General features: G+C 37.8%; 251 protein-coding genes, 6 tRNA genes, 2 pseudogenes, 2 riboswitches and 3 other annotated features (2 of these 264 only partly in view). Of the genes and pseudogenes, 77 read left to right on the top strand and 182 right to left on the bottom strand.

All coding sequences use genetic code 11. The features are described from left to right. The 14 genes from queA to A3GQ_RS0101605 form a co-directional block, all read right to left on the bottom strand. A protein-coding gene (queA, locus tag A3GQ_RS0101670; RefSeq protein WP_028775576.1) for a tRNA preQ1(34) S-adenosylmethionine ribosyltransferase-isomerase QueA crosses the window boundary here: on the bottom strand, window positions 1-507 show its 5' portion. It extends 522 nt beyond the left edge of the window; only the first 507 of its 1029 coding nucleotides appear in the window; it begins with the start codon at window positions 505-507; its stop codon lies beyond the left edge, outside the window. Between the two features lie 42 nt (window positions 508-549). Further along, window positions 550-1554 (bottom strand): Holliday junction branch migration DNA helicase RuvB, encoded by a 1005-nt coding sequence (gene ruvB, locus A3GQ_RS0101665; RefSeq protein ID WP_028775575.1) that lies wholly within the window; start codon window positions 1552-1554, stop codon window positions 550-552. Further along, window positions 1555-2145: a Holliday junction branch migration protein RuvA gene (gene ruvA / locus A3GQ_RS0101660; RefSeq protein ID WP_028775574.1), complete on the bottom strand. Its 591-nt coding sequence runs from the start codon at window positions 2143-2145 to the stop codon at window positions 1555-1557. 15 nt (window positions 2146-2160) lie between these two features. Continuing rightward, entirely contained in the window at window positions 2161-2634 is a 474-nt protein-coding gene (gene ruvC, locus A3GQ_RS0101655) for a crossover junction endodeoxyribonuclease RuvC (protein WP_028775573.1), read from the bottom strand. A 23-nt stretch (window positions 2635-2657) separates the two neighbouring features. Further along, complete coding sequence (locus A3GQ_RS0101650) at window positions 2658-3209, bottom strand: hypothetical protein (RefSeq protein ID WP_028775572.1); 552 nt, start codon at window positions 3207-3209, stop codon at window positions 2658-2660. An 83-nt stretch (window positions 3210-3292) separates the two neighbouring features. Next, window positions 3293-4165 carry a YitT family protein gene (locus A3GQ_RS0101645; RefSeq protein ID WP_028775571.1) on the bottom strand — a complete coding sequence of 291 codons (873 nt, stop codon included), beginning with the start codon at window positions 4163-4165 and terminating at the stop codon, window positions 3293-3295. A gap of 76 nt (window positions 4166-4241) precedes the next feature. Next, window positions 4242-5225 carry a polysaccharide deacetylase family protein gene (locus A3GQ_RS25480; RefSeq protein ID WP_051271090.1) on the bottom strand — a complete coding sequence of 328 codons (984 nt, stop codon included), beginning with the start codon at window positions 5223-5225 and terminating at the stop codon, window positions 4242-4244. A gap of 66 nt (window positions 5226-5291) precedes the next feature. Further along, entirely contained in the window at window positions 5292-5900 is a 609-nt protein-coding gene (locus A3GQ_RS23030; RefSeq protein ID WP_051271089.1) for a class I SAM-dependent methyltransferase, read from the bottom strand. Between the two features lie 150 nt (window positions 5901-6050). Further along, window positions 6051-6803 (bottom strand): YebC/PmpR family DNA-binding transcriptional regulator, encoded by a 753-nt coding sequence (locus A3GQ_RS0101630; protein ID WP_028775570.1) that lies wholly within the window; start codon window positions 6801-6803, stop codon window positions 6051-6053. Window positions 6804-6854: 51 nt separating this feature from the next. After that, the gene (locus A3GQ_RS0101625; protein WP_028775569.1) at window positions 6855-7709 is read right to left on the bottom strand and encodes an NAD+ synthase; all 855 of its coding nucleotides are present in this window, start codon (window positions 7707-7709) and stop codon (window positions 6855-6857) included. A 1-nt stretch (window position 7710) separates the two neighbouring features. Beyond that, a complete protein-coding gene (locus tag A3GQ_RS0101620; protein ID WP_028775568.1) occupies window positions 7711-8568 on the bottom strand; it encodes a nitrilase-related carbon-nitrogen hydrolase in 858 nt (285 codons plus the stop codon). 244 nt (window positions 8569-8812) lie between these two features. After that, window positions 8813-10258 (bottom strand): RNA-guided endonuclease InsQ/TnpB family protein, encoded by a 1446-nt coding sequence (locus A3GQ_RS0101615; protein ID WP_028775567.1) that lies wholly within the window; start codon window positions 10256-10258, stop codon window positions 8813-8815. A 166-nt stretch (window positions 10259-10424) separates the two neighbouring features. After that, window positions 10425-11387, bottom strand: coding sequence for a phosphotransferase (locus A3GQ_RS0101610; protein WP_028775566.1), 963 nt, complete (start codon window positions 11385-11387; stop codon window positions 10425-10427). Next, entirely contained in the window at window positions 11384-11917 is a 534-nt protein-coding gene (locus A3GQ_RS0101605) for a LysM peptidoglycan-binding domain-containing protein (RefSeq protein WP_028775565.1), read from the bottom strand. The genes A3GQ_RS0101610 and A3GQ_RS0101605 overlap by 4 nt, the downstream gene beginning before the upstream one ends. Window positions 11918-12124: 207 nt before the next feature. Between A3GQ_RS0101605 and A3GQ_RS0101600 the strand changes: the two genes are divergently transcribed. Genes A3GQ_RS0101600 through A3GQ_RS0101590 form a run of 3 tightly spaced genes read left to right on the top strand, consistent with a single transcriptional unit; the run spans window position 12125 to window position 14806 of the window. Continuing rightward, entirely contained in the window at window positions 12125-12898 is a 774-nt protein-coding gene (locus tag A3GQ_RS0101600) for a GDSL-type esterase/lipase family protein (RefSeq protein ID WP_028775564.1), read from the top strand. 14 nt (window positions 12899-12912) lie between these two features. After that, window positions 12913-13830 carry an ABC transporter ATP-binding protein gene (locus A3GQ_RS0101595; protein ID WP_156877498.1) on the top strand — a complete coding sequence of 306 codons (918 nt, stop codon included), beginning with the start codon at window positions 12913-12915 and terminating at the stop codon, window positions 13828-13830. Beyond that, entirely contained in the window at window positions 13814-14806 is a 993-nt protein-coding gene (locus A3GQ_RS0101590) for an ABC transporter permease (RefSeq protein WP_028775562.1), read from the top strand. Before A3GQ_RS0101595 ends, A3GQ_RS0101590 begins: the two co-directional genes overlap by 17 nt. Before the next feature lie 146 nt (window positions 14807-14952). Here A3GQ_RS0101590 and ilvE read toward each other — a convergent pair whose 3' ends face one another. Further along, window positions 14953-15852: a branched-chain-amino-acid transaminase gene (gene ilvE / locus A3GQ_RS0101585; RefSeq protein ID WP_028775561.1), complete on the bottom strand. Its 900-nt coding sequence runs from the start codon at window positions 15850-15852 to the stop codon at window positions 14953-14955. A 73-nt stretch (window positions 15853-15925) separates the two neighbouring features. Then, window positions 15926-16798, bottom strand: a complete 873-nt coding sequence (pheA, locus tag A3GQ_RS0101580; RefSeq protein ID WP_028775560.1) for a prephenate dehydratase — start codon at window positions 16796-16798, stop codon at window positions 15926-15928. Between the two features lie 120 nt (window positions 16799-16918). Here pheA and A3GQ_RS0101575 point away from each other — a divergent pair, with 120 nt between their 5' ends. Then, a complete protein-coding gene (locus A3GQ_RS0101575) occupies window positions 16919-17395 on the top strand; it encodes a low molecular weight protein-tyrosine-phosphatase (RefSeq protein WP_028775559.1) in 477 nt (158 codons plus the stop codon). A 476-nt stretch (window positions 17396-17871) separates the two neighbouring features. Here A3GQ_RS0101575 and obgE read toward each other — a convergent pair whose 3' ends face one another. From obgE to A3GQ_RS0101535, 7 genes are all read right to left on the bottom strand, one after another. Then, entirely contained in the window at window positions 17872-19179 is a 1308-nt protein-coding gene (gene obgE, locus A3GQ_RS0101565) for a GTPase ObgE (protein WP_028775558.1), read from the bottom strand. 4 nt (window positions 19180-19183) lie between these two features. Next, on the bottom strand, window positions 19184-19888 hold the full coding sequence (locus tag A3GQ_RS0101560; RefSeq protein WP_028775557.1) for a Spo0B domain-containing protein: 705 nt from the start codon (window positions 19886-19888) through the stop codon (window positions 19184-19186). Window positions 19889-19971: 83 nt separating this feature from the next. Then, complete coding sequence (gene rpmA / locus A3GQ_RS0101555) at window positions 19972-20280, bottom strand: 50S ribosomal protein L27 (RefSeq protein ID WP_028775556.1); 309 nt, start codon at window positions 20278-20280, stop codon at window positions 19972-19974. Window positions 20281-20298: 18 nt separating this feature from the next. Beyond that, window positions 20299-20631, bottom strand: coding sequence for a ribosomal-processing cysteine protease Prp (locus A3GQ_RS0101550; protein WP_028775555.1), 333 nt, complete (start codon window positions 20629-20631; stop codon window positions 20299-20301). A 1-nt stretch (window position 20632) separates the two neighbouring features. After that, window positions 20633-20944 (bottom strand): 50S ribosomal protein L21, encoded by a 312-nt coding sequence (gene rplU / locus A3GQ_RS0101545; RefSeq protein ID WP_028775554.1) that lies wholly within the window; start codon window positions 20942-20944, stop codon window positions 20633-20635. A gap of 12 nt (window positions 20945-20956) precedes the next feature. Continuing rightward, window positions 20957-21033: a sequence feature (ribosomal protein L21 leader region), on the bottom strand. A 180-nt stretch (window positions 21034-21213) separates the two neighbouring features. Next, complete coding sequence (locus A3GQ_RS0101540) at window positions 21214-21624, bottom strand: hypothetical protein (protein ID WP_156877495.1); 411 nt, start codon at window positions 21622-21624, stop codon at window positions 21214-21216. Window positions 21625-21759: 135 nt separating this feature from the next. Next, the gene (locus tag A3GQ_RS0101535; RefSeq protein WP_028775552.1) at window positions 21760-22647 is read right to left on the bottom strand and encodes a LysR family transcriptional regulator; all 888 of its coding nucleotides are present in this window, start codon (window positions 22645-22647) and stop codon (window positions 21760-21762) included. A 124-nt stretch (window positions 22648-22771) separates the two neighbouring features. Here A3GQ_RS0101535 and A3GQ_RS23025 point away from each other — a divergent pair, with 124 nt between their 5' ends. From A3GQ_RS23025 to A3GQ_RS0101505, 5 genes are all read left to right on the top strand, one after another. Further along, the gene (locus tag A3GQ_RS23025; RefSeq protein ID WP_051271087.1) at window positions 22772-23698 is read left to right on the top strand and encodes a DMT family transporter; all 927 of its coding nucleotides are present in this window, start codon (window positions 22772-22774) and stop codon (window positions 23696-23698) included. Between the two features lie 293 nt (window positions 23699-23991). Beyond that, window positions 23992-25212 (top strand): beta-N-acetylhexosaminidase, encoded by a 1221-nt coding sequence (gene nagZ / locus A3GQ_RS23020; RefSeq protein WP_245596711.1) that lies wholly within the window; start codon window positions 23992-23994, stop codon window positions 25210-25212. 173 nt (window positions 25213-25385) lie between these two features. After that, on the top strand, window positions 25386-25679 hold the full coding sequence (locus tag A3GQ_RS0101520) for a hypothetical protein (protein WP_028775551.1): 294 nt from the start codon (window positions 25386-25388) through the stop codon (window positions 25677-25679). Between the two features lie 273 nt (window positions 25680-25952). Beyond that, a complete protein-coding gene (locus A3GQ_RS0101510; protein WP_028775550.1) occupies window positions 25953-26882 on the top strand; it encodes a phosphotransferase family protein in 930 nt (309 codons plus the stop codon). Between the two features lie 118 nt (window positions 26883-27000). Next, window positions 27001-27615: a GNAT family N-acetyltransferase gene (locus A3GQ_RS0101505; protein ID WP_028775549.1), complete on the top strand. Its 615-nt coding sequence runs from the start codon at window positions 27001-27003 to the stop codon at window positions 27613-27615. Window positions 27616-27661: 46 nt separating this feature from the next. Here the strand turns inward: A3GQ_RS0101505 and A3GQ_RS0101500 are convergent, their stop codons facing one another. Together A3GQ_RS0101500 and A3GQ_RS0101495 are read right to left on the bottom strand one after the other, a co-directional pair. Then, a complete protein-coding gene (locus A3GQ_RS0101500) occupies window positions 27662-28492 on the bottom strand; it encodes an alpha/beta fold hydrolase (RefSeq protein WP_342664984.1) in 831 nt (276 codons plus the stop codon). Continuing rightward, window positions 28479-29066: a PadR family transcriptional regulator gene (locus tag A3GQ_RS0101495; protein ID WP_028775547.1), complete on the bottom strand. Its 588-nt coding sequence runs from the start codon at window positions 29064-29066 to the stop codon at window positions 28479-28481. Before A3GQ_RS0101495 ends, A3GQ_RS0101500 begins: the two co-directional genes overlap by 14 nt. Before the next feature lie 164 nt (window positions 29067-29230). Here A3GQ_RS0101495 and A3GQ_RS0101490 point away from each other — a divergent pair, with 164 nt between their 5' ends. Then, window positions 29231-31135, top strand: a complete 1905-nt coding sequence (locus tag A3GQ_RS0101490; protein ID WP_028775546.1) for an ATP-binding cassette domain-containing protein — start codon at window positions 29231-29233, stop codon at window positions 31133-31135. 182 nt (window positions 31136-31317) lie between these two features. On the opposite strand, the gene A3GQ_RS0101485 is transcribed toward A3GQ_RS0101490, so the two are convergent. The 6 genes from A3GQ_RS0101485 to A3GQ_RS0101465 form a co-directional block, all read right to left on the bottom strand. Beyond that, window positions 31318-32388 carry a DNA alkylation repair protein gene (locus A3GQ_RS0101485; RefSeq protein ID WP_028775545.1) on the bottom strand — a complete coding sequence of 357 codons (1071 nt, stop codon included), beginning with the start codon at window positions 32386-32388 and terminating at the stop codon, window positions 31318-31320. Between the two features lie 30 nt (window positions 32389-32418). Further along, complete coding sequence (locus A3GQ_RS27920) at window positions 32419-32856, bottom strand: RNA-guided endonuclease TnpB family protein (protein WP_245596710.1); 438 nt, start codon at window positions 32854-32856, stop codon at window positions 32419-32421. 100 nt (window positions 32857-32956) lie between these two features. After that, complete coding sequence (locus tag A3GQ_RS27915; RefSeq protein ID WP_245596709.1) at window positions 32957-33535, bottom strand: hypothetical protein; 579 nt, start codon at window positions 33533-33535, stop codon at window positions 32957-32959. 296 nt (window positions 33536-33831) lie between these two features. Then, window positions 33832-34203 carry an iron chaperone gene (locus A3GQ_RS0101475; RefSeq protein WP_028775544.1) on the bottom strand — a complete coding sequence of 124 codons (372 nt, stop codon included), beginning with the start codon at window positions 34201-34203 and terminating at the stop codon, window positions 33832-33834. An 88-nt stretch (window positions 34204-34291) separates the two neighbouring features. After that, window positions 34292-34774: a nucleoside deaminase gene (locus A3GQ_RS0101470; RefSeq protein WP_028775543.1), complete on the bottom strand. Its 483-nt coding sequence runs from the start codon at window positions 34772-34774 to the stop codon at window positions 34292-34294. Window positions 34775-35010: 236 nt separating this feature from the next. Next, window positions 35011-36477, bottom strand: a complete 1467-nt coding sequence (locus tag A3GQ_RS0101465; RefSeq protein WP_028775542.1) for a protein adenylyltransferase SelO — start codon at window positions 36475-36477, stop codon at window positions 35011-35013. Window positions 36478-36952: 475 nt separating this feature from the next. On the opposite strand from A3GQ_RS0101465, the gene A3GQ_RS0101460 reads away from it, so the two are divergent. After that, entirely contained in the window at window positions 36953-37678 is a 726-nt protein-coding gene (locus A3GQ_RS0101460) for a YqjF family protein (RefSeq protein WP_028775541.1), read from the top strand. Between the two features lie 112 nt (window positions 37679-37790). On the opposite strand, the gene catA is transcribed toward A3GQ_RS0101460, so the two are convergent. From catA to A3GQ_RS0101405, 11 genes are all read right to left on the bottom strand, one after another. Next, a complete protein-coding gene (catA, locus tag A3GQ_RS0101455; RefSeq protein WP_028775540.1) occupies window positions 37791-38435 on the bottom strand; it encodes a type A chloramphenicol O-acetyltransferase in 645 nt (214 codons plus the stop codon). A 68-nt stretch (window positions 38436-38503) separates the two neighbouring features. Then, entirely contained in the window at window positions 38504-39340 is an 837-nt protein-coding gene (mle, locus tag A3GQ_RS0101450) for an alpha/beta fold macrolide esterase (protein WP_028775539.1), read from the bottom strand. 451 nt (window positions 39341-39791) lie between these two features. Beyond that, window positions 39792-40241 (bottom strand): SRPBCC family protein, encoded by a 450-nt coding sequence (locus A3GQ_RS0101445; protein ID WP_028775538.1) that lies wholly within the window; start codon window positions 40239-40241, stop codon window positions 39792-39794. A gap of 414 nt (window positions 40242-40655) precedes the next feature. Continuing rightward, window positions 40656-41081, bottom strand: coding sequence for an adenosylmethionine decarboxylase (speD, locus tag A3GQ_RS0101440; protein WP_028775537.1), 426 nt, complete (start codon window positions 41079-41081; stop codon window positions 40656-40658). Window positions 41082-41367: 286 nt separating this feature from the next. Further along, the gene (locus A3GQ_RS23010; RefSeq protein ID WP_083964034.1) at window positions 41368-42195 is read right to left on the bottom strand and encodes an SPFH domain-containing protein; all 828 of its coding nucleotides are present in this window, start codon (window positions 42193-42195) and stop codon (window positions 41368-41370) included. A gap of 143 nt (window positions 42196-42338) precedes the next feature. After that, a complete protein-coding gene (locus A3GQ_RS0101430; RefSeq protein WP_028775536.1) occupies window positions 42339-42857 on the bottom strand; it encodes a hypothetical protein in 519 nt (172 codons plus the stop codon). Window positions 42858-42939: 82 nt separating this feature from the next. Further along, on the bottom strand, window positions 42940-43305 hold the full coding sequence (locus tag A3GQ_RS0101425) for a hypothetical protein (RefSeq protein ID WP_028775535.1): 366 nt from the start codon (window positions 43303-43305) through the stop codon (window positions 42940-42942). Further along, window positions 43298-46234, bottom strand: a complete 2937-nt coding sequence (locus A3GQ_RS0101420; RefSeq protein WP_028775534.1) for an AAA domain-containing protein — start codon at window positions 46232-46234, stop codon at window positions 43298-43300. The genes A3GQ_RS0101425 and A3GQ_RS0101420 overlap by 8 nt, the downstream gene beginning before the upstream one ends. Window positions 46235-46518: 284 nt before the next feature. After that, entirely contained in the window at window positions 46519-47412 is an 894-nt protein-coding gene (locus A3GQ_RS0101415) for a restriction endonuclease (RefSeq protein ID WP_028775533.1), read from the bottom strand. A 372-nt stretch (window positions 47413-47784) separates the two neighbouring features. Then, entirely contained in the window at window positions 47785-48675 is an 891-nt protein-coding gene (locus tag A3GQ_RS0101410; RefSeq protein WP_169818226.1) for a VOC family protein, read from the bottom strand. Between the two features lie 37 nt (window positions 48676-48712). Continuing rightward, entirely contained in the window at window positions 48713-49051 is a 339-nt protein-coding gene (locus A3GQ_RS0101405; RefSeq protein ID WP_028775531.1) for a VOC family protein, read from the bottom strand. Window positions 49052-49620: 569 nt separating this feature from the next. On the opposite strand from A3GQ_RS0101405, the gene A3GQ_RS0101400 reads away from it, so the two are divergent. The 10 genes from A3GQ_RS0101400 to A3GQ_RS0101350 all read left to right on the top strand — a co-directional run bounded on the left by A3GQ_RS0101400 (window position 49621) and on the right by A3GQ_RS0101350 (window position 55958). After that, window positions 49621-50121 (top strand): hypothetical protein, encoded by a 501-nt coding sequence (locus A3GQ_RS0101400; protein WP_156877494.1) that lies wholly within the window; start codon window positions 49621-49623, stop codon window positions 50119-50121. 4 nt (window positions 50122-50125) lie between these two features. Continuing rightward, complete coding sequence (locus A3GQ_RS0101395) at window positions 50126-50446, top strand: helix-turn-helix domain-containing protein (protein ID WP_028775529.1); 321 nt, start codon at window positions 50126-50128, stop codon at window positions 50444-50446. Between the two features lie 299 nt (window positions 50447-50745). Further along, the gene (locus A3GQ_RS0101385) at window positions 50746-52302 is read left to right on the top strand and encodes a phage tail family protein (protein ID WP_028775528.1); all 1557 of its coding nucleotides are present in this window, start codon (window positions 50746-50748) and stop codon (window positions 52300-52302) included. 13 nt (window positions 52303-52315) lie between these two features. Further along, window positions 52316-52756 carry a hypothetical protein gene (locus A3GQ_RS0101380; protein ID WP_169818225.1) on the top strand — a complete coding sequence of 147 codons (441 nt, stop codon included), beginning with the start codon at window positions 52316-52318 and terminating at the stop codon, window positions 52754-52756. A 51-nt stretch (window positions 52757-52807) separates the two neighbouring features. Next, on the top strand, window positions 52808-53254 hold the full coding sequence (locus A3GQ_RS0101375; protein WP_028775526.1) for a hypothetical protein: 447 nt from the start codon (window positions 52808-52810) through the stop codon (window positions 53252-53254). Window positions 53255-53473: 219 nt separating this feature from the next. Further along, window positions 53474-53917: an SMI1/KNR4 family protein gene (locus tag A3GQ_RS0101370; RefSeq protein ID WP_028775525.1), complete on the top strand. Its 444-nt coding sequence runs from the start codon at window positions 53474-53476 to the stop codon at window positions 53915-53917. Window positions 53918-53990: 73 nt separating this feature from the next. Continuing rightward, window positions 53991-54455, top strand: a complete 465-nt coding sequence (locus A3GQ_RS0101365; protein WP_028775524.1) for an SMI1/KNR4 family protein — start codon at window positions 53991-53993, stop codon at window positions 54453-54455. An 82-nt stretch (window positions 54456-54537) separates the two neighbouring features. After that, window positions 54538-54987, top strand: coding sequence for an SMI1/KNR4 family protein (locus A3GQ_RS0101360; RefSeq protein ID WP_028775523.1), 450 nt, complete (start codon window positions 54538-54540; stop codon window positions 54985-54987). Window positions 54988-55191: 204 nt separating this feature from the next. Further along, on the top strand, window positions 55192-55656 hold the full coding sequence (locus A3GQ_RS0101355; protein WP_028775522.1) for an SMI1/KNR4 family protein: 465 nt from the start codon (window positions 55192-55194) through the stop codon (window positions 55654-55656). A 41-nt stretch (window positions 55657-55697) separates the two neighbouring features. After that, entirely contained in the window at window positions 55698-55958 is a 261-nt protein-coding gene (locus A3GQ_RS0101350) for a hypothetical protein (protein WP_028775521.1), read from the top strand. Window positions 55959-56387: 429 nt separating this feature from the next. On the opposite strand, the gene A3GQ_RS23005 is transcribed toward A3GQ_RS0101350, so the two are convergent. Further along, window positions 56388-56819 (bottom strand): ribosomal L7/L12 family protein, encoded by a 432-nt coding sequence (locus tag A3GQ_RS23005; RefSeq protein ID WP_037463556.1) that lies wholly within the window; start codon window positions 56817-56819, stop codon window positions 56388-56390. 339 nt (window positions 56820-57158) lie between these two features. On the opposite strand from A3GQ_RS23005, the gene A3GQ_RS0101340 reads away from it, so the two are divergent. The 3 genes from A3GQ_RS0101340 to A3GQ_RS0101330 are packed head-to-tail and all read left to right on the top strand — an operon-like array spanning window position 57159 to window position 58191. Beyond that, window positions 57159-57527, top strand: a complete 369-nt coding sequence (locus A3GQ_RS0101340) for a DUF2089 domain-containing protein (RefSeq protein ID WP_028775520.1) — start codon at window positions 57159-57161, stop codon at window positions 57525-57527. 12 nt (window positions 57528-57539) lie between these two features. Continuing rightward, window positions 57540-57923 (top strand): SHOCT-like domain-containing protein, encoded by a 384-nt coding sequence (locus A3GQ_RS0101335; RefSeq protein ID WP_028775519.1) that lies wholly within the window; start codon window positions 57540-57542, stop codon window positions 57921-57923. Window positions 57924-57930: 7 nt separating this feature from the next. Further along, on the top strand, window positions 57931-58191 hold the full coding sequence (locus A3GQ_RS0101330) for a hypothetical protein (protein WP_028775518.1): 261 nt from the start codon (window positions 57931-57933) through the stop codon (window positions 58189-58191). 641 nt (window positions 58192-58832) lie between these two features. Here the strand turns inward: A3GQ_RS0101330 and A3GQ_RS25475 are convergent. Further along, window positions 58833-59357 (bottom strand): cysteine hydrolase family protein, encoded by a 525-nt coding sequence (locus A3GQ_RS25475; RefSeq protein WP_051271086.1) that lies wholly within the window; start codon window positions 59355-59357, stop codon window positions 58833-58835. 155 nt (window positions 59358-59512) lie between these two features. Here A3GQ_RS25475 and A3GQ_RS0101320 point away from each other — a divergent pair, with 155 nt between their 5' ends. The 3 genes from A3GQ_RS0101320 to A3GQ_RS0101310 all read left to right on the top strand — a co-directional run bounded on the left by A3GQ_RS0101320 (window position 59513) and on the right by A3GQ_RS0101310 (window position 60588). Continuing rightward, on the top strand, window positions 59513-59806 hold the full coding sequence (locus A3GQ_RS0101320) for a transposase (RefSeq protein WP_028775517.1): 294 nt from the start codon (window positions 59513-59515) through the stop codon (window positions 59804-59806). Between the two features lie 23 nt (window positions 59807-59829). Then, the gene (locus A3GQ_RS26570) at window positions 59830-59985 is read left to right on the top strand and encodes a hypothetical protein (RefSeq protein WP_169818224.1); all 156 of its coding nucleotides are present in this window, start codon (window positions 59830-59832) and stop codon (window positions 59983-59985) included. 201 nt (window positions 59986-60186) lie between these two features. After that, entirely contained in the window at window positions 60187-60588 is a 402-nt protein-coding gene (locus A3GQ_RS0101310) for a hypothetical protein (protein WP_028775516.1), read from the top strand. Window positions 60589-60926: 338 nt separating this feature from the next. Here A3GQ_RS0101310 and A3GQ_RS28170 read toward each other — a convergent pair whose 3' ends face one another. The 8 genes from A3GQ_RS28170 to A3GQ_RS0101270 form a co-directional block, all read right to left on the bottom strand. Continuing rightward, the gene (locus A3GQ_RS28170) at window positions 60927-61058 is read right to left on the bottom strand and encodes a hypothetical protein (RefSeq protein ID WP_281170798.1); all 132 of its coding nucleotides are present in this window, start codon (window positions 61056-61058) and stop codon (window positions 60927-60929) included. Window positions 61059-61186: 128 nt separating this feature from the next. Further along, the gene (locus A3GQ_RS22995; RefSeq protein ID WP_169818223.1) at window positions 61187-61534 is read right to left on the bottom strand and encodes a lasso peptide biosynthesis B2 protein; all 348 of its coding nucleotides are present in this window, start codon (window positions 61532-61534) and stop codon (window positions 61187-61189) included. A gap of 11 nt (window positions 61535-61545) precedes the next feature. Then, window positions 61546-61806 (bottom strand): PqqD family protein, encoded by a 261-nt coding sequence (locus tag A3GQ_RS0101295; protein WP_028775515.1) that lies wholly within the window; start codon window positions 61804-61806, stop codon window positions 61546-61548. Further along, window positions 61787-62956 carry an asparagine synthase-related protein gene (locus A3GQ_RS0101290; RefSeq protein ID WP_028775514.1) on the bottom strand — a complete coding sequence of 390 codons (1170 nt, stop codon included), beginning with the start codon at window positions 62954-62956 and terminating at the stop codon, window positions 61787-61789. Before A3GQ_RS0101290 ends, A3GQ_RS0101295 begins: the two co-directional genes overlap by 20 nt. A 2-nt stretch (window positions 62957-62958) precedes the next feature. After that, window positions 62959-63408, bottom strand: a complete 450-nt coding sequence (locus tag A3GQ_RS0101285) for a hypothetical protein (protein WP_156877489.1) — start codon at window positions 63406-63408, stop codon at window positions 62959-62961. A 79-nt stretch (window positions 63409-63487) separates the two neighbouring features. Next, window positions 63488-63598, bottom strand: coding sequence for a lasso RiPP family leader peptide-containing protein (locus tag A3GQ_RS26565; RefSeq protein WP_156877488.1), 111 nt, complete (start codon window positions 63596-63598; stop codon window positions 63488-63490). Window positions 63599-63600: 2 nt separating this feature from the next. Further along, a complete protein-coding gene (locus tag A3GQ_RS25470) occupies window positions 63601-64590 on the bottom strand; it encodes a protein-L-isoaspartate O-methyltransferase family protein (protein ID WP_051271084.1) in 990 nt (329 codons plus the stop codon). Between the two features lie 25 nt (window positions 64591-64615). Then, window positions 64616-64936, bottom strand: a complete 321-nt coding sequence (locus tag A3GQ_RS0101270) for a hypothetical protein (RefSeq protein WP_028775512.1) — start codon at window positions 64934-64936, stop codon at window positions 64616-64618. Window positions 64937-65290: 354 nt separating this feature from the next. Between A3GQ_RS0101270 and A3GQ_RS0101265 the strand changes: the two genes are divergently transcribed. Further along, window positions 65291-66667, top strand: coding sequence for a helix-turn-helix transcriptional regulator (locus A3GQ_RS0101265; RefSeq protein ID WP_028775511.1), 1377 nt, complete (start codon window positions 65291-65293; stop codon window positions 66665-66667). 232 nt (window positions 66668-66899) lie between these two features. On the opposite strand, the gene A3GQ_RS0101260 is transcribed toward A3GQ_RS0101265, so the two are convergent. The 4 genes from A3GQ_RS0101260 to A3GQ_RS0101245 are packed head-to-tail and all read right to left on the bottom strand — an operon-like array spanning window position 66900 to window position 74326. Next, window positions 66900-67628, bottom strand: coding sequence for a M48 family metallopeptidase (locus A3GQ_RS0101260; RefSeq protein WP_028775510.1), 729 nt, complete (start codon window positions 67626-67628; stop codon window positions 66900-66902). A 1-nt stretch (window position 67629) separates the two neighbouring features. After that, window positions 67630-70659, bottom strand: a complete 3030-nt coding sequence (locus tag A3GQ_RS0101255) for a type I restriction endonuclease subunit R (protein ID WP_037463553.1) — start codon at window positions 70657-70659, stop codon at window positions 67630-67632. Then, complete coding sequence (locus A3GQ_RS27620; RefSeq protein ID WP_051271083.1) at window positions 70656-71933, bottom strand: restriction endonuclease subunit S; 1278 nt, start codon at window positions 71931-71933, stop codon at window positions 70656-70658. Before A3GQ_RS27620 ends, A3GQ_RS0101255 begins: the two co-directional genes overlap by 4 nt. Beyond that, window positions 71927-74326: a type I restriction-modification system subunit M gene (locus A3GQ_RS0101245; protein ID WP_028775508.1), complete on the bottom strand. Its 2400-nt coding sequence runs from the start codon at window positions 74324-74326 to the stop codon at window positions 71927-71929. The genes A3GQ_RS27620 and A3GQ_RS0101245 overlap by 7 nt, the downstream gene beginning before the upstream one ends. 267 nt (window positions 74327-74593) lie before the next feature. Here A3GQ_RS0101245 and A3GQ_RS0101240 point away from each other — a divergent pair, with 267 nt between their 5' ends. Both A3GQ_RS0101240 and A3GQ_RS0101230 read left to right on the top strand, forming a co-directional pair. Continuing rightward, window positions 74594-76243 (top strand): reverse transcriptase domain-containing protein, encoded by a 1650-nt coding sequence (locus A3GQ_RS0101240; protein WP_028775507.1) that lies wholly within the window; start codon window positions 74594-74596, stop codon window positions 76241-76243. A 515-nt stretch (window positions 76244-76758) separates the two neighbouring features. After that, the gene (locus A3GQ_RS0101230; protein WP_028775506.1) at window positions 76759-80223 is read left to right on the top strand and encodes a DUF3109 family protein; all 3465 of its coding nucleotides are present in this window, start codon (window positions 76759-76761) and stop codon (window positions 80221-80223) included. A 132-nt stretch (window positions 80224-80355) separates the two neighbouring features. Here A3GQ_RS0101230 and A3GQ_RS22980 read toward each other — a convergent pair whose 3' ends face one another. After that, the gene (locus A3GQ_RS22980; protein WP_037463551.1) at window positions 80356-80748 is read right to left on the bottom strand and encodes a MerR family transcriptional regulator; all 393 of its coding nucleotides are present in this window, start codon (window positions 80746-80748) and stop codon (window positions 80356-80358) included. Window positions 80749-80889: 141 nt separating this feature from the next. Between A3GQ_RS22980 and A3GQ_RS0101220 the strand changes: the two genes are divergently transcribed. Then, window positions 80890-81651: an SDR family NAD(P)-dependent oxidoreductase gene (locus tag A3GQ_RS0101220; protein WP_037463550.1), complete on the top strand. Its 762-nt coding sequence runs from the start codon at window positions 80890-80892 to the stop codon at window positions 81649-81651. A 239-nt stretch (window positions 81652-81890) separates the two neighbouring features. Here the strand turns inward: A3GQ_RS0101220 and A3GQ_RS27615 are convergent, their stop codons facing one another. Beyond that, window positions 81891-82043 carry a hypothetical protein gene (locus tag A3GQ_RS27615; RefSeq protein WP_169818222.1) on the bottom strand — a complete coding sequence of 51 codons (153 nt, stop codon included), beginning with the start codon at window positions 82041-82043 and terminating at the stop codon, window positions 81891-81893. Between the two features lie 51 nt (window positions 82044-82094). Next, window positions 82095-83330, bottom strand: a complete 1236-nt coding sequence (locus A3GQ_RS25460; protein WP_051271082.1) for a toprim domain-containing protein — start codon at window positions 83328-83330, stop codon at window positions 82095-82097. Between the two features lie 275 nt (window positions 83331-83605). Between A3GQ_RS25460 and A3GQ_RS0101210 the strand changes: the two genes are divergently transcribed. Beyond that, a complete protein-coding gene (locus tag A3GQ_RS0101210; protein ID WP_028775504.1) occupies window positions 83606-84109 on the top strand; it encodes a DUF1572 family protein in 504 nt (167 codons plus the stop codon). 88 nt (window positions 84110-84197) lie between these two features. Here the strand turns inward: A3GQ_RS0101210 and A3GQ_RS0101205 are convergent, their stop codons facing one another. The 4 genes from A3GQ_RS0101205 to A3GQ_RS0101190 form a co-directional block, all read right to left on the bottom strand. Beyond that, complete coding sequence (locus A3GQ_RS0101205) at window positions 84198-84749, bottom strand: GNAT family N-acetyltransferase (protein WP_028775503.1); 552 nt, start codon at window positions 84747-84749, stop codon at window positions 84198-84200. 193 nt (window positions 84750-84942) lie between these two features. Further along, window positions 84943-85446: an NUDIX hydrolase gene (locus A3GQ_RS0101200; RefSeq protein WP_028775502.1), complete on the bottom strand. Its 504-nt coding sequence runs from the start codon at window positions 85444-85446 to the stop codon at window positions 84943-84945. A 112-nt stretch (window positions 85447-85558) separates the two neighbouring features. Continuing rightward, window positions 85559-85912: a hypothetical protein gene (locus tag A3GQ_RS0101195; RefSeq protein WP_342664977.1), complete on the bottom strand. Its 354-nt coding sequence runs from the start codon at window positions 85910-85912 to the stop codon at window positions 85559-85561. A gap of 109 nt (window positions 85913-86021) precedes the next feature. Further along, a complete protein-coding gene (locus A3GQ_RS0101190) occupies window positions 86022-86588 on the bottom strand; it encodes a hypothetical protein (protein WP_028775500.1) in 567 nt (188 codons plus the stop codon). A gap of 108 nt (window positions 86589-86696) precedes the next feature. Between A3GQ_RS0101190 and A3GQ_RS0101185 the strand changes: the two genes are divergently transcribed. Genes A3GQ_RS0101185 through A3GQ_RS0101175 form a run of 3 tightly spaced genes read left to right on the top strand, consistent with a single transcriptional unit; the run spans window position 86697 to window position 90167 of the window. Then, window positions 86697-88061: a hypothetical protein gene (locus A3GQ_RS0101185; protein WP_028775499.1), complete on the top strand. Its 1365-nt coding sequence runs from the start codon at window positions 86697-86699 to the stop codon at window positions 88059-88061. A gap of 19 nt (window positions 88062-88080) precedes the next feature. Continuing rightward, window positions 88081-88764 (top strand): response regulator transcription factor, encoded by a 684-nt coding sequence (locus A3GQ_RS0101180; RefSeq protein WP_028775498.1) that lies wholly within the window; start codon window positions 88081-88083, stop codon window positions 88762-88764. After that, on the top strand, window positions 88761-90167 hold the full coding sequence (locus tag A3GQ_RS0101175; protein ID WP_051271080.1) for a sensor histidine kinase: 1407 nt from the start codon (window positions 88761-88763) through the stop codon (window positions 90165-90167). Before A3GQ_RS0101180 ends, A3GQ_RS0101175 begins: the two co-directional genes overlap by 4 nt. A gap of 199 nt (window positions 90168-90366) precedes the next feature. Here the strand turns inward: A3GQ_RS0101175 and A3GQ_RS0101170 are convergent, their stop codons facing one another. Both A3GQ_RS0101170 and A3GQ_RS0101160 read right to left on the bottom strand, forming a co-directional pair. After that, window positions 90367-90870, bottom strand: a complete 504-nt coding sequence (locus A3GQ_RS0101170; RefSeq protein ID WP_028775496.1) for a hypothetical protein — start codon at window positions 90868-90870, stop codon at window positions 90367-90369. A 622-nt stretch (window positions 90871-91492) separates the two neighbouring features. After that, the gene (locus A3GQ_RS0101160) at window positions 91493-92110 is read right to left on the bottom strand and encodes a hypothetical protein (protein ID WP_028775495.1); all 618 of its coding nucleotides are present in this window, start codon (window positions 92108-92110) and stop codon (window positions 91493-91495) included. A 283-nt stretch (window positions 92111-92393) separates the two neighbouring features. On the opposite strand from A3GQ_RS0101160, the gene A3GQ_RS0101155 reads away from it, so the two are divergent. Continuing rightward, window positions 92394-93320, top strand: coding sequence for a S66 peptidase family protein (locus A3GQ_RS0101155; RefSeq protein WP_083964030.1), 927 nt, complete (start codon window positions 92394-92396; stop codon window positions 93318-93320). Window positions 93321-93384: 64 nt separating this feature from the next. On the opposite strand, the gene A3GQ_RS0101150 is transcribed toward A3GQ_RS0101155, so the two are convergent. The 19 genes from A3GQ_RS0101150 to A3GQ_RS26555 all read right to left on the bottom strand — a co-directional run bounded on the left by A3GQ_RS0101150 (window position 93385) and on the right by A3GQ_RS26555 (window position 112647). Then, window positions 93385-93744 (bottom strand): hypothetical protein, encoded by a 360-nt coding sequence (locus A3GQ_RS0101150; protein WP_028775493.1) that lies wholly within the window; start codon window positions 93742-93744, stop codon window positions 93385-93387. Window positions 93745-93818: 74 nt separating this feature from the next. Next, entirely contained in the window at window positions 93819-94658 is an 840-nt protein-coding gene (locus tag A3GQ_RS22970; protein ID WP_051271079.1) for a M50 family metallopeptidase, read from the bottom strand. Between the two features lie 6 nt (window positions 94659-94664). Next, window positions 94665-95414, bottom strand: coding sequence for a M23 family metallopeptidase (locus tag A3GQ_RS0101140; protein WP_028775492.1), 750 nt, complete (start codon window positions 95412-95414; stop codon window positions 94665-94667). A gap of 312 nt (window positions 95415-95726) precedes the next feature. After that, a complete protein-coding gene (locus A3GQ_RS0101130) occupies window positions 95727-96932 on the bottom strand; it encodes an ATP-grasp domain-containing protein (protein ID WP_156877486.1) in 1206 nt (401 codons plus the stop codon). A 227-nt stretch (window positions 96933-97159) separates the two neighbouring features. Then, entirely contained in the window at window positions 97160-97954 is a 795-nt protein-coding gene (minD, locus tag A3GQ_RS0101125) for a septum site-determining protein MinD (protein ID WP_028775490.1), read from the bottom strand. A gap of 15 nt (window positions 97955-97969) precedes the next feature. Next, on the bottom strand, window positions 97970-98650 hold the full coding sequence (locus tag A3GQ_RS0101120; RefSeq protein ID WP_028775489.1) for a septum site-determining protein MinC: 681 nt from the start codon (window positions 98648-98650) through the stop codon (window positions 97970-97972). 64 nt (window positions 98651-98714) lie between these two features. After that, window positions 98715-99395 carry a RadC family protein gene (gene radC / locus A3GQ_RS0101115; protein WP_028775488.1) on the bottom strand — a complete coding sequence of 227 codons (681 nt, stop codon included), beginning with the start codon at window positions 99393-99395 and terminating at the stop codon, window positions 98715-98717. Continuing rightward, complete coding sequence (locus A3GQ_RS22965; RefSeq protein ID WP_037463547.1) at window positions 99389-100012, bottom strand: Maf family protein; 624 nt, start codon at window positions 100010-100012, stop codon at window positions 99389-99391. The genes radC and A3GQ_RS22965 overlap by 7 nt, the downstream gene beginning before the upstream one ends. A 286-nt stretch (window positions 100013-100298) precedes the next feature. Further along, window positions 100299-101339, bottom strand: coding sequence for a hypothetical protein (locus A3GQ_RS0101100; RefSeq protein WP_028775487.1), 1041 nt, complete (start codon window positions 101337-101339; stop codon window positions 100299-100301). 42 nt (window positions 101340-101381) lie between these two features. Next, window positions 101382-102044 carry a prepilin peptidase gene (locus tag A3GQ_RS0101095; protein WP_028775486.1) on the bottom strand — a complete coding sequence of 221 codons (663 nt, stop codon included), beginning with the start codon at window positions 102042-102044 and terminating at the stop codon, window positions 101382-101384. Window positions 102045-102118: 74 nt separating this feature from the next. Then, window positions 102119-103648: an MDR family MFS transporter gene (locus A3GQ_RS0101090; protein ID WP_028775485.1), complete on the bottom strand. Its 1530-nt coding sequence runs from the start codon at window positions 103646-103648 to the stop codon at window positions 102119-102121. Between the two features lie 15 nt (window positions 103649-103663). Next, window positions 103664-104386 carry a polymer-forming cytoskeletal protein gene (locus A3GQ_RS22960; RefSeq protein ID WP_051271078.1) on the bottom strand — a complete coding sequence of 241 codons (723 nt, stop codon included), beginning with the start codon at window positions 104384-104386 and terminating at the stop codon, window positions 103664-103666. Next, window positions 104379-105026: a DUF4004 family protein gene (locus A3GQ_RS0101080; protein ID WP_028775484.1), complete on the bottom strand. Its 648-nt coding sequence runs from the start codon at window positions 105024-105026 to the stop codon at window positions 104379-104381. The genes A3GQ_RS22960 and A3GQ_RS0101080 overlap by 8 nt, the downstream gene beginning before the upstream one ends. 154 nt (window positions 105027-105180) lie before the next feature. After that, on the bottom strand, window positions 105181-105822 hold the full coding sequence (locus tag A3GQ_RS0101075) for a hypothetical protein (RefSeq protein ID WP_028775483.1): 642 nt from the start codon (window positions 105820-105822) through the stop codon (window positions 105181-105183). A 134-nt stretch (window positions 105823-105956) separates the two neighbouring features. Continuing rightward, complete coding sequence (locus tag A3GQ_RS22955) at window positions 105957-106589, bottom strand: SCO family protein (RefSeq protein ID WP_051271077.1); 633 nt, start codon at window positions 106587-106589, stop codon at window positions 105957-105959. A gap of 162 nt (window positions 106590-106751) precedes the next feature. Then, window positions 106752-108134, bottom strand: coding sequence for a UDP-N-acetylmuramate--L-alanine ligase (murC, locus tag A3GQ_RS0101065; RefSeq protein ID WP_028775482.1), 1383 nt, complete (start codon window positions 108132-108134; stop codon window positions 106752-106754). 18 nt (window positions 108135-108152) lie between these two features. Continuing rightward, the gene (locus A3GQ_RS0101060) at window positions 108153-109442 is read right to left on the bottom strand and encodes a bifunctional folylpolyglutamate synthase/dihydrofolate synthase (RefSeq protein ID WP_028775481.1); all 1290 of its coding nucleotides are present in this window, start codon (window positions 109440-109442) and stop codon (window positions 108153-108155) included. A gap of 102 nt (window positions 109443-109544) precedes the next feature. Further along, complete coding sequence (locus A3GQ_RS0101055; protein ID WP_028775480.1) at window positions 109545-112166, bottom strand: valine--tRNA ligase; 2622 nt, start codon at window positions 112164-112166, stop codon at window positions 109545-109547. Window positions 112167-112207: 41 nt separating this feature from the next. Next, window positions 112208-112432: a binding site (T-box leader), on the bottom strand. A gap of 56 nt (window positions 112433-112488) precedes the next feature. Next, window positions 112489-112647 (bottom strand): hypothetical protein, encoded by a 159-nt coding sequence (locus A3GQ_RS26555; protein ID WP_156877485.1) that lies wholly within the window; start codon window positions 112645-112647, stop codon window positions 112489-112491. A gap of 506 nt (window positions 112648-113153) precedes the next feature. Between A3GQ_RS26555 and A3GQ_RS0101045 the strand changes: the two genes are divergently transcribed. After that, a complete protein-coding gene (locus A3GQ_RS0101045; protein WP_037463545.1) occupies window positions 113154-113807 on the top strand; it encodes a DUF975 family protein in 654 nt (217 codons plus the stop codon). Window positions 113808-113855: 48 nt separating this feature from the next. On the opposite strand, the gene A3GQ_RS0101040 is transcribed toward A3GQ_RS0101045, so the two are convergent. The 13 genes from A3GQ_RS0101040 to A3GQ_RS22945 form a co-directional block, all read right to left on the bottom strand. Further along, window positions 113856-114224 (bottom strand): group I truncated hemoglobin, encoded by a 369-nt coding sequence (locus tag A3GQ_RS0101040; protein ID WP_028775478.1) that lies wholly within the window; start codon window positions 114222-114224, stop codon window positions 113856-113858. A gap of 560 nt (window positions 114225-114784) precedes the next feature. Continuing rightward, window positions 114785-116539: a peptidoglycan D,D-transpeptidase FtsI family protein gene (locus A3GQ_RS22950; RefSeq protein ID WP_051271076.1), complete on the bottom strand. Its 1755-nt coding sequence runs from the start codon at window positions 116537-116539 to the stop codon at window positions 114785-114787. A 43-nt stretch (window positions 116540-116582) separates the two neighbouring features. Further along, on the bottom strand, window positions 116583-116939 hold the full coding sequence (locus tag A3GQ_RS0101030) for a hypothetical protein (protein ID WP_028775477.1): 357 nt from the start codon (window positions 116937-116939) through the stop codon (window positions 116583-116585). Between the two features lie 244 nt (window positions 116940-117183). Next, window positions 117184-118116 (bottom strand): 16S rRNA (cytosine(1402)-N(4))-methyltransferase RsmH, encoded by a 933-nt coding sequence (gene rsmH / locus A3GQ_RS0101020; RefSeq protein ID WP_028775475.1) that lies wholly within the window; start codon window positions 118114-118116, stop codon window positions 117184-117186. Between the two features lie 15 nt (window positions 118117-118131). Continuing rightward, window positions 118132-118563, bottom strand: a complete 432-nt coding sequence (mraZ, locus tag A3GQ_RS0101015; RefSeq protein ID WP_028775474.1) for a division/cell wall cluster transcriptional repressor MraZ — start codon at window positions 118561-118563, stop codon at window positions 118132-118134. 220 nt (window positions 118564-118783) lie between these two features. Next, window positions 118784-120043 carry an adenosylhomocysteinase gene (locus tag A3GQ_RS0101010; RefSeq protein ID WP_028775473.1) on the bottom strand — a complete coding sequence of 420 codons (1260 nt, stop codon included), beginning with the start codon at window positions 120041-120043 and terminating at the stop codon, window positions 118784-118786. A gap of 26 nt (window positions 120044-120069) precedes the next feature. After that, a complete protein-coding gene (gene bshC / locus A3GQ_RS0101005) occupies window positions 120070-121656 on the bottom strand; it encodes a bacillithiol biosynthesis cysteine-adding enzyme BshC (protein WP_028775472.1) in 1587 nt (528 codons plus the stop codon). 62 nt (window positions 121657-121718) lie between these two features. After that, a complete protein-coding gene (locus A3GQ_RS0101000; RefSeq protein WP_028775471.1) occupies window positions 121719-122624 on the bottom strand; it encodes a ketopantoate reductase family protein in 906 nt (301 codons plus the stop codon). Between the two features lie 6 nt (window positions 122625-122630). After that, window positions 122631-124133 carry an acyl-CoA carboxylase subunit beta gene (locus A3GQ_RS0100995; RefSeq protein ID WP_037463543.1) on the bottom strand — a complete coding sequence of 501 codons (1503 nt, stop codon included), beginning with the start codon at window positions 124131-124133 and terminating at the stop codon, window positions 122631-122633. 4 nt (window positions 124134-124137) lie between these two features. Further along, window positions 124138-124911 carry an enoyl-CoA hydratase-related protein gene (locus tag A3GQ_RS0100990; protein WP_028775469.1) on the bottom strand — a complete coding sequence of 258 codons (774 nt, stop codon included), beginning with the start codon at window positions 124909-124911 and terminating at the stop codon, window positions 124138-124140. Beyond that, window positions 124908-125807 (bottom strand): hydroxymethylglutaryl-CoA lyase, encoded by a 900-nt coding sequence (locus tag A3GQ_RS0100985; protein ID WP_342664976.1) that lies wholly within the window; start codon window positions 125805-125807, stop codon window positions 124908-124910. The genes A3GQ_RS0100990 and A3GQ_RS0100985 overlap by 4 nt, the downstream gene beginning before the upstream one ends. After that, a complete protein-coding gene (locus A3GQ_RS0100980) occupies window positions 125807-126028 on the bottom strand; it encodes a biotin/lipoyl-containing protein (RefSeq protein WP_028775467.1) in 222 nt (73 codons plus the stop codon). The genes A3GQ_RS0100985 and A3GQ_RS0100980 overlap by 1 nt, the downstream gene beginning before the upstream one ends. Window positions 126029-126187: 159 nt before the next feature. Next, the gene (locus tag A3GQ_RS22945) at window positions 126188-126778 is read right to left on the bottom strand and encodes a precorrin-3B C(17)-methyltransferase (protein ID WP_051271071.1); all 591 of its coding nucleotides are present in this window, start codon (window positions 126776-126778) and stop codon (window positions 126188-126190) included. Window positions 126779-127100: 322 nt separating this feature from the next. On the opposite strand from A3GQ_RS22945, the gene A3GQ_RS0100970 reads away from it, so the two are divergent. After that, window positions 127101-127316 carry a DUF2626 family protein gene (locus A3GQ_RS0100970; protein ID WP_342664983.1) on the top strand — a complete coding sequence of 72 codons (216 nt, stop codon included), beginning with the start codon at window positions 127101-127103 and terminating at the stop codon, window positions 127314-127316. Window positions 127317-127363: 47 nt separating this feature from the next. Here A3GQ_RS0100970 and A3GQ_RS0100965 read toward each other — a convergent pair whose 3' ends face one another. The 6 genes from A3GQ_RS0100965 to A3GQ_RS0100940 are packed head-to-tail and all read right to left on the bottom strand — an operon-like array spanning window position 127364 to window position 131218. Continuing rightward, window positions 127364-128431 (bottom strand): class I SAM-dependent methyltransferase, encoded by a 1068-nt coding sequence (locus A3GQ_RS0100965; protein WP_156877484.1) that lies wholly within the window; start codon window positions 128429-128431, stop codon window positions 127364-127366. Continuing rightward, window positions 128404-128727, bottom strand: a complete 324-nt coding sequence (locus A3GQ_RS0100960) for a rhodanese-like domain-containing protein (protein WP_028775464.1) — start codon at window positions 128725-128727, stop codon at window positions 128404-128406. The genes A3GQ_RS0100965 and A3GQ_RS0100960 overlap by 28 nt, the downstream gene beginning before the upstream one ends. 18 nt (window positions 128728-128745) lie before the next feature. Then, window positions 128746-129270, bottom strand: a complete 525-nt coding sequence (resA, locus tag A3GQ_RS0100955) for a thiol-disulfide oxidoreductase ResA (RefSeq protein WP_028775463.1) — start codon at window positions 129268-129270, stop codon at window positions 128746-128748. A 19-nt stretch (window positions 129271-129289) separates the two neighbouring features. After that, window positions 129290-130009, bottom strand: a complete 720-nt coding sequence (locus A3GQ_RS0100950; RefSeq protein WP_028775462.1) for a cytochrome c biogenesis CcdA family protein — start codon at window positions 130007-130009, stop codon at window positions 129290-129292. 14 nt (window positions 130010-130023) lie between these two features. Beyond that, the gene (locus A3GQ_RS22940; RefSeq protein ID WP_051271070.1) at window positions 130024-130578 is read right to left on the bottom strand and encodes a TlpA family protein disulfide reductase; all 555 of its coding nucleotides are present in this window, start codon (window positions 130576-130578) and stop codon (window positions 130024-130026) included. Between the two features lie 13 nt (window positions 130579-130591). Continuing rightward, window positions 130592-131218, bottom strand: a complete 627-nt coding sequence (locus tag A3GQ_RS0100940; RefSeq protein WP_037463538.1) for an MBL fold metallo-hydrolase — start codon at window positions 131216-131218, stop codon at window positions 130592-130594. A 58-nt stretch (window positions 131219-131276) separates the two neighbouring features. Here A3GQ_RS0100940 and A3GQ_RS22935 point away from each other — a divergent pair, with 58 nt between their 5' ends. Next, window positions 131277-131807, top strand: a complete 531-nt coding sequence (locus A3GQ_RS22935; RefSeq protein ID WP_051271069.1) for a YhcN/YlaJ family sporulation lipoprotein — start codon at window positions 131277-131279, stop codon at window positions 131805-131807. 284 nt (window positions 131808-132091) lie between these two features. Then, on the top strand, window positions 132092-132859 hold the full coding sequence (locus tag A3GQ_RS22930) for a M15 family metallopeptidase (RefSeq protein WP_051271067.1): 768 nt from the start codon (window positions 132092-132094) through the stop codon (window positions 132857-132859). A gap of 76 nt (window positions 132860-132935) precedes the next feature. Here A3GQ_RS22930 and A3GQ_RS0100925 read toward each other — a convergent pair whose 3' ends face one another. Beyond that, complete coding sequence (locus tag A3GQ_RS0100925; protein ID WP_425423358.1) at window positions 132936-133238, bottom strand: magnetosome magnetite crystal formation protein family; 303 nt, start codon at window positions 133236-133238, stop codon at window positions 132936-132938. Between the two features lie 369 nt (window positions 133239-133607). On the opposite strand from A3GQ_RS0100925, the gene A3GQ_RS28430 reads away from it, so the two are divergent. After that, a complete protein-coding gene (locus A3GQ_RS28430; RefSeq protein ID WP_083964025.1) occupies window positions 133608-133763 on the top strand; it encodes a DUF2197 domain-containing protein in 156 nt (51 codons plus the stop codon). On the opposite strand, the gene A3GQ_RS0100915 is transcribed toward A3GQ_RS28430, so the two are convergent. The 4 genes from A3GQ_RS0100915 to A3GQ_RS28330 all read right to left on the bottom strand — a co-directional run bounded on the left by A3GQ_RS0100915 (window position 133760) and on the right by A3GQ_RS28330 (window position 135430). Beyond that, window positions 133760-134038 carry a hypothetical protein gene (locus A3GQ_RS0100915; protein WP_028775459.1) on the bottom strand — a complete coding sequence of 93 codons (279 nt, stop codon included), beginning with the start codon at window positions 134036-134038 and terminating at the stop codon, window positions 133760-133762. The two genes, A3GQ_RS28430 and A3GQ_RS0100915, sit on opposite strands and share 4 nt — an antisense overlap. 22 nt (window positions 134039-134060) lie before the next feature. Next, complete coding sequence (locus A3GQ_RS0100910; RefSeq protein WP_051271065.1) at window positions 134061-134375, bottom strand: YlaH-like family protein; 315 nt, start codon at window positions 134373-134375, stop codon at window positions 134061-134063. Between the two features lie 5 nt (window positions 134376-134380). Next, entirely contained in the window at window positions 134381-135112 is a 732-nt protein-coding gene (locus A3GQ_RS0100905) for a glycerophosphodiester phosphodiesterase (RefSeq protein ID WP_028775457.1), read from the bottom strand. Between the two features lie 126 nt (window positions 135113-135238). Continuing rightward, window positions 135239-135430, bottom strand: a complete 192-nt coding sequence (locus tag A3GQ_RS28330) for a hypothetical protein (protein WP_028775456.1) — start codon at window positions 135428-135430, stop codon at window positions 135239-135241. 244 nt (window positions 135431-135674) lie between these two features. Here A3GQ_RS28330 and A3GQ_RS0100890 point away from each other — a divergent pair, with 244 nt between their 5' ends. Further along, entirely contained in the window at window positions 135675-136301 is a 627-nt protein-coding gene (locus A3GQ_RS0100890) for a YktB family protein (RefSeq protein ID WP_028775455.1), read from the top strand. Between the two features lie 100 nt (window positions 136302-136401). Then, window positions 136402-137895 carry an aminotransferase class I/II-fold pyridoxal phosphate-dependent enzyme gene (locus A3GQ_RS0100885; RefSeq protein WP_028775454.1) on the top strand — a complete coding sequence of 498 codons (1494 nt, stop codon included), beginning with the start codon at window positions 136402-136404 and terminating at the stop codon, window positions 137893-137895. Window positions 137896-138246: 351 nt separating this feature from the next. On the opposite strand, the gene A3GQ_RS26550 is transcribed toward A3GQ_RS0100885, so the two are convergent. Next, the gene (locus tag A3GQ_RS26550; RefSeq protein ID WP_156877483.1) at window positions 138247-138384 is read right to left on the bottom strand and encodes a hypothetical protein; all 138 of its coding nucleotides are present in this window, start codon (window positions 138382-138384) and stop codon (window positions 138247-138249) included. A gap of 193 nt (window positions 138385-138577) precedes the next feature. Between A3GQ_RS26550 and A3GQ_RS0100870 the strand changes: the two genes are divergently transcribed. After that, on the top strand, window positions 138578-139024 hold the full coding sequence (locus A3GQ_RS0100870) for an Lrp/AsnC family transcriptional regulator (protein WP_028775453.1): 447 nt from the start codon (window positions 138578-138580) through the stop codon (window positions 139022-139024). Here the strand turns inward: A3GQ_RS0100870 and A3GQ_RS0100865 are convergent. The 3 genes from A3GQ_RS0100865 to A3GQ_RS0100855 form a co-directional block, all read right to left on the bottom strand. After that, window positions 139014-140000 (bottom strand): NADP-dependent oxidoreductase, encoded by a 987-nt coding sequence (locus tag A3GQ_RS0100865; RefSeq protein ID WP_028775452.1) that lies wholly within the window; start codon window positions 139998-140000, stop codon window positions 139014-139016. The genes A3GQ_RS0100870 and A3GQ_RS0100865 overlap by 11 nt on opposite strands. Window positions 140001-140185: 185 nt before the next feature. Next, window positions 140186-140299 carry a GapA-binding peptide SR1P gene (locus A3GQ_RS25985; protein ID WP_083964023.1) on the bottom strand — a complete coding sequence of 38 codons (114 nt, stop codon included), beginning with the start codon at window positions 140297-140299 and terminating at the stop codon, window positions 140186-140188. 78 nt (window positions 140300-140377) lie between these two features. Further along, window positions 140378-140818 carry a hypothetical protein gene (locus tag A3GQ_RS0100855; RefSeq protein WP_028775451.1) on the bottom strand — a complete coding sequence of 147 codons (441 nt, stop codon included), beginning with the start codon at window positions 140816-140818 and terminating at the stop codon, window positions 140378-140380. A gap of 68 nt (window positions 140819-140886) precedes the next feature. On the opposite strand from A3GQ_RS0100855, the gene A3GQ_RS0100850 reads away from it, so the two are divergent. Further along, window positions 140887-141333 (top strand): DUF1885 family protein, encoded by a 447-nt coding sequence (locus A3GQ_RS0100850; protein ID WP_051271064.1) that lies wholly within the window; start codon window positions 140887-140889, stop codon window positions 141331-141333. Between the two features lie 515 nt (window positions 141334-141848). On the opposite strand, the gene A3GQ_RS0100840 is transcribed toward A3GQ_RS0100850, so the two are convergent. From A3GQ_RS0100840 to A3GQ_RS0100830, 3 genes are all read right to left on the bottom strand, one after another. Continuing rightward, window positions 141849-142049 carry a hypothetical protein gene (locus A3GQ_RS0100840; RefSeq protein WP_028775448.1) on the bottom strand — a complete coding sequence of 67 codons (201 nt, stop codon included), beginning with the start codon at window positions 142047-142049 and terminating at the stop codon, window positions 141849-141851. 159 nt (window positions 142050-142208) lie between these two features. Beyond that, complete coding sequence (locus tag A3GQ_RS0100835) at window positions 142209-143240, bottom strand: sensor histidine kinase (protein WP_028775447.1); 1032 nt, start codon at window positions 143238-143240, stop codon at window positions 142209-142211. Further along, the gene (locus A3GQ_RS0100830; protein WP_028775446.1) at window positions 143237-143908 is read right to left on the bottom strand and encodes a response regulator transcription factor; all 672 of its coding nucleotides are present in this window, start codon (window positions 143906-143908) and stop codon (window positions 143237-143239) included. The genes A3GQ_RS0100835 and A3GQ_RS0100830 overlap by 4 nt, the downstream gene beginning before the upstream one ends. A gap of 144 nt (window positions 143909-144052) precedes the next feature. Here A3GQ_RS0100830 and A3GQ_RS0100820 point away from each other — a divergent pair, with 144 nt between their 5' ends. The 3 genes from A3GQ_RS0100820 to A3GQ_RS0100810 are packed head-to-tail and all read left to right on the top strand — an operon-like array spanning window position 144053 to window position 147458. Beyond that, window positions 144053-144778: a hypothetical protein gene (locus A3GQ_RS0100820; RefSeq protein ID WP_028775445.1), complete on the top strand. Its 726-nt coding sequence runs from the start codon at window positions 144053-144055 to the stop codon at window positions 144776-144778. 24 nt (window positions 144779-144802) lie between these two features. Further along, the gene (locus A3GQ_RS0100815; RefSeq protein ID WP_028775444.1) at window positions 144803-145570 is read left to right on the top strand and encodes an ABC transporter ATP-binding protein; all 768 of its coding nucleotides are present in this window, start codon (window positions 144803-144805) and stop codon (window positions 145568-145570) included. Further along, on the top strand, window positions 145557-147458 hold the full coding sequence (locus A3GQ_RS0100810) for an FtsX-like permease family protein (RefSeq protein ID WP_028775443.1): 1902 nt from the start codon (window positions 145557-145559) through the stop codon (window positions 147456-147458). Before A3GQ_RS0100815 ends, A3GQ_RS0100810 begins: the two co-directional genes overlap by 14 nt. A 118-nt stretch (window positions 147459-147576) precedes the next feature. Here the strand turns inward: A3GQ_RS0100810 and A3GQ_RS0100805 are convergent, their stop codons facing one another. Further along, complete coding sequence (locus A3GQ_RS0100805; RefSeq protein ID WP_028775442.1) at window positions 147577-149031, bottom strand: DEAD/DEAH box helicase; 1455 nt, start codon at window positions 149029-149031, stop codon at window positions 147577-147579. Between the two features lie 474 nt (window positions 149032-149505). On the opposite strand from A3GQ_RS0100805, the gene A3GQ_RS0100800 reads away from it, so the two are divergent. Beyond that, window positions 149506-150645, top strand: coding sequence for a YdcF family protein (locus A3GQ_RS0100800; protein ID WP_028775441.1), 1140 nt, complete (start codon window positions 149506-149508; stop codon window positions 150643-150645). A gap of 176 nt (window positions 150646-150821) precedes the next feature. On the opposite strand, the gene A3GQ_RS22925 is transcribed toward A3GQ_RS0100800, so the two are convergent. After that, on the bottom strand, window positions 150822-151241 hold the full coding sequence (locus A3GQ_RS22925) for a DUF6678 family protein (protein ID WP_051271062.1): 420 nt from the start codon (window positions 151239-151241) through the stop codon (window positions 150822-150824). A 73-nt stretch (window positions 151242-151314) separates the two neighbouring features. Beyond that, a complete protein-coding gene (locus tag A3GQ_RS0100790) occupies window positions 151315-151632 on the bottom strand; it encodes a hypothetical protein (RefSeq protein ID WP_028775440.1) in 318 nt (105 codons plus the stop codon). Window positions 151633-151865: 233 nt separating this feature from the next. Here A3GQ_RS0100790 and A3GQ_RS0100785 point away from each other — a divergent pair, with 233 nt between their 5' ends. Beyond that, window positions 151866-152519 carry a hypothetical protein gene (locus A3GQ_RS0100785; protein ID WP_028775439.1) on the top strand — a complete coding sequence of 218 codons (654 nt, stop codon included), beginning with the start codon at window positions 151866-151868 and terminating at the stop codon, window positions 152517-152519. A 610-nt stretch (window positions 152520-153129) separates the two neighbouring features. On the opposite strand, the gene A3GQ_RS0100775 is transcribed toward A3GQ_RS0100785, so the two are convergent. Then, complete coding sequence (locus tag A3GQ_RS0100775; protein WP_028775438.1) at window positions 153130-153798, bottom strand: SMODS-associated NUDIX domain-containing protein; 669 nt, start codon at window positions 153796-153798, stop codon at window positions 153130-153132. Window positions 153799-154032: 234 nt separating this feature from the next. Between A3GQ_RS0100775 and A3GQ_RS0100770 the strand changes: the two genes are divergently transcribed. From A3GQ_RS0100770 to A3GQ_RS0100760, 4 genes are all read left to right on the top strand, one after another. Beyond that, complete coding sequence (locus A3GQ_RS0100770; RefSeq protein ID WP_028775437.1) at window positions 154033-154242, top strand: hypothetical protein; 210 nt, start codon at window positions 154033-154035, stop codon at window positions 154240-154242. Window positions 154243-154302: 60 nt separating this feature from the next. Beyond that, the gene (locus A3GQ_RS0100765; protein ID WP_028775436.1) at window positions 154303-154710 is read left to right on the top strand and encodes a class I SAM-dependent methyltransferase; all 408 of its coding nucleotides are present in this window, start codon (window positions 154303-154305) and stop codon (window positions 154708-154710) included. A gap of 43 nt (window positions 154711-154753) precedes the next feature. Beyond that, window positions 154754-155008, top strand: coding sequence for a hypothetical protein (locus tag A3GQ_RS26540; RefSeq protein ID WP_169818221.1), 255 nt, complete (start codon window positions 154754-154756; stop codon window positions 155006-155008). Window positions 155009-155278: 270 nt separating this feature from the next. Beyond that, the gene (locus A3GQ_RS0100760; RefSeq protein ID WP_028775435.1) at window positions 155279-156220 is read left to right on the top strand and encodes an AEC family transporter; all 942 of its coding nucleotides are present in this window, start codon (window positions 155279-155281) and stop codon (window positions 156218-156220) included. A gap of 62 nt (window positions 156221-156282) precedes the next feature. On the opposite strand, the gene A3GQ_RS25455 is transcribed toward A3GQ_RS0100760, so the two are convergent. Next, window positions 156283-157293 carry a M23 family metallopeptidase gene (locus A3GQ_RS25455; protein WP_051271060.1) on the bottom strand — a complete coding sequence of 337 codons (1011 nt, stop codon included), beginning with the start codon at window positions 157291-157293 and terminating at the stop codon, window positions 156283-156285. Between the two features lie 330 nt (window positions 157294-157623). Between A3GQ_RS25455 and A3GQ_RS25450 the strand changes: the two genes are divergently transcribed. After that, window positions 157624-158643, top strand: a complete 1020-nt coding sequence (locus A3GQ_RS25450; protein ID WP_051271058.1) for a C40 family peptidase — start codon at window positions 157624-157626, stop codon at window positions 158641-158643. Between the two features lie 82 nt (window positions 158644-158725). Here the strand turns inward: A3GQ_RS25450 and A3GQ_RS0100745 are convergent, their stop codons facing one another. Next, window positions 158726-159268, bottom strand: coding sequence for a hypothetical protein (locus tag A3GQ_RS0100745; RefSeq protein WP_028775434.1), 543 nt, complete (start codon window positions 159266-159268; stop codon window positions 158726-158728). 234 nt (window positions 159269-159502) lie between these two features. Between A3GQ_RS0100745 and A3GQ_RS0100740 the strand changes: the two genes are divergently transcribed. Continuing rightward, on the top strand, window positions 159503-160939 hold the full coding sequence (locus A3GQ_RS0100740) for an NAD(P)/FAD-dependent oxidoreductase (protein ID WP_028775433.1): 1437 nt from the start codon (window positions 159503-159505) through the stop codon (window positions 160937-160939). Window positions 160940-160991: 52 nt separating this feature from the next. On the opposite strand, the gene A3GQ_RS0100735 is transcribed toward A3GQ_RS0100740, so the two are convergent. The 3 genes from A3GQ_RS0100735 to A3GQ_RS0100725 all read right to left on the bottom strand — a co-directional run bounded on the left by A3GQ_RS0100735 (window position 160992) and on the right by A3GQ_RS0100725 (window position 162932). After that, window positions 160992-161744, bottom strand: coding sequence for an SDR family NAD(P)-dependent oxidoreductase (locus A3GQ_RS0100735; RefSeq protein WP_028775432.1), 753 nt, complete (start codon window positions 161742-161744; stop codon window positions 160992-160994). 22 nt (window positions 161745-161766) lie between these two features. Continuing rightward, on the bottom strand, window positions 161767-162186 hold the full coding sequence (locus A3GQ_RS0100730) for a MarR family transcriptional regulator (protein ID WP_028775431.1): 420 nt from the start codon (window positions 162184-162186) through the stop codon (window positions 161767-161769). A gap of 200 nt (window positions 162187-162386) precedes the next feature. Then, on the bottom strand, window positions 162387-162932 hold the full coding sequence (locus A3GQ_RS0100725) for a hypothetical protein (protein ID WP_028775430.1): 546 nt from the start codon (window positions 162930-162932) through the stop codon (window positions 162387-162389). A gap of 87 nt (window positions 162933-163019) precedes the next feature. Between A3GQ_RS0100725 and A3GQ_RS0100720 the strand changes: the two genes are divergently transcribed. Both A3GQ_RS0100720 and A3GQ_RS0100715 read left to right on the top strand, forming a co-directional pair. Beyond that, window positions 163020-163622, top strand: a complete 603-nt coding sequence (locus A3GQ_RS0100720) for a TetR/AcrR family transcriptional regulator (RefSeq protein ID WP_028775429.1) — start codon at window positions 163020-163022, stop codon at window positions 163620-163622. A 154-nt stretch (window positions 163623-163776) separates the two neighbouring features. After that, the gene (locus tag A3GQ_RS0100715; RefSeq protein WP_028775428.1) at window positions 163777-164037 is read left to right on the top strand and encodes a hypothetical protein; all 261 of its coding nucleotides are present in this window, start codon (window positions 163777-163779) and stop codon (window positions 164035-164037) included. A 69-nt stretch (window positions 164038-164106) separates the two neighbouring features. Here the strand turns inward: A3GQ_RS0100715 and A3GQ_RS0100710 are convergent, their stop codons facing one another. The 6 genes from A3GQ_RS0100710 to mtnK all read right to left on the bottom strand — a co-directional run bounded on the left by A3GQ_RS0100710 (window position 164107) and on the right by mtnK (window position 170338). Beyond that, window positions 164107-164355, bottom strand: coding sequence for a hypothetical protein (locus A3GQ_RS0100710; RefSeq protein WP_028775427.1), 249 nt, complete (start codon window positions 164353-164355; stop codon window positions 164107-164109). A 78-nt stretch (window positions 164356-164433) separates the two neighbouring features. Continuing rightward, window positions 164434-165462, bottom strand: a complete 1029-nt coding sequence (locus A3GQ_RS0100705; protein WP_051271056.1) for an ABC transporter permease — start codon at window positions 165460-165462, stop codon at window positions 164434-164436. Next, window positions 165428-166948 carry a sugar ABC transporter ATP-binding protein gene (locus tag A3GQ_RS0100700; RefSeq protein ID WP_028775425.1) on the bottom strand — a complete coding sequence of 507 codons (1521 nt, stop codon included), beginning with the start codon at window positions 166946-166948 and terminating at the stop codon, window positions 165428-165430. The genes A3GQ_RS0100705 and A3GQ_RS0100700 overlap by 35 nt, the downstream gene beginning before the upstream one ends. Continuing rightward, window positions 166945-168060, bottom strand: a complete 1116-nt coding sequence (locus A3GQ_RS0100695) for a sugar ABC transporter substrate-binding protein (protein WP_028775424.1) — start codon at window positions 168058-168060, stop codon at window positions 166945-166947. Before A3GQ_RS0100695 ends, A3GQ_RS0100700 begins: the two co-directional genes overlap by 4 nt. Continuing rightward, entirely contained in the window at window positions 168057-169118 is a 1062-nt protein-coding gene (gene mtnA, locus A3GQ_RS0100690; RefSeq protein WP_028775423.1) for an S-methyl-5-thioribose-1-phosphate isomerase, read from the bottom strand. Before mtnA ends, A3GQ_RS0100695 begins: the two co-directional genes overlap by 4 nt. A gap of 2 nt (window positions 169119-169120) precedes the next feature. Next, entirely contained in the window at window positions 169121-170338 is a 1218-nt protein-coding gene (gene mtnK / locus A3GQ_RS0100685) for an S-methyl-5-thioribose kinase (RefSeq protein ID WP_028775422.1), read from the bottom strand. A gap of 75 nt (window positions 170339-170413) precedes the next feature. Continuing rightward, window positions 170414-170578, bottom strand: a riboswitch (SAM riboswitch). 172 nt (window positions 170579-170750) lie between these two features. Here mtnK and A3GQ_RS0100680 point away from each other — a divergent pair. From A3GQ_RS0100680 to A3GQ_RS0100660, 5 genes are all read left to right on the top strand, one after another. Then, window positions 170751-171926 carry a pyridoxal phosphate-dependent aminotransferase gene (locus A3GQ_RS0100680; protein WP_028775421.1) on the top strand — a complete coding sequence of 392 codons (1176 nt, stop codon included), beginning with the start codon at window positions 170751-170753 and terminating at the stop codon, window positions 171924-171926. Window positions 171927-171985: 59 nt separating this feature from the next. After that, a riboswitch (SAM riboswitch) is annotated at window positions 171986-172093 on the top strand. 71 nt (window positions 172094-172164) lie between these two features. Further along, on the top strand, window positions 172165-173364 hold the full coding sequence (locus tag A3GQ_RS0100675; RefSeq protein WP_028775420.1) for a 2,3-diketo-5-methylthiopentyl-1-phosphate enolase: 1200 nt from the start codon (window positions 172165-172167) through the stop codon (window positions 173362-173364). Beyond that, window positions 173361-174020: a 2-hydroxy-3-keto-5-methylthiopentenyl-1-phosphate phosphatase gene (locus A3GQ_RS0100670; RefSeq protein ID WP_028775419.1), complete on the top strand. Its 660-nt coding sequence runs from the start codon at window positions 173361-173363 to the stop codon at window positions 174018-174020. Before A3GQ_RS0100675 ends, A3GQ_RS0100670 begins: the two co-directional genes overlap by 4 nt. Next, the gene (locus tag A3GQ_RS0100665; protein ID WP_028775418.1) at window positions 174017-174649 is read left to right on the top strand and encodes a methylthioribulose 1-phosphate dehydratase; all 633 of its coding nucleotides are present in this window, start codon (window positions 174017-174019) and stop codon (window positions 174647-174649) included. The genes A3GQ_RS0100670 and A3GQ_RS0100665 overlap by 4 nt, the downstream gene beginning before the upstream one ends. 11 nt (window positions 174650-174660) lie before the next feature. Next, a complete protein-coding gene (locus A3GQ_RS0100660; RefSeq protein WP_028775417.1) occupies window positions 174661-175173 on the top strand; it encodes a 1,2-dihydroxy-3-keto-5-methylthiopentene dioxygenase in 513 nt (170 codons plus the stop codon). Window positions 175174-175213: 40 nt separating this feature from the next. On the opposite strand, the gene A3GQ_RS0100655 is transcribed toward A3GQ_RS0100660, so the two are convergent. Continuing rightward, window positions 175214-175672: a hypothetical protein gene (locus A3GQ_RS0100655; protein ID WP_028775416.1), complete on the bottom strand. Its 459-nt coding sequence runs from the start codon at window positions 175670-175672 to the stop codon at window positions 175214-175216. A 184-nt stretch (window positions 175673-175856) separates the two neighbouring features. Then, a complete protein-coding gene (locus tag A3GQ_RS0100650) occupies window positions 175857-176300 on the bottom strand; it encodes a GNAT family N-acetyltransferase (protein WP_028775415.1) in 444 nt (147 codons plus the stop codon). Between the two features lie 182 nt (window positions 176301-176482). On the opposite strand from A3GQ_RS0100650, the gene A3GQ_RS0100645 reads away from it, so the two are divergent. Further along, window positions 176483-176878 carry a hypothetical protein gene (locus A3GQ_RS0100645; RefSeq protein ID WP_028775414.1) on the top strand — a complete coding sequence of 132 codons (396 nt, stop codon included), beginning with the start codon at window positions 176483-176485 and terminating at the stop codon, window positions 176876-176878. Between the two features lie 28 nt (window positions 176879-176906). Here the strand turns inward: A3GQ_RS0100645 and helD are convergent, their stop codons facing one another. Together helD and A3GQ_RS22910 are read right to left on the bottom strand one after the other, a co-directional pair. Further along, window positions 176907-179246: an RNA polymerase recycling motor HelD gene (gene helD, locus A3GQ_RS0100640; RefSeq protein ID WP_028775413.1), complete on the bottom strand. Its 2340-nt coding sequence runs from the start codon at window positions 179244-179246 to the stop codon at window positions 176907-176909. Window positions 179247-179444: 198 nt separating this feature from the next. Next, window positions 179445-181070 carry a SulP family inorganic anion transporter gene (locus A3GQ_RS22910; protein ID WP_051271055.1) on the bottom strand — a complete coding sequence of 542 codons (1626 nt, stop codon included), beginning with the start codon at window positions 181068-181070 and terminating at the stop codon, window positions 179445-179447. 246 nt (window positions 181071-181316) lie between these two features. Here A3GQ_RS22910 and A3GQ_RS0100630 point away from each other — a divergent pair, with 246 nt between their 5' ends. From A3GQ_RS0100630 to A3GQ_RS0100615, 4 genes are all read left to right on the top strand, one after another. Further along, entirely contained in the window at window positions 181317-181754 is a 438-nt protein-coding gene (locus A3GQ_RS0100630) for a DUF350 domain-containing protein (RefSeq protein WP_028775412.1), read from the top strand. 535 nt (window positions 181755-182289) lie between these two features. Continuing rightward, window positions 182290-182985 (top strand): YetF domain-containing protein, encoded by a 696-nt coding sequence (locus A3GQ_RS22905; RefSeq protein WP_051271053.1) that lies wholly within the window; start codon window positions 182290-182292, stop codon window positions 182983-182985. Window positions 182986-183077: 92 nt separating this feature from the next. Next, the gene (locus A3GQ_RS0100620; protein WP_028775411.1) at window positions 183078-183509 is read left to right on the top strand and encodes a MarR family winged helix-turn-helix transcriptional regulator; all 432 of its coding nucleotides are present in this window, start codon (window positions 183078-183080) and stop codon (window positions 183507-183509) included. Window positions 183510-183522: 13 nt separating this feature from the next. Beyond that, a complete protein-coding gene (locus tag A3GQ_RS0100615) occupies window positions 183523-183984 on the top strand; it encodes a VOC family protein (protein WP_028775410.1) in 462 nt (153 codons plus the stop codon). A gap of 405 nt (window positions 183985-184389) precedes the next feature. On the opposite strand, the gene A3GQ_RS0100610 is transcribed toward A3GQ_RS0100615, so the two are convergent. The 8 genes from A3GQ_RS0100610 to A3GQ_RS0100575 all read right to left on the bottom strand — a co-directional run bounded on the left by A3GQ_RS0100610 (window position 184390) and on the right by A3GQ_RS0100575 (window position 192584). Further along, window positions 184390-184791, bottom strand: a complete 402-nt coding sequence (locus A3GQ_RS0100610; protein WP_028775409.1) for a permease prefix domain 1-containing protein — start codon at window positions 184789-184791, stop codon at window positions 184390-184392. Next, the gene (locus A3GQ_RS0100605) at window positions 184792-185118 is read right to left on the bottom strand and encodes a PadR family transcriptional regulator (protein WP_028775408.1); all 327 of its coding nucleotides are present in this window, start codon (window positions 185116-185118) and stop codon (window positions 184792-184794) included. 88 nt (window positions 185119-185206) lie between these two features. Next, window positions 185207-186223: a Delta(5) desaturase DesA gene (desA, locus tag A3GQ_RS22900; RefSeq protein WP_037463529.1), complete on the bottom strand. Its 1017-nt coding sequence runs from the start codon at window positions 186221-186223 to the stop codon at window positions 185207-185209. 650 nt (window positions 186224-186873) lie between these two features. Continuing rightward, window positions 186874-187344 carry a YbaK/EbsC family protein gene (locus A3GQ_RS0100595; protein WP_028775407.1) on the bottom strand — a complete coding sequence of 157 codons (471 nt, stop codon included), beginning with the start codon at window positions 187342-187344 and terminating at the stop codon, window positions 186874-186876. 23 nt (window positions 187345-187367) lie between these two features. Then, entirely contained in the window at window positions 187368-188933 is a 1566-nt protein-coding gene (locus A3GQ_RS0100590) for a 2-isopropylmalate synthase (RefSeq protein WP_028775406.1), read from the bottom strand. Between the two features lie 53 nt (window positions 188934-188986). Continuing rightward, window positions 188987-189230, bottom strand: a binding site (T-box leader). Between the two features lie 82 nt (window positions 189231-189312). Then, a complete protein-coding gene (locus tag A3GQ_RS0100585; RefSeq protein ID WP_028775405.1) occupies window positions 189313-190638 on the bottom strand; it encodes a HAMP domain-containing sensor histidine kinase in 1326 nt (441 codons plus the stop codon). Beyond that, entirely contained in the window at window positions 190635-191309 is a 675-nt protein-coding gene (locus A3GQ_RS0100580) for a response regulator transcription factor (protein WP_028775404.1), read from the bottom strand. The genes A3GQ_RS0100585 and A3GQ_RS0100580 overlap by 4 nt, the downstream gene beginning before the upstream one ends. A gap of 186 nt (window positions 191310-191495) precedes the next feature. After that, a complete protein-coding gene (locus tag A3GQ_RS0100575) occupies window positions 191496-192584 on the bottom strand; it encodes a hypothetical protein (protein ID WP_028775403.1) in 1089 nt (362 codons plus the stop codon). A 426-nt stretch (window positions 192585-193010) separates the two neighbouring features. Here A3GQ_RS0100575 and A3GQ_RS0100570 point away from each other — a divergent pair, with 426 nt between their 5' ends. Further along, window positions 193011-193856 (top strand): sulfurtransferase, encoded by an 846-nt coding sequence (locus tag A3GQ_RS0100570; RefSeq protein ID WP_037463525.1) that lies wholly within the window; start codon window positions 193011-193013, stop codon window positions 193854-193856. A gap of 81 nt (window positions 193857-193937) precedes the next feature. Here A3GQ_RS0100570 and A3GQ_RS0100565 read toward each other — a convergent pair whose 3' ends face one another. Together A3GQ_RS0100565 and A3GQ_RS0100560 are read right to left on the bottom strand one after the other, a co-directional pair. After that, window positions 193938-195044: a slipin family protein gene (locus A3GQ_RS0100565; protein WP_028775401.1), complete on the bottom strand. Its 1107-nt coding sequence runs from the start codon at window positions 195042-195044 to the stop codon at window positions 193938-193940. A gap of 289 nt (window positions 195045-195333) precedes the next feature. Further along, window positions 195334-195398, bottom strand: a tRNA-Pro gene (locus A3GQ_RS0100560). Window positions 195399-196101: 703 nt separating this feature from the next. On the opposite strand from A3GQ_RS0100560, the gene A3GQ_RS0100550 reads away from it, so the two are divergent. Continuing rightward, window positions 196102-196836, top strand: a complete 735-nt coding sequence (locus A3GQ_RS0100550) for a hypothetical protein (RefSeq protein WP_028775400.1) — start codon at window positions 196102-196104, stop codon at window positions 196834-196836. 164 nt (window positions 196837-197000) lie between these two features. On the opposite strand, the gene A3GQ_RS0100545 is transcribed toward A3GQ_RS0100550, so the two are convergent. The 5 genes from A3GQ_RS0100545 to A3GQ_RS0100520 all read right to left on the bottom strand — a co-directional run bounded on the left by A3GQ_RS0100545 (window position 197001) and on the right by A3GQ_RS0100520 (window position 200412). Beyond that, on the bottom strand, window positions 197001-197405 hold the full coding sequence (locus A3GQ_RS0100545; RefSeq protein WP_028775399.1) for a site-specific integrase: 405 nt from the start codon (window positions 197403-197405) through the stop codon (window positions 197001-197003). A 361-nt stretch (window positions 197406-197766) separates the two neighbouring features. Then, on the bottom strand, window positions 197767-198432 hold the full coding sequence (locus A3GQ_RS0100535; protein WP_051271051.1) for a phosphatase PAP2 family protein: 666 nt from the start codon (window positions 198430-198432) through the stop codon (window positions 197767-197769). A 31-nt stretch (window positions 198433-198463) separates the two neighbouring features. Then, complete coding sequence (locus A3GQ_RS0100530) at window positions 198464-199354, bottom strand: hypothetical protein (protein ID WP_028775397.1); 891 nt, start codon at window positions 199352-199354, stop codon at window positions 198464-198466. Further along, window positions 199351-199863: an anti-sigma factor family protein gene (locus tag A3GQ_RS0100525; protein WP_028775396.1), complete on the bottom strand. Its 513-nt coding sequence runs from the start codon at window positions 199861-199863 to the stop codon at window positions 199351-199353. The genes A3GQ_RS0100530 and A3GQ_RS0100525 overlap by 4 nt, the downstream gene beginning before the upstream one ends. 6 nt (window positions 199864-199869) lie before the next feature. Further along, complete coding sequence (locus A3GQ_RS0100520) at window positions 199870-200412, bottom strand: RNA polymerase sigma factor (protein ID WP_028775395.1); 543 nt, start codon at window positions 200410-200412, stop codon at window positions 199870-199872. 346 nt (window positions 200413-200758) lie between these two features. Here A3GQ_RS0100520 and uptA point away from each other — a divergent pair. The 3 genes and pseudogenes from uptA to A3GQ_RS26530 form a co-directional block, all read left to right on the top strand. Then, a pseudogene (gene uptA, locus A3GQ_RS22895) lies at window positions 200759-201342 on the top strand (undecaprenyl phosphate transporter UptA). Window positions 201343-201560: 218 nt separating this feature from the next. Beyond that, window positions 201561-202109: an undecaprenyl-diphosphatase gene (locus A3GQ_RS22890; protein WP_051271050.1), complete on the top strand. Its 549-nt coding sequence runs from the start codon at window positions 201561-201563 to the stop codon at window positions 202107-202109. Window positions 202110-202277: 168 nt separating this feature from the next. Beyond that, window positions 202278-202430 (top strand): annotated as a pseudogene (locus A3GQ_RS26530) (hypothetical protein); the annotation flags it as partial. A 263-nt stretch (window positions 202431-202693) separates the two neighbouring features. Here A3GQ_RS26530 and A3GQ_RS0100505 read toward each other — a convergent pair. The 18 genes from A3GQ_RS0100505 to A3GQ_RS22865 all read right to left on the bottom strand — a co-directional run bounded on the left by A3GQ_RS0100505 (window position 202694) and on the right by A3GQ_RS22865 (window position 216913). Beyond that, entirely contained in the window at window positions 202694-203464 is a 771-nt protein-coding gene (locus A3GQ_RS0100505) for an ABC transporter ATP-binding protein (RefSeq protein WP_028775394.1), read from the bottom strand. Beyond that, window positions 203461-204657: a staphylopine family metallophore export MFS transporter CntE gene (gene cntE, locus A3GQ_RS22885; RefSeq protein WP_051271047.1), complete on the bottom strand. Its 1197-nt coding sequence runs from the start codon at window positions 204655-204657 to the stop codon at window positions 203461-203463. Before cntE ends, A3GQ_RS0100505 begins: the two co-directional genes overlap by 4 nt. A gap of 13 nt (window positions 204658-204670) precedes the next feature. Continuing rightward, window positions 204671-205480 carry an ABC transporter ATP-binding protein gene (locus tag A3GQ_RS0100495; RefSeq protein ID WP_028775393.1) on the bottom strand — a complete coding sequence of 270 codons (810 nt, stop codon included), beginning with the start codon at window positions 205478-205480 and terminating at the stop codon, window positions 204671-204673. Then, window positions 205477-206343, bottom strand: coding sequence for an ABC transporter permease subunit (locus A3GQ_RS22880; protein ID WP_425423355.1), 867 nt, complete (start codon window positions 206341-206343; stop codon window positions 205477-205479). The genes A3GQ_RS0100495 and A3GQ_RS22880 overlap by 4 nt, the downstream gene beginning before the upstream one ends. A gap of 6 nt (window positions 206344-206349) precedes the next feature. Beyond that, the gene (gene nikB / locus A3GQ_RS0100485) at window positions 206350-207306 is read right to left on the bottom strand and encodes a nickel ABC transporter permease (protein ID WP_037463519.1); all 957 of its coding nucleotides are present in this window, start codon (window positions 207304-207306) and stop codon (window positions 206350-206352) included. Between the two features lie 19 nt (window positions 207307-207325). Beyond that, entirely contained in the window at window positions 207326-208936 is a 1611-nt protein-coding gene (gene nikA / locus A3GQ_RS0100480) for a nickel ABC transporter substrate-binding protein (RefSeq protein WP_028775391.1), read from the bottom strand. 590 nt (window positions 208937-209526) lie between these two features. Next, a tRNA-Val gene (locus tag A3GQ_RS0100475) sits at window positions 209527-209601 on the bottom strand. A gap of 13 nt (window positions 209602-209614) precedes the next feature. After that, a tRNA-Ile gene (locus A3GQ_RS0100470) sits at window positions 209615-209690 on the bottom strand. A gap of 57 nt (window positions 209691-209747) precedes the next feature. Next, window positions 209748-209824: transfer RNA gene (locus A3GQ_RS0100465), tRNA-Asp, on the bottom strand. A 5-nt stretch (window positions 209825-209829) separates the two neighbouring features. Beyond that, window positions 209830-209906 (bottom strand) — tRNA-Met (locus tag A3GQ_RS0100460). A gap of 55 nt (window positions 209907-209961) precedes the next feature. Continuing rightward, window positions 209962-210141, bottom strand: coding sequence for a hypothetical protein (locus A3GQ_RS0100455; protein WP_028775390.1), 180 nt, complete (start codon window positions 210139-210141; stop codon window positions 209962-209964). A gap of 335 nt (window positions 210142-210476) precedes the next feature. After that, window positions 210477-211013, bottom strand: a complete 537-nt coding sequence (locus tag A3GQ_RS0100450) for a phosphatidylglycerophosphatase A family protein (RefSeq protein ID WP_028775389.1) — start codon at window positions 211011-211013, stop codon at window positions 210477-210479. Window positions 211014-211107: 94 nt separating this feature from the next. Then, complete coding sequence (locus A3GQ_RS0100445) at window positions 211108-211944, bottom strand: PHP domain-containing protein (RefSeq protein WP_245596707.1); 837 nt, start codon at window positions 211942-211944, stop codon at window positions 211108-211110. Window positions 211945-212015: 71 nt separating this feature from the next. Further along, window positions 212016-212183 (bottom strand): hypothetical protein, encoded by a 168-nt coding sequence (locus A3GQ_RS26525; protein WP_156877477.1) that lies wholly within the window; start codon window positions 212181-212183, stop codon window positions 212016-212018. Window positions 212184-212880: 697 nt separating this feature from the next. Further along, window positions 212881-214335 (bottom strand): YecA family protein, encoded by a 1455-nt coding sequence (locus A3GQ_RS26520; RefSeq protein WP_028775387.1) that lies wholly within the window; start codon window positions 214333-214335, stop codon window positions 212881-212883. A 171-nt stretch (window positions 214336-214506) separates the two neighbouring features. Next, entirely contained in the window at window positions 214507-215502 is a 996-nt protein-coding gene (locus A3GQ_RS25445) for a 3D domain-containing protein (protein ID WP_083964021.1), read from the bottom strand. A 203-nt stretch (window positions 215503-215705) separates the two neighbouring features. Then, a complete protein-coding gene (locus A3GQ_RS22870) occupies window positions 215706-216548 on the bottom strand; it encodes a VanW family protein (protein WP_083964020.1) in 843 nt (280 codons plus the stop codon). A gap of 53 nt (window positions 216549-216601) precedes the next feature. Further along, window positions 216602-216913 (bottom strand): DUF1294 domain-containing protein, encoded by a 312-nt coding sequence (locus A3GQ_RS22865; RefSeq protein ID WP_037463515.1) that lies wholly within the window; start codon window positions 216911-216913, stop codon window positions 216602-216604. Between the two features lie 183 nt (window positions 216914-217096). Here A3GQ_RS22865 and A3GQ_RS0100415 point away from each other — a divergent pair, with 183 nt between their 5' ends. Further along, entirely contained in the window at window positions 217097-218428 is a 1332-nt protein-coding gene (locus tag A3GQ_RS0100415; RefSeq protein WP_028775386.1) for a cytochrome ubiquinol oxidase subunit I, read from the top strand. Next, window positions 218428-219441 carry a cytochrome d ubiquinol oxidase subunit II gene (locus A3GQ_RS0100410; RefSeq protein ID WP_028775385.1) on the top strand — a complete coding sequence of 338 codons (1014 nt, stop codon included), beginning with the start codon at window positions 218428-218430 and terminating at the stop codon, window positions 219439-219441. Before A3GQ_RS0100415 ends, A3GQ_RS0100410 begins: the two co-directional genes overlap by 1 nt. 55 nt (window positions 219442-219496) lie before the next feature. Here the strand turns inward: A3GQ_RS0100410 and A3GQ_RS0100405 are convergent, their stop codons facing one another. From A3GQ_RS0100405 to A3GQ_RS0100340, 13 genes are all read right to left on the bottom strand, one after another. Continuing rightward, window positions 219497-220195 (bottom strand): gamma-glutamyl-gamma-aminobutyrate hydrolase family protein, encoded by a 699-nt coding sequence (locus A3GQ_RS0100405; RefSeq protein WP_028775384.1) that lies wholly within the window; start codon window positions 220193-220195, stop codon window positions 219497-219499. 83 nt (window positions 220196-220278) lie between these two features. Then, the gene (locus A3GQ_RS0100400) at window positions 220279-220491 is read right to left on the bottom strand and encodes a DUF378 domain-containing protein (protein WP_028775383.1); all 213 of its coding nucleotides are present in this window, start codon (window positions 220489-220491) and stop codon (window positions 220279-220281) included. 206 nt (window positions 220492-220697) lie between these two features. Next, the gene (gene ispG, locus A3GQ_RS0100390) at window positions 220698-221798 is read right to left on the bottom strand and encodes a flavodoxin-dependent (E)-4-hydroxy-3-methylbut-2-enyl-diphosphate synthase (protein ID WP_028775381.1); all 1101 of its coding nucleotides are present in this window, start codon (window positions 221796-221798) and stop codon (window positions 220698-220700) included. Window positions 221799-222080: 282 nt separating this feature from the next. Further along, entirely contained in the window at window positions 222081-222257 is a 177-nt protein-coding gene (locus A3GQ_RS25975) for a YqzE family protein (protein ID WP_083964019.1), read from the bottom strand. A gap of 13 nt (window positions 222258-222270) precedes the next feature. Next, the gene (locus tag A3GQ_RS22860; RefSeq protein WP_037463512.1) at window positions 222271-222804 is read right to left on the bottom strand and encodes a shikimate kinase; all 534 of its coding nucleotides are present in this window, start codon (window positions 222802-222804) and stop codon (window positions 222271-222273) included. A 476-nt stretch (window positions 222805-223280) separates the two neighbouring features. Beyond that, entirely contained in the window at window positions 223281-223655 is a 375-nt protein-coding gene (locus A3GQ_RS0100375) for a hypothetical protein (RefSeq protein WP_028775380.1), read from the bottom strand. Further along, window positions 223652-224077, bottom strand: coding sequence for a ComGF family competence protein (locus tag A3GQ_RS0100370; RefSeq protein ID WP_028775379.1), 426 nt, complete (start codon window positions 224075-224077; stop codon window positions 223652-223654). The genes A3GQ_RS0100375 and A3GQ_RS0100370 overlap by 4 nt, the downstream gene beginning before the upstream one ends. Beyond that, entirely contained in the window at window positions 224074-224439 is a 366-nt protein-coding gene (locus tag A3GQ_RS26515; RefSeq protein ID WP_028775378.1) for a type II secretion system protein, read from the bottom strand. The genes A3GQ_RS0100370 and A3GQ_RS26515 overlap by 4 nt, the downstream gene beginning before the upstream one ends. Beyond that, window positions 224432-224872, bottom strand: a complete 441-nt coding sequence (locus A3GQ_RS22855; RefSeq protein WP_037463510.1) for a type II secretion system protein — start codon at window positions 224870-224872, stop codon at window positions 224432-224434. The genes A3GQ_RS26515 and A3GQ_RS22855 overlap by 8 nt, the downstream gene beginning before the upstream one ends. Then, complete coding sequence (locus A3GQ_RS0100355; RefSeq protein ID WP_028775377.1) at window positions 224863-225180, bottom strand: competence type IV pilus major pilin ComGC; 318 nt, start codon at window positions 225178-225180, stop codon at window positions 224863-224865. Before A3GQ_RS0100355 ends, A3GQ_RS22855 begins: the two co-directional genes overlap by 10 nt. Window positions 225181-225191: 11 nt before the next feature. After that, the gene (locus tag A3GQ_RS0100350) at window positions 225192-226199 is read right to left on the bottom strand and encodes a type II secretion system F family protein (RefSeq protein WP_028775376.1); all 1008 of its coding nucleotides are present in this window, start codon (window positions 226197-226199) and stop codon (window positions 225192-225194) included. Continuing rightward, entirely contained in the window at window positions 226180-227280 is a 1101-nt protein-coding gene (locus tag A3GQ_RS22850; protein ID WP_051271042.1) for a GspE/PulE family protein, read from the bottom strand. Before A3GQ_RS22850 ends, A3GQ_RS0100350 begins: the two co-directional genes overlap by 20 nt. Before the next feature lie 126 nt (window positions 227281-227406). Next, window positions 227407-227715, bottom strand: coding sequence for a hypothetical protein (locus tag A3GQ_RS0100340; protein WP_028775375.1), 309 nt, complete (start codon window positions 227713-227715; stop codon window positions 227407-227409). A 302-nt stretch (window positions 227716-228017) separates the two neighbouring features. On the opposite strand from A3GQ_RS0100340, the gene A3GQ_RS0100330 reads away from it, so the two are divergent. Beyond that, window positions 228018-229331: a helix-turn-helix domain-containing protein gene (locus A3GQ_RS0100330; RefSeq protein WP_028775374.1), complete on the top strand. Its 1314-nt coding sequence runs from the start codon at window positions 228018-228020 to the stop codon at window positions 229329-229331. Window positions 229332-229486: 155 nt separating this feature from the next. Beyond that, window positions 229487-229562: transfer RNA gene (locus A3GQ_RS0100325), tRNA-Gln, on the top strand. A 39-nt stretch (window positions 229563-229601) separates the two neighbouring features. Here A3GQ_RS0100325 and A3GQ_RS0100320 read toward each other — a convergent pair. Both A3GQ_RS0100320 and thiI read right to left on the bottom strand, forming a co-directional pair. Further along, window positions 229602-230264, bottom strand: coding sequence for a TerC family protein (locus A3GQ_RS0100320; RefSeq protein ID WP_028775373.1), 663 nt, complete (start codon window positions 230262-230264; stop codon window positions 229602-229604). 154 nt (window positions 230265-230418) lie between these two features. Continuing rightward, a protein-coding gene (gene thiI / locus A3GQ_RS22845; RefSeq protein ID WP_037463508.1) for a tRNA uracil 4-sulfurtransferase ThiI crosses the window boundary here: on the bottom strand, window positions 230419-230686 show its 3' portion. It continues 905 nt past the right edge of the window; only the last 268 of its 1173 coding nucleotides appear in the window; the start codon falls outside the window, past its right edge; its stop codon occupies window positions 230419-230421.

The following is a 230686-nucleotide window of genomic DNA, read 5'->3' as shown; positions in this document are numbered from 1 at the left end:
ATAGACGGTCTGATAACGCTCTTCATCCTCCAAACGTTCTCGAATATAAGGAGGTAGCGGCATTTCACCTAGATTTTGAAATAAAGTTTCTACATCACCATCATAAATCAATCGAAAGATCCAACCCCCTGCTATATCAGACGGTGTCTCGGCAATAGCTTTTAATTCACCATTACCAAATTGTATTACCACCCCTTGCTTGATCCGTTTTGCAGGTTTGACGAGAGACTCCCACCGATCTTCGCCTAGTGGCTTTAACAATAACAACTCCATCCGAGCTCCGGTCTCTTCTTTGACTCCTAGTAATCTGGCATGCCTGACACGACTATTATTCAAGATTAACAGATCACCTGATTGGAGATAGGATGGTAGATCAGCAAATGTTGCATGTTCCAATGTACCTGTCCTTTTTCCAACCACCATCAATTTGGAAGAAGTGCGATCCGTTGTTGGTGTTTGTGCTATCAATTCATTTGGTAAATCATAATCAAAAAAAGATACATCCATAGCTATTCACTCCAAAAAGAAAAGGGGCATTTGCCCCTGTTTTTATGTAGCCTTAGGCCATTTGATACCTAAGTAATCTGCACATTGTTTGGTTACCATCCGTCCACGTGGGGTACGCTCCAAGAAACCAAGTTGCATCAAATACGGCTCTACTACATCTTCCACTGTATGGCTTTCTTCCCCGATTGTAGCAGCAATGGTTTCCAATCCAACAGGGCCACCACGAAAATGAGTGAGAATAGATTTCAAGAATCGGTGATCCAACTGATCTAAACCCATTTTATCCACATGCAATCGGTCTAATGCACGAACTGCTGCATCTTTGGTGATAAATCCATCACCTTCAACTTGCACAAAATCACGTACTCGTTTTAATAAACGATTTGCCACACGAGGCGTTCCTCGTGCACGTGTAGCAAGCTCAGAGGCACCTTCTTCATTCATCCCAACCTGCAATAAATCAGCAGTCCGAAGCAATATCAAACACAATTCTTCTTCTGTGTAGAATTCCAATCGACTCACTACACCAAATCGATCACGCAACGGAGCGGACAGAGAACCTGCTCTTGTTGTGGCACCTACTAAGGTAAATGGCGGCAAATCAAGCCTCACCGTCCGTGCACTAGGCCCTTTACCAATGATGATATCAAGTGCAAAGTCTTCCATTGCAGGGTATAAGACCTCTTCTACTGATCGATTTAAACGATGGATCTCATCAATAAATAAAACATCATTCTCTTCTAGATTGGTTAAAATCGCAGCTAAATCCCCAGGTCGTTCAATAGCAGGCCCTGAAGTTGTTCGAATGCTTGCACCCATTTCATTAGCAATGATATGGGATAATGTTGTTTTCCCCAATCCTGGAGGGCCGTATAATAACACATGATCCAATGATTCATTTCGTTGTTTGGCAGCCTCAATAAACACTTTTAAATTTTCTTTCGCATGAGTCTGACCTATGTACTCGCGTAAAAACCTTGGCCGAAGACTAAACTCTACCTGTTCCTCTTCCATGGCTAATTTAGCGGAGATAATCCGCTCCTCCAATTATCTCACCCCTTTTTGTCGAAGTGCTGCTCGTATCCACGCCTCAACCGATTGATTTTCTTTGTAACTGTACTCTGCCAATTGTAACGCTTCTTTCTCATCATACCCTAGTGCAGTCAATGCGTCGATGACCGTTTCTCTGTCATTGGACTCAAAAGGATTTGCTTTTAACTGTTGATCACCTGTGGCTGGTAACCAATTAGCCAATTTATCTTTGAGATCAAGTATGAGCCTAGCTGCCGTTTTCTTCCCTATACCAGGTAATTTCGTCAAAAATGCCGTATTCTCTGCTTGGATGGCAGAAACGATTTGTGTAGGTGTTCCTGCCGATAAAATGCCTAATGCTGCCTTTGGCCCTACCCCAGAAACAGCTAACAAAGAGCGAAACAAATTTCGCTCTTCAATAAGGGCAAAACCATACAGTAATGCTGCATCTTCTCTGACTACATGGTGTGTATAAATTGTTGTTGCTGTTCCTTCTTCAAATTGATAAGGGTTGACCACATACACTTGGTAACCAACACCTTGAACATCCACACCAATATAATCATTTTCAATGAGAAAAATCTCCCCTCGTAAACGTTCAATCATTTATCCTACGCTCCCTTATCTAGCGCCTGCATGTACTTCGCAAATAGCTATTGCCAATGCGTCCGCCACATCATCTGGTTTGGGGATGGCTGGCAAATGCAAGAGACGCTGTACCATTTTTTGTACTTGTGTTTTCTCAGCCTTACCAAAACCAGTTACTGCCATTTTAACTTGAAGAGGTGTGTATTCCGTAATGGGTATTCCACACTCTTCAGCAGCAAGCATAATCACTCCACGAGCTGCACTTACAGTAAAAGCATTGGTAACATTTCGATTAAAAAAAAGCTTTTCAATGGTCATCACATCCGGTTGATGGAGTTGAAAAAGATGCTTGGATGCATCATAGACCTCTTTTAAACGCTTTGGTGTGGGCATTCCAGCTGGTGTTTCAATACTTCCATAATCTATAGGTACAAGTTTATTACCCTTTCGAGTCAAAACGGAATAACCAACAATGGCTATTCCTGGATCAATTCCAATTATTTTCACAAATTTGCTCCTTTCGCTCTTCATCACACAATCTTGTCTATTGTTTCTTCCTTGCTATGGTGAAGCTGCGAAAGCAGATGAAGATTCACCCTCCATATCTCTTCTTCCTTAATAGATTCGGCAAACAAACTAAATTCTTCTGTCAATTCTTTTAAGCGAGCAATCGATAGATATGTGCCATCCCTCATTCTCACTGCTATTCCATTGTTCATCGGAACTAGTTCTACATGACCAATATGTTTAAACTTCTGCTTTTTCTGATTTACAAATTCTTTCACGAGCAGCTCTCGAAAAGGAATATCATCAAGCGCGATCATGGACAATAAACCGTGCAGATGTTTTAGATCAATATTTTTATCTGCTGTAAAAGTAATTACTTTGCAATTTGCTAACTCCATCAAAGATTTCATAATTTCATCTTGAGGTAATCCTGTCACTTCCACCAAAACATCCATATCGTCAAATTGAATACAACTATGTAATAGAACATATTGTTGTTGGTTTAGTCCCAATCTTCGGTGATATCGGAGCAGTAATTTGAGTAATTGTTGTAAAGAAGATGGTTGGGTAGTCATGGTTTGCCTACCTTTCTCTCTAAGGTGTTGGCTTCTTACCATTTTAGACCATATGTACCCAACCTGTCTATGAAGGAACGTTTCTAGTGAATATCATTCTTTGTAAATTGACCTCCATGTACGTCATGAATGTTTCCAATAGCAAGAAAGGCTTCCGGATCTTTTTCTTGCACAATGGATTTTAATTTTGCTTCCTCCAGACGTGTAACAACGCAAAAAATGACCCGTTTTTCGTCCCCAGTATACGCTCCTTCGCCATTTAAAAATGTAACACCTCTACCTAAACGATGTAAAATCGTCTCGCCAATTACTTTGTAATGATCACTAATGATCCAAACAGACTTTGTTTCGTTAAATCCTTCAATCGTGATATCAATGGTTTTGAAAGCAATAAAATATGCGATAAGAGAATACATGGCTCGATCCCAACTACCAAATACAAATCCAGCACTACCAAGAATAAATAAATTAAAAAACATGACAATTTGTCCAATCGAAAATGGTATTCGTTTTGTAATCCAAATCGCTAATATCTCTGTACCATCTAAAGACCCACCATAACGCAATACCAATCCAACACCTATCCCAAGGATAATACCTCCAAATATAGCAGCCAGCAAAGGATCATTCGTAAATGGTTTTTGATGGGCAAAAAGAACAGTTCCAATTGCCATTACACCTACACCAAGCAAAGTAGACAAAGCAAATGTTTTCCCTATTTGCTTATAACCAAAAATAAAAAAAGGGAGATTTAATATAAATAAGTACAAACCTAGGCTGATATCCGTGAGATAAGACAGCATGATAGAAATACCAACTACTCCACCATCAATAACCCGATTTGGAACCATTAACATTTCTAAGCTAAGTGCAACTAGTACTGCTCCCAATACGATAAAAATAACGCGTTTGATGAGTATTAACCATGATGCTTGTTTATGGGTTGTTGTATCCAAACCTAAAACTCCTTTCTTATGTTATATCTTGTCCATCACACAAACCAGTAATAAAAAAATAACTCCTCTGCAGGAGTTATTTTTTCGTTTTTGGTCCCTTTTTATTAATTGGAAGGACTTTTTGATTTGGATTATTCTTCATACTTTTAAATGATTGCGCTTTAGGTTTTACTTTGACAACAGGTTTATTAGGATCAAGTACTGGTGTTTTTGTGTATGCTGGTGTGTGCAGCAATTGATCAATGGTTGTGAACTCGTATCCTAGACCGCGAAGATGAGCAATAATTCTTGGCAAAGCTTCCACTGTTGCCTTGAGGCTCTCTCCTCCTGCGTTATGCTGCAGAATGATACTTCCTTTACTTGTTCCTTTTTTTACAGTTGCTACAATCTTATCTGCTGTCTGGTTATCCCAATCCAACGTATCGATGTTCCAATAAATGAGTTTATATCCTTTATTTCCAATTGCATGTTCTAGCTTTTTGTTTAAAGCACCATAAGGCGGACGTACCAAAAGTGGAGTTTTACCAATTACACTTGTAACCACATTGTTGGTATCTTCAATTTGCTTCATTACTTGAGCTTCTGACAAATGAGTCAAAATAGGGTGATTCCAAGAATGATTGGAAATCACATGCCCTTCATCATAAATACGTAGTAAGGAAGAAGGATACATTTTTGCCATCGAACCTAGCACAAAGAAGGTTGCTTTCACTCGTTCTCTCTTTAATATATCTAGGATTTGTACCGTATAATGTTGATCAGGTCCGTCGTCAAAAGTGAGAGCAACCTGTTTTTTATATCTGGATCCTCGATAGAACGATGTCTGATTCTGCATCTTTGTCGCTTCTAGTGCTTCTTTTTGTTTTAATTCGGTCGTATCAATTTTTGGAACTGGTAATGACTTTGCTTGCGTTAATTTCATCGATTGACTAAATTCACTTGCTGTATACTTTACTGGTTTGGAATTACTTTGATTTTTAACAGACTCTTCATCCGTACATCCAGTTAAAACCAACGCAATCGCCACAGTAAGACAAGAAAGCCGGCCAAAAAAAGACAATTCAATCACTCCTCAAACCATACGTGAGGACCTAACAGAGTTTATGCATCCTCGAACAGAAATATTTTACCATAAACGATTTTCTTCGACAGCATTTTTCTCGGATGATTCGTCTATTTTGTTACAAGTAAAAACAAAAGCTGGAGGAATATTAAAGGGGACAAATGTGACTGATACTTCAGGAAATAACTTTTCAAATGTTTGCTTCATTTGTTTGGAGTATTGAAAAGCTACAAGCATGCCGTTTGGCTTTAATACTTTGTGTATATCATGTGCTATTTGCGTTCTTATTTCCTGGGAAAAGTTAGAAAAAGGGAGGCTGGAAATTACAACATCTACTGCTGGTTCATCGAGTTTTTGTACGATGTCTGCCATTTCCATAGCATTTGGGTAGAAATGCAAATCGGGAAATATTTCCACTAGTTTATTCCGCATCGCATCATTTTGTTCAAATATAAGCCCTTTCGTCTGGGGCATAATATTTTCTGCGATTAATTTTGTAAAAACGCCAGTTCCAGCACCCAACTCAATGATCGAAGAAATATTAGAAAACGGCACAGATCGAAACATCTCTTTTGCAAGAAATGACGAACTAGGAATCACGCTTCCAATACGCTTGGGGGATTGAAGGAAAGAATAAAAAAATCGAATTTTATCATTGCTAATACGTGCCATCTAACCACCTCATAACTCCCCTTTAATATACCCTAAACCAATCGATTCAATTGGTTTTATTCTCATCATACGATGTTTTCTATTGATTTGTCGACAAAAATGGTTCACTTCTGTTACAGAAGTGAACCATATCAAATCCTGCATAGGGATTTAACTGTACTTTTCGATCTCTTGTTCATCTGCATCAAAATTAGTAAAAACGGCTTGCACATCATCATGGTCCTCGAGCGTATCAATGAGATCAAGTACCTTTTTAATTGTTTCCCCTTCAATGGAGACCCTATTTTCAGGTACCATCATAATATCAGCAGAAGCAACAGGAAACTGTTGTTCCACTAATGCTTGCTGCACTTCTTCTAAACGGTCTGGTTGAACATACAGCACATAAGATACATCCGTGATCTCCATATCTTCTGGATCAAGCTCCAATAAAAGAAGCTCCATTTCGTCTTCCTCTTTGGAAACAGCTTCTTTTTCGATCTCAACGACACCAAACCGGTTAAACATCCAAGAAACACAACCGGACTCTCCAAGATTTCCACCACGTTTGGTGAATGCAAATCTTACATCTGCTGCTGTACGATTCCGATTGTCGGTCAGTGCTTCTACTATTACCGCAATTCCATCTGGTCCATAACCTTCATAAGTGATGGATTCAAAATTGCTAGCTTCTCCTTCACCGGCAGCTTTCTTTATCGCACGATCAATATTTTCGTTTGGCATATTTTGCGCCTTTGCTTTTGCAATTGCTAAACGAAGTTGATTATTATTTGCAGGATCTTTATCTCCTCGGCGAGCAGCAACATATATCTCCCTACCCAGTTTTGCAAAAATTTTCCCTTTTATCGCATCTTGTCTGCCTTTTCGATGCTGAATATTTTTCCATTTGGAATGTCCGGCCAATTTATCCTTCTCCCCCATGCCATACTATGTTCATTCGTAATACAATTTTTTTTACAATCCCCAATCACGAAGATATCGAAAATCAATCCCTACCGTGCGGTTGCTAATTTTTAAAATTACTGGCATTCTTCGTTTGTATTGATTGCGTGCAATGCGTTTGGTGACTTGATCTATAAAGGAAGCTGAAAATCCAACTTCCAGTAATTGATTTTTTGTCAAACGACGATCAAGTAAATGATACAACAATTGATCAACTTCAAAATAAGAGAAACCAAGTTCCTTTTCATCGGTCTGGTCTTCCCACAAATCTGCACTAGGAGCTTTTTCTAAAATAGAACGAGGTACACCAATATATTTGGATAATTGTCTAACTTGTGTTTTGTATAAATCACCTAGTGGATTTACTGCTGATGCTGCATCACCAAATTGTGTTCCATAACCAAGCAGCAATTCAGTACGATTACTCGTTCCCAATACCAATGCTTGATAATGAGCAGATAAATCATACAAAATGGTCATTCGTTCACGTGCCATTTTGTTCCCTTTACGAAGAGGAGTTGCCTCTGGCATTAACTCAAAATATGCATCAATTTGCGGACTGATATCTACTGTTAATGATTGCACACCTGTATCGCGTATTGCTTCTTCCGCATCAGTTAAACTAGAAGAACTACTTGTCCGGTAAGGCATGCATACTGCAATAACATTATCCTTACCAAAAGCTTGTACAGCCAAATAAAGGGATAGAGCTGAATCTATTCCACCCGATAGTCCTAGTACAACTTTATGAAAACCTGCTTTTTCTACTTCTTCTTTTAAGGCTACTGTGAGGATTTTTACAGCAAGAGGAGCATCTAGTGCTAAAAAAGACGCTGCTTTCCATTGTTCTTCTAATTGTGTCGACACTCTATATCCACCTCTTCTGTTCCAATCGACTTTGACGGATACGCTTCAATTCTCTTATTGTAAGATCTAGATTTTCGTCGCGTAGTAATGGTGTCTCTAAACGAGAACGACGAACTTCATCTAAATCAATATTCACCGAGAGTAATTGTTCTTCTAACATATTCGCTCTAGCTACTTCATCTCCGTATGGATTCATGATGGAAGAACCACCAAAAAAGCTAATACCATCTTCGGTACCAACTCGATTGCAGAACAAAAAGAACGAACTATTTAGTGCAGCTTGATTTTCAAGGTTGGCATACCAAAACGATTGGGAACCAACCTCCGTTTGATCTAATGATCGAACAGGTGAGTTTCCTGGAACTAGTATCATTTTCGCTCCATCTTGTGCAAGTAAAAATGGAGCGGATGAATGCCACATGTCCTCACAGATCAATATTCCCATTTGACCAAATTGGGTAGGAAAGCTTCGGATTACTTCTCCTCGGCCAAAATATCTACCCTCATCAAACATGCCATAGGTCGGTAAATAAACTTTGCGATGAGTATGTACAATCTTTCCTTTGCTGGCATATAACGTGGAATTATATAGAACATGGTCTTCACTCAACTCCACAAAACCGAAAACAAGATCTAGTTTTTCAGATTGTGCTACAAGCTGACTTATCTCTTCACTATAAATAGAACGACCTACTTCATAAGTCAAGTCAAGCAAACAATAACCTGTTAGACTTAGTTCTGGAAACAAAAGTAACTCCACTTGGTCTTGTTTGGCCTTTTCGATCCACTCCAAGTGAAGATGATAATTTCGCTGTAAGTCCCCGAGAACAGGACGAAACTGTGCTAATCCGACTCTCATTTTTTGTTATATGCCTCCTTGATCGCTTGTCTTGACCATCATAACACAACAATCCATTGACTAAACAAAGATAATGAATACTCCCTCCACTTTACACTCCCATGAGTGTTAGAAGTGGGGGTTTCTAACGTTTCAAACCAAAAATCGGATCGCTTCACGTTAGTGGAATTGACACATCGGCGGGCTACACACGCCCAACCCCTCTATACCGTCTGTCATGAAAGTCATGCATTTGGTACTTCTTTTACACCACTTTCGGTTGTGGATTCCAAACGTTTACCGTTTGGATATCGAATGTTTGATCTTCGTTTCGGTACAAGTATGCTTTCTTCAAGATGTTGGCAGCACCGTTTACGTCCGCATTCAACCGCTTACCTTGTTTTGTTTGGTATAGTCCCCTTTTGATTCGTTTTCCAGAAAATAGCTGTTTGGTATCGCTTTCGCCGTAGGTGGGAATCTCATCATGGTCTAAGAAACTAGCTTTGGATGTATACGATTCTTCCATCGTTCTCACTTGTATCCCTTTTTCCATCGCCTTGTATTCAATCATCCTAATCAACCGTTGGTGTGGAATATGGACAAAGGATTGGTTATTTCGTTTTCCTAGATGGGATGCTTGTTTCCAATCCTTGTTTCTCCCAATGATGATGGCATCCACTTTTTCCAATACTGCTAGGTTCACGATATGAGAGCTCGCTTTATGAAAGATATCCTTGAGTTTCTGGTGTCTTTTTTGATGGATTCGTTCCAATCTTTTGGAGGTATAGGGACCTTCGTTTGGTTGTTTTCCTTGTCTTAGTCTGCTTAGGTAATATGCTTTTCTTTTGTTGTAGTATTGATTAATGGATTTGACATGCTTGCCCTTGACTAATAGGGGTGCGGAGCCCGTATTGGTCACCGTGGTTGCAAGGTTGTCTATGCCCAAATCAATGGACATCAGGCAGTTTGTTTCTGTTCTTTCTTGGAACTCCAACGAAACTTCTACTACTATTTCCACTATGTATTGTCCATATTTAGGAAGGATACGAACTTGTTTGAGTCTTCCTTCTGTTACACCTAATTTTCCAATGTTCAACTGCTTTTTTGTTTTCGGGAATTTTAAAAATTTATTCGCTTTGACCGCACAATCTTGATTGGTAAATAGCACCTCTTTTTGATTGGAACGACTATATTTCGGGATTTTTGGTCTCCCTCGGAAGACAGATGGGTCTTTTTTGTATGTTTGTAAACTACAAAAATAGGATTTCCAGTTTTGGAAGACGGTTTTCATCACCCATTGACTCGTTTGCGTCGGAAGAGAACGGTAGTCGTTTTGCGCCATCACTTTAAACAAACTATCTAAAAAAGGATAGCTAATATACGGATGAACCTCGGAAGGTAGTTCAAACAGGTTGCACTTTCCTTCTTTTCTTTGTTCCATTGGCTTCTTTTTTTCCCGTTCCACCCTTTTCCGATAAGCAGCGAGTTGAACCTCGTTCATTTGGTCTAATTTGTACTCCATGGTCGCCAATACTTCCCTTTGTAATGGTTGGAGCTCTTTCTTCTGGCTGAGTGCGGAATACACTTGCCGGATGTAAAAATTAGTGGTGTTGTACATCTTTTTCGAGTTTTGAGCCATTTCCTGAAAGTACTCATACATTCGGTGTCCTTTTTTGATCCGAATTTGATACGTTTTATAGTGTGTTTCCATCGTTTTTCACCTCCTCCTCTCGTTCTATCTTCGACACGAATTTACATTCCCCTTTTTTGTCGCACAAGACACTGGTCAGTACTTTTCGGCTTTCACCGAACTGAAATTCACCACCCACTTAGCTATACTTGAAATAGGAGTACTCTTTCAGAAAAGACTGATAGAATCAATCTTCACTTAGCCAAATTTGGATTTTATTTACTCGATCGATCCATAATGGATAGTCATATACCATCTTTTCTAAATATGGAAGAATGAGATCTTCTTTGTATCCTGATTTCTTTTCTAGTATACCAATTGTCTCCCTCAAAAACTCATTTGGGAATCCACATAATACAGACAATGCTTGACGCTCCCATTGTGTCAATGGATTAACGGATTCATAGGTTTGTATCAATGTTTGAAATAAATCAACATCCCATTGGTGTTCATTTAACATACGAGAACAAACTTGCCACACATCACCTATTTGCAAATCATATGCTGCAGTTTCAAAATCAATCAGCCACAATTCCTTCTGTCCATCCATTATCCAATTATGACTTGCTAAATCTCGATGACTTAACATATGATTTTTTCTAGCTGATTGAGCAAAATAAGGTAAACCTATTTTGTATAAACGTTGATAAGCATCATAAGCATGCTGATAAAAAACAGGGCCATACCGAGATAAGAGATAAAATGTCTTATCGTGACGATAACGATGCAATTTGGAAAGATGATGATAAAATTGATTCAAGCGTTCGTATAGACGATCAGACAAGAGATACGCCGCCTGAAAGGTTGGCGGCGTGTCTAGTTTTTGACCAGCTATGTGAAAGGTAGCAAGTGTTCTCATTAATGGGATACAAACTTTCTTATCTTTGTACGAAACCATCTCGCCATCGATGAAATAGGATAAGAGCCAGTTATCAATCCGTTTCGATTCTGGAAAAGCGTGAAAGTTTCTTTCTCTTAACTTCTGTTCGATATCTTCCCACCAGACATTGTGTTCCACATCTCTTATTGGCTTGGCTAACCATTTGCCTGTTTTCCCCATTACAAGCCAGTAGTTTTTATAGGATTTCACATCATAAATGGGTGTATGTAATTCATGGGATAGCCGGTTAATATCAGGTTGTTCCCTCATCTATATACGGTGGAAGAACTTTCTTTTTTCACCTTTTTATAATGCGAATAAGTGGCAGGCGGATAGACAGGTGGTTGATACATGGGATAAGGTAAAATAGGGAACGGATCATAGCCAGATATGGAAAAGTACGGTTGGAACCCTGGTTGGGTTGGAAAAACCGGTGCAAAAGGAGCAGCTATAGAAGTTAAATCATCGTCATCTTCAAATTCATCTTCAAATTCATCTTCTATATCCTCTAAGTCTGCTTCCTCCCATTCTTCTTCCAACTCCCAGCTTAATTCTGTTTCATCTAAGGGAACAGGTTCTAGAAAGATTGGCGTTAATTCTTCAACTAAGGCCTCTTCCTTCTGTTCTTTTGGCACAAACAGAGGAACTTTGCCTGTAGGAATTCGTATTTTGGTTCCAGCTTCCAATAAAACTTCCTCGTTTAAATTCGGGTTTGCTTCTAATAATCGTTCAAATGGTACATTATACTTTTGTACAAGCTGCTCAAAAACTTCACCTGGTCGAACAATATGGATTTTCATACCCCATCCTCCTATAGAAAAAAGCATATATCTTCATCCTATGCAACAAGTAGGTTATATTTGCTTTGGATTTTGAAATAGGACTCAGGTAGGATATCCTACAGAAAAAAGAAACGATACAATATTCTGTGGAACAGAAGAAAGGTTTTCTGTTTCTTTATGAAACAAACTACAATCTTTAGCTACCCAGAAAAGGAGATACATTGGATGCGAAAAAAGACGATGTTATTTGTCTATATCGTGGCAGTTTTGACTACGGTATTCCTCATTACTGGCTTCGCGTTAGGAGTGAAAGAAATTCTCCTTCCTCAAATTCAAACGATGAAACCAAGCCCTCCATCCGAAGAAGTTATGGTTAGTAAAAATGGACTACTTCTTGGACTCGGTGACTCTTTAACAAGAGGAATTGGTGATTCTAGTGGGAAAGGGTATATTGGTAGACTCAAACAAAAAATGGAGAATGCAGATCAATCCCAGTTGAGTATGATGAATCTAGCCGTAAGTGGCCAAACTTCATCAGAATTAGTCAAACAATTAAATGATGCTCGTACACAGGATTTCATAAAGAAGGCCAAATGGATTACGATTACCATTGGTAGCAACGATCTTTTTCGTGGTAGCGGTCAATTGGAAAATATCGATCTAGCTGGAGCACAAAAAAGTTTGGAGCTATACAAAAAAAACGTTACGCAAATTTTAACACTCACACGAACCTTAAATCCCAAAGCATCTATTGTTATGCTTGGTATTTATAATCCATTTGCTGGACTGGAAAACGAAAAATCAACCTCGCAATTAGTAGCCGATTGGAACAGTGCATTGCTTAAGATTACTTCTGATTATTCAAATGTGCTCGTAGTTCCTACTTTTGATTTGTTTCAAATACATACTAAAAAGTTTTTATCTAGCGATAACTTCCATCCAAACGACAGTGGATATCTACGATTGGCTGACCGTGTCTTTCCGGTTATTCATGAATAAGGAGGAATTCTATTTTGGAACCTGTACTAGCAGTTGAACACCTCAGCAAAAAAATAGGGGCAAGAACCATCGTCAATGATGTCTCTTTCCACGTAAATCCTGGTGAAATATTTGGGTTTCTCGGACCAAATGGTGCCGGTAAAACAACCACTATTCGGATGCTAGTAGGCCTTATTAAACCTACATCTGGTTCTGTATCTATTGGAGGATACAACTTACAAACTCATTTTTTAGAAGCAATTAAACAAGTAGGTTGTATTGTAGAAAATCCTGAGCTGTACCCTTATCTTACTGGGAGGGAGAATCTAGAGCATTTTGCTCGTATGATGCAGGATGTGGATGCGAATCGGATTGATGAAGTGGTTCAACTAGTTGAATTGGACAAGCGCATTGATGAGACAGTTAAAACTTATTCCCTTGGTATGAGACAGCGATTAGGTATCGCCCAAGCACTTCTAGGTAATCCTCAACTGCTCATTTTGGATGAACCTACCAATGGACTTGATCCAGCTGGAATACGCGAGTTACGTGCTTTTATTCGAAAGTTAGCTCAAGAACAATCAATCAGTATCTTTATATCTAGTCATATTTTATATGAGATACAATTACTTTGTGATCGAGTCGCTATTATAAGCCAAGGAAAAGTATTAAAAACAGCACCTGTAGCACAACTGGTGGGTGAGGAGAGTAAAGTTGAATGGTCGCTCCAACCCTTATCTGCCGCAATCCATCAATTAACTGATTTGCCATATATCAGAAATGTGGAGCAATTGGGCAAAGAACGGGTAATGGTCCATATGCCAGTGGAAAAAATCGCAGAAACCAATCAACTCTTATTATCATCAGACATTCAAGTAAATGCCATTCGACCGATGAACCAAACATTAGAGGATATATTTTTAGAAATGACGGGCGGTGAAGGTATTGGCTAAGCTTGTCTATAATGAACTGTTAAAAATGTTTCGTAAAAAACGTTTTTTGGTAGTAGTTCTGATTTTAGCAGTTTTGATTCCTATCTTTACCTATGCCCAATATATAACAGTTCAAAATACGGTTAAACAAATCGGCACATCCGACTGGAAAGCCATTTTACAGCAACAAATTGTCGATCGAGAAAACCAATTAACTTCAAGTCGGGTGCCAGATGAATGGAAAAAATGGACACGTCTAACCATTGCACAAGAAAAATATTACTTAAAGAATAATATCAATCCAACTGCACCTGGTGCCCCAACATTTGTAAGAAAATTTGTAGAAGAAGCAGTTGCGTTATTTCTACCCCTTATTGTTGTTATTTTAGCAGCCGACCTTGTCTCTTCTGAATATGCCAATGGAACGATAAAAGTTCTTCTGACAAGACCTGTTCCGAGATGGAAAGTATTACTCAGTAAGTACTTGGCCCTGATATTAAGTATCTCGCTTATGATGCTGATAACCGGCCTGCTTAGTTACCTCCTTTCTGGGATCATCTTTGGCTATAAAGGTTGGGATTTACCTGTCTTGACTGGGTTTATTCAACAGGGAAACCAATTGATCACAAGTCAAGTTCATCTGGTACCTCAGTGGAAATATATCATTCTTTCCTTTGGACTAGCTTGGTTTTCCGCCCTTGCAGTTGGAACGATCTCCTTCATGGTGTCGGTATTGGTAAGAAATACAGCGACAAGCATGGGTGTCATGTTAGCAGCTGTTATCTCCGGGAGCTTGCTCTCCCAACTTGCACCAACTTGGCAAAGTTTGAGATACTTTGTCTTCATTAATTTACGTTTGACAGATTATTTAGCTGGAAAACCGGTACTCATTTCCGGTATGAGTCTCCCATTTTCTTTAGCCATGCTCTCCATTTGGTCTATCATCGCGATCATTATAGCTTTTGTAGTATTCTCCAAACGAGATGTATTGAACTAAATGGCAAGCCTTTATGCATAGACAAAGGCTAGTTTCACTTTCAGACTATGGCACAAGTCTCGCTTTTCAGTGAGATAAGCTTTGTATATTTTTTATTTGCTAAAAAAACCCTCACGCTATAAAAGCGCGAGGGTTTTCAACATGAACTATACTTTTACTTCGGCAGGAAATGCGGAGATTCCATCAACCGTTACTAATTTTCTGAATTGAGTGACTAAATCTTTAGAAATTGGTCCAGGTACTCCTTCTCCAATTGGACGACCATCGACTTGAACAACGGATATGATTTCCGCCCCAGTTCCTGTCAAGAAAACCTCATCAGCGTTAAATATATCATGACGGGTAAATGGCTCTTCTTTGACTGGCAATCCAAGTTCTTCGGCGATATCAAAAATGGCTTGTCTTGTAATACCTTTGAGGGCACCTAAATAACAGGGTGGGGTATAAAGAATGTCATCTTTTACAATAAAGATATTGTCACTGGAGCCTTCTGTCACATATCCATCACTAGATAAAATAATTGCTTCTCCTGCACCTGCTTGTTTTGCTTCCGCTTTAGCTAAGATATTGTTTAAATAGTTCAGCGATTTCACGCGCGGATTTAGAGCATCTGGAATGTTTCTCCGAGTTGGAACGGTAACAGCTGTGAGTCCTCTATCATAAAGTTCTTGTGAATAGATTCGGATTTTATCAACAATCACAATAATATTTGCAATCTCACACTCTGCAGGATCCAGTCCAAGAGGACCATCGCCTCTCGAAACAATCAAACGAATATAGGCATCAAGCAATTGATTTTTGCGAACCGTCTCTACAACATAAGCTTCCAGTTCTTCTAATGTATACGGAATATCAAGGAGGATAGATTTTGCTGATTCATATAGTCGTACCATGTGTTCATGTAGACGGAATACGTTTCCACTGTACACACGAATACCTTCAAAAACTCCATCACCATATAAAAAACCATGATCAAATACAGAGATCGTGGCTTCTGCTTTTCGTTTGTACTCCCCATTGAGGAAAACCCAACGTTCGCTTTCCATTATTTCAGTTCCTCCCATAATTTTAATTATTTTTTTTAGATTTCTGTAAGTATAATCTTGGCATTACTACTTGTCAATGAATAGCTTGTTCTAAAAAGGAGAAACATGGATAGGAACCAAGCACGCGAATCTGACAACCAATTGCTTCGATCTCTTCTATAGAGCCTTTTAACAAAACATGGTCGACTGGTAATTCTGCATCAATGAGAAAAAAATAATTTCCAAGACCTGTTTTTGTTGGTCTTGACTCAATGTGTGTCAGGTTGATTTTCCGCCAAGAAAATGATGCTAATACTTGATATAGAGCTCCTGGGTAATCACTTGGAAGTGTGATTTGCAAACTCGTTTTATATCTATTGGATTCTTTGCTCCAAGTTTCCACACTTTTGCTAATGACAATAAATCTTGTTACATTATTTGGATGGTCCTGTACGTTGGCTTCCAAAATATTTAATTGATTGAGCACAGCAGCTTGCTTCGCCCCAATTGAAAGCCAGGCTTCGTCAGGTGATTCGGCAATAATCGTCGCAGCTTGAGAAGTACTGTCCGTAAAAACCCACTCTGCATCAGGGTATGTATCCTTTAAATATACCCTGCACTGAGCAATCGCTTGTGGATGAGACAATATTTTTTTTATTTCCTGATTTGATGTATTAGCTTGATTGGGATGAGCTAAAATACATTGTGAAATCGGGAATACGAATTCCCCAACAATAGGCAAATCGACTTGATGCACAAGCCAATCTAATGTTGCTGTAACAGAACCTTCAATAGCATTTTCTACAGGTACTACTCCTAAATCTACGATACCTTTATCCACTGCGTTGATTACGTCAGGGATACTATTCAAAGGTGCATGATCATATATTCTCGGTCCAAACAAGGACTCAGCTGCTTCATGACTAAAAGAGCCTATCGGTCCTAGATAACCTATTTTTTTCAGCATTCGTTCTTTCTCCTGACTCATTTGATATACTCGATTGTACGCGGAACGACACAGACTGTCCAACTATTCGATACTATGTTACACTAAAATATGAAATTATTTTTTCTAAGGAGAAATAGCATGATATCCGTATTATTTGTATGTCTGGGTAACATCTGTCGCTCTCCAATGGCTGAAGCTGTTTTTCGTCATTATGTCAAAGAAGCGGGTTTACAAGACAAAATACACATTGATTCAGCAGGTACTGGAGACTGGCACGTTGGAAATATTCCACATGTTGGCACACGGACCAAACTGAACCAAGCTGGTATTTCATACGTCGGGATGGAAGCACGCCAAGTAGCACCATCTGATTTTACCCATTTTAACTTTATCATAGCAATGGACAACAGTAACTTTAAAAATTTGACACGTTTATGCGGGCGACCTTGCTCTGACCTATACCGATTCGTTGATTTTATCCCAAATACCACATACGAAGAAATACCAGATCCTTATTTTACAGGGGATTTTGAAGAAACGTATGATTTGATCTCTGCGGGTTGTCAACAATTACTCGAGAAGATCAAAACACAATATCGCCATCAATTAATATAAGATATGTAAAAAAACAAAAGCGGTTAGGATGCCGTTTTTGTTTTTTTATGTGGCAGGAAATCATCTTAATATATAACTGATTGTAAAATATCTACCTTATTCACTAATAAAGTTGTCCATCTATAGTTATTCTCCTTTATCACTATCTAAAATATTATAATCAAATAGATTATTTTTTGAAAAATCGGACTAGAATTCTGAGCATTTTTTTCGTATTATGAAGATAACTCTGATCAAGGGAGACATATGTCTGCTGAATGGAACGATCTGATGCTTGCCGTAGACGGACCGGACAGACAGATGCCGCCTGAGGTTTTCCTCGGAACCGAGGAAGAGAAACAGGCCTGGCACCTGGAAAACGGGCTGCTTCGCCGCAGGGAACAGAGAGCACAGAAAGCACAAGAATGATATTCGGCTCCATTGACCAGAAACGGCTGGACGACCCATCGCAAGATGGGACCCGTCCAGCCGCCTGCTTATTCTGTATCCAATCCATCTGATAACTCAAACTCCATCTCACCGATACGCACAGTGTCGCCTTCTTCTGCTCCAAGTCTGCGCAACTCATCTTCAACCCCCATTTGCTTGATCGTATTGGCAAAACGCATCAAGCTGTCATGGAAACGAAAATTGGTCATCTTGATCAGTTTCTCTATCCGAAAACCTTCGACCACATATATTTCATTTTCCCTGCGAATGGTAAAGGCTGGTCCTTCCTCTACTTCACTCTTATATACCACTATTTCTTCGGCAATTTGTTCAGATTGCGTATGTTGTACTTCCTCGGCTTCCATCCGATCCAACAGATTTGCCGCCGCAAACAATACATTTTTTATGCCTTCTTTACTTACCGCAGAAATCGGATAGATGGTTACATCTTCGCCGATTTGTTCTTGAAATAACTCCAACTGCTCTTCCGCTTCTGGTAAATCCATCTTATTTGCCACAATAATTTGCGGTCTGTTATCTAAGTTATGTTCATAGAGTCGAAGTTCTTCATTGATTTGAAGATAATCTTCATAAGGGTCGCGTCCCTCTGATCCTGCCATATCGATCACATGAACAATAACTTTGGTACGTTCAATATGACGTAAAAACTGATGCCCGAGGCCTACACCTTGGTGTGCTCCTTCAATTAAGCCCGGAAGATCTGCCATGACAAAACTACGACCATCATCGACTCGAACTACGCCCAGATTGGGAACGATCGTTGTAAAATGATACGCACCAATCTTTGGCTTAGCAGCAGATACGATGGATAATAGCGTTGATTTCCCTACACTGGGGTATCCGACAAGGCCAACATCTGCTAACAATTTCAACTCTAATTCTACCCAGCGTTCGGTGCCAGGCTCGCCGTTTTCTGCAATTTGCGGCGCTGGATTGACCGACGTAGCAAACCGTATATTCCCTCTTCCACCACGACCACCTTTGGCAATCACGGCAGATTGATGATGGAGGGTTAGATCGGCAATCAGTGCTCCCGTTTCCGCATCGCGAACAATCGTACCAGGTGGGACTTTGACAATCATGTCATCCGCACCAGCACCATGTTGATTTTTCTTTCGTCCATGCTCTCCACGATCTGCTTTGAAATGCTTCTTGTAACGGAAATCCACAAGGGTACGTAGTCCTTCTTCAACTTCAAAGATGACATTACCACCACGACCGCCATCGCCACCCCATGGGCCACCTTCTGCTACAAACTTTTCGCGGCGAAAGGCAACCATCCCATTACCGCCATCTCCGCCTTTTACAAATATCTTTACTTTATCGACAAACACAATCTCACCTACTTATTCCCGTCCGTAATGTTAATCGTTGTTGACCCGCTATTTCCAACTGTAACTGTTTATACTGATCTATTAAGTTTGTCCATTCTCCTTCTGGAACATGAAGCGTTAGGAGCTCATTTTCTGCACTATACACTTGAAAAGAAAAGAAATTGGTCTGATCATCACCAGATAGCTGCAACACTACCTTCTGCCAATCATACTTCTCTTCCCCCATTTTTGCTAATATCTGAATACAAATCGACAAATATTCTACGATTGGTTCATTTGTTTTTCCTGGAGGATCTATGTATGTAGGTAGTTTTTGTACATCCCACTCCCATTGAGGATATTGATAAGACAATATAAGGAGAAATACAGCTAGTTCTTCATCTTGGAGTTCGGCAATCTCTCTCTCTTTTGTTGCCTGAGTAGATAAACGCTGTAAATAATCGCTTATTTTATCTCCTCGTTTCATCATTTGGTATCCCATCAATACCTGCACATGATTCATTAGATCATGTCTTATATTTCCAAGCAATTTCTTTGTATCTGCCGCTTCTTGTTGTTTTTGTTCTTTCTGTCTTGCTCGTATATAGAAAAAAACACTAAGGACAAAGACAATTGCGATGGTTACAAACCACAAGTGATTCATTGTAGTTAATTCCCATATTATCAACACCAAAAGTGGGGGTAACAAATAAAAAGCAGAACGCGGCAATCAAAATCGCTCCTATTCGTATCCAAGATAAAAAAAGAGTGACACTGCTTATTTGGAGTGTCACTCTAACTTTACAAATGTGTTTACGCTTGTGTTGCTGCTACTTCTTCGGTGACAACTGGGTAGATGCAAACACGTTTGCGATCTTTCCCATAACGTTCAAAACGCACGATACCATCTGATTTTGCAAACAAGGTATCGTCTCCACCACGACCAACATTGGTTCCTGGATAGATCTTTGTTCCGCGTTGGCGAACCAAGATGTTACCAGCAAGTACAAATTGACCGTCTCCGCGTTTGACACCTAGACGTTTGGATCGGCTATCACGGCCGTTCTTTGTCGATCCTACCCCTTTTTTCGAAGCAAACAACTGTAGATTAAGTTGTAGCATAGGTTACACCTCTTTCCTTCAATTTGTTTTGTATTGCACATAATCTGGGTAAGCATCAGCAATACCCTTGAGCGATAAATCCATCGCTTCCATCAGGAGACCAAGCTGTGCACGAACTTCACCTGTAGGCAAATCTTTAGGTATACGGCAATCTACCTTACCTTCTCCGTCATCTGCTTGATGAACGGTGACACCAGTGATCTGCTCCATCGCATTTACCATGCCGATGGTAACAGCAGAAACAGCAGCACAAACAATATCCATTCCGTGCTCTGCAAAGTTGGCATGACCAGTAACCTTTATTTGCTCTACAAGTCCAGCTTGGTTTTGTTTTACTCGAATACGAATCATCTTACGCTTCGATAGATTCGATTACAACACGAGTAAACGGTTGACGATGACCTTGCTTTTTCTTGTAGTTCTTTTTAGGCTTATATTTAAAGACGGTGATCTTTTTGGACCGTCCATGTTTCACTACTTTACCAGTCACTTTTGCATTTGCCACCAAAGGACTACCTACTTGTACATTTCCTTCACCGGAAACAAGCAATACCTTTTCAAAGGTAACGGTATCTCCCTCAGCTGCATCCAACTTTTCAATAAAGAGCACACTATCTTTTTCTACGCGGTATTGTTTGCCGCCTGTCTCGATCAATGCGTACATCTTTTAACCTCCTCTATTATGAAGACTCGCCAAAAGTGAGGGAGGAACTAGTCCATTTCAAACCCTACTTTGTGCGGTAACAGACAACATGATACCACGGATCAGATGATAGAGTCAATGCAAACATCTATGATCTATATTTTTCATGCTGTAATTTTATTGGTTGTGCGGTCGCAGTACTGCATTGCGACCGCACAGAGCCATGGAGCTGAGTTGATCACTCCGCTGGAGGGAGCTCAAAATAGCGTGTCGAGCTCAACCTTACCAGCCTAGCCTTCCTGGATACGATAGCGCTTACGCTCGATCCGGCCAGTACTGCCGCAGGAAGTCACCTGGAAGTACTCGGTGATCTTCGACCCGTCGGGCTGAAGAGTGTACACGACCTCGTCGTAACTCCCCCTGCCCATGGATTCGGTCTCCGTGACGACGAACGAACCGTCCTCACGATTCTCTGCGAGCACGGTCAGGTCATACCCGAGCAGTCCCACCTGGTAACCGCCCAGAAACCCATCCGTGTACTGTGCCAGCTCCTCGTACATTCGGTGACTGTATGTCTGCACCGAGAGGCATCCACCGACAGGCGTGACAGTCGCTGACATCACGGGGATGGCTGCTACACCACCCGTCACGATAACGTCCACCTTGATGATGCGACCAGGAGAATACATCCCAACCTCCATGATTCGTGTTTCCCTCTCGTTGTGAGTGGGAGTTCTTATTATAGTGTATCAAAATATTCAATAATAAACTACATCTCCTTATCTCTCTTCCCTTTATAGAACGTGTCATCAGTAGACTGTTATTACTTTCCTGAATTATTCTCCTTGCTGATTTTCTTTCACTCTTACTTGTTCTACCTGAGTATGTTCTAGAAACTTTTTAAATGCTGATGTTTGAAACAAGTCTTTGCGATAAATATAGTAAATATGCGATTGACGATAATGTGGCGGGATGGGGTGAGTACGAATCAATCCCTGTTGCTCCATCTTTTTTACCGCGGATTTGGGCAACAACGACACGCCTAATCCAGCGGATGCTCCTCCAAGAATAGCTTCTAATGTCCCAAATTCCATAATATTAGTCGCATCAATCCCTTCCTCTGTCATCCATTGTTCCAAGCGATGACGCATAGAACAACCTGCCCACAAAAACAGCATTGGTTTTCTCATTAATTCGGATAATGGTTCTGATGTATTTTCTGACACGAAAACCAACTCTTCTTCAAATACCAGAACTTGGTTCAAATCGGGATGATCTACTTTCCCATTTACAAAAGCTCCATCTAATTGATAATCTAATACTTTTGCCAATAAATCTCTGGTATGACCAGTTGTGAAGGATATTTTTACATCTGGATATTGATTCAAATATTGTTTCAATAATTTTGGCATATGAACCGCAGCCGTCGACTCCAAAGAACCAATTGCTAAGGGGCCAGATGGAGTTTGTGTGTATTGAACAGATTTTAATGCTTCATCTAATAAGTGAATAATCTTCCCGGAATACTCAAATAGATTTCTTCCAGCCTGCGTTAGGATCATCCCTTTTTTGCTTCGATAAAACAGAGGCGTATCTACTTCTTTTTCCAACTGTCTAATTCGTGCTGTTACATTTGACTGTACATAACCCAAAACTTCAGCTGCTCTGGTAATACTTTGTTCTATCGCCACTGTGTGAAAAATACGTAGGTCTTTGCTATTCATGCGTGTCCTTCCCCCATACAAACATCACTAATTATGATTAAATATATCACAAATCATCATTTTACATGATGATTGCAGCCGATTAGAATTATATCATAACCAATACAGGAAATGAGGGAACATCATGAAACGATCTTTGTTTTTCACTTTAATTTTCATCAATATCGTAGTAGCAGGTTTGAATTTTCCAATCGGCAAGATGGGATTGGCTTTTTCGTCTCCCTTTTTACTTTTAAGCATTCGATTTTTAATGGCATTTCTCATCATGCTACCTTTTATTATCCAATTTCCACACCCAAAACAATTACTACCTTGGATAAAAATAGCAATTATCGGGTTATTTCAAAGCACTTTGGTTTTAGGCATGGTTTATTTCAGCATGCGTACCATCACTTCTGGTAATGCTTCGATCCTGTCTTCTACTAATCCCATTTGGTTAGTAATTATCCAATTTTTATTGTTGGGAATAAGGTATAGACGTCTACAATGGGCTGGAGTTGTTCTTGGATTTATCGGTGTCGTATTAACCCAAGGAATTCATTTACAATTCGAATCAGGTGCAATCAGTGCACTGCTAGCAGGGATTTTTTGGGCTATTGCCACCCTATTGATCAAACATTGGGGAAAAACATTAAATATATGGGTGTTGACCACTTATCAAATGGGATTTGGAGGAATTTTTCTCCTCATTGCTAGTATAGTTTTAGAACAACCCACACTTAACTTCCATGCAGTCCCTCTATCTCAATTGATATTTGTTTTATTTTATATGATTATCATGAGCTCAGTTGTTCAATTTGTCACTTGGTTTTACTTAATAGGTCATAATGATCCAGCAAGAGTTAGTTCCTTTTTATTTCTAGTACCACTAGTAGGTACTATTGGAGGATGGCTTCTTTTAGACGAGGTATTACACTGGTATATAGGATTAGGTGCGATTTTTATTGGATTAGGGATTTATCTAGTCAATCAACCTATAAAAAAACAAACAACCACTTTCGAGAGTCCGTCTTTTTCAAGTTCAAATCCGTCATCAACGTCCTCTTCCTAATAAAGACATTTCACTAAAAACTTATTTTAATATAAATCAGGTTTCTTCTTGCATAATTACGACTCTGTTCCACATGCACATTTGTGGATTAAAAAACAAATGAATGAGCAATTAATAATGGAGGAAAATATAAATACCCCTATCTTATTACTAGAGACTAGGGGATATCTTCATCTTCAAGAAGGATATATTATCCCTTTCACAGATAATACAATTTATATAACGGTATATTCTATATAATAAGCAGTAATTCTAGAAAGTGGTGATGCTGTATTCGAAACAAAATAATCTATGTGGCTGCATCTTTATTATTAATGGCAATAATCGCTAGTTGTTCAAATCAAACGAAAGCTCCACAAGAGCAAACAAGTCAAAACAACCAACAAAACGATAAACCTCAAGAACCCAATCATGTCATAACAGAGCAGGCACAAAAAAAGTTAGATTCGATGACTTTGGATGAAAAACTGGGATCCATGATTATCGCTGGTGTAGAAGGAACGACACCTACAGAAAAAACCAAATCGATGATTCAAAACCAACATGTTGGCGGAATCATCTTTTATAAAAATAACGTCGAAAGCCAAGAACAATTAGTATCCTATGTCAACGAACTCAAAACATGGAATCAGCAAAATCCATCTCCGCTATTCATTTCCATCGATGAAGAAGGTGGAAAAGTAAGTAGACTGCCGGGAATCGAGAAAATACCAACTGCAAAAAGCATTGGTAAAACGGGAGATTTAACATACGCAAATAACATTGGCACCTATTTGGGTATTGCCTCCAAATCGATGGGGATAAACATGGATTATGCTCCTGTACTGGATATCAACAGTAATCCCAATAACCCTGTTATTGGTAATCGCTCTTATGGCAATACCTATCAAAAAGTATCTGATGTAGGCAGAGCAGTCATGAAAGGGATACAATCTGCTGGAACCATCCCTGTCATCAAACATTTTCCTGGACATGGTGATACATCTGTCGATTCTCACTTGGATTTACCAGTTGTACATAAAAGCTTGGAACAACTTCAATCCTTTGAATGGAAGCCTTTTGAAGATGCGATTCGCGAAGGCGCAGACTCTGTTATGATCGCTCATATCCTCTTTCCAAAAATCGATAGCAAATATCCAGCATCGCTATCTCCTGCCATCATCACGGATCAACTGCGTAATACCATCGGCTTCCAAGGTGTGGTGATGACAGACGACTTGACAATGGGAGCGATTTCGAAAAATTATGGGATGGGTAGAGCTGCTGTGCAAGCAGTCCAAGCAGGAAGCGATATTCTACTTGTCGCCCATGGATATGATAATGTGAACAATATCTTATCTGCATTGAAAAAAAACATCACCAACGGGAAACTCACCAAAAAGCGTATCGACGAAAGTGTTCTAAGGATTTTGATGCTAAAAGAGAAATATAAGCTGTCGGACGAAGGGAAAGTTCAAACACCAGATTTAACCAAGTTAAATGAGGAGATACGTAAGGAAATTACGAAACACTAAAACGATGAAACCCATGCAAGAGCGTTTTCGAACAACTCTTTATTTGGGTCACTTAGAACATATAACAAAATGTACATCATTCAGATCATTCCGATTAATGTGCTTCCATACTTACTCAAAATGTGGTATTCTTCTGGCAAGAAACAATCTGACTGTCCCTCTGGAGGGAAAACATGTCGCAGATTTCCGATACTGAGATCGAGGACTACGAGACGGGCCTCATGAAGGAGATCGAAACCTCTCTTACCGAAGCCATGGAAGCAGTTCGCAGCCGACCCAAGTCTGCGAAGAGGCTTTACATCCTCAAGCGTGCCAAGCACGGGTTCGAATCCCTTGAGCGTGCCAAGGAGTATACTTGGTACGCAAGGGAACAGCTCCAGCATTTCGAGGAGGCAGAAACTGTTCGGTCTGAAGTCCAAGCCCTGCTGACGGAACTTCTGTGCACCGAAGATGGACAGGAGCAGTAGCCAGAGGGACAAGTGGTGATTCTCGCGTTGTGTGAACAACACGATGTGGAATCGCCACCCCACATGAAAAAATGAAACCAAAACATAACAGAAACCGTTGTTAGAGAAATAATTTTCCTGAAATGAATCATTAACCTGTAAAAAGCAGACAGTCATTGTCTGCTTTTTTATCTGGCTCCACCTTTTTTCCATCATCTATCTCTACATTCAACGTATTTAGGAACTTGCTGTTATCCCCAAACAAATTTTGCTTTCCTGAAAGGAATCAGTTTGATGATTAATTCAACACAAACACATAACCTGCCTGAAGAAATACTTACATGGGTTATTCAATCTGTCGATCCATATGCCACCGTTCTTGAAATTCATGCCCTGCTTGGAGGAACTTCGTCCAACATGTACGATATCGCCCTTCAAACTACACAAGGTACCCAACATTTTGTTCTGCGCCTTGTGCGGAATAAAGAATGGCTAGAAGAAGAACCTGATCTTGCCCTTCATGAAGCAAATAGTTTATCTTGTGCGTTTCAACATGAATTACCTTCGCCACAAATTATCGCTTATGATGAAAAAGGGAAAATTTGTGGTGCACCTGCTGTCCTCATGACCAAACTCAATGGCTCTGTTGTGCTCCAACCTAAAAATGAAAAAATGTGGGTGGATGGTTTAGCAAAAAGTTTGGTTCAGATACATAAAATAGAAGCGAATGACTTCCCTTGGCACTATTATACCTACACGAATATGAAAGAGATAGAAACTCCAACTTGGTCTAGCATTCCCGAAAAATGGAGTCATGTCATTGACTATGTTCGTCATTCCCGACCTTCCACAAAAACTTGTTTTATCCACCGGGATTATCACCCTGCAAATGTATTATGGGAAAACGGAACCGTATCTGGCATAGTGGACTGGATCAATGCATGCAGAGGTCCTGCTGGAATAGATGTGGGACATTGTCGAGTTGATCTTGCTCAGCTTCATGGCGTTAAAACTGCGAATATATTTTTAGAAGCTTACCAAAATCATGCTGGACATGACTTCGTGTATGATCCCTATTGGGATATCTTATCCGTATTGGATATTTTATTTGGACCACCAATGGTCTTTTCTGGATGGAAAGCATTAGGTGTGACTAACTTGACAGATGCACAAATGGCCGAACGCTTAGATGAATATATCTTAAGCCTTATAAAACGAATTTAAAAACAGAGCAGGGATATCCTGCTTTTTATTTTATAGATTTTCTACATAAAACCTGTTGTCTTTTGATAAAAGGAGTGAATAGTATTTATATTTTGTATTTAAACATGATAGAATAGAAATGCCATTGTTGGTTCGAATCAAAGGATTTAAAATGCCGAATGATTTGGCTTCCTTCCTTCCAACTACTATCCAAAACACCCAGTTTCCAGTGGAGGCTATACATATTCAGCCCCACCATCTTCCCTATCTCGCTCCACTGACATCGGATGATACAGAACCATTGAAGTGGTTCCACACCGAAATAGAAAAACTAGAGGACCTGCTTCACCTCTCTGACCACATGGTTTACACCATCCTCATCAAAGGACAGGTTGCAGGATTCTTTTACTTCAAGACATGGAAAGGTTTGAAACCAAATGAGCTTGAAATGGCTTATTGTGTCTTGGATTCTTTCCGTCGTAAAGGAGTCCTCGAAGTAGCCCTGCTTACCATACTGGGAATTCTTTTTGGTGTACGTATCCCAAATGGTCGACTGGAACGAGTCTCTGCATTTGTAGAAGAAAACAATGAAACATCCAAACAAGCCCACACAAAATTGGGGTTCAAGCGTTTGCGTGATGTGGAGGATGATGATAACCCAAAAATCATCTACCAGCACTATCAGATAGAGAGAACATCCTGGCATCAAATGGCTAAAAAACTGGAAACAAATGCAAAACGCAAGTTCCAGTGAAAAACAAAAAGGTCGTGTATGAATCTTATTCTACACGACCCCTACTTTACATATGAGCATCTAACCATGTTTTAATAGTAGGCAAAACATGTTTAGCCTGCATTGCCTGTGTATGATCCAATCCTTCCAAAACTTCTACATCCCAACCATATGATTCTAATTCTTTCCGATTCTGAAGCAATGGACCAGCAATATCTACCACCACTCCTCCCCACCGTTCTTCATACGATATTTTATCTGCTGATCCAGCAAAGCATAGACGGGGACAAGTGATATTCGATTGGACTTGTCTGTCAGAGAAATCTTGCAAATTTTTGTATAAAGTCACAAATTGCTTTGTTTGATTGGTATTTAATGTCACTTCTACCGTAGACCAATCCAGTTCATCCGTTTCTTGTGGTGAATTTGTAGAATTATCCTTCGTGCTAGACAACTCAAATGTTGCTTTTGTTACTTGAAACATTTCTTTATACGGACCATCGATAGGGGGAAAACCACCCATGATCAGTGCTAGTAGTCTATCAGTCCGAATGGCTAGTTGCAATCCACTTAAAGCCAACCAAGAATACCCATAGTAAACAAACTTATTCACACCAACTGCATCAGCGATAGCAATAAAATCCTTTGCCACATTATTCGGAGTCAATGTATCCGCTTTTGGAAATTTTTGAATATGACCTTCATAGTCAAAGGCGACAACTTTGTACTTATCACTTAATCCTTTCATAAGATTATGACCCAAAGCAGGATCTGCTCCCCATTTACGCAGTTCTTCTGCACGGGCCCCCTCTACTGGATATGGATTAACAGGAAGCAGGATAGCAGGACCATCCCCTTTTATCTCTACAGGTATCACACTCCCATCATGCATCTTCACTGTTGTCAATACCAGGCTCCCCTTTCTCATCATGAAAAACATACTTTCCCATTTCAATCGACTCTATTAATTTTTTTGTAGCAGTAATGGCGTATTCAAAATACCCAACCCATACACCGACAAGTTCCGGATGCTTAGAAGGAACGGAAGGTACTAATTCCGTTGGTAATGACCGCAAAAACTGTTCTGTGTGATGTAAGGAGTGCAGTTTTTCTACTAGAAGATCCAGCACACGATGTCTGGGCAAAAATTCCATAAATGCGATTCCCGCAGCCAGTATTTGTATATCATTATTTTGGAGTGCTGACTCCAACAAAGAAATGAATTCTGTCTTCCCTTTTTCCGTTATTTTATATTCTGTTTTAGATGGACCAAGTTTTACCGTTTGCGACACAGATACTGCCTTGATCATTTCTTGTGACTCACATTTTTCGAGGGCATGATAAATGGAGCCAGGTTTTACATTAGTCCAAGTATCCACTTTCCAAGAAGTAAGATCTTGGTACACCCGATAACCATGGGCAATTTTCCGCCGAAGTATCGTCCCCAAAACAAGCAATCTTACTGCCGACACACTCGCATCTCCCTTCCATTCCAATCCATCATAACGAAAATTATCTATCTAGTCAAATTTGAATAGATAGATACTTACAGAATGATTGCTAATTTTGAATTAATTAGATAGATTGGTAATAGGATCACAGTCCTCCAACACAGAAATTCAACCTAAGGACAAAAATGTTTTCCGGTAAAAAAACGATCGAAGAAAAAACAAAAAAACAGATGACCGCAAAGGGACGAAATTCAGTATTTCAATCCCTTTTTGCGGATAAACGTCCACTAATTAAAACAGCCATCATCGCTTTGATCGAAGCATCTGTCGCAGCTCTGCTGCCTCTCGGCCAGAAGCTTCTGCTTGAGAATCCTTCGATCTGGACGGCAACGCTAGCTACCGGCTTTTCTGCACTGCAGGTGTTCTTCCTCATGCTGTTTTTCGATGTACAAGCTACATTGGGAGCAGCCATGGAGAAAGATATGAACACAAAAATCTTTCTCCAAATGGAATCTACCTCCAGTACATACCTCGATAAGATCAAACAAAAATATGGTCAGCTGCATAGCAGCATGACCAACCGTCTTGTAACTGCCTACGGCAGCAGCATGCCTACGGCGGTGAAAGATATTCTTATCGTGGTTGCCCAACTCGTAGGCATTGGCATTGCCTTTGGATTTGGGAGTTTTCTTGGTTTGGCTTGTCTTGGATTGACAATCATGACTTTTCTTGTCATGTTTGCCTTCAAATGGAGCCAAGGTTTCAGCAAGAAAAAGAAAATCCTCGACGCCAAACAGAACAACCACCTAGAGGAATATGCCAACCAGCTGGAGATTCATCAGTCAGCTGGATCAAGCAGGGTCAAATACAAGCTCTTGGAGAAAGTGCTAAACGGACGAGTCACTCTATTCCGTAGCAACGAACTTCGCCGAGCTATGTTTATTGGAGCACCTCGGATCGTTCCTTCGTTTGTCAGCATGTGGCTTATTTATCTCATTGCTGTAGGCGAAGGGCGATCACCCGCAGAATTGGCCATGCTTGCCGGTTACGTGAGCACGACCATGATGGTATCCTATTCCGGTTTCCAGATCGTACTGGGAATCGCGGATAGCCAGGGACATCTGCAACATCTTGGGGAGATTCTCAGTGCGTCCGATGTAGACCAAGATAATCGGCCTCTAGGAACTCGCCCTCAAGGTGATGTCGTGGTGGACGAAATCCAGACTCTTTCCATTAGTGCTGACCTGCGGGTGGAACTTCCAAACGACGAAATCCTTTATCCCAACGGGCTCTTTCCACAAGATCCGGACATGACGGAACTGCGAATTCAACGAGGCAAGTTTATTGTCCTTGTTGGCCCTGAAGGATCTGGGAAGACAACATTCGTCAACATTTTGGGTCGTCACTACGAAAACATCCAAGCTGATCCTGTCCAGTGGTCTGGGACATATCGAATCAATGAAACAAACGTATTCGATACTACCCTGTCGTCGTTCTATCGTCATCTGTTCTACGGCCCTCAATCGGCCAACTACGTTGATGGCCTGAGGGAAAAAGAGGACCAGAACTCAGTACCGGGCACCGTACGCGACAACATCGGGCTGTTGCTCCATCCTGAACTGCATCTCGATTTGACTCCAGAAGAGACAGAAGAATGGATTCAGCGAGCTGCAACAGAAGTGGGATTGAGCAAAAAACTGGATCAAGAAGTGCGTACCCTCTCTGGAGGAGAACGTGCCCGGTGCATGATCGGCCGAGGTGTGTTGGGTGTAATTCTGGGAATCGTACATGTACTCATTCTCGATGAAGCCTTCGCGCACTTGGTCGACTCCAACGGAGTTGGACTTGCAAAAAGGGTCTGGGAGCTCGCAGAAGAGTATAACTGCACGCTCATCTTGATCAACCACAAAGACCACTTCAATCCTCCCAATGCAACAGCATACGTCTTTGGCGAGAGTGGTCAAGGTATTGTGGAATGGGATCAGGTCTCCAAGTTGAGGGAAAGGCATGATTCCCGATACTATCAGCTCCTGATCGCAGAACATGCCAATCATAAGTCTTCCTTGAATGGGGAACAATCAGAAAAATAAAACCAACACTGGTGCTTGATTCAATATAGGTACCAAAAAAATATAATGGCTTTCGATCCTGATGACTGAGCAGTCAATAGGGTTGATTGACCAACTCACCAACTTTTCTGGTGATAAAGATACACCGGTTCTATCAAGAACCGGTGTATCCCGTTTTTGCTGATTATATTCACTCCCTACTCTTATTTTAATACAAAATCATAGGATGCTTTTCCTATACCATTTATAATAATGGTTAACGTATGGACTCCTGGGTAATGTTTTCTTGTCGTTAGATCCCGAAAAGAGTGGGTTTTTGTATAAGACTTTGTTTCTCCGCCTCTGATCTGAATTTCCGTTACTTTAAATACTTTTTTGTTGCGTTTGCCTTTCCCCTTTACAAAATCAATCGCATACTCCACTCTCATTTTGTTGTCGCTTTTGGCTTGTATATCAAAGGAGAACTCCATCTTTCCTCCTATGTCCACCTGATCTAAATCACAACGAAAATGTAAAATTTCGTTTGATTCATCATGATAACCAAACAAGGACAATGCCTTTGTGTCTCCTCGTTTTAATAAAGTACGACAAGCATGTTTGATAATCCAATCAGTATGTTCATTTTTTCCATACCAAACGTTTGCAAGTTCAAGCACTAGATCAGGGTATGTTTTGGAAATATCATTTAAATTGTTCGCCACACTTTTTCGTACATACAACGATGCATCCTGTTTTAAATTTGTCAAAATAGGCAGAATGGGATATGGGTTTGTTTTCAAAGATGGAATAGATACACCCCAAGGCAATCGCGGCCTGCATCCTTCACTTGCAAGTCTTCGAAGATGTTCATTAGGGTGAGTCGACCATTCTAGCATTTGGGTGAGCATTTTTTCTTGATCTTTCAAAAGAAAGGGACGAACTGCATATTCAGCAGTAGAGAAAGGTGTAAAAGTTGCCAAAGCAACCATTGATTGATCCCAATCATCGAGCCCATATTGTTCTACATAGTCAGGAAAAACAATTCCACTCAATCCACGAAATCGGGGAGCAACATGATACAAAATTCCAAGAGCTTCTTGATACTCTTTTGGTAACCCCTCAAACAAAGCCTCTGTAATCCGACGCATACGCTGCTTTAAGGCTAATCCCTCCCAATCCTCTTGAAAAATAAGCCGATGAAAGCAAAAACGATCAAAAGATGGATATACTTCATAGATTGCTTCATTAAGCTGATCAACAAATCGTTCATTATATATATTTTTTAACTGCTCCATTACACATACACCTTCTTGTAACGATTTACTCTAATGAACCTCTCCATAGAGGAATTTGGCTAGAATATTTCTCGCTCCATGTGTATCTCGATGTTCTTGATAGCCACAGGAACAGCGATAGTTTCTAGAAGAGACCTTCTTTCTCTTCTTGCAGACAGGACATGTCTGACTGGTATAGGCTTCATTGACTGAATGAAGCCTCATTCCCATCATCACCAACTTATATTGGAGGTACTTCTTCATTTTTCCAAATGACCAGTTGGATAGACGCTGTGCTTGTTTTCTAGTTGCTTTCTTCTTCTTTCTCGTCTTTCTTTGTACTCCTTCTGGGTTCCCTATGTAAACATCCGATACAGCTTGTTTCACACACCAATCCACAAACTGCTTGGTTGTTTTATGTAAAGCATCTTGCAATTGTTTTTCAGATTTCGAAAGCCATATCGTTTGGCCTTCTGGTACTTTTTCCACTGATGAGAACCTTTTTTACACCTGGACTGAAGGCGCTGAATCTCTGCTACCTTCTTATTTCGAAGTCGATGAATCGAGCGTACTTTCCGACCCGTCACGATCAAAGCTTCTCCACTCTCACAGAAAGAAGCAAGGCTATGAATTTCACCCAGATCCACTCCCGTAGCCTGTTTCTTTTCATATGCTTGTTCTTCTCTTCCATCCTCAAGGCAACTGATAAATACAGTCGATGATCATAACAAAGTTCTATTTCTTTGATTTGACCTTGTGGAAGATGTTTGGTGTGTATCGAAATTGGCTTTTCCCGTTTCCCACCATGAATGCCCATCGACAGCTCTATTTTCCCATTTGCGTGAATCCGGATTCCATCTTTTGCCCATTTGGTATGGTAATGGTTCTTGTTCTTGTAGGAATAACGAGCGGTTTTGATCCCCTGTCGAATTGCCTGACGTGCGGAATCTCTCGCAAAAAGATACTTATGACAAACGGCTTGAATGGATTGACTATGAAAATGAAATTGTCCTTTCATCGCACGTTGTAACTCAGATTTGGAAATCCATTTCTTATGATGGAGCTCAAATTGTTGGGATTGTTGTAAGCACTCGTTCCAAACAAGAGCCGATTCACGGTTACAAGCAAATAACCGATCCAAATCGGATTTCGATGCAGTGAAATACACTTTTTTGGCACGAAGTATGGTTTTCTCCTTCCTCTCTATTTTATCTTAGAAAGGATTGTATACCAGAACAAACGATCGATCAACTATTTTTTGGAAAGATTTCGTCAGAAACTTGTAATTCATCTCACCACTTGTAGAAGCGGGGGACTTCTCTTACGCAAATGAGTTAAAAACAAACGTTTGTGGAGACGAATCATGATACTAGTACGATACTTCTTTGTATTTACTCTCTTTTATAGTAGAAAAAACGCATGACAATTTTTCATGTCATACGTTTTTTGATAAGGCTTGATGTATTATTTCCGCCAAAAACTCGTATATTCTGCTTTATCCTGAATATTAAATTCAATCATTTTCTCAAGCAACTCATAATTTACCGGTTCATTCCACGGAATTCGAAACAAGCCTTTGGTAGCACTGTAACCAGCTTGCGCAATATCATCGGCAAAGTGCACAATGCCTGCTTCTTCGGGTGAAACGCTCAAATGATGTTTCGCTGTAGAAAAGCCGATGATAAATGTGCTGTGATCGGAAAACATTGGCGTATTCCACTTGATTTGTGGTTCCAAATTCGGGAATTTATTAGCAACCCACGACAAAATTTTCTCTGTTCGGTCGCGGTGATCTAGGTTATCAATACCTGCTAAATATTTTGCGAAAATTTCCATGTTTCCTCCTTCGATATTATGCTACTGCCGCCAAAAATTCGAATGAGACTCCCAAGTATTGGCTCTTTCTCCTGTATTTATTGTGTTACTATGTATTTTTTGCATAAAACTGACGATGAAGTTTTCGAACTTGCTCAGCGAGTTCAAGCACAGGACCATCTACGATGGTATCACGAATAACCTCGTGGATCGGAAGATTATGAACGCGTGATTTGGCGACACCTATTTCACTCAGCCATTGTGCAAGTTGTTCTGAGGAACTCGCATAAACAATCCGTCCTAATCCAACCCAGCCATGAGCTGCAGCGCACATAGGGCAATGTTCACCCGAAGTATAGACTGTTGCCTTGGCTCGTTCTTCCTCTGTCATATTTTTGACTGCCCAACGCGCCAAGGCAAACTCTGGATGCTGGGTATGATCGCCACCGGCTACGTGATTATGGTCTTCGGCAAGTACTTTGCCATGGACGGACACAAGAATCGAACCGAATGGCTCATCACCAGCTTCCAAAGCAGTTCTTGCCAGTTCGATACAACGTTTCAAATGCTTTAAATCGTTATCATTTATCATGATTAAACCTCCTCATTCATTTACAAACAGGCTTATTCGTTGTTTTTATCCCTGTATTTGCTATTCTTGTTAACAAAAATTATTGTTTCTAACTTTCCCATTCCCGAAAACAACCCCCTCTTGATTCCACAAGAGGGAGTCACTGTATTTCTAGTTCACCAGTGATATGGTGACTCCATCGACGTTTACATCGTGATAAAATAATTTTATCAACCATCTAGCAGTCTACTGTTTCTTTATGTTCCACAAAACGTTTGATACCCACAAAATGACTTTGGAGGTAATTCGGCATACACTTCCTGTTCAGGAGAATAAGCATATGGATTTGTCAGCACTTTAAGCAACTTATCCATCACATGGTAATCCCCATTTTCAACTGCTGCTTCGAGTGCCTCTTCCACCCGGTGATTGCGTGGGATGATCGCAGGATTGCTTCTTTGCATGAGCTGCTGAGAGTCCGGTTTCGATTCAGGTTGCCGGTTTCGTCTAGCCAACCATTTTTCAAACCACTGAGTAAATTCTGGTGTGTGAAACCACTCTTGATCATCTAACTTATCTAGTGTAATAGCACGAAACGTGTTGGTATAATCCGCTTCATGCTTTTCCATCAAGCGAAGAAGAGCATCCACTAACACTTTATCCTCTGTTTCTTCATTAAATAGCCCCAGCTTTCCTCTCATACCACTAAGCCAATTCCGTTCATACCGTTCAGGAAAATGGGAGACTACCTCTTGGGCTAGTCCGACAGCTTGCTCTGGATCGTCATGCAACAATGGCAAAAGAGCTTCTGCCAACCTAGCAAGGTTCCAACCAGCAATAGGCGGCTGATTACCATAAGCATAACGACCTTGCATGTCGATCGAACTGAATACGGCAGATGGATCATATACGTCCATGAAAGCACAAGGACCGTAATCGATCGTTTCTCCACTGATTGTCATATTGTCCGTATTCATTACCCCATGTATAAAGCCGACCTGTTGCCATTTGGAAATTAAGTCAGCTTGACGGTTCACCACTTCTTGGAGAAGGAAAAGATAACGGTTGTTTTCATCCGCAATGTGGGGAAAATGTCGATCGATAGTATAATCAGCTAGTACTTTTAACCCCTCTACTTTTCCCAAACCAGCGACATATTGAAACGTGCCAACCCGTATATGACTCGCAGCCACTCTTGTTAAAACCGCACCAGGAAGATCCGTTTCACGTATTACGGATTCCCCTGTTTTTACGACTGATAAACTACGTGTCGTTGGAATGCCAAGTGCATACATAGCTTCGCTAATGATGTATTCTCGTAACATCGGTCCTAATGTAGCCCTTCCATCTCCCCCACGGGAGTAAGGTGTTTTTCCTGATCCCTTAAGCTGAATATCAAAGCGATCTCCTGAAGGTGTAATTTGTTCGCCAATAAGCAGAGCCCTTCCATCCCCTAACATCGTAAAATGCCCGAATTGATGTCCTGCATAAGCTTGAGCAATAGGCAAAGAACCTTCAGGAAGGTCGTTACCAGCGAGAATATCTACCCCTTCGTACTTTTTAAGCTCACCTACGTCTAATCCAAGAGAGGATGACAAAGTATCATTAAAAATAATCAACTTTGGTGATCGTATAGGGTTGGGATTGATCTTTGAAAAAAAGGTTTTTGGCAAACGGGTATAACTGTTATCTAAATTCCAACCTAGGTTGTTCTTCTTATTCATGATATCTCCTCTTGGAAATAAGTATTGTATCTTAGCTTTTTCCTTAACCAAACATTCTATGATATTCTCTTATTTCATTGAATTCCTGTTCGCTTCTATCATGGATAATATTGCTCAGATTCTTTCCAATCTATTTCATTATCAAATTTGTTATAACAATATTCAAGCTTATTGTTCAACGTTTACAATGTGCAACTTGAACATTCCCTCCACCTGCTGCGCGGAGGTGAGGGATTCTTGGGTAAACTCATCTGACGACAGGGAATCTACCAAGCTTCCGTACTCGAAGTGTAAGGACGGAGTGAACAACAACGTAACGAAGATGAACGTTACTTTCGATTTAATCACTTTCTAAATATGACAAGGGATGTCCCCTCTATGTTTAAAAGATATCCTTTCGAATCACGAATTTCTTACATTAGTTTGGTATATCATTAAGATTAATATATCGAAAAGTATGACCATGGAGGAAAAAATGTTAGGACAAACTGCTCATCGCCCTTGGTCTTTACCAACAGGGCCTTGGATTATGACTCAATCTTGGGAAAAATTATTGTTTGCTCACTTCCCTGTAGAACCCGATTGGATTCAATCAAGAATTCCAGCTCCTTTAGAACTAGATACATTTAAGGGTCAGGCATGGATCTCCATTGTCCCTTTTCAAATGAACCACATTCGCTTTCGCTTCCTTCCATCTTTTCCTGGAGCATCCTTATTTCCAGAATTAAATGTTCGAACTTATGTAACTTATGAAGGAAAAAAAGGAGTCTACTTTTTACATATAGATGCCGATCATCATTTCGCTGTTTGGGTAGCAAACAAACTCGCTTATCTTCCATACTCTTATGCAAAGATAGATTGGCAAGAACAAAATGAACGAATTCATTTTGCTTGTTATCGTCACAATCAACTATCATTTGAAGCTTCGTATCATCCTATTTCATCAGCAGAACCAGCAAAAGTCGGTTCTATCGATCATTGGTTAATGGAGCGGTATTGTTTGTACACGACACATAATAAAAACTTATACCGATGTGAAATTCATCATCAACCATGGTTCATTCAACAAGCTAAAGTAAAAATTGTGCATAATTCTATTTTTGATTTTCACCAACTTACGATAAAAAAAACAAACCCATTATTTCATTACGCCCATCATATAAAAGTATGGGCTTGGCCATTAACCAAATGTCCAAAATAAATAAACCCTCATTCTTTATTTTCTTTCATTGATGAATTCAATCATAATCCCCTTTTGACCCTTTCACCTAAATAAAACCGATACCTCCATCAAGGTACCGGTTTTGTTCTTTCTACATCCAACTTCCCCAATGGTAAGCTAACTTTTGCACTTCATTGATAAACAAACTAACATGATATCCATCACAAACAGCATGATTGACCTGTATCGAGAGTGGGAACAAAACCTTATTTTCTTGTTGAAAGAAACGTCCCCCTGTAAATATGGGCAACAAATAATCATTATCTTGTTTCAGATTAAGATTAAATCCAGTAAAACTTACCCATGGAATCATCGATACGGGAAAAACATTGGATGATTCACGCTTGGGAAAAAAAGCATCATGATCTCCGTATTCCGCTATGTCCACTTGGTAATTATCATGAAAAACAGGAAAATCTTCACTAAACGCTGTCCAGAGGGCTGAAAATGTATGTGTTTCTTTGTGGAAGATGGTAAAACTAGGATTCATCTGACTCCAGTATCCTAACCTCCCCTTATCATCAAAACAAGTACGAAATGCTACATGAGCATTTAACACTTTACTTACCATGTAAAGAAAGGCAGGATAAAACTTCTTTTTCTGGATTCGAAGCTGTGCCAATAAAGAGGTGATCTCGATATTTGCGGTCAAGCTAAATGTACATTTCTGCGTAATATAATGATCGAAATAAGGTTTTCGATCCCAATTCTCTTGATCGATTGGATGGAATTTCATCACTTAGCCTCCTAAAATAGTTTTCTTTTAGGAGGCATTATCAACTGCTTTGACCAGAATACTCACTCCTAATTAGCCGAAGTATGATGCACTATCGCCTTTATTACCTCCTCCCATACATCATAAGGAAGCTCGTGTCCAGTACCTTCTAAAGTGAGCAACTCGGCTTTTGGTATAGTTGTTGCAAGATTCGTCCCATGCACACAAGGAATAATCGGATCTTCTGTCCCATGTATAATAAGCGCAGGCACACCGATTTCACTAGTGCGTGTCAGATAAGCTTCTCCACCTGTCAACAATCCATGGTTGTTTATACTTGCTATATTGGTACTCCTATTCCACTCTACTTCGGAAAGCTCTAAAATCCTCGCCTCGTCAAAGCGATGCTTGGAACCAGTAAGCACCTTCCATTTTCCCAGATTAAAGGAAATTACAGATTTTTTATCTGTCCAGTCTACTGTTCCTGCATTAACAAAGTAATCCATAACTTTCTGCTCCATTGCAGGTAAATCCGCTGCAAAATTGGAAGTCGCAATTAAAGTTACAGTCAAAACCCTATCCGGATGGCGCAATGCTATCATCTGTGTAAGCATACCACCCATGGACATACCAGCAATATGAGCTTTCTCCACTCCGTATGCATCCAATACCCCTATTGCATCGTCTGCCATATCTTCAAAACGATAGGTAGGCTGGCCAACTTCATAAGTAGTAGAACGTCCAACATCTCGGTTATCATAGCGAATGACGAAACGCCCTGTATCAGCTAAACGCTCACAAAACTCTTCTTCCCACCAAGTCATGGAGGATTGTGCACCCATAATAAGTAAAATTGCTGGGTCTTCTTTTTTTCCAAAACTCTCTGTACAAATGGTAACTCCATTTATCGTCCATAATTGTTCCATATTAAAATCCCTCCAAAAATTTATAAAAACAATAAAAAACACAGACTGAGCGCCTGTGTTATCGTAATCGGTAGCATGCAAAAACAGGTGAGAAAGTTATGTTGGACCACCAAAAAAACGAACCATAAAAAAGTGTTCCAACAAATCATATCCACATTTATGCATATTATGTGATCATCCTACTTGTTTTACCTTTACAAAGCAGGACAAAAAACTGGTCACCATATGGCAAACCATCTCCGATTACGATACCACAAGTATCGTTTCAAGCGCTATTTCCTTTTTATATAGCGGTTTGATTAATCGAATTACTGATTTGCCACACGTAACCCTCCGTCCGTTTTAAGTAAGTTTATACTAGCAGTAATATTTTAATTTGTAAATGATTTTCATCAAGTTTTTAATTATTTTTCTATAATTAAAAAGATCAGTGTTATATTATGCTCTATTTTTACTGTTCTGCTATATCTTTTATATAGTTATTTCTCCTGCTTAACAACTTTTCCATATATGCTTTTAAAAAAATTTGGTCAGCAGCTTTTCCTAGTAGTCCTAGAGGAGAAGTGTATTGGAAGGAATCCGTCATTTTTGTTCCTGTCTCATATTCGATAAAATGATGCTCATGCCGAAAACCTTGAAAAGGCCCTTTGACCATTTCATCAACAAAATAATGAGGAGAATCAAACTCCGTAATTTTGGATGTTAGTCGCAGCTTAATCCCAAAATGGATCGCTTCCCATGTGACGGTTTCGTTTAATCCAATCAATCCACTCGTAACCCCTGCCACCGCCTTTTCTTTTGTATGTGCAGTAGACTGCATGTGGATATCAATACTACGCGATAAATCAAAGCAAGTTTGGATCGATGATTGAATGAAAGTCTCGATTTGAATGATTGGCATTTGATCCACGCTCCATAGATAAGTTTAGTTATTTCAAGATATTCCAGTCCATCATAAGTTTTGAGGATTAGATCAAATAATGAATGGAAAAAGCCTATTGCATATAAGTTCTCGTTGGGAATGACGAAGTTCTGGTTCCTAGGCCCACACCAATGCTTCATACTTATCAGGTATAAATAAAATTAGAAACAGTACTTTAGACATTTGGTGTAATCCATTTATTTTTCTTGACTTACATGATGTATACCTCTTTCAATCGAGCTGAGTAGAAAAACTCCCACTTTCCGTTCCTCTCCATTTACTCTAAACACCTACTATATTTCCATTCACTTTTTGCTGTTTTCATCAGATTTATCTATCAAAAAAAGTGGCGGGCTCGGCACTACCTCTCAGTAGTGCCGAGCCCTCAGATCCCTACTTCACCCGAAAGATCCGGATTGAACGAATCAATCGAATCAGACGGATGAGCTTACTTCCGTGAAGCTTCCTCCCCCTGCGAATACGAATGCCAGAGTGCTCCTTCGGCTCCAGAACCTGAAGCATGTAACGAATGGCCTCCGCAGGATCCACTGTCTCACCACACGTGTAACAATCCAGCCCTGCGAATTCTGCTTCCGGATAGGTGTGAATCGTGAGGTGGCTTTCCGACAGCATCACCATGACAGTGGCACCCTGCGGCTCGAATGCCCGTGACTGCACGGACAAAATCGTAGCACCACAGGATTTTGCTGCTCGCTGAAGCTGATCCTCTAACCATTTCACGTTGTTGAGGGTTTTCGCCTCAACTCCCCATACATCCAGAACCACATGACGACCTTTCGTCGAGTACTTCTGCGACAAAACCTACCCCCAAAGGAAAAGCGAGTGGAGATCTTGATCTTTATTGTATTATAATTCTTATTGTTTTGTAAAATAAAACCAGTTAAAAATAGGCATTATATCCATTGTTTTATTTCTTGTTTTAAAATTTGTTAACAAAATCTGCAATTTATCACAAAGGAACAAATGAGTACCCAAATTAACCATCGATTTCGAAATACAAATTTCAAAATATTTTTTCTATTATGGAAATAAAAAAAGCCCCCAACATAGAAATTCGTTTCTAATTGAGGTACTTTCTCCAAATCTATTTATCTATCAAATCGTCAACATCACTAACACTCTTATTCTTTTGCACTATTTGAGTCAAATTAGTAGAAGCATTCTCTTTTGGTGCTTGCTGGAACAAACTAGCTAGACTAGACATCTCATATGGAAATAAAATCGTACTACTTTTTTCGGCTGCAATCTCAGTCATCGTTTGGAGTGTTCGAAGTTGCATTGCTACAGGATGCTGACTAATCACTTTGGCGGCCTCTGCTAGTTTCTCAGCTGCTTCATACTCTCCTTTGGCGACGATCACTTTTGCTACTCTCTCCCGTTCTGCTTCTGCCTCTTTTGCCATGGCACGTCGCAATCCTTCTGGAAGTTCCATCGATCGGATCTCTACCGCTTTCACTTTTATTCCCCATGGCTCTGTTGCTTGATCCAATGCTTTTCGTAATTGATCATCCAACTTCTTTTGCTCTGTCAACATTTCCTGCATCGTATGAGCTCCTAAGTTAGAACGCAGTATCGTTTGGGCAACCGTTGATGTTGCTTTTTTATAATTTTTCACCCCATAAAGTGCCTTTTGTGCATCTACCACTTGATAATACACAACTGCATGCAGGGTCACTGGTACACTATCTTTTGTTATAATATCTTGGTTTTCTACATTTTCCACACGAATACGCATGTCTACCTTTTTCATCGATTCCAATAGAGGAAACAAAAAACGAACGCCTGGATTGAGTGATCGCGCATAACGCCCCAATCGAATCACTACCCCTTGTTCATATGGCTGTACAACACGCCATGAAAGGAGAAGAAAGAAGAAAAAAATGAGCAAAAGCGGTAAAAGAAGTATGGACATATCAACAACTCCCTTATGCTTTATATAATCCTATCTTCATAATAGTACAAAAAATGGCGAAAAACGAAATCTATTATCACAATTTTATGGTAATTCAGCTCGAAAAAGCCTTTTGGAACTTGTCCAAAAGGGTGGTGAAAAGATCATTTGTTCATTGTTTGATCCAAAATTCCTAACATCTCTTGTAATCTTTCCTTTTCTTTGCGAGAAATATCTATGGCTTTTCTTTTTTTGGAAACATCCACAATATAAAGTTTGTAGCTAAACGCCGCAGATAAAAAATAAGCACTCATGATATGAAGAGGGAAAAATAAAAAAATAGATATAAAGCCTAATGGCACCTCATATCCAAAACTATTTGCGATGATAGACAAATCGGCCAAGAGTAACACCATACCGATCACCAATTCAATTAGCTGTAGTTTGGCATATGGCACTATATTGGTTATTCGATTATATGGAAAGGTTAATTCTACCTGATTCAATGGGACAGTACCCAAAAAATACTTTCTTCTCAAAACATACATTTTGTCCGAATCAAATCGTATCTTTACTTTGATCCAAGGAAAAAACACACTCTGTTTAAATTCATATTCTGTAAACTTTGCCTGACTTGCCGGTTTATTCGCTGGTTTCGATTTCTGTTTTTTATTCTTTGCCAACGATATGTCCTCCTATTTATACCACTATAGTTACTATTTAATTATAGAAGGATTGGCTCGAAACCGCAAAAATAGAATCAGTTCACTGAAAAAGTTGCATCAAACTAAAAATCGCCCCACAAATTAAAAATACTTGACTAGATTTCTCAAGAGTACTAGTATATGTCTGAAGTTTTTGAACATCTGGCTCATCTTCTCTTATTTCTTCTTGAAATAAGTGTACAGCTTGTCTCATTTCTTTCTTTTCTTCTTTACTTAGTTCCAATTGATCAATTTGATTCATATAACTAGTATAATGAGTTAAAACTTCTTGTACTAACTCTTCTTTGTTTTTCTTCTCATCCTGGTTATATACATTGTTATTCATTGTTACATTGGTCATATTTTCACCAATAATATTCCCTGTAGTTGCCCCATTAAAATTAAAAACTGTTTTTTCTTCACTCATTCAAAACACCTCTATTCTTAGATTCTTGTATTACGATTTTAGAATTAACTTGGTTTGGTCCAACAATAGATTTACTCACATCACCAAAAAAGTTAAATTCATTGATTATGGTTGATTCTTCTTTTTGGAATGGTAATTCACGGGCTAACAAGTTTTCCACTTTTTCTCTACTAGAAAGCATCAATCTTTCTGTTGCGTCTACACAAAATGATTTTAGCTTTGCTGATCCTTTGTTACGATGTGACCCAAAGCAATGCATATCTCCAAAAATCAAAAAAGATTGTTTTGCTCTGGATGCGGCCACATTTAATAAATATTCATCTCGATCATAGAAAAATTCATTTGCATTTACATCTGTATAAGCTGGTGAAAATAGAACAACTTCTTTTTGCATCCCTTGCAAAGAATGCACAGTGTTTACTGTTATCTCTTCTGACAACTCTAACCTTTTTAAATATTTTTTGATGACATTGGCTTGTGCTCGAAATGGGGATAAGATCGCCAAAACTTCTTTTTGATTACTAGTCGGTATTTTGTGTTGTTTAAAAAATTGAAGCACCCAAAGTGCTATACTCGCTGCTTCGTAATGATTGATTCTACTTTGTCCGGCACTTTCTTCTTGACCTTCCACATGTGCAAAAGCCAAAGGTGGAAGTCGATAATCATTTTTATCCTCAGTTTTGATTACTAACTGTTTATCATAAAAAGTACAATTAAAGTAATTGGCTATTTTTGAATGGCATCGAAAATGCTCTCGTAGCATAAAAGGATTTCCATCCTCATCTATATAACGAGTAAGTCGGTTGGCTAATTTCATCACATTACTATGGACAGCTCGAACAGAAAATTCTTCTAATTCTTCTTTGCTATGGCTAATCTTCGCAAAACCTATATTTTGTTCATCTTGTTGAGCTGTAATAGAAGGAATAGCTGGTAATTGCTTCGTATCTCCTACGACGATCGCCTTTTTTGAAAGTGAAAAAACAGGAAAAGCCATCTCTGGTAACGCTTGACTAGCCTCATCTACTATTAATAAGTCTGCAAAGCCACGGAGAAATCCATATTTATTTTGGAAAAATTTTGGGGCAGAATGCATGGTTGAGATAAAACAAGGTGTTAGCATTGCTACTTCCCTATAAAAAGAGCTCACCTTTAACAAAGAGCTATTCTCTTGCATTAAACGATCTCTTGCTTGAATGAGAAAACGAGCCTCCCAGTAATGAGTTGCAAGCCAAAAAGCAAGATATCGATAGTTACAATCAAAATGATCTTCTGCATCTTCTATGTCTAGCGGAATCCCTAGTGATCCCCAATTTCTCTCATTTCGTTTTCTCTCCTCTATCATCTTACGAAATCGATCTACTAGAGATTGTTGCTGATGAAATAACGATTCCAAATATTCTATCTCTGAAGTTCGCGTATATTCCTCTGTTTTCAGACCTTCTTCTAATAAATCATGTGTGTAACCAGAAAATTTGATATCTGGTAAATGTTGTTCCATATAATATTGATTTGCTCGAACCCATCTTGATTGTAGCCATGAGCCTAAAATAGGAATATTGAAGGCCTTTTTCACTATTTTTCTTTTTGCTTGGTACTCATACCACTCCATCCGTTGATCTTGAAAGGATTGTAAGTAGTGCTTTGATTCATTAAGCCTGCTTTGAAATACTTCTAAACCATCTTCAAAAGAATGTATACCATACTCTTTTTGCAATCGTTGTCGCTCAATTTGGAGAAGTTGCTTTTCAACCAAATTATGTAATGGCTTCGACAATTTTTGTTCTACTTTTCGTATCCTTTGATGTAACAGGGATTTTGCTTGTTCCATGTTTTCTATCTTTACTTGAAAATAAGCTTCACATGTTCTTAGAAAATAACTTTGCCATTCATTAATCTGTTCTAACTCTAGATTCTGAAAATCAATCCAATTCGATTCAAACTCATTGCTATTATTACGTCTCATTAGTAGTTGATAACCTTCGTACTCTTTCCTTCTAGAGTCCGCTACACAAAAAGAACCTAGGCTATTTACTCCATCTATCCACCTTTTTGTGAGCATTTCGATTCGATCAAACTCAGAAATCAGCGGATATTTTTCACGTTCTTTTATAGGTAGATCCGCAAACATATCTAAAATATTTTTAATAGCTAAATTTGTAGTGCCAGATGCTAAAATAATAGGAGGTTCGCTACTTTCATGGTAAGCCCGATCTACCCATAGTGAGGCAATAACACTTTGTAGTAAGGTTGTCTTTCCCGTTCCTGGTGGTCCTTCTATAGCAAAGCATTCCCCATCTTCTAGTGCTAGGTAATGATGAATGGCTTTTCGTTGTGAAGGAGTCAATCCATATTTTGGATTCATTTGTCCCCAGTGCTTTAAAGCATACTTTTGATGATCTATTAATGTTGTCTGTTTGATAGACTCCATAGTTATCATCTTTTTTGCAAGTGGCTTTATTGACTTGGTATTTTTTAATGTATCTTGGTAGCATTCCAGTATTTTTCTCGTAGTATGATCAGAATCCGCAGACACCTGACAATCAATTATCTTTACATGCTCCAAAAATCGATGATACTTATTTAAACGAACCTTACGATCAAATACAGTACGATAAAACTTTTCTACAAACTCAGTAAAGCTATTCCATGAAAGCCCTTCTGCAAACAGATTGGTTTTCCAAAATTCATCTATTCTTTCAAGTGAGCTGATGGTAATATCATTTTTATCTGTTGGGCGTAAATACTTTCTAGGAATAAAAGGTTTTTTATCAGCTGAGGATATTATTCCTTTGTAGGATATTTTAACAGGAACAGCCACCCAAATCATTGGTGAATCCTTACCTTTGTTTTTGAGAACTAGATAAGGACATATCAAAAACTCTTTTGAATCTTCCCGAATACTTTTTAAAAATTCTTTATCTAGCACTTTTCCTTCTATAAATTCTTTACGACTTATCGTATGGATTGACTTAATCCGCTCATCATTTATATCCTGAAACTTTGCTTCTTCTATGTTTTTCTTCCAATACGTTAATAGCTTTGTTGAAATGATTTAACAACTCCTTCCAACTCATTTCTAATAGTTTTATTCCATTCTAAATTGTAATTTTCCTTCCAAATTATATATTTTATTACTATACTTTTTACCGATGGTATAAAAACACCCTCTTAATCAAGAAAAAAGAGGATGAATCATTCATTCGTAGTTAATTATTCATCTAAAAAATAATCTGTATCAATCTTTTTCACTACATATCGAGCCGTCTCATGTACACCAACATTGAAATCGATCATATAATCCGTCAATTGCTCCCCATCAACCAAAATAATTTTTTGATTGATGTGCTTCACATATTCGGTAGCATCTTTGGTAAAGCGAGAGGTAGTGATAAATACACCTTTTTGTGCCGATCGACCAAGAATACTTCCCGCAAACGCTTGCAACTCTGGGCGACCAACCGGATTGCTCCATCGTTTTGCTTGGATATAAATCACATCCAGTCCAAGCTTGTCCTCCTTGATCATCCCATCAATCCCACCATCCCGACTAAGCCCCAACTTCTCCTCATGTGCCCCTCCATACCCCATGGCAACAAGGAGGTTAACTACTAATTTTTCGAAAAAGTAGGGACTGCACTCTTTGATTTTGTCCAAGAGATCTTGTTGGAGTGCTTTGCGGAGTTGTTTGTACCCTGTTTCCAGTGCTTCTTCTGGTGTATTGGATTCTTCTTCGATCTGAATCTCTACTTCTGTCGTTTGGATCTGCCTCCGATACTCTGTGTACTCGATATATCTTTCTTTTAATATTTTCATATTTAACTTTCTTGGTTTCTCTGCTAATAGATTTTTCCCATGTGACGTAATTCGTATTTTTCCCCGCTCTGGACTCTCAACTAAGGAAGCCTTAATGAGATGAGCTTTTGCCCAATCCACCCGATTATCAAACCTCCGAGCCCCACTTGGCACCTGCTCATTTCGTTCCTCTGGTGTAAGCTGAAACCTCTTTGCTAACTTCTCTCGTATGTCTTTTAAGCTATGAATATCTTTTGTTGCTAGTTTTCTTAACAATGGTAAAAAAATATCATCCACTTTTGGTATAGCCATTCTTCGACTTCCTTACTGTTTTCTACTAATTATTATGTAAATGTACATTTAAATTGAATTTTCGAATTATATTATATACCAAAAAAACGAAAAGGAATATCAGAACAAAACTAAGGAAGTCTTTTAGATTGTAAGCTTGCCATAAAAATAGCAGCAGTATAGATAAAAAAATAGAAAAAGGGCACATAGGCCCCTACCATTAAATACTTTCCTACTCGAATTTTAACAATAACCAGCTTTCGACGACTGAGAGACAACGGAATCATATACTGGTCTATCTGTCGTGCTAAAGTACAAATCGTCACACTACTGCTAAAAAGAAACGAATCGTTACCATATCCAAATCAGAGTGGTTTCATTCCATCTTCTTTATTAAAGTGATTTACCTAAAATTTGTTTCACATTAATTCGTTCCGTTTTTTCTATTTCTTCGATCATGTGTGGTAAATGCTCAGGATCTCTCATTACATTTGTTAATTCGGATGTTATGATTTGCCACCATATTCCGTATTGATCGACCAACCATGCGCTAGCTTCTCGATAGAATCCATTTCCTTCTTTTAAAAGCCCTTGCCAATAATAATCCACTTCTTCTTGATCATCACAAAGAATAATAAACGAAATCGCTTCGGTGAAGTCGGGGAAATTTTCATGCGTATCCATTCCGATAAATGGTTGATTTGCTAAAAAAAACTGCATTAGCTGTTTTGATTTTTGGGATACTTCACATAAATTACGAGACTCTTTAAACAAATTCGTATAAAAAGTTACTGCCTCTTTCGCTTGTCCTGATCGCTCTCCTGAAAACGATAACAAAGGAATTATTTTTGGTTGAATTATCTCTGGAACCACTAATCTCCAACAAACACCAAATTTGTCCTGAACGAATGCTGTTGTCCCAAATGTCTCATTCATAGTAATGGAAGAAAGAATCTCACCATCTGTACTTAAAACATTATATAACTCAGTCAACTCAACCATATCTTTGCAATTTACCAACAATGAAATGGAACTTACATACGCATATTCAGGTCCCCGCTTGCCATTAATGGCTGTAAAGAATGTTCCTGCTATTTCAAAGTCAACATTCATCACAGTTCCTGCTTTGGCAGGATGGATTCCGCATGACTCACATGCGTCTCGTTCTTTTGGATAATAGGTGACTCTTTCTAATTTTGAATCTTGGAAAATTTCACTATAAAAAGTAGCTGCATCCTTTGCTTGTGTATCAAAGAGCAGTTTTATTTTAAGAAACGTCATCATGATCAACCTTCCTTTTCTGGTAACAATCATGCAAAGATTAACAGACCACTTCAACCGTAAATCCACCTGGTGCTTTCACATAAAAAGTATAGCCATGCGAATGGACAGGCGGTTTCACATCAAATCCATCCTCTTTTAAACGCTGATTAATCTGATTCACTTTCGCTTCATCTTCTTGCGGGAATCCAATGTGGAACGTTTTTGGATAGTGGACCTCTATTCCACTCATTAAAGTGAGAACAAAACCATTGTCATCAAACATTACCGCAAAGCTATTCCCGCGACTACCTCCACATGTCATATCAAAATACGTTTCTAAAAACTTTCTTGCCGCTGCAACATCTGTAACCGTTAAATTAAGATGATTAAGCTTCATCCTTCCACCCTTTCGTTATTACCAAAAATAATCTTACCTCTTTATCTTATTACATTCATGCTAGTGCAAAGGTTTTTAAAATAAAAAGACTGATTTCCGTGCAATTTAAACCTATTATCCGTCACATAGCTTCAATGATCTTGTTTAAGAATTCCAAGAAAAGACAGAGGAAAGAATATCAAAAATATACAGATACATTTTGCTTACTTCCGCTTCATTCAAACCATGTATCCTACTTTTAACAGAGGAAAAATGTAAGAGGCTGAGTTGTGACACGAATAAGCATGAATAAAATTTCAAAAAACATTATTCGAAATAATGCATACAGAATCTTAGCTGATCTATATATATGGAGTATGGATAATTTACATCTGTTTTTAACCAATTTTACTCACAAAAGTCATCTTTAGGTATTGTATAATGATTTTATAAATTCGGTTTTTTTGTACAAGCACACTGCATCATCTACCCATTTGCTCTATCTCCAGCACAAAAATCATGTTCAAAAAAAGGGGGTACATCAAACAGGATATATTTTTTCTGACAATTCATATCCTGTAACATATAATATGAATAAAGCCAAAGTAACCTATTTACAAAACGATTCTGGAGATCGACCAGCTTTAGATACTATTTTTGCAATGGCTCAAAAAGCAAATGCTGGCGATAAATTATGCGTTCGTCTCTTGCCATTAATTCGTTTAGGTTTGCGAGATATCGAGAAACATGGTATTCCCGACTGGGATGCATTTCAAGATTATCAATTTGTCACCACGGAATCTCATGGATTTTTAGTAACCCTGAATGTCGTTAGACGATTGGATCACAGTCCGCCCCTTTTGGAACTTCGAGTACACGAAGATCATTTTCCAACGGATCGCCAGAAAGATGGTTATGCTTTTCGAATGCTGTTTTTTACCCATTATCATAATGGAACTCAGTATATTTGTTGTACAGAGAGTATGATTATGAAACTTAAATCAAATATTGCTTTTTCCAAAATGGTCATGCAATCACTCCAAATGCATGCTGATTTTATTCGTAATCCTGTTAAGTATATAGGGAGATGATAAGGTGAAGAAAAAACCTACCAATCATCAAGAGTTGATGGCCTTTATCGATCAGACACCAAAAATGAACGAATTTATGGAGAGTTTCCCTGTTCAGATGCGGAATCTTATTTTTGACCGCCGTATCCAATTGGGTTGGACACAAAACGAACTAGTCCAACAGGTAAAAAAAGTAACTGGTCACTCCATTACGCAGACGACCATCTCTCGAATCGAGGGCGGTACACCTGGAATCACGAGTGACACATATGACAAAGTGTTGCAAACACTTGGCATGAAAAAGGTTGCATTGGATTTTGAGGAGAATCCAAGTGATAAAAGTTAAGAATTCATAACGAGAATGGAGCGACCTAAGATCAGGTCGCTTTTTTTATTTAGTAATGTTTGGACAAGTTCCCCTTCCCTTCTTTTCCAAATCAAATGGTTCCCCTCCATGCTGACTATTGGAGTCCTCGTTCTTGGTTCGTTTATTCTCCCTAAAATTAAATCCATCCTCCTCTATCTCTTTCTATTCTCAGATATTCTATATACATCCTTAATAGTCGATTAATTTAAAATGTTACTATTAATGTTAATCTTGTATTATATTATTAACAGCATGAGTCGTAATAGAGGTGATCTTGTTTGAACATCAAGTTATTTAACATTATTCGATCATTCAACAATACATTGAAAGATCGCAGAGGCAGTCCAACCGTAGAATATATCATGCTAATGGTTTGTGGGACACTGTTGGTTAGCATCCTCTATACAGCCTTAGCTAGTGATCAAGTTCAAGAGTCGGTTATTAAAAAAGTAGAAGAAGTAATTGCAGGACAAACGCAAATAAAGTCAGATATCAACACCATACCAAGTCTAAACTCTTCCTATCCTTCTATTCCAACTAGCGAAAATTCTATCTCCAACAAAAATTCTCCACTCATCCACAGCCAACCACCCACACAGGATACCCCCCCTCCTACTCCATCAAAAAGCTTCTTCGGTGGAATGATCGATGGTGTAAAATCTTTTGGCAACACCATTTGGGATAGTACAAAGAATGTCGCTTCAAGTATGTGGAATGGCACCAAACAGGCAGCCTCTTCCGTTTGGAATTGGACAAAAGAAAACAAAGAATATGTAGCTGGCGGAGCAACGGTACTAGCTGGTGCAGGATTACTTTTTGTAGCACCTCTTATCGGAACAGGAATTCTTGTGAGTGCTGGATTAGGTGCAGGCATTTCATGGCTTATGGGTAGTGATCCAAAAACAATCGCCAAAGATGCTGCGATTGGAGGATTTGCCGGCCTGATCAGCATGGGCGTAGGAGGAGCGGTCACCAGTAGTATCCGAGCTGGTACAGCAGGACTACTAAGCAAACTCAGTCCCTTTTTCCAAAAATTTTTGCCACTGTCTTTTGGCGGAGGGGCAGCTGGAGCTACAGACAGTGCAATCTGGGATAAACTGAAAAACGGAGCCGTGAACTGGAAAAATGCTCTCTTATCTGCTGCCATTGGTATTGGTTTGGTCTTTGGCGGCGGACAGCTAATCGAAAAAGCTCCTTCTATTGTCTCGCAAATCAACAAACTACCAGCCAATCCCTTCGAACAACTCTCTCCTGCCTTAGCTTTTGAAGGTGGAGGTTCTTCTGTATCTAAAACAATTGGGGATACAGGATTTGGGCAATGGTTGCAGAAGTTTACTACTAGTGGAGATGGAACTAAAAGCCCCAAAGTTGTCAAAAATAATGACTTCATAAAGGGAAGTCCAGAACATAAAGCACAGAGGTGGAAAGAATATCAAGAACAAGGAGGGAAAATGAGCTATGGGCGTTGGAGTAATCTGTATGAAGCGAATATGGGAAAATCAAGTAAATCTCATCAATCAGTTGAGAAATATAAGGAAAAACTTACTTGGAATGGATCAACTCAAGTTCATGAAAAAACTCCTTTTGGTCGTCGTTATTTAGATATAGCTAACAGAAAGAAAAAACTAGCTATTGAACATAAAACAACTACTAAATCTGATGGGAGTAAAGGATACTTTTCTAGAAGTCCAAGAATCCATGAAGAAATTGAAAAAGATGCGTATTTAGTTGCAAAGGGTTGGGATATTACGTGGGTTTTTGAAAAGGCAGATGCAAGTGAACCTTTGATTCAAGAGCTAAAAAAAAGTGGAATCAAAATTAAATTTGAAAATTGAGGTGCTTATTATGATGGAAGAAGAATTTTTTTCAGATGAAGATTCCTTTCAAGAGTGGCTTTTTTTTACATCGGATGTTGTTGAGACATTTATTGAAGATTTTAAAGAGCTTCAACTAGATTATTCACCTGAATCTCTTATTCGTCTAGAAAAGTGGATTTTGGCAAAATATCCCACTCCAGAGATTTTTGTAGAAAATGAATCAGCAAAAGTTCTGGATGGGATGTTGAGATATGTAGGGCAAGTATATGTAAAACAACTGAAAGCAAAATGGGATGTTGTATTAGATGACAAACAATATGTTTATTATAGTATGCCAATCGTGAAAATCAGTGAGTATAGTGCAGTATCTCCATTCTCTGAACTTGTGGCAAGTATGGATAGAAGACGTGATGATTACATGTTTCGAGTGTTTATGAACGAAAAAAAACTATTAGAAGAGAAATATTTATAAAATTTCTTCTATATGATCTAAAAGTTAAATTTAAAAATCGAGGTATTTTTAATGATCGAAGATGAATTTTTTTCAGATGAAGAATCCTTTCAAGAGTGGCTTTTTTTTGCATCTGATGTGCTGGAGATTTTTTCAGAAGACTTCAAAGAGCTACAACTAGACTATTCACCTGAATCTCTTATCCGTCTGGAGAAATGGATTTTGGATAACCATGCTACTACACAATCATTTTTAGACAATGAACCGGCAAAAGTATTAGATGAAATGATCCGATATGTAGGACGGGTCTATGTAAAAAATTTAAATGGTAAATGGGATGTGTCATTGGATGATCCTCAATATGTCTACTACAGTTTTCCAATTGTAAAAATAGGAAAAGGGATAGAGGCTTCACCTTTGACGGATATTCTCTCCTGCACTGATCGTAGATATGGTGACTATATGTATAAAATGTTTAAAAATACAGAAGAAGAAATGGAAGAAAAAGGCGTTCGTTAACTTTAAGAAACTTTGCTCTATCATCATGAACTTTGTTTTCCATCTAATTTACATCTCAAAATAGACCTGTAGGCAGGTCTAATATTAGAAAATTGGAGGATCACGAGGAAGCTATCGATAAAGAAAAATGGACGTTTTCCGATTTTGAATTTCTTTCGATGAACTACTTATTCTACTAAAGAGAGGATAGGGAAAAATAGTCAAGGAGGTTCAACAATAATGGTTAAAATACACCGTTCCCACAAAAAACTTTCTGAGTCAGACATAATGGCTTTTGAAAAGGAAAACAATGTTCAGTTAACAAAGCAGTATAAAAAATTTTTGTTAAAATGGAATGGCGGCTTTCCAGAACCCAGTCTTTTCCACATATCGCCAGAACAAGGTTCAAGTGTGCTGAATGTATTCTTTGGTATTGGTGAGATGTATGATAATCTTAATGATTATATGGAATTGTTGGATGATAGGCTTCCTAAAGGATTCATTCCCATCGGAGATGATCCAGCTGGCAACATTATCTGTTTGGGCATTGAGGGTTCTTTTTATGAAAAAATATACTTTTGGGATCACGAACAAGAAACAGATGATCCTAATCAGATGAGCAATATGTATTTTTTATCGAATAATATTTCGGAATTTTTAATTGGACTATTTCCTGATGAATAAAACTTAAAACACTATGCCTATGGTTTCTTAAAAACTGTAGGCATTTTTCCCATTTAAATGAGGATGTGCAAAGATGATACCAGTAAGAAAATTATCAGATGAAGAAATACCAAACAGTGATGTTTTTCATGAACTTGAGGCATATATTGAGACCAAGCTTCCTCAAGACTTTATCGATTTCTTCCAGCAATATTCTCTATCTGAGTCTGGAAATTATGATATAAACGTTAACAGTGAAACTCTTCATTTCGATGAATTTTATCCCATCACTGATATAATAGATGAAGTAGAATCCATTAAAGAAGAAGATCAATCCGTCTTTGAAAAAGGTATTATTGTCCCATTTGCTTTTAATTCCGCATTAGATCCATATGCTCTTTACTATAAAAAAGGACATTCTCATCCATCTATCATCCACTACTCGTCTGATGAAGCACCAGAAGAATGGTTTGATGGGGATGAGTTATCTGATCTTGTGATACATGTACGAAATACTTTCACAGAATTTTTACAAGCTATATATCCAGTAAAAATATAAAATGAACCTGCCGTTGTATGAAGCAACGACGTTTTATTTCTACTCCTATCAGCGGAGGGAACAGGTATAGGATGTGGATGGAATGAGTTCTTTAGAATGGGATTTTGCAACGAATGTTTCATTAGATGACATAAAAAAGGCAGAACAAAAGCTGGGGATATTATTTCCTAGAGAATACGTGGAGTGTGTGATTCACAATCACGGCGGAATCCCCAAAAAAGAATATTACACTAAACCCAATGGACGAAAAGGAGTATTTGGCCAACTTTTACTAATGTATAAATCGGATAATTACTTGGACGTTGTATCTACTTACAAATTTTTATTGGAAGATGAGTTGATACCCCCATATATTATTCCGTTTGCTAACGATCCTGCTGGTAACTTTCTATGTTTTGATTACAGTACGAACCTAATTGATCCTTCCATCATTTTATTGGATCATGAACTTGATTATCAGGAAGATGACGATGCAATTACTTCTATTAGCAATTCATTTAAAGATCTATTAGATAGTCTTTACTTTGATTAATAGTTACAGCCTCTGTCAATGACAGAGGTTTCATTTTTAAAATACTAATCAAACTTGATGTCCTGGCAAGGTATATTAAGGACTTACATGCCACAATATATTGCATTATCTTATAATTCTACCTTCATAATTATCATGACTCCTTTCCATTAGAGGTCATGAATTTTTGGGGACAACAAATAAAAAAATAGGTGGTTACATTGCATGGTAAATTGGCTCTTAAATGAAAATGAACCAGAAGATTTTACTCCATTAGAGAATGTGATAAAAGCGAGTCTTCCAAGTGATTATAAATCTTTCTTTCACAAATATATTGGCTTTTATGAGGAGTATGAGGTTTATTATCCACTTGATGGCTATCGTTACCAAGTTCAAAACTTCTATGACACACAGGAAATAATAGAGGTTTTCGAAGAAGTTAATAGTGAATTAGAAAAGCATCAGAGACAACAGGCAATCTTTGTTCCATTCGGTGAAAACTCGGCATTGGATCGTTATCAATTTTATTATGATAAAGTCAAAGGCAAAGAACCAGTCGTTGTTTTTACGGACCGGATAGATGCTTTTAATTTTCTTCATGATGATGGAAGTCTCAATCAAGACTTTGTTACTATTTTAGCTCCCACTTTTACTCAATTTGTACAGAGATTCAAAGTGGAAACTGAGTAATTTTAAGAAAACGAATAGATCAATGTAAATAGGAGGATATGATGGAAAACAACATAGATATACAAGTAATTCAGGAATGGGAAGAAATAATAAAATCCAAATTCCAAGGAATTAAAACGGCTAGTGAAGCTAATCAATACCTAGAAATATTGCATAGTGCAGAAGGTGATATTACCTTTCGAAAAAAGAATATGGATACAGAAGAAGAAAAAAAGACCGCTAATAACATTCTGGATTTAATCGATGAACATTATCAAACTGTTTGGGATTGGCTAAAACAGACACCTATAGTGAAAAAATGATAAAACAAAAAAGTCGCCCAATTGCAGCAGGCGACGGAATAACCAAAGTCGGCATTTTGTCTGATTTCACTAATACTTTTATGAGTTAATCAACTTTATAGATAACCGTAACCAGCATTTGGGCTAAAAGCCACCTGAGTCAGAACCTGAGTCATAACTTGAACTCGAGCTAGAATTGGAGTCATAACTTGAACTGGAATTTGAACTAGAGCCCGAATCATAGTTTGAACTGGAATTGCTATCGTAGCTGGAACTAGAATCAGTTATAGGATAATGGTTTTGGGTACTTGAACTGGAGGTTGTACGACGCTTACGTTGCTTCCGTTTTTTCGTCATGATGCTCCTCCTAACAGAATTGTATTTACATCTTAATTATAACATAAGAGAAAAACAATTCAGATTATTAATGAAAATACATTTGGCTAATGCTTAAAGAAATTTTCGTTCTAAATGCTCAACATGATCTTTTGCCTCTTTTAATCCAAAGTCATATCGTTGCCTAGCTCGTTTTATCGCTTCTATTTTTTTACCATGCTGCAATAGTTCTAAAAGTTCCAAGTCTATTACCTTCTGTCGATTTATCCTCTCCCTCTTCTTGTTTTGTAATAATTCGTGGAGATCTTCCTCTCTTTCATTTGCTTGCTTTAACGGTTTTATTGTTTTGTTTTGTTGTGGGAGTTCAAAAAGATCGGTATCTAATTCCATTACTATATCTTGGTCAATCCCCAATCTATTTGCTATTAGTCGTACTATTCTTTCATTTTTAATTAATCTCTGTTCTAACTGATCCATACGTTGTTTTCTACCAAAAAACAGGATAACAATAACCAAAAGAAAGATATACAAAACCCATGTCTGCATTCGCATCTCCTCCAAATAATATATTTTTCAAATATTACCATTACATTTACATTATAAAAGATAAGAGCTTAAGTCTAGGAAAAATGTCTATTGTCCGTAACACAAACATTACAGTGATGGACTATTATGACCTGAAATATGTATTCTTTTATTAACTTGTCCCATCGCTTGACTTATTTTCATTTCCAATCTCCTAATCGTCCCCGAGCAGACCAATCAAAAGATCAATATAAAAATAAATATATATCATTAATATGTGATTTATAATTAATATTATCAATTTTTATATTGATATATTTAATAATCAGTTATATAATGAGTTTAAGAAAGGGGAAGGATATGCCATTTCCGATAATTACAACTTGTCCCGTTTGCAGTCAGCAACTACAAGTTACACGCCTACAATGTACGCACTGTCACACTACGATCGAAAATGAATTTCAGCTTTCAAAATTAGCCTCATTAGCAAAAGAACAGCTTCATTTTATTGAAGTCTTTTTGACCTGCCGTGGCAATATCAAAGAAGTGGAAAAAGCGTTAGGGATATCTTATCCTACCGTTCGTGGAAAATTAGATGAAATTATAGTCGCCTTAGGATATTCACCACAAAAGAAACAAGATGATGTGACCAAAAAAGAGATAATCTCATTGCTGGATAAAGGGGAAATCAGCCCGGAAGAAGCAGTGGAGATGTTAAAAAAAGCATAGGAGTGATCCAAGATGAAAGAAGAGATCGCCAAAATATTAACGATGGTCCAAGAGGAGAAAATCACCGCGGAAAAGGGAGCAGAACTAATCGAATTACTAAAGGACGACAAGAATCTTTCCCATGCCTCCTCTCATTCGGACTACATGAAGAAAATGCTGAGAATCAAGATCAATTCCTCTGAAGGGGACAAAGTGAACGTCAATTTGCCGCTTAATCTCGTCAAAACCATTTTAAAAGCCGGACACCATCTAGCAGAAAAATTCCCTGAGTCCGAAAAATATGTAAAAGACATCGATATGGATTTGTTAATCCAAGCCATAGAGAATGAAGCAGAAGGCCAGATTGTAGATATTACCTCTGCTAATCAAGATACTGTCCAAATCGTAATCGAGTGAAGATAGGATGAAAGTGATCATTAAGGCAGAAAAGAAACGTTTTGCCATCCCACTTCCCTTTTTCTTGATTCGCATAACGGGTTGGATCATCTGTAGAAAATGGTTTTGGAGATTGATGAATAAAAGAATAAAAACTATCACCTTTCCTGTTCCTTTGTTGGATATGCAGACCATTCGTCCTATTCTCTTATCCCTTAAAGAATATAAAGGTGTAACATTAGTCGATATCAATGATAAGGATGGGAATGGAGTAACCATTCGATTATAGGTGCTCTCTGTGAACTAACACTTCCGATTAAATTAAGGTGAATATACAACAAACTGTACCCAAGAGACTTTTTTATGCGTCCTCTGTAAGGTACAGTTCCTTATATTTGCATGCGATTCCCCTGTGTAAAAGTGCAAAATTCCACGGAATTTTAACCTTTTCCATCAACAATGGAATCTATTCTAGTTATTCTGATTTATCAGATATCTATAATTAGTGGAGCGGCTGTGCACTCACTCCCGAAGGAATAAGCACACAGCCACTATCAGGGAAGAGTTACATCACTTCCCGCTGGACGGACTCTCGGACTTCTCCTCCGTCGGACCGGAAGTCTCCTGAGAGTTGCCAGAACCAGACATGTGAACTCCTCACATTAGGTACACCGGAATGGTGTATCACTAGAAACTAATATATCAAAAAAATGTATGAATTGAAATCAAATGATGAGTGGTTTTCTATCGCTTGACTTACTTTCATTTCAAACCTCCTAATGTATATGGGCTGTCTATGCCATTCATAAATCTACCTTTATTATTTAGGTCAGAATATAATTCAAAGGTTAAAAATAAAAACAAGTGAGCTTATACTAGCTCACTTGTTTTTATAAAAAAATCCTATATAAGGGAAGCGAATTAAAACAATTAAATAGCTGAAATTATATCTACATTTACTTCTGAGTGAATAGTATTATGTCTTCCAATTAATCGCTCTAGTACCTTCACTCCTGCATCATGACTGACTTTTCCACCATTAGAAGCGGAGTAATGAGCTAAAACAATTGGATGAATATGGTTTTCAAACAAATCGACCGCTGTCTTCAAAACACAACAATCGGTATCCATACCAAGAATAAATACTTTTTCGATGTTATGATCTTTGATAAATTTCATCGTCTCTGCGTTAATAGCTGAATAAATCCCTTTTTTAAATACGTTCGTAGCAAACGGTTGAATTTCGGGATAAATCTCTTGTTCAATCGAGGTAGATAGCTTACTCCAATGAAGGTATTCTCGATAAGGGCTTGGCTTCTCATTCACAAACTGAGTGAAAGCAACAAAATCGAATAGGTCCTTCTGCAACAAGCTTGTTATTCTTTCCAAAACAAATTCTGTCTTGCTACTTACAAACCCGTTTTGTACATCCACTACAAATAATAGTGTATTCATAATACACCCTTTCTTAGATTGAAGAATAGTAGTGATTTGCTTCAAACTATATATTTTGGTTATGCAAATAGCTACAAAAAGACACATCCATGCTCGTATCGTGCAACTACTTGGGGGGAAAAGCAGTTTCCTCTCATCTATAATCAGCCAATGAATTGCTGATTCAAGACATCCAGCAGCATGACCAAGAAATAGAGAACCTGGTAAAATTTCTTCCTGACAGTGAGATATTCCTTGCATTGAAAGGTGTAGAAACAAATCTGGCTGCTAGGATTATGGTAGAACTAGGTAATGACCATTCCTATTATCCACATGCCAATGCGATTCATTGTGAAGCGGGAACTGCTCCTTTCACTCGAAAGAGTGGGAAGAGACGTTTTGCTCACTTCGAAGAGCTTGTAAAAAAACCTTCCAAAACATCATGCAGCAATTCGCTTTACAAATGGTGAAACATGAACCTTGGAGCAAAGAAATGTTTCAAAAACATCGAAAGCAAGGTCGCGGAACAAGTGAAAGTTTCCGAATGGTGGCCAATACTTGGTTACGAATTTTATTTGCTATGTGGAAAAGAAAAACTCTTTATAATCCAGATATTTTTCTCGATTCAGGAGCTAGAAACGCTGCTTAACATAACAACTGTACATATTTTTTTAGTGGGTCTTAGGAATTTATTTCATTAGGGCCTCTGATTTCTTGTTGCCTTTTTTCTTTGAATATTAGAAGTCTCCGTTATCCGGTACTTCCAATATTTTATGAATGTTTTACATATTCATTTCTATCAGCTAGAATAGAAGTATTCCATCCACCCATCACCGAAGGGAAATTTCCAATGTACATCTCACCTGAAGATGGGACTTTCGTAGTGGACAACGCGCGTCCCGTCCAGATCAACGGCTTCCGCAGTATCTACAGGTACACCGAGGAGGGGCACTTCCTTCTCCCCGCAACGCTCGGAGGAAAGATTGTTTTCGAGCAGGAGTACATGCTCCCGCTTCACCTCCTCGAGCGGCGGGATGGTGCTCACCACCTCCGTATCCAGCTGATGATGGGTGTTCGTTCGAATGCCCCCGAACAGGTGGAGGTACCCGATTGGGGCGTGAAGTTGGTCGAGTGGGAAGGAAGGTATTTCTTCGTAAGCGAGAAGGAGTACGTTCCGGTAGGTTACGGATACCGCATCGAACCGCTTCCCGAGGGATACGAGCCTGCGAAGGATCTCCCGCCTCTGTTGTGAAACCCTCTTGATGGGCGGTTTCCCCCCAGCAAATTGCTGGAGGGATCAGCTGACTCTCGATCCTAAGAGTCAGCCCGTCATGTATACTCATCTTTGTTCAAATAAATAAAACCAGATGCGAGACTTATGGAAGTTATGAATTGTAACTTCCATAAGTCTCGCTTTATTTTATCATATGAAAGAGAAGACCTTTAGCAAGGAGTCATCGGGATATAACCTTCCGGCCTTACAAGATCCCCTAATAAAGAGCGATTTCTTTTCTTAAAACGAACCATCACGGTGGATTGGACAATATCCATCACCTTAAATGGAGTAACAATCAGCCCATCCGCTTCGACTCAATTTGTCCAACTATTAGGAAAATTATCTGGAGTCGTCCACGCAATGTTTGTTATTCTTTCCAAGACAAATTCTGTCTTGCTACTTACAAACCCATTTTGTACATCCACTACAAATAATAGTGTATTCATAATTCCCCCTTTTCTTTGCTTGCAGAAATGCCTGTTCCTATTTGGAAACGAAGTATAACAAGACTATATGATATCCATCACTTGGAATAGAGCAAGTATCAACCCATCCTCTTCGACTCGATGAACTTTTATACCAACACTACTTTTTTATATTCGCTAACCTCTAGAGGTTCATTCACTGGTATACCCTCTATTTCTATCCAAGCGTGAGAGACAAAAGGAGCGAGTCTTACTCCTACACACCAATCGACTTTCTTGTTATAAGAAGCTACAAAAAGAAACAAAGCTAATGATTGCTCTAAACAAGCTGTTCTCGAAAGGAATAATCTTTTTGCTCTTTCTATGTTATGTAAAGCCTCTTTGGCTTCAATCATCATCCATGTAGATTCGCATTTTGATTTCTTAGCTTGAAGAATAGTAGTGATTTGTTTCAAACTATATATTTTGGTTAAGCAAATAGCTACAAAAAGACACATCCATGCTCGCATCATATCTTTATTATCAGACCTTTCTGGATCAAACGATCTGAAAATGAATTCATGTCACTTCTCACTTGATCATCTGAAATGATGAACAAAGAACTGATGCTTTTAATTGCCTTATCCATGTCACCATGTTCTTTTATTTGTTGTAAAAATTCCGCACCTGAATTACTAACGGAATAAAAGAAATTTTTCTGGCAGTCTAAAAGAACCAATTTACCTTTTATTTCTGTCAATTGAACATAGTCAGGTAAACATAGACGCATTTTTATCAACCTCATTCTGGTCGTTTTTGATTTGTCTTAACCACATCTCAAGTGACAATGTATGATGGAATTCTGGAAGTTTCACAGGTACTCCATTCATTAAACGGATAAAACACTTTTGAAACTTTTGAACGTCGATCAATCCCATATCTGCTAGAAACATCTCTTGAAAATTTTCTTGAAACCATGACAAATTCTCCTCCATCCCTTGGTAAACATCTGAAGTATAGTCACCTTTTGTATTTCGATTTAACAAATATTCAGGTAACTGATTTTGGAATGCTCTTTTCAACAAAGGCTTTAATTCATAAGGATTCATTTTATCGGAAAGTGCTACCTTCATGCAGATTTGAATGACATTGTGGTCTAAATATGGAAAACAAATAGAAACTTCTTGTTGCTCTGCTAAATTTTTTAGACCGTGTGCAACATATCCTAAATAATGAATTCCTTTCAATGTCTGAGACAACCCAAGATTTTTAGAAAATCGATAATGCTCTATTTTTTTTGATGGAATAATCCAGTCTGCTTGATTATAGGTAGTAGATAGAGGATGCCTTTGTTTACAATGAAAAGGCAAGTTAAAAGATCGAAGCACAGTACCTAATATCCAATTCCAAGGAGATTGTTTTTTCTCTTTAGCCCATCCTCTTGCATGATCCAGAAATTCTCTCCATTTTCGATTTTGTACTAAATCAATTAGATAAGTATAATCTGCTCCCAAAACAGTATCTCCTCCTTCCCCACTAAAATGAATGTCAGAACCAGCTTTTTTAGCCCAATTTATAACCCATTCGGCTTGACTAGCTGACCAATAAAAAGGAATAGGACTATCACTGAAAATATTATCCATATTCGAATAGATAGAAGGGATTTCACCTTGTGAAAACACTGCATGAGAAATATCCGACTGCTCTTTTACTAATTTTCCAGCAATCTGTATATCCTCATTCTCTTCTTTACCAATAAGAGTGAGAGATTGCACAGGATATTGTTTTGCAGCAATCCAAGTAAGAGTAGAAGAATCAAGTCCACCACTTAAGTCAGTTGTGATCTTTTTATCTTTACATCTTAAAAGTACAGAAGCAGTAAGTTCTTCCTGAAGTCGTTCTTTCGCCAATTCCACAGATAAGAAAGAATCATTTTCCATTTTTATTGATTGAAATAACTTCCGATTTTGTCCCCTTTTACAAAATAACCAAACCCACCAGGTATGGTGTAAATCCCCTCAAATGGAGATTCAAACTCCGTATGAAAACCGATTGAAATCAATGAACGTTGAAACCACTTACTGTTAATAGGTGTATGTATTCGATTCCTTAATGTACAAAGATGAGAGGAAAAGAAAATTTCCTTACCTTGTATCCCATAGTAAATAGGTCGAATATTTCCGAGATCAGCGAATACATAAAACTCATTTGAAAGACGAACAATTACTTGGTAATTCCCTCTTAAATAGAGTAGCGATTCTGGTTCTCTCGATTTCATAAATTGATAGAATGCACAATAAGACTCCTCTTCACTTGATAAAATATCTCCAATAAAATAGCACTCATTTTCTTTATCCTTGTGATAAATATAGGACTCAGTTATCCGTTTCATCTGAAACTTTCTATCGTCTAATATCCCAAAAAACATTTGATCACGTCCTTGAATAAAGAAGACGCCGAAGCGTCTCCTTCTAATAACGATGTGCATTTTTGTCAGCAGTGTCATCATACTTTGATCCTAAAGTCATTTCTTCGAATGTACCAATTTCTATAAGTTCTGGTGCTTGATAATCTTTTTCCATCCTTACTCACCTCCTTTCAATGAAAGTTTTACTTGGTCCTTCATCAGTATGGGTTGTATCGACTCATAGCTTGGTTTCCCTATACCAACCCAAGTAACCCACCACTTTTCTAAAACCATCGTGTGTTCATCATCTGAAATAATCCATCTGTTTGGTTGACGAAAAGAAACAAGTGCAAATCCATTGGCTGTACTATATCCTATCCAATCTCCATCCTCTGGACGAAAAGCAAACGTATACCCTTCTGAATGTGTAGCTAAAAGATAAGCTCGAATTGCTTGTCCATCTTCTCGGAAGGGAGAAGAAGTAGCTTTCACCTTTAGAAACCTCTCCTTCCACTCTTCCTTTACCTGCCCGTCTTTCATCCAATGAGCTCCAATCCAAAATGGTTCTTCTCCTTCTCCCACTATATCGGCTTGTGACTCTGGACCAAATCGATCAAAATCTACTACTGGCTCAGAAGTCATCGGGATATAACCTTCTGGCCTTACGAGATCCCCTGATAAAGAGCCATCCATTTTCTTAAAACGAACCATCACGGTAGATTGGACAATATCCATCACCTGAAATGGAGTAACAATCAGCCCATCTTCTTCGATTTGATTTGTCCAACTATTAGGAAAATTATCCGGAGTTGTCCACGCAATGATTCGATCATAAGGAGCACAGTTATCATAGCCAAATCGACCATCTGCTGTTACACATGTTACCCACTCAAAGTCTTTTAGCTTCTCACTAGCTCTCTTTGTTAACTTTGGATCGATATCGATCGATACAACCTTTCCAGATTCACCAACTAAAGTAGCTAATAAAGCTGTACTATAACCTGAGCCTGTCCCTATCTCTAAAACTTTCTGTCCTTCCTGTACATCTAGCATTTCAAGATTATCTGCGATCGCTTGAGGTCTAGTAGTCTGAGTGAGTAATGTCCCATCTTTTTGTAACATGTAATAATCTTTATTTACCCGTTCTATTGCTTGACTTACTTTCATTGTGAACCTCCTATTGTCATTGCATTTATTTGCCTGCATACACATCATAGTTTTTTCCGTAAATGTAAGTAATCCCTTCCTCAATCTCTACTACTTGTGCATCCAGCAGCGTGATCTCTATCTTTTTTCCATCTTTGCTGTGAATGGTGAGTTTGCTTATTGGTTTATCTGTCAGGGAGAGATTGTTTTGCAGTTTTTTATCAAAATAGTAATCGATCCTCATCTCCTCTTTTCCCAGTGACAACTTTGATCCACTGTACAGTCTCCAATATGGGCTAATTTTGAGGAATTCTACGAAATCTCTTACCTTTTCTTTGCATCCTTCTACGATTAGTTTTAGTGCCATTTTTATTCATCCCTTTCGTTTGATTTTGCTAAATTAATAAATATTGCTAAAATCAATTACTCCGAAACAAAAGAAGACAGAAGTTGTTTTTTCTATGATGATCATTATTGTTTTAACGATATCGAAATTAATAAATATGAAATAAACTTGTCTTATCGAGAATTAGTGATATATCCATCAAGCACTCACAAACTCTTTTTCTAAATCAATTATAATCACAATATTATAAATTTGAACTGACTGGATTTTTATGATTTTTTACAGTAGCAAATACAAATACGCTTGCAAATAAATTGAAAAATGGATAAATTACGGTAATGAGAATTTTCTAATCCTGTAATTGAGGTGTTGATTTTGGATAAGAAGAGAGTTGGAGTCAAACTCAAAGCGGAAAGAACCAGAAGGGGCATACTTCAGAAAGAAATAGCAGACCAACTAAAAGTGGGAACAACAACAATAAGTAATCTGGAACGTGGCTTTGAAGGTGTAGCAAAAGAAAAATATATTTTGTATGCTCAGGAATTCGGTTTAGCAGAAGAACTTTGTGGAGTAATACCAGAAGAAGAGTTACGAGAAAGACACTATTTAAGAAAACTAGCGAATATCGACGATCTACTAGCAACAAACCCTGAAAAATGGGAACAAGAATTAGAAATGCTAAACAAAGAACTAGATTTCGAATCCGAAACCAAATTAGCTCCTTTTTATCATTTTTTGAAAGGGAAAATTTATCGGGAAAAGGGCAGGAAGATAACCAACCGTGGGACAAGCAATCATTCATCAAATAAAATACTAATCAAGTCAGAGGATTATTTTTTACATGCAATCGATCAAGTCAACAGGGAACACTGCCTCTCTCATACAAACATTAAGTCAACAAGTTATAACTATTTGAGTGTGATCGCCCATAATCGTAATGATTATGCTAGTGCTCTATTCTATGCTAAAAAAGGAATCGAACACTTTGTTGAAGAGGGAGAAAGGCAATATACAAAATACAACCTCCTTTTAAATAAAGCTATCTACTTGGAAAATCTAAATCAAAATGAAAAAGCACGTCTAGCAATAAAGGATTTAAATGATGCTATCAACAATGCAAATGATCCTCATTCCGTTCGTACTTCTGTAATTGCTCAAATGTACTTGATCTATTCGACTGTTCTACACAAATTAAACCTTACCGAAGAAGCCTTACAAAATGCATTCAAAGGAATTGAAATAGCACTTATAAACAATGACTATAACAAACTATTTACTTTATGGTCTTGTGCAGGAATGATCTATTCCTCTCTTGGCAAACTGGACAAAGCAGAAGAATATTTGTACAAAGCTCTCCATATAAATGAAATGGTCACGAAGGAATATTTAAGACCATATAATTATCGATTACTTGGTTCATTATTAGTCCAGCAGAAAAAATTTGAGGATGCTAAAGGAATCCTTGACAAATCAATAGAAATAAGCAAAAAATACAGTGATGAACTATCTCATACAGAATCCCTTTCTGCTTTAGGGAGATGGTATGTAGAACAATCACTATTTACGGAAGCTATCGAAACTTTGAATAAAGCCAGAGACTTGGCCAAGAAACACCATTTCTTACACCTAGAGAAAGAAATCCTAACTAGTTTATGCGAATGTTATGAACAAACAAATCCAGAGGAATTAAAAAATCATTCTCTAGCATTGTATTTTATTATCAAACAAGGGAGGATTTCGAATGCAACTTAATTATGGACCTGGGGACCCAGAAGAGTTTAGATATTAGAAAAAGCGAGCTGATAAATAGCTCGCTTCTTCTATTTTATATCCCTATATACAATACATTTCCCCTAGTTATATTACTAAAAAAATAACATAAGAAAACATAATTAAATTAGTATTATTACAGGTTAAGTTAAACCTTGTACTAATGTACTATCATTTTATGGTGATTAATCTTTTTATTCAAACTCTCTTTGCCCTAATGCTGTTGTTGTGGTTCCCAATTAGTGTCATCCAAAACAAAGTTATTAAGTTCATCCTTATAGATCGACCACTGTGGCATAAACTTGTCCATGTAAGCAACGAATCGATCGTTATGAAGCCGCTCTAGTAAATGAACAAGTTCGTGCACAATCACATACTCCAAACAATGTATTGGCTTTTTAGCCAACTCGAGATTTAACCAAATTCGTTTCTCTAAAATATTACAAGAACCCCACTTGGTTTTCATTTGCTTTACACCCCAAGCTGCAACTTTAACACCAATTTTTTTCTCCCATTTTGCAATGAGTTTAGGAATTTGTAATTTTAGTCGTTGGCGATACCACTCCATCATTACTTTTGCTCGTTGTTCTTGGGTGCTACTTTCTCTTACATATAAATCAATGTAAGTCTTATTCCTTATTACTACTCCAGGCTTGGTCTTTCCATAAATGACATTAAGCAAGTAACGAGTACCGCTTACATAATGACTCTCGCCAGAAACATATTCTCGTTCAGATTGGCGATCTTGACTTGCAAATTTTGCTTGTTGTTTTTTTATCCAAGTCAATTTAGAAATAATAAACAGCCTAATAGCTTCATCATCCATACTCAAAGGAGCAGCTACACGTACCCTGCCGTTAGGTGGATAAACACCTAGATGAAGATTTTTGATATCTTTTTTTACTACATCCAATTCTAAATTTCCGACAGTGATTCGTTGCACATTAGTATTCCCCTTGTTTTTTCACTATCTCAAAAATTGTTTTTACCATTTCTGCGTCTTTAATATGTTGTTTGATTGCATTTTCAACTTCACGTTCCTTGATCTTTTTACCACGCCATCCATCTTTCTTTGTGTATCTTATCGCTTTATCCAAGGCAATAGCAAGCTCTTCATTTTGATTTAAGTTATCGAATAGAGCTCTTTTTGCATTGGAATTCATGCTAGTCGGATAACTAGCAGAGTTACTTGGATTTTTCACTTTTTTACTTAGTTCAATAATTTTTGTTAAATATGATTCGTAGTGTTCTGCAGCTGTTTTGCGCTCTTTGATTAATTTATCTAGCAGGGTCGACATGTTGGCATAATACTTTGGATTAGTCGGCGTTTCATCAATAATTAGTCTTCGAACATTATTCTCAATCGTTTCCGCAATGGCTTCTTCATCTTGTCTGATTCCCTTTGGCATTTCTTTGATCGCTTCTGGGCCTCGCTGGATAATCAACTCAACCAAAGTTAAGTCCTCTAAGACAGAGACTTGTTCACTCTCTTCCGCTCTGATATACGTATCAATTAAATGACGCATCGCAGGCTCATATGCCTTTAAATCAATATAATCACCACTCGCCCGCTTCATCTCTTCCCGAACACTTTCGTAATACTTCACATCATATTTGACCTCTTCTATTTCCTTTGGAGTATAACCTGCTTGTTCCATTTCATTGGCAATATTCGCATAAGCGCGAATCAAAGCAGCAGTTTGCTTATACAAGGCGATTCGCTTTGGTTCATTTTCTTTTAACTCATTAGGGTATTCAGAGTTTTCCGCACAAAAATAACGGATGTAGGCCATTGTATCTTTAGGCGGCACTACTGGTTCACATAGTGCTTTGATACTTTCTAGCGCCTGATCCAAACGTTCCTTAGCTGCCTCCAAGCGATTAGTCAATAATCCCCCTACGTCCGATTGATCATAATCATCAAATGCACCTGAGGTATAATCTGTAATGGAATGCTCCAAACTTCCAAACAAGTCTTTATAATCAATGACATAGCCATATTCTTTGTCGTCTCCATCCAAACGGTTCACCCGGCAAATTGCTTGGAACAACCCGTGGTCACGCATGCTTTTATCAATGTAAAGATATGTTGCTGATGGAGCATCAAAACCAGTAAGTAATTTATCAACCACGATCAGTAGTTTCATCTGAGCGGGTTCTTCAATAAATTTCTTTTTAACCTCTTCTTCAAACACTTCTGGGGGCTTTCCGTTCAACATTTTTTGGTAAATTTCATATTTTTTTAATTTATCCGTTGGTGCTCCTTCGCCTGTACTCTCACCTTTAAGATCTTTAGCTGATGGATTATAAGAAGTGATGATAGCACATTGTCGTAAGCCAGAACGCAGAAACAACTCGTAATATTTGCATGCTTCATAAATGCTGCCCGCTACCAGCATGGCATTGCCACGCCCGCTTTGTAGGCGTTCTTTGATTTCCATATCAAGCATGATATCAGCTACGACTTTTTCTAATCTAGATTGCGAACTGAGCACACGCTGCATTGTGCCCCATTTCTTTTTCAACTGTGCTAAAGCATAGTCCGTCAATCCCCTTGTCTTAGCTTCAAACCACTGGTCTATCTTCTTTTCCGAGGTGATATTTTGATCGATATTTCGTGCTTCATAGCGTAAATCTAGTACTACCTTATCTGAAACAGCTTCATCAAATTTATAGGTATGAATGTATTTACCAAATACCTCAACACTTTTTTGCTTATCTTTTTTGAGCAGAGGTGTCCCTGTAAACCCGATAAAAATCGCATTGGGCAAAATGCTTTTCATTGCTTTATGCAGTTTGTTTGATTGAGTACGGTGACACTCATCCACAAAGACATAAATATCACCTTTAGCTTTAAAATCTTTGGGGATGCTTCGCTTCAGTTCATCAATATAATTTTCGTAAGCCACTTCTTCCTTGCGACCAAACTTATGGATCAGGGAACAGATCAACCATGGAGTAGGAACATTTAATTTCTGTAAGAGATCTTTTCCACTGGCTGTACGATAAATCTCTTCATCCACCCCTTTAAATACTTTTTCAATTTGCTTGTCCAGTTCATCACGATCCGTGATGATCAGTACCCGTGAATCTTTGATATGTTCGCGAATCCACTTGGTCAACCAAACCATTGTCAAACTCTTCCCGCTACCTTGGGTATGCCAAATAATCCCACCTTCGCGAATCCGAAGACTCTCTTGCGCAGCTTTTACTCCAAAATATTGATTGGGTCGTGAGATCTTTTTAATCCCTCGATCAAAAACAATAAAATCATGTACTAACTCTAACAATCTCTCTTTTTGACAGAGCTGAATCAGTTGCCGATCTAAGAGATTTTCGGTCTCGCTGTCTTCTTTCCATGTTAGGTAATATTTTTCCGGCGTCTCGATCGCTCCATAGCGAACCCCTTCTGTATCATTACCTGCCATAATCAGTTGGATCGTCGAAAAAAAGGGCTGAATAAACTCAGCTCGTTGGTTATCCAAGTTCTGGCGAATCCCCTCAGAGACAGATACCGTGCTTCGTTTTAGCTCCAATACCCCAATGGCAATCCCATTTACATACAAGACAATGTCGGGACGCTTCTTGTTCTCTCCTTTGACCGTTACTTCCTCCGCGATGGCAAACGTATTGTTCTGCGGTGTCTCCCAATCAACTAACCAGACTGTCTGAGTAGTATCTCCGATTGTTTCCTTTATTTTTACCCCATAGCGTAGCAACGAATAAACTTCCTTGTTGATATCATAGGGACTCTTCCCTTGGCTGGTAGCTGCTTTCGTAAACGCAAAAATAGCTCGATTGATTAGCCCTTGACTATACCCTTGTTTATGCAGAAACTTGCGCAAGAGAGTCACTTCTAAATTTCTATTATTTGCCCGGTCATTCCAATTCCCTAGATATTCATATTTTAGTTCGCTTTGGAATAGTTTGACGACGCGATTTTGGGTGATACGCTCTTGTTGACCAACTGTCATACTCTTAATCTCACTCTCCCTGTGAGTAATTCTTGCATCATCCCTTGTTTGATAGCATTGTACTTGTCCCGTTTTTGTTCTAAAGCTTCTATCTCGGCATCTATATCACTAAGGATTTGGGCAATTGCTTTTTGTTCTTCAATTGTTTTTGGAAATACCATTGCTAATTCTAAAATATCATTTGTATTAACATAAATCTGTGTTCCTGGTTTTGCTAATCCTACAATTAGGTTATGAACCTCATCACTGTTTATTTTGTAATACAAAAATAAAGGGAAAATATCATTACTAGGTGCTAGTCTCATTGTCCGTTGGTTAAATACGTATTTGCCACTTTCCTTAATCAATAAAACTCTACCAATTATAGTTCCGTTAGATGTTTTATCATTTAAAATCATAGTTAAATCATTTTTGTTTAAGATGAATCTTTTTATTAATTTCTCTATTCCTCTATCAATAAATGTTTGATTTTCAATATATCTTCCTTCACTTGAATAATTTCCAATAGAAACTACTTTAAAACCATCATCGTTATTGAAATATTTCTCAATAGAAGAGCCATTTTGGTAATTACAGATATCCCCTAGTTTTTTTTCTTCCCACTTCCCAGTAAACCCTGGTAAACGTTTTTTTCCAGTTAGTAGATGTTGCATGGTGCCTTGTTTGATGTTTCTCTTTTTGGCGATCAACTGCTCTAGTGAAGTAAGTAATACATCTACATCGCTCAATGCCTCGGCTATGGCTTGTTGTTCAGGGAGTGGCGGGAGAACTATTGGAAGTTTTTTTACAATGGTTCCAGTATAGCTTTGTTGCTTAGTACCTTGACAATATTCTAATGCTAAAGAATCACCATAATTTACATAATAATGAAAGAGATAATCTATTAATAATTCTTTAGTAGGAAAGAGAGCCATGCAAGATTGATTTGTTGTAGACTCCTTTCCAACAATTCCACAACTCCCTCTAGTACCTTTAGCTTCCAATCCAGTAATAGCTATAAGGAATGTACCTTTTGGAAGTATTTTTAAATTAGTTTTTTTTACAGCTTCTTTTGTAATTTTTTCAATTGTATCATTGATTACGTTGTAGTTTAGTTCACCACTTGTAATCCATCTTATATCACCATTATAATAGTCGGAATTACTCCTATATGGAGTGGCTCCGCTTGAAAAACCAGTCAAAACATCCTCGAATTTCTTTAAATTCCATTCTTTAGGAATAACTCCTACTTCAGTCTGTTTATAATCTTCCGATACCATTGTCCCCATCACCATACAAATCCCATCCTTTGTAGATGTGCCTCTACTTTCTCTGTTAGATCTTCCACTTCCCCTTGTAAAGCTGACAAAGGTGTAGCATAACGTTCTGCCAGTTCTTTTACTCGCTTAGATAGCCGCTGCGATATCCTATCCAACTCGCTTTGTATAGCATTTTGGAGTGTTGCCATCCATTTATCATCTACAACAAAATTTTGGATGTCCGCTTCGCTTAGTTCCCTATATTTTGTGAGAACTTGATCATCCAAAGCTTTTCGTGCCAGTTTAAGCTGTTTATTCGCTTCCGCTTCTTGTTCAATCAGTGCTGCATATGCTTGGAGCACTGCTAGTTCATCAGCTGCATATGCATCCTGTTTAATCTCTTTGATCCGTTTCTGGATGCTTGCTTTGCTGATCTTGCCTTTATCTGATTTTACTTCTTCAAGCAAACCATCTTCACCAGCGTGTTCTTCTTCTAACTCTTCTTTTTCACGAAGTATTGCCTCTTTTGCAGTTTCCAGCTGGTCGATCGCTGACTGTTCCTCAGCAAAGTAGCGGTTGACCACAAGGTTTTTGGGGAGTAGATCACAATCCCATTCTTGTTTCTTCTCGTTTACAACAACCACTTCTGCTTTCCAGCCATCGAAAGCAATGAGATACAGATCATCCTGCATGGTTTCCAACCAATAGGTCATTAGATGCTGGTAGATATCATAGGGATCAATCAGCTGAATATCTGAAAAGGACTCCAGAATATCCTCCGCTAGCTGATGAATCACTTCTTTAGGTTTCACACCTTGGCTAAGCTGTTTAAGCATTGCAGTACTGTGTTGTTGCCATGTGGCAAACACTATCTCTACTGCTTGGATATAGCTTTTAAATTCCGAATGAGTAAAAATCGTTTGTTTAATTTCCTCCGAAGGAACCATCAACTTACTGTAACCTGTTCTTAAACTTAGTGAGAACAAAGAATTCTTCAAAGTAGGAAAAACATTCCAGTAAGTTGCTAAATTATTAATATCTCTCTCTGGAATATCTCCTAACAAATGTGCTTCGATATCCTGTATATCTTCACTATCTTGACTGTCTATATACCGAGGAATATTTAGGTTGTACTCATTTTGTTCGATATCGTCTAGTGAAACCATCCTCGAATAGTGGGGAATGGTTAATTGCTTGGTAAAAACGTCGACAATTCTATGCACATCTTGCTCCCTCAAGCGATTTTTGTTGCCATCTTTCATAAAACCTTTACTTGCATCAATCATAAAGATACCTTTGCGGCTTTCGGCGTTTTCTTTATCAAGAACAATGATACAAGCAGGAATACCTGTCCCATAAAACAGGTTGGCTGGAAGTCCGATAATCCCTTTGATAAAGCCTTTGCGAATCAATTGTTTACGGATTTCCGCTTCTGCATTTCCTCGAAATAAAACACCATGAGGCAGGATAATCGCACCTTTTCCTTTATTCTTCAGGGAACGAATCAGATGTAAGAGAAACGCATAATCGCCATTTTTCGCTGGTGGCATACCATAGCCATGGAATCGTTCGTATAAATCATTCGCTGGATCAAAGCCATTGCTCCATGCTTTGGTAGAGAAGGGAGGATTAGCTACAGCAAAATCAAAGGTTTTTAACGTCCCGTCTTCCTGTTTAAAATAAGGTTTGGATAAGGTATTATCTTGCCAAATTTCAGCTGTGGGGTTGTTATGTAAGATCATGTTCATTTTCGCAAGAGCAGCGGTCGCATTATCCATCTCCTGTCCGTAAATAGTAACTCCAAACTGCACTTCATCAGCAGCTTTTAACAGCAGTGATCCTGATCCGCATGTCGGATCGTAGATGGTTTGGTCCTGGCTCTTAGCTTGATTGATACCTATTACTTTTGCCATTATCCTTGAAACTTCAGCTGGTGTATAAAATTGTCCTTTGCTTTTACCTGATTCCGTCGCAAAATGGCGCATTAAGTATTCATAGGCATCACCTAAGATATCGTCACCATCTGCTTTATTGTTCCGAAAGTTTAAACTAGGGTTTTCAAAGATGGCAACTAAATTGGACAAACGGTCTTGCATTTCCTTGCCTTTCCCTAGTTTATCAGGATCATTAAAGTCAGCATCCACATCAATAACCCCTTTGAGGTCATTAGCTTCTGCTAACTTGGCGATGATTTTATTCATTCCATCTCCGATCTCTTTCGTCCCTTTGAGTTTAACCATATCCTGAAAACTTCCATCTTCAGGGATTTCAATCAGTGCATCTACCTTACCTGCATATTTATCGGATACATATTTAACAAACAACAAGATTAAGACGTAGTTTTTGTACTGGGAAGCATCCATTCCACCTCTTAATTCATCACAACTTTTCCATAACGAACTATATAGTTCACTTTTCTTTATTGCCATTATTCTCTTCCCTTCTTTAATTGGAGCCTATCGATATCCCAAAAATCATTGCTGAGATTATTCTATCATTCCTTAAAATTATTCTATAATCGACATACGAGTTCCTTTTTTCGACAAAAATCTATTTTAATCCTGTATTTTATTATTTTAAAACATATTAAAATAAAATATTTGAGTATTTTCTTCATTAAACAAATAACTCAAAAAGGAAAAAGGATTTATATATGCGAATTATTAATAATAACAACTATAGAAAAAGGTGAGCTTTTGATAGTAGATGTAAGAAGATTTAAAGATGCGATAGACTCTAGATTTTGGAAACATATTACTAAAGAATCATCTTTTAAAGATATCTTGGATTACAAAGATACTAGAAAAGATAAGTTTGTATCCGAAGTAGCAAAAAACCTCAATAGTTTCGAACATCATTTCAGCAAACCTTTTTACAACTATATTCCTAAAGCTCATGGTATTCTACGAAAAATAAAATCCTATACATTAGCAGATACTTGTATATATTACTATTGTGTAAAACAGCTAGAAGATTTGTTATCAAATGAGATAAAAAAAACAAATCATGTATTTGGAGGTTTTAGATTTACTAAGGACTTAAAAGTCTCAAAAAAGTATCTTGATGAACTTGCATTTGATCCAGAGTATGGAAGCGTTCTCGCAGAGAATAATTTTAGAGAAGAATGGAGTGACTACCAAAACCTTGCTCAGAGCTTATATGAGCGTCACTATGATCTCTATATTCACATTGATGTTGCTCATTTTTACGATGACATCAATTTAGATATACTTGAAAATAAACTTAGAGATGTTGCTATAAACAAGTCGAAAATTATAGATCTTCTGTTTAATTTTCTACGTCTGTCTGATAAAACAGACCTAGGTTATATTCCTAGTAGTGTGGGTGTACCTCAAGAAGATGTTGGTGAAATGTCTAGACTGTTAGCAAACTTCTATCTCTCATCATTTGATCAAAGAATAGATGAACATATTAATAAGAATTTTACTGATGGCGATTGCTTTTATACTCGCTATGCTGATGACATGTGGTTTTGTTTAAATGGAGATATAAACGAGGCGCATAAATTAATCCAAAAAGTTTCTTTTGAACTAAATAAACTTAAACTTCATATCAACGAAAGTAAATTGAAATTCTTCCATTCCGATGAATTTAATGAATATTGGATGTTTTATGATTGGATTGAAATGTTTGAAAACAAATCCAACATAAACTATCTCTATGATAAATATTGGATTTTACACAATAATAAAGAAGGTAGATGGTTCTCACTCGCCTTATATATACTAAGAGCAATAATTTCTAACAATGAATATCCAAAAGAGGATATTATTAATAACTTATTAACTACATTTGATGAAGCATATAATTTTTTACATTCTATCATTACTGAACCTAAGTTTACATTCAGAATTAACAACGAAACTTCTCTTTTTTTTAAATGCCTTATAAATAAATATCCAAATCTCAAAAGTTGTTTAAAAGACTTCTTATATAGCGATCAGAACATTTACCCCAACGTTGAGTATTTTATTCTTGAATTTTTGGTAGGTACTTGTAATGAAAAAGATACTGATTTCTTTTATGATTATTATTTCAAAGCAACTACCTTAAATCACCACTGGTATTCAAGATGTCTCTGTTTAAAATTTTTAATAAACTATTCTTTTGTACTTGAGAACACTATATACACAAAAGAACTACAAAAATTGATAAAACATTTCGGTAATTCTTCGTACCGATTTAATCGGATTGAAAGAAGATATGCTATGTATTTAATTTACGGACTAAGATTTCGTAAAGGAGATGAGGTTTTAAATAAATTCTTTAATTTACCTGAGGACAAGGCATTCTTAGAGTACATACGTACAATGAGTGGTGTTTAGGAACGGCTATTGATCCAGCATTGGATTACGAACAGAAAGTGAAGTCTCTGCTGATCATGCCTATCAATAAGATGGGACGATTACACCAAGATCAAAGGAAAATGCGTTGCCCAGCATTAGTTTGTTACCAACATATTTAAAGATAGTTAAAATGAATAGATCGCTGTTGAAAAGAACTACTTACTAGATCATAAATTTCCCAAGATTAATTGAACTAAGCTGGAAACACTTAAATTAACTTTTTGAGGAGTTTTGTTCCATTCAGCGATCTTTTCAGGTATACAAGAAATCCTCTCTTTCCATTTCACCCAGAATCGGAAATTCAATGTGAAAGATACACCTATACCTCTATTCATTCCAACACCACCACATAAAATTTTCAAATTTAATTCTATTAGACAGTAATAAAAAACGTAATAGAAGTAAAAATATCTCAATTAGCATCCATTACTTGAACCTCGAATTATTATGCTATAATTCTAACTATGCCAACAATTGCATAAAGAGGTGATATCATGAAACTCGGCTTCAAATCCAATGACTTCATCGGAAGAGATAAAGAACTAGCACAACTGCTAGATATATATGAAGATACCAAAGCTGGAAATACGAATGTGGTGGTTATCGAAGCGGATACGGGGATTGGGAAGACTCGGCTTATCCAAGAGTTGTATCATTACTTGACGATCTATGATGATGACCCGAATTATTGGCCGGATAACCTCGAAGATACGAAGCACACGATGACGATTGTACCGGAGTTTGATGTGCTGGAAAACAACAAAGAATTGCAAATGCCATGGCTGTGGGTGGCGATGCGTTGTCCGAATACGGATGAACGAAACAGTCATTTTCATACGACAGCGTTGAATCAAATTCGCAAGCAGATCAAGTTGCATCTGGGTGGATTGATCGAACGGAAGCGGCATAGTGCAGATAATCGAAAAGCGATGCGCAATGGGGTTTCACTTTTTATCAATTATGCTTTCCCCGGCAGCGGGATGGCATTGGAGCTCATCGCTGGTATACTATCTGGTATAGATAATGGATTAAATACATATGAATCACTCAAAAATTTGGTCAAAAATAAAAAAGAAAATCAGCATCGCGATCGCAACGCCATCCTCGCTCAACAAGAATATACCTCTTTCATCGATCAAACGATGGATATCTTCTCTACTATTCTCTCTACCAATCAAAAGGAGTCGAGACTCCCTCTCATTCTTGTGGTCGATGATGCTCAGTGGGCAGATCCGCTCACGCTCGCATTCACAAAAAAGCTAGTAGAAACAGGGGTAGAAAAGAAATGGCCGATTTTGATTTTATGTACATGTTGGGAATCTAGTTTAAAAGAACAAAACCTAGCATCATCAGAGGATTTGGTACACTTTGGTGCTTTGGTGAAACAAGTAGAAGAGATCTCCCATACCCATCTGATCAAAATGAAGAAATTAAGACATGCAGATATCGAACAGATCATTAGTTTAGAATTAAGCAACATCAGTACACCAGCAAAAAAGAAATTGGCTCGTGATTGCAGCGGCGATTTGGAACTACTGTGGGATTCGATCAAACGAATAAAAAATACGCCGGGTTTTATTGATGCAACTGGTGAGTTACGAATACCTCTATCGCGATTAGATTTTCATTCCAATAAAAAGAAAGAGATAGCTAGGGAAAAAATTTTAGACTTAGGGATAGAAAAGGTTTTGTTGCTGGCATGGGGCAGTGCACAAGGGATTAAATTTTCCAAGCCTTTTTTGGAGCGATGTATACAGAAATTCAAAGATGAGTTCCCTGTAAATCTCACTCATTTTTATCACTTGGATACTCCTCACAATCTGATTAAAATAAAAAACCATGTCCTTTTCGATGAGATGTTTACATTTAATCGACGTTTGTACTACGAGATCGCCAGAGAAATTTTAGAAGATTTACCCCATCGGGAGCAAATCGATGCAATGCTACTCGATTTTTACAAAGAAATCATCACCAGTGCTCAGGTCGATACGTTGGATAGCTATGAGCAGATCACCATCTATGAAGAGTTTCGTTACCATGTAGAGAAGAGTAACCAGCAAGTAATACTCCAAGAACTGTACTCGTTAGCAGGTATCCGATTATTGGAACTCTGTTTGCAAAATGGATTCTTCAAAAGCTGCATGGATGTAGGAGATCGTTTGCTAGCTTCCACTCATCTTTCGAATGAAAACTATAAATATGTCTTAAGCATCCTCATCAAAGCCTCTTTTGATGCTGGTGAAGTCGAGATGGAAGAAATATATATCAAGCTATACTCAGAAAATACGTTTCTCCATAATGAAAAAGATCAAGATTTACTTGGTCTTCTATACAAATCCAAGTATCATCAACGCCTTTTTCACACCGAAAAAGCAGTATCACTAGCAGAAAAAGCGGTCAGCAAAGCAGGTTCGAGCAAAGATTATCAAGCATACAAATGCCATGAACAATTGGTAAACGCCTATTTTTATGCTGGGTTGAATCAAAACGGGTTTGCCACACTAAATAACATGGAACGAGATTTCCAAGATTTTTTGGAAGATAACAAACGGATTAACGCCTCCTTTCATCATACTGTTGCCCTTTTGTGTCATAATGTTGATCTCAATCAACAAGTAGTCGAAAGAGCAGCTACTTGTAAAACGGCCTACTCAGGCTTTCATGATACCTATAATCACATGCTGTCTCGTGTGAATCTAGCTGATGGGTATATGGGAATAGGAATGCTCGCAGAAGCAGAACAAGAAATTAGTCGTGTATACAAGAGAGCAAAAGCAAGCAACTGGGTAAACGCCCATAACATCGCAGCCATTTGTTATGGGAACATTTTAGCTTTACAAGGAAGGCTGTCAGAGGCTTTTCAGTATTACGAAGAAGGGATTTCCCTATCCAAACAGATCAAACACAATTGGGATTTGTATTATGGCTTGATCTGGAGGTCTATGTGTCTTGCGAAATTTGGCGATCCTATTTCTATCCAAAATCTATCGGTTTATAAGAGAGAGTGCGACAACAGAGGATACAACTATTTGTCCTCGTTAGCTGCTTCCTTTTCTCTGTTAGCCTCGTATTTCTTAGCTCAAAAGCATCCAGACAGCAAAGAAATGTTGGCATCGATCGATCAACAGTCTACCCCAGGTCTCTATGCACAAGCAGTTGCAGCTTATCTCCTCGTAGAAAATGTGGAACCAAATGAAGCAGATGCATATATTTCTGACATGATCTCATCCACCTTAAAATGTGAAGGAATAAAGGGATTTCCAGAAGTAATTGGTACTTATATCGAAAAAGCGAGAACCCAAGGCTTAGTAGATCCTGCATCTCTTACACCCTGTGATCAATGGAATGAAAAATATGTAATACCTATCTTACAATTCCGCCAGCAAATCATCAGTGAGTTGGAACAAGAATATAGTGTCCAGCCTAAGATAAAAAGCTGTTCCTTACGTTGTGATGCCATCTGCTGTTATGATGGCGTTTATCTTTTAGAAGATGAAGAAGAATTGCTAAAAACGACAGTAAATAAATACCCTACATACTTTGAACACTTGCCTGAGGAATTTATTGTGGATGGAAACTGGCAAGATATCCAAGTAGGCAGAAAAACAGCCGTAAGACCTCATATCTACAAATCAGATTACCCTGCCCATTTTGAACAGACTCGGTGTGTCTTTGCATTGGAAGGTGGACTTTGTTCCTTACAAAAAGCAGCTACCGCATTGGATTTTCATCCATGGAAGTTTAAGCCTACTGCTTGTTGGTCCTTTCCCATTCGACTAAAGAATGGTCACATCTCTGGTCCTCCTGCAATAGACGAACAAGACCCAGATTATATTGATGAAACATATCCTGGTTATAGTAAATTTGTCCCTTGTGGAAAACATCATGATGATGGTATGAGCTGGTCCAGACACTACCAACAAGAATTGCAATACTTAAAGCAGAAAATAAAAAAATAGAGCGGCTTCGGCTGCTTTTCTTTTATGTATTGACCTTTACTCCCATCCTTTTACTACTTGAAGCATCTTCACTTAACAGAGAGCAAGAAATCCGAATTCATACCGTATTTTGCCCACTGAGTTGGAGATGGGCTATTGTCTCCTTGAACCTGTAACTGCTTCGTCTCCTCTTTTCAGAATCATTTCCTTATATGAAGTAATTTTATGTTCTAACATTTTATTTGTTTCTCCCAGTGTCTTTAACTGGATTTCGATCGAACTTTTATGATCTTCTAATAGTTTTAATCGATCTATTACTGTATTTTCTCCTTTAGTAAACAAGTAGGCATATTCTCTTATTTTTGTGATTGGCATTTGCGTCTCTTTTAATTTTAAAACAAATTTTAGCCATTGAAGATGTGATTCCGTATATTTTCTTTCTCCACGTTCATTCCGATCTGGAAGAATGATATTCTCTTTTTCATAATACCGTAATGTATGTGTACTAATCCCTACTAGTTGTGCCACTTCACCAATGGTATACATAAAAACCTCCATATTTAACCAACACTACTTAAATGTGAAAAATAGACTTGACTTAGAGTTTACTTTAACCATTATGATAAATCCGTATCAGTTAAACAATCCATTTTTGTTAGTATACACAAAATATTAGGAGGAAATAAAATGAAAAAATATACCGTTATTACAGGTGCAAGTTCAGGGATTGGTTATGAAACAGCTCTAGCTTTTGCTGCTCGTGGAAAAAATTTAGTCATTGTAGCGCGTAGAACCAAGGAGCTTGAAAAACTAAAATCAGAAATCGCGAAAGTAAATGCTGAATTAGATGTCGTTATAAAAATAGTTGATTTATCTAATACGAAAAATGCGTATACATTGTATGAAGATTTAAAGGAATACGAAATTGAAACTTGGATTAATAATGCAGGGTTTGGTAATTTTGCAACAGTTGGAGATCAAAATTTAACTAAAATCGAGACAATGCTTAATTTAAATATTGAAGCTTTAACTATTTTAACGTCTCTTTATGTGCGTGACTATTCAACAGTTGAAGGAACGCAATTAATTAACGTTTCATCAGGTGGAGGATATACGATTATTGGAAATGCAATCACATACTGTGCTTCTAAATTCTATGTAAGTGCCTTAACTGAAGGACTTGCACATGAATTAAAAGAAAAAGGTGCAAGCATGCAAGCAAAAGTATTAGCTCCTGCTGCAACTGAAACTGAATTTGCAAAAGTATCAAGAGACTTAGAAGAAAATATTAAATATGAAGGGATACTTCCAAAATACCATACAGCTGAAGAAATGGCTGATTTTATGCTTGATCTTTACGATAGCGAAAAAGTAGTAGGGATTGTCGATGGTCTTACGTATGAATTTCAATTAAAAGATCCAATTTATCCTTATGCAGTAAGAACATAGTAAGGTTGAATTGTCATGGATTCCGCCTTAGCTGGAGGCTCCAACATTGATTCTTGTAAGATATAGATATCATCATATTTATTGATATCTATATTAATAACAATACCCCTGCTTAGCATCCTAGTGCTGTGATACTAAAAACATTGATGCTGTGTAAATTCGATGAAAAATGCATCTTACCCACCTTTCTTCTTCCTCGACTTAGCACATCTAAGTATGCAAAAGTTAGATAGGTCCACCTACGATAGATAGAGAAATGCAAAACGGAGCCCCTGCTCTAATTTGATCATGGATAACCCCAAAATAAAGAAAATAGAGAAAGTGAGCGTTTTGATCGGATTCGCTCGCCTTCTCTTGTTATTTGTTACCACTAGACAATTGGCAATTCCCATTACTTCTCCTCGTTTAGGAGGCAATCAAATTTGACCAAGATTGCATTGTCCTTATTTTGGAGAATCAACTTTCGATATCCTTTCTACACTTATCCCCCTAGCATTTTGCTTTATATCTGCTATGATCCATTCCCTATCTTGCAGCAAATTTTTGTATTGTCTAAATTCTTTTGGAAATACGGTTAATTTTTGTATTCCCTGTGGGGAATGGAGTGTAATAAACGCCATTTCATGACCATATCTTGTTTTTATTTGTTTGATGGACTGAATTTCTCCTGTTATTTGTCTTTTATTAAGTTTCGATTCAGCTGGTTGTGTGATGACTGTATCTATATATACTTCTTGCTCTACCTTCTCTGGAATATCAATCCGGCCATATTTCATCCAAACCTCATTCAAATCTTTACACGCCCGGTAAACAGATTGATCCAACAAAGAAACTTCTTTCCCATAGAGAATAGCCTCTTCCCTTAATTTGTCCCGCGCTGCCTCGCCTGCTTTATCGTTATCAAACGCAAGTACAATCTTTCTTGCTTGAAACCATTCCCATCGAATACCATGGAGGCCAAATATAGCACAGCTATTTGGATATCCACTCATGATCAAGGATAGACAATCAAATACACCTTCTGTTATGTATACCGTGTCTTCTTTCAATACACGAGCATTAAATATACCTTTTGGTCCAGATTGGTTCATATGTTTGCCTGGTGCAAAGTGTTTCCGCTCCGTTTTGGAGGTAATCTTGTGGCTTTCCCCAATCGATCGCCCATACAGATTTACAATCTTTCCATCTGGTGTGGTATGAGGAAAGGTGATACGCCCCCATTTCCAGCCTCCCCAATCCTTTTCCCTTGCAAATCCAACTCCAAATGATGGAGCAAAGGACAAATCGATCCCTCTGGAAGCTAAGTATTTGATTGCAACATTACTTGATAATAATTGCTCTTGGTATTTCAAACACTCTTCTGTCCGATCTTCAAATGCATCCATTTTTTTACGACGAAAAGGTTTCTTTTTATTTGGTGAAATCTGGAAAGATTGCGATTCCGAGTGTTCCTTTTTATTCTGAAGTGATATATCCTTTTCAGTTAGATACAATGCTTGTAAAATATCAGATCGAGAGCAGCCTACAAAACAATGTAATACGATAAACCCTTGATTGTTCTCCCAAATAGATAGGGATGGATGTTCATCGTCATGTGCAGGACAACAAGCTTGATACCCTCTTCTATTTCTTTTCACACCTTCTAAACGCACTAAAATCTTCTCTAATTGATCAGGCACGGATTTCCACCACTTCCTTTCGCGCACAATTGTTCGGTAATAAAGTATATGGTACTCCGTTACTATCCATGTTTGTTTATTGTGTATTCCTTATATGATTAGATTAGCTTTTTCCTATAATAAAATTATCTCATTTCGAAGTTTGTAAGAAAAGATCATAACTAATTTTCTATTTTACTATTGCGAATGATAAGAATTCATTTACTATGTTTTTACTGACCGAAAAAAATAAGATAATCGAATAAGTAACGATTACCCAATAATGAGGTGTTAGGATGAACATAGGAAACCATTATCTTCAAACATCTATCGCCACTTTTCAGAGTATGAAAAGCCTCGCAGATAAAACCTTTGCACAACTCACCTTTGAGGAACTCCACTACACTCCTTCTAGTGAATCTAACAGTATTGCAATCATTGTGAAACATATGTATGGAAATATGAGATCCAGATGGACAAACTTATTTGACAGTGACGGCGAAAAGCCCGATCGGAATCGAGATGCGGAGTTTGAGGGAAGTTTTCAAAGCAAAGAGGAGTTACTTGATGCTTGGGAAGCCGGTTGGAAGATTTTATTTGATGTCCTCCATATTCTTTCCCCAAACGACTTGCTACGGACTACCAAAATCCGAGGCGTCGATCATACGATAATAGAAGCGATTGAGCGTCAAATCGCCCATTATTCCAATCATGTCAGGCAAATTGTTTATATCGGTAAAATGGTTAAAAATGAGAAATGGTCCACCCTTAGCATTCCAAAGAAAAAATGGAATGATTGATGTTTGTACTTTATGAAACATAAAAAACACCCTTACCTATTTTCAGAACAAGGGTGTTTTTTTCCTATTTTAAAAATTTTCCTGCCTTCTATTCAAACACCAGATACCAATACAATGCTATTTCATTGTTGGTTTGATCTAGCCCTTTGTAAACAAAAGCATCAAAACCACCTAGTACAAAGCCACAACTTTCGTAAAACTTACATGCTGCTACATTATTGTTCTGGGTCTCTAGCATGATACCAGGCATCTTACCCACTTTTGCCCATTGTATGGCTTGTTGGATTAGTTTTTTGCCTATGTTAAGCCCTCTATATTGTTTGTCTACCAGTATTTCTTCTATATAAGCATACTTGTTCCAGTTACGTTTCAACTTGATCTGGCCGACTACTCGATCACCTGCAATTGCCAAATACACGATTCGTTCTAGATCATCGCTATCATCGGAGTCATCTTCATCGATCTCTTCTGGTACCTCATCTGCATACGATTTTTCAAAAGGCGGTACTTGTTGTACTGTATACGTGATTTGATTGTTCTGTAAAGAAAGCACAAGTACCCCATCCACCGTAAAGCTTCCATCTATATTGATGGGTTTGTGCTCATCTTCCGCTAGTTGTTCTTTGATTATAATGTCCATTTCAATCCCCCTAAAAATAAGTGTCTATAAAATTCAAAACACTTGGGGGACCTCTGACTTAGTAGAAAACTTCCTTTACTTGCAAGTGAATACCTCCATTAACCTTCTTATTCTATTTATAACCATACTTAGGTAACAATTCGGGTTGGACAGAGAGTGGGAACTCCCTGTCCAGCGAATCCCGTTGAGACTATCAGCTTTCACCCTTGCAGCGAGCCGCAAAGACAGCCTGAGCCCTACGGAACTCCTCATACATCGACTCGGGAGGACCTGGCTTCTTGGCAGGCTTTTCTTCAGAAGTAACCTGTACCAAAGCAGCCCGTTCCTCATAGGCTTCTGTCGGGATATCATCTGGCGACAGAAACCACCCTGCTTCGATGTGCTTGTCGGTCAGGGTGACCTCCTTGCTTCTTGTGATCCCCACGAAACCCACGATCTGCGTGGTACCCCAGATCTCATCGAAGACCACATCGGGGAGGATCTCGATCGTGAGCCCCGTTTTGATCTCGGTGTGTCGGACGGCTGCTTCCATCAGGAACCTCATGAGCTCTTCAGCCGAGAGGTTCTCGTCCACCTTCACCCGACCACCAGGGTATTCCCATGGATCGATCTTTGGAGGGATCGTCCTCAGAGCAAGGATCTCCCTTGTATCTTCGTGTACCACCATCACGAAGACAGCCATCTTCCTTTTTGCCATCTTGCGCTGCCTTCCATGTGATAGGAAATGAGACAGTGATGCTTCTTTTACTGTAGCATATCTCTTTTTTGGATTCTATTCCGATTATTTGTATGTTTGAGATTTCACTTTGTTATTTCAATTTGGCCACAACAAACCCTATCAAAATAATCCCGAAACCTATCCCCGTTTTCCAACTGGGAATCTCCTTCAAGAAGATATATCCCATAATAAGGGAAATCAATAGTTCCAATCCTTTTGAAGCTGCTAACACATAGCTTAAATTGCCAATTGCTTTGTATCCAAATTTGATACCATAACCGATACAAATGTTAACAAACAAAAAGAGAGGGAGCATCATGAGTTGGAATTTGAATGTTGCCCAAAAATGAGAATCGATGTGTTTGCTTTGATACGAAAAAATAAAATTAGCAGCAAACAAACCTCCAAATACAAGAAGGAAACTATATACGTAATACAATGTCACCCCTCCAGAGTAGATCCCTTATGTAACACATGCTTCCCCAAATCCCAAATTTTATATAAGAAAAGAACCCACTTGTCTTCTTAAGGAATAAACAAATGAGTTCTATCTATTATTGGATATCAATTTTTGAAACTCTCCACCCATTACTGGTATTGGATAGTGTTGCGATAACTTCCGCTGGGCTTTGTTCCTCCACGTATACTTTAGCTGTAACTTCGATTTGTCCTTTTTTACGTTTAAAGCTGATTTTTTTTGCATCTGTTTTATAATCCACTAAATAACCAGTGATTTCTTCATCATGAGGCAACCAGCCTTCTTCTAACGTTTCACCAGCAACTTTAATGAACGTATCAATACTGTCCTTTGTTTGATAAGGTGCTAATGTTTGGTGGATTTCCTCCCCAGACAACGGATGTAAAACAGTATTTATTTCGCCACTCTCCAGCTTTTCTTCTTTCATCGCTTTGTCCACGAGAGACATTTGAGCTTCATAAGCTTTTTGTAAAAAATCGATTGCATCTTTATCAGACAAATCGTTGATCTGTTTATCTTGTTGTTTTTCGATATTTTCAACAGTAGTTGGATTCGCATACCCCTCCAAATCTACGGATGAACAACCCCATAAACTTACTGCCAATACAATTAACATTATTCCTACGATCTGTTTTTTTTCCATTTCCGACACCTCTTCCTATTTATTCGAACATTGTTTATAGTATTATTTTACGCAGCACGAAAAGAAAAGTCGTTTCATAAAGGTTAAAATAGCCAAAAGGATGGGAATATGATAAATTGGAAAAATTTCATATCTGTATTGCTGTTGTTTTCATTAACAGGATGTAATCTATTCCCCTTTCCTACTGATTTACTTCAAAAACCTAGTAATAATCAAGGGGACGCATTCCGAGTTTTTTCCTCCTTTATCCCTAGAGATTATAAAATGCTAGTACCACAACAATCCGATTATACAGGGGCGATAAATCTCGTTGACTTAGATCAAGATTCTCACCCCGAAATCGTGGGGATTGTTGGAGCAGAAAATGGATTGGGCTTGTTACTTATCATTCTCCATCAAAAAAATCGTCAATGGGAATTAGCAACAAAGATAACCATACCAAATCATGACCGTTTTCATTATTTAGCATTTCGAGATGTAGCAGGAGATAAGCGACCAGAAGTGATCATTGGAACTACGAATGCATCAACGGCTGATCGCGATGGAGAGAAATATTTATCTGTCTTTCGCATACAAACGGATTATTCTTATTCTCTTGTACTAAAGCAACAGTACCTTTATAACGTTGCTATAGAAGATTGGACGAATGATAAACGAGATGAGATGCTGATATTTACGAAAAACAAAGAAAACCAACTTATAGCACAATTTATTCAATGCATACAAAATTGCAAACAGCTAGATTCATATTTATTTCCTACTGAGTTTTCGTCTAATAGCGCTTTATTTTTTGATAATGTGCTACAAGCTACTACAGTAAATTTAAAATACCATCAAAAAGGAGTCTTTGTCACGCTTAGTGCTTATGATAGTCATCTATATACTACAGCATTGGTGATCGAAAACGGGCGATTAAAAAACTTGATGGCAGGAAAAGAAGCTTTTACCGTTCAAACTTTTTATCGTAATTCTTCCTTGCGTATGCAAACACAAGATAACAACAAAGATGGAATTGCAGAAATCAAAAGCAATACATCCCTTCCAACTGATATCCAATATGATGCCTATACATTCAACGGAAAAATGACCATATGGTATCAATTAGATAAAAACAATAACTTGCAACCTGTTAAAAAAATCTATACAGATGAGCAACAAACATTTGAATTTGACATTCCACCTACATGGGATCAACATATCCAATTAACAGAACTCTCACCAAATCAATTGCAAATTTCTTATCGCAATAAAGCAAAGAAGTGGATTCCCCTCTATACGCTTCATCATATTCCAATAAACAAATGGTCTGATTTTCAAGCCTTAATGAAGAAAAGAGAAGAAAGTTATACGTTATTGAACAAAAATCAGAACAAAATATTAGTCTTATCGATAACAAAAGAGTCAAGTCATATTCCTGAAAAATATAAAGCGAATCTTCAAAAATGGGAGAAATCCATTACTTTTCTCAAATAAACGGAAGGAAGAAATAGGAATGAAAGTATTGCTACTAGAAGATGAGGAAGGAATTCGGAGCTTTGTCCGGATCAATCTCAAACGTCAAGGTTTTGAAGTAATCGAAACGACAACAGGAGAAGAAGCATTAACAAAATTCCATCAGATGGATGATATCTCCATTGCTGTTCTGGATGTCATGTTGCCAGACATGGATGGTTTTGCAGTCTGTAAACAAATAAGACAAAAGGACACAGATATCGGAATTATTATGCTTACAGCGAAAAGTCAGATGGAAGATAAATTAGAAGGGTTTGACTGTGGAGCGGATGACTATATTTCCAAACCATTTAGCCCCGCTGAACTAATTGCCCGAATGAAGGTATTGGGGAAACGGCTCAAAACAAAGAAACCTGCCAACGTACTCGCACTTGCTCCCTTTACGCTTCAACTGGAACAACGAAAGTTGGACAGATCAGGCTCCATCATTAATTTGACACCAAAAGAATTTGAGATTTTAAAAATATTGATGGAGAAACCCAATACAGCAGTTAGTCGTGATGAAATCTTAAATCAAGTTTGGGGAAAGCATTACGTAGGCGATCTAAAAACCGTCGATATTCACATCCGTCGATTGCGAAAAAAAGTAGAAGATGATCCATCTGAACCTATCTATTTAGAAACCATTTGGGGCTTTGGGTATCTTTGGAGACACCACAAGTGATACGAAAAAACTTGAAAAATCGCATGGCACTCGCCTTTGGAACACTAATTGTATGTGTGGTTGTTCTTGTGGAAGTCTTTTTTCTGATTGCTTTGTATCAATATTACTATGGTACAGTGGTTCAAACTTTGGTTCAAGAAAGTGCTGCTTCAACCCGGTATTTTAACCAATACTCTTTTGAAACCCTTTCCGCACTCGCTCAACGTATAAGTGATGAAAAAAGGCAAGAAAAATCTTATCTCGATTTTCAAATTATTGATTTGGACAATCGAGTAATTCTTGATTCCTATCGGATGTCGTATACCACTTCTTTACAAACACCGGATATCCAAAAAGCATTATCAGGAAAGGTAGGAATTTGGAAAGGTGAACCATCAGGCTCTGATGAAACGATTATAGCTGTATCTAATCCAATTCGGATTAATCAACAAATCGTAGGTGTACTCCGTTATTCATCCTCTGCAACGGAACTTGATCAAAAGATAACGCAATTCATGTTTCTGTCAATCGTATTGGCACTCATTTTGATCAGTTTGTCTGTGATCGTCAGTTATTGGATTGCAAAACGAATAGTAAAACCGATTACCGATCTCACTTCCTTAGCAAAACAAATAGCTGCTGGTAATTTCCTGCTCACTTCACAAAAGCACCAACATGACGAAGTAGGAGTGTTAAGTGAAACGATGAACATCATGTCTCAAGAACTTCGAAAAAACGAACAACTAAAAAATGAGTTTATCTCTGCTATTTCGCATGAACTCAGAACTCCATTAACATCCATTAACGGTTGGATTGAAACCATCCAAGAAGGACAACTAGAAGATAGAGAAGAAACCGAGCTTGGGCTCCTTATCATGAAAAAAGAATCCCAGCGTTTAACCAAGTTAGTAGAAAATTTATTGGATTTTTCACACTATCAAGCTGGTCAAATGAAATTGGAAAAAGAAATGTTTTCCTTAAGTCAATTGCTTACAGAAATCGAAAAACAATTTTCAAGGCTGAGCAAAAAACAAAATGTAACATTTGAAGTAAAGCATAAACCTGATATAGAACTGTATGCCGATCCCAATCGAATCAAACAAGTTCTTATCAATCTACTCGATAATGCTTTTAAATTTACTCCTGTAGAAGGAAGAGTGGAACTTACTGCTACAGAAGATTCTCAAACCATTACAGTAACCGTTACCGACAATGGAGCAGGAATAGAGGAGTCTGAAATAAAAAATATAACCAAAAGATTTTACAAAGCTTCTAGTAAAAAGAAAGGAAGTGGACTAGGGTTAGCGATCTGCAAAGAAATTATTCAGCTTCATGAAGGACAGCTTGTAATTAACAGTGTGTTAGGAAAAGGGACAAGTATATCTTTTCCATTACCAAAAACAAGCCAGATAGAGAAAACATAACCTTTAAATATTACCCTAAATCAAATCAACAACGGACGGTGATGTAAATTTTTGATCTAGACTATCTATGAAATCCAGTGACAGGGTACCTGTTCTAGTCCATGAGATGGATACCAATCATAGTGAGCGATGAGTCTTTTGGCTTATTTAATTTGCCATAGACTCACCACTTCCTTTATCTACTCAATATTCAAAAAGGTTATACTCCATCTTCTTGCATAAGTTCGCACAGGGTGAAAGTAATCCATGCTTCCTCCTTATCCTCATCAGAAGAGTTGGGATCATGAATGATCAGTTCACAACGATCTTTGACGAGCATGTATTCCTCCACCTCATCGTCAAACAAACATGGTTCCCAAAAGTTTGGAAAGCCTCGCCGGAGCTTTTCCATAATATTGACTTCATCGACTCCAGATGCACGTATAATTCGTAGCCAATTATTAGCAAATAACAAATAATCTTTTCGATCTGCCGACTCGACGAATGCACGAGTTTCTCCACCGATTTCGTACCAACTTTTGTTGGGTGAATCATAAATTACTCGACCATCATGGACTGCTAAATACTTATTGCAACTTGTATCGGTTTGAACCACAACAATTTCATACTTATTCCTGTCAATCCATACTTTCTTTCCAACAGGAACACTTTCAGCAATTTCATTTGCTATTCTGGAAATCAGTATGATTAGGTCTTGTTGCATGGTAACCTCCTTTAGAATAAATAATTCCGCTTCAAAAAACGACTATCAAATAGAACTGGAATTCCTTCCCCATCTTTCTCTGCATGAATATGTAAGTGTGGTTCTGATGAATTTCCTGAATTACCTACTTTACCAATAACCATTCCATCTCTGATTCTGGTTAGCTGATACAACTTCGAAAATTCTATTTTCCGCTATGCTTTTTCTTATAGGCCGATGGGATATCTATGGTTACTATTTGCGCTTTATTGTCCCGGTCGGGTTTTTTGATCGATAATCTTTCGAAGATTTGGAACGCCATTGTTCAACCAAAAACCAGATAATCATACCAGCTATAAATAATGTTATTAACCATATAAACAAAATGGGAAACACCTCGTTGTCCTTTATGTTTCATTATTTTGATACATCAATAACGCATTTTCAGAAGCTATAAGCGGAGTGAGTTTGGAATAAAAGATTCCCTTTATGTAATATAATATAGTAAAGATAAAAGATTTTCATATGTATGAATCTTCTTTGTTTGCTTTAATTTTTTATTCTCCATTTGTTCATTTGAGTACATTCCTATGTACCTGATGTGAAAACAAAAACAGCGTCCCCAATGGAACGCTTTTCTTTTCTATCCATTATTTTTTTGAAATCGAATGGTCAATGCTCCACCAGCTACGAGTGCTGCCCCAAGTGCCATTGCAGTCGAGTAGCTACTTGCAGTATTCGGGATTTTCCCTCCATTTGGTTTGGTTACAATGGGTGTAGGAGTTTTTCCACCATTGTTCTCTGCTGTTGGCGGTGGGGTTGTCCCGCCATTCTCCGTTGTTGGCGGTGGAGTTGTTCCACCGTTGTCTGTTGCTGGTGGTGGGGTTTCCGTACAGCCTGTCACCACAATTTCTTTACTCCAAATCGAACCTTTTGGTTCAACCAAGTGGAAAATATAACGTCCTTCTTTACCATTCTTGTTTTGCGAAACATCATATGTGATGTTGTGTGTTTCATCTTTTTTCAAGATCGGAATTTGACCAGTCGCAATTTTTTCCCCTTTTTTGGGATTACCATCTTTGGACCAATACAGATCATAATAACCTGCTTCCTCACTGTTTCCACGTTCAATTTGAACCGTTACATCTAATTTTTTACAGTCTCCACTCGATTGTGCTCCCCAGTTACATGCAAGTGCGATAGTTGGCGCTGCGAGAACAAGTGTAGCAGCAAAGGCTCCAGAAATTATCTTTTTGAACATTCCATTAATTCCCTTCTCTTTCAAGTGATCCACTGTTGTTATCAATGAAGATATTACATATTCTAATAGATGAAAACATGCCTCAAACTAATTAATATTGTATTTTTATTGAAAATTCATTTAAAGATAGATATTTTTTTATACATATAACAATAAATTATTATCCGATAAAATTATTCCCAACAATAAATGAATAGGTAAACAACACTCATTTGAAATAAACCAAGTCCATGTCTCATACTAGAATAATACTCATCTTAAATATCAAAATGAGGTGACGGAAATGATGATGCCCAAAAGCATCTCCAGAGGATCTCATATTGGAATTATTGCACCTGCAAGTCCCTTAGAACCTATTGCTACACATCAAGCGATTGAATACTTGGAAAAATCCGGATTTGTACCTGTATTAGGGGATTCTATCTTTGATCAGCAAGGATTTCTAGCGGGAAGTGATGAATCACGTTTAGCAGATGTACACCGTATGTTTGCAGATCCTATGATAGACGCGATTCTTTGTTTACGTGGAGGATATGGGTCCATGCGTATCGTGGATCAGATTGACTATGATCTTATACGATGTAACCCCAAATGGTTGATAGGCTACAGCGATATTACAATGCTACTCATTGCCATTTATCAAGAGACGGGCCTATCTACGATTCATGGACCTATGTTGTCTGAGTTGCCAAAATCTTATGCTTCAAAATGGTGGGAATCGCTTTGGGAAACTTTAGAAAGTCCTACCGAATGCTTTGTTTATCCAAAAACAAAAAAAGCCCACTGCCTTTTTCCAGGAAAAGCAGAGGGACCTATTATTGGAGGAAATTTGTCTTTATTGGCTGCATCACTCGGGACACCATTTGAAGTAAATACTGTTGGACATATTTTGTTTATCGAAGAAGTAGGGGAAAATCCGTATCGCGTCGACCGGATGCTTACACAACTTCGACTGGCCGGGAAATTACAAGCTGCTAATGGCATCCTATTTGGCCATTTTACCAATTGTCAGGCTCCTGATAACCAAACTAGCATATCGTTATCTACTATTTTAGCGGAACATGCCTTACAAGCAGGTGTACCTGCCTTTATGGGATTTCCATCAGGGCATTCTTTACCAAATTATCCTGTCCCTATCGGCGCACTAGTACATATGGATGCAAATTCTTGTGAACTTTGCCTTTCTCCAGAAATCCCTTATCTATATTAAGTTTATACTTTCACCCTCAGGACAACCATTTCACAAGTTGTCCTGAGTTACAGTCAGAGCCATGTTACCAAACAACTCTAACTTTTTGTGCTCCGATGGTTTCCTTCAGAAGAGCAAGAAAACGGTCCAGAGCTTCCTTAAACGCTCTTTCATCTCTCACTACTTCGAGGGAAAAAGCAGCTTCTACCAACTCATTTTTATTCTGTACAGGTTGACAGGAGCATGCTTTCTCAACGATAAGCATCACCGACTGTCCCCGAAAATCGGAGAGAGCAAGCTGCAATTTTTTCAGGGTCTGTTCAGCAGCTTTAGAAGCTTCATTTGTCGATGTTCCAACGATTTGATTGAACTGATTTTCGACGAATACTGCTTGGTACGCTTCCGGTAATGGAAGCGTTGCTCGGATAATGTCACCCGCACCCATGATGATGTCCTTTCGTTATTAGAGGCGGCAATTACTATCATTTTAAATGTATATCAAATATTCCGCAAATAAGTTCATCCTACTAGATCTCGAATATTTCTTATCTTCCCATCCTCAAAATACTTCTCCAACAGCTTTTCTTCGGGTATAAATCCAAGAGAATTGCCTTTGTTATCTGTCAACTCAAAAACATGGTAACATTCTTTATACCACCGATGAATGATCCTCGCTGTTTGGATAGGATATTGCAAACGAATGTTTCGAATAGGTACATCATGAACGATACCGTTATGATGACGATGAAGCAGAAATCGCAAATATTGCAAATGATAAGATCGAAGATTTTTGATATTGGTCATCAGTAAGAAGAGGGAAATTGTAAACAAAGGAAAAGAAGAAAAGAATCCCCAACCCATCAAACCAATAGAGAATATGATACTCACCCAGTATGTAATGGTAATACATAAACGGTAGGGTAATACATAACTGAGTAATGCTTGTAACACTCTCCCACCATCTAAGGGATAGATGGGAACTAAATTAAAAAGGGCAATAAAAAGATTACCTTGGATAAAATACATCGTCCAATTCTCACTCCACCAACCAAAATGATAGGCAAGCAAACTAAATAAAACCATCCAAATATGATGAAAAGGGCCAGCTAAAGCTACGATAATTTCTTCTTTTGCTGGAACTGTTCCCCATTCATCTGTTTTGGCTACTCCTCCGATAGGCAACAATTCAATGGATTGAATTCTCCATCCATAGGACCATGCTGCTACTACATGTCCCAGTTCATGTATAAATACCAATATACACAATGTGATAATTTCTAGAAAATGTCCTGTCCAAACGGAAATTATCACCAGTAACCAAAATGTGGGATGCAGTCGAACTCTTGTGAAGGTAGCCATTATGGATTACCTAAAAGGAATGATGCCTGTAGGATCAATAAATTGGCCATTTTCTTGAAGTGCTACATATACAAAAAATTGATTACTACGAGGAGTAACCTCTCCAATCGTCTGTCCTTTTTTCACTTGATCTTTTACTTTTAATTGGATGTTACCAAGAAAACCATACCATGTCTCTTTGCCATCCTCATGACGAACAATAACAGTTCTACCTATCCCTGTCTTATTCCCTACAAAAGTAATCGTACCCGTTTTTGCTGCTGTTACAGGAACTTTCCCAGATGTCTGGATGACAATCCCTTTTCGTTGTTCATTAAAGGAAAGAACTACTTTTCCGTGAACAGGTGCAGCCCATTTTTCAACTTGTTTTTTATCATTCGAAAAAACAGGTAGCAAAGTAGGTCGACTACCTACCATTTCTTGATACAAAACACTTAACTTTTCATATGGAAGTTTTTGATTCCATGCAGTTGCTATCCATTCCTCTGTTACTTGATACCTTGAACCCAAAAGAGTTAGTAAAAAAAGAACAGAAGCTGCTACCATTTGCATCAAAAAAACATTTTTTGTTTTTTTCTTTTCCCTCTCTTCTTCCAATTGTGTATCTGTCCATTTTACAAAGGATGGTTTGTCCATTTCTGTTTGTATTTCATTTGATTCCCAAGTGCTCATTTTATTTCCAGCTTCTAACTTGCGTTCCAATGATCTGATTTTTTTCTCTCTATTCTTATTTAACTCATATCCCCAGTCTGTCATTGTCTATCCCTTCCCCTCACTGCTCGTACCAATTTGTACAATCATATGATGCGGATTAGCTTCATATGCTCCTAATGTACAACTTGAAAAAGGAGGTTTGGAAACATGACCAAATTTTGTCAATGGGTGATAAAAGCATGGCGCACTTCTGTTAAATGGTGCAAAACAAAACTAACATCAAGGAAAGAAAAGAAAGAAAAATTGCCCATCAGCTGATCTATTATTTATGATGCCCATATACACTCATTAAAATAGGCGACCTTGTCATAAGGCCGCCTTTTTGCACCGATTTCACTTGCAACGTGACTAGTATTAATCCCAAGAAGTAGATTGATGAAACCATTCAAACGCTGCTTGTGCACGTTCCTGTAAAATTGCTTCATTTTCACCTTCTACTACAAAAGAAGCAATGTGGTCAACTTGACTTACAGGATCATTATAATTTTGTCCGATTTTTCCTACTGTTTTATACTCTACTACAAAACTAGGTGGCTCGTCTTTTGGAAGAGATCGAAGTGTACCTTTATGGGGTGGCAAAATCATCCATGCAGCTAGAATATCTGGATTTTTTTGTTTTTCCAAAGTAGGTACGGGTACTGTTTTTCCACATTGTAAACGCAAAGAAGCCTCTAATAAGTTTGCACCGAAAGCATGCTCATTCATTTGAGCAATACGTCCGCCTCCTGTACGACTCGCGATTTCTACTAATACAATTTGATCATCTGGTGTGTGGAACCATTCTGCATGGAAAGTAGTAAAGTCGGGGGTAGCTAAACTATCAATTAGCTTCTTGGTCATATCTACTAATCTTTCTGCTATACTGCTTTTTGGTGTTAGCAAAAATGCACCTTGATAATTAGTAGTATGGAAATGCAGCGGAGCATCGTAGTATTTGGAAGCACTGATAAATTCTAGTTTACCTTCTTGTATAATTCCATCAACATGATAAACTTCACCTTCTACAAACTTTTCTACTGCAAGTTCCAAGGGAACACCTTTCTCAATAAATTGAGATAATGCCTTTTTGTCTTCCAACACACATGTGCCTGTTGACCCTCTTCCTAAAACGGGCTTAATAACAACCGGAAAATCATACTCTTTTACAAACTGGATAAGATCGAAAGAGGAGTGAATACGGCGGAATTTCGTTACTGGGATGCCATCTGCACCAGCAACTTCTTTCATTCGCACTTTATCCCGGTACTGTTCAGCGCTATCGGAACGCTGTCCTTTGAGGTCAAACCAATCCCGTATACTAGCGGCTCGTATAATATCCATTTCTTTTAAAGCTATTACAGTATGGTATTGGTAGGTTTCATACAGTTCTATCGCCCGGAGTTCAACGTTGCTATTGACGTCATATGAGTCGAAAGCTTCAATATGAGCATATTTCTGTTCGGGAAAGCCCTCTGCATATCTACTATCCGTTAGTATTACAAGCTCTTCACCCAAATCAGCCAATAACTCATCATAAGGACAATCTGCATGGGAAACTGCGTTCAAAATTAAGATACTCATTGGTTCCTCCTCTTTTTCCACATTTACGGAATTTTCTTCAAAAACCCCTATCAATCCATCCTCCCCCACTATAATTATATCTTTTTGTAAGGTCCAATCAATCAATTATTTGTAATAAAGAATGAATTTTCTTTTTAGAACCTAAAAATATACATTTTAGTTAAATAATCCCCTATATCACTAACAGAAATTATACAAAATAAAAAAACCCCATTTTGGGGTCGTTTTCATGCAAAACCAAGCCATTTTTTCATTTTAAGTAGCATGTTCTGTTCTTTTTCTTGCACGAGAAGGGGAACCATTTCTCCCATAATTCTTCTAGCTACATTTCGATAGGCTTTCCCTGCTAGTGAGCCACTATTCCAAACAGCAGGTTCCCCCGCATTACCAGCACGTATGACTTGTTCATCGTCGGGTATCACTCCCAACAGATCCACAGAAAGAATAGAAACAACTTCTTCTACATCCAAAATGCCTCCGTCTTTCACCAATTGTTTACGAAAACGATTGATTACAAGTTTTGGCGTAGCAATCCTTTCTTTCTCAAGAAGTCCAATTACCCTATCTGCATCTCGAACAGCGGTATGTTCAGGAGTTGTCACCACAATCGCTTTATCTGCACCAGCAATCGCATGCTGAAAACCAGATTCAATTCCAGCGGGGCAATCAATCAAAATATAGTCAAATTGATCACGTAATTCGGCAATTAACCTGCGAAGCTGGTTGGAAGTGATCGCACTTTTATCTTTGGTTTGAGCTGCTGGGAGTAAATACAATTCTTCGCATCGTTTATCTCGAATGAGCGCTTGATCCACTCTACAAGTTTCCTCGATCACATCTACAATGTCGTAAACAATTCGGTTCTCTAATCCCATTAAAACATCTAGGTTGCGTAGACCAATATCTGTATCTATTAAACATACTTTTTTACCTATTAGCGCCAATGCAGTCCCTATGTTAGCAGAAGTAGTAGATTTCCCTACTCCTCCTTTTCCGGATGTTACAACAATACTTTCTCCCATTACTGGTCCTCCTCCCTAGCCAAATTTCCTACTGATCTCTTTCCATTCCATTTCAGGTCGAATATGACTAAGATGACTCATCTTGTCTACCGCAATTTGTTCTTTCACTATATAGGCAAAACGCATTTTATTTTCTGACTCTTTCCATTCGTCTGGAGGTCGGGAAATAATATTATAAATACGAAGCTGTGTTGGCCGGAAAATAGAAGCAGCAATGATTACCGATTCATCACCATCACTACCAGCATGAGCCAAACCTCGTAGTGCTCCTAAAATAAAAATATTGCCAGTTGACTGAACACAGCCTCCTGGATTAACATCGCCAAGCAACAATAAATCTCCTTGATGAAATAGCACCTGTCCAGAGCGTACTGTCCCTGTTAGCATCTCCATCTTACGTGGTGGATCCAATAAATATGGAACCCCATCTGATTCCAACATATGTATATGAAGATTTTTCCGGGCTGAAAATATTTCACGTAAAGCTAGTTCTTCGCTTCGTGTAATTTGCCTTTTTCCCAACTTTATCTGAACTCTCATGTCAGGACCATTCCAAATATGGGAAGAATTTTCATGTAGCAATTTATGTTTTAATTCATTAAGCACTACGGAAAAGGGGAGGTTATCGTCAAAAAAGAAAAGAAGTCCATCTTTTGTACCTTTAATTAATACACTTGGTTTTACTACCTTAGCCATTCCAATTTCACCCCATCTCCCTTATTCTTTCGCTATGCCCTACTTTTTTCCTTCCTGTGTGTTCTTATCTTGGAAAAAAACCCCGCTCTTTTAAACTAATAAATCGCTGATCTCCAATAATAATATGATCCAATAAATCGATTCCCACCGTCATAGATGCCTGATATAGTATTTCTGTTACCTCAATATCTTCTCTACTAGGGGAAGGATCTCCACTAGGATGATTGTGTACACAGATAAAAGCAGATGCACTTGCACTTATTGCAGCTCTTAGCACTTCTCTAGGATGAACAACAGCAGTATCCAAACTTCCAATAAATACACACTTTTTCTCAATTACACAGTGCTTGGTATCCAAGTAAATACAGACAAAATGTTCTTGCGTCAAATAACGCATTTCGTCCATCACAAAGTTAGCTACATCATCAGGTGTTTGCATGCGAAGTTTCTCTTCTGGCAATGTTCTTGTTATTCTTCTGCCCAATTCTAAACCGGCTACCAATTGAATCGCTTTTGCTGGACCAATTCCTTTTAGTTGAGTAAGCTCAGAAAGTGTCATATTTGCAAGTCCTCTTAAGCCCCCAGTTTTACTCAAGACATGTTCTGCAAGATGAGTAACCGGCAATCCCGCTGTACCCGTTCGCAGTAACAAAGCGATTAACTCTGAGTTGGAAAGATGAGCTTGTCCAAGTCTCATCATTCGTTCACGAGGACGCTCCCCTTCTGGTAGATCCCGAATTAACAATGATCACCACACCTTTGGGCAGAAAAATCGGTCATGAGGTGGTAGCCAAGCTGTCGAAACATCCGTTCTAATAATGGAAGTGATAATCCCACCACATTAAAATAACAGCCATCAATCCGATCTACAAAACAAGCCCCAAAGGCTTGGATACCATACGAACCTGCCTTATCCATCGGCTCAGCCGTATCCACATACCATGAAATATCTTCATCTGATAAAGATCTCATCCATACATCTGTCTTGCGGCAATCGGTCAAAACTTTTGGTTGTTTACCTGCTACACATTCGATAAGGGAGATGCCTGTAAAAACTTGGTGTTTCCGACCAGACAACTGTCTTAACATCGATTTTGCATGTTCTTGATCTACAGGTTTACCAAGAATCTTGCCATCAATAGATACAACCGTATCTGCCCCTATGATTACAGCAGACGAAAAAGAGGTGGCAGCAACTGATCTTGCTTTGAGATGTGCCAACTCCATAACCAGTTGTTCAGGGTCTGTAAGCTCGATCTGTGATTCATCCACGGAACTCGAAATAATATCAAACGACAACGATAATTGCTCCAATAACTCCTTCCTACGAGGGGAGGAGGAGGCAAGAATAAGATGAGTCAAGCCAAGGATTCCTCCTATCGGGAAAACAAAAATGAGAATATACGTACTGTACTATTCTACAAAATTTTACCCAACTCCTGCAAAGCGAAAAAGTAAAGAAAACTTGCCGATTGGTTAGCCTTAAGGCGCAGACAGAGGTTTAGTTGCACTTATGCACCTCAGATTAGGGCACAAGTCTCGCTATGTAGATAAGATAAAATTTATACTTTCTTATCTACATAGAAAATAACTTTTATTTCTCAAAAATATTTTATCATTATTTTCACAAAAAATCACGCAACCGTTCTCATTTGTTTCGAGACAAGGAATAGAGAAGATGTTCATAACCTGTTGCATAGCGTACCAAACCTTCTTGAATAAACCAAGCAAGTGTAGAATTTTGATGTTTCGATAATTCCATTGCTCCTTGAACCGCTTGATCCAAACCTCTCGCTAGCTCTATCATCGCATCCCTTGTCTCAGGAGGGTAGACATTGGATTTTTGATTGGCTTTCATAAAGCGAAGTTGCTGTTCTTTGATATTACTCGGAAACGCTATCTTAGATGTTGTTGTAATACTATTTACAGAAATGGCTTGTAATTGTTCAAATAATTGATTGCCTATTTTTAACGTCTCTAATAATCCATCTAATTTTTGCCCTTCTCCGCTGAATGTTTGTTCTTTGACGTATACCGTAATTCCTTTTGCAGCATATCGTTTAGTCAATTGTTGTGCAGCAGTTTTATTATTAGCTACTCCTAAATAAATGCAAAATGGGGCCTGATCAGACATAACAGCAGCAAAGCCTTTTGTACGATATTGTTCTGATACTTTCAATGCACTGCTTTTTAACTGATAATTGCCTGCTTGTAAGAGGGCCACTTTTAAAACAGGGAGACTGATTCCTATTGGTTTTCCTACTACATGTTTCTTATCTGATACTTTCCTATCTGCTACTGGAGTTTTCTCTGGTGTTGGTGTTGGTAAATGAGCATCAATCGAATTATGATTGGCGTTTTGATGCTCAGAGAAAAAAAGAGTGAGCACCGAAAATCCCATTACTGTGCCAACAAGAAGCGCACCGGCAATCGAGATAAAAAGATGAACTAGTGGCCGTTTATCTTTTTTTTCACGTGAAAAAGGATTACTTGGTGACGCCCAATCAATTACATTACTATCTTCTGTTTCTAGTGTATAAGGAATAGTCCTCGATTTTGATTTGGTTTTGAAATCTGTTGTTTTTCCTATTTTTTTGGTTTGTACTTTGATTTTTGGTTGAAATGAATGAGTATTTTTATTTTCATGTACGTTTATCGATCGTACTTTTGGCTTGATATTTACTTCCATCTCATCTACCCTCTCTCCAAACGTGTTAATAGAGTATATGAACTAGTAGAGTTGATAGAACAAATCGAGAGAAAAAAGACAGGCGATATTCTCACCAAAAAGATAGGATAAAAAGAATCCAATTGCTAGATGAGGACCAAATGGCAACGAATACGATCGTGAAATCATTTTCTTTTGGATCACGAGTATCCCAACATAGAGCAGACCACTAATGGATGATAACCATAGTGCACACAGAATATCTTGCCATTCCATGATTAAAGCACACATCGCTACCAATTTTGCATCTCCCAAACCTAATCGATTCGTACCTTTTGCAACAGCATACAAAAAAAGATACAGGGATGCACTTACTGCTAAATGAATAGGCACCATGGATGGGTTGAAAATGAGTTGTATTCCCACAATAAGAATCGAACCACCAAATGTTAGTTGATCGAGTATATATCCCGTATGCCAATCGATCCAGCCTATTAATTGCAATAGAAATAGAAAAAGGAAAGATAAAATCAACTGGGATGGCTCTTCGATTTGCAACACAATAGAAACACCGCCTATCGCTGCAAGTATCCCTAAAAAAACAGATCGATCAGCGGAAGGTGAGACAATACCACGATAATGAAGCAACTTCTTTCCTAGGAAAGGCAAAAAAAGACCTACCAATCCACAAGAGAGTGCAATGATGAGAGAAAGTGAAATTTCCAATATTATCAATCATTTCTATTTTTGATCATATTTTAACAAAAAAGCAACTCTATCAAAAGAGTTGCTTCCTTCTTCTATTCCGTTTCAACTTTACTAGCTTTGCTCGTTACTTCTATTCTCTCATTCCCCATCAAAGCAACACAGATAAAAGCTAACACTGCTGGAATGATTGCCCAAGCAAATGTATAGGCAATAGAACTCGAAAGTACTCCGGTTATTTTCTCCAAGATCTCAGGTGGTATCTGCGCTCTTGTTTCGGGCGACAAAAGTGCTCTTGGATCTGTCATTTGGCTAAAAGCATTTCCAGAATCTTTCACACCTGCAAAAGCTGTTGTGATTTTATCTGTAAAGTAGTTTCGTTGTAAGATACCAAAAATCGTAATACCCAACGTCATGCCAAGTGTCCGTAAAAAGGTACTAGTGGAAGTCGCAGATCCTCGTTCTCGAAAACCGAATGGATGAATCGAAGATTGCCCAAGTACCGAAAAGGAAAATCCTACCCCAAAACCAGTGATAATCATATACATAGTCAATACACCTTTGGTAATCTCTGGTGTGATTGTACTCAACAAATACATGCCCGTGATAAAGATCAAACAAGAGGAGACCATAATATTTCGGAAACTCATTCTCGCAATAAGTAAACCGCCTATCTGAGCTCCAACTACGCTACCTAACGTCATAGGGATCAAAATCAGGCCTGCATTGGTCGTTGAACCACCCAAAACTCCTTGAACAAAGATAGGGATGTACACGGTTCCGACAATAAAAGCAATCCCATAAAATAAGTTCGCTAACACACTAGAAGTAAAAAGTCGTTTTTGAAACATACGAAAGTTTATAATTGGTTCCTTGACACGTGTTTCGATCCAAAGAAACACAATCAGAAAAACAAAAAACGAAACAAATAAACTCAAAATCGGTATAGAACTCCATGCGTATGTATTTCCACCAAGTTCTAAGGCAAACATCAAAGAAACTACGCTAATAACAAGGGTGAGTGCACCCCACCAATCGATTTGCAGTTTGGTGTGTATTTTGGATTCATGATAGAAAGGGACAATAAGTGCCAAAGCGATGATCCCTAGCGGTACATTGATATAAAATATCCAATGCCAACTAAAATGATCTGTTATTAATGCACCGACTAGCGGTCCAAAGATACTGGATAATCCAAACACTGCTCCAAAAAGCCCAGCCATCTTCCCTCGTTTTTCAGGCGGAAATAGATCAAACATGATGGTAAAAGCGATTGGACTTAGCGCCCCAGCTCCTATACCTTGGATCGCTCGATAAATACTTAACTGCACCATATTTTGGGCGATTCCGCACAAAATACTGCCAATCAAAAAAACACTTAAACCAAACAAGAAAAATTTCTTCCGACCATACATATCCGATAATTTCCCGAAAATAGGCGTGCCTGCTACCTGTGTGATGAGATAAGCAGAAGTCACCCATACAAATTTATCAAATCCACCCAAATCGGAAACAATGGTACCTGTAGCAGTAGCGACAATGGTATTGTCCATTGCCGCTATAAATAACCCTAACAATAAGCCCGCAACTACAAAGCCTACTCTGCTCTGTTTTTGAGCAACCATGCGTCTTTCCCTCCATCAAGCTGTAACACGAACTGCTTCTTTCACTTCCGCCTGTTCATGTTTATCCAAGTGATCTCGATATTCGACACGATCAACAGCTGCCGATTCACCGAGGGTAATACGATTTCCACGAATGATTTTTATTTTTGCCGTGTCTAACTCCAGATCATCTCCTTCCATCATATCCGTAACTACCTCTGCTTCATACGGAGAGAAAAACTTAAACCATTTTATTATACCAAAAGGTCGATTCACTTTCTTCACCACAATTTTTTCTCCGCCTATTTCCATCGCTTTACAGTCTGCAAAAGGTACAATGTCGGCTGTTCCTACGTTTAAAAGACCATGTATCGTAAATGCCCCCCGAACATGGAAATCTTCTGCTTCACAATCTCCCGCTACCTGTAATCCACCTTTTAACTTGACCGTATCAAAGCTAGAACTGCCTTTTACTTTTAATTCACCATAAATAGAGGCATTCTTCGCTTCTACTGTTTTCCCTACAGTTATTTGACCATACACTTTGATACGTGTGGCTTTGACATTTCCTTCAAAGGTGGCATCTCCATGCACACGGATTACTTTTGCCTTCATGTTACCTTTTACTTTCACTCTACCGTTACAAATCATTTCATCGCACTCAATATCTCCTGTTATCGTGGCATCTCCATTAATTTTAACTCGATCATATACTCCACCAGAAGCGGACCCATGACCTATTAAAGTAAGGTTATTCATTGTTTTTCCCTCCTTGCCATTTCATCTTCACTTCTTCAAATAACTTACGAAACGAATACCTAGCAATAACTCCAACTTCTTGATCAAAATGAACATGACCAGAAGATGTCACTACAGTAGCTATCGGCACACCCATTTTCCGTCCAAAGCAAAATAACCCATCATGTTTCTCTACATCAGATAAATGAGGTTTTATCGTTTGGAAAATCAGTTCTCCTTCGGAGCGACTAATCTGGCCTTCCTTTAATAACATATCTATCAAATAAAACAAACAAATATCTCCAAAGGATAGAGGTTGATCCAATTCTATCTCTTTGGCAAATTGCTCCAACACGACAGAAGAAACAATGTTACGTTCCAACACCTCTTGTTTGGTCGCAAAAGCAGGTAAATCATTGGATTTCCCACTAAAAACGCTTAGCATATCATCCAAGGAAAGATCATCTTTCATACTCTTTATCCGTTCAATTCGATTCAACACCTCATCTTTCAGAAAGAAAGTCTCTTGTCCGGTAAATGTGGACTTGCGTATAAACCATTCTTCAGGAATCAACTTTTTTCTTTTCCAACGATACAATTGACCGTACGATATACCAGTTTCAACGAGGAGATCTTTTTTTGAAATCAATTCTTGTGTCAAAGCTACTCCCTCCCTTTGTTATTAAATGTAACATAACATTGTTGCACAAAGAAAGTAAAATAAAAACCACCCTATGCAGGTGGTGAATTTGCCATTTGGGGCCGAGATAGGTTCATCTCGGCTATTCGGTACAAATTGCACCGAATACATAGCCCTAGTCCTGAGAAAACGTCTCAAGTGAAGCATTGAGAGCCTGCTCGAGGAGCCAGAGGTTGTCTGCGAGATTTCTCCGATCATCGCAATCGACGCTCTTGTTCTTCTTGTGCTGCACCTCGATCGGCATCGCCAGCTCAACGACCTGACGCACCAAGTTGACCAGCTTGATGTCAGACACGAGGTCAGAACGGCGTTCAGCTACCTCGATCGAGCGGGAACAGGTCTCCGTGGCCCTCTGGAGGAGGGAATCGACCCATCCACGGTCGACGAACTCCATGCACAGCTCATTAGCGGTCTCATAGAGTTCGCGGAGGCGCTTATACAGTGATACCTCGCTCTCGGGACACTTCACGAGGACCTGCCCGAAAACATCAAGAAGAGGTCGGAAGTAGCCGTAGGTCTTGGAGAGGTCAACGACACACTGATCTTTCTTGTGCATCCTCTCGACCGAGTTCGCTTCGTGCATGAGCTGGACAACCATTTTGACGAGATCGGTGAGGTCAGAGCGGCGCTCAGCTGCCTCGGTCACATGAGAACAGGTATCCCTGATCCCCTCAATGAGCTGATTGATCCGAGAGATGAACTCGAACTCGTACTGCAGATTCTCAGCAGCAAGAGAGAAGGGAGCGAAGTTGCTCATGGTTCCTCCTGGGGAACTAGGGTTGCTTGTTTCCACATTATAGCACATATTCTAGTTATTAAAATTACATGTCTTTGTATCCATCTGTAATCATTAATCAAAATAGACAAATTACTAGTAAAGCAAAAAACAATCTATTTCTCTCCTACTATCTCTTTTACATCTGCCGCAATCTGTTTCACATCTGGCTTTAACCCATCATAAAACTTCCGTACTTTCCCTGTCTGATCAACCAAGTAAAACTGGGATGGATGGTTGTATAGCACGATATTGGGATCACTGCTCTCTACTTTGCTAATTTGGCCTTTAAAGGCGTCTTTCGTTAATTTTTGAATATCAGCAAATGAATAATCTGTAAGAAAATGCCAGCTGGTCAAATTTGCACCATGATCCTCGCCAAATTTTTTTAAAACATCGGCTTTGTCATATTCCGGATTTACCGTAAACGAGACCATTGTAGCTGGTGTCCCTTCTTTTTCAATCGCTCTTTGTACTTTTGCAAGATTAGCTGTCATAGGTGGGCAAATATCTGGACAACGGGTAAATAAAAAATGGGTGAGCCATACTTTCCCTTTCAATGTGTCTTGGGTCACCTTTTTTCCATTTTGATCGGTAGCTTGAAACGCTGGTACTTGCCAATTAAGACTGGTCACATCATTCTGTGCTGTTGTTTGTTGTTCTGGAACATTAGTAGAAGGCTTGGAACAACCTACTAGAAGTACAAAAATAAGTACGGCGATAAAAATGCCTTTTGTTTTATGTATCAAGTCTATTCCTCCTCCGAAAGCAAATCCTTATCCAACATACCATAGCTATCACTAGAACTCAATTTAGGACATTTTCTACCAAAAAAACCGACATATTCCTATGTCGGGTATTTCTACATAAAATCCATACTACAACAACAAAGATAATGCTTCCAAAACAACCTACTTGGTAACTTTCTTTAATTCTTCCACAAAGCCATGAGACACTCGCCAAATATCGCCTGCTCCCATCGTAAACACCACATCACCTGCATGAGTATGGGTTAATAAATGGTCGATAACTTGGGCATGTTCGGCAAGAAAAATCGTATTGGGATTACTGTTTTCGATGATCAATTCTGTCAGACGTTCTGCGCTGACACCTGGGATTGGCGCTTCGCCTGCTGGGGCATATAAAGTATTAATGATAACTTCATCTGCTTCGGCGAAGGCTTCGCTAAATTCTTTCATCAATAGATGAATTCGAGAATAACGTTGTGGTTGAAAAACGACTACAATTTTGCGATTTAATGCTTTTGCTGCTTTTAACGTTGCTTGAATTTCCGTAGGGTGATGGGCATAATCATCGACCACAAGAACTTGATTTACTTCATCGATGATCTGAAAACGTCGTTTGGCTCCTTGAAACTGGAATAGTGCAGATGAAATTTCATCGAAAGTTAATCCAAGAGACAAACTAGCCACAATCACAGCAAGAGCATTGAGTACGTTATGTTTACCCGGTTTTTGTAAGGTTACTTTCCCTAGTCGCTCATCACCATGATAAACTGCAAAAGAAATCAAATGTCCATCTGGCTCTATCTCTTTTGCCATATAATCAGCCGGAGTGTCTATTGCATAAGTTACGACATTACTCGTTAACTGAGGGACAATACTACGAACATGCTCATCATCCCAACCAATGATCGCGGTTCCTTCTGGGCGAACTTGATTAATAAATTCGACATAAGCTTGTTTTAGCTTCTCAAAATCATTGTCATAGTTCTCCAAATGATCTGCCTCGATATTGGTTACGATTGCTAAATGAGGATGATAAGCTAAAAAAGAGCCATCACTCTCATCTGCTTCTGCTACTACATAATCACTTTTGCCTGCTTTGGCATTTCCCTTTAGCCCTACGATCTCCCCGCCAATGATATAAGTTGGGTCCACTTTACATATTTCCAAAGTTTGAGCCAACATGGAAGAGGTCGTTGTTTTCCCATGAGCACCAGCAACGGCAAGTCCTTTTTTGCTATTGAGCAGTTCAGCCAACATCTCGGAGCGATGAAAGGTAGGAATTCTTCTTTTTGTTGCTTCCACCAATTCCACATTGTCCGCTGCGATGCTGGTGGAATAAACAACTTTATCTGCTCCTACCACATTCTCTGCTTGATGACCAATGGTGACGCATGCTCCTCTAGAAATTAATTTTTCCACAAGCGCATTCTGCTCTACATCCGAGCCAGATACTTGGTAATCCAAATCAAGCAGAACTCTTGCAATGGCACTCATGCCATAGCCACCTATACCGATAAAATGGACATGCTGTTTTGACAAATTCATCCCATCCTCTCTTTACGTCTACATCAAAATTGATTTTATTTGGGCAATTAAATATAGAGAACCTGCAACTACAATCATGTCGTTATGTCCCGCTTGTGCTCGGACAGATGCCAACGCCTCCTCTGGAGACGCAATAGCTTCAGTGGATTGCTCAGGATTCAACTTCAAAATAATATCCATTACATCTTGTGCGGTTCGACTACGCTGTTGATTTGGTACTTCTGTTGCTACAATATGATGGGCGAGCGAAAGAAGTGGCTGTATCATTTCTGTTTCTTTTTCTTTCATCATGGCAAAAACAACAAATAGTTTTTCATATGTATAATGATTTCGCAACGTATCTACCAAAGCCCTAACCCCAGAAGCATTATGAGCTCCATCAAGCAAAATAATCGGTTTATTATCCACTTCTTCCATACGTCCAGGCCATGTAGCTTCGCCTAATCCTATTTCTAAATGAATCGGCTCCACAATGGTAGCATATTGTTGACACAAGATCGATATTGCCATAATGGCCGCTCCTGCATTGGCAAGTTGGTGCTCTCCTTTCAATGTGATTCGAGAAGTAGTTTGCAACATTTTACTAGTAAACTGAAAAGACTGCCCTTCTTGATCATACCGAATCGGATTCACCATAAAATCTCGACCAACGCGATAAAGTTTACTCTGTTTGGCATCAGCTACTTGTTGTAAAGCAGCCAATGCTTCTGATCCATTCGTACTCGTAACTACAGGGACTCCAGATTTTATGATTCCTGCTTTTTCTTTTGCAATCTCTGTAATAGTAGAACCCAAAAACTCCATATGATCATAGTCAATTTGAGTAATAATACTTACCAGTGGATAAACCACATTTGTAGAATCCAATCGACCACCAAGACCCGTTTCCATAATAACAAACCAAGGGGTTGCTTCATAAGCAAAATAACACAGAGCGATTAATGTCCAAAATTCAAAATCCGTTGGTGGCTCGTCCATTTTTTCTATAATGGGTCGAAGACGTTCTGTCCAACGAACGAGTTCCGATTCCGGAATTCCTTCCCCATTTAAACGTATCCGATCACTCCAATGGGTGAGCTCAGGAGAAGTAAATAGACCAACCGAATATCCTGCCTCTTGCAAAACACTCGATAACATCGCTGCTACAGAGCCTTTCCCATTCGTCCCAGCGATATGAATCACCTTTAAACGCCTTTCTGGATGACCGAGTTCTTCTAAAACATGTTCCATTCGACTCAAGCCAGGATGAATCTTTGCAGGTGTGTGATTCGACAACCAATCCCAGACATCATTTGCTGATTGCAACATACCTTGGCATCTCCTTTAGAAACTTCTCGTTGTTCATTTTGCATGGTAGAAGAATATTCGTCAATACAAAGAGGTAGGAACGCTCTCCTACCTCTCGATAGATTAAGCTTGTAATTCAGCAATTCTCGCTTCTACTTTTGCGCGTTTTTCTTTATATGACTCTCCTTTTTGACGCTCTTGTTCAATCACTTCCGCTGGAGCTTTCGATACAAAACCGGGATTACTTAATTTTTTCTCTACTCTCTCTACTTCTTTTTGTAATTTGGTATACTCAGCAGTTAATTTTTTCAGTGTTTGTTCTACATTTACTAATCCAGATAGCGGGAAGAACAATTCTGCTTTGTCTACAACAGCAGTCATGGCTTTTTCTGGTCGGTTTATGGTGGTGTCAATGGTTAAGTTGTCTACTCCTCCCAAACGACGAATAATTGCTTCATTCTCTCGAAAGATAACTTGTGCATCGGCTTCTACTTTTGCCAATAACTCAATTTGCTGTTTTGGTTGAACATCCATTTCTGCACGCACATTTCGAATCGCTCGGATCGCTCCCATCAAAACATCCATTTCTTGATCAATCTTCGCACTTGACTTACCTTTTACTTCAGGCCAAGCAGCTAAAGCAATACTTCCGGTTGAACCTGGTAGTTGTTGCCAAATTTCTTCTGTGATGAACGGCATGAAAGGATGAAGCATTCGGAGTGATTGATCCAATACATGATGCAACACAGCTTTGGTAGACTTTTTGCTGGCTTCATCATTACCAAACAGCGAAATTTTAGCCAACTCAATATACCAATCACAAAAATTATCCCAAATAAACTGGTACAATTGTTTTCCTGCTTCTCCAAATTCATAGCGATCGAGTAATCTTGTTACTTGCTCTACTGTTTCTTCCAGACGATTTAAAATCCACTTATCTGCTAACGAAAGGTTCTCTGGAATATCCAACGCAGATGGAGATTCGTTTTCTAGGTGCATCAAAGCAAAGCGAGAAGCATTCCATACTTTATTAGCAAAATTACGAGCTGCTTCTACTCTTTCATAATGGAAACGCAAATCTTTCCCTGGGGAAGTTCCTGTTGCCAACATGAAACGCAAAGCATCGGTTCCATATTCTTCAATCACATCCATAGGATTTACACCATTATCCAGCGATTTAGACATCTTGCGTCCTTCCGCATCTCTTACCAAACCATGAATCAATACATCTTGGAAAGGTTTTTCTCCTGTAAACTCCAATGCGGTAAAAATCATACGTGCCACCCAGAAATAAATAATGTCAAAACCAGTCACTAACACACTTGTTGGATAAAAGCGCTGTAAAAATTCTGTCTTTGCTGGCCAACCTAATGTGGAAAAAGGCCATAATGCAGAACTAAACCATGTATCCAAAACGTCATCATCTTGAGTGAGTGAATGATGACCGCAGGAAGGGCATACACTTGGCGCATTTTTATCAACTACAAGCTCATTACAATCATCACAGTACCAAGCTGGAATACGATGCCCCCACCAAAGTTGTCGTGAAATACACCAGTCACGTATATTGCCAATCCAGTTAAGATAGGTCTTCTCAAAACGATCAGGAACAAATTGTACTTTCTCTTCTGATTCTTGCAGAGAAATAGCAGTTTCAGCTAATGGTTTCATTTTCACAAACCACTGAGTGGATAGATAAGGCTCTACAACCGCACCTGATCGCTCACTATGGCCTACTGAATGAAGATGATCTTCTACTTTTACCAAGAGACCCATCGTTTCTAATTCTTGGATTATTTGCTTACGACACTCAAAACGATCTAGTCCTTGGAACTGCCCGGCATTTTCATTCATCTTTCCTGATTCATCGATAACCGTAATCTGTTCGAGATTATGGCGCAAACCTACTTCAAAATCATTTGGATCGTGGGCTGGAGTCATTTTTACTGCTCCACTTCCAAAAGTTTGATCTACATAATCATCTGCGATAATCGGAATTTCCCGATTGGTAAATGGTAACGTAACTGTCTTACCTATCATCCCTTGATATCGTTCATCATCTGGATGAACTGCAACCGCACTATCTCCAAGAAGTGTTTCAGGTCGAGTGGTGGCGACTTGGATATAACCCGTTCCATCTGTCATAGGATAGCGTACATGATACAGTTTTCCATTTACTTCTTGGTGGATTACTTCAATATCCGACAGAGCAGTCTTTGCTACAGGGTCCCAGTTAATAATATATTTTCCACGATAAATAAGTCCTTTTTTATATAGCCGAACAAATACTTCCTTTACAGCATCAGATAGCCCTTCGTCCAAAGTAAAACGCTCTTTCGAGTAATCCAATGAAAGTCCTAACTTATCCCATTGTTTAGCGATATTATTCGCATACTCTTCTTTCCATTTCCATGTCTCTTCAATAAATTTCTCTCTTCCAAGATCATGTCGTGAAATTCCTCTTTCTCTGAGTTTCCCTTCTACTCTCGCTTGCGTCGCGATACCTGCATGATCCATTCCAGGCAACCACAAAGCATCATAGCCCTGCATTCGCTTCATCCGAATCAATACATCTTGAATGGTATTGTTTAAAGCGTGACCAATATGCAAATTCCCTGTTACATTTGGAGGTGGAATAACAATCGAATATGGTTTTTTCGCTTTATCTTTTCCTGCTTCAAAAACTTTTTCTTTTAGCCAAAAATCATTCCATTTCGATTCAATTTCTTTTGGTTCATAGGACATGCTTAGTCCCTCCTTTTACAAATAAAAAAAGCCTTTCCATCTCAAAGGACGAAAAGACTGGTTTCGCGGTACCACCTTTGTTCACATGCCTATTAAATAGGCTGTGCACTCATCACGATAACGGACGTCATCCGGTCTTCCTTACTAACATTCAGGAAGACAGTTCAAGGGCGACATTCAGCAAACTTTTATAGAAAACCTCACACCCAAGGGCTTTCCTCTCTGCATAAAAGGATTTGCTTACTCTTCCCTATCCTAACTTGTAAATAATATTATATACAACTTTCCCCATAACTGCTACTCGTTATTCATGTAATATCGATTATGTAATGCCAAACGTACCTTTAATCGTTTCAATCATTCTTGATGGATCTGCTAAAAAGGTAATAAATAAGATCGTACACAGCATTAAAACTGCAAGCAAAACAATAAACAACAAACCTCGATAAAACTTTTTCGCAAAGGATTTCACCATGCCCAAGAAACTCGCTCCTCCCTCATGTAAGTCTCTACGAGTATAAGGATCTTCTTTTCTATTTCACTTCGCAGATAATTTTCCACATTTAAGTCCCAAAACCCAATTTAATATACTTTATAAAACCTTTCAACCCTAAAGGATGAACATTCAATGGTGAAAATAAAATCAAACACTTTGCTTTATTACTTTTTAAAAAAATTATATTTATTTTTCGTTTATTATGCTTTACACTTCATACTGATTCTTGATTCACAAAGCGCCTACTATCTTCATCTGAAAAGATAGATGATTTTAGGTTCATTATATGAAAGTGATTACACATTAATTCGAAACTAAGTCATATTATCTCTTATTAGGCTCTTTCACCTCCACACACCACACCACTTTTTCTGCATATAAATAGCCCTTCAAGTCACCTAAACAAAGAGGACTCTTCTTTTATAACATTCAACTGTTGTTAAAAAACAATACAAAATTTTTAGGTTTACTATATTATAGGAGTGGTTTTTTTGCGTTATTTTCAACTACAAAAATCTGCCTTTCATTCTTTAAAAAGACGTTGGGGATTAGCTAATGTTTGTCTGATTCTGTGCTTTTTTCTCTACTCTCCGCTTATGTTCATAAGCGAGTCGGTCAATCTATATAGTCTCATTCGATATGATATGGAAATAGAATTACCTTTATGGTATACCATTTTGGACATTGTATCCTCTATCATTTTAACTAGTACACTTTCGCTTGGACAGTACTTCATTTTCTTAAGTATCTCACGAATGCAACATGTAAGATTGGCTGATTTATTCGTGTTTTTGAAGAGTGGACGGATGATACTACGCGCTATCCTAGGTAGTATTATACCAGCATTATATATTCTTTTATGGTCGCTTTTACTTATCATCCCAGGCATCTATAAAGCTTTTTGTTATGCCATGACACCTTATATTTTAGTGGATCATCCAGAACTTAGTGTGCGCCAAGCAATGCAGAAAAGTATACACCTAATGCGCGGCCATAAGTGGCACTACTTTGTACTTGGACTAACCTTCACAGGGTGGATCATCTTAAGTATTTTTACACTTGGCATTGGATTCTTATGGGTAATTCCCCTTATCAATGCCACCAACGCTAAATTTTACTTAACAATTCAGGATCAACAAAGATAAAGAATTAAGATAAAACCCACCTAGAAATCAACTGGTGGGTTTTTGTTATTATTCTTTCACAGTCACAATATCATCGTGCAAAGGTGCTATTTTCGAAATGATGGTATCAATTTTCTCTTGAGGAACATTCAATTCTTGCAGCGTAGCAACCAAATGGCCTGCTGTTTTCTCAAAATGTTTGGTTTGAATATGTAGATGGGCATGTGCTTCTTTCATGCTCTTTCCTTTGTAAGCCTCTTGGCTTCCAATAGCAAATGAGACAAATGCTGTAAGATGAGCTCGTTGTTTTTTCATATCTGTAAAATCAAAAAAATGTTTTAATTCTTCATCAGTTAACATTTTCTCATAAAAACGATCCACAACCAAAGCAATCGTTTCTTTTCCACCTAGCTCTTCAAATAATGATTGTGTTGACAACTGAATTCCTCCTAACTGAAATCGAACACATGCAAGGTTTTAACCTGATCTTCCTATGTATACCCTTACATGATATATACTCTTCTATTATGACGGAATTATCCAATATCTAAAAGGTATATAAACATATTTAATAAAACTGATATTTTTACAAACAAGACTATATCGAGATAGAATTATTATTCCAAATTTATGATAAACCAAAAAATAGAGTGAAATACAAATGACGTTACCTTTATGCGGTTACTTCATTCCATGAAGAAAAAATAGTTCTAAGTCCATAACGTTTTCGATCCTCTTGTCATATATGTATAAAAAGTATTTTTGCCTTTGGTAAACATTATATGCCACACGCAATACTCATTGGCAAAAGAAAGGATTGAGGATCATGTTTGTAGGTATTTTACTTGCAACCGTAATCTCTATTCCACTGATTGGAATTCGTTATTATGTAAGGGGAGGAAGACGGAAAACAAAAAAAAGACTCTATCCGTAAGAGTCTCTTTTGGCAGGGATAAAATATCTGCTATTTCAAGCGTCTTATCTATGCCTGTAACTTATTATGATTTTTCTTTTGATGCAACTTGCCTCATGGGTACTATCTTTTTTAAAATATCGCGCGCAACTGGAGCAGCTATGGATCCGCCTGACATATGGGATGCATTAGTAGTTGGTCTATCAAATGCGACATAAATCACAACATCCGGCTGATCTGAAGGAGCAAATCCAATAAAAGATACAATATATTCGTTAGGAATATATCCACCTTTTGGATCAGGTATTTGTGCAGTACCTGTTTTACCAGCTACTTCATAGTCAGAAAGGTTTGCCGATTTTGCAGTACCATTCTTAACCACTCCACGTAAAATTTGCCTTACTTTTGTCGCTGTTTGCGGTTCTATAATTTGTCGCTTCGTGATAGGATATTGATACGCTTTCTTCTTGGTGCGTGAATCAACAATGTCCTTCACCACATGAGGTTTTACCCAATATCCATTGTTAGCAATAGCGGATATAGCAGCTATTTGTTGGATAGGAGTAACCGATATACTTTGTCCGAACGAACTAGCAGCTAGTTCTGCTGGATATAAAGTGCGATTATAGTAATATCCTCTGCCTTCTGCTGGTAGATCAATACCTGTTTTATTCCCAAACTTTTCAGTGATTGTACCAAATCCAAAACGATGGATATAATCAACAAACTTTTCTGCACCCAGTCGTTGACCTAAGCGAATAAAGCCAACGTTACTAGATAATTCAACAGATCGTTGATAGTTGATTACTCCCCAGCCACTCCTATTGGCATCATGAAAAGTTCGATCTCCAACTTGGATTGAACCAGACTGAAAAGTATCATTTGCATGAAACTGCTTTTCGTTTATGCTCGCAGCTAGGGTGACGATTTTAAATGTAGAACCTGGTTCATATTGACTCTCCACTGCAATATTATGACCATTTTTGGAAGGATCATATGTTTTGGCTACATTTTTAGGATCAAAAGTTGGTCGACTAACCATAGACAAGATTTCTCCTGTTTTGGGATCAGCGACTATTGCTGTAGCACTTTTTGCTTGATACTTTCTCATTGCTATATCCATTGCAACTTCGGTTTCGTGTTGAATCTTAGCATCGATCGTTAGGATAATATCCTTTCCATTAACAGGCGGCTTAAATGTCTCTGGACCATCTGAAATCATCATTCCATTTTTAGCTTTGTGATACTTGATCGAACCATCCACACCACGTAACCATTTATCATACATTTGTTCTACGCCGCCAACTGAATCGCCATTACTATTTAAAAAACCTAATACATGAGCTAATTCAGAACTATTATATTCTCTCATATAGGTGGGATACCCATAAATACCCGCAATCTTACCTTTTTTCTTCATTGAAAAAACTTGACTATAGATAAAAGGAGAATATTTACCTTTTCCTTCATATTTGATTTCAACTGCCTTCTTCTTCTGTGATAATTTCTCTACCAAAACATGTGTAGGTATTTGCAGAAGAGGAGACAAAATCTTCGCTGTTTTCGGAACGTCTTTGATCTGACTAGGATCAGCGACAAAATAATAGCCAGGTATCTCCCATGTGTATGCTTCTTGTTTGGTTCGATCATAAATGGAACCACGCTTAGCATGTAATATAGAATCGGAGTTTTCCCAACGTTCCTCTGCCTTCGCTAACAGATCTTTTGATTCGAACGTTTGAATCCACAAAAGACGAAGCAAAACACAACTGAGGAGCACTGTGAGTGTGAATCCGATCATGACTGAACGAACTTTATTTTTCTTTTCCGACTGCTGCATATCAGTGCCACCATTCTAATTTGAACAAATCGTTCATCCTGATTTAAGGGTGAATAGAGGGAATGATTTGCAGGCCATTTTGCTCCGCAAATTTACGAATTTGCTCAAGACTACTCTGCTTCATTTTTTCCGATTCCAACTGAGTATTTACTTCTTTTGCACGGTTAATTTTTGATTCTGTTTGTTGGATGGTTACATTTAGTTGTGTTAATTCAGCATATCGAGTCATAACAAAGACAGCAGCCATAATGCAAATGATGGTACTTACAAGATAGAGCACCTTTTCACTGGCTGGAAGACCTTTGATCACTCTTCTTGGTCTTGGCTGAGTGCGAGTCTTAGGTGTAGATACTGGTAATTGATAGGCTAACGAGGTGTTTCCCTGCTCTTTATTACGCACAATGATCCCCCCTTACTCTTCGCTCATGTCTTCTACATAACTCATTCATGGTGAATTCTATAAAATCACGTCTGTCCATTTCTCTCTTTGACCCATTGACCCTTCTTTTTTCTGACTTTACCATGTTCTTCATGACCGTTTTACCATCTCTTCTATTTTCTCTTTTTAACCCTTTAATTTTCCTGACCCATCTTTTTGAACGATGACCAAATAAATCATCTTCCTTTTCAACTTCCACTTGACCCTATATTTTTTCCGCTACCCGCAATTTTGCTGATCTAGCTCGTGCATTTGCTTCTATTTCTCTATCAGTTGGAACAATTGGTTTTCTTGTCAGAATTGTAAACGAAGGTTGATGGTTACAAACACAGACTGGAAAATGTTTTGGACAAATACAACCAATTGCTTGTTCTTGAAAAAAATGTTTGCAAATTCGATCTTCTAAAGAATGGAACGAAATGACAGCTACTCTTCCACCTGTCCGAAGTAAAGGTACCACTTGTTTGAGTGCATCCTCAAACACTCCGAGCTCATTATTAACAGCTATACGAATGCCTTGAAATGATCTCCGAGCTGGATGGGGGCCTTTTCTCCTCGTAGCAGCTGGAATAGCTCCTTTAATGATTTCTGCCAACTCGATTGTACTATCAATCGGCGCGATCATTCTTTTTTGTACAATATGATGAGCGATTCTTCTGGAAAATTTCTCTTCACCATACTGAAATAAAATACGACTAATTTCTTCCTCTGGATACTGATTCACAATCTCGTATGCTGTTAACTCTTGATCTTGATCCATTCGCATATCGAGTGGTGCATCTTCATGGTAACTAAATCCTCTTTCACCTTCATCCAATTGGGGAGAAGATACTCCTAAATCAAATAGGACACCATCTACCTGGTTATATCCAAGTGAAGTTACGACTTCTTTTACATGTTGAAAGTTAGCCTTATGTAAAATCACGTTGCATGAAGTTTGGCTTAACTTAAGTTTCGCTGCTTCTAGCGCCCGGTTATCTTGATCCAAACCAATCAATGTACCTTTTGGGCCCAATCTTTCTGCGATCAAGCTACTATGACCTGCACCACCTAAAGTGCAATCGACATATACGCCATCCGGTTTTACATCTAGTGCATCTACGGATTCTTTTAATAGTACGGTGATGTGTTGAAACACGGGTTGATCATCCTTTTACAAATCAAAGTCTACGATACTTTCTGCTATTTCATTAAATGACTCTTCCGATTTTGCATAGTAGCTTTCCCATATAGATTGATCCCAAATCTCGACTCGTGAAGAAACACCAAGTACGACACATTCTTTTGTAAGACTGGCAAATGTTCGTAAATTGGAGGGCAAAACAATCCTGCCTTGCTTGTCTAAATCTACCTCACAAGCACCCGAAAAGAAAAAACGAGTAAAGGCACGAGCATCTGCTTTGGTAAATGGAAGAGCTTTTAACTTTTGCTCTAATTGTGTCCATTCTGCTCTTGGGTATGCAAAAATACATTGGTCGAGTCCACGGGTAAGCACAAAAGAGGAGCCGAGATTCTCTCGAAATTTAGCTGGAACAATCATTCGTCCCTTATCATCGACACTGTGATGAAACTCCCCCATAAACATACCAATGTGACCCTCCCCTCTACTTGTAAAATGACCAGTTTTACAAGTAGCCTTCTGCGATCCCGCTTCTATATACCCTAATCGGTATTTTCAAGCGGTACCACAGCTCTCCACTTCCCTCCACTTTCCTCCACATTGGTAAGTATACCACAATACACACAAAAAATCCTGCACTTGTGTACAGGATTTGAACAAAATTATCACATTTTGGTAATAGCGGTTAAATTTGCCAACTGCCTAGATATTCCGCTTGTTCAGGAGTCAATTCATCAATTTGAATACCTAGTGATTCCAAGAAATGCCGGGAAACTTGTTCATCAATCTCATAAGGGACATCAATTACATGTGCACCGATTTTTTCGTTGGATTGATGCAAATACAAAAGGCTAAGCACTTGCAGAGCAAAGGTCATATCCATAATTTCAGCAGGATGTCCGTCTCCAGCCGCCAAGTTCACCAAACGTCCTTCAGCAAGCAAATTGATTTTCCGTCCATCTGCAAGGTGATATTGTGTAATGTCTTTTCGTACTACTTCTGCTTGTTCTGCCATATCTTCCAATGCTACTTTATCAATTTCAATATCAAAATGACCTGCATTTGCTAAAATAGCTCCATCCTTCATTACTTCGTAGTGATCCCGATTAATCACACCACGATTTCCTGTTACGGTTACGAAGAAATCACCTAGTTTTGCAGCTTCTACCATTGGCAAAACGGTAAAGCCTTCCATATGTGCTTCTGTCGCTTTGATCGCATCTACTTCTACTACAATTACACGTGCACCAAGTCCCTTCGCACGCATAGCAACACCCTTACCACACCATCCATAGCCGATAACAACTACTGTTTTACCTGCTACAACCAAATTAGTAGTACGATTAATACCATCCCAAACAGACTGTCCCGTACCGTAACGATTATCAAATAATGACTTCGAAAATGCATCATTTACAGCGATCATCGGAAACTTCAATTGTCCTGATTTCTCCAATGAAAGTAAACGTTTGATACCAGTAGTGGTTTCTTCGCAACCTCCTTTTACTTGCTCCAAGAGGTCCGGTCGCTCACTATGTAGGATAGTTACCAAATCTGCACCATCATCAATAATCAAGTCAGGTTGGGTTTCCAGTGTCATGATAAAATGAGACTTATATTCTTCTGGAGTTGGGTTATATCTAGCAAAGACAGTTACACCTTCTGAGACTAACGCTGCACAAATGTCATCTTGAGTAGATAAAGGGTTACTTCCTGTAATTACTACTTCTGCCCCTGCATCACGAATTAATTCCGCCATACAAGCTGTTTTTGCTTCTAAATGCAGAGAAATTGCTACTCTCTTTCCCTCAAGTGGTTTTTCCACTATTACACGCTCTCTGATACGGTTTAGCACAGGCATATGATCTTTTGCCCAGTTGATTTTTTGTCTACCACTTGGTGCTAAAGATAGGTCATGTATCACACTTTTTTCAATTGAATTCATCTACGATTCACTCCCGTTTTGATTCACTATAAATATAACACCTGATGGGTATCTAGTTCAGGTAACTCTTGTTTACATAACATATGAAGCCAATCTAGTCCATAGTTATTCCAAAAATAGACAAGATTGTAACAACGTTCTTGCAGTCCCTCCATCGGGTATACAGCATTGATGACTTCCCGTTGCTGTCGAAGGGAAACTTCTTGCCTTTCATCTATTAAACCATACGCTTTTTGTTTCAGCCAACGAATATGCATTCGCATCTTTTCTCTTGTGCTCTCTCCCATTTGCTTCATATTTCCACCAATTGTGGTATTTAACTCTTGGATAAAGGGAGTATACAGATCTTCTAATTGATGGTATAAATCAGCAAATTGCTGCTCTACATCTAGTGGTTGGTTGTTTTGTTTCCAAGATTCCAATAATGCTTGTCCTTTTCCAATGATTAGTGTATCCCATGTCACCCCCCAATTCGCCCGGTACTTTTCAATGGATCGCTCGATGATTGTCACGCTTTGTCGGGGATAGACAATGGGCATTTGTAAATCAAGGACAGGGAAAGCATCTGCTAAACATCCCCAATAATCGATTTCCGAAGGCCCTCCAACAAAAGCAAGGACAGGAAATACCATCTCTTGCATCAATGGGCGTGTTGCGACATTATTACTCAGTTGAAAATGTTTCGCTTGCAAGTCGAAGGAAGAGTATTGGAAGAAGTGATTGCGACTGGTAAACCGATCTCCTTCTCGATAGAGTGCAATTCTTTTCCCCTCTTCTTCCACAAAGAGATGGGCTTGATTTTCTTCGAACTGAAGCACAGAAGGATTACCTTTTGCTTCCCAATTTGCAATGCCTTGATCAATTGCATCATGCAACTCTTCATTTTTTTGTATAAGTTGATCAAAATAATCAGCTTCTAATGCACGCAAGTTAGCATCATTTGAATCGATTAAAATTAAACCATATTCCCCAAATAGGTAATGAAGAATCCTTGCAAAAAAATAAGTCCAAGTAATGGGTTCGTGCGTAAGCTCTTCACATAGAGTGACCCAGTCCGCTTTATGTTCTCGATCCTCAATCGATTGGTGCAATTCGTTCAGCCATTGGTGCACAACATGTGGTTCCAACATTATGGAAGAAACAGATCCCTTGTTGACATTTTCAAATGGAAAGGAGTGTTTCACTGTTTCTATATGATTCGGGACATACAGATGATCCACTTCTTGCCAATCGTGATCCTCCCCAGCAATCCAAAATACGGGGATCACTGGTTTTTGAAGACGTTCTTCTTCCCGTTTTGCTAATTGTATAATCGTAATGACTTTATATAAGGTGTATAACGGACCTGTTAATAGCCCTGCTTGTTGTCCTCCAATAACCACAACACTATCAGGTGATAGCAATCGATCAAAATTCTTCTCAATAGATGGATGAATTAGTTCTGGATGATGATATTGCCTTAGAACTTCAACTAATTGTTCACGTTTATATTTTTGGTTGGTTACATAGAGATAGCGCTTTAAGTAGCTGTTGTCTTGGGTTGGATCATAGGTGTAAAAAGTTTCATTTTGTCTTAGCTTCTCATTGGGAATCAAACACTTTTCTATTTTCAATTTATGCCAGCCCTTCTTCCAGATGCTACTTACTTATCATAAGTCAAGTATATATCATATGCTCAAAACAACATACTCTTAGCTCTAATTAAGTCTGTTAAAGTGGAATGAGTAGGCACAACTAATCCACATTGGTTCGCATAAGTAACTACCATTCCATTTAGGGAATCAATCTCCGTTAGTCTTCCTGCTCGAATATCTTGAAGCATAGAGGAGAAATTTTTCGCTGTTTTGGAACAAACTTCACTTACTTGATCATAGATGTCTGCTTGTTTTAGACATATTCCTTTTGCATCTGCTACAAGACAAAGTTCATTTACTAATTGATATATTGTTGCTTGTATATCAAGATCCATCAACTTCCCGTTTGGAACTTCTAATAATGCTGTTAATGGATTGATGACGACATTTACTGCAAATTTCCTCCACAAATATTGCTCAATATGGTCAACGAGCTCAATATGAAATTTTTGTAAAAAAGAAGAGAAAAAAGAGTCCATACCATCTTTTGACTGTAATCTTCCCAAACGAACATAACCATAGCCTGTGTGTTGTACATGATTCGCGGATAGTTTATAGGCCCCTTCGGTTGTTACTACTGCATAACTTGCAGGAAAATGACAAGCTTCTATCTTTTCGACATGTCCTAAACCATTTTGCCAAGCAACTACATGTGTTTTCTGATGGATAAGAGATGGAATCATTCTAAGTACTTGATCAAGAGCTGGTTGTTTCACCATAAGAAATAGCACATCAAAACCAGCAGAATGATGGAAGTGTTCAATCCATTCTGCTGATACCAAATATCTCTTTTTTTGTCCACTGGTGTTTGTTACCAGAAGACCTTGTTTTTTAATAACATCAGTTTGTTGCACTGTCCTACAAAAAAGGGTCACATCTGCATACTCGTTCAATCGAGCAGCCCATAAAAGCCCTAGTGACCCTCCACCAATTATACCAATTTTCATCTTTTCTCACACCGGATAAATAGGATGTTTGCGTCGACTGAAATCCAGTTGTTTTTCGCTATATAGATCATACCTTTTTGCTAGCTCATTACGCAAATCTTCAGGTTCCACCATGACGTCCACAATCAATTCACTAGCTAGTCGATAGATATGAATATCTTCCTGATACGCCATTCTCTTCGATTGGATGAAAGGTTCACGCTCTTCGGGCTCTAATGCTTGAATTTGATTGTGATAGACAGCATTTACTGCCGCCTCAGGGCCCATTACCGCAATCTGAGCAGTAGGTAGAGCAATACAGCAATCGGGTTCAAAAGCCGGTCCTGCCATCGCGTATAGACCTGCACCATACGCTTTTCGAACGATTACCGAAATTTTGGGAACCGTTGCTTCAGACATAGCCGCAATCATTTTTGCTCCATGACGAATAATACCTGCTCTTTCTACTTGAGTTCCAATCATAAATCCAGGAACATCTACTAAAAAAAGAAGGGGAATCTGGTAAGCATCACAAAGCGTAATAAATCTTGCTGCCTTATCTGCTGAATCACCAAATAAAACTCCTCCTTTTATCTTTGATTGATTCGCAATAATTCCAATGGATTTTCCTTCTAATCGGCCAAAGGCAGTGATCAACTCAGGTGCAAATAATTCTTTTATTTCTAAACAAGAATTTTGGTCTACTAATGCATGTATCACCTGTTTCATATCAAATGGAACATTCTGTTCTTTTGGAATGATCGATGTGAGCGAATCCAATGTGTCGCTGGATTCAAAATCCATTCCGTTTGATTTTTGCAAGTAGGAATAATAAAGCTGTGCGATTCGAATTGCATCTGGTTCATCTTTCGCTAGAAAATCTCCACACCCACTCACCGAACAATGCATACGGGCACCACCCATTTGTTCCAATGAAACCTTTTGTCCAATTACCATTTCCGCCATTCTTGGCGATCCCAAATACATGCTTGCATTTTTATCTACCATAATTACGACATCACAAAACGCGGGTATATATGCACCTCCGGCTGCCGATGGACCGAACAGGAGACAAATCTGAGGAATGACTCCAGATAGTTTCACCTGGTTATAAAATATTCGCCCAGCGCCACGTCGACCAGGAAACATCTCTAACTGATCCGTAATTCTTGCACCTGCGGAATCAACCAAATAGAAAAGTGGGGCGCGCAATTTTTCAGCAGTCTCTTGAATCCGAATAATCTTCTCGACTGTTCGTTTTCCCCATGATCCTGCTTTCACAGTCGAATCATTGGCCATGATACACACTACCGAGCCATTTATTTTTCCAACACCTGTTATTACTCCATCTGCTGGCAGTTCTTCTTCTATCGAGTTAGCAAATAATCCATCTTCTACAAAAGAGCCTTCATCTAGTAAGAGTTCCAACCGCTTACGGACAAATAATTTACCTTGTTCTGCCGACCTCTCGTGATATTTAGAGTGACCACCGAGTTGTAAGCGTTTACTTTTTTCGTTAAGTTCACTCATCTTTCTACTCCCCTCCAAACTGTGGCTTTCTCTTTTCTCGAAAAGCATGTAATCCTTCTGTTCTATCTTTTGTAGTAATCAAATGCTCATAAGCATAAGCTTCTTTTTCCATCGCCAGCTCTAACCCTAAAGGATATCCTTCTTGTATGGCCAGTTTTGCATATTTAACAGCAAGAGGACCATTCTCCGCAATCTCTTCTGCCATCAACATTGCTTCTCGTAAAGCATGTCCTGTTTGCGTTAATTTACTAATAATACCGACTTGTTTTGCTTCCATTGCTGATATTCGTCTCGCGGTGTATATCAACAATTTAGCAATGGTAATTCCTGCTATTCTGCTCAATCGTTGTGTCCCGCCAGCTCCTGGTATAATTCCTAATGATGTCTCAGGAAGAGCGAAAGTGGATGCTTCCCCAGCAATCCGAATATCACAAGCAAGTGCAAGCTCCATTCCCCCTCCCAAAGCTACTCCATCAATTGCTGCTATTACTGGGCAGTGCATAGACTCCAATTTCAAAAAGGTATGGCGTATTAAAGTGAGATACTCACGAACTTCTTGCTCACTCATTGTCTGTCTTTCTTTTAAATCTGCACCTGCACAAAATGCAGCATCACCCGTACTCGTGATGATTACTACCCTAGTCTTTGATTCTTGCAATTCATCTAAAAAAGTAGACATTTGACACAACAAAGGTCGGTTTAGAGCATGATAAACTTCTGGTCGTTGTAAGCGTAATATGGTGATGTATCCTAAATCTTCTTTGGTGATCCACGTCATAATCCACCTACCTCCTTCTTCGCTAAATAATTTTTCAACATTTTAGAGGGGAGGGATTTTTGGAAAATCTGTTGTAACCAAGAAGCTATTTCACAAAGTTCATCCAAATCGAATTCTGTCTTTATACCCAATCCATGCAATAAGTTAACCACTTCTTCTGTCGCGACATTTCCTGAAGCACCTGGTGCATAAGGACATCCTCCAAGCCCTCCAATTGAACTGTCTATTGTTGTCACTCCTTCTTCTAGGGCAACATATGTGTTTGCTAATGCAAGTCCCTTTGTATCATGAAAATGTACGGCTAACTTACCTGCATACGTAGGTTGTAGATGCCGAAGAATAAGTTGAACCTGTTTTGGTGTGGCAACTCCAATCGTATCTCCAAGTGAAACTTCATACACCCCACATTCAAATAAAAAGTTACACATTTTTTCAACAGCCGAGAAAGCAATGGTTCCCTCGTAGGGACATCCAAAAACACAAGATAGGTAACCTCTTACAGGCACAGATTGCAACTTAGCGCTTGCTATCACTTGTCTGATCTGATGCATGGATTCTTGAATGGTGCTATTCACGTTTTTTTGATTGTGAGTCTCACTTGCGGAAATAAAGACAGCAATTTCATGAAGAGGTGGTGTTTTGACACGTTCCCAACCTCTGAGGTTAGGGACAAGAGCTCGATAATTGATTTGCTTTTCTATAGGTAACTGCAATAACAATTGATCAGCATCGGCTAGTTGAGGAATCCATTTTGGATGGACAAATGAAGTGACTTCCAAATGAGTAAGTTTAGCGGCTATCAGCCTGCGGATTAGTTCTATTTTAACAGTTGTTGGTAGTACTTCAGCTTCATTTTGCAATCCATCTCGCAACCCTACCTCCACTATTTTTACCATTATGATATTTCTTCCAATTCAATTAATACTTCTCCTTCGTTAACAAAATCACTTTCTTTCACATGTATCGCCTTTACTTTTCCGTTTTTTGTACTTTCAACTGGTATAAGCATTTTCATCGATTCCAGTATCAATACTTCTTGCCCGTTTTGAATCTCTTCCCCGATGGAAACTAGTATCTTCGAAACAATTCCTACTATTGTCGCTTCTACTTTAGCCATCTTAAAAGACCCCTCTCTGATGGTAACCTTTTAAAAAATTATTCATTTTGGACAAAATATATTTCTCTTCTATCGTATCAAATTTTTCAAACTTCGTAAGTATCGATTGATTATTTCCAAACAAAAATCTGCTGAAAAAAACAGCAGATTTTTATTTCATTACTTATGTTCTTTTTCTAAATCCTCTGTTCGAGCTGCTAATTTCCTAGCTCGATCCATGATTTGTACAAGGGTACGATAATCATCATTTACTAATTGGTAATCGGATTCGACCGTTGTCAGTTGTTCTTTCATGGATTTATTTTCAAGTTCTAATCGCCTTAATTCATCTTCCCTGTCACAAAGTTCTTCTTCGAGCTGTTTTTGTTGTTTTTTTAATTCACTTACTTCATTTTTATGTTGACGTAAAAATCGAATGACATGATCCAAGGAGTAGTCGTCTTCTTGATGTTCCAAACTAGGAAGACTATCCATGCGCACACTACTTAAAGTAAGTGGTGTCGCATAATGAACTCTATCTTGGCCTCTTCTTTGTCTCTCTGTTTTAGCTACTTGAATAGCTGCATCATAATTTTTTCGCACAGTGCTATTCCAACGAAATCCACAGGCAGCGGGGGTTCTACCAAGTCGTTCTGCTACTTCTTCAAAAGCAGATAATTGGGTACCTCCATCGCGAATATGCCGTAAAGTAACCTCTGCTAAAATCATATCATCTTCAGAAGACCAAGCATCTTGACGCTTTACAGCCATAATAAACCTCCTATTCTAGGCAATATTTTTCACTATTTAATCCTATGCATCAAAACCGAACGATAGTATGATCTCTATCCCTTTTATATCCTCAAGTTGCTAGAACTATACTTATCATGCGGATTTCAAAAATATTTTCTCACCCATGCAAAGTAATGTAACAAAAGAGTTATGATAAGAGATGAAACCCTTTCCAGTAACATTACTTGAACCAAATATCTGAACTGGGTATAATAAAGATTGCTTGAGCTATGCTCTTTATTCGGTTAATTATCCATTGACTCATTTTGAAATAGGGGAAGGCTGTGATTTTGTGGATCGCATGTTTCGCGTTTTAGGCTTTTGGGCTCTAGTTATCGCACTCATGTTTATCGCTGGCCATATGTACATACCAGCAGGATTATTTATTTTTCAAGCTATCATATTTGTGATACTCGGTTATCAACGCTATACAGAAAAAACATATATGTACCTATTTGGTAGTTACATGGTTATTTCTTTTTGTGGCATGGTAGCGTATGCAACATTTGTTCACTAAAATAAAAAACCCCTTAAAAGGGTTTTTTATTTTTAAACCGCTATATTTTATTTCTTTTGAACCAACACTTTGAAATTTTCTCCCATCCCCATTATTAATTGCTTGATTGCGTTACGGTATGCTGGATCTGTATAGGTGTAAATGCCTGCTTCCATTAAAAAACTCGATTGCGAACCATAGAAATAGGTAGATAAACCCTTATTTTCTCCCCATTTTTTCATATCTTCGAAATTTACATGAGCAGTCATATCCATCTCTCCTAAATTCAAATAGGGATCATGAATATGTTGATGAGCTTGATAATATCTCATTGTGCCATCTAAGTATTTCATACTGTACAATTCTCTGTTATTTCCACCATAATCGAGTGTCCAAATCAATCCAGATTCAAGCCAATCGGAAACACGATGCAACCAAGATTTTGCCTGCAAATTCACTTCTATTTGCTGTCCTTCTGCAAAATCGATAGGGAGCTGATTTGTATAGTCTTCCAACTCCACCCTAGACAATCGATCTTTTATTTCTATCCATCTGTTCTGGTTTTCTGTTACATATATTTCCCACCATTTACCTTGTTCCCATATTAGTCGATGAACAGCAAAAGCGTCCAACAGCTCATGACTATATACAATAGAGAAAATGGCTGGAGGAACCTGTTCTAATTGATCTACAAAATATAGGTCATAAGGAATATTTTTTAATCTTTGCTGTTGTTCGGCACGATGGTATGAACTTTTTTCGACTGAATATAGGCGAACAGCTGATTTCTCAATTTTTTTGTGATGAAATTGTTTGGTTATCTGTTCCATTAACTTCCCATCTCCACCTCCTATTTCTATCAATTGAAGGGGAGAAGACGGATAGAACTCTTTCCAATATTTCAAAAAATAATCCGCTACTACATAGCCAAAAAGATTACTAACATGTACATTGGTAAAAAAATCGCCCTTTTTCCCAAGTTTGGGAGCGGGCTTGTTGTAATAACCATGTTGTGGATGATACAAAGCTAAATCCATTATCTTTGCAAACGGCAAACGACCAGTAGAACTTTGTTGCAAGTGACTCCGTATCACTTGCAACATGGCAGTTACTTGCTGTGTAGACGACCTGTCCACTCCATTAATCCCCCTTCGAGATTATAGAGTTTCTCAAAACCTCGTTCTGCAAGAATATGCGCTGCTATTTGACTACGCATGCCGCTTCTACAAATTAACAATATATTTTTTTCTTTGTGTGGAAGTAGTTCTTCAAAACGTTCTTCCATCACGTCGTAAGGAATATGAATAGAATTTTCTACGTGCGCACTGTCGAATTCCTCTTCCGTTCGGACATCGACAAAGATGTAATTCTGTTTTTCTTCCTCAAAACGTTTCCCAAACTCAGCAGCAGAAATGTGTTGAAATTTTTCCATTAGGAACACTCCCTTTATCTATGAAATGATTTGGTTAATAAAATATTGTAATTGACTTAATTGTAGAGGACCTTCTATTCTCTTCTCAATCACGCCCTCACGATTGATAAAAAAAGAACTGGGGATTGGACCAATTTTATATTGCTTGACGACTTCTCTTTCTTTGTCCATCCATATCGGAAACGTGAGCCCCATCTGTTTGGCAAAATTACTTACTGGCAGTTCATTTTCACGAATATTAATCGAAACAACTACAAAACCACGATTTTTATTCATCATATAAGCTTGTTGAATTGCTGGCATTTCCGTCTTGCAGGGCGGACACCAAGTACCCCAAAAGTTAAGCATCACTGCTTTTCCCTTTAAATCCGAAAGACTCATTTGCTTACCATCAAGAGTAGTTAAAGTAAAGTTCGGCGCTTCATCCCCTTCTACTGGCTTCCCACCTGTATCCGTTGAAACTTGGTATATGGCGTATCCAACCAATCCGACTAAACAGAGGAGCAAAATCCTTCTCACCCAATACCTCGTTTGTTTCTTCATCTATTCCTTCACCTTCATTTTAAAATCCGGTAAATCCTCCGGTAAGATTGGTAAACCATGCAATGATAGCAGTCAACTGATTGGTATACAACATAATACCAAAAAGAATTAATAACCCTCCGCCAATTTTCATAACTTGGCTCGAATATTTCAATATCCATTTTGTTCTTCCAATAAAAAAAGCCATTAAAAAAAACGGAATTGCAAATCCAAGTACATACATGGTGATATACAAAAAACCAACTGTTAACTGAGCTTTTATCGTAATAATAGCTAATACAGAAGCGAGAATAGGTCCTAAACAAGGTGTCCAACCTGCTGCAAAACTAATTCCTATTAAAAAAGAACTCAGGAAACCCAGACCTTGCTTGGAAACATCCCATTTCTTTTCTCTCATTAAAAATTTCGGCTCGATAATCCCTGTTAAAAATAAACCCATAAAGATTAACAAAACACCACCAAGCATGCGAATCAAATCTTTATAATTAACAAAAGATTGTCCAATCCAAGAAAATGTAAACCCAAGTGCATAAAACACAAGAGAGAAACCAAGTAAAAAGAAAAAAGTATGTATCATCGTCAGTTTGGTTAATTCTTTCGATCTACCTTTTTCCTTCAACTGAGAAACCGATACCCCTGTTATATAAGACAAATAAGACGGATAAAGCGGTAAACAACACGGAGAAATAAAAGACAAAACTCCTGCTGCAAAAGCAAGCCAAATGGTTACTTGTTCCATATTTTATATCCTCTCTACGATAACACATCATCGAGAATATCTTGTAGTTCTTCCTTACTCATTTCACCAATGACCTTGTGTGTTATCTTCCCGGTTGAATCAATGACAAAAGTTGTTGGAATACCTATCAACTGGTAATGATCTGTGCCAATCGATTGTCCATCTTCATTTTCCTGATCTAAAATTACTGGATAGGTATAACGATATTGCTTCATATACTTTTTGATATTTGGAAGTGTATCTTGTGACGTCTCATTTACCATATGAAAGTTTATTTGATCTTTGTATTTTTTGTAAGCCGTTTCTAAGTAAGGCATTTCTCGTTTACAAGGATCACACCATGAAGCCCAAAAATTAATGATACTCGGTTTTCCATTTGTCTGGTAGAGTTCAACCTCTTTTCCATCCAATGTTTTAAGTTTGAAGTTTGGCGCACAATCCTTCACTTCTAGACCTGGATTTCCTTTGCAGTTTGCATAGGAAACGACAGGTTTGTTGTTTGTGTCATATATTGCATAAACAACTCCAACAAGAAGTAGCAAGATAAGCAAAGTACGGATTAATTTCACGATTTTCCTCCTTCTAGGAAAAAAAAGGATTGGTATTCCGTTCGTGACCAATGGCTGTAGATGGACCATGTCCCGGATGAACAACAACATCATCTGCTAATGTGAATAATTGACTTTCAATCGATTGGATTAATGTTTGATAATCCCCATCTCTTAGATCTGTTCTTCCTATTGCACCCTTAAACAAGGCATCACCGGAAATAACCATTTCACCATCAAAAAAGGAGATACTTCCTGGAGAATGTCCTGGTGTGTACAAGACTTGTAATTGTTTCCCTAAGAAAGACAATGTTTCTCCCCCTTTGACCTCAATTTCAGCAGGTTCAAAAGACATTTTATTTGAACCATCAAAAGCAGCAGACCCGTTATAAAGAGGATTGCTCAACCATTCTTGCTCTTTTGTATGTACGATTACAGGAGCATTGGTGTTTGTTCTTAACTCTGCAAGACCACCGATATGATCAAAGTGTGTATGTGTTAATAAGATCGCCTCTATGGTCAAATCCAATTGTTTTATCCGCTTGATTAAAACCTCTGGATTCATACCTGGATCAAATACAATACCTTGTTTGTTTGTTTCTTCATAGAGAAGATAGGCATTGGTTGCAATAGGTCCTAATACATATTTTTCCAATTGCATGAACAAGTCTCCTTTGTTGCAAACTAAAGGATAACTGACAGAAGGGAGTTATCCTTATATGATTGCTTGTGTTCGTTTGATTGGTGTATTTTGTTTGGTAACAGGTTTACTTTTTGGTTGTGCACCAGAAAACTCCGCACCAAAAGAAGTCTCACCCAAAGCCGAGAAGATTTCCTACACGCAACGGGTAAAACAAACTGTTCCTGCCCCTCAGTATAACAAAACTACAACAAAGGTTTCCAATCGGCTTGAACAAATCGCAAAACAGATGCCTCATGTTAAAGATGCGTCAGCTGTATCCGTTGGCAAATATTCCATCGTAGGTCTGGACTTAGACGCCAATCTTGATCGGGGACAAGTAGGTACAGTTAAATATTCGGTTGCTGAGGCATTACACAAAGATCCTGTTGGTGCAAGAGCACTTGTAACCGCGGATGTAGACTTGATGCAAAGAATAAAAAATATAAACAAAGATATCCGAGATGGCAAACCGATATCCTCTGTTCTTCGAGAACTTGCTGGAATAGCAGAACGAATTGCCCCTCAACCCACCAAAGTAGTTCCGAAACAAGAAAAACCTGCAGATTAGCAGTATCCACCTCTTTCTTCTATAAGATTACAATTATAAATATACAAATTTGAGAGACGAGAGTCGTTCATTTGAACGGCTCTTTTCTTTGTTCTGAACAGAATTCATTTAGATCTATTTTATTTTTCATTTGATTTATTTTGGTATTTTCTTTACCATAAAACAAAGTAGAATACAAAAGTAATTAAGAAAATTATTCCATCTAATATAATCACACTACAAAATCTTTCCTATTCCTCCTACAACATACATGAAAAACATACTTTATTAGGGAGTTTCTATCAATGAGAACGCATATAACAATTGGCATTTCTTGTCTTCTCTTACCATTGGTACTATTTGGCTGTTCGAAAAAGGAAGAACCTTCTAAACAGTCATCAAAGAATCAACCAACAGAAACCGTAGTACAAAATAACAAACAATCTAGTAATACCAGAAAACCTTTACCAAAATACTCTACTGGTAAATTACAAGTAATTGCACAACCAGATGACATCTCCGTGCTTGTGAACAAACATAACAGCCTGCCAGAGACATTTAACCCAAAAGATCTCGCATCACTAAATATCCCTTTTCTAGCGAGCGCTTCAACAGAGAAACGGCAATTACGAAAAGAAGCAGCTACCCAGCTAGAAAAGATGGTAAATGCAGCAAAGAAAGATAATATTTATTTAAAAGGCGTATCGGGATATCGCTCCCACGAAACACAAAAAGCGTTATTTAACCGATATGTAAAACGAGATGGGTATGCAAAAGCTCGAACTTATAGTGCACTACCAGGTACGAGTGAACATGAAACTGGACTATCTATTGATATAACAGGGAAAGATGGTACTTGTGCGGCTGATGATTGTTTTGCTCAAAAACCGGAAGCTGAGTGGTTAGCTAAACACGTACAAGATTTTGGATTTATCATTCGATATCCAAAAGGAAAAGAGAAAGTCACTGGTTATAAATATGAACCTTGGCATATACGGTATGTAGGTGTGAAGATAGCAAAAGAGCTCACAATTAAAGGAATTACGCTAGAAGAATACTACCTTCATTCATAAAATGATAAAACAGTTACCTGATTAGGTAACTGTTTTTATTTTGCCCCCTAAAAAACCGGACTGTTTAAACTTTACATTATCGGATAAACCACTTTACGATCGGGTATTGATAGGTGCGATCCTTCAGGGCATATATAATTCCCATAATAGGGCAGATGAACGCCATCAACCCGAAAAAAATCAAAAATGGAATCCCAATAATCACAATCGAGAAAAACCACGAAATCGAAATGAGCACTGCCATAATCAAATGAAAAAAGAATGCTTGAATGGCAACTCGCTTCACTGCACTATCTTTTATGAGAAAGAAAACAATACTTGGGAGTAACATCGGAGCAAACCATGTACTAGCATGCACCAAGATCTTTATTCCCCTCATATCCACTAAAATCTCTCCTTTTTATTGTATCAATTAATGAAATTATATATCCTATTCATACGGAAAACGTGAGGTATAGGTAGTATTTTGCTATACATCTTTGGTCGTATTTTGTCTCTTTTAAATGCCTCATGAGACTATGGGTATAGTATTCACTACAGGAGATTTCAAAAACCCAAACATAGATCTTAAAATCGATCTCAAATAAAATTCTATTGGTGTATATCCATTTTCGTCCGTTAAAGAATCTTCATAAACATTACAACAAAAAGGATAGTAACCTATTTGGTTCTACCCTTTTTTATCCCACCCTAAATTGGTGTATACTGATTTTATATAGAGCTGTTTAGAAAGGAATTATGGATTCTCATGAAAGTAATTTGCATCCTTTGTGATGAGGCATTTACCCCCTCAAAATTTCAAGCAAGAAAAATAATGAAACATCCTCATAAAATACAAATCTGTGAAACTTGTCATGATCGTATAACTACAAAGGTTAACATGCAACGAACAGCAAAACCTTAGAGACATGTATTGTATTTCGGTTCTTCGGTAATGTCTTTTAATAACTTTTCAGCTTGTTCTTTTGGGAAGGAGACTTTATGCTCTTTCCCTTCTTGTTTGTAAGAAATGCAATATTCTTGATTTCGCAACTCCATCTTTAACTCTTTTATTTCATAATCTTCTAGAAGCAGGGTCTCAAAAAATACAACTGTATCTTTCGCAGAAATATCACTTGGTCTTGCATCCCAAACAATCTGTATTTGCAACCAATTAAACAATGCATCACTCTGTTGCATTTTCACCACTCCCATTATCGCCCTATTTTGCCTGTTTTTTACTATACCAGAGGCGGACACGGGTCACAACGATAATTACAACAGTTATCAAAAGAGCCTGTATCATCGGAAATTGAACCAACTGCATGATCCAAAACAACACACATCCTAATGCCAAAACGAAATAGACAACAAGCGACTTTAATGGAGGTAAACTTCTTGCAAATGCTACTTTATATATGATGACACTAAGCACTAAAATAATAAAATATAGCAACCATGGAGGAACTTGTGAAATCCAGTTAAACAACGTTTCTGACACTCCCTTGTTTTTTTCTCCGCTAATAGCAACTTTCATCCCCCCTACTCTATCACTCCATCCCCTAAATGATCAATCACTCGGCGCAGTCGAGTTGGATAGTTGGTAATAATTGCATCAATACCTAGCTCTACAAGACGCTGCATATCTTTTACTTGATTGACAGTGTATGTTCTTATTTTGATGTTATTTTGGTTGCATTGGACTACAACATCTTCATCTATAGCAGAATAATGAAGATGCACCTGATTCATCCCCAAAAATTTTGCATATTTCCAAGGTTTCACCATAACACAATCAATCAAAGGAGCTATTTCCCATGTTGGTCGCAGTTTTTTTAATTCCATCAAACTAGGATGATGAAAAGAAGACAGAATCACCCTTTGTTCCATACCATAATGTTCAATCAATTGAATGACTTTTTCTACTATTCCTTTATATGGAACCAGTTGGTTTTTTAATTCTATATTTATCCGTGTTTTCTTATCTAAAAAAAGCTCGAAAACATTAGACAACGTTGGTACGATTTCATTTTCTAGACTAAGTAATGAATAGTTGCTAATTTGAGAGTAGGATAACTGTCCAATCCACCCTGTTCCGGTTGTCGTTCGATCCAAGCTTTCATCATGAATTACCACTATTTCGCCATCTCTCGTCAGATGTACATCTAGTTCAATTCCATCCACGTTTGCTTGTTTTGCCATTTGGAATGCAGTCATACTGTTTTCCATTGCTCTACTCGAGTAACCACGATGAGCAAAAATTTGAACAGACATCTCACATACCCCACTTTCATTTTTTTCGAAAATTAGGATAACAAAAGAAGTATAATGCTTAGTACAAACAATTTCCATCAATGAAAAACCGCTACAAAAATAGTAGCGGCTTTTTGTCCAATCTGTTTACAATGCTTCTAACATCAACATTTCACGTCTGATTTCACTTAACCTAGATTTGCACTGGTCTATCTTGTGCATGCTATTTTCTAGCATTGCTTCGTATAACAGGGACAGCTCGTAATCCAGTTCCATACGTAATACTGGAATCCGTTTTTCCGGATCTCGGCACTTGAAAGCTCGAATGACATCTTCCATGTAACCACTGCACCCCTTTACAATTTACTAACAAGTGGTAATAGATCCACTTGATAACAGGATTCCCTGAGAAGGTTTGAAATATAACACTTCTAGCCAGTCCAATTGGAGATTATATAGTATATGAAAATTTTTTTTGAAGGTAACGGTATTGGTTTAGAAGAAAAAAAGAAAGATAGTAAAGTATCTCTTTTCTCAGAGGCATATTTGTTCAATCTGATAAAAAAGAAAGGATATTAAAAAAATGTCATTCCCTACATTTACAAATGAAGATTTTCATGTTTTTGCTATTGATGGTCTTGAATCTAGAATGGAAGCATTACAAAGAGAAATCCAACCAAAGTTTTCCACGATGGGAGAATCTATTTCTGAGTTTTTAACCACCAAATTAGGAGATACCGTTTATACTCATATTGCCCGACATGCAAGGCGCACGGTTCATGCTCCAGAAGAAACATGGGTGGCTTGGTCTACTAATAAGCGTGGCTATAAAGCACATCCACACTTCCAGTTAGGCCTGAGGGATACCCATTTGTTTGCTTATTTCGCACTCATCTACGAATGTGAACAAAAAAAAATATTTGCTAACCATTTTCTAAAAAACATTCAGAAGTACAGCTCTTTCATACCTCATGATTTTTACATTTCAATCGATCACACGACTCCTGATGTAACAGCTGCTTCCTCTCTTGATCCAGAAAGATGGAAATCCATCATGGAACGTTTAGCCAAAGTTAAAAAAGCTGAATTTCTTTGTGGCATACTGATTCCCCGCAAAGAAGCAGTAAATCTGAATGGCAAGATACTACAAAAGAAAGTAGAAAAAACCTATGATCAACTCATGCCACTCTATCATTTATCCTTTGAATAAAAATACATAAAGATCTCATTATTATCATTTACCTTCGTCTTCAAATCTTGTACAATAGGCTTGTTTTGTGACTACGAGTAGAAAGCAGGGCCAAAGAAAAATGAATCAATCCAACCAGAACAACACCCCACTTTTTACCAAACTAAAAGAATATGCGAATTCTAACCCTTTACCTTTTCATATACCTGGACATAAAAAAGGACAAGGTATGGACAAAGAATTTCATGATTTTATTGGAACCAATGCCTTATCCATTGATTTAATAAACATTGAACCATTGGACGATCTTCATCAACCACAAGGAATTATCCAAGAAGCACAAGAACTTGCTGCTGAAGCATTTGGGGCGAAGCGGACTTTTTTTTCTGTTCAAGGTACCAGTAGTGCGATCATGGCAATGATTTTAGCTACTTGTAATCCGGGAGATAAAATCATTGTACCTCGTACAGTACACAAATCTGTTCTATCCGCTATCGTATTTGCTGATTGCAATCCGGTTTTTCTACACCCAGAATTAGATCCAAAGCTTGGAATCGCTCATGGGATTACACCTGCACAGGTAGAAAAAGCATTGAATAAACATCCAGATGCAAAAGCAGTATTAGTGATTAATCCTACTTACTTCGGCTTTGCTAGCAATCTCCAGGAAATTGTGCGGATCGCTCATGATAAACACGTACCGGTACTAGTAGATGAAGCACATGGAGTACACACCCATTTTCATCATGAGTTACCCATATCAGCAATGGATGCTGGAGCAGATTTAGCTGCAACAAGCGTTCATAAGCTTGGAGGTTCACTGACCCAGAGTTCTGTGCTCAATCTACAAGGAAACTTAGTAGATCCCTTGCATGTCCAATCTATCTTAAGCATGTTAACGACAACTTCTACATCTTATATCTTATTAGCATCCCTCGATACAGCTAGACGGTATCTTGCCATCCATGGTGAAGAAGTGATAACGCAAACTTTAGCACTAGCAAGAAAAGCACGAACACAGATCAATGAAATTGATGGATTACTTTGTGTAGGGAAAGAATGGCTTGATGGAAAAGCTCGCTATGATCTCGATGAAACAAAATTGTTGATTCATGTAAGTGAGTTAAGTATAAATGGCCACGAAGCAAGCGATTGGCTTCGAGAAACACATCAAATCGAAGCAGAAATGAGTGATTTGTATAATATTCTCTGCTTTGTTACTTTAGGAGACAACGAAGAGTCGATCCAATCCTTGATTTATGCTCTACAAGACCTTGCAGCTCATTTCCAAACAAAGGAGACAACTAACCAGAAAAACATTATATTACCTGATGTACCTGAGCTTGTTGTTTCTCCTCGTACTGCATTTTATAGTGAAACAGAGTCTATCCCTTTTCGACAAGCAGCTGGGCAAATTACGGCAGAATTTCTCTTTATGTATCCACCAGGAATACCAATACTACTTCCTGGGGAGCGCATAACAGAAGAAAATATTACTTATATCGAAGAAAACAAAGCAGCCGGCTTGATTGTGCAAGGAACGGAAGATCCTTCTGTGGAGATGATAAGGGTGATTCGTCCGAAAATTATTTCCCGGAGGATACATCGGGACTAAAATCTGCGTATCTTCTGTTAAAAATAGTTTCTAAAAATATTATCCTTAGGTAAAAAAGTAGCGAAGTCATATTCTGCTACTTTTTTATTTGTATTGGCCAGCATAATAATAACCGCAATCCTAGGTCCACGGTTGGGACAATTACAGAAATCTACACATATATCTGTGTATTATTTGCTCGACTCGGAGAATGAAAGTGTCTACACACGGAGTTCATACCCACTTTCATCATGAACAATGGATGCCGGCTCTGACTTAGCAGCTTCTTGTGTGCATAAAAATTAGAAATTTACTGGATACAAAAAAACTGATATCGCTAGCTGGATATCAGTTCTTATCTATTTTTTTCCGTCATCCTTCGAACGGCATGTTGTACTCGAGCGAATCAGCGAGTGGCGTTTCCCGACTCTGCTTGAACAGATCGATCGCCTCAGTCGCAGCGATGCTGCTGTAGTCGGCCATTTTCAGCATCATAGCGAATTCCGACACGGTAGCCTCCTAGGTTGCAGGTAAATTTACTCTTAGCAAAATAAGGAGGAGTGAACAATGCATTTTCCGGTAATTTCATTCATATTAAGTATCTTTCACCAACAAAAAACGCCAACTTTTAGTGTACACAAACCTCCTATACTAAAAGAATTTTATATTCTATACTGTATGAAAATAGACTGGAGGTTCTACCATGGATCAAATAGATAAAAAAATTATCGCTTTGTTACATAAAAATGCTCGAATCACGGTTGCCCAAATCAGCCGAAACATCGCCCTCAGCCAACCTTCCGTGAAGGAAAGAATTCTGAGATTAGAAGAACAAGGCATTATCACTGGTTATCATGCAAAACTATCTCCTGAAAAAATAGACAAACATACAACAGCTTTTGTCCTCTTGAAAACAAACCAATGCAACAAATTCCTTCCCTTTAGTAAACAGTCTCCTGAGATTGTTGAACTTTACCGGATGGGTGGAGAGTACAACTATTTACTCAAAATATGGACCGAATCCAATGAAACATTGACCTTATTTTTGCAGAAACTTAGTAACTTTGGATTTTCACAAACAATGATTGTAATGAAAACGGAATTTGATCTAAAATTACCTATCTCCGATCCAGTAAGCTTCAAGGTATAAGTATAATCTTTCCTCTTAGCCTATCTTTCGAAAATGCATGGTGTGCCTTATGTGCATGCTCCAAGGGGTATGCTTCTGCAACTCGCAACTGTAATTTTCCTAGTTCTGCAAGTCTGGAAAGCTCCGTGAGATGATCCGAATTGGGTTGCACCCACACTGCATGTGAAACTACATCTTTCTGATCTACTGACGAAACTCCCTCTCTCTGAAAACTAGGTACAGTAGAAGTATATCGCCCACCGTTACGGAGTGATGCAAAAGTGTAACGAGCCATTTCTCCACCTAATACATCTAAAGCTCCGTCCAATCCATCTGGAAACTGCTCATAGATTTGCGCTACAATATCCCCTTCTCGATCAATCATCCTATCCACTCCAAGGGAATAAGCAAACTCTCGCTCTACTTTTGTTCCTATTCCTACAACCTTGATACCATTATGATGTGCGAGTTGTACTGCAAAACCACCTACTGCACCTAAAGGAGCATTTACAAGCAAAGTTTCACCCGGTTTTAAATTAAGCCATTCTATTGCCTGATATGCAGTCAAACCGGCAAGCGGGATCGTAGCTGCCGCTGATAAACCAATCTTCTTTGGTGCATGTGCAATGACTTCTTCAGACAGACAAATGTATTCCGCATATGTTCCAACATGATTGACGATTTGTTGTGAAAATGCAATGACTCGATCTCCTACAGCCCAATTAGAGACCCCTTCTCCTACTGCTTCAATGATTCCAGCCGCATCCCATCCTAAAACCATTGGAAAAATAGCAGGTTCTATTGCAAAAGGTCGATTTTTCAACTCCTCTTCGTCGTCTGGGATCAATGTTCCTTCTCGTGTAACCAAATCGACTGGATTTACAGCTGCTGCATGTACACGAAGAAGAACTTCCCCTTTTTTTGGCTCTGGAATCGGGACATCCATTATCATTATTTCTTCTGGTGTTCCATAATGTTTTATTGCTGCTACTCTCATTTTTTTGCACCTCTATTCTTTGTTCTCCCAAATTGTAAAAGAGAAAAGGTGCAAACGAAATAACAACATTAATGAAATAGGCTACAACTTCCTTATTTAATTAGGATTTATGTTTAACACGGATTATAAAATAAAGTCGTTGATAATAAAAAAAGCCCACCTGTGGTGGACGGAGATAACCTATTTTATTCTTGATGATCGGAATGGCAATGATCACAAGTACCGTATAATGTTCCTACTTTATCAGCATCTTGAAAGGCAATAACTTCTTCACATGTTTGGCAGACGATGGTTTCCATTTCCATCTTCCTCTCCGTCATATTAGTATGTGCCTTTATTATATTTGTGACATACTAATTATGTCAATAGGATATACATTATTTGTACTTTTTAAGTTTATTCTCTAACAAAGAAGCGATTTCACTAAAGAAAGTGTGATCATCATCATTGATCCCTTCCTGTACAGACGCTGCAATAACGATCTCACCAATCAAATGATGTCCATAATAAAATGGGATACACAATTTGATAAATGTGTTATCACTTGAACTAGATAAACCACCTCGTAGAGCAGCAATACTTAATTCGGAATCTCCAAACGGAATATTTTCTGGTAAATGATCCACTCCTTGATGAAACTTTCGTTCAAAATGATCTTTATTCGTCAAATAAATGGAAACGCTTTTATATGCTTCCACTTGATCATAGACTAGTTGGCAAACTGCTTCGTATAAAACGGCATCATTTCCTTTCCAACCATCCGCTACAGAACCTATTTCTGCACGAAGCTCATCGAACAGATCCGATTTATCAATCAAATCGAACAACCCCTTTTTGCAAAATGTAGTCGATAGTGTACCATAAGCCAGAAAGTGGTACAATTCAGATGAGTGAAACAACATCTATTTTTAAAAAAACTTCTGCGGAAGGATGGTTTGTCCCTTTGAAAAAAAGCGCTTACATTCGACGTAAAGATATGATTGAATTAGCCAATGTGAAAGATACGCTGGAATATTACCGTGAAATGACTAGAAATACCGGAAAACAACTAGCATGGGATTATGAAGCTGCTGCATTTCCTTATACGATGGAAGAAAAAGAAGAAAACGGCATCCCCTACATACTCTTGACCGGGAGAGATCCTCATCAAAATAATCATATGGTAATTGGTGTTGGCAGACAGAAAGAAAACGAAAAATTTTATGTACAAATTGTTTTGCCTGAGGACGCAACACATCATGATGTGGCTAAAGGAAATGAGTATGCCAAGTTTATTGCGAAACATCTAAAAGGGGAATTGGAGTTATTTAATGGAAGAATCATGGCATTTTGACTATAAAAAAGCGGTTATTTGTAACAATAACCGCTTTTTCTATGTAAGTAACATCATTTTCTATTTAAACATCCTATCTGGGGCCTGCATCTATCCTAGTAAAAGCGAAGATGCAGGCCTTTGGGTATCTCAGATGATGACATCGATACTCCTACCTACTCTGACGGCTGCCTGGGGTGGAGTACCGCTCCCTTGAGTTCACCCCTGTTCATCGCTGCATAGGGATTCTTTCCCCTGTACTGCTTGTTGCAGGATGGGTGGTGATGGTCGGATCGACACTCACACTTCTCAGCAGGGATTTCGGCGTTTTCGTTGTGCTCAGCGCCCAACGGAATTCCTTCCTAGCAGGTACGCCCATTTCTATGGACAGACTAAATATACCATGAAAATCCATTAAAATACAGCGTTTATTTCGCAAAATTCACTCTTTATAATCCTCGATCTTCTCTTTCTTCTATTAAACCAAATATGGAGCAATTATCTTTAGAAAATAAGATAACCGCTCCATAAATTGCTCATCTCTGACCGCAACAAGTACAGTGGAAAAATACTTCCTTGTCAGTATCAAGTGTTGCTTTGATCCAAAACAGGAAAAAAGCAACGCTTTCCTCTACATAGACATACTCCTTACCGTCTTCGGTAATCGTAAATAGGCCATCTGGATCTTCCCGAAAACAAATCGGCTTATTTTCCACTGTCATGGCAAATGTATGCATCGTATGCTCTCTTCTCTATGTACAAGCGATCCCAGTATAACGTTAACCATAAGTTAAGGAAATAACTCCAATGGACTACTTTTTTACCTTCCTATATCATCAAAAAGTTTCAAAAAGAATTTACAACCACTGATATCGTTCGTTCAACCGAAAATACCATTAGATCTCAAGATCACGATAGGTGTGATACTTTGGAAAATGAAGGATAGCCTTTGTATATCTCCCTTCTTTAGACTCGATTGTTATATCATGATTTAATTTTCGTGTCATTTGTTTCGCCAAGTATAGTCCCATACCCGTAGATTTTGCTTGATTTCTTAGTACAGAACTTGTAAACCCCTTTTCAAATACTCGATCTAGGTCTTCTTGTTTAATTCCTACTCCAGTATCTTCTATAATTACTCTCTTTTCTTTGTCATCTTCTTCGAAATAACAATATATCTGCCCATTATCCATTGTATATTTTAATGCATTTACCATAATTTGATCCACCACATAAGAAAGCCATTTACTATCGCTATGAACATAAATTTGTTTGTCATTCATTTCAAAATGAATTTTCTTACCTATGAACAGTTTTGCATATTTTTTTACGCTCTCTTTGATGACTTGATTCAAAAAAACTTCTGAAATGAAATAGTCTTTGGAAAATGAATCGATTCGAGAGTAGTACAATGCTTGTTGCACATAGTTTTCCATTTTTTGAATTTCATCTTCTAACTTGTCTACCATATAGTCTACTGACTTTCCTGTACTATTTTCCATTAACAGATAACTCGCAGCGATAGGTAATTTTACTTCGTGTATCCATGAAACGATGAAATCTTGATGATCAAGTTTCTCTTCGTGAAGTTTTTGAAGCTGTTTGGTATAAGAAACATGCACCTCTTCTATTTGATTCAGATAAAGCTTTTGAACATACCTTTTTGATTTAGGTAGGGAAAGGAAAATTTCATCTTTCTGGATATGTAAGCTATTTTTTAATTCCTGATAAAATTTATAGTGGTAAAAATATCCGATAATGATATAAATGCAAACGATAAAAAAACATACGATATTCGTATATAGCATATTTTGTCTAGCCAGATTTTGATCTTCATTCATAAACATGATGAGAGACACAAACAGCATGAGTACCATGTAAAAAATAATAAAGTAACGCTTATCTTTTATATATGCTAATAATGTCATGGAATCATATAACCTTGACCTTTCCTCGTTTTAATAAAACCCTCTTTGCCTATCTCCGCAAGTTTTTTACGTAGACGAGTTATGTTTACTGTTAGTGTATTATCATCGACAAAACTCTCATCTTTCCAGAGATCCCGCATAATTTTGCTGCGAGTTACAATTGTTCCTTTTTGTTGAAGCAACAGTTTGAGAATAATAAATTCCGTTTTAGTAAGCGTGGTACTCTGTTCTCCCACATGCAAGTCTCCATCTTTTAGATTGAGTACAACCCCATGATGTTCGAGTACATCCGGTTGCATATCGACATAAGAATAGACCCTTCGCAATATTGCATTTACTTTTGCCATCAATACATCCAAATGAAATGGTTTTTGAATAAAATCATCCCCTCCCATATTCATCGCCATAATCATATCCATTGGTTTATTTCGAGAAGAGATAAAGATAATCGGTACTTGGGATACCTCTCTTATTTTGTTACACCAGTAAAACCCATCAAATAAAGGCAAATTGATATCCAATAATACAAGCTGGGGATTTTCTTTGAGAAAAATTTGAAATATCCGGCTAAAATCTTCGATCTTAATGGTGCTTAACCCCCACTTTTCGATCGACTCTCCAATCATATCTCGGATGGTTCGTTCATCTTCTACGATTAGAATTTTCATTTGTCTCCTCCTGTTACAAACATCTGCCATGATCCAACATGACAACATTGTAAGGTTGGATCAACCATTTGTAAGGTTATTTCCTTACTAGCTATTTTACAATCAAAAGCATAAGAAACAGATACACAAAGGAGACAATCATCCATGAAAGAAATTACATCAACTGACAATATTCATTTTCCTGGACGTTGGGTAGGCAGTATTAGCCTCCTATTAGGTCCCTTGCTTATGCTTATAGGAGTGGCTCTCCGTTATCGATTTGATTTTTTCTTTCCCCATCAACTAGCTGCTTATCATGATCATCCTACTTTAATTGCAGCATCTTATAGTACATGTATTGCAGGAACGATCTTGATGTGGCCAGCTGTTCTCACGCTTGTTCAATTAATCAGCGGGCATAATCCTAAATTGGCTTTCTGGGGAGGCATATTGACGATCTTCGGGCTATTTGCTCGCACTTTTCATGCAGGTGTTGACCATCTTGCATTCCAATTGGTTCAAGTGCAAAATGTAGAACTAGCGACGAAAATAATAGATGAAACTTATGGAGCATTTCATATTTTCCGCACATTCAATCTCGCTATCATGCTTGGGTGGATTATTTTAGCGATTGGTGCTTATCGCTCTCGTACACTGAATCTTACCTTCTCTATCGCCTTAGGATTAATGTCTGGACTTCCTTTAGGAGTACTCAAAGGAACTAGCCCTTTTTCCTTCGTAGCAACCATTGGACTTTGTATTGCACTAGTTCCACTTGGATTCAAAGTATTACGAGATGGTCCTACTCCTTCTATTCGAACTATCTTCAGTTGGTCGATTGGAACGCTTGTATTAATCATTGGATTCTATCTTATTGGACAAGCTGGGTAAAAATATACGAATTGGGTGATAAATATGAGAACCATCTTACAAACCAAAAATCTAAAAAAAGTCTATCGTACAAAGGAAAGTATCTTTCAAGCATTGGATAACATCGAGCTTACTGTTCGCGAAGGTGAATTTGTTGGAATAATGGGTCCATCAGGATCAGGAAAAACAACACTGCTCCATCTATTTGCCACCATCGATGAACCAACTTCAGGAGAAATAGAGATTGCTGGTACCGATATTATGCAGCTTAATGAGGATCAACGATCTTCCTTCCGACGAAAACAACTTGGTTTCATTTTTCAAGATTATAACTTACTAGATACCCTAACCGTAAAGGAAAATATTTTGTTACCACTTGTATTAGAAAAAATGAAAGTAGCAGAAATGGAACAAAGTGTGAATGAAATCGCTAGTCGGTTTGGCATCCAATCTATTTTAGATAAATATCCTTATCAGATCTCTGGAGGACAAAAACAACGTACAGCCGCTTCACGGGCCATGATAGCAAGACCGAGCCTACTCCTTGCCGATGAACCGACAGGGGCGCTAGATTCAAAATCAGCAACCGATTTACTGGAGAGTTTAAAAAACGTAAATGAAACAGATAAAGTGACCATTCTCATGGTTACACATGATGCATTTGCTGCTAGTTATTGCAAACGAGTGATCTTTATCAAGGATGGTAAAACATTTACAGAACTAGTGAGAGGGAACCATTCTCGAAAGGACTTTTTCCAAAAAGTGATCAATGTATTACCGGTCTTAGGAGGAAATATCGATGACACTCTTTGATATCGTAAAAAAGAATATGAAGGGAAACATCCAAAACTATCTGCTCTATTTCCTCTCCTTGATTATTAGTGTCGTTATTTTTTATACATTTGTTTCCTTACAAGACACGACAGAGATACAAGAAAGAGCGGAATCTTTCGAGATTATTCACTCCATTATTATTCAAGCATCTATCATTCTTGTTTTGTTCGTTGGGATTTTCATATGGTACTCCAATTCGTTCTTTACCAAAAGACGAAAGAAAGAAGTTGGATTATACGCTCTACTTGGTATCCGAAAAAAAACAATAGGCAGGATGCTGTTTTACGAGAACTTGATCTTGGGATTTATCGCTTTATTGATCGGAATCCTACTAGGGGCTTTGTTTTCCAGATTATTTGCGATGATTCTATTAAAACTATTAGACTCTCCGATGGATGTAGGTTTTCATATTTCGGTTGATGCAATTGTTTATACAAGCATTGTCTTTGCATTGATTATTATCCTTACATCGATTCAAGCATATCGTTTGATTTATCAATTCAAATTAATCACGCTATTTCAAGCTGAAAAACAAGGAGAACAAGTCCCAAAACCTTCTTTACCATTGGCTATACTATCCATTATTATGCTATTAGGTAGTGCTTGGATTGTATATGAACCCCTCACAGATGAGGCAATGGCTAACCTTGGATTATTTTCTCTGTTTACAATTAATGGAACCTATCTCTTATTCCGTTCGGTCATCGTATACCTTTTAAAAATAATCCAAAATAAAAAAACCTATTACTATAAAGGGATCAATCTGATAGGTACTGCTCAAATCTTACATCGCATCAAAGGAAATACGCTTACCTTAACGATCATTAGTTTGTTGAGTGCCGCAGCGTTAACAGCATTTTACATGGGTTACAGCGAATACTACAACATAAAAAAGAATGCCATGAACCACTCACCTTTTAGTTATCTTCATATCTCTAAAAACAAAGCATCCGATCAACAGATAAAACAAATGATACAACAAGATAGACAGCATCCAACCTTATCTCAAGTGGATATTCCGGTTATTCAGGTGAATGGGAATATTTCCGGTCTAGGGTATATCCCATATGGTTATTCAGCAAATAAAACTCCTGTGAGAATACTTTCTAGCCATACGTACAACCAGATCACAAAGGCATTAAATAGAAAGGGAACCTTGCATTTAGCTGGAAATCAAGCAGCAATGATTCGACCGAACTCCGATCAAACCGACTCAGAGTATGTTGGACATAAGATAACTGTACAAGGAGATCAAACTCTTACCTTTGTGAGATTGTTTGAAGACAGAGTAATAAACTGGAGTGATCCTGATTTTTATATCATGGTCAGTGAAGAACGATTTAAGGAACTAGCAAAACTAACAAAACCATTTCTCTACAAAGCATATCGCGTAACAAATCAGGAAAACGCAAAAGTTACTTCCAATCAATTGTTACAACTAGCAGCAAAACAAAATATTACCATGTCTACATTCTATCTAGACTACCGAAAGAATTTAGAAGCTGCTGGGCTTGATCTCTTTTTGCTGGGATTTTTAGGGATCATATTCGTCGTGGCGACAGGAAGCATTATTTATTTTAAACAATTGATGGAAGCTCATCTGGATCAAGAGCGCTACCGGATGATAAGAAAGATAGGCGCTAGCAAGAAGGAAATTACTACCACCATTGCAAAACAAACCTTATTTGTCTACCTTCTACCCTTGGTGATTGGTATATTACACAGTACTCTGATCTTTACCATCATCTATCCAATGGGGGAAGTGTTCACTGTAACAATCCTAGTCTCTATCCTTGTTTATGGTGTTATCTATTTCTTGTACTATCTTTTGAGTGTTTATTCTTACAATAAAATAGTAAATACCTAACAGAAACAACCAACTGCCTGTACACCAAGGAGTCGGTTGTTATTTTAGTTAGTGACTTTTGTTCTGATCGATTTTCCTCGAAGGGAGACATATCATGATCCCCTAGTGTTGACCCTGATTAACGATGTTTCTTAATTGCCTCATGAACCTTCAATTGTTTGCCTTTAATGGTTGTATTCTTCATAGCATGGAGTACAAGTGAACCTTTCCCATTTAAAATATCCACATACGAAACGTTGTCCTGTATCGTAATAATCCCAATATCATCTGCTGTAACGCCTTCAATTTTCGCAATCGTACCAACAAAATCTACTGCTCTGATTTTCTTTTTCTTTCCACCATTAAAATACAACTTTAAAATTCCTTTATTTAATTGCTCACTCTTTTCTTTTTTGATGGTTGGTTGTACCTTCATTTTTTTATCAAAGGCAGCCTTTCTATTTGCTACTTCTTCTTTTGTAGGGATACTTCTTCTACTAATTTCAAACCCAATAAATCTCTCAATGTCTTCTAAAAACTTCTCTTCATAAGGTGTGACAAATGTAATTGCTTTTCCTGTTTTACCAGCCCGTCCTGTTCTTCCAATTCGGTGTACATAACTTTCTTTTTCCAATGGAATGTCATAGTTGACCACATGTGTAATGTTTTCAATATCAATCCCTCTAGCAGCTACGTCTGTTGCAACTAAATAGCGAAATTTCCCTCTTTTAAACTGATCCATTACATAAGACCGATCTGACTGTTCCATTCCTCCATGAATTTTGTTACAAGTATAGCCAAACTGATCTAACAGCTTATATAGATTGTCTACTTGTTCTTTCGTTCTACAGAAAACAATGCAACTATCTGGATTCTCGATAATCGTTGCATCTTTCAATAGGTTGAATTTATCTTTCTCCTTTACGATAAAAAGCGAATGATCAATTTGATGTGTTGTATTTTCTGTTGCTTGAACCTCAATATCAGTTGGATTTTCCATATATTTGTGACATAGATTTACTACATCCTCAGGTAATGTTGCCGAGAATAACATGGTCATTCTATCCATAGGGAGCTCATGAATAATTGCTTCCACTTGATCAATAAATCCCATTTTTAACATTTCATCCGCTTCATCAATCACTAGAAATCTCAACCGCTCTAAGTCAAGCGTCCCTCTATCCATATGATCCAATAAACGCCCAGGTGTACCAACCACAACATGCGTTTTTTGCTTTAACTCTGCTTTTTGTTTCGAAAAAGAATCTTTTCCATATACAGCAGTCGCTTTGATTCGTTTAAATCTACCAATATTGGTGATATCTTCTTTCACTTGGTCTGCGAGCTCTCTTGTTGGTGTTAATATTAACGCTTGAGGCTTATTTTCTTCCCAATCAACCATTTCACAAATGGGAATTCCAAATGCTGCCGTTTTTCCACTTCCTGTTTGTGCCTTCACGGCAATATCCTTTTTTTCCAATGCGATTGGTATCACTGCACTTTGAACGTCTGTAGGGTGCTTATAACCTAAGTTATCCAGTGCTCGGACAATTTCTTTACTTAATTTATAATCCATAAAGTTTTCTTTATTCATAGAGGAACTCCTTTTTTATAGAGAAACAATTTCCATTCATATCTTATTTAACTCCCATCATCCATAACCAATACTCATACAACACAACCTCATCTTCTTATAACCAGCTTACCTAAAAAGTCTCACTAATAAAATCTCCTACAAAATTATATTTATTAACTATTATTCTCCGCTGAAAGTTTCCAAGTTAACTTCGGGACTATCGACATCATTTACACAAAAAGATGAACTGTTTTTTTAAAATAATTCCGGGATTGCTATTATGTAAGAGTTTAGAAAAATAATTAAAATTTCACCAACAAGCAATGTCCGATAAAAAAGATTCTCTTTCTTAACCAATTGGTTGCTCATTTATTCTGCTAAGTATCATAAATCGCATTCTTTATAATAATAATTCTATACTTATATTTTACAGTGTTATATACTTGGCTTACCTTTCACCACATTATACATACAATGAAGGAGGGCATTTATATGACTAGCAATAACAAAAAGATTATCTATATCTTATCTGCACTTTTACTCATTGGAATCATTTTTACAGCATCTGTCCTTTCCACCTCAGCAACTTCTACCACAACTGACATCAATCTTACTCCTGGCCAAAATAATGAACCAACTTCCTATCGAATCGAAGATTGGAAAAAAATCGCAATGCACTACTACTGGCATGGTGGAGATATAAAGAAAGCGGAAGAAGAAATATTTAAAGGTGTTACATTAAAAGGAAACTATGATGTCGTAGCGCAAGCATTTAAAGAAGCTATCCACTTAGACCCATTCGATACGGACTTAAAAATTTCTCTTGCATCCACTCAAATCATTCAAAAGAAAATACCTGATGCCTTACATACCTATAAACAAATATTAAATCTCGATCCCAATCATTTTGATGCAAATCTATTATATGGAGTCTACTCCAAAATCAATGATGACGAAAAAACATATCAAAAATCGATTGCAAAACTGCGAACCCTTGATGCGACCAAAACCAATGTATACCTAAAAAAATTCCAAACCACCGAAGCAATAATGAAAGAAAAAATAAACACAATAGCTCCTTCAGGATTACCTCAGCAAAAACACGCTATTGTGATCCTCGGTTATGCTTTAGCAGAGGATGGCTCCATGCAGCCAACATTAATCGAACGCTTAAAAGTCGGACTCTCCTTAGCAAAAAAATATCCCAATTCTAAAATCGTTGTCTCTGGCGGTGTTCCAAAACAAGGTAAAACGGAAGCAAGTTCGATGAATGATTGGCTAATTTCTCAAGGAATCGATAAAGATAGAATTGTACAAGAAAACAAATCTACCGATACTGTGGAGAATGCCTTATTCTCGATAAGCAAAATAAATGAATTAGGAATCCAAGATGCCACGATCGTTACAAGTGCAAGCCATATTCGCCGAGCTCTAACTGTGTTTCGTGAAGCGAGTGATTTTTATGACAAACTAAATCAAACAAACAGCAAAAGAACATTTACAAATGTAGTCTATCTCGATTATCCAACAGTGGAAGAAGCACAGAAAGTAATAAAAGATGAAAAACTTGTAATTTACCGCGATCTCTTCCGTGTTTCTGGAATCTGGCAATATCCAAAGCTACAACGATAATAGCACCCAACTTCGTTATACCAAAAAGCAACCTGTTTTGATTGTAGACAGGTTGCTTTTTCTTTGTAAATGAAATAACGCTTCATAATCTATTCTATAAAATTATTTAACCCCTTTGGTACTTGAGTTACGATTGAATGATGCAAATACCTTCCGTCATTTAAATTCGGACTTAACTATTTTTCATTATGGAAAACTTCCATGTTATGCACATACCCATAAATGTAAATCGAATTGTGTTTTTCAACAAAAGGGATCTTTAGTTGATGTAACAAAACGATGAATTCATCCCTTATATCTATTATTTCAGACTTATCCTTCTCTCCTCTTTTGATATACCTAGGTCTAACACATATCCATTCAATCGCATAAAAAGGTTGTAAACCCTCTGACCAATCTCCCCAATACCATACATCTACATTGAAATTTTGGGGATACGGTGTATCTTCCAATACACCCTTTATTTGATATGGAGGAGGGAAAGGCAATCGGGATGCCACTGATTTTCGTAACATTTCCCATTTTGTATTGTTCATAACGGAAAACAATTGTTTTTCCACTATCACTGTTTGAACACTTCGCTTTACATCATCCATTTTGCCCTCCAAATCAATGTATGTTTGATAGAAAAGAAAAAAGACTCTATTCGAGTCATCTGTACGCTTACTATTAACTTATCTTACTCAACTTCTTTTCTAGTAAATATATTCGCCCTTTTAATGCGTCTATTTCTCTTCGAATGAAATCTTTATCGTTTACCATCTCATTGGTAATCTCAACAACATCTTCATACAAGATGTTCTTCACTTCTTGAAATCCATTGCATGTATCATCATGAAGCCTAGCAATACATTCTTCTACATGAATAAAACGGGAGTCTGAAGCTTGCTTCGCACTTTTGATTTCTTGTGTGATCCGATCCTCTAACTTGCCTAATTCTGATAGAAAGCTACTCTGAATTACTTCTAGTAGTTGCTCATTATCCAAAAAAAGCACCCCTATGTTTCATTGTTACTGCTTATTCTATATTTCCAGAAATTTTAATGCAAGGGTTTTTATACGCTTACACATATTTTAGAACGAATAAGCGTGTTTATGTAGTAATTGTAAAAAGCATTCTCTTCCATTGATTATAAATAAAACTAAAAGTATTATTTTATTATATAATTGAATTTTTTAACTATCTAAAATTAACTACACTTGTTAAAGGGCTGAAACACATGAACCTCCTTTCCAATGTCATTCATTTTTTTGTTGCACATCGGATTATTTTACTTTTTGTTCTTATCATTGGTAGTTTGATTATCGGATCGATATTGCCAAACAAAGATTCAGAATTGGGCATGTCATCCATACTTGTTCCAACTATTATTATCCTTCTCAGTGTGGTGAATGTTATTTGGGGAACTGACTTTAACAATGCATTCCTTAACGCATATGGCATAACGGGAAATGGCGTGATAACCAAATCGGAACTAACCATTAGCGATGATACTCGTTATTATGTATTGATGCGTACACAAAAAAACGAAACAATACAAACCACTTTTACCGATATGAACTTTAACATCCACCCTAAACCCGAAGATGGTTATCTCTATCCATATAAAGGAGAAAAATTTACTATTAAATACATTCCCGGTGCTGAGGATAACTTTATTATCTTAGCAAATGATCACTCTCCTTATAGCAAAAGATTAGCTTGTAGTGGTTATCAAGAAAAAATCGACAACGCAAAAACAGAGCATGATTTTGAATCTTCGAATGCTACTTTTACAAAAAACTATGCAGATGCTCTTCGAACTTATATCACGAATCAATGTCCTGCTTCTGATAGTTATCAAGAAGACTTAAATAAATTGCTTAAAAAATAAGAAAGACCAAAACAAACGATAGCATCCAATTTTGATAGTTTTGATTTTACTATCTATCCAACGCCCAAAAACAAATCGACAACGCAAAAGCAAAATATGGCTTTGAACCTTCGAATGCATCTTATACAAAAAAATATGCATCAGTTCTCCGCGTTTATATCACCAAGCAATGCCCCTCTTCTGCTAGATGGAAAGAGGAGTTGAACAAACTTTCTAAAAAATAATCACTGAAGACTAATATAAAGAAATGTAACCATATACAATCTCTGGCCCCTACACCTCTGGTACAGTTTAATAAGTTGAATGATAGGAAAGGATGAACTAAAGATAAAGGTAAAGCATGATGTGAATGTCGTCATGCTTATTTTGTTTTTTAAAATGGACTGTACCTTTAAATCAATATTATTAAAATCACAGATCAATATTTTATATTCTTGATTATAAAAAAGACACCACATAGTTAAAAGATGATGTCTTTTGATCTATAGAAAAAATATATTAGCGATTCCGGATAGTAAGTGTAGTGAAGGAAACTAAAATCACTATCCGGGGGTTGAATCTCCTTTGTTGCTTTGTAGAAACTCAACCAATTGATCCTGCCAGAGCAGCTTCAGCACTCCATGATGTCGAGCTTGGGACGGAGGATGGTCTTACACACGTCGGCGATCTTCACACCATCCACCGTAACACCAGCTTCGATCTCTCCTTCAGTGACGAAATAAACCCATCCCTGATTGGATGCTGCCAGTTTGTCCATCGCTTCCTTGCTGAGCTTGACGGTGAACATCTCCGCCAGACGCAGCGTATCGATGGAATTGGTCTCGCTATAACGAGTGCTCTGCCCTCGCTGCACTCCGTACCCGCTGAATTCGAGCGTCATCCCAACCAGATCGTCCATCGTGAGAACCTCCGTCTCCTCGACGAGTTCCTCTTCGATCTCACGAGCCGGCGAGAGTTCACGATCGATACGCTTGGAAAACCATTCCTTCAGGCGACCACAAAAAATCTTGGGCAGCTGAAAACGAAGGTCATCACCCTTCTCGAAGCCCTCCGCACCAATGTTGCGGAGAAACTCCCGACCCTTTGGGGAAACAGCGATTAGACCCCCGATCGGGGTCAGAATACGCTTTCCGTGACGGTTGAGCTGGTTTTTGTTGATCAGCAGGCAGTATCGACCATCCTCATCCAGAAGGATGATGAACCCAGCACAACTGATACGAATCTTACGTGCAAAACGCCGTACCAGAAAGAGCATTGCGGTCCTGATGAAATGCAGCATTACTTGTTTTCTCCTGCGACTAGAGGATCAGATATGTAAATTATAGTATAAAACAAACATACTCACTAGTTATAAATTTTCAAAATCAAATGATTGATCTGAGTTCGTTTCTAGTTGAATTATTCCCCTTCCAAAATAAAAGAATTAAACTTTTCAAAAATCAATTATTATATAATATTTGAATATAATACCTATCGTAATTTATAGAAAAGCAAATCATAGGGAGGGGCTTATATGCAAGAAACAAAAGAAAAGATCAGCGAAAAGATGTTTACATATGGCATCGGCTGTCATGCGATCTTAGCCATTCATTCCGTGGGTCTGCTCAACCAGTTGAAAAAAAGAGCAGTATCCGAAATAGAAATCTATGAAAATGAACGCTATCCCCATCCGATGGCTGTGATCGGAGCTTTACAAGCTTTGGAGTATGCCAATATAGTCTAGAAAGAAAATAAACAATACTTCCTAACAGAAGAAGGAACAGAAGTTGCAGAGCAAATAGATATGTATATCCACTGGTTTCAAGCCTACGGAAAACTAATGGCCCATAGTGTAGAAATTGTAAACAATCAATACTTTCCAGAAGCTGGGATTGATTATGATTTAAGTCAAATTGCATATTCCGCATCACTTATTAAACGAAGACTTATTACGCCTGTATTGAAAAATATAATCTCCCAGTTAGAACCTCAAGGTGTTCTCTGCGATATGGGTTGTAGTTCAGGAGAAGTATTAATATCTTTATGTGAAGCATTCCATCTAGATGGATTAGGATTTGAAAAAAATCAAAGAATGATCGAACTCGCAAACAAAAATATTCAAATGAACACGGACGCAAATATATACGCACATTTTGCGGATTACACACAAATCAAAGGCGAATACCCAGAAGTAGATATCTTTAATCTGTGATTTCTTTGCTCATCATATCACAGATGACGAAACGTGCTTAGCCATGCTACGTTCCTTTCGATCTAAATTCCCAAATAGTCGATATATACTCTTTATGGATAACTTTACACCTGATGATAAATCCTTGTCGCATAGCTTATTTGCTCCAGCATTTGATTATGTACACCGACTTCAAAACATAGAAACTCGAAGCCTTTCCTCTCTAGAACGAATTTTGCATCAAACAGGTTTTCCGATGGTGAAAAGAATGGATTTGGAAATATCCAACGGCTATTTATGGGTGATGAAAATGAATTAATCCCAAACCAATTATTTCGTTATTCGAAATCACACGCCCCTGCAAAGAACTAGATTTGCAAGGGGCGTGTATTTATGTGCGCAGATTTCACTCAAGCAAAAATCATCTGTTCTCTTTTCATATAAACAATAAAAGAAGTAACAATCAACTCTTGATTAGTCTATTTTTTTAAAATAGAATTATAAAGTTGGTAAAAGCAAGTTTTCCTATAGACATAATTTCATTCTCTATTTTCTATATTTTTATGCATCCCAAGCAGGAGGATATTTCATGAACTTCGTCGTAATGATCCAATCTGTCCTAATGATGGCAAGTATGCTTGGCATTGGGGCTTTGTTAACGAAAAAAGTCAATTTTAATGAAGATACTCGAACTTTACTCACTACGCTGATTGTATCGGTAGCGGTACCTTGCGTGATTGTTGGAAGTTTTTTCCAACTCCCTCATGAAGAGGGATTATACGGTCATCTGCTCATCGTTTTCGCATTCTCTTTAGGTACGTATGCTATTTCGCTTTTTTTGACTTGGTGGTTGGGTCGTCTACTCGGAATGAGTAAATTTCAATCTAGTCAAATGGCTGTCATCTCTGCTCAAGGCAATACAGGTTTTATCGGTTTGCCTTTGTGCTTGATTTTATTTGGAAGCAAAGGGGTTATCCTCGCTGCCGTGTTTGACACTGGGGTAGGAATATCACTGTGGACCATGAGCGTAATGGTGATTAATCATCGATATTCGATCACATTGCGTTCCCTTAAACCGATGATTAATATCCCACTTATCGCTTTTTTTGTAGGGTTACTTCTTTCTATTTTTCAATTTGATGCTCCAGAGACACTTTTGCAATTCTTGCTGAAATTAGGGGCACTCGCTTCTCCACTGGCACTCATTTATATTGGATTCTTTTTACCTAAGCTATTTCGGTCAAACAAACAAACGAATTTTAAGCCGCTTATTATTGGGATAAGTATCAAACTCCTTGTCGTACCACTCATCACCATTGGTATTTTATCCAGTTTGCCACTAGATAAACTCACAAAGCAAGTGATCTTATTGATGTCTACCATGCCTACAGGCTCTATGGTTCCCATCTTATTTGCACATTTAAAAGCGGATGAAGAATTTGGTGCACAGGCCACTGTTTTTGCTACTATTACTTCACTGTTAACTATCCCACTTATGTATGGTCTAGGTAGTTGGATCTTGTCTATTTAAACAAATATAAAACCCTCTAATTCAACATTAGGAGGGTTTCTTTCTTTTATTGGAATTAAATGTTAGAAACGATTGAACACCGATTCTAAAATCATACGGCGTTCGGCTACCGTGTAATTACCCCATAGCCAATTGCCATATATCAAAATATCCAAATGCAAATGAAGACCTTTGTTGTTGTGCAAGGCACCGTCACTCGTTCCTGTATTCCCAACAAAGCCAACAATATCACCTGCTTTTACATGAGTACCTGCTTTTATACTCTTTGGTATTTTGCTCAAATGACAATATCTTGCCATCACCCCATTTTCAAATTGTATCCAAACTGTTTTTCCACGCAGTTTATCTAATATGTAGTCAGGTGTCTGTCCGCTGTTTTTACTGCCTATTGCTAACCAATGGTTTCTTTCTTTTGTGCTCATCTCATGGTAGTTTTGATCGGAACGAACGACTAAACCGGAACCCATGGATAATACAGCAGTTTTCGTATTAATGACTTTTCCCGTTCCATATGTATACCAATCCAATCCTTCATGAACTCCATTTCGATAAGCTCGAACTGCCCCAGGCAACGAAGAATCAATGGAACTTACATGTGATCCAGGTATAGGAGATCGCAAAAAAGATAGGTGGTTTGCTAGTTGCTTTGCCGAATAGGAAGTTACCACCTGCTCCATTGTTGGCTGTTTTTTACTTGATGACTGTACTTTTTTAAACACTGTCTCTGGTAAATAACATGTTTTATTTAAAAACAACGCTGGGGTATCGATCGATTCATAGTATCCATTATGCAAAAATACCGTGTTGTTCCGTTCGAATACAAATCGATCGTCATTTTTTTCGATGCTACAAGTCTCTTGTTTCCAATTTACTGACCCTTTTACTAGCCCCATTTGTTTTAAGTCATTCAAATCATAGTAAACTCTTTTGCCAAGCTGTTTTTTAGGTATTCCTCCATCTTCTCTTCCTACAGTAGGACTAGGTTGGACAACAGGAGGAGAAAAAACAGATTTCATCGGAAGAGATAAACAATAAAGGACAATAACAACACATAAGAAGGATATAACTTTCATTCTATATTCCCCTTATTTTCAGATATTTTAGCCAAATACATTTCTAAGAACATGAAAAGCAAGAAGTGGGCAACACTTGGCTACCCACTTTTTTATATTTTGTCGAAACGCTAATCCATATACATACAATCTATATATGCATAAAAAGAGATGATTTATGAATTGTCAGTTTTGCGAAACGTTTTCCCAATCGATCGTCATTTTTTTGAACACATGGTATACTCGTGTTACTTCTTATTTTCCGCAATATCAGGTATTCATCTATTCTATTTATTCTGGATTCGAAAAGAATGAGAAGATAAAAAAATATCCCCAAATAAGGAGTTTGACATGCTGAAACGTTCATCCAAAAGAAAAGCGTACTTTTTCTTTAGTACGGTAGTAGCACTTACGTTAACCGTTAACCCTTTTTTGGCCGAAAGCAGCTATGCTGCACCTACCACTAGCACTCAAGCAAAATTAGAACAGTCTCTAGAAGACTATACTGCTGCAAAAAAAGAGTACGAAGCAGTACAAAAACAAATTTCTTCCTCGGATAAGCGCTTAAACGAATCTTTTCAACAACTTACCAAGCTCCAAGATGAGCAGGAGAAAACCAAGAAACGATTGGACAGTGTACTCGTCCGCCTCTACACTTCAGGACACAACAATATGGGAGTACAAATACTTGGATCTCGTTCCTTCTCTGAATTCATTGGTCGATTAGAAGGAATACGGTTGTTGATGGAAAGCGATTACCAAATTTACCAAAAGTTCAAGCTGCAAAAAGTGGAGATCGAAAAAAATCACGACTCCATTAAAAAAGAAGCAGACGACTCCAGAAAGTTGTTAGTTGACGCTGAAAAGCAAATGAATAAGCTGCAATCCCAGTATCAATCGCTACAAAAAGTATTAAAAGAGGAACAAACAAAAAAAATAGCGAAAACCATCGTCAAAGAATCAAAGGTAACCGTAAGTGATCCTAAAAAAGTAGTATCCAATCAGTCTTGGATCAATAGAGCTCGAGCTATGATCGGAAAAGTGCAATACAAATTTGGCGGTACAAGCTACCCTTACTTTGATTGCTCAGGATGGGTACAATATGTATTCCGTGAATTTAGAGGGATTAACTTACCAAGAACATCAGGAGCTCAATCCAAAGTGGGTATACCCGTATCCAAAAGCAATCTCCAACCTGGTGACCTTATTTTCCTTGAAGGAACGTATAAGGCTGGTGTCTCCCATGTAGGGATTTATCTCGGTAATGGCTTATATATTTCCAATTCCAATGAGAAGAGCGACTTACGGATCGATTCCTTAAATAAAACGTACACCAAAACCCATTACTGGGGAGCAAAACGTGTAAACTAAATAGGTATAAAAACAGGTGCCCCTTCTGTTGAGTGATCTCAACGGAAGGGGCATGTTCACGCCTCAGCGCGAACGCCTGCGATCAACCCTGAACGAAGTGCATCAGGGGGTGGTCGAGGTCGCCCTCGAGCCTCGTGCCGAGGTACATCAGCGGCACAGCCTTATTCCAGAACATCTCACGACAGAACTTTGCCGCAGTTGCCTTGTCCTGGGTGATCTTGATGTGGTAGCCCGCGGCCTCATCCAGTGCTTGGTCCCTCACCTTGACACGTCCACCGAAGACGATCGCATAGTAGGACCCATCCTTGGTGGATCGCGTCACGTTTACGACTGCAGCTCCTTCGCAGGAGATGTACTCGTCAGTGTAGACACCGTGCGCCTCGTACTGACCCCGCTTCGGCCAGATCATGCGACGGATCCGGCCGATTTTGGTCATACGACCGATCATGCGGAACTTTCCGTTTTTCTTGGAGCTGAGAACGAAGTTCCCGCCGCTCCAGCGACAGCGACCGTCGGAGCCCTCATTCCGATCGAGGGTGTACCGATCCTGATACTTGTGAAGCACGTCCTTCAGCTTCTCCAGGTACTCGGTGTAGGACTTCATCTGTGCTTCCGAAAACCCCATGATTGCTCCTTCCGGGGATCGAACAGGTTTAAAGTTACTATATCACACAAATGTTAAATTTACTGAAAATAAATAACTGTCACTTATCTATTTCAACTCCCTTTTTCCTACATTTCTTGTTACTATAGTGGTGAGTTTTCTCCCCTTTCGTTTGGTAAATATTTTTATTGCTATTTACGAGCAAATCATGTATCTTATATAAGGTTTGCCTACTAAATAAGAGGGGGATTTGCTATGAGTAATCAATTCGACGTTATTGTCGTAGGAGCAGGACCCGCTGGTATCTTTACTTGTTATGAACTTAGCTTAAAAATGCCTCATGCCAAGATTGTACTAATTGATAAAGGACATGACATTTACAAACGAAACTGCCCTATTCTCGAACATAAAATTCAAAAGTGCCCACCTGCAACGCAAAAGAAAGAGTTTGCTGGATGCTTGCCAGCATGTTCGATCACCAATGGATTTGGTGGTGCAGGTGCTTATTCGGACGGAAAATTTAATATCACCAGTGAATTTGGGGGCTGGATGACAGATTTTCTCCCCAATGATCAAGTAGTGGACTTGATCCGCTATGTAGACCGTATCAATTTGGAACATGGTGCAACAGATTCCATTACAGACCCGCTTACAGAAGAAGTTCGGGAAATTGAACGCAAAGGTGCTGCCGTTGGTCTCAAATTGTTACGAGCCCAAGTCAGACACCTTGGAACGGAACAAAATCTATCGATTCTCGCTAATATCTTTCGTTATTTAGAAAACAAAATCGAAATGAAATTTAAAACCGAAGTAGCCGATATCGTAACCGAACGAACAGATGGAAAGCATGCCATCACTGGCGTGGAATTAAAAGATGGTACGATTGTAAGCGCAGATAAAGTAGTCATCGTACCGGGCCGTGATGGTTCCAAATGGTTGTCCAATCTGATGAAAAAACGTCGTTTACAAATGTATTCCAACCAAGTGGACATCGGAGTACGCGTGGAAACTTCGGATATTGTGATGGGTGAGATCAACAAACATTTGTATGAAGGTAAATTTATATATAATACTTCGATTGGCACAAGGGTCCGCACCTTTTGCAGCAATCCTTCTGGGCATGTCGTCGTAGAGAATCACTCCGGAATTATGTTGGCCAATGGTCATTCTTATAAAGATCCTAACCTTGGAAGTGCCAATACTAACTTTGCTCTGCTTGTTTCCCATCAATTCACCGAGCCTTTCAACCAGCCAACCGAATATGCACATGAAATCTCACGACTGGCGAATCAGCTATCCAATGGAGGACTTATCGTTCAGAAATATGGCGATATTCAGAAAGGTCGTCGTTCTACTGAGAAACGGATCAAAGAAGGATTTATTGAGCCTACCTTAAAAGAAGCAGTACCAGGTGATCTTGGATATGTGCTGCCAGCTCACACGCTCAATAGTTTGAAAGAAATGATGGAAGCTCTTGATCACGTAACTCCCGGTATCGCCTCTGAACATACGCTATTCTACGGAGTCGAGGCAAAATTTTATTCCGCTCGTCCAAAGTTGAATGATCGTTTTGAATCCGAGATTGCTGGACTCTATCTTGGAGGAGACGGAGCAGGGATTACACGTGGACTAGCACAAGCTGGTGCATGTGGGGTTTGGATCGCAAGAGATATTACGGAAAAAAGCAAATAAGAATAGAAAAAAGCAGGAACAAAAATGGTCCCTGCTTTTTTTGTTTTCACTTTTATTTTGCGTAGTACCCTCCATCAATAGGAAGTTCTACACCTGTAATATAGGAGGACTCATCAGACGCTAGGAATAATACACCTTTTGCGATATCTTCTGTTTTCCCTAGACGTGGTAATGGTACTTGTGATAAAAACCATTCTCTCATCTGATCATTGGCCATCAAATCAGCCGTCATTGGTGTTTCAATGTATCCAGGATGGATCGAATTACAGCGAATATGATGTTGGGCAAAATCAACCGCAGTCGCTTTCGTGAGAAGGCGAACTGCACCTTTGCTAGCTGTATAAGCCCCTGAGCCGCTACCACCAGTTAATCCTGCTATCGAAGAAATATTAACAATCGCACCTCCGCCGTTTTCGATCATATGAGGTATGACATGTTTTTGGCCCAAAAAGACACCAGTCAAATTTATGCTCATCACTTTATCCCAAATTTCAACCGTTTGTTCTAGCATAGGCACTGCATTGGATATACCTGCATTGTTGACAAGTATGTCAATTTTCCCATAAGCTTGTATCGCTTCTGCTACGATTTTTTTCCATTCTTCTTCTGAAGACACATCATGATGAAATCCAAGCGCTTCTCCGCCAGCTTCCTTTATTTCGTCAACTACTTCTTCTACTTTATCCAGTTGAATATCTGTAATAACGACTTTGGCACCTTCCTTGGCAAATAGAAGAGCATCTGCTTTTCCCATTCCACCACCAGCACCTGTAATGATCGCTACTTTATCTGTTAATTTTCCCATGGTTATATCTCCTTTGCCCTATTTAGTCGTTGATTTGATAATTTACATGAAATTTTTCATATACCCGAATCAACATATCCAGTTCTTCGTCGGATAAATCTGTGATCAACTGATTCGTTACCTCCATAAACTTGGAATCGCTTTCATTTAACTTTTCCATACCCTTTTCCGTGATCTGAAGCATCACCATTCGTCGATTATGTGCTGGAATGGTTCGATCTACATATCGTTTTTTTGCTAGTTTGTTTACTAGATTGGTAACAGCAGACAAAGAAATATCTAGTTTTTTTGCTATTTCCGAACAGTTTTTATCGCCTTCTGTACCAAGTAATTTCAAAATATATAACTGTGAAGCCGAAAGATCATTCATCTTGGCGTATCCTACTACTAGTTTGCCAATGTAATCAGATATGAGGGAAGACAACTGACTTTGTTTATCCATCTTTTGTCTCCATCACCTCCATGTATATTAAAAAGTACACACTCCTAAATACTTAACACCTTTAAACAATTTAATTTTAAAATTTATTTCAGCTTGCGTCAATCCATTATCATCTACATTTTTTTCCATTAATGAAGCAGCAAATAGGAGCGAATCTTCTAAGATCCGCTCCTATTATGCCCTTATATACTTTCAAAAACTTATCCTTTGGCATCTTCTTTTATCTCTTTTGGCCAAAGGGTATAGCTAAAACTCACCAGAAAATCAATGCCTAAAATAATAGACCATAGTTGAATGGTATAAGAAAAATGAGCGGTTTTGCTCTCATCACCTACCAACCAAATCATCGCTGCTAATAAACCGCTTCCGATCAACCATGCGAGAAAGTGCATAAACCAGCCACGACGTTCATTTCTAGCACGAACTTTTCCATATTTCGGTGCTTTTTGAGGTTTGGGTCCTTTGTTATATCGATATGCAAAACGTTTATCTGCCCAATCAATCATCGATTTACCAAAAACAATGGAAACGCCAATATAAATAGCAGCTAAACCATGAAAAATATTAGCAGTAGCTCCATTCTTTAAATCCATGACAGTAAATAGCAGGATAACCAAATCAATTATCGGGGTGCACCATAATAAAAATTTCCCGAGTCCTTTCTTCTGAAAAACATAACGGCAAACCAAACCACCTACTACAAATACCCAAAACATGATTTCACCAGCTAAAATAATCCAAAGCATAAACCCACCGCTCCTTTTATAATACATTTGTACTATAAAGATTTAATACAACTGTATCATATTGTGACGATATGGTATACTGCTTTTATGCCTAAAATAGTAAATCATGAGTTGCGCCGTAAAAAAGTAGCAGAGGCTGCTTGGCGTGTGATCCAAAAAGATGGTCTAGAAAAAGCGTCTGTCCGAAACATTGCGCAAGAAGCCAGTATGTCTCTGGGAGCCATGAGACATTATTTTAAAACTCAATCTGAACTATTTCTATTTTGCATGCAGATGGTTATTGACCGTGCATCTTCTCGTATTCAATCCTTAACTTTGCCTGATGACACAGAAGAAGCTGTTCAACTCATTATTGAACAGGTATTGCCTCTTGATGATGATCGTCGGGCAGAAAGTGAAGTCTGGTTAGCTTTTATCAGTAAATCCTTTGTCGATCCTGACTTACACCGATTGAGACAAGAAAGCCATGAGTTGTTACACCAAATGTTTCGTAATCTGATCGACGCTTTAGTCAAGCAAGGAATCGCTTGTCCAGATGTAGATCCTGAATTGGAAACGTTGCATTTGCATGCTTTAGTGGATGGGTTTGCTGTTCATGGTGTAACCCAACAAAAAAAAATACCTGCAAAGGATATCAAAAAAGTGATCCAACACCATATAAAAAGTTTAATCCCTATCAAAGGAAGCTAGGAATTGTTCATCCTAGCTTTTTTGCGGAGTAGCGGATTCTTTTGTTTCACTTGAATAAGAGACCGATAATTATTTTAATATTTTATAAAATAAGGTATACCTTTCGTGTTATCCTTTCAAAGGTAAACTTGATTAAAAGTAAAGGATTTTGGTAATGGAAGAAATGGTTAATAAACTAGTGGAATCGGAATATTTCCCATATGTGTTTGGTTTCTTATTTCTAATCGGAGCCAGAATACAATTGCGAAAATCTTGGGTTTTGGGATTCATCGCAAGTTCTCTCCTCAAAATGGCTTTGCTACTTGGTGGTTTTCTGAATTACTTATTGGAAGATTATATGGTAGGTATTATCATGCATGGATTATTCATCGTTGATTGGGTTGTATTTAAAGACTGGAAACCTATCTTTTCGTAAATGAGAATAACAAAAATAGAAAGTCCTTTCATATATAGGACTTTCTTATCGTTGTCTATCCATTTGTAGTTAAAAAAAGATTAAAAATGGGATAAAGAATATAAACGCGATAAAGATTGGAAACAGTGGAAAAAACCATTGTGTCTTAGCTTTTCCCTTCCTTTTTTTTGCTTGTACAGGAATGAATACAATACCTTTACTGTGTAACTCTTTAATTACACCATAAATGACCTGCCCATTTTTCAATACTAGTTTCATTGGTGAACCAATATGTTTACCACCAAGCTGATGATGAGGGAGATATTGCAAGGAACTCATACTATCCCTCCTATCCAACAGATTTACTATTATTCTATGTCCATTTGCTAGAAAGGGAACCACGTATAAGCCTATCTCCTAAGCCTCTTTCCTACTTTTATACATCAAAGTGAGTGCACCTACTAAAATCGCACCTTTTACGATGTCTTGTGCATAGTAAGGTACATTCAGCATCGTAAGCCCATTTAATAAAATACCGATCAAAATAGAACCAACAAAAGTACCTAGCACGTTAGGTTTATTGGCACCAAATACGGAATAACCGATCAGAGCCGCTGCAACCGAATCCATCAACAAAGAAGCTCCAGATGAAACTTGTCCTGTACCTATGCGAGATGCTAATACAATACCAGCGATACTTGCAAATAAACCGCTTAACGCATAAGCATAAGTTTTGTACCGTTTGACAGGTACACCAGATAGTCTAGCTGCTTCTTCATTTCCGCCTGTTACATAAAGCAATCGTCCAAATTTGGTGTAATTTAATCCAAGATGAACCACAATTACAAAGAAAAACATAATGATTACAGGAAAGGGTATCGAAAAAATTTCTCCCTGACCGATAAAGAGAAAAGATGGCAAGATTTTACCAGAGGCAGTACCGCCATCAGTCATCGGCATATTATTATAAATACTGTATCCTTTCGTAATCGTAAGATGTAAACCATTAATCATATACATCAAACCAAGGGTAGCTAACATATCAGGCAAGCGAATCTTCACAATAAGAAATGCATTGACTAATCCTACAATAAGACCTACCAAAAGCGGGATGCAAATAGCTATCACTGTTTCTTGGCGATACCAGACCATCGCAGCTGTACTCGTTATCGTTGCCAAACTTACCGTAGAACCTACAGATAAATCAAACCCATTGACAATAAGTGATAATGTTACACCAATTGCAACCAATGTAGTGATAGAAATAGCTCGTAAAATATCCGTCCAATTCTTATAGGTGAAAAATTCTTCTGATAACACACTAAAAAGTAAAACAATCACTAAAATTGCAAGTACTGTGCCGTATTTGGTAAAAAAGGGTAATAAACGTTCTTTGCCTTTCTTCTGTTTCTTAGGAAGTTCGGTTAGCTTGATTGACTGCTCCATTTTGTGTGCCTCCTCCTGCTGCTAGTGCCATTAACTCCTCTAAAGAAGTTTCTTGGGTTCTTCTTTCTGCGATAATCTTTCCATCAAACAAAACGAAGATCCGATCTGCTACAGTTAACAATTCATCCAACTCACTACTAAAATACAAAATACCTTTCTTCTGATCTGCTAGCGAAGAGATAATCGAAAAAACATCCCCTTTTGCTCCTATATCGATCCCTTTAGTAGGTTCATCAAATAGATAGATATCTGCATTGGTATCCAACCATTTGCCAATGGAAACTTTTTGTTGGTTTCCACCACTTAACCGTTTGGCAGATAACGATAAAGAAGGTGTTTTGATTCCTAGTTTCTTGACAATGGCATCAGCCAACTGTTTTTCTTTTTTCCGATCGATCCGACCCGCTGTCGTTATTGTTTGTACTCTTGGTAACGATAGATTTTGATCTACTGGAAAATCTACCAAAATCCCTTCTTTTCGACGTTCTTCTGGGATGAGACACAAACCTAACTTTATCGCTTTTTTGGGATGTCTGATCTTGTCTTTTTTTCCCCGTATCGTAAGCATATCTGGACTAGGGTCTTGCCCAGAAAGTGCTCTGGCAATCTCGGTTTTGCCAGCACCAACCAACCCAGCAATGCCAAGTACCTCTCCTTCATACAAAGTAAAGGTTATTTTTTGCTGCAATTTTGGAATCGTAAAATGGTCTAATTGTAATATAGGGTTAAGGAATGTTTTCTCGGTTTTGACTTTTCTTTGTGTTAGTGTTCTCCCTAACATTGCTTCTACAATTTGTTCGTCACTTTGCCCAGCTACTTCACTTTGAAGAACCGTTTTTCCTTCCCGCAAAACCGTCACCTGATCACAAATCTCCCGTATTTCTGGTAAACGATGAGAAATAAAGATGATACCCACTCCTGATGCTTTTAACCTGCGCACAATGCGAAACAAAGTGGTTGTCTCTGTTTCACTAAGTGGTGCAGTCGGTTCATCCAAAATCAAATATCGAACATTTCTTGCAAGTGCTTGAGCTATAACAATTTGTTGCTTCTCACTTAGGCTACAATCGGATACCAATCGATCCACTGGTATTTCTAAACCGACTTGTTGCAACAGTTGCTTCGCCCTTTGTTTTCTCGTTTTCCAATTTACGAACACAGGACCTTTGACTAACTCGTGCATCGTCACATTTTCCGCAACCGTCAATTCAGGAAAAAGAGCAGTATCCACTTCTTGTACGACAATACCAATACCGGCTTCTATTGCTTCATGAGGAGAGGAGAGCGAAACTCGCTCTTCTCCTATCCATATTTCCCCGCTGTCATACAATTGTTGGCCTGATAATATTTTGACTAACGTACTTTTGCCTGCACCATTCACCCCAAGTAAAGCATGAATCTCTCCTGATTCAACCGTAAAATCTACTTCTTTCAGCACCTTATTGGTATGAAATGATTTGACGATTCGCTTCATTTGAAGGCTCATTTTTTATTCGCCTCGATTAACTTGTCCATCCAAGGTGAAATTGCCGTTTGTGAAGCACCCCAACCGTTGATATATTTACCCAATTGATTCATGTTTACAGGCTGGCTCGGTAAGTTTTTCTTCTCTACCAAATGTGGTTGTACACTCAATACTTGCGGGACATTCTCCCCTGCTATCTTTTGATAGAGTAACCGAGTTTGGATTTTGCCTACTTCCGATGGATCCGTGGCAGTAGTTGCTACCCATGGACTATTTTTTTGTTGGATTATTTGCAGATCTTCATCACTTAAATCAATACCATATACTTTAATCTCATTACGCCCCGCCTGTTGTATCGCTCTTGTTACCCCTTTGGCAAATTCATCCCAAGGTGCAAATACAGCATCGATCTGTCCTTTTGGGTACTTTTGTAAAATTGCTTCCATTTGTGTTTGTGTATCTAAGGCCGTATTACTGGTGGCATTGCCAAACTTCGCTATTTCTTTTATATCTGGATAACGTTGTCTAAATGCATTGTAAATGACGTTACGATTTTCCATTGGTGCAAAACCGCCGACCCACACATAAACAATATTTCCTTTCCCACCAATATCTTGAGCTAGGGTGCGAAGTGAATTCCAAGCTAAAGAATAATCATCTTGGTCAATAACGGTTACACCTGGTATACGAAGATCATTATCAAAGGCAATAACCGGAATACCTGCAGCAATAGCTTTTTTCACACTTGGTAATAATGCATCTGCTCGTCCATGATCGAGTAAAATACCGTCCACCTTTTGACTTACTGCTGTATCGATATAAGAAGCCATTTTCGCTAAATCATTATCCGCATTATATACTTGTACTTCGCCACCAAATTGCTTTACTTGTGCTTGCACACCGGCAATATATTGACTAGAAAAAGTACCAATAGATAACTGTGTAATAGCTGCGATTTTAAGTGGTTTTTTCAATTTTTCTGGAATAGCTGTACTTTTGTTCGTATTCGTTAACGTTTCTTCTTTTTGATTACTGTTATTTGTTGATTGATTTACTTGGTTTTGTTCGCTAGTACAAGCGGTTAAAACCAAAATCGAGATAAGAAGCAGCACAAGTCCTTTGGTCCATTTCATGATGCAATCTCCTTTGTTTTGCGCTCAATAAGACGCTCGATGTTGTTAGGTTCAAAGATGCCGTATTCGGTTATTAGTGCTGTGATATAAGAAGCTGGTGTAACATCAAAAGCAGGATTGAAAACTTTTGTATGGTTGGGTGCGGTATTCACCTCTCCAAAAAAAGAAACTTCTTTCGAGGACCTTTCCTCAATTGGTATCTCCTCACCAGTAGGAGTATCTATATCAAATGTGGATAAGGGAGCAGCCACATAAAATGGTATATCTAAAGCTTTTGCTTGTAAGGCCAGACCCAATGTTCCAATCTTATTGGCAACATCTCCATTTCGTGCAACACGATCACAACCTACGATCACTGCATCGATCTTTTTTGTTCGCATGGTATGTGCGGCCATGTTGTCGGTAATGAGAGTCACATCAATATTCGCTTGTTGCAGTTCCCAAGTTGTCAAACGTGCACCTTGCAGAAGCGGGCGAGTCTCACATGCATAGATATGCAGGTTCCATCCTGCTTCTTTCGCTAAATAAAATGGTGCCAAAGCAGTACCATACCTAGCTGTAGCAATACTGCCAGCATTACAAATAGTCATGATTTTTTGCTCATCTGCAAAGAGGGATAAGCCATATTCGCCGATTTTTCTGCAAGTTTCTTCGTCTTCTGCTTGAATTTGGATTGCCTCTGCTTCTATAGCAAGCTTTGCCTCTTCTACGCTACCTGTTTGTTTTGCTCTGTTCACCACTCGATCCAATGCCCAGAACAAATTGACAGCAGTCGGACGAGAGCTTGCAAGCTCAGATTTTGCTATCTCTAAAGCATCAAGGAAAGCAGAATAATCTGGTGATCTCCATCTATTAGCCCAAACTGCAAGACCAAAAGCTGCAGTGATACCGATAGCCGGAGCTCCTCTTACTTGCAGACGATGAATGGCATGCCAAACGTCATGAATGGTAGATAAACGAACATATTTCTTTTTTCTTGGTAATAATCGTTGATCTAGTAAGGAAATGTGATCTCTTTTATAGATAACGGATACGACTTCTGCTCTGTCCTCAGCAATGATCATGACAACGACTCCTCCACCCATGTTAGAAAAGCGCTTAAATCTTCGAATTTCGCTCGATCCTTGATTAATGCAGCCCCAACTGTTAAGGCTTTTTGTTTTAAATCCACTTGAACTGGAGCATCTTCAATCGAATTTAAATCTGCAACTTGAGCAAGCCCAATCGTTCTACGAATTACTTCACAACCAGCGAAACCCAATGTGTCTCTCCAGACTTTTCCGATATACTCCTCTCCCACTCCCCCAATACTGGAAAAAGTGAAGTGGCCTTTGGATCGGATTAACTCTAAAAATTGATTCGAAAACGTCTCCCAAGTTTGATGCCATGTTTCGAGCAAATACTTCCGAAAAGCTTGTAAATCTCTTTGTTTTTCTATATGTGCTTCTTGTGATAAGTAGTTAAGCAAAATATTTGCAAGAAACTGACCCAGATCAAAACCTATTGGCCCAACAAAGGCAAACTCTGGATCAATTACTTTGGTCGATTTTGCAGAAACAAAAATACTTCCAGAGTGTAGATCCCCATGTAATAAAGCTTCTGCTTCTGTTAAGAACTGCAACTTTAATTTAGCAGCTTCTCGTTTTAATTCTTCGTCTTGCCAAAACTGAAGCACAAAAGGCCTTATTTCATCCGATATTTCGTTGGTATCATGATCGAAGAAGGGATCGGTAAATACCAGATCTTCTGTGATTTTGCATAATTCCGGATTTAGGAAATCTTTCACCAGTGCCTTTTTCGTAAATGGATGCAAAAAGAAATCACTTGTATGAAACAATGTCTGAGCAGTATACGTACCAATATGTTTGCCTACTTCAGGATACTGATTACCCGTTATCCAGCCTGCTCGAAGAATTTCATAGGAAGATAAATCCTCCATTACGGTGTAAGCGAGTTCACTATCATGATGAAATACTACCGGAACCAATTCCGGAACAACTTCTGATGCTTTTTGCAGGGACTGGTATTCGATTTTTGCACGATCTAACGTCAATGGCCAGCTTTCTCCTACTACTTTGGCATATGGTAATGCTTGTTTGACAACAAGTGATTTGCTTGTAGATGGATCTTGCAAATGAAAGACGTAATTCAGATTACCGTCTCCGATCTCTAATACTTCTAACTGCTCGACATCTTCAAAATACTGGAGCTGTTCTACTACCGATCGAACGGTCTCTACCGTTAGTGCTTGATAAGAACGCTCCTGTGTTATTGCCATGATTGGACATCTCCTTTTATCCGAAAAAATCAAAAAGCCCCTTTCTGTAAGAAAGAGGCTCGGAAAAGTCCAAACCCCTCATCTTACAGAACAATCCGTTCTGTTGGAATTAGCACCGTGCCATGCGTGGTTTCGAACCACGGCCCTTTTTTCACACATAAGAGCCCCATCTTACGATGGTATTACGGTCGGTTGCTGGGCTTCATCGGGCCATTTCCCTCCACCTACTCTTGATAAGAGATAGCTAACCTATATGTTTTTGTTCTAGACATTTTCTAAAAAATATTTATTAACGAATAGTAAAGGTAATTTGATATTTTGTCAACAAAAATTCTTTTCTCAAAAACGTTTTGACACAAGTTCGACAAAATAATATCATATAGCCCAGATACAGATACAGGAAGTGGGACAATTGCAAAGATTTCACCATGCCAATCGATTGCATGCACTACCCGAACAATTTTTTGCTAAATTAGTAAAAGATGTAAATCATTATATTCAAGCCGGAAAAGATGTCATCAATTTGGGACAAGGCAACCCGGATCAGCCTACACCTGATCACATCATTGCTTCGTTACAAACTGCGGCAACAAATCCAGGATTCCACAAATATTCTCCTTTTCGAGGGTATTCTTTTCTCAAAGAAGCAATAGCTACTTTCTACAAGCGGGAATATAACGTCACGTTAGATCCAGAGACAGAAGTAGCTGTTTTATTTGGAGGGAAAGTGGGATTAGTTGAAATCGCACAATGCTTTTTAAATCAAGGTGACATTGCATTGGTGCCAGATCCTGGCTATCCGGACTATTGGTCAGGTATAGCAATATCAGGGGCACGTATGGAAATGATGCCTTTGTTAGCAGAAAATAAATTTCTCCCGGATTATGAACAAATACCAGCTAATATTCGTAAACAAGCTAAGTTAATGTTTTTAAATTACCCCAATAATCCAACAGCAGGAGTAGCCACTGCCCCATTTTTTGCTGATACGGTAAAGTTAGCACAAGAAAACGAAATCTGTGTAGTTCATGACTTTGCTTATGGTGCAATTGGTTTTGACGGGCAAAAACCGATTAGTTTCTTGCAAACTCCTGGCGCAAAAGAAACAGGTATTGAAATATATACCATGAGCAAAACCTATAACATGGCTGGGTGGCGCGTTGGATTTGCATTAGGAAATCCTTCTGTCATCGAAGCGATTGAGCTGCTGCAAGACCATTTCTATGTCAGTTTATTCGGAGCCATTCAACAAGCAGCAGCAACTGCTCTACTCGAATCCCAAGAATGTGTTCATCAACTAGTAAAAACTTACGAACAAAGAAGAAATACCTTTATCACGGGTCTTCAAAAAATCGGCTGGGATGTACAAGCCCCAAAAGGCTCTTTCTTTTGTTGGCTCCCTGTTCCAAACAGATACACTTCTACCTCCTTCGCAAGTGAACTATTAGACCGCGCACACATCGCAGTTGCACCAGGCATAGGATTTGGCAAAGCAGGTGATAACTATGTTCGGGTTGGGTTGCTAACCGATGAAGCGAGATTACAAGAAGCAGTTAACCGATTAAATCAATTGGATTTATTTGATTGACAAAAGAATAGTATTCATTCATAATTTTGTTTATCTAAAAACGAATAGAATGAAACATTCTCTTATCAAGAGTAGGTGGAGGGACAAGCCCGATGAAGCCCGGCAACCGGTTTACTTTATGTAAAAACGGTGCTAATTCTTACAGTTGGCAAACTGAAAGATAAGAGGAAGTGGAGTTACAATCCCCCTCTTCCTCTTGGAAGAGGTTATTTATTTTACCCAAAAGGAGGAATCATTGATGGGAGCAGCAATTGCAACCTATCTGGTGCCAAACGATGGAAAACTGGAACAAAAAGCAGAGCAAATCGCCCTAGGGCTTACCGTTGGTTCATGGACTAACTTACCAGAAATAGATCAACAACAATTAGCGAAGCACAAGGGGGAAGTATCTTCCGTTCAAGTGATATCCGAAGATCAGGGATTGATCACTATCTCATATCCTGCTGTCAATTTTTCGGCTGACATCCCAGCTATTCTTACCACTGTGTTTGGCAAGCTTTCCCTCGATGGGAAAATAAAATTAATCGATCTTGATTTCGAACCTGAATTGGCACATCGATTCCCTGGTCCATCTTTTGGTATCCTTGGTGTTCGTAATCTTTTAGAAGTCTCTAATCGGCCATTGTTGATGAGTATTTTTAAAGGGATATTAGGTCGAGATCTAGTTTTTTTTGAAAAACAACTGAGAGCTTCCGCACTTGGTGGAGTGGATATTGTCAAAGATGACGAGATTTTATTTGATAACCCTGCTACCCCTTTTGAACAACGAATCGCGATTGCCAAAAAGGTTCTCCATGAAACAGAACAGGAAACTGGAGAAACGACGCTGTATGCAGTAAATCTTTCTGGACGCTCAACGGAATTGATCGAAAAAGCAAAGCGAGCTGTACATTTAGGGGCAAGTGCCTTACTTTTTAATGTTTTTACATATGGTTTGGATACGTTACAAGCCCTTACAGAAGACAAAGACATTAGCGTACCGATTCTTGCTCATCCATCGTTTGGTGGTGCTGTAACAGCATCAGCTACTTATGGAGTAGGAGCACCACTGTGGTTTGGTAAACTGTTACGAGCTGCGGGAGCAGATTTGGTACTATTCCCTTCTCCATATGGGAGTGTGGCACTCGAAAAAAAAGCTGCGCTTGGAATCGCTCAAGAATTAACAAAACCAAATGAAGCATGGAAACGCGCTTTACCTGTTCCATCAGCTGGTATCCATCCTGCTCTTGTACCCAAACTAATTGAAGATTTTGGAAAGGACTCGGTGATCAATGCAGGAGGAGGAATACATGGGCATCCGGATGGTGCAACGGCAGGTGCCAAAGCTTTTCGCCAAGCAATCGAAGCAGTACAAAAAGGAATCAACTTGTCCGATGCAGCATCTTCTCACGAGGAGTTAGCAAAAGCATTAGATCTCTGGGGAGGAAGCAAGGAATGAGCAAACAACCCATTATTTTTTGTGACTTTGATGGGACAATCACCGAGTCCGATAACATCATAGCTATCATGAAACACTTTGCTCCTCCAGAATGGGAAGAACTGAAAGATAACGTCCTATCCCAACATATCTCCATTAAAGATGGAGTGGGAAAAATGTTCTCCCTCTTACCTAGTTCGTCGAAAGAAGAAATCACTCGATTTGTTCAAGAAAATGGGATTCTACGAGCAGGATTTGAAGAATTTGTAGTATTTACTCAAAAAGAAAACATTCCCTTGTATATCGTGTCAGGTGGTATCGATTTTTTCATCTATCCTATGCTAGATCATTTTATTGATCGAGATCACATCTATTGCAATGCAAGTGACTTTTCTAAAGAAAACATTCAAATCATCTGGCCTCATGCATGTGATGAATTTTGTTCTAACGATTGTGGATGCTGTAAACCATCCATACTCCGGTTATTCGATAACGACAAATATGAAAAAATTGTAATCGGGGACTCGATTACTGATCTACAAGCAGCGAAGTTAGCTGATCGAGTTTATGCAAGAGATTACTTGATCGAAAAATGCGAAGAATTAGATATCCATTATACTCCTTTTGCAGATTTCACTGAAATTATTCAAAATTTAAATGGAGTGAAGGCTAGATGAGTTTGATTCAAACACGTTGGGAAGAACTTGCAAGTATTAAAGCAGAATTGGCACGAAGAGACTGGTTTATGGGGACTAGCGGCAACCTCTCTATCAAAGTAAGTGATCATCCTACTACATTTTTGGTAACTGCCAGTGGAAAAGACAAGAGTAAACAAACACCAGAAGATTTTATTTTAGTAGATCACGAAGGACAACCCATAACAGAGACGAACGCAAAAGTCTCTGCCGAGACCGGATTACACCTTGAAGTGTACAGAAGAACCGATGCAGGCTGTTGTTTACATGTTCATACCGTTGATAATAATATCATTTCTGAACTCTATGGCGATCAAGAGCAAGTAGTCATTGGTAAGCAGGAACTCATCAAAGCATTTAACATTTGGGAACAAGACGCACAAATTTCGGTTCCGATCATTGAAAATTTTGCTGATCTACAAGTATTGGCAGATACTTTTGGCAATACACTCAATCCTGAAGTTCCAGCAGTATTGATTCGTAACCATGGAATAACGGTTTGGGGTAAAAACGGATTTGAAGCTAAAAAACACTTAGAAGCATTTGAATTTCTCTTTTCCTATTTAGTGAAATTACGCTTGGTTGGATCCCTTAAATTACAAAACATATAGGAGTGGTTACTATGGCACAATTACGATTTCATGACAACGAAGCACGTGTAGCAGATCAACAAGAAATCAGCACCTATCTAGAAAGCCAAGGTGTAATCTATGAACATTGGGATATTTCCAAACTGCCAAATGATCTACAAGAAAAATATGACCTAAGTGAAGATGAAAAAGCAGCAATCATCCAAACCTTTCGAAATGAAATTGATGATCTATCCGCACGTCGTGGCTATGTAACGGAAGATGTGATTTCGCTTTCCCCAGCAACACCAAATTTGGATGAATTGCTGCATAATTTTCTAAAAGAACACCATCATACAGATGATGAAGTTCGCTTTATCGTCAGCGGACATGGAATCTTTGCTATCCAAGGCCCCAATGGTCGTTTTGTCGATGTTGAACTTGATCCAGGAGACCTCATTTCTGTACCTGAAAACTACCGACACTACTTTACTTTGATGGACGATAAACAAGTAGTAGCTGTTCGTATCTTTAAAGCAAAAGAAGGATGGGTACCCATTTACTAATAAATATCAAAAGGAACGGATGGATTCCGTTCCTTTTCCACTAATATTGGACACCATCAGGTTCTAGGTTCTTAGATGCCTTTCTTCGCTTCAAAAATTTTACAGACAACTCATCCAGTCCCCAGAAGATTAGCGAAAAAGCGATAGATCCATACAAAACCGCTTGACTAAACAATTGAAACCCCGGCAATTCCAAAAAGATACCGCCATTTAAAAAATAATAGTATACAAATAAAAGAGATGGCCCTGCAATAAAAACCAAATTAATCCATGGCTTCGCTGCCCCTACTCTAGCTAATACACCATCCCCTATCAAACTAGTAATCGCCATCAAAATACTAAGTGCTATCACAACCATTGCAGTAGCACTGAATCCTACTATTATTGTAGTTTTAGCCATCATCAAACTCACTGTAAAACCGATTAGTAAACCTACCACCAATGCCAGTCCCAGTACTACTGACTTCCTAATTAAAGTAAATAAAATCTGCTTCCCCATCCTCAATCTCCTTTATCTCCATTAACTCTTAATTCTTATGATTCCATTATTTTTATATAACAACAACAAAGTAAAACATTGCAACGGTAAAAAAATCCCATAAAATAAATGGTCTTCTACCAATATGTAAAATCAAAGTTATGCAAACACTGGTTTACCACTTGAAATAATCAGATTTTTCTATTCAGGAGTTCAATTTTTTTAACATAATAACATGTGGGCCAATAGGTTCTATTTCAAATCTATCACCTACTTGCGTAAATCCAAGGTGATTATAATAATTTTTCACACCTAACCGCGCATTGCACCAGAGTAGTTCCACATCTTTTGCTCGTAACATTTTTTCAGCCTCAGCCATCAACGTGCTTCCTGCTTTTTGGCGACGGTACTGAGGATCTGTTGCCATTCCTCTGAGCTGATATTGAAGTCCATCATTAAATATTGATGATGACGCTTTTAGAAAGGAACCGATACTAATTAACTTCCCTTCCCAAAAAGCACCCAAATGAACAGTAGTTTCCTCTTCATCTCCTTGATATACACAATCTTCGATCAATTGATTTGGCCTTAATATGATATGTCTCATTTTATAGGTTTCACTCGCTGGTATTTGTCTAATATGCAACATGTAGCAACTCCTATTGGATGTATTTGCCTGTATTATAACTCACTTTTCTATCTTCTTATTATCACGAAATGAAATGTTACTAATAAAAAATGAATATCTCTTTTCATTTTCGTGACTTTTCCATTTTTTCTTATATATATGTATATAATAATACAATGTATGAAGGAGGAACTAATATAAACATGTGTTATTATATCTCTTTCGCAATCAAATCCGATATTCATCACAAAGCTTTTATGATGTTGTCATCAAATTTAGATCTCCAACCCAATAAGAATAAATCTTTCCGAGCGCTGGTTCCACCTACTTTTCATACTTATTTTTTAACTACAGAAGCATGCTCTTGTGAACTATATGAAAAAACAGAAAACCAAATTTATGGCTTTCGAGCGGACGTACAACATTACCTTAACCGTTTATCGAGATATACCAAAAACATATTTATCCATATTCATTTTTATCGCAGTGAAATAGAGACAGAAGCTCTTCCCATCACCCATTCGGAACATATCAATTTAGCTCAATTGATGACAACACAGCTTGATCAAGATTGTTTATATCAAATCACATTAGACTAGTTATTTAAGAGAGAGAAAAAAACCTAGGTTAGCTAGGTTTTTTTCCTTCTGATCGTATATATAAATTTTGATCCACTTCCGTCATCAGCCGTGATTCAGCACCTAATGAAAACAAATACAATTCATGCATCGCTCTCGTACAAACAGTATAAAATAGTCTCCTTTCCTCTTCTCTGTTATAAATGTCATCAGAAACATTAAAAACAAGAACAGCATCAAATTCTATCCCTTTGGCTAAATAAGAGGGAATGATAACTACACCAGTTTTAAATGAGCTGTTACCATTCTTAACAAGATTTACTTCGATTCTCTCTTTTAATAAATCATACGCCACTACACTCTCTTTTTTGGTTTTACAAATGATAGCGATAGAGGAATGATTTTTCTTGCAAATTTGTATTTGATCTACAATTGCTGTTAAAAGTTCTGATCGCTTGCTCACTTTTGTCAAAACAGGAAGCAAACCAGGCCTCTCGAATGGTTCAATTTGTTGTCCATCTGGTAGTAGCTCTCTTGTGAAGAGAATAATCGGTTTCGTTGATCGATAACTACGATGGAAGATGATTTTTTTGGCACGATCTGTTTCAAACCAAGATAATAAAGGACTTAAACCATCATGTTGTTGATGAGCATGAATGGTTTGATTCACATCCCCTAACACTGTCCATTTGCTTTTCGGAAACACATGTTTAATAAAGGCAAATTGAAAAGGAGAATAATCTTGTGCTTCATCAATAAACACATGTCGAATGGACCGGTCGGTTTCAAATCCTTCAATGGACTCTTTTAAATACAGATACGGAGTTGCGTCTTCATAAGACAAAATAGATCTGTCTATCTTTTGTTTGGTTTGTTTGCAAATGAGTTTCCATTTACTAGGCAAACCGGAAGTTTGAATTTTTTCATCAAATATTTGTTTATACATACCTTTGATATCTACAAAAGCCAACTGATTCACTAGTTTGTAGAGAGGACGAAAAGCTCGTTTTAACACAATAGAAGCAAGCATATCATACTCTCTATCATGATCATCAAACGAATTTTCTCCGAATTTCTTTTGCTTTTGTAACTTTTGGTGTACTTTGGTATACACTTCTTCATCCAATAAATCGATCGACTCTTCCACCCACTGTTTCTTTTTTTGATCTTCCTCTACTTTTTTCAGTTCCTGATGTAACCATTTTTGAATCACTTCTAAACGGTTTGCAATCGACATATGTGATTCCAAAGAATAAAAATGTGCTTTTATCTTCTCTTTCGCAATTACCACTTCTCCACGAAAACGAATATGCCGAAAAACAAAGCCATTTTGTTTTAAGTTCAATATATATTCGTTCATCAATTGCAGAAACGACAATGAAGATTTATATTGAATTGCTTGCATCCTTGCGGAATACGATGGATTATCTTCTGGAATAAGTGCATATTCCAATTGCTCAAATGGATCTTCTAACCGAAATTGATTCCCTAGTTTGCGTTCCAAAAAATTTTGGAACGTGGATTGTTGCATATTTTCCTCACCTAATTCAGGAAGAACCGTGGATACATAACTATTGAACATCGCATTTGGCGAAAATAGAACGATTTGATCTGCTTGTAGTGTATCTCGAAAACGGTATAGAAGGTATGCCATGCGTTGCATAGCAGAAGAAGTTTTTCCACTACCAGCTGCACCTTGAACCACAAGTAAATGCGTCTTATCATCACGTATGATTTGATTTTGCTCTTTCTGTATCGTCGATACAATGTTTTTGAGATTAGGATCTGCTTGCTGTCCCAAAACCTCTTTTAACATCTCGTCTCCAATGGTGACTCCAGTATCAAATAAACTTTTTATTATTCCGCGACGAATAAGAAATTGCCGTTTTGTTTTCATTTTTCCTGATACTGTACCGCTTGGGGTTTCGAAGGATGCCACCCCCGGAGATGCATCATAATATAAACTAGAAATTGGAGCACGCCAATCATAGATGAGAAAATCATTTGTCTCCTCATCATAGTACGATCCAAGACCCAAGTAGATAACTTCTTCCTCTTCCCCATCTTCTTGAAAATCGACTCGGCCAAAATAAGGGGACTGAATTAACTTCTGAAGCAACACCACTCGTTGATCAACATGACGGTGAGTACGTTCCTTTTCTGATAGTACTTCTGCTTGTTGACGAATACTTGCTGCAGTTTCTATCGCTTCGTTTGAATCTTCCATATTTACCGTAACATCATCCCAAAATCCTTTACGAATCGTTACAATATCAGACTTCAATTTATCTGTTTCTGAAGTGAGTGCTTGAAAGGAGCTAGTCAATTTTTGGATTACTTGATCTACTCTCTTTTGTTCCAATAACCATTCTTCTTCTGAGATACTCATTTGCCATCTCCCTATCTGCATAAAGAAAAAAATTGACACAACTTAGTATTAATGATAAAATTAAGTTGGATATTCTTGCGCAAAATATATATTAACTTATAAGTCGTACATCTATACTAGTACGATTTTTGTTCATTTGCAAATAAAAAAAAAGAACTTGTCTGTTATCAGGAGACAGTTCTTTTTTAATACATTTTTTTATTGTTCTTTTGCTTGAGCATCCATTGAATCCACTTCCAATTCTTTTGCAAAACGCTTTGCATCTTCAATGTTTGCAAACACAAAAGACTCATCTAAACTTTGATACAACTTGGTAGTCTGTAGCAACTCCTTTGGTTGAGTTTGCAAACCTGCCAGTATAAATTTCACTCGATGTGTCTTACATCTACGGATAATAGAGTTCAATACCGCCTCTGCAGTAATATCCATATAAGGAACGTGCTCCATGGACAGAATCAGATAGTCTTTGGGCAGATCTTTCGCCAAAAGTGAAGCTAAACGCTTGGCAGTACCAAAAAAAATTGGCCCTTTTAATGTATACACATGTGTCCATTCATCTTCTTGTAATTCCACACCCTCTCCTTTTCTCACCACAAATTCCTTACTCATGCGAAAAACAAAAAACAATATAGATAAACCAAGTCCAACCAAAACTCCTATTGTTATATCTGTTAGTACAGTACAGATAAAAGTCGCACACAATACAACTGAATCTCCTGTTTTGGCGCGCAAAACAAATTTAAACTCTTTACGCTCACTCATGTTCCATGCAACAAGCATTAAAATAGGGGCCATACTTGCGAGTGGTATATGAATGGCTAGCGGTGCTAAGAAAACGAGAACAAGGAGTACAAAAACACTGTGGATCATGCCAGAAACAGGTGAAGTAGCACCATTCCGAATATTAGTAGCCGTTCGGGCAATCGCGCCTGTTGCTGGAATCCCCCCAAAGAACGGAGTAACAATATTCGCTATTCCCTGTCCAATGAGTTCTCGATTACTATGATGCTTCTTTCCAGACATCCCATCTGCTACAAGTGCAGATAGCAAAGATTCAATTCCTCCAAGCATCGCGATGGTAATTGCTGGGATGAAAAGAAGCGTCAATTTATCTATGGTGATCTCAGGTAATTGAAAAGAGGGTAATGTTGATGGTATTCCACCAAATGCCTTCCCAATCGTTTGGACTTGATCTGGAAAAAAGAAGGTCGCCATAACACTAGATATTACAAGACCAGCAAGAGGTGCTGGAATTTTAGGAAGGTAACGTTGCACTAAGAAAATAACAAGCAAACAAGCGATCGCTGTGCCTACACTAGCCCAACTAATCGTATGTAATTGCAAAGCGATTTGTTTTAGTTTAAACAAAATGTGGCCGTCTTTTATATTTTCGATTCCAAAAAAGGTGTGTATCTGACCAGAAAAAATAATCACTGCAATTCCTGTTGTAAATCCAATGGTGACTGGCTTTGGAATATAATGAATTACTGCTCCCATCCGAAAAATACCCATTAGCACCAATAAAATACCCGCCATCAAACCCGCGATGAGTAGATTTTCATAACCATACACCATTACAATCCCCAATAAAATCGGAACAAAAGCCCCTGTCGGTCCCCCTATTTGAAGTGATGATCCTCCAAATAATGAAATCAAAAACCCTGCAATGATGGTCGTATAGATCCCATACTCTGGTCGTACCCCAGAAGCAATAGCAAAGGCCATCGCCAATGGTAAAGCAACAATGCCTACTACAATACCTGCAACTAAATCATTACGAAACTTAGACCACGAATAACCCTGAAATCGATATGCTCGAAACATGTCTATCCCCTTTTAATTTAAATTTTACCTTTATATTCTAATTTATTATTTTTTTCGAATGATGTCTATTCCTTGACAATTCTGTTCATAAAAATGTTCCATTTTCACCACATTCTTTCAATTCCTCTTTACATGACTATCTGTAAAAAACAAAGAATAAAGGATATGAAATTCCTTTTGTTTTTCAGTCTTCTGTTGTAATTTAGAAGTAACTACATAATTACTAGAAAAATAGGGGGAATAATTTTGAACAGTCAGTTGGATTCCATTTTAAACTTTCTCATGTATTTAGGTGTTGCTTTACCCATCCTTATCATCGGTATCCTTGTTTTTATTTACACCACTCCATATCCAGAATATCGTCTGATACAAGAGGGATCCAATACAGCTGATCCACATAAAAGAGACGCTGCAAAAGCTGCAGCTCATGATTTAAGCGGAAAAATCATTGGTCTTGCTATAGTTGTTGCTTCCGTTGTAATCAGTTCTGGCAGTATCGTAGATTTACTTATTTGGGGATTGATCGGAATTGTGTTTCAAGTCATTATCTTTTACCTCTTTGCATGGCTCACTCCATTTCATGTTATCCAAGAGATACCAAAAGGAAATGTAGCAATTGGTATTTTTTCGGCTCGCATGAGCATCGTATCTGGATTATTACTCGCAGCTTTAGTGAGCTATTGACATAGATACGACATTAACCAAGAAAGCAGAACAAAAAAGGGAAACTCAGCCACCTTTTTTGTTCTGCTTTTATCATTTAAACTCTCAACTTCTTCGATTTTCTCCATTCTAATCCATGACATATTTTTTAACTATACAAAAAATAAAAAATTTACATACTGTCCAAAACAATACAACCTATACCTTACTGTTATCCAACAGTTCATTACCTAAAAATCAACAACAATATTTACTGGAAATCAAAAAAATCGTCGCATCTTGCTCCACATTAAAATAAATATCTTATGTCGAATCTTATTTTACCAAATCGATTACATTTGCCTTCCAGTAGCCTCTTTTGTCTATCCATTGTCGGTTCGAAACAAATTCATTATTTTCTAAAAACCAAGGCATCATTATAACTTTTGTTCATCCTATATATTCAACACTGTTAAACACAAACAAGAAGTTTGTGTTTTGTTTTTACTCCCAATACGTTTCTGTCTCAGAGAATAAATTCCTACCGGGTACCTCAAACTATACCGAGGTGATCTAAATGGACAAACATTTCGTTCAGTTGTTTTGGGAAATTCCAATCATTTTTATTGCACTACTGCTATTAACCCGAATCCAAGGAAAAAAAGCTATTTCTCATCTTACTTATTTTGATTACATAGCAGGAATTATTCTTGGAGATATCGCATCAGCCTGTCTAATAAATCAAGACACTACTCTTACGATTTCTTTGACAGCATTAGCATTTTTTGGTGGATTATCCATCTTAGCCTCGATTATCGGTATGAAAGTAAGACGTTTTCGACTGCTCGCAGAGGGAGAGCCTATTAGTATTATTAAACAAGGTAAAATCCTCGAAGAAAATGCCAAAAAAGTAGAGTTAGATATAGATAACTTACGCATGTTATTACGAAAAAAAGATGTTTTTAATGTTGCCGATGTGGAATTTGCCGTTTTGGAAACAGATGGAAGTTTATCTGTCTTAAAAAAATCAGCAAAAGAAACGATCACTCGTGCTGACTTAAAATTAAATAACAAAGAAGAAAAACCTGGTATAGAGTTGATTATCGATGGCGTCATTGATGAACAAAAAATCAAAGAAGCTAACCTAACCAAAAAAGATATCGAAAATATGCTTCGCCAAAGAAAAATAAAATCAGTAAGTGAGGTTAGTTACATGGAAATAACAGGGGAAGGGAAAGTATATATCGATAAATATGAAGATAAGTTGACTTAATTAATCTTATTCATCCACAACAGATGTTCCATTGTAAAATTACTTAGGTACCTATATAATAAGTACAAATAGAATTTGAGGAGTGACCATTTTTGATTGAATCAACAGACCATCAAATCGGTCATTGGGTAAGGAGATTAAATCATGCACTTATCCAAAGTTTAAGCGAAGCATTGAAACCATATGAATTAGGTCATAGTCAGTGGCAAGTGCTAAGTATCCTTTATAAAGACAACAATATTTCCATCAAAAAATTAAGAGAACAACTGAATGTGGAGTCTGGAACGTTAACAGGTGTGATTGATGCACTTATTCGAAAAGGTTGGGTGATACGAGAGGAAGATCCAAAAGATAGGAGAATGAAACAAGTAAAGATGACTGAGGAAGGAAAATTAAAATGGTCATCTCTACCAAATCCAAGAGGAACAGTAAAGCAAAAATTGGTTCAAGATATCTCAAAGGAAGATATGGATATAGCAATAAATGTGTTGAAACATGCTTACAAAAATCTAACAGCAGAGTGAGGTAACAATATACATGAATCAATCCAAAAAATTCTCTTGGGGTGGGTTCCATCACATCGCTATCGTAACTCCTGATCTTGATACAACCATTCATTTTTATCAAGATATTTTAGGAATGGAGATCGGCAAAATATACCCTGCCAAAGGAGGAAGAGGGAGACATGGATTCATCAAGCCAGGTATTTGTGACGGACTAGGACTTCATTTCTTTGAAAATCCCAATGTGGAAATCATATCTTTTCCCAAAGGATCACTACGACCAGAATCTTTGCAAACAAATTCCTTTGTTGATGGGGTTTTACAACATATTGCTTTCTCTTTACCTAATGAAGAAAGCGCACTAATACTAAGAGAGCGTTTATTAAAAAACGAAGTAGAGATGACAGACATATATGAGATCGAATCTTTGAAAGACATGATTTTTATTGATAAAACAAATGGCATCTTACTAGAGGCAATCTGGCCATCGAAATAACCAGCCACACAAAAAAGTGCAGAAAAACTGCACTTTTTTGTAAAAGACAACACTCAAATTATGACTTATTCCATCTTCGATAAATCCATAGACACTCCTAGCAGATACGGTAAAATAGGCTTTGACTCATTAAGACCTAATTTATGAAGCATCTTTATCAGCAGATGTTTATTTTCCATTCCCTTATACAAATAACTCCGCAATACAATCCTTATATGAACGAACAAATAAAAACTGCTGTCGACGAGTATGAACAGCAGTTCACCATTTATGTATGTTTCTACTTACAATCTGTTCATTTGTTAAAAAAATTAGACATGTTTCCGCTATCAAAACCACCAAGAGTTCCAAAATTCTTATCTTTGTATTTTATAAAGCTTATTATATCTAAAAAGTATTGGTTTATTACCTAGATCTCAACCAAATAAATAACATAGATAAAGGCCACCACAAAACAACAAATGTAGGATAAACGAACCAGATTTCTTTTGGAGTATAATAAAAATTAGCAAACACAAATAAACTAATAATCAATAAACTTCCCCAAATCGAAAACCCAAGGTTGACCTTAGACATATTCTTTTTTGGAGGAAATGTTTTTTGCATTAACTCTTGTTTGATTTCATCTACATCTCCGAATTCAATTATTGCTTTGTTGATTGCATCTTCTTCCTCCTTTCCTTGAGCCATTAGATCCTGAACTTTCTCTTCTAAGTTCTCTAAAATTTCTTGTTTAATGACCCTTTTTTCCTCACTTTCTGGAACATCTTTAAAAAGTTTATCCACAAGTTGTTTTAAGGTTTTCACTTACAATCCCTCCATAAACAAATCGATGATCTCTTTGGTTTCCTGCCATTCTTTAGCTATCTCATGTAAATAGGCTTTTCCAAGTGGAGTGATCCGATAATATTTACGCTTGCTACCATGCGTGATACTTCCATAGTAAGATTCGATTAGTTCTTTTCGGTTCAATCGCTGGAAAACTGCATATAGAGTGGCTTCTTTGATGCGGAATCGATCATTCGTTCGCACACTTATTTCTTTTGATATTTCATAACCATATCGATCCTTCTCCAATATCAATCGCAAAATAATGGAGTCTAAATGTCCACGAATAATATCACTTCGAATGATCTTTCCCTCCCAACTTTTGACCAATCCACATATAAAGCCTATCTTCTCTATTATAGTAAGGAATAGCAGAATAGAAAGAGATGATTTGTTAACCGCTCATTTTTTTGCTATGGAGAAACTTTTTAATATAGCCAAATCCCATTAATTTCTTGCGATTTTCATCCCAAATTCTAAATCGAAGCGACTTAAAACTAGAGAAAAAAGTAACTGGTGATACATCTTGAAATAATTTATTTTCCTTATGTGCTTTATCTAAATAGTAGTTTGGCACGCGGCTACTTAGGTGGTGAATGTGATGAAAACCAATATTACCAGTAAACCATTGCAAAATACGTGGCAGTTTGTAAAAAGAACTTCCTTGAAGCGCAGAATCTACATGGTTCCAATTTTCTTCTTTTTCAAAGTAAGCTCCTTCAAATTGATGCTGAACATAGAACAACCAAACACCCATTAATCCAGAGAGTAAAAAGATAGGACCTTGCACGAGTAAAAATGCTTTCCAACCAATCAACCAACAAAAGAATGCAATCAAACCTACAATAGCAATATTGGTAAGATACGTATTGTTCTTCTCTCTTTGCTTTGCACCTTTTCGATTAAAGCGATACTCCACCAAAAAGATATAAGATGGGCCAAGTCCAAACATTACGATTGGATTGCGATACAAACGATAAGCCAATCTTTTTAACTTTGGAAGTGCAAGATACTCTTCTACCGTGAGCGTCCAGATATCCCCTACTCCATGCTTATCCAAATTACCACTTGTAGCATGATGACGAGAATGACTATACTTCCATTGATCATATGGGCAGAACGTTAAAATCCCTGTAATCGTTCCTACTATTCTATTTACATTTTTATTTGCAAAAAAGGAGCCATGACAACAATCATGAAAAATAATAAAAATACGCACCACAGTACCAGCTGCTACTATTACCAGAGGCAGTGTTAACCAGTAAGAAACAGATAAACTCCAATAAGCCAAACACCATAATACAATAAAAGGAACAAAAGTGTTGATTAGTTGCCATACACTACGTGATATATCTGATTTTTCATATGGAGCAATCATCTGTCGCCAGTTCTTTTTGCTATTTTCCACCATTTTAAATCCTCCCAATTGATAGATAATGGTAACTAAAATCCATGTCACAAAACACTTCATATTCGTTTTGTATTTCACTTTTTCATTTCTTAATTACTTATCCTGATAGAGTAATTCTTCATTATAGTACTCTATCACATAGAATAAATCAACTACTTTCTTTTAACTTTAAACACCTTATATATAAAGAGTTTTAAAAGTGAATTCCCCATTTACTTTTGTAGATAGAGTAATTTGTTGTGTATTTACTCTATTAGACATATTTCTTTTCACAAATTTCTAAATAGGGAAAAAGCCATTCAACGTTGATCAGATGAATGGCTTTTTCCTTATAAAAAGATTTTACTTATAGTTGATATCGCGACTCGATACGTATAACTAATAATCTACTTTTATTGAGACTGAAAAATAATCGATGATCAGCTTAAATACGATAACGTGCCCTGCCCCCGTCTAGAGACATGTTTCCCAAGCAATGAAACACTCGTCCTCTACGGTGTAGGAGACAAGTTCCGAATCTGCCCCTCCAACTGCTGGTTGACCGGCTGAGCCAGACGACGAGGCATGATGGTTTCCTTGTGGTGGATTCGACTGAAAAAAACTTTCTAAACAAAAAGAAGTTGAATCAAAGTTCAACTCTTTCTTTATATTTATTCTTTTACTTTTGCTACTTTTCCACCTGTCATTTCGACCAATTCCTCAGGTGTCATTTGAAACACTGTTTTTGGGTGTCCAGCGGCTGCCCATATCGTCTCATACTGCAATAGATCTTCATCAATTAATATCTGTATCGGATTGCTGTGTCCGATAGGTGCTACTCCACCGATAACAAAGCCAGTTTGTTTTTTGACAAAATTGGCATTAGCTTTGGTAAGTTTTTCTCCTACAATTGCTTCTACTCTGTGTTCAGCAATCCGGTTTATCCCACTTGCAACTACCAGTAGAGCTGATCCAGATGGTTCTAACCGAAAGATAATCGATTTTGCGATTTGCGCAACTCCACAATCAATCGCTTCAGCTGCTGCTTGTGCAGTATTTGCATTATCGGGTAATGTTACGATTTCATGATAATGTCCAAAATCATGTAAAATCTGCTGTACTGTATTTACTTTTTCGTTCATATTACAACCCTCATACTTTCTTCCTACTGATTTACTAAAATTAAATTTTCTACAACAATGTTATTGATCACGTTAATATAGGCCAAAGCACTTGCTTTCATGATATCCGTATCTGTTGCTTTTGCCGTATAGGTTTCACCCTTATATTCTACCTGAATCTTTACTTTTCCTAATGCTTCTTTCCCTCTGGATACACTGCTAATCTGATACTCTATTAGTTTTACATCCAAACCGCAAACATCCGAGATAGCAGAATACAAGGCATCAATCGGTCCGCTACCTACACTACTACTTTTCATCACTACATCACCTTTTTTCAGATGAATACTCGCTGATGGGAAAGTAGTGTTACTTATGACCTGCAAATCGACTAATTCAAAAAATTGATCGCTGTACATCACGTCTTGACTTTCTTCCTGTTCTTTGTAGTAGTTTTCTACTAATACGTATAGGTCGTGATTGTAAACCTCTTTCTTCGCATCTGCTAATGCAAGAAAACCTTCGAAAACACCTTCAAATTGTTGATCCGTCAGCGATTGAAATCCTAATTTTTCTAAGGCATTTCTCACTGCATGTCTACCCGAACGAGCAGTAAGTATTAATTCCATATCTTCCAGTCCAATCTCTACTGGACTAATAATCTCATATGCATCTCTTGATTTTAACAAACCGTCTTGGTGGATACCTGAGGAATGAGCGAAAGCATTTCCACCAGTAATTGCTTTGTTCACCTGTACATCCAATCCCATAAAACTACTAACCAATCTTGAAGTATTCATGATCTCTTTCTTGTTGATATTGGTATGAGCATGATAGATAGATGAGCGAGTATGTAGCGCCATCACGACTTCCTCTAATGCGGCATTCCCTGCACGCTCTCCGATTCCATTGATGGTGCACTCCACTTTATCCGCTCCATTTTTTATTGCAGCTAGTGTGTTTGCAGTAGCCATCCCCAAATCATTGTGACAATGAACACTCAACAATACTTTGTCGTTCAAATTTTTCAATCGGTCATTTAGCTTATAAATCAATTCTCCAAACTCTTCTGGTACTGCATAACCCACTGTATCCGGTACATTGATAATCGTTGCTCCAGCTTTCACTACTGCATCAATAGTTGACCACAAATATTCAAAATCAGAGCGAGAAGCATCTTCAGTGGAATACTGCACATCTGGTAGAAGCGTTTTCGCATACTTCACCGCTTCCACCCCGATATCAAGGATTTGACCTTTGGATTTGCCAAACTTTTTCTCGACATGAATATCCGAGGTGCCTAACACAATATGTATCAGCGGATTTACTGCATATTTTACACTGTTATACACCGCATCAATATCTGCTTTAACAGCTCTTGCCAATGCTGTAATGATCACATCATCTGTATTTCCAACTTTAGATGCTACTTCTTTCACAGCTTGAAAATCACCTTTAGAAGATGCTGGAAATCCTGCTTCCATGATATCTACTTTTAATTTCTTGAGTTGTTGGGCTACTTCCAATTTCTCAATCAAATTTAATTTTGCCCCAGGAACTTGTTCCCCATCACGTAATGTCGTATCAAACACCCATATTTTCCTTGTCATATTGAAACACTCCTCTTCCATGTAAATATTAAAAAGCCCCGCCTCTATATAAAAATAGAGACGAGGCTTTGCTCGCGGTACCACTCTAATTGATTAACCCAAACATGATTAATCCACTCGTTTCGATAGCAATCACTATCTATCTTTTTAACGGTAGAAAACCGACATCCCCTACTAATTATTTTTTCAGGGAGTAGCTCATGGATGAGTTCAAAGAAGAATAGCTACCAATTTCCACCACCATTGGCTCTCTAAAAGCTGATACATCCTTTTACTATTTCCAATCTTGGCTTATTATTATGACTTTACGCAATGCTACATTATTTTATTTTTGCTGTCAATCGTAATTTTATTCAGTTAAGTCTCTACTTGAGTAAATCTACTTCATCGAATAGATTAAATAAATACGTGTCCCTTGTGATGATGTTTCCACTTCCCATTGGAGATCCATCTCCTTCATCATAAGCTTAACGATGGATAAACCAATCCCCACACCTCTTTCTGTAGATCGATGGTCCAAACCAGGTCCTTTATCCTCGATCAAAATTACTTTACGCTCACTAGTGTGCTGCATCTGTATTCCTACATACTTACCTGATGATGCATGTCGTAAAACATTTTGAAACAAGTTGTCCAGTATACGTTTAAACCATAAAGGATCAACAAACCAAATTTCTTTTCTGCTCAACAAATCGATATCTATTTGAAAATCCTTTGTTTCAAATAAAGGATACCATTGAGCCAAAACTGTACGAAGTGTGTGTGTTACATCCATTTCTTGCATCTGCATGGGATATTTCCCCGCTGTTAGCAGCGTATAAGAAAGCAAGTTTTCAATCAATTGACTCAGATCATCCACTTTACTGTCGATGACAAGCAAAGATTTTCTTTCATGATCGGATAAATCTCCTCTTTGCAAAGCATAGGAGTGACCTTGTATGATTGCCAGCGGTGTTCGTAAATCATGTGAAATACTTGCGAGTAGCTCTCTACGTAAGGTTTCTTCTTCTTTTTTCTGTTGCTGACTTTTTTCTAATTCATGGATCATATGATTAAATGCTAGTTCCAATGCTCCTATTTCATCTTTTTTCTTTACTTTTATTATGCTTGGAACTCCACTTTTCGTAGTTTGGGTCATCGACACTTGTAACAGTATCAATCGATGGCGGATACGAAAGAAAAACAATCCGATAAAAACAAGATAGGAAACAAATGCTGCTATAACAAAAATGACAAATGACACATCTTGGTCATCACCATCTGTAAGGGAATAAGGGAGCCAGAAGAATAGGTATCCTTGCTTGGGATCTCCTCCAATCGGAGCTACTATGGTAAATGAAACTTCTCCTCCATACTTTTGGATGAATTGCATTCCTTTTTGAAATGACCATGGATCAGAAATATTCTTTTCTTTAGGTAACATGAATTTTATTTGGCCACTTCCATCAATCCAAAACATATTCGCCTTCGGATAGCGGGCTTTGATTTTATGAAGTTCATTATTCACCTGCATAGCAGTAGCGTGATTTAAATTGTTTGCTAAACGATTCCACATCGTTTTCATTTCATCTGTATGATTATACTTGTATTTATCTTGATTCAAATACATGTCTGTACCATAATAGATAGGAAAAAGAATCGGCCAGATAATCGCTATTAAAATAATGAATAGATATCGGAATAGTAAGGAGTCACGAAATTTCATTGTCTCACCCGGTAACCAATCCCACGTATGGTTTCAATAATTTGCGGCTGACTTGGGTCTACTTCTATTTTTTCGCGTAAGTGACGGATATGAACCATAACTGTTGTATCATCATCCATATATGGTTTTGCCCAAACCGCTTCATAAATCTGCTCTTTGGTCAGAATTTGATTGAGATGCCGAAGAAAAAAGGCCAAAATATGATACTGTTTTGCTGTAAGTGATATTTCATGGTTTGATTGAACATGGATAATGCGACGTTTCTCCAAGTCTATTTGTAAATGAGCCAGATGTATTTCCGGTACCACATACTCACCAAATCGCCTCAATAACACTTCAATCCTAGCAACTAGCTCATCTGGATGACAAGGCTTTATCACATAATCATCAGCAAAATCAAGGCCTTGCAACTTATCTTCTAAAGCCGTACGTGCCGAAAACAATAAAATCGGTGTTTTGGGATATTTGCGTTTGATACGTTGTCCCAATGAAAAACCATCCAATTCAGGTAGCATGATATCCAGAATCACCAAATCGGTTTGCTCGATGTACTCCATTGCATCCACACCTGTAACAAGCCACTTTACGTCATAATTACGCTTGAGTAAATCTTCTGTGACCAAATTACCAATTTCTAAATCGTCTTCAATATATAAGAGATGCTTTTTCATTACAGTATCAACCCTCCAATCCTCATAAAAATTTACATGCTCCATTTCATCTATCCATAAATCATGAACCGTTTTAAATTCAGTTTTATTATTACAGATTTAAGCCGTGTAAGGATATATATAATTTAGAAATGCTAGCATTCTCAATTAACTTAATTATCATCTTTATGAGAAAGAGAGAAGAAATCAAGCGTCGTGTTGGCAATGTTTGCATTGCCCACGTCGACGATAGTAATAAGCAATGGTAGCACCATACAAGATTAATCCCCAAATCGGAAAAATACTTACTGGATTATTGAAAAAACCCTTGTAGTCACCTGACATAAAAAATTGACGAAAAATTTGAGAACCCAATGAACCTAATGCAGTCGCTACCAACAACGCTGGAATAATTGCCAATGCTGGTGGAACACGTTTTCCTGCGAAAAAAGGAATCCATCGGGGAAATACCTCGCCCCAGCGTTGAATGAGCCCCAATATAAGCACACCTCCACCAAGTCCTAAAATAGCTAGACCGAGTCCAGCATACACCAATCCATTGGCTTGCAATTGATGAAGAAATGCTTCCGTGATTCCTAGAGGATATCCCAACGCCCATGCAATTCGAGAAATAGAATATACAAAAGGCAGCCCAAATCCAGCATACACAAACCACTTACCCCATTTTGCAGCAGAACTTGAGGTTAACCACTGTGATGTGTTTCCATTCAATCGACCACAGTAGCCGCACGCTTTTTCACTTCGACGATAGTAGGTTAATCCTGTGGCTGCCCATAACAATCCACCCAATACAAGAATAAATTGATTAATAATTGACCAATTGATGTAATCCCAAAAGCTCACAGGAGGAAAATCAAATGGTGCTCCTACAATGAAAATGGGCATATATGCTATTGTTATCATTACTCTAGCATCTGGGATTATGAAGGCTAACATAATAAACAGGAACACAGAAAAAGTGATTAGCAAAGCACGAATCATTCCTTTACCTTTCAAGCGAGCCATTGCAAATGCAATGGTCGTCCCAGCAAACCCTAAAATCATAACGCATGGTGCACCCGTTTCTGCACGCAGTCCATTTAAGATTGTTACTTCAGCAACTGGATCTCCTTCCCCAAAAGGAAAACCAATTCCCCCCATCATCCAATATAGTCCCATTATTCCATAAATAAAGGACCAAATAGCAGCAGCATAAGCAACCCATATTGGCCATCGAGAAATCCATGATAGAAAGGGATTACTAGATTGCGAGTCATTTATTTGTAGTGTATTCATCTAAAATCTCTCCTCTTCCATAAAGGTTTGAAAAAATAAGTTTCAAGCCCTTTCATTTCCTTGCTTTTTATCTAGATTCAGAATACTAGCCGGACATTAATATAAAAGTAGCTTTCACCTTAAGTTCAGCTTAAATTTTCGAAATACCAAATCTATCACAAGATAAATGAAACTTGATTACCAAGATGAAAAGAAGAATGATAAAACGCAAATAAACGAAAACTCCTTATTGATAGAAGTTTTCGTTTATTTTCACAAGATATAAGAATCTCTTTTTGGTTAACTTGCTCTAGTAGGATGATTATAATTAGAATACAAGTATAAACACACTTCAGTTGGTTTCTAGCAAATGATGAAATGAAATGCACCAATGCAATATTTATGATGGTACCAAGACAAGAAAAAAGAGGAAATGGATGTGAGTAGATGATAAATCGTATTGTTGGCATGGATTGGGTACAAAAAAATTTACAGAATCCTGATGTGGTTCTTGCTGACTGCCGTTTTACTTTAGAGAAATCAATGAAAAAACCTTTGTTAGACGAATATCTCCCTCATGCTGTTTATTTTGATTTAGAAAAAGATCTATCATCCTCTGTACAAAAACATGGAGGCAGACATCCTCTTCCAGATCTATCTACCTTTGTAAAGACATTAGAAGATGCTGGTATAGATGAAAATACGCATGTAATCGCCTACGACGACCAAGACGGGGCAATGTCTTCTCGATTTTGGTGGTTACTTACTTATATTGGCCATAAAAAAGCATCTATAATGGATGGAAATTTCCGAGATTGGAAAAAACTTGGATATCCGACAAGCCCTTCACTCGTGAAACGAAAACATACTAACTATGTACCACATATCCAAAATCAACTACTTGTGAGTATGGATGAAGTGAAGCAGAAATTAACGGACGAAAACACGCTCATCATTGATTCTCGAGAAAAAGAGAGATACATAGGAAAGATAGAACCCATTGATGCAGTAGCAGGCCATATTCCTCATGCTCATCATTCTTTTTGGAAAGATACAAAGAACTCGGATGGTCGATTTTTATCAAATAATGAATTACGGGAACACTTTGGGAAATTACCTGATGCTGAAGAAATAATTGTGTATTGTGGGTCAGGCGTAACAGCTACCCCAAATATTCTAGCACTGTTGGAAGCAGGGAAAAGCAACGTAAAGCTTTATGCAGGAAGTTGGAGTGATTGGATCTCTTATGCAGATAACCCAATTGAAAAAGGGGAAAGAAAAATCAAAGAATAGATTGGTATGATATGAAAAAGATCTTGTTCTCAACAAACAGGATCTTTTTCATATGTCCACAAGTAATCCTTGTCATTTTCATTACTCTGACCTTGATAACAAAGTATTGAGTTGTTCAATCAGACTACCTCCACCAGTTAAGGAGATATTGCCGATTTTATCACATATTTTCTCTAAAAATTCGAGTTCCTTTAATCTGTAGAGGGTTTGATTCTCTTCCATTAACTTAGCTGTATTGAGTAAGCTCCTAGTAGAAGCAGTCTCTTCTCTTCTTGTGATCACATTCGCTTGGGCACGTTTTTCTGCAATGAGTACCGTATTTAAAATTTCTTTAATATCTCCAGGTAAAATTACATCTTTTACACCAGCAAATAGGAACTCGACCCCAAAATCACTGTTTTTTTCTTTTAGTTTTTGCAATACATAATTACCTACTTCTTGCTTTTTCAATAGCAAGTCATCTAGCTTCAATGCCCCTACATATTCTCTTAAAATCAGCTGAAGTACAATATAAATCTGCTCTTCAAACGACTTGATTTGTATGACCTTAAGCGGATCTGTAACCTTATAATGACAGACAAAGTTGAGTCTCATGGAGATTTTATCTTCCGTCATGATCTCTTGTCCCGTCATATCAACTTGTTGTTGTCTTAAATCTATTTTTTGCACAGTCACTTGAACAGGGCTTTTCCAAAAGAAGTATCTACCTGGTTCTAAGATTTTCTGTACCACATTATCATAGTAAAGAATACCTTGCTCATGGCTCATCACATGATGTTGGTTAACATACCCAAGGAGATTCGGGTGATTATATACAGAAACATCGATCTTAGGATCTATTTCAGGATTCCGTTTATCTACGATGATAAAATCATGTTTTTTCAATACATTCCAAAATGCATATTTACCGGCACTTAGTACATCTGAAAGTTTTCCATCTTCAAAATGAATGGCAATTTCGTTATCTTGCACATCTATAACAGTAAGTTCTTTTTGGAGTTCGGTATCTTCCAAGTAAATATTAATATTTTTATCTGCTGAATCAAAAGGCTTATTTACATCCGTTTTCAAAAAACTATATTTCACAAATGGATTAAGAAAATACTTCCCTGGTTGCAAACACTTTACATAGTTTCCATCCTTAAAAAGAAGTCCTCGTTCATCATTTTTTATGTTTACTCTTAACATACTACCACCTCAAAAATTAGAATCTTTCAAGCAATCCTTCCAACATATTAGCGGAGTGTAACTTAAGGACAAGTACCATCTACTGTACAAACGGGTTAACCTTAGAGTTTATCCACAAACCTACAAAATCTAAGGAAGATGTTCGCCTGTAAAAATAGAATCCCCTTACCCGGTATCCATCCACTACAAGGCTTCTATCTTGGTGTCACTGCCAAAAATCAACAGTTACCTAAGGATTCACTTGAAAGATTACAATAAAGTAGTTGTTTTTATTCTCCATGAATGGTATTGGGTACCATCGGGGATTCGAACCCCGTTACATTACCAAGCCGAATGCTCTACCACTGAGCTAATCACCTTATTTGGTGATAGAGGATTTGAACCTCTGACCTTCCGGTTAAAAGGTGGTTCTACTTTTCAGGCATACCTTTTATCAATGAAAAAAGGCACCACTAGACCTTCGAGATCTAAGTATATGAAAAGAGAACTTTTCCAGTATACAATAAAAAACAACACATGAATAGAGAATTTTGACATTACTCATAGATTTCATGCCATTCTATGTTCTATAGTGGTCTAAATTATACTGCTAAAACTTGGTCAACTCATTTGTCAACAAAGACTGATCTAGTGGAATATGAACTATACTCAGTCGACGAACAAACTACTATATGCTAAAAAATCCTTGAAAGGATATAAGATCCATTCAAGGTTGCAATACGATTTATAAGTTTAAAGCAAGCAAAATCTTTTCGTATTCTTCTTCTTTAATATCCGTTATTTCTACCTAAAGAATCGTTCAACAGTTCCATTTCTTCTACTTTTGAAAATCTTGTTTTGTTCTCTGATACCTTCCAACAAAATTCAAATAAAAAGACTTGAAGCTGTTTAAGCTCCAAGTCTAGATTTTGCAACTCCTTCCTTTATAGAATGATCTAGCACACAGTTTCATGTACCTACCTCATTTTGTATTAACAGATATATACCAATTATCAGTCGTAAGATATATTATATTTTTGAAATGTTAATTTTTAAATTAATCATAGGAGAGGTAATTATGAGCATAGAGTTAAACCTTTTTCCATTTGTAATTCTTTTGATTATTCTCATGGTAAAAAAATACAAATCGGGAAAAAATAAGAAAATGATGGAAGTGGGGAAAAGCGTTTACCGATCAGGGTACAACTATTCCTGTGAAGACGGAGAATTTTGGTCAAAAGCAGCATTAGAAGATATAGCAAGATTCCGAATACCTGTACCTAGTTATCCTTGGGTGGATTGGAATAATTATGCCCAGTGGTTCCTGTTTAACTTTCTTCACAAAGATGTACCGATGGAGCTTGAAATCATAGAACATAATTTAACAATTATTGAAAGTTTAACAAATGATGAAGCTCAATCTTTATATGTTCATTTTCGCGGCGAATTTAAAAATATAAAAAAGCATATTTACCGATCAGCATACTTATATACCGATGAAAATGAATTAGCAAAAACAGGACCATATATACCATATTTCATTCGATCAAAGTATTATTATAATAACTCCGGTAAATATTGGTCGGAAGATGAATTAGAGGAAATAGCAGGCACTAGAATACGTGTACCGAATCGACGTATAGAAATTTTAGATGAAAATCCCCATTGGTTTCTGTTTCGTTATCTACATAGCGGTGTGCCAATGGAGCTTGAAATCATAGAACATAATTTAACAATTATCGAAAGTTTAACAAATGACGAAGCTAGAAAATTATATCCGAGTTCGCATAGTGTATTCTATCGAAGTTTCTAATAAGTCCCATTTACTTGCAGGATGCTAGAAAAAGTATTTAAATGTTCAAAAAATGAAAAAATTAACCAACTGCTTAATCTAATAATAGAACCCCGTCGAACTATGAAAACGTTGTCCACTGAAAAAAGTGTTGTTGTTGTCTTCCGCTCGTTGGGGTTTGAATGTTAAATTTGCTTGATGCCATCATAATATGGATAAATCAACTGCTTAGTGTATTTACAAACCAGCTGGTTTCCTATACCAAGACTTTCTAGTTCACGAGCATGAGCTTCTGACAATGGAATGCTTTGTTGCCTCCTCGCTTTGCTTTCATTGATCCTAATCAAACTTTCGTCAAAGTCAACGTCTGCCCATGTGAGACGTTCAAGTTCTCCAAGACGTAACCCAGTCCCAATCAAGAAGTTAATAAGAGCGTAATTTCTTCTTGCTGTGAGTGTATTCTCCCTCCGTTTGCTTCGTCTCAAGGAACTGAGAACAAGCTTTATATCGTCTGTTGAAACAAGTTTTGGTTTCTGATCTTCTCGTTGTCCCTTGATTCCATTGGTCAACATTTCTTCGGTTAAACTCACTTGGTGCTTTTCATAATGTTCTAATCTATCCTAAACTCTCATTGGTTAATGGAGAGGTCATTTTATTCATCTCCATTTATTTAATGTAACCTCTCCATAAATTCCTCTTGGTCTATTCTTTTACTTAGGTATTCAAGAATAATTGGAGAAAGAGTCAAATCATCTTCATCTCCTCCAATAATATCCATTATCTCATCATAAGGCATTCATTCTTGTAAGACAGTAATTTCATCCGTCCCTAAAAGCATCTCTAGATTGTCATTAAATGCTAAAATCCCTTTACACATATCCATGAATACACAAAATTACCGTTCTTCTTTTTCAATCATTATAACGTTGATATATTCAACTTTTCTTCTATTCATACAAAGCCCTTCCTCTGATCCAATACAAACTTCAATCCCATTAAGCAAATAGTCAACCACACTCCTCCAGCAGCATATCCTGCAAGGACATCGCTAGGGTAATGGACTCCCAAATAAATTCTACTTAAACCAATCGATATGATGATAATAACGGTAATCAAAACGACCACTACTTTTGCTTTTCTTGAATTTAAAAATAAAATCAATAACATGCATAACATCCCATAAAAAATAATGGAACCCATGGAATGACCACTTGGAAAACTATATCCGGATTCTTCAATTAACCGATGCAATGTTGGTCTCTGACGATGGAAAATCCATTTCAAGAATAAGTTAAATACCCCTCCACCTGTTATTCCAATGGTTAAAAATAAAGCTTCCCACCGTCTTTTCTTCCAAAGCATCCATGATACACAAATGAGCACCAACAAAAATAAGGCTAATGGCGATCCTAAAAAAGTAAAGATTTTCATAATAGCTGTAAACGGCGGTTTCACGAATGATCCAATCCAATCTATAATGGTTGTGTCAAAGTGATACAACTCAGATTCCACCAATTCATCAGCGAATTTGGCAAAAACAAATGTGAATAAGGATAAAAAACAGATAGAAATAAACATATATTTTTTGATAGGAGACAAAATACCGAATGGCTTCATAGATTTCATCCTTAACTTAAAATAGTACCAATTATTCCTTTGGTGTTTTGTTTTTCGGTTTGACAAGTAGGAACCTTTTCTCCCAAAGCCATATGGTCATAAATCCTAATGATAACCAATGAAATCCGACTAGCAGAATGCCTCCTATTAGCGGAAAATTAATAGCGGAGGCAAATATTGTAGAACCTATTGCAACAGTCAACCATTTTTCTCGACCTCTTGTTAGCAAGATCTGCTCTCCAATCATTACTGAAATAGCTGTTAGACTTAAGATACTAAAGAGAGCGATTATCATTGCCACAATAAATAGGAGAGGAATGCCAATTACACTGATAAAGAGAAGTGAAACAATACCTAACAATAACAAGCTAACTGCAATTCCAACCCACATAATTTGTTTGAAATCCAAACGGATTTTCGTAACGATAGAATCAATGTAGTGTTTTTTTGCAACTAAGGCTGTAATGATCGGTAATAGAAGAAGTAATAAGCTCACAGAGAGTCGAAAAAACCACCACCCAAAAAGAAAGCTGCTCGTAATTAGTAAATTATTTGCCAATTGGTTATCAAAAGAAAGATGAAAAACTTCATCTGTAACCTTAGCTCCGGGTTCTTGGGTGATCTTCCCACCAATTACTAGCACCAATTCTCCTACATGTGCTGTCTTCGTAATATGGAGATTACCACCTACTACGATGATTTCATGTACAGATCCGGATAAAGTGACATCACTGCCAAACTCAACAATGTGATCAACCTTTTGTTGAGAAGGTATAAATAAACCCTTGTTTGAGAAAATTGTTTTATCATGAGAAAACAGTGAAATATCACTAGGAATACTAGCATGCACTTCGCCTTTTCCGATCGCTACAAAACCTAACAAACAAAACAAAAAGAAAACGAAAACAATCCTTGGTTTCATTGTGTTATTTCCACCTTTTTCAAACGCAAAAGTTGATGCAATAACCAAAGTGACATTCCGATCAAAAGAAAACAAGTAACAGTTACAACCACACCTAAGTATGGAATGGCAGAAAAAATAGTAACTACCCCATGAGCTAAACGATAGAATATCTGAATAAAAGAAAAGAACGGACCGAAAGTAATCATCAAGGAAACATTCACAGCAAGCAATAAGAGAATACTGCTTATTGTGCCCCAACGTAAGGCCGCATAAGAAAGAACAGATATAGGATCTGGAGAGTCCGGTGTATCAAGTTGATTTATTCTCGTCATCAGTTGTTCGATTGCTTGTTCTGGCAAAGAAATGGTTTCAAAAGCATGAGTGAACGATGCACTCATTCGAGAAAAATCTTCATAGAGTTCAAGGCAATCCGTACAATCTTGCAAATGTTTCTCTACCACTACTCTTTCCTGTTCCTCTAATTCATTATCAATATAGGCAGAAAGCAAATGATCCACATGTTGCATCTATGATCACCCCTCTTTTTTTAATTCTTCTCGTAATGTTAAGCGCGCATGATGTATACGTGATTTAACAGTTCCTTCTGGAACACCCATTATTTCTGCAATATCTTGGTAGGAATACCCATGTACTTCTCTTAGTATGATAGCAGAACGATGCTCTGGAGATAAAGATTTCATGGCTTGATATAAATCGATTTGCATTTGTTTTTGTTCAATAGGAAGTTTGGAGTCTCCCATATTTTCGATTTTATTATCGAGCCATTCACTGACCACAACTTTCTCTCTATCTCGCTTTTTTATACGATCATTGCACAGATTATATACAATACGACTCAACCAAGAAGTAAAGGCATAGGAACTCTTCAAATTTTCCAAGGAGAAATATGCTTTGATAAATGCTTCTTGCAATACATCTTCTGCTTCGATGGTATCATTTAACATCGTCACTGCTTGATAATATACATGTCTTTTGTATCGCTCTACCAGAGATTCAAATGCACTTTTATCTCCTCGTTTTGCTTTGGTAATAAGATCGAAAAGCTCTTGGTCCACACCTTACCCTCTCCTGCCGACACTCCAATAAAAATAATCTTATATTCAAAAAGACTGACAAAAAGATGAAAAGTTCATCTTCTCTTTCCATTATTTATTTTTTTATCTTTTCTATACAGCAACGAGAACAGATTTCCTAGATTTCCATTCCCCTTATAAAAAAAAGAGCATTTCACTAACGAAAGTTAAATATCTAAAAATAAAAAAATTCTTTCATGAACTTTTTGTCCATTGTAGAAGTCTTTTTTGTTAATCTGTTCTTTTCTTATTCTTCGGGTAATGAAAGGAAGGGGTAACTTACTAGCGTTTAGAGTAAGGAGAAAAACACAAAAAGAGGTAATATGCCATGCAAACATTCTTTACAGAAATCCTACAATGGCTTACTGATCTAGGGTATACAGGCATTTCATTGGGACTTATGGTTGAAGTAATCCCAAGCGAAATTGTATTAGCTTATGGAGGATATATGATTTCACAAGATAAAATTTCTTTTTTAGGGGCTGTGATTGCTGGAACTTTTGGAGGGACAATCGCACAACTTTTTCTATACTGGATCGGTTTATATGGTGGAAAACCTTTCTTAAATAAATACGGAAAGTACCTTCTTATTAAAAAGAAACATATAGAAGTAGCAAAAATTGGTTTCAATGTTATGGAGTAGGAGTTATTTTCACAGCACGTTTTATTCCTGTAGTCCGACACGCCATCTCTATTCCTGCAGGAATGCCTATTCTTCGATTTACTATCTATACTATTTTAGCGATTACTCCTTGGTCTATTTTTTTTGTATACCTTGGGATGAAACTAGGTAGCAATTGGAACAACGTTAAAGAATTAGCCTCTCCATATATCAATGATGCTGCCATTGTGGTAATCGTACTGATTGTATCTTATTTCCTTCTCCATAGGTTCAAAAAGAGTAATAAATAGTACCATTGTTTTCAATTTATTCATTTAAGGGTTCCGTCGAAACGGGCCTTTTTTTTGATAAACAATCAATATTTCATGGACTCTTGATAAATATTTCCGGCCAAATCAAAATACAAAAAATGTTAATCAATCTAAATGAACTTTTTTCACATACAGCTAGTCCTTCTTTTATGTAAGAGATAACAAAGCTTTGAAACAACAAGAAGGAGGATCTTATATTGGATTATCAGCTTTTTCAATGGATCAATCATTTTGAAGGACAGTATTTTTGGTGGGATCATTTTTTTGAAAGTTTAACCTCGTATGGTCCTTATGTATATATTGCGATTCTCTTTATTCTAGCAATTCGTCCATCCAGCAGATTAGCTGCTGTAAATGGATTTTTAACAGCGATTTTTGCCATTGGAGTTAATTTCTCGATTGGTTTATTTACCTATCGCCCACGACCTTTTGTAGCACACCACGTGCATATGTTGTTACCACATGTTGCTGATTCCTCATTCCCGAGTGATCACACTACTGGATCAATGGCAATTGCTCTGGCTATATGTTTCTACAATCGAAAATTAGGAATTCCACTTATCCTAGTCGCTTTACTTATTGGCTTTTCACGTATCTATGTAGGTCATCATTACCCTACAGATGTATTAGGAGGTATTTTAATAGGAGCAGTAACAGCATTTTTAATCTATCAGTTAGGGATCGGACAAAAGATTCTAGAGAAAATCCCTTTTAGTCAAAAACAAATTCCTTCCGAATCTTTATAAAGTTAAAGAACTTTGAATGTTTGTCAGCTTACATTTATCAAAACAAATATTTAACATCCTATTTACCAAAGAGGAAAGTTATAATGGCAAATGCTTATACAAGTGAACTTTCATCATCGTCCAAAAATCAGCAAATGCTAAACAAGGTTCCAAAAGGGTGCATCTCTTGGCGACTACCTGTCCCAAGCACGAGATGAGGGGGGACTAGGGCTTGGAACGGTACTTACCAGTTCCATATTCCTTATTGCTATTCTATGTTTGATCGTTTATTTTGCAATATCAAAAAGAGATAAACTTCATACCATGAAAGACCAATATTAGACTTACTATATACCTTATATGATTAGTTTTTGTTTGGTAATGAATTAATTAGGATCATAACGAAAAGGCAGGACAAAAATAGTCTTAAAATCTATTATTCTATAAAATTAGTCAGTAGTAAGTTGTAACTGAGACGATATATACACATATTATATAAGGGTCCTCTTCATCTCATTAGAAACTTAAAGAGCCTAATTTTCTAGGCTCTTTTTTTCATCTAAACTCAAATCCGAAAAATGGAAAATCATCACAAAAGCCAGTTTTTATAATGAAGAACGGATGATTTTTTGAGAGGCAGGATGAGTGCATGCATACATATTACTCGTATCCAACGTTTCTACTATTTCCCCTTTATCCAAGATTGCTATTCGATCAGAAATAACTTCTACTGCTGCTATATCATGTGAGATAAAGAGATAAGAGAGTCCAATTTTCTCCTTTAATTCTTTTAGATGATCCAATATCTGTTTTTGTATAATCAAATCTAAACTACTAACAGGTTCGTCAAGTACAATCAATTTAGGCTCTAATGCAATTGCCCTAGCTATATTCACCCGTTGCAATTGTCCTCCACTCAATTGATTTGGAAGTTTATTCATATCATTTATCGTAAGACCAACCGTCTCCAACAAATTTGCAACCGTACGATTCTCATCGCTTACAGATAAACGTCTAAAGTTACGTAAAGGTTCTTCAATAATTTGTTTTACGGTCATACGTGGATTGACAGCAGAATAACAATCCTGAAAAACAACCTGTAAATCTCGGCGTAATTGCTTTCTCTTATGACGATTTACTCGATATAAATCTTCCCCTTGAAAAGAGATACTTCCTTGATCAGGTGGAAGTAGTCCAAGTGCTATTTTTCCTAATGTACTTTTTCCAGCTCCACTTTCTCCTAAAATACCCAAACACATTCCTGATTCCACCACAAATGATACATTCGTAATTGCAGAATGCTCCTTCTTTTTGGATTGAAACCAACTGGATGCAGTATACGTTTTAGATATTTGTTTTGCAATCAATAGACTCATTGTACGATCTCCTTTTTTCTATGACCGCGGTACATCAAAGTCATTATTAACGTACATGCACCAATCATGGTTGCTGCACCAAGCATAGCTGGGTAAGAAAACTGGTCAGCGATCCAGCCCATAATTAAAGCACCTGAGGAAGTACCTAAATCTGCAGCTGCGATAAACCAGCCAATGGAATATCCACGGATATTTGCTGGTATGACAAAAGTGATATAGGTCATCAGTGTCGGATAAAGTAAAGACAATGCTAGTCCGTTGAAAATAGCAGCTCCCAGAAGTAATGGTGTCGAAAGAGAGAAATAAAGAAGTGCAGGGGATAGCATAAAACAGCTGACCAAAATGACAAGCAACCATCTTGGAAAAACCTCAGAGGATGGAATATGTTTACGTCCAAAAAAACGAATGATAATAATTACTGCTGTTTCCGTTAGAAAATATAGTGGAGCTGAACCTATCCCTTGGCTTTCCAAATACAAAGGCAAGAAAGTAGGTGCGACACTGAACACAATAGAAGCCAATAACATAAGCAACGAAGGAACAAACAAGATTTGCAAAGCGCCTTTCTTTTCTTCATAAGGAAAATCATTTGTGTTTGTCTCTTCTTTTTCATGAATAGGATTTTTTATTTTTTGGAACAAATAAAATCCCACCAGAATATTGCAAATGCCCAGTCCCATAAATAAAAGAAACATTTGGGTCATCGAGACTTGATTTTTCATATATAACACAAGTGCAGGCACAAAGGTATAGGGTAACATGGATGTAAGGGATAGCAAAGAAATCCCTTGACCTCGTGTTTTGTCTGGTAACATATCGATGATGAGCAAATGAATCGTCATAGAGAAAAATGCCAAAACAGCACCTTGAAGGGCTCTCGTCACAGCAAAAACCCAATAATTTTCAATCATATAGAAAGTAAGTGCCACAGCATTCAATATAAGTGCCATCATAAATATTTTTTTTGGACCATACCGATCTACGATTGCACCTGCTACCGGACGAAGAAACATAGAGACAAACATATAAGCCCCCATAATAATACCTATTTCAGATCGTCTAGCACCTAGGTCTTGTGAGAAAAAAGGTAATGCAATAATTAACATGTGATTGGTTGCATAAAAGAGAAAGGAGACCGTATACAGCCAAACGGCTTGGTTGGAAAATGGTTTTTCTTTTGATGATAGATTCAATTCCGCTCGACTCCTATTCATTCCTAGTTCCAGTTGTTAGTCTAGCATCCAACAATAGTTTGGTATACTCATGTTTTGGATTGGAAAAAAGTTGAGCTACAGAACCCGTTTCAACGAATTGACCTTTTTTCATCACCGCAACTTCATCAGCCAGTTCATGAATGACATTTAAATCATGAGAAACGAGTAAAATTGCCGTTTTTTCTTGCTTTTTTATGATTTGTAAAGCTTCCACAACATGATGTCGGTTTACGCTATCAAGTGCTGTGGTCGGTTCATCTGCAAGTAGCAGCATTGGTTTCATACAAATGGATAAAGCTATCATGACACGTTGCAACATTCCTCCACTCAATTCAAAGGGATACTGCTTGAGTAATTCTTTTGGGTTAGGTAGATTCATTTCATCTAAACTTTTCACTGCTTGGTCGTGTGCTTGTTTACGAGATAACTTAGAGTGAGCATAAATCGTTTCTAAAAATTGTTTCTCAATGGTTAAAGCTGGATTAAATGCATTCATTGGATTTTGCAGAATCAAAGAAATTTCCTTTCCTCGTATTTTTTGTAACTGCGCTTCTGTCCTATTTGTTAATTCCAATTCTTTTAGCCGAATACTCCCCTGTGTAACGTACTGAACACGATCTAGCAGTTGCAAAATGGCTAGGCAGGTTATCGATTTTCCACACCCACTTTCACCTACAATACCCAGTACTTTCCCGCTTTCTATTTGAAACGATAAGTCTTGTACTACTTGTAATTTTCCTTGATTCGAATGTACTTGTACATCCAAACCTTTCACATCTAATACGATTTCTTTTTGATTCATTGTGTCCCTCCCAATCCTTCCACTGGTTCTTTCTTTGATTTTCGGATGGATTTTGTTGTTCCTTTCTTTCCTCCTAACGTCTCACCCAATAGATTAAAAAGGGCTACCACACAAAAGATCATGATGCCGGGAGCCAATAACAATCTTGGATGACTAAGTAAGAATGATTTTCCTTCATTGATCATAGCGCCCCATTCTGGAGTTGGAGATTGTACACCTAGACCAATAAAAGACAAGGCAGAAATGTCCATAATCACCCATCCAATTTCTAACGTGACAACAATAACAAGAGGGGAGAGAAGGTTAGGAATGATGTGACGGATCATGATAAGAAAAGGGGACGATCCACAAACTTTAGCTGCTAGAATATAATTTTGTTGTCTAAGATTGGTAACGAGACCACGTATAAAACGGGTGTAGTACACCGATTGAATGGTAATTAACACAAAAACCATTTGCTGCCATCCAACACCCCAAATGGATATCAAACAAATTGCTAGAATAAAAGAGGGGAAGGATAGGATCGTATCGCATACTCGCATAAGAATATTATCTATCAATCCACCTACGTAACCAGCAATGCTGCCTATAATTAGTGCAATTGCAACACAAGAGGCCACGATCAACAGGGTTAGACTTAATGTGACTCTTGTTCCATATAACAATCGAGAAAGGACACAACGTCCTAACTGATCAGTACCTAGTGGAAATTCCAAAGAAGGGCTGTTTAATTTGTGTGATAAATCTACTAGATTTGGATCATGTGGAGCAAGAAAAGGAGCAAAGATTCCTGCTAGTGTAATCAATGCCAATAGAGTAGTGAGAACACTGATGACAAGTTGCTTACCAAGAAGTCGACTCATAAGCATTTATTCAACCTGCTTTCTCGTTCCTTGCTGAGTCAAACGCGGATCTAAATAAGCTTGAACCACATCAGCAATTAAATTTCCTAAAACAAAAACGATAGCCATGATCAAAACAAAGCTTTGAATAACGGGATAATCTCGGTGGTATACCGCTTCTAAAAAATAGCCACCTATACCCGGCATAGCAAAAATTTGTTCAACAATTACAGTACCAGCAAATAGTTTACCTAAGTTCATCCCGGCTGCTGTCACAACAGGTCGTATGGCATGACGAAGTACATGACGCCCCATTAGAGCTACTGTACCAAGCCCTCTGGCTTTGGCATATAAAACAAAAGGTTCTTCCAGACTTTCCAGTAAACCATTCCGTAATAACCGAGAATAAGTAGCAATTAATCCGAGCGCAAGCGTGATCGAAGGCAATACAAAATGCTGCCAAGTTTCGGTTCCTTGAAGGGGAAACAAATCAAACTTCACTGATACAAAATAAATGAGCAAATAGGCAAGCAAAAATTGTGGAAGAGAAGCACCCAGAAAAGCCAGTAATCGACAACAATGATCAATGAATTTATTTTTATGAAGTGCGGATGCAATACCAAGCGGGATGCTGACTAGAATGGCAATGATCAAGCTTAATACAGCTAGTGTTGCAGTTACAGGTAATCGTACAACTAACTCTTGAGAAACAGGAATTTTACTAATAAAGGAAATCCCAAAATTCAAATGACACAATTGCCATAACCAATGCACATATTGTAACCAAAAAGGTTGATCTAGACCTAATTGGTGACGTACTAGGTTTATCGTTTCTTCTGTTGGAATAATGTTAGAGACAGACAAATATGCTCTTGCAGGGTCTACTGGTGTCAGACGCAAAAGTAGAAAAGCAACAAAGGTGGTCCCCAAAATAACGGGGACCATCATGGCAAGTCTTTTCCATACATAAACAAATAGTTTCATCTCATAAACACCTTGCTTTTTATTTTTGAACATCGATTATGGCAAACGGAGTCTCGTCACGATGAGCAGGGAATCCCCAACCTTTTACATAATCCGGATACACTGCAATATTGGTCAAATAAGAGATTGGTAAATAGGATGCTTGATTATGCAAGGTTGTAAAAATAGAGGTATATAGTTTCTGCCTATCAGTTTCATTATCCGTTAGTAGTACATCTTTCATTTGTTGATGAAGTTCGTTTTTCATTGGTATGCCTTGTTGCGACTCAAAAATACCGTATCCAGGAGCGAAATTGGTTGAAATGAAGGAATGTGGATCATAAGGTGCTCCATACGAATTCCAAAATAGCAGATCGAAATCAGCAGTTTCCATTCGCTTATTGCGGATTTCTCTTTCCAAACCTGTTGTTTTGAGCGAAACACCAATTTGTTTTAAATCAGATTGAATAGCGGCAGACATTGGTTTTTCAATTTGATCTGATCCCATATAAACCAGTTCAATTTCAAGCGGTTTTCCGTTTTTTTCGCGAATCGTTTTTCCTGCAGGGAGTTTCCATCCTGCTTTATCTAATAATGCTTTTGCTTTTTCTAGGTTGTAATCGTATGGTTTGAGATTAACATTTGCATAAGGAAAGTTCTTGGAAATAATAGAATCAGCTTGTTTTTCAATGCCATTGGTTACACCATCAACCAATGCTTTTTTATTTACTGCATGTTGAAGGGCGATACGAACATCCAGATCGGCAAATGGTCCTTTGGAAGTATTTACGATCAATGCTCGACTAGCTAGTGGATCAGATACAGCGGTTTTAAATTTGCCAGAGTCTTTCAGTGCGACAAAAGAATCTAAACTGATGACACCCTCCCCAAATATTAAGTCGATATCACCTTTCTGAAGAGCCAGTACCCTTGCTTCTCCATCTGGGATTACTTTAACAATTAGCTTTTTGATCTTTGGCTTGGTTCCCCAATAATTTTCATTACGCGTAAAAACAGCCTTTTCATTCTTTTTATATTCCGATAACACCCAAGGACCAGTAGTAATCGGCTTTTTTATTCCTTTCGCTGTGTTTCCGTCATCTGAGAATCCAGCACTACCGAGGAAACGCAATGGTCGTACAACCGCAAACTCTTGAAGTGCTGGATAATAACGATTTTTCAATGTTACCTTGAATGTATGCGCATCTACTACTTCTGTTTTATTAATTTCGCTGATAAGACCTAGCCAACTGTGTAAATCTCGATTGGCAAGAATGGTTTGAAAGTTTTTCTGTACAACACTAGCATCAAAGTTTGATCCATCCGTAAACTTCACATTTTTTCGTAGATGGAAGGTATAAACTTTACCATCCTCTGAAACATTCCACGATTCTGCTAACTTAGGAATTAATTTCCCATTTGGACCATAATCGATAAGTGGCTCATAATAAGTTCCTTGGGCAAAAAATTCATTCGGTGTATATTGATGTGGGTTCAAAGGCCCAATGTCTTTTGGCCATGATACCGTTAATATCTTATCCTCTTTGGTCTTATTAGAAAGATTGGATGTACAGCCAGAAAGAATAATGGTTAGTAAAAGTACAAATAGCAAAGGAATACGAAGTACTTTCAAAGTGCGAAACAAAATCATTCAGCTCCTCAGATTAATTAAAAAATAATAGTATTTTATTTAGAAAACGAAATTCTTGTAGAAATTTAAACATTAACTCTTATTTTCAAATCGCTTATGTATATAAGTCCACAGCTCCTTTTTTTAAATGATAATGATTATCATTCCTATAGTAAAGATTACTATATACTAAAACAAAGAACAACACTTTTATTTATTATAAGAATTCAGTCATCTCTAGTAATAGTGCTTCCATGTTGAGTAATAGTACTATAGACTATCGAAGCTGATATCGGAATGCGTTAAGTTGCAGTAGTTGGTTTTGGATACCTCCTGATTTTTTAGTCTTCCATATAAAAGAGGAGATCCCGTATTACAGGATCTCCTCTTTATGCTAAATCTATTTCAAGCGTTAAATAAATTAAATTTCAAGTAAAAGTAGCACCTGTATTTCGGAATGTTATTCTATCATATATTTTATGTAAAATCAGAAAGAGCCATCCTATTCAAAAGCACAAAAAAGGTTAGAAATTCGTTAGAAGTCTGCTCGTTTTCCCCTTCTAACAGGTATACATAAAACAAAAAAACTCCCTATCTCCAAGGAGTTCGTTTGGTGGGCAGTAGAGGAATCGAACCTCCGACCTCTTCCGTGTCAAGGAAGCGCTCTCCCCCTGAGCTAACCGCCCTTATGCAACTGTATGGTGGGCCCAACAGGACTCGAACCTGTGACCGATCGGTTATGAGCCGACTGCTCTACCAACTGAGCTATAGGCCCAGAATATTTGCGAAAATCATAATAAACATAACAATCACCAAATTTTATTAAAACAAATGGCGGGGCTGACGGGATTCGAACCCGCGGTCTCCTGCGTGACAGGCAGGCATGTTAGGCCTCTACACCACAGCCCCATATTTGGTTGCGGGAGCAGGATTTGAACCTGCGACCTTTGGGTTATGAGCCCAACGAGCTACCGAGCTGCTCCATCCCGCGTCAGTGGCGACATTTGTTATTATACTATGAGGTTCAATAACATGCAAGCATAATCTTATAAATTTTTTCTCCAAATATATTTCACACCAAATCTACCCTTGCGTGAACGAAAAACTTCAACTCGATCTGGACTGTCATATCCATATAACCACCAATCTTCTTCCATACGTGCTGCCAAACATCTCGCTTGAAATCTTGTCTCGTACAGTTTAAGCCAATATACCCAATTTGTCATCATTTGTTTGGATCACCTCTTACTTCTAGTGTACCTCTTTCCTATCCGTTTCATGCTTATGGCTGTTTTATACCAAAAACACATAAAAACCTATGTATGATTAGAAAACATATCCATCAAAAACATTCCAACTTAGTTGGCTTTGCATTTATTTGTTGATAAAAATGGATGCACATCTACACTCTTGCACATACCAAATTTTATTAAATCCATACATTACTATTACAAGCAGATGCTTGTTAGCTGTTCCCTCCTCCATTAACCGAGTACAGACACTCGGTTTTTCTCCATGAAAAAAGGTTCTACTCTAAAAGCAGAACCCCTTAGCCTATTGCCTATAAATAAGCATTGATGTCTTCGTCATCCTCTTCGCCTTCTTCTTCATCTCGCAGTCGATGTGCAATTCGACCAGAAGCTGCTGCTGCAATACTAGCCACTAAATCATCAATAAATGTATTGACTGGGCCGTTCTTAGTAGTGTCTAATTGCTTAATAATCCCAATTTTATGTTTATCCAAATGACCAAAAGTGGTAACCGCGATACTTCCATAACCAAACACAGAACCAAGCGCTAACGTTTCATCGCAACCAAAGAGACCTTCATCCGAACGCACAAGTGATAACAGTGGTTCAGAAAGCATATCCTTTTCAGCCAGAATATCTAATTCAATTCCCACAAGGATGGCATGCTGGATTTCTCGTTTTTTCAGAACTGCGAGTACACTTTCTACACAAGCTTCCAATTTAAGGTTTGGAGCATAAGGTTTCTGCATCTGGTATACGATGTCTGCAATAGCAGCTATTGTAACACCACGATCTTTCAGTTTCTGCATTACCGCCATTTTTATTTCTTTGTTTAGTACTTTTCTCATTTCGATACTCCCCCTGTTCCAAAATCATAAACGAAATAGGTTAGAAAGGAAACCCAAATAATTTAAATAATGCTACATGGAGGGGGCTGTATTTTTATTTATTAGCTGCTGCTCGCAATCGTTCTACTGTACTATATGGTGTAGTGCATGTTCCTAGGATAGCATGATGCATTTGCCCATTGCGAACACCATGGTAATCCGAACCTGCTGTTGGAATGAGGTTTAGTTCCTCTGCTAAAGCCTCGTATCTCACTTTATCTTCTTCTGTATGATCAGGATGATGAACCTCAAGTCCCGTCAAACCTATTTCAGCAATAACGGGAATGAGGTCGTCCCGATGATAAAGTCCAGGATGAGCTATGACTGCAACTCCACCTGCTTCTTTAATCGCAAGAATCGCTTCATTTGGTGTTGTATTATTTAATCGTACAAAAGCAACACCATCTACTCCGAGGTATTTATCAAATGCTTCATTTAAATCACTGACTAAACCTCGCTCTACCAATATCTGCCCAATGTGTACTCTTCCAACATTTTTCTGGTCCGAAGTACCTTCCTGTTTGGACTCGACTTCTTGCATCGTGATATCAATACCCATTTGATTTAGTTTTTCCAAAACAAGTCGATTCCGTTCTTTACGAGTATTCCGTTGCCTATCTAACAATTGTCGGAATGTAGGCTGATTGGAGTCAACAAAATATGCCAATATATCTATCGCTTGCCCATCAAGGACTGTACTCATCTCTACTGCTGGAATAACTTCTACTCCTAGTTTTTCTCCTACTTCATGTGCTTCTAAGTATCCTTCAGTAGTATCATGATCTGTTACTGCCACAGCTACTAGACCCAATTCAGCTGCTAATTCTACCACTGCCCCGGGAGACATCGTCCCATCTGACATGGTTGTATGAGAATGTAAATCTGCTCTCATCATCCTATCACCTCTACAACTATCATACCAAAAAAGGCACCCATTTTTGGGTGCCTACACTCAACTTCCTTCTACTTCACTGCACGAATTAATCGTTTCAAACGGGAAGCAAATTTTTTGGGGTCTTCTTGAATATCACGTGTATCTGCTGATACTCCTAGTTCATTTGCTGCTTCGACCATTAATTGTTCCACATTATCTTTGTTCTTGGCATGTTCTACACGATTCTTACTATCCATGAAAAACATCCCCCTTTGCTGAGTGTACGCTTAGTATGTGTAAAACTGTGAAAAAATAAACATAAACTCTGCTTAAGCAAATTGGATAACTGGAACACTCTATCCACCTACCTTGCAAAGATAGGAAATTTTTAGGTGAAACTGTCTACCGATAGTCTGTTATGTACTCTTGAATTCAGGAGAAGAGTAGGTACATGAACAGGATCAGGGAGAAGATACTACCTGCAAGGTAGACCCAGAATAAGCACCCTTGGCTTCCACCAGAATCTCGTTTCTTCTTATATATCCAGATAGTAAAACCTGTCCAACTCAAAAAGGAACAGAAAAAGAACACAGCAAGCGGACTTATCATTTTAATCACTCCTAGTTGGATCAATCAAATTACATGTAATATTAACACACTATTATACAACCGAAGCGTTTATTAATTACTATTTAAATTAAAACTTATTACTGACAGTTTGTTAATATCAGATTCACCATAGCTCTGCGATTTCGTCATTTTTCCCTCTTCTTATACTAACTAATGTGAATTGAGATCAGATTAGATATTATCTCATTCCAGAAAGCATCCCTTACTACAATAAAGGAAAACTGAAACTTTTCGAGTTAATATACCAAAACGATCAAAAAATGTTATTTATCAAAGCATGATAAAACAAAAAGCAACCCCTTCTGAATAAAAGAGATTGCTTTCCTATTTTTGCAGTAATACTTCTGTACGTTCATGTTCCTCTAAAGAAACAACAGGGTACATGTTCTCTACTTGTGTGAATGCATAGTGTTGGTTATCTGCTTGAATGGTTCCTTTAATCCAAAATCTTTTTTCTGCCCACATACGTGGAAAACTCCGCAATTGAATGGGTCTCCATTGCTCTCCAATTAATATGACTGGACCTGCAGATGTAATATGTAGTAAAAACATATTACGCTGTTCGGGTTCTTCTTGATTTTTTGTAATCACACCATTTTCAGTCATCCAGTTACGCGCTTCAATCGTCTCTGGTATCAATCGAATAAATGGAATGTATACTTTTTTGAATGCACTAAATATACCGGCATGACCTGCCGACTCTAACCAACGAAATAAATGCTTAGATGTATTTAAAAATATACGTGCTGACACTGGGGTTGATTGATGGTGATCCATGTACCAAACACTGAAAAAACGAGCCAGTACATCTTCATTAAGTAGAGACCATTCAAAAGATTGTCCAAAGCGAAGGGAGAGATATTGGAATAAAGTTTCTAACGAACGTGAATACCATGCCTGTGTTCCTTTTTGTAGAGTACTAACTTCAGAAACAAAAAACTCTTCCAATTGATTCAACACAGAAACTGGTAATCCAGGTTTTTCTGCTTGATGCTCCATTGCAGATAAAAAGAGGTCTTTACTACTTTCAAAACGCATTTCTGTTGGAGCAGAGGTAAGTTGTTGCTCCATTGATTCTAATTCATTTGCTCTTTGAATCGACCAACCGAGTACTCTCCAGCTGGTTTCTCTGATAGTAAGTTCTTGTTGTTCTTCTTCGTGGTGGTTGTATTTCTCTAGCTGCACGAGTATCTCCCCTCTCATCTCATGCACAAACGATGTATAAGGGCCAAATAGTTCATAGCGATTTCCTATCCGTATGAGCCTGGCGAACACCAGTTTATCTCGTGGAATAGCATCCTGTTTCATCACCTCAAAGTTTTTATTAGTCTCGAGCGAGCGAAATGTCATAGTCTCTTCATTCGAATCCAACATTTCAAAACAAGAGAAGGTTAATTCGGATAAGCTTTGAATCACTCTTTCGCCATCCACTCGATTATGCCTGATAGTGGATGCCCAGAGTTCTACTGGCCGTCTTCCATTTATGCATGGTGCGTCAAATAGCAAATAATAATGAAACGAGAAAGCAAAGCTTTTTGGTATTGGCTGATCTAAAGGGAGCTGCAATAATTCTTTAAATCGAGTAGCCCACTTATCTTGATCCTCGACTTTGGCATATCGATGAAACCATGTATCTAGATCAGAGAGCAGTTCCCCTTTTTGCCCTCTTTCTCGGTTTTCTCTGGTTAATTCGGCTTGGTGAAAAACGACTACGCGTTCACAACATTTTTTATACTTTTTACCACTGCCGCAAGTGCAGGGTTGATTTCGACCTACCATACTAACACCTCGGATGGAAAATTCCTTGTAATCCAGTATATCGGAAATAAGCATCTAAGACAAAGAAAATTTCAAAAAAAGTACACAGACATAATATTCGTGTTATGTATCAGGTTCGATAAAAACAAAAAAATCCCTGCAAAAAATTTCTCATTTGCAGGGGTTAGATTCCTATTTTAAAATGTGAACTTTGACGTTTCTTCTTCCCCACTGAATACAGTCGGCTTCATTCGTGAAATATACATCAATGATATGTCCCTTGATTCTTCCTCCCGTGTCTTCTGCAACACCATAACCATAGCCCTCAATATATAGTTTTGTGCCGAGAGGGATAACATTAGGATCGACCGCAATGGTACCTCTTTTAGGAGTAGTTCCTGTAGCGGTTTTTGACCCGTAAGAAGTATAGGCAGTAGATTCAAAAGTCATCCCTTGCCCTGAAGGTACACTTGATGCAGGTTTTTCTTCTTTTTCTTTTTCAGGTTCTTTCGTTCCCAATTTTACAACTTCCATTATGGGAGCTACTTTGTTTATTAACGTCTTTGTTAGTACAGGTTTACCATCTTTCATTAAAAGTTTTCCATTTTTATAAAGCGCTACTACTTGATATTCTTCTTGGCCAGGTTTTCCCTTTGTAGTGACTTTCTTCTTCCCTTTTTCTAGCGTTTTATCTTTTTCTTCTTTTGTCGTGAACTTAATTGGTTTGACTTCTTTTTTCACTCGTTGTTCTACTTTATCCACAACAATCTTCATATTTGGTGTTATTACCTCATTCATGGAAACATTCGGCTCATCCCATGCAGATAAAGTAATCTTTCTTTCTTCTAAGAAGGAACCAACTGTTGTTTGAGTGGTGACGAAGGAGCCTAGCTTCTTTCCACCTAACTCTAAATCAACTTTGCACTTACATCTCAACTCTACAGTAGTGTCCCCATCAAGGGGTTTGTTCCAAGGGATACTAGGTTGATAACTGGATTTTAGCTTTGGGACATTCTGGCCTACACCAGCAAGAGCCTCCTCCAAGGTGTTATGTAAACCTTCACTTACGATTTGCGTTTTTCCGTCACTAAATTTAACTGTCACTTTTGTTTCCATTGCAGCATACGCCACAAAAGAACCCGATAAAAGCACAATTGCAATTACTCCCAATATTAGGAATTTTTTCATTGGTCACTGCTACCGAAAAACTTGGAAATTCATTTTAAAAAGGCACACATAATTCGTATCGACTAGACTGTCTGAAGTTTCCAGTAACAGTTTCGCACCTCCTTGTTAGGTGTACCTATATACTGCTGCCCATTATAACAGGACTTGCAGATTTATTCTATTTATATGAGAAATGTTCCTTTTTTTTTCTCTTTTCCAAGATCTCATTTACTGGTAAAAATTTGCACAGTCACCTGTCCATTTTTCGCTTCAGAAACGATAATAATCGGGCTTTTACGGTGATTTTTGAATTTAAAATCAGGTCCTCCCCAAGATACAGTAGCATCTCTTTTTTTGGGAACATATGGCACTTCTCGACTATGACTTTTCCGTTCAATAATCTCAAGATTTGCTCGATCTATACTATTGAACAAAGTAGAAGAAGTTTGGCATATCCCGCCTCCAATCCCCTCACTGTATTCACCCTTAACAATTATTTTCGCTTCTTTATACCCTCTTCCAATCGTTCGTTGTCCGACTGTTTGATTAAAAGAAAAGGTTTCTCCTGGCATTACAACAATATGATCAATTGCTTTTGTAGAAAGTTCTACATTATGCGATCGATTATAAATACTATTATTGTAATAAGTGGTATATGATGATAATAATTTTTCTTTTAGTTTTTTTAATTCCTTTGTTTTGAGACTAGGCTTTAGAATTTGGACTGGTACTTGCATCTCTTTACCCAAATAAAAATGAATCAAATCAGCCCAACTGTTCATCTCTAACAAGTTTACTTTTTTTCCGTATTCTTCTGTAATGATCTGACGATCTTTATAATGAGCAGATCTTGATTTTTTATTAATTTGTTTTTCTATTTTGGAAAACCATCGATTTAATTTTTTACGATCCAAAGTAGTGGGATCAATACCATCGAAACCTGCTTGTCTCAAATCAAAATACCATTGTTTATCTTCATAAGTAATATGCATGATAGGATTAGGTGACCCGTCTTGAAAAATCGGGGGAAAAAGCAAAAGGAAACAAACATATAGATAACTAAGCACAAAAATCCCCCCTTTTTTGTAGCTTGTACAAATCAGAGGGGCCTTACCAATAATTATTTCGTCAAAAAATGGATTACATATGTTATCCAATTGTTTATGCCAAAAATAGCCATTGGGTAAAGAATTACTACATTTAAAACAAATAAAAATGGAATAGCAATTAAAAAGCTCCAATGTTTTGTCTTATGTCTGGCCACCTGCATACCAATAAATGTACCTAGCGCTCCTCCTAACGCCGCAACAAGAAAAAGTGTTTTCTCTGGTATTCTTTGTTGACTAGCTTTTGCTTGTTTTTTGTCATATAGCATCTGCGAAAAACCAAAAATATTAATGATCAAAAGATATATGATAATAAGGATATTCATAAAAATATTTTATCAAACTGACATAATTGTTTCAAGATAATGTGAATACATTAACAAATTATGATCAAATCATGACGTTTACAAATGTAAATCAACAAAAAGTATGTGAAATAGTGTACAAAGTTGTTCACACAGAGTAAGATATTTGTATACAATTTAGACATGGACCAAGGAGGACTCATAATGGATTCTGCCTTTTGGAGTCGTATGTTGACAGAAGAAACACTCGCTTTTCACATCATCTGGGCCGCTATTGGAGTTGGCGTTCCTATTTTCATCAGTTTAGCAGAATTTATTGGAATTCGAAAAAAAGATCCTCACTATACCTTAATGGCCAAAAGATGGACACGTGGATTTGTCATAACTGTTGCTGTAGGGGTTGTAACAGGTACTTGCATTGGTGTTTTATTATCTTTGTTATGGCCAACTTTTATGCAATTAGTCGGAAATGTAATCAGTTTACCTCTATTTTTGGAAACATTCGCCTTTTTCTTCGAAGCCATATTTTTGGGAATTTACTTGTATACATGGGATCGATTTAAAAACCCTTACTTACACTGGTTGACATCCATCCCTGTCATTATTGGATCTACGCTTTCCGCTGTATTTATAACTACTGTTAATTCATTCATGAACACACCTGCAGGCTTTAAACTTGATAAAGCTGGGAAAGTAGTAGATATAGATCCCATTGGAGCAATGTTAAATCCTGCTACTCCATCTAAAGTGGGACATGTTGTTTCATCTTCTTACTTAGTCTCTGGTTTTTTATTAGCTGGTTTAGCAGCATTTTTTATTTTACGCGGTAGAAAACATATCTATTATAAAAAAGCGCTAAAACTAACAATGATAACAACCTTCATTCTATGTATCGCCACTATTGCAATGGGTGATATTTCAGCCAAATTTTTAGCCAAGCATCAACCTGCAAAATTGGCAGCAATAGAATGGCACTTCGAAACTTCAAAAGGAGCACCACTTGTCCTTTTTGGTAAATTAGATCCCGAAACCCATGAAGTAAAATATGCGATAAAGATCCCCAAAGCTTTAAGTATCTTAGCAACCAATAGTCCTGATGGAACAGTTATTGGTTTGGATAAGATACCAAAACATTTATGGCCACCACTGTATATCCATTACTTATTTGATACAAAAATAAGTATTGCATTTTACTTATTATTCATTGCTGCACTATTCCTTTTCTTATGGATATGGAAAAAAGGAAATCCATTTCATCCTATCTTACTGTATGGAATAATAGCCGCAGCACCGCTATCCTTTGTTGCAATGGAATTAGGATGGATTTTTTCCGAAGTAGGCAGATTACCATGGATTATAACAGGTATTATGAAAGTAGGTGAAGCAGCTACAACTGCTGCCAATGTAAAACTGATGTATTTTCTTTTTACAGGGTTGTATCTGGTTCTTGCTATTGTCGCAGTTACTGTATTGTTACGCTTATTCAAAGGAAAAACAGCAGAAGCTGAACTAGCGTCCTATAAGGAGGTATCCTGATGTCTCTGGAGCTTATAGGAATTACCGTATTATGGATCTTTTTGTATGGATATATCATTGTTGCTTCCATTGATTTTGGTGCTGGTTTCTTTTCTTACTATAGTTACCTCACAAAAAAAGAACATATTATTAATAAAATTATTGATCGATATTTATCACCAGTCTGGGAAGTCACCAATGTCTTCCTGATCTTCTTCATTGTAGGAATCGTCGGATTTTTCCCTGACACTGCCTATTATTATGGGACTGCTCTTCTCATTCCTGGGGGTATTGCATTGATACTTCTTACCATAAGAGGTTCATTTTATGCATTTGCCAACTACGGGGGGAGAGAAAGTAAATTTTTTCTCTTCCTTTATGGAATGACAGGCTTGTTTATTCCAGCTTCACTCTCAACAGGTCTAACCATTTCTGAAGGGGGATTCATTGTTCAATCAGGTGAACAAATCCATTTTCTTGCTGGAAAGCTATTTCAGAGCCCCTATTCCTGGACTGTTGTGTTTTTAGCGATTGTAAGTATCTTGTATATTAGCGCTAGCTTCCTTACCTACTATGCCAATAAAGCAGGCGATAGACTTGCTATGGAACAATTAAGGAAATACTCGTTATTTTGGAGTGGTCCTACTATTTTAGCTAGTGTCTTGGTATTTTGGGGCTTGTCTCATCACAATCCGATTCATTTTGCTAAAGCTTGGGATATTCGCTGGGTTTTTGCATGTTCGTTTGTTTGCTTTCTTATCGCTGTTCTTTTGATGTGGAAACGTAAATTATTCGGATTATCATTCCTAACTGTGATGTTGCAATTTGCATTCGCCTTTTTTGGATATGGATATTCACATCTACCATATTTGCTCTATCCATACATTACCATACAGAGCGGGCTTACAAACACCACTATGGGTTGGGCGCTTGTCATTGCTTTTATTGCAGGATTAGTTTTACTCATACCCTCCTTGATTCTTCTAATGTGGCTCTTTTTATTTAACGCCAAGTATGTAAAAAATGAAAAATAATGGAAACAAACAAAAGCAACCACTGCAATGGTTGCTTTTGTTTCAGATAAGAAACTCAGTTACATGCATCAATAAACGAAGAAAAAAGTTGCATCGCATGTTTATCTTGTAAAACGGCCATCCCTTCTGGATGCCATTGAACACCAAGCAAAAAAGCGTGAGCTTCACTTTCAATCGCTTCTATTACATTATCTGTAGCGAGCGCAGACGCAGCCAAGGGTGCTGACAACGTTTTCACTGATTGATGATGATAAGAGTTAACACGTATTTTATGTTTTCCTATAATTTTAAATAGTAAACTATTTCTTTCGATATGAATGGAATGTGTACCATAACCACGTGGTGCTCTTTGACAATGATTCACCTCTGAAGCAATTTGACTAGGAATATCTTGATAAAGATTCCCACCAAATGCAACATTCACAAGCTGACAACCTCTACATATTGCTAATATCGGCTTATTTTGTTGTAAAAACAAATCGAATACCTTTCGTTCTATCTCATCTCTAGCTGGAACAATTTCTCCTAAATTCGGAGAAGGTTCCTCACCATAAAGAATTGGATCTACATCTTCTCCACCTGTTAACAACAATCCGTCGCAAGAATCAACTAATTTTTTTATCATGATAGGGTCTTCCATATAAGGAATAAGTAATGGAATCCCGCCTGCTTGTATAATTGATTGTACATAGTCTTGATTCAGAAAAAACTTTTTATTATCTTGATCCATTGTCATCCCTATAATTGGATACAATTTTATCTCTCCTTTCTGTTTTTAGCTTTCCTTTATCTTATGCATGAAAAAAACTCCAGCTCTAACGGAACTGGAGTTTTTTTCTATTCCCTAACTTGAGAACGATCTTCGAACAAATATTTGATGGCATAAATACCAGATAAACCAACAATAGTATAAATAATTCTGCTAAGTAACGATGATTCACGTATTGCATCGCCACCAAAAATAGCGGAGACCAGATCCCATTGGAATAGACCAACAAGTAACCAGTTTAATGCACCAATAATCACTAATGTAAGAGCTACTTTACCCAAAATAGGCCCTCCTTCAACAGATGTTTCTTTTAGTATGGTTAAATGCAAATCATTTCATACAGAAGCATGTTGAAGAAGCTATAATGGATGGTTCGTTCGTTGCCGAAAATTCGAATCCTTACCTTGTTTCGTACTTCATTCAGCATTTGAAAGCTGATGAAGCAGTAAAAAAAGGTAAGTACTGTTTGAAGTACTTACCTTTTTTATCAGGATGAAGTGATGGGTGTTGGATTTTCCTTTTGTCTATACTCTTCCGCTAGCTTGTCGATTTCTTTTTTTAACTCTTCTACCATTTGAGCTTCTGGTATTTTACGAATGATCTCTCCATGTCGGAAAAGCAATCCTTCTCCTCTAGCTCCTGCGATACCGATATCAGCTTCTTTTGCTTCTCCAGGTCCATTCACAGCACATCCAAGGACACTCACTTTGATAGGTGCTTTAATAGTTGAAATATAGTCTTCAATTTCGTTAGCAATGGAAATCAGATCAATTTCAATCCTTCCACATGTAGGACAAGAAATTAAAGTAGCCGCATTTGCAGCCAGTCCAAATGTCTTTAATAACTCCCTAGCCACTTTTACTTCTTCGACAGGATCTGCACTCAGAGAAATACGCAACGTTGAGCCTATTCCTTGTGAAAGAATCGCCCCTAGTCCTGCTGCACTTTTCACTGTACCGGAGAACAAGGTACCTGATTCTGTAATCCCTAAATGTAAAGGATAATCAAAGGCAGCAGAAGCTTTTTGATATGCCTCGATTGCAAGGCGAACATCAGACGCTTTTAATGAAACGATAATATCATGGAAATCTAGCTCTTCTAAGATTCCAATATGATACAATGCGCTTTCAACCATTCCATCAGCTGTAGGATACCCATATTTCTCTAAAATGCGTTTTTCTAACGAGCCAGCATTAACACCAATACGAATAGGAATACCACGTTCTTTTGCAGCTTTAACCACTGCCTCTACTTTCTCACGACGACCAATGTTCCCAGGATTGATACGAATTTTATCAATCCCACCCTCAATAGCTTTTAAAGCAAGTTTATAATCAAAATGAATATCCGCTACCAGAGGTACAGAGATCTGTTTTTTTATTTCTGGAATTGCTTCGGCTGCACGCATATCAGGTACTGCTACACGTACAATTTGACATCCTGCTTCAGCGAGACGATTGATTTCGTTTACTGTTGCCTCTACATCATGTGTTTTGGTTGTTGCCATACTTTGAATAACAACTTGATCATTGCCACCTATTTGAAGGTTGCCTACTTTTACTGGTCTCGTTTTCGTACGATGAATCATGAGCACTCGCTCCTTAAGAAGTAGAAACTTATTGGAAGTAATTGTATTTTCCTTGAAACTTTTGTAGTTACAGTTAGGTATATAATTTAAAGAAACACTAAAGGTAATACTTCCATCATATATAAGAAGTATTATCAAAATAATGATATCTACAAGTACAGTTCAACATTATATCATATTCAGGCAAACGAAAAAGGGGCTGATGCCCCTCTTTTTTTAAAGAAATAAGATAATAGTCTCTAAAACATTGATTCCATCAGCAAAAGTTAAAAATCTAATATCTCACCTTTTTTTTACTTTTTTAGCAGCTATCTTCATAGACATCGGGATCATACCAAACCATCGATAGGACCATGGCTCTTTTTTCGTTGATCGAATAGCTTTTCTTTCCTTCTTAGGAGTCTCCAAAAACCAAACCATTTTTTCAATCATGTAGGTAATCCAATCTTTAAATGACATCGTTACCACCTCATTACTTAGCATCACCGCTTTTTATGAGATTAAACCAGATATCTTTGATTTGGTTTGCTACTTGTTGTTCGGTTTGATTGTCTGTATCAATATGATAATCTGCAAATTGGTACAGTCGTTTTCGTTCTTCATATAAGTGAAGAACACGTTCCTCCAACGATCCTCCTTGTAAAAGTGGTCGAGATGTATCTTCCTGCAATCGACGAATAATTTCTTTTGGATGGGCATGCAAAGCAAAAACCCAACCATATTTACTCATCGCCACTCTATTTTCAGAACGAAGAACAATGCCACCTCCTGTTGTAATAATACTAGGATGCGTGTTTTGTACTGTTTGCTCCATGACCCCTGTTTCAAGATTACGAAAAGTCAGCTCTCCGTATTTTTCAAAGATCTCAGGAATCGAACAATTTCTATCCCGTTGAATTATTTCATCTGTATCCAAATATTCCAAACGTAGTGACTGTGAGATCATTTTTCCTATTGTAGACTTACCAGTCCCCATAAATCCGATTATAATTAGATGTTTTTTCATGAGATTGCCGACAGGAAACTCGCCAATTCATTGGCGTAGAGGAATGTCGGCGTTGCTCGGTATCCTTTATTGGGATGCTTAGAGCAACCATTCCTTTCTACTGTCTTTTCACCACCTTTTTCCAGAAGGATTACAAACATATGTGTAGAATGAATACACCAGGAGAAAACGGTTCGCCTATTGGCTTAGGCACTCCTTGTTCTTTGACAACTGTATCTATGGAGTTGTAGTAGGGAATGCTCTACTTACGTAAAAGATACAAGCTATCGAGAAGGTTCTGTTACCTTGGGAATTTTTAGTACCTAAACACAAGGTCTGTATCAGCATGTCTGATAGAGAACGGGTAGCTGTCAATCTGCCCTGATGTAACACCAATTCAAGGTCAGAGTCGAAAGACGTTTGCATGACCGGATCGTTACAAGCTCACCATTTTGATGGTGAGTCGTTGACAGTAATGTTTATTATATCGAATTTTGTTACTCCAACCAATATAAGATACGAAGTGTGTTTTTTTCTAACTCTACTGTCTTTGTCTGTTTTATACCGTTTTTATCTTTTGCAACTGACTCCATGTACAGTGTACCTGCGAAAGACTCCCAAATAGTAGTATCTACAGTGAAATTTCCGATTTGTTTCTGGACTGTTCGATAATCATCTGGATTCGTTTTTAACTCTGCTTGTCTTATTGCGATCGCACTCTCCGATGCATACCCTGCTTGTACCATTGCAAGACGAATCTGATTTTGTAGTTTCCATTTACTCCATTCTTCAGTAGCAAACAAAAACAAAGTAGAAATCAAAGCGATTAAAACCATACATATTGGTAAAACAAAACCATCTTCACTTCTCATTCATCTATGCGCCCCCAAATAAACGCACTGCCGGTATAGCTTGCACTACGATTAAAAAGTTGAATCTCCATTTTTATCCCATTTGATAACGTTTGATGCTTCATTTTCCTTACATGATCTAATAAGATTGTATATCCACGATATGGAGAGTCTGGGTTCTTTTTTAAACTACGGATGATTTGACCTTTGATAAATAAGTAACGTACTTGTTGTCCATCTTTCATTACCATCTCTAGTTGATTTTTATTTACTTTTAGTTGAATACCATTGGCTTGGTCATCTTGGAGCTGTATTAAAAATCGATCAAATTGCTTGAAAAGTTGATGTTCTATAAGGTGAATTTGAATTGCATTTGATACCTGAAAGAAAAAACCAAAAACAAATAAAAAAATAGTTGTAACTAACGCAAAAGAGATCATCATTTCGATGTATGTGTAACCTCGCTCTGAAAGCGATGTGTTTCTAATTTCACGGTTTGATTCTGGTTTTTTGTCGTTTTCCATTTGACTGTAATCTTTACATTCCATAATAATTGTACTCGTGTCACCTCTTCTTCAATCTCATAAGTGTTCCATCTACTAGTTTTATTACTTGTTGTTAAATTGCTAAGTTTTTCTTCTAACACAGCCTGAGCAATAACTCTAGCATGATTTTCCAGCATACGATCTTTCGAAAAAGATTTACCTGTTAAATATAAAGGCACTACACAACCGACCAATGTACAAATGACAAGCATGGAAGCCATTGTTTCAACAAGTGTAAAGCCATATTCCTGTTTAAACATGGAATACTACTTTCGTCGTTCCACTTGCCACCTGAATTACAACCTTCATCCATTCTTGTTTATTTCTCTTAAAAACAATCGTTCCTCCTCGGACTTGTCCAGATTTTTGAAAGACAACTTTATTGTTTTTGTAATTACTTGTGATAACGATATCTTCTGGTAGCTGTGTTACATGCTGATTTTTTTGGTTTGCATAGGTAATAATTTGCTGGTTAGTAAAATGAACGACAACAGATTGTTCCTTTGACATCGCAAGAAATTGTGCATCTTCCAATTGGGTACTAATTTGATACTTCATTTGATTATCAGTTGCTTTGGTAATGATGGTAGATAAGTTTGGTATAGCAAGAGAAGCTAGAAGTCCCAAGATACTAATAGTGCATACTAATTCCACGAGCGTAAAACCAGATTCATTTTTCGCTTTTACTGACATATTACTTGGATCTCCCCTGATTTATGGATCAGTTTGTACTTACCAGCGTCTCCAGGACAATCTGGAACTGCACGAAGATATTTTTCGGTAACTAGCACCTGAATCGAATTTGGATATTTCCCTTTATCCAGATAGTAGTTTTCTACCTGCATGCTAATCATTCTCCGATTTGCTTTATCTGCATGGATATTTGCTTTTTTACTGGCTTGAATAAAATTAGGTAAGGCAATGGCAATAATGATTCCAATAATAAATAGTACAACCAACATTTCTACCAAAGTAAAACCATTTTCGGTGTTGTTTTTCATCCAACTACCTCCTATTGAACTGCTTGTATTAACCCAAACATGGGTAAAAAAAGGGAAATCACTACGATTGCCATTACTAACCCAATGAAGAGTGTCAAAATAGGTTCTAAATACGTCATCCATTTCTCTATTTTTTCGGCGAGCCACTCCTCTGTTGTAATTGCCAATCGTCCAAGCATCTCCCCTAATTTCCCCGTCTCTTCTCCTAGCACAACCGTCTGAGAAAAAATAGGTAATAATGCTTCCGAATCCTCTTGGACGATATTGCTCAAGGTATCACCATCAATCAGTTTTTGTTTCGTATTTGTTAAATAGTTGCTCAAGGTTGGCCAAGGTGTTATTTGCTCCAATAAGGTGATCGTAGAAAGCATGGGTACCCCAGCTACCATAAAGGACCCTAATTGTAACGACAAATATTGGGTATAACGGTAGCGATAGTATGCGGCAATAAAGGGGACTCGTACAAAAACGACCTGAAATGTTGGCCTTCTCCTCCCCCAAATACATAACAATAGAAGGGTAATCATAAGGACAATGAGATATGGGAATACATGTGATAAAGTAAAAACAAAACGTGTGGTAGCGGGCAATTCGTAAGAAAACGATTCATACAATGCTGAAAAACTCGGAAGAACAACAATGGATAAGAAAACTAATCCTAAACATAAAAAACTAAGAATAAAAACAGGATAAAACATAACTTTCTTCATCTTCTTGACCCACTTTGCTCTCGTTAAGTAGTAACGATGACATTGCTGTAAGGCAAAGATTAAGTTGCCATGAAGTTCAGCAGCTTGAATAAACGAACAAAAGATGACTGGAAATCTAATCTCTTGCAGGGCATTTGAAAAACTCTCCCCTTGTTGAATCATCTGTATGAGTTTATTTCCTTTGTTTTCCGGTATTACTTGCTGTAAAGTTAACATCTGTATGCTATCTACTAAGGAGATACCACTTTCTATAATGTTCTTTAAATGATAACTAAAAGAAGCTATTGTTTCATTTTTCCAATTGTGCAATTTTGATCATCTCCGACTCCATTCGTTTTAGCTCTTCTATCGTCGTTAATCCTTGTTCGTATTTTTGAAGCAAAGACTGCTCCATCATCCGAAACCCTTTATTTTGAAAATGTTGTCTAATTTGACTTACTGAAGGATGATTCATGATCAAATGCTGAGTAGTTTCATCCAAAGACAAAACTTCAAAAATACCAGTTCGATTGAAATAACCACTTGAACGACAATGCAAACAACCTTTCCCCTTACATTTTCCACACGTCAAACGCATCAATCGTTGAGCCACGATACCACTGAGAGCCGATGCTACTAAGTAGGAAGGTATTCCCATATCAATCAGCCTAGAGATGACACTGGATCCGTCAGCAGTATGTAAAGAAGTAAGTACAAGATGTCCAGTCAATGCTGCCTCTATGGCGATCTCTGCTGTTTCCTGATCCCGAATTTCACCAATCATAATGACATCTGGGTCTTGGCGTAGAATGGCTCTTAAACCTTTTGCAAATGTGAAACCGATTTTATGATGTACTTGAACTTGATTTATTCCTGCTAACTGCACTTCTATTGGATCTTCTAAGGTGATAATATTTCGCCTACGATGATCCAAAAGCGTAAGTAATGTATAGAGAGTAGTGGTCTTTCCAGCACCTGTTGGTCCTGTAATTGCAACTAAACCCTGACGATGTAAAAGTTTTGAAACTCGATCTACTTCGATTATTTCCATTCCTAGTTCAGATAAAGTTCGAACTGCTAACTCACTTGGTAATAGACGCAGAACTATTTTTTCTCCATAAAGAACAGGCAAAGTAGCCAAGCGAACTTCTAAAAACTTCTCTCCTACTTGAATAGTCATCGCACCATCTTGAGGAAGTCTTTTTTCTCCGATATCAAGTTGGCCCATTATCTTTAAACGAGATAATATTCCTTTCGCTTCTTGAAGAGGCAATCGACAGGTTTCAACTAAATAGCCGTCAATACGTTGACGTATAATAAGATCCTCCATACTTGGTTCTACATGAATATCACTTGCTCGATTTGCAACAGCCTCATTAAACAAATTATTTACAAACGCTATTACATCCAAGATACTTCACCTCTGAAAAAACAGAACATATATACCTGTTTCAATTCGACTGTTTATTACATTAAACCTCCTTGATTTCCAAAAAAAGTATAAAAAAACAAAAATAAAAAAGGCCCTTTCGGCCTATTACGCAAATATGTCGTAGTTTTTTCCATAGATGCATGTGGTATCTTCATCTACTTGGATTACTTGTCCGTCTAATAAATCAATGTTAATTGCCTTACCTTCCATCGTTGTGAGCGTCACCGTTAAAGATTTACGAATTCTTGGTTTCAGTAACGATGATAAAAACTCAAAATGTGTTGTCATTTCCTCTTCGACGGATACCATTTCTAACTCTTCATCCAACATAATTTTGTAATATGGCTGTGCTGAAAAATGTTTCATAAATGCTTGAAGTTGGTCTTTTTTTCCTGATACTCTCAATGTCAACATAGTGACGACACTCCTCATTATAATTTTTCAACTTGAGTTATAGCAAAATTCATCCGTAATCTTTTCATTCCCATAATTAAGTATAAAGCCCAATTAGATTGGACTCAATGATTATTAAAATCTATTTTTTTCTCTAAAATCGCTAATAATTCCCGGTTTTTCGACCAAAAAACCAGAAAAATGACCTTTTTAATATTTTTCATAATAATGACAGAAAAATCCAGATTTTCAAGAAGGAAAACAAGATTTGACATCGAATCTTTGAACAAACAAAATAACATCTATAGGCAGGGATCAACCAGATGGATCGATATAATTCGCTAGACTTCGGCAAAATTGTCCGTAAACTAAGAACATCGCGCGGTCTCCCTATGAAATTTTTTGAAGATAAAGAGATTTCTCAAGGTACCATTAGTAAAATTGAAAGAGGTGATCCTACAGTCAGTAAGCATAAGCGGTTTTACTATTTAGAAAAATTAGGATATAACCTGGAAAAACTGCAAGAGCTGCTGGAAGAGGAAAATTCAATTGCGCAACTTGAGCACTTACAATTAAAATCGATCGAAACCATTATTGATTTAGTAGGAGCCAAGGAAGGTTTAAAACAACTAAGAAAATCTGGGTTACATGAGAAAATTCATGTGAAACCGATGGTCAATTTTTTGAGAGGTAAAATACACTATCAAAAAAAACTTTATGATAAAGCCAAAAATGTCCTGCTTGAAGCAATAAAGTTAATCGATCGAAATTTAGCTGTTTGGGAGTCAACGAATCTTAAATCTTCTTGCTTTGGTGAACTCGCTCGAATATTTTTTCAAGAAAAAAAATATGACGAAACCATCGCTTACAATCAACGAGGAATTGATTCCTTTGTTGAACAAGGAACAAGAAAATATACCAAAGCTATCTTACTATCTAATCATTCTCTTTATTTATTGCGGCAAGATCTCTTAGAAGAAAGTTTGGAAATGGTAAAAAACTGCAAACACAATCTTGGATCACAAGAGACAGGCCTTAGTTTTATCTATCCTTATAATGTAGAAGTAAACGCTTTAATCGAAAACAAAAGCTACACTCAAGCAATTCAAAGCGCTGAGATAGGCATTGAAATTGCTAGAATCAGCCAAAGTTATGACCGATCCTTCCAATTATGGAGTAGCCTAGGGGATGTATATTTTGAACAAGAAGAATTTCCTTTAGCGCTTATTTGCTATCAAACTGCTCTACGTTTAAAGCCAAGGGTCAGTTATGAAAATTGGTTTACCTACATCCGATTGCAACTGGGACTTATTTACATCCAAATGAAAGATTTTACTCTTGCAGAATTTCACCTGCAAGAAGCTGTCAAAACCTCCGATGAAAGTCGGATGGATCACATATATGAAGCATACAACGCCCTTGGTGACCTATATCTTCTATTGGGACATACCCAAAAAGCGGTTCATTCTCTACAGAGAGCTCTACATATTGCTCAAGATCACAAATTATATAAACAAGAGCGTGAATCACTCACCAAGCTGTGTCAGTGCCAATGTTATTTGGATATGGAACAGTATCAAAACTACGTAAACAGCCTAGTATCTGTCAGTATTCAACTTCAAAGAGGAGGTGATTGATGATGCGGAAAACAACCAGCGAGCCAATTCATACTTAATTAATCAATATGTTGAAATTTAAAACCTGCTATTATCTGAGCTAGCCTGAATGGCTAGCTTTATTTGATTTTATGATGCATAAATATCGATTTGACAACCCATACTATTTTTAGCGATGGGGAGTAGCCAAGTGGCAAGGCAACGGATTTTGATTCCGTGATTTCGTAGGTTCGAGTCCTACTTCCCCAGCCATCATATAGAAAAGGCGTCTCCTATAATGGAAAACGCCTTTTATTTCTTTACATATGGAACGAGTTTTGGCACAGAAGATAACAAAATTAAGATTGCAGTTGCATATGGTAACACTTCTAACATTTCTATATCTTGTACATATTGAAATACCCATGGGTCATGAACAACAAGATCACCGGCAATATATCCTAATACTGCACCTCCCAAATACAGGATAAAGGGAAATTTGGCAATAAATCTTGCTACAAATCCACTTCCCCACATGAGCAAAGGAATACTAAGCGCTAATCCAAATAAGACTAACCAAACGTTGCCGTGTGCAGCACCTGCTATCGCCATCACATTATCCAAACTCATCACCACATCTGCCACGATAATCGTTTTAATTGCACTACGAAATGTTCCGCCAACTTCAACATGGGTCATGTCATGACTATCTCCAATCACCATTTTTCCGGCGATAAAGAACAACAATAAACCACCTGCTGTCATCAAAAAAGGAATATGGAGCAAGTAAGCTGCAACAGTTGTTAGGGACGCACGTAAAATAACCGCTATTCCCGAACCAATTAAGATTGCTCGCCTACGTTGTTCTTTAGGTAACCTGCGTGCTGCCATTCCTATGACAACGGCATTATCTCCACTTAATAATAGATCAGAAAGGACAATGGTAAACATACTAATCCAAAATGTAGATTCCATCTATTTCTTCCTTTCCCCAGTTTGTCCTCTTTTACAACCTATGTAAAAGAGAGAAGGGGTATAACTTATAAAAGTTTGTGGTGTGAGAAAACAAAAAAGCTGTCCTTAGGAACAGCTTTCCCTTCTCTTTTTCTCATATAACAGGTAGTTTTCGTCATTTATCAAATCGGAAATCAATAACTTCGATCCCTTCAACAGCCTCCGTTACAAGTCCTTCCATATCTAATTTTTTTTCTTCACGGTTGCATACTTTAATAACAGGTTTTGTTTTGGGTTGTTCTGGTACAAATACAGTACAGCAATCTTCATAAGGCAAGATCGAGGTTTCATAAGTATCAATATTTTTTGCAATTTTCATGATATCGGTTTTATCCATGCTTATTAATGGACGTAAAATTGGCATCGATGTAACTTCATTGATA

This window comes from Shimazuella kribbensis DSM 45090 (genome assembly GCF_000428065.1).
GTDB lineage: Bacteria > Bacillota > Bacilli > Thermoactinomycetales > Thermoactinomycetaceae > Shimazuella > Shimazuella kribbensis.
The sequence above is the reverse complement of the archived record's forward strand: the minus strand, read 5'-3'. Positions and strand labels throughout refer to the sequence as shown.

Bases quoted from the DNA above. Each gene is read 5' to 3' on its own strand.
- ruvA (WP_028775574.1), bottom strand. From the start codon at position 2,145: ATGATTGAACGTTTACGAGGGGAGATTTTTCTCATTGAAAATGATTAT.
- A3GQ_RS0101650 (WP_028775572.1), bottom strand. From the start codon at position 3,209: ATGACTACCCAACCATCTTCTTTACAACAATTACTCAAATTACTGCTC.
- A3GQ_RS23030 (WP_051271089.1), bottom strand. From the start codon at position 5,900: ATGGCACGTATTAGCAATGATAAAATTCGATTTTTTTATTCTTTCCTT.
- A3GQ_RS0101620 (WP_028775568.1), bottom strand. From the start codon at position 8,568: ATGAGAGTCGGATTAGCACAGTTTCGTCCTGTTCTCGGGGACTTACAG.
- A3GQ_RS0101615 (WP_028775567.1), bottom strand. From the start codon at position 10,258: ATGGAAACACACTATAAAACGTATCAAATTCGGATCAAAAAAGGACAC.
- A3GQ_RS0101610 (WP_028775566.1), bottom strand. From the start codon at position 11,387: ATGAGGGAACAACCTGATATTAACCGGCTATCCCATGAATTACATACA.
- A3GQ_RS0101605 (WP_028775565.1), bottom strand. From the start codon at position 11,917: ATGAAAATCCATATTGTTCGACCAGGTGAAGTTTTTGAGCAGCTTGTA.
- A3GQ_RS0101600 (WP_028775564.1), top strand. From the start codon at position 12,125: ATGCGAAAAAAGACGATGTTATTTGTCTATATCGTGGCAGTTTTGACT.
- ilvE (WP_028775561.1), bottom strand. From the start codon at position 15,852: ATGGAAAGCGAACGTTGGGTTTTCCTCAATGGGGAGTACAAACGAAAA.
- pheA (WP_028775560.1), bottom strand. From the start codon at position 16,798: ATGCTGAAAAAAATAGGTTATCTAGGACCGATAGGCTCTTTTAGTCAT.
- A3GQ_RS0101575 (WP_028775559.1), top strand. From the start codon at position 16,919: ATGATATCCGTATTATTTGTATGTCTGGGTAACATCTGTCGCTCTCCA.
- rpmA (WP_028775556.1), bottom strand. From the start codon at position 20,280: ATGCTACAACTTAATCTACAGTTGTTTGCTTCGAAAAAAGGGGTAGGA.
- A3GQ_RS0101550 (WP_028775555.1), bottom strand. From the start codon at position 20,631: ATGATTCGTATTCGAGTAAAACAAAACCAAGCTGGACTTGTAGAGCAA.
- rplU (WP_028775554.1), bottom strand. From the start codon at position 20,944: ATGTACGCATTGATCGAGACAGGCGGCAAACAATACCGCGTAGAAAAA.
- A3GQ_RS0101540 (WP_156877495.1), bottom strand. From the start codon at position 21,624: ATGGAGGTTGGGATGTATTCTCCTGGTCGCATCATCAAGGTGGACGTT.
- A3GQ_RS0101535 (WP_028775552.1), bottom strand. From the start codon at position 22,647: ATGAATAGCAAAGACCTACGTATTTTTCACACAGTGGCGATAGAACAA.
- A3GQ_RS23025 (WP_051271087.1), top strand. From the start codon at position 22,772: ATGAAACGATCTTTGTTTTTCACTTTAATTTTCATCAATATCGTAGTA.
- A3GQ_RS0101520 (WP_028775551.1), top strand. From the start codon at position 25,386: ATGTCGCAGATTTCCGATACTGAGATCGAGGACTACGAGACGGGCCTC.
- A3GQ_RS0101510 (WP_028775550.1), top strand. From the start codon at position 25,953: ATGATTAATTCAACACAAACACATAACCTGCCTGAAGAAATACTTACA.
- A3GQ_RS0101505 (WP_028775549.1), top strand. From the start codon at position 27,001: ATGCCATTGTTGGTTCGAATCAAAGGATTTAAAATGCCGAATGATTTG.
- A3GQ_RS0101490 (WP_028775546.1), top strand. From the start codon at position 29,231: ATGTTTTCCGGTAAAAAAACGATCGAAGAAAAAACAAAAAAACAGATG.
- A3GQ_RS0101485 (WP_028775545.1), bottom strand. From the start codon at position 32,388: ATGGAGCAGTTAAAAAATATATATAATGAACGATTTGTTGATCAGCTT.
- A3GQ_RS0101475 (WP_028775544.1), bottom strand. From the start codon at position 34,203: ATGGAAATTTTCGCAAAATATTTAGCAGGTATTGATAACCTAGATCAC.
- A3GQ_RS0101470 (WP_028775543.1), bottom strand. From the start codon at position 34,774: ATGATAAATGATAACGATTTAAAGCATTTGAAACGTTGTATCGAACTG.
- A3GQ_RS0101465 (WP_028775542.1), bottom strand. From the start codon at position 36,477: ATGAATAAGAAGAACAACCTAGGTTGGAATTTAGATAACAGTTATACC.
- A3GQ_RS0101460 (WP_028775541.1), top strand. From the start codon at position 36,953: ATGTTAGGACAAACTGCTCATCGCCCTTGGTCTTTACCAACAGGGCCT.
- catA (WP_028775540.1), bottom strand. From the start codon at position 38,435: ATGAAATTCCATCCAATCGATCAAGAGAATTGGGATCGAAAACCTTAT.
- mle (WP_028775539.1), bottom strand. From the start codon at position 39,340: ATGGAACAATTATGGACGATAAATGGAGTTACCATTTGTACAGAGAGT.
- A3GQ_RS0101445 (WP_028775538.1), bottom strand. From the start codon at position 40,241: ATGCCAATCATTCAAATCGAGACTTTCATTCAATCATCGATCCAAACT.
- A3GQ_RS23010 (WP_083964034.1), bottom strand. From the start codon at position 42,195: ATGTCCATACTTCTTTTACCGCTTTTGCTCATTTTTTTCTTCTTTCTT.
- A3GQ_RS0101425 (WP_028775535.1), bottom strand. From the start codon at position 43,305: ATGAGTGAAGAAAAAACAGTTTTTAATTTTAATGGGGCAACTACAGGG.
- A3GQ_RS0101415 (WP_028775533.1), bottom strand. From the start codon at position 47,412: ATGGCTATACCAAAAGTGGATGATATTTTTTTACCATTGTTAAGAAAA.
- A3GQ_RS0101410 (WP_169818226.1), bottom strand. From the start codon at position 48,675: ATGATGACGTTTCTTAAAATAAAACTGCTCTTTGATACACAAGCAAAG.
- A3GQ_RS0101405 (WP_028775531.1), bottom strand. From the start codon at position 49,051: ATGAAGCTTAATCATCTTAATTTAACGGTTACAGATGTTGCAGCGGCA.
- A3GQ_RS0101400 (WP_156877494.1), top strand. From the start codon at position 49,621: ATGAATAAAGCCAAAGTAACCTATTTACAAAACGATTCTGGAGATCGA.
- A3GQ_RS0101380 (WP_169818225.1), top strand. From the start codon at position 52,316: ATGGAAGAAGAATTTTTTTCAGATGAAGATTCCTTTCAAGAGTGGCTT.
- A3GQ_RS0101375 (WP_028775526.1), top strand. From the start codon at position 52,808: ATGATCGAAGATGAATTTTTTTCAGATGAAGAATCCTTTCAAGAGTGG.
- A3GQ_RS0101370 (WP_028775525.1), top strand. From the start codon at position 53,474: ATGGTTAAAATACACCGTTCCCACAAAAAACTTTCTGAGTCAGACATA.
- A3GQ_RS0101365 (WP_028775524.1), top strand. From the start codon at position 53,991: ATGATACCAGTAAGAAAATTATCAGATGAAGAAATACCAAACAGTGAT.
- A3GQ_RS0101360 (WP_028775523.1), top strand. From the start codon at position 54,538: ATGAGTTCTTTAGAATGGGATTTTGCAACGAATGTTTCATTAGATGAC.
- A3GQ_RS0101355 (WP_028775522.1), top strand. From the start codon at position 55,192: ATGGTAAATTGGCTCTTAAATGAAAATGAACCAGAAGATTTTACTCCA.
- A3GQ_RS0101350 (WP_028775521.1), top strand. From the start codon at position 55,698: ATGGAAAACAACATAGATATACAAGTAATTCAGGAATGGGAAGAAATA.
- A3GQ_RS23005 (WP_037463556.1), bottom strand. From the start codon at position 56,819: ATGCAGACATGGGTTTTGTATATCTTTCTTTTGGTTATTGTTATCCTG.
- A3GQ_RS0101340 (WP_028775520.1), top strand. From the start codon at position 57,159: ATGCCATTTCCGATAATTACAACTTGTCCCGTTTGCAGTCAGCAACTA.
- A3GQ_RS0101335 (WP_028775519.1), top strand. From the start codon at position 57,540: ATGAAAGAAGAGATCGCCAAAATATTAACGATGGTCCAAGAGGAGAAA.
- A3GQ_RS0101330 (WP_028775518.1), top strand. From the start codon at position 57,931: ATGAAAGTGATCATTAAGGCAGAAAAGAAACGTTTTGCCATCCCACTT.
- A3GQ_RS25475 (WP_051271086.1), bottom strand. From the start codon at position 59,357: ATGAATACACTATTATTTGTAGTGGATGTACAAAACGGGTTTGTAAGT.
- A3GQ_RS26570 (WP_169818224.1), top strand. From the start codon at position 59,830: ATGTTTCAAAAACATCGAAAGCAAGGTCGCGGAACAAGTGAAAGTTTC.
- A3GQ_RS0101310 (WP_028775516.1), top strand. From the start codon at position 60,187: ATGTACATCTCACCTGAAGATGGGACTTTCGTAGTGGACAACGCGCGT.
- A3GQ_RS28170 (WP_281170798.1), bottom strand. From the start codon at position 61,058: ATGAATACACTATTATTTGTAGTGGATGTACAAAATGGGTTTGTAAGT.
- A3GQ_RS22995 (WP_169818223.1), bottom strand. From the start codon at position 61,534: ATGTGTCTTTTTGTAGCTATTTGCTTAACCAAAATATATAGTTTGAAA.
- A3GQ_RS0101295 (WP_028775515.1), bottom strand. From the start codon at position 61,806: ATGCGTCTATGTTTACCTGACTATGTTCAATTGACAGAAATAAAAGGT.
- A3GQ_RS0101290 (WP_028775514.1), bottom strand. From the start codon at position 62,956: ATGGAAAATGATTCTTTCTTATCTGTGGAATTGGCGAAAGAACGACTT.
- A3GQ_RS0101285 (WP_156877489.1), bottom strand. From the start codon at position 63,408: ATGAAACGGATAACTGAGTCCTATATTTATCACAAGGATAAAGAAAAT.
- A3GQ_RS26565 (WP_156877488.1), bottom strand. From the start codon at position 63,598: ATGGAAAAAGATTATCAAGCACCAGAACTTATAGAAATTGGTACATTC.
- A3GQ_RS25470 (WP_051271084.1), bottom strand. From the start codon at position 64,590: ATGAAAGTAAGTCAAGCAATAGAACGGGTAAATAAAGATTATTACATG.
- A3GQ_RS0101270 (WP_028775512.1), bottom strand. From the start codon at position 64,936: ATGGCACTAAAACTAATCGTAGAAGGATGCAAAGAAAAGGTAAGAGAT.
- A3GQ_RS0101255 (WP_037463553.1), bottom strand. From the start codon at position 70,659: ATGACAGTTGGTCAACAAGAGCGTATCACCCAAAATCGCGTCGTCAAA.
- A3GQ_RS27620 (WP_051271083.1), bottom strand. From the start codon at position 71,933: ATGGTGATGGGGACAATGGTATCGGAAGATTATAAACAGACTGAAGTA.
- A3GQ_RS0101245 (WP_028775508.1), bottom strand. From the start codon at position 74,326: ATGGCAATAAAGAAAAGTGAACTATATAGTTCGTTATGGAAAAGTTGT.
- A3GQ_RS0101230 (WP_028775506.1), top strand. From the start codon at position 76,759: ATGAAACTCGGCTTCAAATCCAATGACTTCATCGGAAGAGATAAAGAA.
- A3GQ_RS22980 (WP_037463551.1), bottom strand. From the start codon at position 80,748: ATGTATACCATTGGTGAAGTGGCACAACTAGTAGGGATTAGTACACAT.
- A3GQ_RS0101220 (WP_037463550.1), top strand. From the start codon at position 80,890: ATGAAAAAATATACCGTTATTACAGGTGCAAGTTCAGGGATTGGTTAT.
- A3GQ_RS27615 (WP_169818222.1), bottom strand. From the start codon at position 82,043: ATGGGAATTGCCAATTGTCTAGTGGTAACAAATAACAAGAGAAGGCGA.
- A3GQ_RS0101210 (WP_028775504.1), top strand. From the start codon at position 83,606: ATGAACATAGGAAACCATTATCTTCAAACATCTATCGCCACTTTTCAG.
- A3GQ_RS0101205 (WP_028775503.1), bottom strand. From the start codon at position 84,749: ATGGACATTATAATCAAAGAACAACTAGCGGAAGATGAGCACAAACCC.
- A3GQ_RS0101200 (WP_028775502.1), bottom strand. From the start codon at position 85,446: ATGGCAAAAAGGAAGATGGCTGTCTTCGTGATGGTGGTACACGAAGAT.
- A3GQ_RS0101190 (WP_028775500.1), bottom strand. From the start codon at position 86,588: ATGGAAAAAAAACAGATCGTAGGAATAATGTTAATTGTATTGGCAGTA.
- A3GQ_RS0101185 (WP_028775499.1), top strand. From the start codon at position 86,697: ATGATAAATTGGAAAAATTTCATATCTGTATTGCTGTTGTTTTCATTA.
- A3GQ_RS0101180 (WP_028775498.1), top strand. From the start codon at position 88,081: ATGAAAGTATTGCTACTAGAAGATGAGGAAGGAATTCGGAGCTTTGTC.
- A3GQ_RS0101170 (WP_028775496.1), bottom strand. From the start codon at position 90,870: ATGCAACAAGACCTAATCATACTGATTTCCAGAATAGCAAATGAAATT.
- A3GQ_RS0101160 (WP_028775495.1), bottom strand. From the start codon at position 92,110: ATGTTCAAAAAGATAATTTCTGGAGCCTTTGCTGCTACACTTGTTCTC.
- A3GQ_RS0101155 (WP_083964030.1), top strand. From the start codon at position 92,394: ATGATGATGCCCAAAAGCATCTCCAGAGGATCTCATATTGGAATTATT.
- A3GQ_RS0101150 (WP_028775493.1), bottom strand. From the start codon at position 93,744: ATGGGTGCGGGTGACATTATCCGAGCAACGCTTCCATTACCGGAAGCG.
- A3GQ_RS22970 (WP_051271079.1), bottom strand. From the start codon at position 94,658: ATGGCTACCTTCACAAGAGTTCGACTGCATCCCACATTTTGGTTACTG.
- A3GQ_RS0101140 (WP_028775492.1), bottom strand. From the start codon at position 95,414: ATGACAGACTGGGGATATGAGTTAAATAAGAATAGAGAGAAAAAAATC.
- A3GQ_RS0101130 (WP_156877486.1), bottom strand. From the start codon at position 96,932: ATGAGTATCTTAATTTTGAACGCAGTTTCCCATGCAGATTGTCCTTAT.
- minD (WP_028775490.1), bottom strand. From the start codon at position 97,954: ATGGGAGAAAGTATTGTTGTAACATCCGGAAAAGGAGGAGTAGGGAAA.
- A3GQ_RS0101120 (WP_028775489.1), bottom strand. From the start codon at position 98,650: ATGGCTAAGGTAGTAAAACCAAGTGTATTAATTAAAGGTACAAAAGAT.
- A3GQ_RS0101100 (WP_028775487.1), bottom strand. From the start codon at position 101,339: ATGGAAGTAAATATCAAGCCAAAAGTACGATCGATAAACGTACATGAA.
- A3GQ_RS0101090 (WP_028775485.1), bottom strand. From the start codon at position 103,648: ATGGTTGCTCAAAAACAGAGCAGAGTAGGCTTTGTAGTTGCGGGCTTA.
- A3GQ_RS22960 (WP_051271078.1), bottom strand. From the start codon at position 104,386: ATGAATAACCTTACTTTAATAGGTCATGGGTCCGCTTCTGGTGGAGTA.
- A3GQ_RS0101075 (WP_028775483.1), bottom strand. From the start codon at position 105,822: ATGAGCAACTTCGCTCCCTTCTCTCTTGCTGCTGAGAATCTGCAGTAC.
- murC (WP_028775482.1), bottom strand. From the start codon at position 108,134: ATGAATTTGTCAAAACAGCATGTCCATTTTATCGGTATAGGTGGCTAT.
- A3GQ_RS0101060 (WP_028775481.1), bottom strand. From the start codon at position 109,442: ATGTTGCAATCAGCAAATGATGTCTGGGATTGGTTGTCGAATCACACA.
- A3GQ_RS0101055 (WP_028775480.1), bottom strand. From the start codon at position 112,166: ATGTCCTATGAACCAAAAGAAATTGAATCGAAATGGAATGATTTTTGG.
- A3GQ_RS22950 (WP_051271076.1), bottom strand. From the start codon at position 116,539: ATGCAGCAGTCGGAAAAGAAAAATAAAGTTCGTTCAGTCATGATCGGA.
- mraZ (WP_028775474.1), bottom strand. From the start codon at position 118,563: ATGTTTATGGGGGAGTTTCATCACAGTGTCGATGATAAGGGACGAATG.
- A3GQ_RS0101010 (WP_028775473.1), bottom strand. From the start codon at position 120,043: ATGAATTCAATTGAAAAAAGTGTGATACATGACCTATCTTTAGCACCA.
- A3GQ_RS0101000 (WP_028775471.1), bottom strand. From the start codon at position 122,624: ATGAAAATTGGTATAATTGGTGGAGGGTCACTAGGGCTTTTATGGGCT.
- A3GQ_RS0100995 (WP_037463543.1), bottom strand. From the start codon at position 124,133: ATGAGTGAACTTAACGAAAAAAGTAAACGCTTACAACTCGGTGGTCAC.
- A3GQ_RS0100990 (WP_028775469.1), bottom strand. From the start codon at position 124,911: ATGACGTGGATCACCAAAGAAGATTTAGGATACATCACCATATTACGC.
- A3GQ_RS0100985 (WP_342664976.1), bottom strand. From the start codon at position 125,807: ATGGTAAAAATAGTGGAGGTAGGGTTGCGAGATGGATTGCAAAATGAA.
- A3GQ_RS0100980 (WP_028775467.1), bottom strand. From the start codon at position 126,028: ATGGCTAAAGTAGAAGCGACAATAGTAGGAATTGTTTCGAAGATACTA.
- A3GQ_RS22945 (WP_051271071.1), bottom strand. From the start codon at position 126,778: ATGGCTGTAAAGCGTCAAGATGCTTGGTCTTCTGAAGATGATATGATT.
- A3GQ_RS0100970 (WP_342664983.1), top strand. From the start codon at position 127,101: ATGTTTCGCGTTTTAGGCTTTTGGGCTCTAGTTATCGCACTCATGTTT.
- A3GQ_RS0100960 (WP_028775464.1), bottom strand. From the start codon at position 128,727: ATGGAAAAATTTCAACACATTTCTGCTGCTGAGTTTGGGAAACGTTTT.
- resA (WP_028775463.1), bottom strand. From the start codon at position 129,270: ATGAAGAAACAAACGAGGTATTGGGTGAGAAGGATTTTGCTCCTCTGT.
- A3GQ_RS0100950 (WP_028775462.1), bottom strand. From the start codon at position 130,009: ATGGAACAAGTAACCATTTGGCTTGCTTTTGCAGCAGGAGTTTTGTCT.
- A3GQ_RS0100940 (WP_037463538.1), bottom strand. From the start codon at position 131,218: ATGCAATTGGAAAAATATGTATTAGGACCTATTGCAACCAATGCCTAT.
- A3GQ_RS22935 (WP_051271069.1), top strand. From the start codon at position 131,277: ATGATTGCTTGTGTTCGTTTGATTGGTGTATTTTGTTTGGTAACAGGT.
- A3GQ_RS22930 (WP_051271067.1), top strand. From the start codon at position 132,092: ATGAGAACGCATATAACAATTGGCATTTCTTGTCTTCTCTTACCATTG.
- A3GQ_RS0100925 (WP_425423358.1), bottom strand. From the start codon at position 133,238: ATGAGGGGAATAAAGATCTTGGTGCATGCTAGTACATGGTTTGCTCCG.
- A3GQ_RS28430 (WP_083964025.1), top strand. From the start codon at position 133,608: ATGAAAGTAATTTGCATCCTTTGTGATGAGGCATTTACCCCCTCAAAA.
- A3GQ_RS0100915 (WP_028775459.1), bottom strand. From the start codon at position 134,038: ATGCAACAGAGTGATGCATTGTTTAATTGGTTGCAAATACAGATTGTT.
- A3GQ_RS0100910 (WP_051271065.1), bottom strand. From the start codon at position 134,375: ATGAAAGTTGCTATTAGCGGAGAAAAAAACAAGGGAGTGTCAGAAACG.
- A3GQ_RS0100905 (WP_028775457.1), bottom strand. From the start codon at position 135,112: ATGTCTGTTCAAATTTTTGCTCATCGTGGTTACTCGAGTAGAGCAATG.
- A3GQ_RS28330 (WP_028775456.1), bottom strand. From the start codon at position 135,430: ATGGAAGATGTCATTCGAGCTTTCAAGTGCCGAGATCCGGAAAAACGG.
- A3GQ_RS0100890 (WP_028775455.1), top strand. From the start codon at position 135,675: ATGTCATTCCCTACATTTACAAATGAAGATTTTCATGTTTTTGCTATT.
- A3GQ_RS0100885 (WP_028775454.1), top strand. From the start codon at position 136,402: ATGAATCAATCCAACCAGAACAACACCCCACTTTTTACCAAACTAAAA.
- A3GQ_RS0100870 (WP_028775453.1), top strand. From the start codon at position 138,578: ATGGATCAAATAGATAAAAAAATTATCGCTTTGTTACATAAAAATGCT.
- A3GQ_RS0100865 (WP_028775452.1), bottom strand. From the start codon at position 140,000: ATGAGAGTAGCAGCAATAAAACATTATGGAACACCAGAAGAAATAATG.
- A3GQ_RS25985 (WP_083964023.1), bottom strand. From the start codon at position 140,299: ATGGAAACCATCGTCTGCCAAACATGTGAAGAAGTTATTGCCTTTCAA.
- A3GQ_RS0100850 (WP_051271064.1), top strand. From the start codon at position 140,887: ATGAGTGAAACAACATCTATTTTTAAAAAAACTTCTGCGGAAGGATGG.
- A3GQ_RS0100840 (WP_028775448.1), bottom strand. From the start codon at position 142,049: ATGCATACATTTGCCATGACAGTGGAAAATAAGCCGATTTGTTTTCGG.
- A3GQ_RS0100835 (WP_028775447.1), bottom strand. From the start codon at position 143,240: ATGACATTATTAGCATATATAAAAGATAAGCGTTACTTTATTATTTTT.
- A3GQ_RS0100830 (WP_028775446.1), bottom strand. From the start codon at position 143,908: ATGAAAATTCTAATCGTAGAAGATGAACGAACCATCCGAGATATGATT.
- A3GQ_RS0100820 (WP_028775445.1), top strand. From the start codon at position 144,053: ATGAAAGAAATTACATCAACTGACAATATTCATTTTCCTGGACGTTGG.
- A3GQ_RS0100815 (WP_028775444.1), top strand. From the start codon at position 144,803: ATGAGAACCATCTTACAAACCAAAAATCTAAAAAAAGTCTATCGTACA.
- A3GQ_RS0100810 (WP_028775443.1), top strand. From the start codon at position 145,557: ATGACACTCTTTGATATCGTAAAAAAGAATATGAAGGGAAACATCCAA.
- A3GQ_RS0100805 (WP_028775442.1), bottom strand. From the start codon at position 149,031: ATGAATAAAGAAAACTTTATGGATTATAAATTAAGTAAAGAAATTGTC.
- A3GQ_RS0100800 (WP_028775441.1), top strand. From the start codon at position 149,506: ATGACTAGCAATAACAAAAAGATTATCTATATCTTATCTGCACTTTTA.
- A3GQ_RS22925 (WP_051271062.1), bottom strand. From the start codon at position 151,241: ATGGATGATGTAAAGCGAAGTGTTCAAACAGTGATAGTGGAAAAACAA.
- A3GQ_RS0100785 (WP_028775439.1), top strand. From the start codon at position 151,866: ATGAACCTCCTTTCCAATGTCATTCATTTTTTTGTTGCACATCGGATT.
- A3GQ_RS0100775 (WP_028775438.1), bottom strand. From the start codon at position 153,798: ATGCTGCATTTCATCAGGACCGCAATGCTCTTTCTGGTACGGCGTTTT.
- A3GQ_RS0100770 (WP_028775437.1), top strand. From the start codon at position 154,033: ATGCAAGAAACAAAAGAAAAGATCAGCGAAAAGATGTTTACATATGGC.
- A3GQ_RS0100765 (WP_028775436.1), top strand. From the start codon at position 154,303: ATGTATATCCACTGGTTTCAAGCCTACGGAAAACTAATGGCCCATAGT.
- A3GQ_RS26540 (WP_169818221.1), top strand. From the start codon at position 154,754: ATGCTACGTTCCTTTCGATCTAAATTCCCAAATAGTCGATATATACTC.
- A3GQ_RS0100760 (WP_028775435.1), top strand. From the start codon at position 155,279: ATGAACTTCGTCGTAATGATCCAATCTGTCCTAATGATGGCAAGTATG.
- A3GQ_RS25455 (WP_051271060.1), bottom strand. From the start codon at position 157,293: ATGAAAGTTATATCCTTCTTATGTGTTGTTATTGTCCTTTATTGTTTA.
- A3GQ_RS25450 (WP_051271058.1), top strand. From the start codon at position 157,624: ATGCTGAAACGTTCATCCAAAAGAAAAGCGTACTTTTTCTTTAGTACG.
- A3GQ_RS0100745 (WP_028775434.1), bottom strand. From the start codon at position 159,268: ATGGGGTTTTCGGAAGCACAGATGAAGTCCTACACCGAGTACCTGGAG.
- A3GQ_RS0100740 (WP_028775433.1), top strand. From the start codon at position 159,503: ATGAGTAATCAATTCGACGTTATTGTCGTAGGAGCAGGACCCGCTGGT.
- A3GQ_RS0100735 (WP_028775432.1), bottom strand. From the start codon at position 161,744: ATGGGAAAATTAACAGATAAAGTAGCGATCATTACAGGTGCTGGTGGT.
- A3GQ_RS0100730 (WP_028775431.1), bottom strand. From the start codon at position 162,186: ATGGATAAACAAAGTCAGTTGTCTTCCCTCATATCTGATTACATTGGC.
- A3GQ_RS0100725 (WP_028775430.1), bottom strand. From the start codon at position 162,932: ATGCTTTGGATTATTTTAGCTGGTGAAATCATGTTTTGGGTATTTGTA.
- A3GQ_RS0100720 (WP_028775429.1), top strand. From the start codon at position 163,020: ATGCCTAAAATAGTAAATCATGAGTTGCGCCGTAAAAAAGTAGCAGAG.
- A3GQ_RS0100715 (WP_028775428.1), top strand. From the start codon at position 163,777: ATGGAAGAAATGGTTAATAAACTAGTGGAATCGGAATATTTCCCATAT.
- A3GQ_RS0100710 (WP_028775427.1), bottom strand. From the start codon at position 164,355: ATGAGTTCCTTGCAATATCTCCCTCATCATCAGCTTGGTGGTAAACAT.
- A3GQ_RS0100705 (WP_051271056.1), bottom strand. From the start codon at position 165,462: ATGGAGCAGTCAATCAAGCTAACCGAACTTCCTAAGAAACAGAAGAAA.
- A3GQ_RS0100700 (WP_028775425.1), bottom strand. From the start codon at position 166,948: ATGAGCCTTCAAATGAAGCGAATCGTCAAATCATTTCATACCAATAAG.
- A3GQ_RS0100695 (WP_028775424.1), bottom strand. From the start codon at position 168,060: ATGAAATGGACCAAAGGACTTGTGCTGCTTCTTATCTCGATTTTGGTT.
- mtnK (WP_028775422.1), bottom strand. From the start codon at position 170,338: ATGGCAATAACACAGGAGCGTTCTTATCAAGCACTAACGGTAGAGACC.
- A3GQ_RS0100675 (WP_028775420.1), top strand. From the start codon at position 172,165: ATGGGAGCAGCAATTGCAACCTATCTGGTGCCAAACGATGGAAAACTG.
- A3GQ_RS0100670 (WP_028775419.1), top strand. From the start codon at position 173,361: ATGAGCAAACAACCCATTATTTTTTGTGACTTTGATGGGACAATCACC.
- A3GQ_RS0100665 (WP_028775418.1), top strand. From the start codon at position 174,017: ATGAGTTTGATTCAAACACGTTGGGAAGAACTTGCAAGTATTAAAGCA.
- A3GQ_RS0100660 (WP_028775417.1), top strand. From the start codon at position 174,661: ATGGCACAATTACGATTTCATGACAACGAAGCACGTGTAGCAGATCAA.
- A3GQ_RS0100655 (WP_028775416.1), bottom strand. From the start codon at position 175,672: ATGGGGAAGCAGATTTTATTTACTTTAATTAGGAAGTCAGTAGTACTG.
- A3GQ_RS0100650 (WP_028775415.1), bottom strand. From the start codon at position 176,300: ATGTTGCATATTAGACAAATACCAGCGAGTGAAACCTATAAAATGAGA.
- A3GQ_RS0100645 (WP_028775414.1), top strand. From the start codon at position 176,483: ATGTGTTATTATATCTCTTTCGCAATCAAATCCGATATTCATCACAAA.
- helD (WP_028775413.1), bottom strand. From the start codon at position 179,246: ATGAGTATCTCAGAAGAAGAATGGTTATTGGAACAAAAGAGAGTAGAT.
- A3GQ_RS22910 (WP_051271055.1), bottom strand. From the start codon at position 181,070: ATGTTTCGAGCATATCGATTTCAGGGTTATTCGTGGTCTAAGTTTCGT.
- A3GQ_RS22905 (WP_051271053.1), top strand. From the start codon at position 182,290: ATGGACAAACATTTCGTTCAGTTGTTTTGGGAAATTCCAATCATTTTT.
- A3GQ_RS0100615 (WP_028775410.1), top strand. From the start codon at position 183,523: ATGAATCAATCCAAAAAATTCTCTTGGGGTGGGTTCCATCACATCGCT.
- desA (WP_037463529.1), bottom strand. From the start codon at position 186,223: ATGGTGGAAAATAGCAAAAAGAACTGGCGACAGATGATTGCTCCATAT.
- A3GQ_RS0100595 (WP_028775407.1), bottom strand. From the start codon at position 187,344: ATGAACGAAAAAGTAAATACAGTACAGCAGATTTTACATGATTTTGGA.
- A3GQ_RS0100590 (WP_028775406.1), bottom strand. From the start codon at position 188,933: ATGACAAGGAAAATATGGGTGTTTGATACGACATTACGTGATGGGGAA.
- A3GQ_RS0100585 (WP_028775405.1), bottom strand. From the start codon at position 190,638: ATGAAATTTCGTGACTCCTTACTATTCCGATATCTATTCATTATTTTA.
- A3GQ_RS0100580 (WP_028775404.1), bottom strand. From the start codon at position 191,309: ATGAAAAAGCATCTCTTATATATTGAAGACGATTTAGAAATTGGTAAT.
- A3GQ_RS0100575 (WP_028775403.1), bottom strand. From the start codon at position 192,584: ATGAATACACTACAAATAAATGACTCGCAATCTAGTAATCCCTTTCTA.
- A3GQ_RS0100570 (WP_037463525.1), top strand. From the start codon at position 193,011: ATGATAAATCGTATTGTTGGCATGGATTGGGTACAAAAAAATTTACAG.
- A3GQ_RS0100565 (WP_028775401.1), bottom strand. From the start codon at position 195,044: ATGTTAAGAGTAAACATAAAAAATGATGAACGAGGACTTCTTTTTAAG.
- A3GQ_RS0100550 (WP_028775400.1), top strand. From the start codon at position 196,102: ATGAGCATAGAGTTAAACCTTTTTCCATTTGTAATTCTTTTGATTATT.
- A3GQ_RS0100535 (WP_051271051.1), bottom strand. From the start codon at position 198,432: ATGAAGCCATTCGGTATTTTGTCTCCTATCAAAAAATATATGTTTATT.
- A3GQ_RS0100530 (WP_028775397.1), bottom strand. From the start codon at position 199,354: ATGAAACCAAGGATTGTTTTCGTTTTCTTTTTGTTTTGTTTGTTAGGT.
- A3GQ_RS0100525 (WP_028775396.1), bottom strand. From the start codon at position 199,863: ATGCAACATGTGGATCATTTGCTTTCTGCCTATATTGATAATGAATTA.
- A3GQ_RS0100505 (WP_028775394.1), bottom strand. From the start codon at position 203,464: ATGAGTCTATTGATTGCAAAACAAATATCTAAAACGTATACTGCATCC.
- A3GQ_RS0100495 (WP_028775393.1), bottom strand. From the start codon at position 205,480: ATGAATCAAAAAGAAATCGTATTAGATGTGAAAGGTTTGGATGTACAA.
- A3GQ_RS22880 (WP_425423355.1), bottom strand. From the start codon at position 206,343: ATGAGTCGACTTCTTGGTAAGCAACTTGTCATCAGTGTTCTCACTACT.
- nikB (WP_037463519.1), bottom strand. From the start codon at position 207,306: ATGAAACTATTTGTTTATGTATGGAAAAGACTTGCCATGATGGTCCCC.
- nikA (WP_028775391.1), bottom strand. From the start codon at position 208,936: ATGATTTTGTTTCGCACTTTGAAAGTACTTCGTATTCCTTTGCTATTT.
- A3GQ_RS0100455 (WP_028775390.1), bottom strand. From the start codon at position 210,141: ATGACAAATTGGGTATATTGGCTTAAACTGTACGAGACAAGATTTCAA.
- A3GQ_RS0100450 (WP_028775389.1), bottom strand. From the start codon at position 211,013: ATGAGAAAAGTACTAAACAAAGAAATAAAAATGGCGGTAATGCAGAAA.
- A3GQ_RS0100445 (WP_245596707.1), bottom strand. From the start codon at position 211,944: ATGAGAGCAGATTTACATTCTCATACAACCATGTCAGATGGGACGATG.
- A3GQ_RS26525 (WP_156877477.1), bottom strand. From the start codon at position 212,183: ATGGATAGTAAGAATCGTGTAGAACATGCCAAGAACAAAGATAATGTG.
- A3GQ_RS26520 (WP_028775387.1), bottom strand. From the start codon at position 214,335: ATGGTAGGTCGAAATCAACCCTGCACTTGCGGCAGTGGTAAAAAGTAT.
- A3GQ_RS25445 (WP_083964021.1), bottom strand. From the start codon at position 215,502: ATGAAAAAATTCCTAATATTGGGAGTAATTGCAATTGTGCTTTTATCG.
- A3GQ_RS22865 (WP_037463515.1), bottom strand. From the start codon at position 216,913: ATGAATATCCTTATTATCATATATCTTTTGATCATTAATATTTTTGGT.
- A3GQ_RS0100415 (WP_028775386.1), top strand. From the start codon at position 217,097: ATGGATTCTGCCTTTTGGAGTCGTATGTTGACAGAAGAAACACTCGCT.
- A3GQ_RS0100410 (WP_028775385.1), top strand. From the start codon at position 218,428: ATGTCTCTGGAGCTTATAGGAATTACCGTATTATGGATCTTTTTGTAT.
- ispG (WP_028775381.1), bottom strand. From the start codon at position 221,798: ATGATTCATCGTACGAAAACGAGACCAGTAAAAGTAGGCAACCTTCAA.
- A3GQ_RS25975 (WP_083964019.1), bottom strand. From the start codon at position 222,257: ATGTCATTTAAAGATTGGATTACCTACATGATTGAAAAAATGGTTTGG.
- A3GQ_RS22860 (WP_037463512.1), bottom strand. From the start codon at position 222,804: ATGAAAAAACATCTAATTATAATCGGATTTATGGGGACTGGTAAGTCT.
- A3GQ_RS0100375 (WP_028775380.1), bottom strand. From the start codon at position 223,655: ATGAGAAGTGAAGATGGTTTTGTTTTACCAATATGTATGGTTTTAATC.
- A3GQ_RS0100370 (WP_028775379.1), bottom strand. From the start codon at position 224,077: ATGATGATCTCTTTTGCGTTAGTTACAACTATTTTTTTATTTGTTTTT.
- A3GQ_RS26515 (WP_028775378.1), bottom strand. From the start codon at position 224,439: ATGTTTAAACAGGAATATGGCTTTACACTTGTTGAAACAATGGCTTCC.
- A3GQ_RS22855 (WP_037463510.1), bottom strand. From the start codon at position 224,872: ATGTCAGTAAAAGCGAAAAATGAATCTGGTTTTACGCTCGTGGAATTA.
- A3GQ_RS0100355 (WP_028775377.1), bottom strand. From the start codon at position 225,180: ATGAAAAACAACACCGAAAATGGTTTTACTTTGGTAGAAATGTTGGTT.
- A3GQ_RS0100340 (WP_028775375.1), bottom strand. From the start codon at position 227,715: ATGTTGACATTGAGAGTATCAGGAAAAAAAGACCAACTTCAAGCATTT.
- A3GQ_RS0100330 (WP_028775374.1), top strand. From the start codon at position 228,018: ATGGATCGATATAATTCGCTAGACTTCGGCAAAATTGTCCGTAAACTA.
- A3GQ_RS0100320 (WP_028775373.1), bottom strand. From the start codon at position 230,264: ATGGAATCTACATTTTGGATTAGTATGTTTACCATTGTCCTTTCTGAT.